This is a genomic window from Actinokineospora baliensis, from assembly GCF_016907695.1.
Taxonomy (GTDB): domain Bacteria; phylum Actinomycetota; class Actinomycetes; order Mycobacteriales; family Pseudonocardiaceae; genus Actinokineospora; species Actinokineospora baliensis.
Genome location: NZ_JAFBCK010000001.1, coordinates 4,885,710 through 5,116,395 on the forward strand (window position 1 = coordinate 4,885,710; position 230,686 = coordinate 5,116,395).

Consider the following 230,686-nt stretch of genomic DNA (forward strand, 5'->3'; position numbering starts at 1 on the left):
ACCAACAGTTGCGTGACAGGTGCGGACCGAGGGCTAAGCCGGTGCGCACCGGGACAAGGGCCCACCCGTGGGTTGACGATTGCTCCATCACCCGAGCAGCGCCAACGCGAAGGAGCCCCCGATGACCGAGAACGAGATGTCGACTCTGCGGGATGTGGCCGACAACGCGATCCTGTTCCACAACGGCCTCTGGGGCGGCCCTAGCGGGTTCCGCTGGTCCGACAACGACGGCAGCGCCGCGGGCACCGTCCCGCAGTGGGAGTCCGAGTCGCTCGAGGCCCTGCTGCGCCGCGGCCTGGCCCAGATCCACCCGTCGGTCGGCGGCGGCAGGCTCGCCAAGGTCCGGCTGACCACTGCGGGCGCCGACGTGCTCGACCTGCCGATGGCCGCCTAGTACGCCCGGCTAAGCCTTCGGACCGTACGCGGCCCACTCGATGGCCGGGCACCGGTCCTGCACGAACCGCATTCCGGCGTCGACCGCGCGCTGACCAGCGGCCGAGTCGAAGACCTCCAGTTGGAACCAGACGGCCTTCGCGCCGATCGTGATCGCCTCGTCCGCGAACGCCCCCGCGTCCTCCGACCTGCGGAACACGTCAACGCAGTCGACCGCGAACGGGATGTCGGCCAGCGACCGGTACCCCTGCTCCCCCCACACCGCCTCCGCCTTCGGGTGCACCGGCACGATGCGCTTGCCGTGCCGCTGCAGGAACCGGGCCACCCCGTGCGCCGGACGAGCCGGGTTGTCGGCAAGACCGATGATCGCCCAGGTGTCGCAGTGCGCGAGGATCCACTCGATGTCGACGGGGTCGGCGGTGCTCATGCCCCCAGCCTCTCACAACTGGTACCGTCGCCCGCCGTGAGTGATCATGTGGTGACCGTCCTCGGCGCGACAGGCAAGACAGGCCGCCACGTGCTGGCCCAGGCCGCTGAACAGGGCTGGCGGGTCCGCGCCGCGGGCAGGCGCCCGGCGGAGTCCGGCGAGTTCACCCCGTTCGACTGGGACGACGAGTCGACCTGGCAGCCCGCCTTCGCCGGTGCCGACGCCGCCTATGTCGTCATCCCGTTCAACCACGCGGGCGCGCCGGAGAGGGCCCCCGACGTCATCCGGGCAGCTGTGGCCGCGGGAGTGCCGCGCATCGCCCTGTTGTCGACCATCGACGTCGACCACGCACCCGACGATGACCCCACCAAGGTCGCCGAACAGACACTGCTGTCGCTGGACGTGGCAGCGGCGCTGATCCGGCCCACGTGGTTCCTCGACAACTTCACCGTCGGCTCCTTCCGCGGCATGCTCGAGACCGGTGAACTACGCCTTCCCGCAGGCGAGGCCCCGTTCCCGTTCGTCGACACCCGCGACATCGCTGCCGTCGCCGTGGCCGCTATGGCACCCGACGGCCCCACCGGTCCTCTTCCCGTAACCGGCCCGGAATCGGTGAGCCACCACGTGGTCGCAGAGGCCCTGCAGGACGCTCTTGACCGTCCCTTCCGCTACATCCCGGTGGAGCCCGCGGAGTTCATCGCGCTCTTGGAGTCGCGAGGCTTTACTTACTCCTATGGCGACTTCCTCGCTGGCGCGCTCGGCAAGGTCGCCGATGGCAGCTTCGTCATCCCGGTCGCGGACACGGTGGAAGTCCACTGCGGAAGGCGCGCCTACACCCCGGCGGAGTTCGCGCAGCACTTCGCCCAGAGCTAATTGGGCTTAATGGCGGCGACCGCGGGCAAGATGGCCAGCGCGAGGATGCCGCCTGCTAGAGCGAGGACCGGGTAACCGGCGGTACCCACCACAACGCCTGAGGCGAGCCCGCCGGTCGCACCCGCGATCGCGACGGAGACGTCTATAGAGCCCTGGGTCTTGGCGCGGGTCGCAAGGGGCACTGCGTCGGTGATGATGGCGGTCCCTGAGACCAACCCGAAGTTCCAGCCGAGTCCGAGTAAGGCCAATGACAGGGCTAAGAGGGCGACAGAGTCCCCGGGAGCGGTCGCGGCGATGATGCCCGAGGCAAGCAGGGTGGCACCTGCGCCGATCGCGAGGGTGATGCGGCCGTAGCGGTCGACGAGCCAGCCGGTCAACGGGGAGGGCAGGTACATCGCGCCGATGTGGATGGCGATGACCAGGCCCGCGGCGGCGGTGCCGTGGCCGTGGTGGCTCATGTGCACCGGGGTCATCGTCATGATCGCGACCATCACCAGCTGCGTGAGCACCATGATCAAGGCGCCTGGCAGCGGACCGGAGCGGTAGCGCGGGGTCGCCTCGGTGACCGGCTGGGCAGCCTGGGGCAAGTCCTCGGCCCGGGCGAGAACCAGCGGATCGGGGCGCAACCAGACGGCGAGCACCAGAGCGGCCAGCGCGTAGGCGAGGCCGGAGAGCATGAACACCCCAGCCAGCTCGGGCAAGCCGACCGCCTGCGCGAGGTGCCCGGTCGGCGCGGCCAGGTTGGGGCCCGCGACACCGCCGAGCGTGGTGGCGACGAGGACAGTGGAGACCGCCCGGGCCCGGTGCGCGGGGTCGGCGAGGTCGGCCCCGGCGTACCGGGCCTGCATGTTGGTCGCGGTGCCCGCGCCGTAGACGAACAGGGCGACGAACAGCAGCACCGGGTTGTCCAGCGCCGCCGCGGCGATCACCCCCGCGCTGCCGATGGCCCCGGTGAGGTACCCGGCGGCCAGCCCAGGGCGGCGGCCGCGCGCGTGCGAGAGGCGACCGATGGAGATCGACGCCAGCGCGGACCCGGCTGTGGCCAGCGTGCTGGGCAGGCCCGCGAGGTCGGTCGACCCGAGCATCTCCTGGGCGAGCAGGGCCCCGACGGTGACCCCCGCGGCGAGCCCCGCGCCGCTGAGTATCTGGGCGACGACCAAGACGGTCAGGACGCGTCGCTGGGCTCTGGCGTGCGGCGATGCCGCGGCGGCTGGGGTTGCGCTGGTCACGGTGTGTACTTTCCTGCGTGGCGGGGCCTGGTGAGCGGTTTCGTGGCGGAGCTCTCCACCCTGCCTGATCCGGTCGGGCCACGCCGAACGACCGGATCTGTCCACAGTGGCCTGGAAAACCGGGTGAAGTGCCGCCGCGCGGTCACTACTGTGACCTCGACAACTGGGGAGGAACGGTGTACTGGACCCTGCGGCGTCGGCTGGTCGACATCGCCACCCGCCTGTCCGTACTGCGCGACCGCGACCGCCCCCAACCGGGCAAGTCCGTCTACGGCAGCCACCTGGACGGCTACGAGACGTTCGGTGCCTCTCACCACAGGTTTCAGCGCCAGCCACTGCAGCGCAAGCAGATACGCGCCCTGGAGAAGGCGATGGGGGTGCGGCTGCCCGACGAGTTCCGCCTGTTCCTGAAGTGGCTTGGCACCGGCGCCGGGCCGTACTACGGGATCAGGCCGTTCGACGAACTGCTTGAGGCCGCGAGCCCGGCATGCGCCCGTCCCTTCCCCTGGACCGAGGCAGACACCTTCTGGCTCGACGAAGATCGCGAAACCGACCCAGACGGCTGCCTCCCCATCATCACCTACGGCTGCGGCGATGAGATAGTCCTGGTCACCGCAGGCCAACACCGCGGCAGGGTGGTACACCTCGGCCTGGACTTCGACTGCGTCCCCGGCCTGGACTTCCTCACCTTCTACGACGTGTGGGTCATCGAAAGCTTGACCGCACTTCACACCGGCATGCGCCCTGCCGGGAGAGATCCGGCAGCGCGAATGATGTGGCGGCGGCGATACTGAGGCAGGCGGGCCCCATCGCCGTCAGCTCCACCTGGCCGCGTAACCACCCTCGACTCTCGTGATCGGTTACGCGGACGCCACCGTCACCGATTGACCTGTCGTGACTGTGTCCGACCTACCCACTGCCGCTCCCGACTGGCCGATCTGCGATTGGGATGAAGACTGCCGTGGTGCCCAGCTCGGTGAAACGGGGTGGTGCCTATACCACGTCGATGTCGACACGCGGGAGCAAGTACTTCGCACTCCGTCGAGGTTGCTCGAGCTGGGCGGCACGCAGATACACGATGCGGGAGCACGCGTTTTGACCGGGGAACTGGCGCGTCGCCAGCATGATGTCTCGCTGCGCGAGGCCGTCTTCGAAACCGACATCGTGTTCGACCGGGTCGTATTCGGTCGCGCGGACTTCAGTGGCGCGATCTTCCAGGGGCACGCCAGTTTCCTCGACTGCCGGTTCGAGGGGCTGGCCTCGTTCGAGGGCGCCCGGTTTGAGGCCGATGCCATGTTCGGCGGGTCGCACTTTCAGGACAACGCTGTCTACTCAGGCACCGTCTTCGCCGCCAAGGCCAGTTTCACCGGGGCGAGTTTCGGCAAGGTCGCCTGGCTGGGACCGCTCGTCGCCGACCAGGTTGATCTCGAAGGGGCTCAGTTCGACGGGCACGTGGAGGTCGTCGCCGAGACCTCACTGGTGCAGGCGCGGCGGGTGCGGTTCGAGGATACGGCGATCTTCCGGTTGCGGTATGCCGTGCTGGGGTTGGAGGGTGCGAACTTCGGGGTGTCGAGTTCCATCTCCGGTGGTGACCGGCCGTTCGTCGCGCATCGGACGGGGCCGGTGGCTGCCCACAACGACACCGTGAAGGGGTGGTTGCGGCGGCAGGGGCGGGAGGACCTGGACACGGCCTGGAACCCGTTGCTGGTATCCGTGCGCGACAGCGACGTCGGCAACCTGGTGCTCACCGATGTTGACCTGCGGTGGTGCCAGTTCGCCGGTGCCCGCAGGCTCGACCAGTTGCAGATGGAGGGCCGGTGCCCGCTCAACGTGCCCCCACCCCGCCGCGGGCGGGCCAGCCGGGCGGTGTTGGCGGAGGAGCACTTCTGGCGCGCCCGCGGTCGGAGCAAGAACTGGACGGCTGAGCACCCGCTGGGCGAGCAGACCAGCGTGATCCGCGCCGACCGGCTGGCCGCCCTCTACCGCTCGCTGCGCAAAGCCTTCGAGGATGGCAAGAACGAGGCAGGCGCGGGCGACTTCTACTACGGTGAAATGGAAGCCCGCCGCCACGCGACCACCACGACCCGGCCCGAGCGGTGGATCCTCACCGCCTACTGGGCCCTCTCCGGCTACGGTCAGCGCGCCTCACGAGCCTTCGCCGCGTTGCTCCTGCTGATCGCGACAGTGACGATTTTGCTTGTCGGCTGGGGAATCCCCACATCCGAACCGCAGCGCATCACCGGCACAGTCCAGCCGACAACGGCACTCACCGTCGCCGAGCAGTCGACCGCCCTACCAGCGCAGCGGTGGACCCTGTCCCGTGCGGAGAAGGCCTTGCAACTGGCGACCGGTGCGGTGGCGTTCCGGGATGCCGGGCAGAAGTTGACGGCCGTCGGGATGTGGACGGTCACCTCTGCCCGGCTCACCGGACCGCTGCTGCTCGCTCTGGCCGCTCTGGCCATCCGCGCGCGGGTCAAGCGCTGAACAGCCGCCCGTACCCACTCACGTCACCCGTCGCGGTGCCCGCCGTGCGCAGGCTGTGCCACAGGCACGCCTGGTTGGACGTCACCACCGGCACGCCCAGGTCTGCCTCAAGCGAAGCCACCGCGTCCGCGCACCGGAACCCGTTGCCCGCCAACAGGATCCCGTCCGCCGACGACGGGAAGTCGGCCCGCACCTGGCGGTAGACGTCCGCCGGGCGCACCTCCCACTGCGCGCCCGCGTCCCAGGTCTCCCACGGCTTCAACGCGTCCCAGCCCCGGCCCATCCGGAACCGCTGGATGTCGACCGGCGGGTGCCCGGCCTCGGTGAAGTACGACCGGCCCACCTCGACGATCTCGTCCTTGAACCACGGCGGCACCACCACGTACGGCCGGGACACCCCGACCGCGGCGAGGGCGGCGGCCGAGGATTGGGCCGCGGTCACCACCGGCGTCCCGCCCGCGGCCGCGCTCGCCCTGGCCGCGAACGACACGTCGAACGCGGGCCCGCCGAACAGGCTCGACGTGGTGAAGCAGACGCAGATCGCGTCCAGCTGCATCCCGCCGAAGAACTCCAGTCCGCGCGCTACGTCCGGTGAGGACGCGACCAGCTCGGCCGGGTCGTCACCGTAGTCCGATGTGCCCGGTTTGCGCGGGCTCTCGAACCGGGCCGCCACGATGGACACCCCCGTGGGCGCCATCGACCAGAACTCCGACTCCGCCACCGGGTCCTTGTCGATGACCAGGACCCCGATCGCCGCTCGCCAGCCCCACCGGTCCGACCGCATGTCAGGTCCTCGCCGGGGCCAGCGCGGGCAACCGGTTCTCGGCGAAGGCCAAGGCGGCCAGCACCACCAGCGTGCCGACGATCATGTTCCAGGTGATGTGCTCGCCGAGGGTGATCAGGCTGACCAGCACCGCGGTGATCGGCACCAGGTAGTTCACCGCGGAGGCGTTGGCCGCGCCCATGTCGCCGATGAGCCGGAAGTAGATCAGGTACGCCAGGCCGGTGCCGACGACGCCGAGCAGCAGGATGCTGATGATCACCCCGGCGCTGAAGTGCGGCGTCTTCCACGGGAAGAACGGCGTCACGATCGCCTGCAGCACGGTCGCGGTGATCACCTGGGTGGTGGCCGACACCAGCGGCGGCACACCCTTGGACGCCAACATCTTCTTCACGTACACCGTCTGCAGCGCGTAGCACAGCGCCGCGCCCAGCACCGCGAGCTGACCGGCCAGCGAACCCGCCGAGGTCGACCACGGACCGATCACGATGACCACACCCACGAACCCGAGCACGAAACCGACGCCCTTGCGCCAGGTCGCGCGTTCGGCGGGCAGCGCGGCGGTCACCGCGGCCAGGGTGAGCAGCGGTGTCGCGGCGATCAGCACACCGGCCATCGCCGCGCTGGTGCGCTGCTCACCCCAGGCCAACAGCAGGAACGGGGCGACCATGCCGAGTATCGCGGTGACCACGGTGTGCCCCCACACCGCCGCGTTCCTGGGCAATCGGCCCTTGGTGGCGGTCAGCACCGCGAACAGCACGATCGCGCCGAGCAGCACCCGGCCCAGCACCAGCTGCGCCGGGGTCAGGCCGTCGACGGCGATCTTGATGAACGTGTAGCTGGCGCCCCAGATGAAGGCCAACAGGATGAACAGGGCGACGTTCACTCGACTCATGGGTTACGCGGTTTCCCTACGGGATCAGACGAGAACGGGGGAGGGGATGCTGTCCAGGCCCGCGCGCAGCGCTTCGTCGCTGAGCGCGTCGTCCGACAGCGTCCCCGCCAGGTACTTCTGGTAGGCGACGAGGTCGAAGTCACCGTGGCCGGACAGGCCGAGCAGGATGGTCTTGCCGACCCCCTCCTCCCGGCAGCGCAGCGCCTCGTTGACCGCGCCGCGGATGGCGTGCGTGGACTCCGGGGCGGGCACGATGCCCTCGGCCCGCGCGAACAGCACGCCCGCCTCGAAGCAGTCATTCTGGCGGACGGCGATCGCCTCCATAAGACCCGTCTCGACCGCCCGGCTCACCACCTGCGCGATGTTGTGCGCGCGCAGCCCACCGGCGTGCACGGCGGGCGGGATGAACTTGTGCCCGAGGGTGTGCATCCGGAACAGCGGGGTCAGCCCGGCCGAGTCGGCGTGGTCGTAGGCGATCCGACCCCGGGTCAGCGTCGGACAGGCCGCGGGCTCGACCGCGATCAACCGGACATCCCGCCCACTGGCGAGCTTGTTGCGCAGGAACGGGAACGCCAGCCCGGCCAGGTTGCTGCCGCCGCCCGCGGCGCCGACCACGATGTCCGGGTAGTCGTCGGCCAGGGCGAACTGCTTGACCGCCTCCTGCCCGATGACGCTCTGGTGCGCGCAGACGTGGTTGAGGCCGCTGCCGCGGGTGTAGCCGTACTCGGGGTTGGCCATCGCGAACTGCAACGCCTCGGACTTGGCCACCCCCAGGCTGCCCGGGTGCTCGGGGTGCTCGGCGAGCACCGCCCGGCCGGACTCGGTCTCCGTGCTGGGCGAGGCGGTGCAGACCGAACCGTAGGTCTCCATCAGCGTGCGGCGGTAGGGCTTCTGCTCGAAGCTGACCCGCACCATGAACACCTTGGTCTTCATGTCGAACAGCGCACCCGCCAACGCGACCGCGCTGCCCCACTGGCCCGCGCCGGTCTCGCCGACCAGACCGGTCTTGCCCGCCAGCTTGTTGTAGTACGCCTGCGCGAGCGCGGTGTTCGGCTTGAAACTCCCCGTCGGCGCGACGCCCTCGAACTTGTAGTAGATCCGGGCGGGGGTGTCGAGGGCCTTCTCCAGGCGCCGCGCGCGGAACAGCGGCGTCGACCGCCACTGCGCGTAGAGCTGGCGGACCGGTTCCGGGATCTCGAACTCCGGCTCCATGCTGAGTTCCTGCTCGACCAGCGCGGGCGGCATCGAGCGGGCGAGGGCGTCGAGGCCGACCGGTTCCCGGGTCGCCGGGTCCAGGATCGGGGCGATCCCGCCGACGTCCACAGCCGGGTTGTACCAGGTGTGCGGGATGTCGGACTCGGTCAGCTCGTACTTGATGTTGTCCATGCTCAGGCGCTCCTAGCTGGCCTCGCCGGTGAGGGACCCCTCGGCCAGCTCGTCGTCGGATCGGAACAGCTTCGGGTGCGCGGCGCGGATGCCGGACACCACGGTCTCGTACGGGAAGTCGTCGAACTCGCCGCGCATCCGCAGGAACTCCATGTGCCTGCGGCCGTTCTCGTCGTAGGGGTGGTACAGGCTGTCGGCCGTGCCGTCGAACTCGAGCGGCGCGATCTTGTAGAGCTTGCACAGCAGCTTGTTGAACACCGGGGTCGCCTTGACCCAGCGGCCGTCGAGGTGCACGGAGGTGAGGCTGTGGAAGCAGAACACGTCGCCACCGACCAGCTCGCGCAGCCGGGGGGAGGACAGGTGGTTGCGCACGTCCCCGTAGACGATCCGGCTCGGCACGCCGACCGCGCGCACCGCCGCAGCGTACACAATGGACTTGTGCACGCAGAATCCCCGCTTGTGCTTGATGATCGCGCTGGCGGTGAACTCGGCCCGGGTCATCCGGCTGCCGTAAACCTCGTAGTTGATGCCGTCGCGCACCGCGTAGTAGAGCTTGACGGCCTTCTCGGTGTCGCTGAGGCCGTCCGGCTCAGGCAGCGCCTTGGCTATGAACTCCTGGACGGTGTCCGATCGGTAGTCGAGGAACTCGGTCTCAGCCGTCAACTCTGCCAGGTTCTCAGTGCTCATCCCAGTCCCATCATCGCGGCGATCCGCTGTCGCTGGATCTCCGTGGTGCCCGAGTAGATCGTCCCGGCGACCGCGTTGCGCACGTCCTTCTCCACGCCGTACTCGGTCATGTACCCGTACCCGCCGAACACCTGGACCGCGGCCAGCGCCGAGGCCAGGTTCGCTTCGCTGACCACCAGCTTGGTGATCGCGATGTCCGTGGTGACGTTCTTGCGCGCCACCAGCTTCTCCGCCGTGTCGTAGAGCCATTTGCGCGAGGTCTCCACCCCGATCCGCATGTCAACCAGCTTGGTCGACACCGCCTGGAACGACCCGATCGGCTGGCCGAACTGCTTGCGGGAGCGGGCGTGGCGCACGCACTCGCGCAGCCGGTGCTCCATCTCGCCCAGGTTCACCACGAACGACAGCAGGATCTCCCACTTCATCACGTGGTCGAGCACCAGGAACCCCGCGCCCGGCCTGCCGACCGCGTTGGTCGCCGGAACCCGGACGCCGTCGAGGAACAGCTCGCTCAGCGGCGAGGTCCGCAGCCCCATCTTGCTCATCGGCGAGCCGACGTGCAGGCCGGGGGAGTCGCGCTCCACCAGGAACGTGGTGATCGCGTCCGGCGCGCCTGGCGTCCCGGTGCGCGCGTACACCATGAACGTGTCGGCGATGGGGCCGTTGCTGACGAAGGACTTCGAGCCGTTGAGCACGTAGTGATCACCGTCGAGCACCGCGGTGGTCCGCATCGCCATCATGTCCGAACCGGCGTCCGGCTCGCTGATGGCGTGCGCGCCGATCGCCGACCCCGCGCACACCCCCGGCAGGTACCGCTGCTTGAGCTCGGCGGAACCGAAGCGCTGCAACGGGATCCCGGTGCTCACCACGTGCGTGGTGACCGAGAACGGGAACCCGCCGTCGCGGCAGCTCTCGCCGAGGCCCTCCAGCACGTACATCGTGGTCAGCAGGTCCGCGCCGAGGCCGCCGTACTCGGTGCCGAAGGGCATGCCGAGCAGCCCGGATTCGCGCACCAGGGTCCAGCCGGTGCGGGAGAACTCGCCGGTCGGGTCGCGCTCGAGGTGGTCCTTGCCCACCGCGGCGCCCAAGTCGGCCGCCGCGGCGCGCAGGGTCCGCTGCTCGTCGGTCCAGTTGATCACGGGGAGCACTCGTAGTGGGAGAACCCGTCGGCGTCGAGGTTGTGCCGCTCGTCGCCGCGCAGCGCCGGGGTGAAGATGCTGACCAGTTCCAGGTCCTGGTCGGGTCCGGCGATCAGGAAGTGCGCGTCGTGCTCGTCGAGGGCGTAGAGCACCCCGGGTTCGAGCCGGTGGGTGATCCCGTCCGGGGTCTGGATCTCGCCGGACCCGGCGATGCAGTAGCACGCCTCCAGGTGCTGGCGGTACTGCAGCCGGGACTTGGTGCCCGCGCGCACGGTGGTGTGCGCGACGGAGAACCCCATGTTGTCCGGGCGCAACAGGAACCGGTAGCTCAGACCGTTACCCCAGTCGACGCACGCTACCTCTGAACGGCTGCGGACGATCATCAGGCTGGCCCTTTCACGAGTGCGGACTCAACGAAGGCGTCGATGGCGCGCACCGAGCGGAACTGCTCCGGCGCCAGGTCGAAGTCCTCCACGGGCAGGTCGAAGCGCTCGCCGAGCCAGCCGATCAGCCGCAGCAGGCCGAGGCTGTCGACGACCCCGTTGGCCAGCAGGTCGTAGTCGGCGTCGAGCTCGTCGGCCCGGATGTCGGGGGCGAACTCGGCCACGACGTGGCGGGTGATCTCATCGATGCGGGACATCGGGTGGTGACCCCTTCCGTGCTAGACCCGGTCGGCAAGCAGCTTCGTGCGGTCGACCTTGCCGGTCGACGTGCGCGGGAACTCCTCGGTGGCGAGCTCCAACGAGGACGGGACGGCGGTGCGCGGCAGCAACCGCGCGCAGTGCGAACGCAGGGAGAGGCTGTTGGGGCGGGTGCCGTCGACCGCGCGGACCAGCGCGTGCAACCGGTACCCCGCCTCGTCGTCGGGCAGGGCGAGCACGACGACCTCGGCGACCTCGGGGTGCGACTGCAGCGCCGCCTCCACCTGCCGCGGGTTGGTCCGAACGCCGCGCACCTTCACCTGGTGGTCGGCGCGGCCGTCGAGGTGGAACACCCCGTCGGCGTCTCGGCGCACCAGGTCCCCGGTGCGCAGCCAGGTGTGGCCGTCGAGCTCAACCCACCGGTCGGTGATCGCGGTGTCGAGGTAGCGACCGGCTTGGAACGGGGTGCGCACCAGCAGTTCCGCGCCGTCCACCCGGACCTCGACCCCGTCGATCGGGCGGCCGATCGGCACCGGGTCCTGGCTGGTCGGGTCGGAGTCGTGGATGAGGCTGTCGTTGGTCTCGGTGCAGCCGTACACGTTGCGGATCCGGGCTTTCGGGAACAGCTCGGGCAACCGGGCCAGCAGCTCAGGCGGCATCGCGTCGCCGGTGTGCACCAGCTCGCGGACCGAGGGGAACGGGCCGTCGGCGACCTCGAGCAACCTGCGGTAGAACAGCGGCACCGCCTGCACGACCTCGACCGGCGCGTGGGTGAACGCGCGCAGCAGGTAGCGGGCGTCGAGCGCGCGTTCCTGGTCGGCCAGCACGACCTGACCGCCCCGGCGCAGGGTGGTCCAGATGTCGAGCAGGCACAGGTCGAAGTTCAGCGGGGCGTAGTTGAACACCGTGCTGCCGCCGGTGATGTCGAACGCCCCGGCCGCCCAGTCGGTGAACCGGTCGACGGCGTCGTGCGGCAGCGGGACGACCTTCGGCAGCCCGGTCGACCCGGAGGTGGTCAGCATCGGCCCGATGCCCCCGAGGTCGGGCACCTCGTCGGCGGGCTCGCCGGTGTCCACCGTGGTCAGGTCCGCGTGCACGACGTGCCCGCACCCGGCCTGCCGGTAGAGCGCGGCCCGCGCGTCGGTGCCCAGGTCCGACGGTGGCAGCAGGAACGGCCGCCGCTGCGCCCAGCAGGCCAGCACCAGCGCGACCGACTCCGGGGACTTGCGCACGTGCAGCCCCACCGGCCGCCCCGCGGTCAGCCCGTCGAGCACCCGCAGCGCGTCCTCGACCAGCGCGCGCAGCTCGCGATAGGACACATCGGCGCCATTGAACGACAACGATGTTCCTTTGGCGCCACTGTCGATGAGACCGGATAAATGGTCCCCCATAAAGGCCCCCGATTGATATGCATTCTGCCTTTCCGAGACGCTAGCGACGACCGGTCGGGCCACGCAAACCGCCGAACGGGTGACGGACTCGGGCGTCCGATCCCAGATTGAACTACCTCGGGCTAGCGGTGGTTGCTCCGAATGTGCCAGTCAGGCCACCCGGTTCGCGCAATGGGAATGAGGACCTGTGTCGTGTTCACTATTGAATTCCCGAACCGCTGTTAACGCGTTGGTTCGCTTTGCCGCTATACGAATGCGCAGATGTGGTGTAGGCGGTCCACCGGCTGGGCGGTCTTGGCATCCGGACTGTCCAGCGTGGACGTGCCAATCGGACGCCGCACGCCTGCCGGATCTGGCGGCTTTCGGCCCCCGCCGCGCCCGGAGTGGATCACAGGGCCACAGTGGACAGAGCAGTGCACACACCCGCGGCCGAGGTGACCGCCACTCGGCCGAACGCCACGCGCCGATCGGCTCGGCGAGCGGACCGACTACGGACAACGTATGATGCCCGCCCGGTCGGCATTCGCGCATCGGAAACGCGCCCTGGGCGTTTTCTAGCGGCCGATGTGGTGGGCGGCCTGCCTCAGGTCGATCTCCTCGATGAGGTCCCTGGCGACGTCCTCGGTGAGTTGCCGTTGCATGACGGCCTTGCCGATGGCCAGGCGCTGGGCCTCGAAGGAGGCGTCGGGGTCGGCGTTGGGGTCGTCCGCGCCTCGGGCGAGTTGCCTGCCGTGGGCGCGCATCCTGGCGTATTCGGCGCGCTCGGCGGTCAGGTCGAAATCGAGCTTGCGGGCCAGCCAGCCCACGGTCGTGCCCTGCAGCAGCAGCGTGCCCAGGGTGACGATCAGCGCGATCGCCTGGATCTCGTTGCGGCCGGGGAACGGCTCCCCGGACGAGGTGAACTCGGGGACGCCCGCCGCGGCGGCCAGGGTGAGGATGCCGCGCATGCCGGTCCAGCTGACCAAGGCGGTCTCCTTGGCCGTCGGCGGCGCCACCGGCTCGCCCCGGCGGCGGCGGTCGCGGCCGGGCAGGAAGCGGGGATCGCGGGAGGCCCGCCGCTGGATGCTGCGGTAGTGCGCGGTCCACCGGCCGAACAGGCCGAACACGGCGACGAACCGGAACACCACCGCCGCCACCAGCAGCACCCCGGCGGCGATGAGGGTCCGCACCACCGCGCTGTCGTCGGCCTCGTCGAGGTCGTGCAGGACGAACCGCAGCTGCAGACCGATGTAGGCGAACACGAAGGTCTCCAGTAGGAAGTCCATCACCTGCCAGACGCTCTCCTCCTGCAGCCGGGTCCGGTACCCGCCCGGGTACTGGTGCTTGGGGTCGAGGGCGAGGTTGACGCTCATCGAGAACGCGGCGGTCACCACGGCGAGGATCCCCGAGGCGTGCGCCTGCTCGGCGGTCAGGAACGCGGTGAACGGCAGCAGCATCACCAGCGCCGTCTCCAGCGTCGGGTTGCCCAGCCGCTTGCGGATCACCAGGCCGACCACCGCGAAGCCCGCGCCGATGGCCATGCCGATCCCGGCGGTGCGGAAGAACTCGCCGACGCCGCCCAGCCAGGTCGCGTGCGCGCCGTTGACCGCGGCCACCGCGATGGTGAACAGGGTCAGCGCGGTCGCGTCGTTGACCAGGCTCTCCCCGGTCAGGATCGAGGTGACCCGCTTCGGCATGCCGATCCGCTCGCCGTGCGACACCGTGGTGATCGTGTCCGGCGGCGCGAGCACGGAGCCGAGCACGAACGCCGCCGCCACCCCGATCGAGGGCAGCAGCAGCGAGGCCAGCCAGCCCAGCACGCCCGCGGTCAGCACCACGGTGATGACGCCGAGGTAGATGATCGCCCGCAGGTTCGCCCCGAACCCCGACATCGAGGCACCCCTGGTCGCCGAGTACAGCAGCGGCGGGATCACCAGTGCGAGGATCAGCTCGCTGTCGAGCTCCAGCCGGGGCACCCCCGGGATGAACGAAGCACCGGCGGCGAGCACGACGATCAGCCAGCCGGGCTCGACGCTCTTCTTGCGGGCGACCGCGGTGACCGCGATGCCGATTCCGATGATGAGCAGCAGCTGAACGCCATTCACGCGGCCACTCTAGGTGCGGCCACCCCCGGTCGCACCGGCGCCCGCCGGTGATCACCGCCGCAGCAGCCGGTCCCACGGCCGTTTCCCCGCGGCCATCAGCGACGCGGTGGTCCGGGCCGTGCGGCGCGCGGGCGCCACCCTGCGCACAGTCGCCGAGGAGGTCGAGCAGGCCATCGGTCGGTGCGCACGTGCAGCGGCTGCTCTCCCCGCGACCCCGAGCGGAGGAATGCGGGAGGACCTTTCCGCCGAGTTCCTGCCCCTGGAGCGGACGCGGTCGCGCCGGCGCCACCCTGCGCACCGCCGCCGAGGAGAACCGAGCGTGCCATCGGGTCGACGCGCACGTGCAGCGGCTGCTCTCCGCCGCCGGTGATCACCGCCGCCGCCGGTCCCCGGCGAGCGGGGTGCCGCTGACCAGCCCGCGCGGGACTAGCACGGCGCCGAGCGGGGAACCGCACGTTCCCGCACGCTGCTGGCGCGCGGCGCGACCGGCGAGCCACCACCTCGTGCCGATCGAGCACGTGCCGAAGGTCGTCGTCGCCGAGGGCCGGGCAGGCCCTCGGGTCGGGCGGCGCTTCGGCTCGCACATGCGGCGGCTGCACTCCGCCGACCCGACCTCGACCGTCGCGCACTTGCTCGACGGGCTCACCGCGCAGGCCGTGCTCCACCCCGAGGTTGTCCTCCCCCCGCCGTCACCCGAACAGGGTTCTCATTTCGCGCGCCCGGCGTTCTCGGGCAACGCTGGAGACCGACCACTGTGGACCCGGCTCGGCCGGGCGGATCGAGCGCGGTGACCGTGCCGAGGTAGGCGTCGCCGCGCGGGCGAAGGCGCGGGTGGCTGTCATGGCGGTGTTGCTCTACCGGCTCGGGTTGTCCTCTGTGCGGCGCCGCGTGCTCGTGGCGCTGGTGTGGCTGTTCGTGTTCGTGGCCTCCGGGGTGGGCGCGGTGACCCTGTCGGGGGAAACGGTGACGACCTTCCGGATCCCGGGGCAGGAGTCCACGACGGCGCTGGAGCTGATGGGGGAGCGCTTCGGCGCCGCGTCCGGCGGTGGGTCCGCGCAGGTGGTGATGGAGGCGCCCGCCGGGAGCACGCTGCTGGAGACCGAGGTCGCCGAGCGGGTCAGCGGGGTGGTCGCCCAGCTGAAGCGGCTACCGGGTGTCGTCGCCGTCAGCAATCCGGTGGACCCGGCAAACCCGGTCGTGTCGGCGGACAAGCGGATCGGCTACGCCACGGTGTCCTACGCGGAAGAGGCGCCCGCGGTGACCGAGGACCAGCGGACCGCGCTGCGGGAGGCGGTCGCGGCGGCCAGGGTGGACGGGCTGGTGGTCGAGGTCCGCGGTGACGTGTTGCAGGCATCCGGCCAGCCAGGCGGTCCCGCCGAGGCGATCGGTGTCATCGTCGCGCTGGTGGTGCTGGCGGTGACCTACGGCTCGCTGGTCAGCGCCGGGATGAACCTGTTGACCTCGGTCGTCGGGGTCGGCATCGGGGCGATGGGCATCATCACGCTGACCGGGTTCGTGGACCTGCAGTCGACCACCCCGGTGCTGGCGGTGATGCTGGGCCTGGCGGTCGGCATCGACTACGCGCTGTTCATCGTGACCCGGTTCCGACATGAGTTGTTGGCGGGCCGCTCGGTGGAGGAGTCGGCGGCGATGGCCGTCGGCACGGCGGGCTCCGCGGTGGTCACGGCCGGGCTGACGGTGGTGATCGCGCTGGCAGGGTTGTCGGTCGCGGGTATCCCGTTCCTCACCGAGATGGGCCTGGCCGCCGCGGGCACGATCGTCGTCGCCGTGCTGATCGCGGTGACGCTGGTGCCCGCGATCCTCGGGTTCATCGGTCGCAAGGCCCTGCCGCGCCGCTCCCGCGAAGAGGGCTCGCCGGTGCACGTCGATCACGGTTTCTACCGCCGCTGGGCCAGCGGTGTCACCCGGCACCCGTGGCTGACGCTGGTGGCCGCGGTGGTGGCGCTGCTGGTCATCGCGATTCCCGTGCTGTCGCTGAAGACCTCGCTGGTGCAGCACCCCGACCGTGGCAGCACCGAGGCCAACGCCGAGCGGCTGATCGAGGCCGGGTTCGGGCCCGGGTTCAGCGCGCCCCTGCTGGTGCTGGTCGACGGGCCGGACGCGGTCACCCGAGCGCCCGCCATCCGCGACCAGATCGCCGCCCAAGCCGATGTCGCCGTGGTCGCCCCACCGCGGCCCAACCCGGGCAACACCGCCGCGCTGATCACCGTGATCCCGGCGTCCGGCCCCGACTCCGCCGAGACCAACACGCTGGTCCGAGCACTGCGCGACACGATTCCCGACACCGACGGCGCCCGCGTCTACGTCACCGGCACCACGGCGGTGAGCATCGACATCTCGCACAAGCTCGACGAAGCGCTGCCGCTGTACCTGGCGCTGGTCGTCGGGTTGGCGTTCATCCTGCTGATCCTGGTGTTCCGCTCGATCCTGGTGCCGGTGGTCGGCGTGCTCGGCTTCCTGCTGACGATCGGCGCTGTGCTGGGCGCGACGACCGCGGTGTTCCAGTGGGGCTGGCTCTCGGCCGTGGTCAACAGCAACTCCACCGGCCCGCTGATGTCGTTGTCCCCCATCATCATCGTCGGGATCCTCTTCGGACTCGCCATGGACTACCAGGTCTTCCTGGTGTCGCGCATGCACGAGGCCTACGCCCACGGCATGGAACCCCGCCGCGCCGTCACCACCGGCTTCGGCCAATCCGCCCCCGTCGTGGTCGCCGCGGCCACCATCATGTTCGCCGTCTTCGCGGGCTTCGTCCCCGAAGGCGACGCGACCATCAAACCCATCGGCTTCGCCCTGGCCATGGGCATCCTCTTCGACGCCATCATCGTCCGCATGATCGCCGTCCCCGCCGCCCTGGCCCTGCTCGGCCACAGCGCCTGGGCCCTGCCCACCTGGCTGCGCTGGCTCCCCGAACTCGACGTGGAAGGCGCCGCCTTGGAGCGCGACGTCCCAGCCCAGTCCGCCACCGAACCCACGCCCACCCCAACCCGCGAGTCCACCAGCAGCCACATCCGCTGAACTCTGCCGGTTTCCGCTGGCTTCATGCGGACACTGGTTGTCCGCAACCCGCGGGAGGGTCGGTTCATGACGCACGCTGAAGAGCCCGTCGACCATTCCGGCTCCCGCATCGACCACCTGAACATCGCGGTGCCCGACCTCAAGTCCGCGGTGGCCTTCTACGAGCCGGTGCTCGCCGCCATCGGGATCACCAAGATGCTGGAGATCCCAGCGGGCCACACGCAGGGACAACTCGCCATGACCGGCTTCGGCTGGCCCGATCGCAAGCCCTACTTCTGGCTGGTGGACAACGGCACGGTAGGCACCGGCATGCACCTGGCGTTCACGGTCGACACCCGTGACGACGTCGAGGTCTTCTACCGCGCCGCGCTGACCGCGGGGGCGACACCGGTGCACGAGCCCGCCGTCCACCCCGAGTACCACGACGACTACTTCGGGGCGTTCGTGCTCGACCCGTACGACATCAGCCTTGAGGCGGTGTGCCACCGAGCGGTGCGCTGATCCGGTCGCGTGGGCGGTACTGCCCGAAGGGGACGGCAGTACCGCCCGCGCGGGCACCCGTCGAGGCAAGCCGGAGTGGGGGTCTTCGGCGACACTGGGGGGAGTCGGGGCTCGGCGTAGGGAGAGTGCGATGCCCAGAACACTCGACACCACGCATGACGAGCCGCGCGGTGCGCGCCCGGCGGTCCAGGCCCGGGAGAACCTGCGGCCGGACCTGAAGGCCGCCCTGATGCTGCAGCGGACCGCGGGCAACCGGGCGACGAGCCGGTTGCTCGACGCCCGTGCCGTCGGCGGTGGGGTCGAGGGTGGGGAATTGGTGGACAACCGGTCGGGCGCACCGGCCACGCCGACGGTGCAGCGGGACAGTCCCGAGGACGTGACCGTGGCGTTCGGTGGGCAGGTGCGCAGCGCGTCGACCCCGGCGGGGATGGTGGACCGGATCGCGCCGGGGCGGTCGGTGCCATTGGCGTTCACCGTGGCCAACTGGCACACCCCGATGGCCCCGATCACGCTCAGCGTCGCCAACGTCGGCGCGGGCGGGGTCGCGACGGTCAACGGCGGCGCCACCGCCCAGGTCCAGGCCAGCGGCACGGTGACCGTCGCGGGCACCGACCAGACCGCTGTCGGCCAGGGCGCGCAACTGCGGGTCACCGCCACGCTGGGTCGGCGGGTGGTCGCCCAGTCGGCGCCGTTCGCGGTGTGCGCGGTCCCCACCGACTGGACCGACACGCTGATCGGCCCGGTGACCGGCGCTCGGCGCGGCATCGAGGTCCAGGACGGCTGGTCGTCGGACGGGGGAGGCGGGCTCGCCGACCTGGCCGAGACGGAGATCTCCGAGCAGGTGCAGTACTCCGGCGGCACCGGCTGCTTCGCCGGGATCAACCGGGGGACCAACTCCGGTTACCTGCCGGGGCACCAGCTGACCACCGACACGCACGCCATCGCCACCTCGGCGCTGACCGGCGTGGGCCACCTCGTCGCCGACCAGGTGTCCACCTTCAACGAGAAGCGCACCGGCGCCACCGACGTCCCCATGGCGAACTCCGGCATGCGGGTGACCCGCGACGTGCGCGCCAAGTCCGGCGGCGGCTTCGAGATCGAGACCAGCAAGAACGGCGCCGCCACCACCGCACGCGGCTTCACCTCCGCCGCGGGTACCGCCGCCATCTCCCTCCGCCAGGACGTCTGATGCCCCACGACTTGGCCGCCACCTACCCGGACTGGCCCGCCAAAGGCCCCACCACCGACGGCTGGCGGATCAGCATCGCCACCCCCCACACCGAGTACCGGGTCGACACCCCCATCCACGTGGCCCACGCCGTGGAAGCCCTGACCCCCGGCCACACCCTCCACGTCATGGGCCCCAAACCCGTCCACGGCGAATGGGTGGACGACACCCTCGTCACCCCACCCCCCGGGGAAGACCCCCTCGTCCCACCCCTCTACGACGGCCGCGTGATCCCCTCCCCGGCCTTCGACACCAACTACGAGATCACCACCTACACCTTCACCACCCCCGGCCCCCACACCATCCAATGGCGGCTGGGCGCCCTCACCTCCAACCTCCTCACCCTCACCATCACCTAGCGCGCCGCGTCCCCGCTGCCGCAAGCTGCCCGCGAGCGCGGGCCTCGCCACTGCCTGCAGCACCGAGGCCGTCATGCCGCGCTTCACGTTCCTCGCTCCCTGCCTTCGCGAACCGCGAGCGGCACCTGCTGTACCGCGGCTTGTCCGCGCGCGGCTTCCTCGGCCACTCAACTGCGGCGTCCCCGCCGACGAAGCCCACTCGCCCTCCGAGTTCTAGGCGTTCGTCACGTCTCGACCGGCCGCCCGCCACACCCGGGTCAGTGATTCGCCCCGCGGATCGTGCTCGAACTCCCGTCGCATGACCACGCAGCGTGCACCGCATCCCCCTTTCGTGCGAACGGATTCCACTGTGGACAGTGGGAACCCGCTGCGGGGTCTCGATCGGGTGGTCGGCGCGGCGAGAAGGCTTGTCCAGGCCCGAACCGGTGAATGCTCGCCTCGGAGCTCGGCCCACGAGGGGTCGGGCCCGACCGAGGAGGTCACAGGATGAAGAAGTGGACAGTGGTGGTGCTCGCCCTCGTGTTCGCGACCGGGCTCGTCACGGCCCCGGCGGCCACGGCCGACCAAGCGGGCAGTCGCCTCAGCGGCGGGTACTGGGTGCTGCGCACCCCCGACGGCGCGGGCCTGGTCGAACGCGACGGTCTGATCGGTCTTGGTGCCCCGGGTAGAGCGACGCGGTGGCGGATCACCTACGCCGGACCCAGCGACAGCGGTCCGACGTACCTGATCATGGCCAGCAACAACCAGCGCGGCTGGGTCCTGCCAGGCGCGGCGCCGTCCACGCCGGTCCGGGTGAGCCCGATGCTGTTGCTGCCGACCGACCCGCGCACCCTCCGCTGGACGATCCACAGCACCAACCGGGGCGGCAGGCTCGAGATCACCATCAGCTCGGCCCTCAACGGCTGGCCGGTCGTGCCCAACGGCGCCTACGACCCGCGGCTGGTCGTGGTCCCGGAGACCTTCGCCCCGGTGACCTACCTCGCCACCAGGGTCGGCTGACCCCCGTCACGTCCGCCCACCCGCCGCCGATGATCTTCAGCGACGGGTTCGGGCGGGCATGGCGGGAGCGGGCATGGCGGGCATCATCATGGGACACGGATCGCACCACGGGAACGACGTGGTCACCGTGCCCGCAGGTCTGCCGCTGCGGTTCTTCACCGACGAGGGTTCGCCGCTGCTGATGGTCAACCTCCTGGAGTTGCTCAAGCGCGACTACCCCAGGACGCCCATGCACACCGCGGCACCGGGCACCACCGTGCCGAACTACCAGTACGCGCCGTTCGAGCCCTACGAGCTACGGGCCATCGCTCAAGCCGACCAGCTGGACCTGCCACGCGTCATCGTCGGCACCCCGGCCCAACGCACCACGGTGCGACTCTGCGAAGACCCCAAGGGCTGCCCTCCGGCAGGCCCCCACCGCTGCGCCGGGGTGTTCGGCAAGGCCGCGGGGTGGGCGGAACTGCTGGTGATCTCCTGCCGGATCCACGTCGGCCACCCGCAGCAGCCGACCGTCGCGCTGATGACCCCCACCGGTAGGGACACCTCGGTGTTCGACGCGCTGTTCGCCTGGGTGTCCGCCTTCGTCCCCCAGCCGACCGCCGCCCAGGACGTCACGTGGAAGGCGCTCACCGAACGCGAGCGGATCCGCCTCATCGCCTCGGACGACGAGATCCGGTTCTGGGCGGACTGCTTCGACCTGCGCACCCGCCTCGCCGCGCTCGACAAGGCAGCAGCACTCGACCTGGTCAAAGCCGCTCCCGAACCCGTCCGGTTCCGCCTGCTGCGCGACTACCCCGCGCACCGCGACCTCGCCCGTGACGGGATCGTCCTCCTGCCCGACGAGCGCCAGGCCATCGCCGCCTTCCCCCGCGCCGTGTTCGACGACCAGGTCCGCGTCTGGCTCGACCTCGAGCTGGCGGACCAGATCCGCTGGATGGCCGACCCGACCATGACCTCCTGGGCCAGCGCCTTCAACGTCCTCGAGATGTTCGACGCGGGCCTGCGCGGACCGGGCCTGCTGGCCATGCTGGGTGAACTCGACGCTGCGGGCAAGGCTTTCGCGCAGGGTGAGCCCGCCCTGGTCCAGTACCTGGCCGAGCGGAAGGCCTGACCGGGCAAGATGTGCGGGGTGGAGCACCTCGTCGACCTCGATATGCCCCCAGTTCCGCGACGTCGATGAGGCCTACGCCGCGGTCGTCGAGAAGGTCGAGGGCTTCCTCTAGGGCCTGCTCGGCGGCAGCGCGCAGAACTCGTGCCCGTCGGGGTCGGTCATGACCAGCCAATCGACGTCGCCTTGGCCGATGTCGACGCGGGTCGCGCCGAGGGTGGTGAGCCGGTCGACCTCCGCGGCGTCGGCTTCCAGGTCGAAGTGCAGCCGGTACTTGCCGGTCTTGGGGTCCAGTGGCGGGCCGCCCCAGGTGATCTTGGGGCCGCCGTGCGGGGAGCGGATCGCGGTCTCCTCGTCCTGGTCCCACACCAGCGGCCAGCCCAGCGCCGCGCTCCAGAAGTACCCGACCGCCTGCGACCCGTCGCACGCGACCGCCCCGATCAGCCCGCAGTCGGCCAGGAACCGGTTGCCCGGCTCGATCACGCAGAACTCGTTGCCCTCGGGGTCGGCGAGCACCACGTGCTCCTCGTCCGGCCCCTGACCGATGTCGATGTGCGCCCCGCCGAGCTCGACCGCCCTGGCCACCCGCCGCCGCTGGTCGTCGAGCGAGGAGCTGGTCAGGTCGAAGTGCATCTGGTTCTGCCCGACCTTCGGCCCCGCGCCCGGCACGAACCGGATCAGGAAACCTGTGTCGTCGCCGGGAACCACCGCGACCCCGCCCCTCGGGTCCTCGACCGTCGTCCAGCCCAGCAGGTCCGCCCAGAACCGGGCCAACCGGGCGGGGTCGTCGGCGTCGAAGCACAGCGCGAGCAGGCGCGAGGTCATCCCCGCATCATCGGATCCGCGCTCAAGACCCCGCAACTCGATTTCGTGCACTCTGGACGGAGATCACGGGATCAACGGCAGGGGTAAAGGAATGGTCATGGAATCGGTGCGCGCCGACGTCGTCGTTGTGGGTGCGGGTCCGACAGGGTTGATGTTGGCCAACGAGGTGGCGCTGGCCGGGGTCTGTGTTGTTGTGCTGGAACGGTTGCCCGAACGCAGCGGCCAGTCGAAGGCGTTGAATCTGCAGCCGCGCACGGCCGAGGTGTTCGATTTGCGCGGATTGATGGAATCCACGCGCGAATACGCGCTGGGCACCTGGGGTGGCGGCCACTTCGGCGGGCGGCCGTTGGGGTACGAGGGCTGGGGGACCAGGCACCCGTACCAGGTGCACATCCCGCAGGCCGGTGTCGAACGCGCGCTGGAGGAGCGGCTCGGCGAGCAGGGCGTGCAGGTCCAGTGGGGTCACGACGTGCTCGAACTGGCCCAGGACGACACGGGTGTCAACGCTGTTGTCCGCACCCCGGCCGGAGAACTGGAGGTGCGCGCCGACTACTTGGTCGGATGCGACGGTGGGCGCAGCACGATCCGCAAGCAGCTCGGCGTCGACTTCCCCGGGACGGACGCGAGCGTGTTCTCGTTCGTGGCCGACATCGTCCTCGACAAGATGCCTGCCGCGGTCCCGACCCGTCTGCGATCGGTTCGCGACGCGATCGCCAAGAGCAGCGACCGCGGTGTGGGCGGCCTGATCCCGATGGGCGAGCCCGGTCACTTCCGCCTGGTGTTCACAGATCTGACCGCCACGCCCGACGTCCAGTCGACACCGGTGTCCGAGGCCGATGTGCTGTCCGCTTTGCGGCACCTGTACGGGGAGGAGGTCGCGGTCCCCGAGGTGCGCTGGGCGTCCCGGTTCACCAACGCCACCCGCCAGGTCGCCAACTACCGGGTCGGCCGGGTGCTGCTGGCGGGCGACGCGGCGCACATCCACTTCCCCGCGGGCGGTCAGGGCCTCAACCTCGGCATCCAGGACGCGATGAACCTGGGCTGGAAGCTCGCCGCCGAGGTGCGCGGCACCGCGCCCGAAGGACTCCTCGACACCTACCACGCCGAACGCCACCCGGTGGGCGCCCGCGTCCTCGACAACACCCGGGCGCAAACCCTGCCACCGCGCCCCACCCCCGAGACCCTCGCGATGCACCGCCTGATCACCCAACTCGCCGAACTCCCCGAAGCCAACAGGTATCTCGCGGGCATGGTGTCCGGTTTGGACATCCGCTACGCCTTCGAAGGCCCTGAGCACCCCCTTCTCGGCGCTCGCCTGCCCGACATCGAGCTGACCACCGGCTGGGCCAGCGATCTCTTCCACCCGGGCCACGGCGTCCTGCTCACCACCGACGACCAGCACGCGAAGGCCGCGGCGGCGTGGTCGGACCGCGTCGTCACCGCGGTCGTGGCTGACCTCGGCGATCTCGGGGCGGCAGCTGTGCTGGTCCGCCCTGACGGCTACGTGTGTTGGCTCAGCCCACTCGACGGTGCCGCCGACTTCGACGAACTGGAGCGAACTCTCGGTGTCTGGTTCGGTCGACCGTGACTGTCCATTAAGGTCTCTTGACCTTCGTGGCCGTGAAGCTGCCGCTCGGCGTTCGCCTGCGTTGCCGTGCGGTGGAATCGCTGGTAGGGCAGCTCATCACAGATCGCTATGAACCGAACGGCCTAGCGTCGTTCGCGTACGGCGGATTGTGCCCCGATGGTCGCTGGGTGAGTGTCTAACGCACCAACCATGCAGACTGTGGGGGCTTCTCGTGGTGTTGGTTCTGGGGCTTCGCCCTCGCGGTCGATCTGTGAAGGGGACGATCGCTGGTGTATTGGCGTAGAAGAACAGTGGCGGTCCGGCGGCTCGCCGTGGGGACTGCCATCGCGCTGACGATGGGGGGATTGCTGGCGGTCGAGGCGCAGGCCGAGACCGCGGCCGGGCAGGCCGATTCGGTGACCATCAAGAAGTTCGGTGCCGCGGACCTCAAGCGGGCGTCGAAGAAGGCCAACCAGCTCGCGGCGGCGAACGTGCGGGAGCGCGGGCGGGTCAAGGAGCACCTCGGCGACGCCGTTCGGGACGGGCGCCTGGTCGACGACAGTGAGGTCAGCGTGACCGAACTGCCCGACCCGATCCAGGCGGGGAAGAACATCACCCTCGTCTGGGAGGACGAGAAAGCGCCGGAGTCGTTGCTGTACGGCCAGAACAAGCGCGCGGGCGGCGAAGGCGACTCCGTCGCGATCGAGTTGCAGATGGCCCGGCCCAAGGACGCGCCCGCGCGGGCCAAGCGCGGTCTGGAGGCCAAGGGCGGGTCCGGGTACGCGAGCGCGTTCAACATCAGCAACCTGATCGAGGGCGATCACGGGTGCTCCACCGGGTGGTTCGCGCCCCAGTACCTGGCGGAGAAGGACCACAAGATCGTGTCCTGCTTCCAGGTGCTGGAGCTGGACAAGAGCCCGGTCTGGGTCTACAACCGCTGGTCGCTGTGGACCCCGGCGGAGCCGTCGGTCGCCTGGAGCACGGTCGCGACGCTGGACTTCGACGTGCGGTCGAGGCCGTGGAAGGGCCAGGAGAGCAAGGTCAAGGAGCTCGTCGACTGGGCGCCGCGCAACGCTGACATGATCAACAAGTGCGACACGCCCAAGGAGTTCACCCTCGAGGCGACCGCGGGGCCGTTCAAGGGCTCGGCGAAGCTGACCGCCAACACGTGCCGCGAGTACATCGTGGACGTCACGGCCGGACAGGGCACCTCCAACACCATCGCGGTGAACTACATCGCCGACAGCTGGGGATCCTCGCGCGAGGGCCAGATGTACGTCGACGTGGCGGGCAAGTACGACGCGGTCGACGCGACGGTGAACGTCGAGTGGGCCGACTACAACTACATGGAGATCGGCATCTGCGACGCCGACCCGTGCTTCTTCTCCCCGGACGCGAACGAGCGTTGGGTCAAGAAGGACCCGGGCTGGAACTGATGTCGCGGGCTAGGTGTAGCTGAGTACCGGGTGGGTGTCGTGCACGCGGCACCCACCCGTTCGGGTTGTCGGAGTGGATGGGGGAGCGGTGGTCGGGGGAGTGCGGTTGAGGTCGCGTCGGGCGCTGGTGTACTTGAGTTGCCTGTTGGTGCTGGTGGTGGCGGGGATCATCACCATCCGGCTGGCCCAGGGCGACGACGCGCCCGCCGAAGCTGCTCGGAGCCAAGGAGAATCCGCTTGTAGCGCGCGGAAAACCCGCGAGCACTGCGATGAGGTCCAGCTGGACGGCCACAGCTGGCGGTACACCTATCGGCCCGCGGAGAAAGCCACCGCGGACACCGTCTTGCTGGACTTCGGTGGACCTGGTCTCTCGGCGTTGTCCGGAAGTCTTGGCCTCGCCCCGTTCCTCGAGGCCTATCCGCAGCTGTCGAAGCGCTACAACTTCTTGGTCATCGAGGAACCCTGGGTCACGCGGGATCTGCCGGACGGCTGCGACGCCGCGATGACCGAGTACTACTTGGCCTACCGCAACAGCACCGGTGGGGGCGCCGCCACGAGCAAGTCCATGGTGGACAAATGTGAACTGCGGGGAACGGGGTGGGGGTTCGACCGCGAGTCCTACGGCAGGCTGACCAAGGCGATCGCCCAGAAGCACGGCAGCGTGCTCAAAGGGTTCATCGGGCACTCCTGGGGCGCGGTCCGACTCGCCTACCTCGGCAAGGACGCCCCGGACTGGTCCATCCTCATCCGCCCGTTCCCGGTCGGTGTCGACAACGAGACGCTCGTGCAGACGCGATCCCAACTGACCGCCGCGCTGTACCCGGCGGTCGCGCAGCTGACTAGGAGCCGGATCGACACCAGGTCGCTCGAGGTGACCCAGTTCGACCAGGCGTCGGCCATCGTCGACCTCGGCTACATGCCCGGCGAGTACCTGGCCGCCGAATCCGCGGGTGTGCGCGACGGATCCGGCTTGGCGCAGATCGGCAAGCTGTCGGACGCGTTGTGGGGCCGCTACGGCACGGACTCGATCTCGCCGAGCACCCTCGCCCAATTCCAAGAGATCTGCGCCGTCGCGGGACCGGTGCCCGCGCAACCCGTGACCATCACCACCTCCGCCGACGCCCTCGCCGCCCGCTTCGCCCCGTGCGCCGGATTCACCAAGAACGGCCTCACAGCAGCGATTTCCCCGACGACCTGCGTCGTCACCTCGAAGTACGACTCCGTCGCACCCGAGAGTTTGGCCAAGTCGACGTATGGTACGTTGCCGGGCAACGTGAAGTTCGTTGACACCGACGAGAAATCGCATTCCTCGTTCGCCGGAATAGACCCGTGCCTGACCCACGTGGGCGCCGCAGGCTAGGCGACGCGCGACACCCGCCGGGCAAAGGAGAGCGGTTACGTGGCGACAGTGATCGGGGCACTGTTCCTGCTGGTCCCGTTGGCGGGCTTGGTCTACAGCGCGCGCCGGTTCCGAACCGACCCCCGTGCCTGGGCCTTCTTCGCCGCGGGCTGCGTCGCCCTCATCATCCCCTGGCTCCTGTCCCTGCTGGAAAAAGCGGGCGTCTGGCACCTGCCTCTCAGTCCCACCAACACCTTCGAGAAGACGGTCGCCGCCCTCTCCAGCACTCTTGGAGTTGTCGGCCCCGCGGGCGCCGTCCTCCTAGTGGTCGCCTTCGTACTCAAGCAATCCGCTTCTCCCTCAACTGCCCCCACCCCCGCCCGCCTGTGGCCCATCCTCACCCTCGTCGCGGCCGCCGCCGTAGCCGTGGTGGTCATCGCCATCGCCACCCCCGTCGACGACGCCACCCCCAGCCTCGTCGAGGGAACGGTGGCGAAGGTCGACCCCCAACTCGCCACCTTCGTCTTCACCCGCAACGGCCTCACCGCCGACGGGATCGGCACCACCTACCCCCTGGACAACCCCATGTGGGTAGACCACACCGGCCAGAAGCACCTCAACTCCCGCCCCGAATGCCTCACCACCCCGCTGGCCCAACCAGCCCGGGTGGAGCTCGCCCTCCTCGACATCCAAGGCAACCCACAGGCCGGTTTCGGCAACTACCGCCTCCTGCTCTCCATCCGCTGCCTCGACTGAGGAAAGGCGAGATCCGTGAGGAGCTCGGTCTACCCCGCCCCGTCGAGCGGTTGGCAGGAGCGCGGGTGGGCCGCAGGCATTAGACAGCCTGCGCTTGGAGCGTCCGCTCGACTCGTTCGGCCAGGTCACGAGCGTCGGTGAATGTCGCGTGCTCACGCGACGCTTGGCTGAGTTGTTTCAACGCATCGTTGACTCGGTCCGAGCGGACGACTCCGACCGCGGCGAGAGCATCCTCGCCGAGCGCGACGGCTTCCCTCGGGTCGCCGCACGTCATGACCAGGGCGGCGAGGTTGGCCTTGGCCAAGGCTTTGCCACGGGAGAAGCCTGCCGGGAAGCGGGCGATTGACCCTTCCAACCGGTGCCGTGCTTCCTCGTGATCACCGCCATTGAACGCCAGGTACACCATCGCTCGACCCGCATCACGCTCGAGGTGCGCTTGGTCGTAGTACGCAAGCCACGCCGGTTCGTCACCAGGCGCCGCCGCGGCGAACAAGTCCTCAGCCCTGGCAACTGCCGACCGGCAATCAACGGACCGCGCCCCACCCAACAGCCCCAGCGCCCTGGCGTGCCGGGTGTGCACGACCGCACCCACCATCGGAGTCAGGCGATCGGCCCGCACCAACGCCTCCTCCGCGAAGCTCAGCGCGTCATCCTCGCGGCCGAGGTGAACGGAGAGATTGGCCAAGCCGGTGAGCGCCTTCGCCCGCATGTCCCAGTCCCCGGCCTCGGTCGCACACCCCACGCTGAACCGAAACGCCCGCTCCGCCTGCGAGTGCAGGCCGGCGTCGAAACACACTCCCCCAGCCGTATCGGCCAGGTCGGCCACAGCCGCGAACCAACCGCCACGCACCCTTGAGCTGCCGAACGAGCTGTCCGTGAGCTCAGCCGTGGTCGCCAACTGAGTGACCACAGCGCGAACAGACAACTGCCCGCCGTACTGATGGTCCTGATCGGCGAACGCCCGGGCGAGCCCCAGCACCTGGTCAACATCACCCTGGCCGAGCAGCCTGCCACCACTCACCGCACGGGCGGCGAACTCACCCAAGGGATCAGCGAAGGCCATGCCTGCAACCGAACCAGCAAGCACACGAAGGAACACCTGCCGCTCCACGTCATCCCCTCCTTCGAGGTAGCTGGGGCTCGCACCCACCGTAGCTTCGACACGAGATGACCGCAATGAACCCGAAACAACCGCAATGCGGTCCACGGACAACTCAGGATATACATTCTGAAGAGCGATACGCCGCTGATCCGCGCCTTGGCCGTTGGCGGGGAATTGCGCGGCCTCCACGACCGTGTTCATAGTGAGCACCCCAGTCGGCTGCGCTACGCGCATGGCCCTCACTGAATGGTCATCGAGCCAGCTACCCAACTGCTGCGCCGACACGCCAAGAATGGCGGCCAACTTCGGACGAAGATACGGCAGAGGTGACGATTCACCCAACTCCCACCTCTGCACCGTGGTTCGCGCGACGCCGAGCGCGTCGGCCAACTTCTCCTGTGTGAAGCCAGCCGTCTTCCGCGCCGCGATCAGCGACGTGCGCCGTGTCACCATGCCACCAGTGTGACACAACCCCACAAACGCCATGGAGCGATATCAACGCAGTTCAGGGCCGCGGATGCGGCATCCTTGCGTCATTGATGCGGCCTTCCAGTGGCACTGTCCGCGCAGTGACCACCCAGCTGGCTCCCCACGATCTCAATTTTCACCCTTCCGGGTTAAATCTTCGCCAGGAAACCGCTGGCGGCAGCCCGTAACACGGCAACAGTGCGGCAATTTCAGGCACTCCCACGGTGGTCTACCCAGCAACGATCCGGTTCGATGACGACCAATCAATTGGACTGCCCTCCGTCAACCGAGGGCTACGAAAGGTTCCGAACATGTCGTCAACCACGATCACAACCGACGCCTACGTCACGATCAACGCCGGATGCGAGATTACATATGACGCCACTGGCACGAGCCCTGGCACCCTGCAGTTCACCTTCGGGACGCGCCTGGGTGGCTTCGAACTGACCATCGAACGAGACAGCCTCTGACGCTTCATCTCGGCCGCCGAGGACGCCCTGAAGAACATCGACCGCCGGGGCGTCCAGCCGCTCTGATCCACCTGCCAAGCGCCGCCCGGGTTGGCCGAACGCTCGAAACCGGCCAACCCGGGCAGCCGACGGCCTCCATCGCATCCGCCACTCGCGCACTATCGCGAGGCCGGTCTCAACTGAAGCGGACGCTGCATGAGCCCAACCCCCGTCGATTGGCCCGCGGTCGCCCGCTGCATCACCGAACGCCTCACCGAACTCGGCTTAACCCAACGCGAACTCGCCCTACGCTCACAGGTCTCCCAAGCCATCATCCGCGAACTGCAATACAACACCCTCCAACGCAACCGCAGCACCCGAACCCTCCAAGCCCTCTCCACCACCCTCGAACTCCACCCCCACCACCTCACCCAACTCCTCCACGGCCACACCCCACCACCCCCGCACACCGACCCCGAACCCGAAGACCCCGTGGCGCAACGACTCGCGGCGATCGAGCACCGCATGGTCGAGATGGCGGAGACGCTTGACCAGTTCCGGGTCGACCTGGCGATGATCCTGCACAACACCCGCCGCGCCTAGTACGCGCCAACCGCACAGACACCCACGGGACGCCATGACACGCACCCAACCACACCCCCACCGCAACTGGGCAGGCGTCGCGGTCACCATCCAGCACCGCATGGCCCACCTGGGCATCGACATCACCCACCTCGCCGCCACATCCCGAGTCTCAGCCACCACCATCCACGAACTGGTCCGCAACACCACCCAGCGCAACCGCCACGCCCTCACCCTCGCCCGACTCTCCCGCGCCCTCCACCTCGACCCCGACCACCTCCGCCACATCGCCACCACCCCACCAGCCATCGCCGCCGAACTCGCCGAAGCCGACCTCCCCCAACAACTCCGCGAGCACATCACCACCCTGCTCGCCAACCTCAACCACGAACTCGACCAGCTCCAGACCGAGTACCGAGCACTCAGGCGCCAAGCGGCCCCAGGCTCACAGTCGACCCACAACAGGCCCGCACCGGCTGAATGAGCAGCGAACCCAACGACTGGACAGCTCTCGCGGTCTGCTTGGAGGGCCGTCTCAGAGAACTCGGGTGGACACAGCAAGACCTCGCCCAACGAGCCCAGGTCTCCCAAGCCATCGTCCGAGAACTCCAGTACAACAGCGTCCAACGCAAGCGCAGCCCACGAACCCTCGAAGCACTCTCCACCACACTCGGCCTACACCCCGAACACCTCACCGCCCTCCTCCACGGCCGCACCCCACTCCCCCGAGCACCGCCGCCAAGCAACCCGAACCACTACGCGCCATCCACGAACAACTCACCTCCATCAACACCGAGATCGCCACCATCCGCACCGACCTCGACAACCTCCTCCACATCCTCAACCGCATGATCAAACCCAGACGGGACGTGCCCACTTCTCCGGGGAGAAGGTGATGGGTATCTCCTTGAGTGGGAAAGCCGTTCCGCAAGCAGGCCCTACGGGCCGGGACGGCGGATCCAGTTCAGCTTCTGGCATGAGGACGCTCAGCCGATCTGGTTGACCACGTGATCTCCGGCTCGGCACACCCACACCGCGAGACCCTCCCGCAGTTCGGGGTGCTGACCGACCAGGTGTCGTGGGCACACCGGCCACACGACGCGGTCGCGGGAGGCGATGAGCGACTGGACCGCGTCGGCGATGGCGACCAAGGCGGGCTCCCTGGTCACCGCCCACACCTGTTCGTGGCCAACGGTATTACCCGCCACGATCATCTCCGGGCGGTGACCGAGCGCCGACTCGGCCTGGTCGAGCACGACCGGCACGAGTTCGGCCACCAGTTCCCGCCGCCGCTGCCCAGCCAGTTCCTCGACGTACCAGGCAGGCGCGCTCCCGTGGCTGTCGAACACCGCTTCCAACCAAGGGCGCACTTGCGGGTCGTACACCTCGCTCCCGAGAACGGGTTCGAGGTCACCAACCCAGGAACTCATCTGGTCATCGCGGCCAACCAAGGATGTGCGCACCTGCCTCTCCGCCATGTCTGTGCGGCTCACCAACCCTATGCGTCGCGCGGGAGGTCGCTGAACCCCGCATGCGGCGAGGTCCGGGAGTTTGCCGCCGTCCCGGAGAGTCCGCCTGTTCCAGGTGATCCGCCCGCCGCTCGACCCGTAGGACGCTGGGCGCATCCGACGAGGGAGGTCGAGACGCATGACCGAGGAGCCAGTCGTGGCGGGGGTAGGCCAGGCCGGTGCCGGTTCGCGGCGGGGCTTGGGGGTGCTCAACGGCGTGTTGATGGTCGGGGTGGGGATCGCCGCGCTCGTGTGGCCGCGAGCTTCGCTGGGGCTCTTGGCGCTGCTGTTCGCCATCACCCTGATCGCCAACGGCGTGGTGCGGGTTCTGCAGGCGATCGCCGACGATTCGGCGTCCGGGGGCGGGCGGGTGTTGCTCGGGGTGGTCGGCGCGCTGTCACTCCTGGTTGGCTTGCTGTGCCTGCGGTCCCCGTCGCAGACCTTGACGTTGTTCGCCGTCTTGGCGGGTTCGTGGTGGCTGGTCGGCGGTGTACTGGCTGTGGTGGCCGCGCTTGGCGACCGTGGGGGCGAAGGCCGTGGGTGGTCGGTCGTATTGGGTGTGCTGAGCGCGGTCGCGGGAGCTTACGTCCTCGTGCAGCCGGAGATCTCGCTCGCGGCACTGGAGTTGGCCCTCGGAGTGGGGCTGATCGTGATCGGTGCCATTACCGGCGTCGAAGCCGTCCGTGCTCGCCCGGCGCGCGGATGACCACGGGGCACGTCGACATGGTGTCCGGAGTGTTCGCCATGGCAGTGGGGATCGTCTTGTGCTTCTTCGGTGTCCGCTCCCTGCACTTGGCGGTGGTCGCGTCCGGGCTGGCACTGGGGTGGTTGCTGGCCGAGCCGTTCGACGCGGGCCAGGGTGCCGCGCTGATCATCGCGGTCGCCGTGGCGGCACTGGCCTGGGTGTTGGTGGTTGTGGTGTTCCGAACCGGGCTGTTCTTCATCGGCGCGCTCACGGGCGCCATCATCGGGGCCAAGCTGCTCGGTCTCTTCCAGGGCACCGACATCGTGCTGGCCATCTTGTTCGCGGCCTCGACGGGGTTCCTCACCGGCCTGGCGGTTCAGCGGTACCGCCTACCGATGGTCGCTCTGGCCTGCGCACTGGGTGGCGCGGGCCTGGCGCTGAGCGGCTTGGCCTGGACATTTCCCGACGCGCTCGGCTTCCTGCGCGAACCCGCAGCGGGCTGGCAGGCCGTGGTGGCAGGCACGGCTTGGATCGCCCTTGGCGCCGTGGGATGGTCCGCTCAACGCGCTCACACCGCGCAGAACTGAGGCGTGACCCCCAAGGCGAAGTTGTCAGAGGCGGGTGAACTGCCAGGTCGAAGGGCCTTGGAGTTGGGTGAGGCCGCCGGGTTGGGTGCAGGCGTCGAGGGTGCTGGCGGTGACGACGAGTTCTTGGGTGACGGTGGCGCCGGTGAGGGTGCCGGAGGTGATGAGGCCAGTGGTGACCACAACTAGCGCGCTGCCGGTTTGGGTCGGGTGACTGGTCCAGTCCCAGTGGCTGGTGGTGGAGTTGTCCCAGTACAGGGTCTCGTCGCCGTTGCCTTCGGCCAGCAGGGAGAGGCAGGAGCGTTCGGTGTTGCCGGCGAACGGGGCGGTGAACGAGTGCAGGTTCGGGTGGGTGAGGCTGGTGCAGGTGCTGGCGGTCTCGACGCCGCTGACCGCGACGGTCTGGGTGGTGTAGCTGAGGCCGGGGGAGAAGTTGACCTCGATGTCACCGACGCAGGCCACCAGGGCCGGGGTCGCTCGGGCGGGAGTGGGTGCGATGAGGCTGAGCAGGCACAGCGACACCGCGGTGGTCGCGACACGGCGGAGTTGGGTGCGGAAGGTCATGGGTAGGGCCTCTCCAATTTGTTCTCGGTGCACCGTGCGGCCAGCCGGTGGTGAGCGGGCCGGACAAGAACGCTCAAGCTCCCCATGTAGGTGACGCCAGGACACCGCTACGGCTAAGAAGCCTAGGGCGTCGAGGTATTCGCGGTCGACAGACTGTTCGAGTGAACCCGATGCACCTGCGAATGATGTACTCCAACGAGTGGACTCGCTGACGCTGTGTTGCCGCCGGGGATGTGGTCAGCAGGCTGGGCCCGTCACCCGCTGTCCCCGCTCGAGGGGATCGCACTGTCGCGGAGGGACGATCCACTGTGTCCTCACGCGGGTGGCTTCGCGCTGAAGTACCACTGGATAGCCACGGAGTTCTACCATGCGTCGACTGTGGACCCATCGCTTGCGCCGGATCGGGCTGGTGACAGCTTGTGCGGCGGTGTTGCCCGGGGTGCTCGCGCCCGCCAGTGCCGCGAGCACCGTCGAAGGGTGCGTCACCTGGGCCGCGTACCCAGCGGACCGGCCCGCGCGCGACGACGGTCCGATACCAGCCGCCGAGGCCGCCGCGAACGAGCGGGATTTCCACGCACGAATGTCCGCACGCGGCGGCGTCGCCACTCAGGCCCCGGAAGCCACGAAGGTCTACGTCCACGTGATCGCCAAGGATGACACGCCGGAGGGCGGCAACGTCCTCGATGCGGTGATCGACAAGCAGCTGGAGGTCTTGAACGTCGACTTCGCCCCGACGGGGTTCAGCTTCGCGTTGGCGGAGATCACCCGCACGGTCAACGAGGCGTGGTTCAGCGACGCCAGCGGCGCCAACCGGCAGGAACTGACCCGAGAGCTCCGCGCGGGCGCGGCGGCAGACCTCAACCTCTACGTCGTCGGCGCCATCTCAGGTGGGAACCTGGGCTGGTCGACGATGCCCGCCGCGTACCAGGGCGACCAGTCGGGCGACGGCGTCGGGGTCCTGTTCTCCACCCTGCCCGGCGGCTCGGGCGCCCCCTTCGCCGAGGGCAGGAACGCGACCCACGGGATCGGCGGCTGGATGGGCCTGTACAACACCTTCCAAAACGGGTGCACCGCACCCGGGGACTACGTCGACGACACCCCGTACGAGGCCTCGCCAGCCTTCGGTTGCCCGACCGGCCGCGACACCTGCCCCCAACCAGGCCTGGACCCGATCCGCAACTTCATGGACTACAGCGACGACTCCTGCATGACCGAGTTCACCTCCGGCCAGACTGACCGGATGCGGCAACAAATGGCGACCTACCGCGACTTCGCCTAGACAGGCCATGCCCACCACTACCGGGGAGGAGGTGGTGGGCATGGCCTTGGAGTGGGATGTGCCGCCCCGCAAGCCGGTCCTAAGGGCCGGGGCGGCGGATCCCGCTCAGCTCTTGGGGATGAGCACGGTGTCGATCAGGTAGACCGTGGCGTTGGCGGTCTTGACGCCGCCGCAGATGACGTTGGCGTCGTTGACCTTGAGGTTGTTGCCGGAGCCGGTGACCTCGACGGTGCCCTTTTCCACGGTGGTCTGCGAGCCGACGACCGCGGTGGGCGACTTCTGGCCCGCGACGACGTGGTAGGTCAGGATCTTGGTCAGCAGGGCGTCGTCGGTCTTGAGCTTCTCGATGGTCGCCGCGTCGATCTTCTTGAAGGCGTCGTCGACCGGGGCGAAGACGGTGAACTCGCCACCGTTGAGCGTGTCGACCAGGTTCACCTTCGGGTTGAGCTTGCCTGACACCGCGGCGACCAACGTGGTCAGCAGGGGGTTGTTGCCCGCGGCGACGGCGACGGGGTCGGCGGCCATGCCGGAGACGGATCCGGCGCCGCTGGGGACGGCCTTGGCATAGTCGGCGCAGCCGGGGCCGACCAGGTCGGCGGCCGGGTCGGCCATCGCGGCCTTCGTGGTCATGGGGGCGGCGGTGGTCGTGGTCGTCATCGCGGCCGAGTTCGAGCTCGCGGCGTTGTCGCTGCTCCCGCAGGCCGCCGCGGTCAGCACGAGCGCGCCGATACCGGCGACGACGACAGCGGTGCGAATCTTGTTCTGCATGGCGCTTTGACTCCAAAGTGCTGGGTAGACGCGGTCGTGTGCCGACCGCGGGGAGGCGGGTCCTCGGCGAGTGGAGCTCAAGGCCTCGGAGGGTGATTCGGGCGGTCGAGTCGGGCGGATTGGTCGCCGCCCGATCGTGTTCGCTGGTCAGCCGAAGGTGAAGGAGAACAGGGCGACACCACTGCTCGCTGTCGCGGTGATCGCGCCCGACTGCACTGATGGGGTGGTGATGACCTCGTACGAGCGCGGTGTGCCGGACACGGAGATCGTTCGGGTGCCGGTGGGGGTGTTGACGGTGAGGGTGCCGGTGCCCGACAGGACGACGCGGACTTCCTTGGCCCGGTAGTTCAGCCGCACCCGGGCTTCGGTGCTGGTGGGGGTGATGTTCTGGGTGTCCAGCGTCCACGCGCCGTCGAGGGCGAAGGAGCCATCAGGCTGCTGCGCGGGGAAGGTGAACGCCGCGTCGCCCGCGGTGTAGCGCCCGGTTCCGGCGTAGTTGACCTGTTTGGTCGAGCCGAGGAAGGTCTCCCGGGTGATTTCGCCGGTGTTCGGCGTGGTATCGGCGGTGTCCGTCGGCGCGGGTAGGGTCACCTCGGGATCGGCTTCGCGCAACAGGTCCCGGATCATCCGCTCGGTCACGTCGTACTCGCCCTCGCCGAACTTGATGTGCCGGACGGTTCCGGTGGCGTCGATCAGGTAGTGGGCGGGCCAGTAGCGGTTGCGGTAGTTGGTCCACGTGGACAACGAGTTGTCCAGCGCGACCGGGTAGCGGATGCCGAACCCGGCGACGGCGTCGATGACGTTGCGGGGTTCCTTCTCGAACGCGTACTCGGGGGAGTGCACGCCGATCACCCGCAGCCCCGCGGCGCGGTAGGCGGAGTCCCAGGCTGTCACGTGCGGGATCGAGCGTTGGCAGTTGATGCACGAGTACGCCCAGAAGTCCAGTAGCACCACCTTCCCGCGCAGCTGGGACAACTCGACCGGATCACCGTTGACCCACTGCTGGATGCCGCGGATGTCCGGCGCGGTGCCGCAGCTCTGCAGCTCGGTGGCGCCGACGGTGCACTTGGAGAGGTCCTTGTTCTGGTCGTTGGTCAGGTTCGCGAGGTCGAGCGCGTCGCGGACGGGTTGGGAGTTGTTCACCTTGTCCTGCAACGGCGCCGTGTAGTCCGGCAGAGCGCGCTGCAACAACTGCGGCAGGTTGAACACCAACCCGACCGCGAGGGTGATCATGACGATGCCCGCGGTGATCCGGATCCCGCGCTGCCGCTTGCGGAACGCGCCGACCCGCTCGGCGACCCGGCGCCCGGCCAACGCGAACACCAACAACGGCGTGGCCGCACCGACCGCGAAGGTCGTGGTCAGCACGACCGTGTCCCACCCGATCCGCCCTGTCGACCCGGCGACCGTGATCGCGGCCAACACCGGGCCTGCGCACGGCACGTACACCGCGCCCAACGCCAAGCCCAATGCGAACCCGCCCTTGGAGGCGTCCGGATTGCGCTGCGGGATCCAGGAGAACGGCCGCTCCAACAAGTGCTCGAACCTCGGCACGATCAACCCCACACCGATCAGCACGAGCACGACCAACCCGGCCCACCGCAACACGTCCTGCGGCAAACCCAACACAGACAACAACAACGACCCGAACAGCGTCACCAGCGAGAAGCTCACCACAAGACCGGCGATCACCTGGAACGGCCGCCACTTCGACGGCGGCTTCTCCGCGACCGCCACCGCGCCCTCGGCGCGCTGCCGCGCCGACTGCGCGCCGGAGAAGAAGATCACCGGCAACACCGGCAGGATGCACGGCGAGATCCCCGTCACCGCACCACCGATCAACCCGATCAGCGCGAGCGTCAACACCGGCACCACCACCTTCGCCCGGCCCGCAGAAGGCGGGCCACGACGCTGGATTCGGCCCACCACCGCCGACGGCTTGGTCCCGTCAGCCCACCCGACGACGTTGCCCGCGCGTTCTGCGGGCGGATCGCGGCGACCCTACGGTTGGGTGATGCGGATTCTGCTCACCGGCGGTGCCGGGTTCATCGGGTCACACATCGCCGACGCCGTTCGGGCCGCAGGGCACTCGGTGGTGTTGCTGGACTGCCTGTTGCCCCAGGCACACGCGCGGGGCGAGATGCCCGCGTGGTTGGACGGGTTCGAGGTCGTGCCGGGGGATGTGCGGGACCGGTCGGCGCTGGACAAGGTGCTGGGCGGGGTTGACGTGGTGTGTCACCAGGCGGCGATGGTGGGGCACGGGGTGGACCCCTCGGACGCCCCGGACTACGCGAGCATCAACGACTTTGGGACTGCGGTGTTGTTGGCGGCGATGTACGAGCACGGGATCGGCAGGTTGGTGTTGGCCAGTTCGATGGTGGTCTACGGCGAAGGGCGCTACCACTGTGGACGGCACGGGGTCGTGACACCGGGCAGGCGTCGGGTGGAAGACATCGACGCTGGGCGGTTCGAGCCCGGTTGCCCGGTGTGTGGCGATCCGCTGGAGTCGGGGTTGGTGCCGGAGGATGCGCCGTTGGACCCGCGCAGCACTTACGCGGCCACGAAGTTGGCCCAGGAACACCTGTGTGGCGCGTGGGCGCGGCAGACCGGCGGGGACGTGTGGGCCTTGCGGTACCACAACGTCTACGGGCCCAGGATGCCGAAAGACACCCCGTACGCGGGTGTGGCATCGATCTTCCGGTCCTCTTTGGAGCGTGGTGAGGCGCCGAAGGTGATGGAAGACGGGGGACAGCGGCGGGATTTCGTGCACGTCGGCGACGTGGCGGCGGCGAACCTGGCCGCGCTCACCACACCCGCCCCCGCCGGTGAGTGCCGCCCGGTCAACATCTGCTCCGGTACTCCGCACACCGTCGGGGAGATGGCGCACGCCTTGGCCGAGGCCATGGGCGGTCCGGTGCCGGAGGTGGTGGGTGGCGCGCGGGCGGGCGATGTGCGGCACGTGGTCGCCGATCCGGCGCGGGCACGCGATGAACTCGGCTTCACCGCACAGGTTCCGTTCGCCGACGGGATGGTCGAGTTCGCCAAGGCCCCGTTGCGCGGGTGATCACCAGACGGTGAGCAGGAGGTGGTTGACCAGCAAGGCCAACAAGGCTTGCGCGGCCAACCACCCCCTGTGCTGCCCGCGCGGCAACCAGGCGCAGGCGACGACGAGCCAGGTCCCGAACGGCAGCCAGATCCGTTCCACCTCGGCCTTGCTGAGTCCGGAGATGTCGGCTACGAGTACAGCGACCAGCCCGGCGGCCACCAGCGCGACCGCGCCCCAGCCCAGTAGGCGTGGCCGGACTGCCGCCCGTCGGACCCCGGCGATCACGGCGGGCCCCAGCGCGAAGACCAGTGCGGCGAGGTTGGCCCAGACGAAGTACCAGTAGGGACGGCTCTGCGCGATGCTGCCCGCGTACAGGACCTTGGTGAGCTCGTACCCCGTCGGCCACCAGAACCCGGCGGCGGTGAACGCGGCGACCACGGCCCCCGCCCCGAGCACGGCGAACGCGACCGCGCGCCAGTTCCGCGTCACCGCGATCACGGCCACCACCACCGCGCCGCCCAACACGAGCCCGTAGGACAGGTACAGGCAGTACCCGAGTGCGAGGCCCGCCCCCACTGCCACGAGATCGGTGCGGCGGGTCGAGGCCCACGCCAGCCCGGCGACGCCCCACGCCAGGACGGCCGCGAACAGCCCGTCGGCCGAGACGCCGACCCACACCGCGCCGGGGAACAGCACCGAGAACGGCAGCACCGCGCGGGCGGTGGTCTCGTTCACCAGCGCGCGCACGGCGATCGCGACGGCGACGCAGGCCGAGGAGCCGATCAGCACGCAGAACAGGGAGGCGGCCGGTCCGCCGCCGAGCCCGATCCGGTCGAGCCAGACGAACAGGAGGAACACCCCGGGCGGGTGGGCGCCGACGTGCGTGGTCCAGGCGCCGGGTTGGTCGGTGAGGATGTGCGAGGTGAAGTCGCGCAGCATGGCCGGGATGTCGGTCACCCTGGGAACGTCGTGCAGGTACTCGTCGCGGCTGGTGAGCCTGCCCGCGAAACCCTTGCCGTAGCCGTCGGACAGGGCCAGGGCGAGGGTCCAGGCGAGCGCGGTGAGCCAGCCGACGGGCAGCAGCACCGGCCAGCGCAACCGCTCGGCCAGACCGGGCCCCCACCCGACCACGGCCACCGCGACCAGCACCGCGAACACCGTTCCCGGCCCGACGTGCGGCAGCCACTCGGCCAGCAGTGGCGGAAATGGCAGGAAAATTTTCACGCCACCACGTTTGAGCGCCCAACCGACGAATGCTGCGACAACAACTACACCCACGGTGACCGCGATGACGAGCGCGTCGAACACCGACTCCCGTCGAGATGAATGCCCTGTGGGGTAAGAGTTCGGTGAATCGGAGTGGCGCACCGGCGACAGTGTAGAGCTGGTCGGTTCACCCCGCTCAACGGAAGAAAAGGGGTTCGACGGGCAAACTCGTCCGCGATCCACTACGAATCACCCGTGTGACCGAAACAGTCGAGGTGGTCCTACCGTGCCTGAACGAGGAGGAGGCCCTGCCGACCGTGTTGCGCGCGTTGCCGGAGGGCTACACCGCCCTGGTGGTGGACAACGGCTCCACCGACGACACCGCCGCGGTGGCTCGTGAACTCGGCGCCCGGGTCGTGGCCGAACCGCGCCGCGGCTACGGCGCCGCCGTCCACGCAGGCCTGGCGAACGCCCGCGCTGATCTGGTGGCGGTCCTCGACGCCGACGGTTCGGTGCACCCGACCGAGTTGCTGACCCTCGTGCGCCTGGTGCGGGAAGGCGCGGACCTGGCCGTGGGTCGCCGGGTGAACTCACACCGGTCTGTGCAGCCGTGGCACGCCAAGGCGGGCAACGCGGTGCTGTCCGCGATGTTGCGCCGCCGAGGTGTCCCCGTGCACGACATCGCGTCCGTCCGCGTGGGCCACCGCGAGAAACTGCTCGCGCTCGGGGTTGCCGACCGCGCTTTCGGGTATCCGGTGGAATTGCTGGTGCGCGCTGCCCGATCGGGCTGGCGGATCGAGGAGGTCGACGTGCCCTACCTCCCGCGCGCGGGTGGCAAGTCCAAAGTGTCCGGTTCGGTGCTCGGCACCGTCCGGGCCGTCCGCGACCTCGGAACGGCGGTACTGCGCTCATGACCCCCAAGACCGCTCTGCTCGTGCTGGCCAAGTCACCACGGCCGGGATTCGTCAAGACCAGGCTCTGTCCACCCGCGACACCGGAACAAGCGGCCAAGGTCGCGGCCGCCGCGTTGCTCGACACCGTGCTGGCCCTGCGCGAGGTGCCCGACGCGCAGCCGGTGATCGCGCTGTCCGGTGACCTCGACGAGGCGGTCGACCGCGCCGAACTGCGGGCCGCGCTGCGGGATCTTCCGGTGATCGTCCAACGCGGGGAGACCCTGGGGGAGCGGATCACCGCCGCGCACGAGGACGTCGCCGAGTTGCTGCCCGGCGCGGACAGCCTGCAGGTCGGCATGGACACCCCGCAGATCAGCCCGGAACTGCTCGGCGCCTGTTGCCGCGCGTTGCGCTCTCACGGCACCGATGCCCTGCTCGGCCCTGCGGCCGATGGCGGCTGGTGGGTGCTCGGCCTGCGCGACCCGCGGCAAGCCAAGGTGATCATCGACGTCCCCACCTCGCGCGACGACACCGGCGAGCGGACCGCCGACGCGTTGCGCGGGCACGGGCTGCACCTCGTGGGTGCGCCCGAATTGACCGATGTGGACACCGTCGACGACGCCCGACTCGTGGCCGCTTCGGTCCCCGGTAGCCGCTTCGCCGCCGCGGTGCGGGAGTTGGTGTGACCGCCGTCGTCCCGGACGAGTTCGCCGCGGCGCTGACGGGCACGGCCACCACCCTGGAACTGTCCGATGGTCGCACCTCACCGCTGCACCCCGACCGCTGGCGGGATCGGGCTGCGGGCGCGGACCGGTGGCTGCTCGATCGCTGCCACGGCCCGACCCTGGACCTGGGCTGCGGCCCCGGCAGGCTGGTCGAGGCCCTGCTGGTGCGCGGGCTGACCGTGCTCGGGGTGGACAAGTCCGATCACGCCATCGCCCAGTGCCACGACCGCGCGGTGCCGGTGCGGCGGGCCGACATCTTCACCAGCCTGCCCGCCGAGGGCCGGTGGGACCACGTGTTGCTCGCCGACGGCAACATCGGCATCGGCGGCGACCCGGTGGCCCTGCTGCGCCGGGCCGCGGCGCTGGTGCGAGCGGGCGGAAACGTCCTGGTGGAGATCGCGCCTCGGCCCAGTGGCCTGTGGCGGGGCGCCGCCCGCTCCCGTGACCACCGCGGTGCGCTGGGCCAGTGGTTCGCCTGGGCCGAGGTCGGGGCCGACGCGATCGTCGCCGTGGCGCGCCTGGCCGGGCTCGCGGTACTGGAACAGGGCGGCGCCGCTGGGCGCGCGTTCGTCCGACTGGGCCCCGCACGTGCCCGCTGACCTGCGCGGACGCGCCACCGGCTGGCTACGGGAGCATTGGCCGTTCCCCGCCGAGCGGTGGCGCAGCCCCTTGCGCGGACCTTGGCTGACCTCGGTGTTCGGTCTTGTCCTGCTCGTGGCGCTGCCGGTCGTCGTGATCACCGGCCTGCTGTCCTACATCGCCTACGGCCCCCAGTTCGGACAGGCCATCCCCGGTGATGTCGGCTGGCTGCGCCTGCCGTTGTTCGACTGGCCCACCCAACCGTCCTGGCTCTACCGCCTCACCCAGGGACTGCACGTGGGACTGGGACTCGTCCTCGTCCCCGTTGTGCTGGCCAAGCTGTGGTCGGTGCTGCCGCGCCTGTTCTCCTGGCCGCCGGTCCGGTCCGCGGTGCACCTGCTCGAGCGGCTCTCGGTGTTGTTGCTGGTCGGGTCGATCTTGTTCGAGATCGTCACCGGCCTGCTCAACATCCAGTACGACTACGTGTTCGGGTTCAGCTTCTACACCGCGCACTACTGGGGCGCGTGGGTGTTCATCGCCGCCTTCGCCTGCCACATCGTCATCAAACTCCCCACTATGGCGAAGGTGCTTCGGTCCCGCTCCCTTCGCGCCGAACTGCGCACATCCCGCGCCGACACCCGGCCGGAGCCCGCCGATGACGGCTTGGTCGCGGTCGAACCCGCCCCCGCCACCCTCAGCAGGCGCGGCGCGCTCGGCGTCGTCACGGGCGGGTCGGTGCTCGTCGGGTTGCTCACCGCGGGGCAGACCATCGACTGGCTGCGACCGCTGGCACTGCTGCTACCACGGGGCCTCGACCCCGGTGACGGACCCAACGGCTTCCCGGTCAACCGCACGGCCACCGCCGCGGGCATCACCGACGCCGACACCGGCCCCGGCTGGACCCTGCTGCTCTCCGGCGGACCCACCCCGCTCACCCTGGACCGCGACCGCCTCGCCGCGATGCCCCAGCACACCGCCACCCTGCCCATCGCCTGCGTCGAGGGCTGGTCCACCACCCAGGACTGGACCGGCATCCGCCTCCGCGACCTGGCCACCCTCGCTGGAGTCGCGAACCCGACCAGCGCCCACGTCCGCTCGCTCGAACGCGACGGCGGCTTCAATTCCGCCACCCTGCAAGGCAACCAGGTCACCCACCCCGACGCCCTGCTCGCCTTGCGCGTCAACGGCGCCGATCTGTCCCCCGACCACGGCTATCCGGCGCGGGTGATCGTCCCCGCGCTGCCCGGCGTCCACAACACCAAGTGGGTCCGCTCGATCGAGTTCCGCCGATGACCGGCCCCCACGCCCACGGCCCCTGGCACGCCGCCGCGCTCATCGCGAGCTTCGCCGTCACCACCTACGCCGTCCTGCACATCCTCGACGACCCCAGCCTCCCCAGGATGGCGCTGTGGTTCCTCGCCGCCGCCATCGCCCACGACCTCGTCCTGTTCCCCGCCTACGCCGCCGCCGACCGCGCCATCACCAGCCTCGACACCCGGATCCCGTTGGTGAACCACATCCGGCTGCCGCTGCTCGCCTCCGGCCTGCTGTTGCTGATGTTCCTGCCCGGCATCATCCGACAGGGCGCCGACACCTTCCACACCGCCACCGGCCTCACCCAAACCCCGTTCCTGACCCGTTGGCTCCTGCTCACCGCGCTGCTGTTGACGACAAGTGCGGCCACCTACGCCGCGCGGGTCCTGCTCGCGCGCCGCGTGGTCAAACATGATCAAGCCTCACCCCGTCAGGGTCCCGCACGCCCATGATTGCGCCGCCGAGGAACCCGCGATCTTCCGCAGCCCACCCAAAGTAGGCATTCTCGCCCGCCCTCGTACGGCGCCGCCGCGGCGAATGTGGTTCTGGCACACGGTTGGCGCAATGTCCACTTCGGAGTGTGCGCTCACCGAACGGCGGATGTCGGGTCCCCGCCGACGCTGGTTCACTGCACGTGCATCCGCACCGCCCACTCGACGCTCCACGGGCGTTCACGGCGGTCCGCACGGTCGGGGGACAGCAGGCACCGGATCACGACCTGGAGGGTTTCGTGCGATTTCGGAGGACGGCCGCGTGGATGTCCACGGCGGTCGTGGTGGGTTCGTTCGTCGTGGTCGGCGCCGTACCGGCGTCGGCGGCGGGGACGTGCGGTGACCCGGTGGTCGTCGACGGGCTGACGACGGTCACCTGCACGGTGGGCACCGGCAGCGTGGTGGTGCCCGACGAGGTCGGCCAGGCGACGGTCACGCTGGACGGAGCGGGCGGTGCACCGGCGGTCGACGGGACGCCCGGTGGCAAGGGCGCCCGCGTGGTCGCCACGATCGCGGTCACCTCGGGGCAGACGCTCAACGCGCGGGTCGGCAACCGGGGGGTCACCAACACCGGCTCCCGTGGTGGCCAGGGCGCGGGCGGTGACCTGGTGGCGGTGACAACCGCGACCGGCGCCCCGCTGTTGACCGCGGGATCGGGCGGTGGCGCGGCTGGACCCGGCTACGGGTCGCCCGCCTACCCCGGCACCCCGGGCGCCAACAGCGGTTCCGCGGGCACGAACGGCGCGGGCGGCGACGGGCTGACCGGCGGCGGCCAAGGCGGGGGTGCCGGAACCGCGACCTCAGGCGGCGCTGGCGGTGCCCCGGCTCCCGGGTACCAGACGCCGCCACCGGGCAACAGCGGCGGATTTCCCAACGGCCCCCGTGCGCGCGCGTCGTCACCGTCCTACGTCCCCGCCGGGTTCGGCGGCGGCGGTGGCGGCGGCTACGGCGCCGGTGGCGCGGGTGGTCAGGGCGGGTCCAACGGCGGCAGCACCGGCGGTGCGGGCGGTAGCGGCGGCGGAGGATCCAGCTACGTGTCCGGGCTCGTGGCGGGCACGACCCCCACGGTCACCGACGGCGTGAACGCCGGGGACGGGCGGATCGTGTTCGTCTTCGCGCCGCTGCCCCCGCGCGCGGACACGATCACCGCAACGTCCGGTGGCGGCCAGTCCACTCCGGCGGGACTGCCGTTCGCGGCGCCGCTCACCGTGACCGTCAACGACCAGTACGGCGCTGCGTTCGCCAACGCCGAGGTCACCTTCACCGCGACGGGTGGCGCTACCTTCGCGGGTTCAGCGACCGCGACCGCCACGACCGACCCCGCCGGGGTGGCGACTTCCCCGGCGCTGACCGCGGGGCCTACCCCTGGCCCGGTCACCGTCACCGCGACGACCCCCGGCGTCACGGGGACAGCGGACTACGCTCTCATCGTCACCGCGCCGATCCCGGCCGCCATCACCGCGCGTTCCGGTAGCGGCCAGTCCGCCGAGACCACCGCGACCTTCGGCGCGCCCCTGGTCGCCGCGGTCACCGACACCGCGGGTGGCGCTTCCTCGGGCACGCCCGTGACCTTCACCATCACCTCCGGCCCGGCGTCCTTCGCAGGCGGCCAGTCCACCGCCAACGCCACCACGGACGCCACGGGTTCGGCGACTGCACCGGCTCTGGTCGCGGGGAACACGCCGGGACAGGTCACCATCACCGCTGCCACACCGGGCGTCGCCTCCACCGCGACGTTCACCGCCACCGTGACCGACCCACCCGGGCCCGTCCGCGCGGACCTGTCGGCCACGATCACCGCACCGACCGCCGTCCCCAAGGGGGTGCCGTTCGAGGTGACCCTGCGTGCGCACAACGACGGCCCGCACGCCGCCGCCGACGTGCGGTCCACGCTGACACTGCCGCTGGATTGGTGCCTCGTCGACAACGGCGGCGGCACCACCGGCGGGCTGCTCGGCAACCAGGTCACGTTCACGACGGGGTCCATCCCACGCGGCGCCACTGCCGACTACACGATCACCGTCGTCGCCCGACCGTTCCTGCCAGGACCGCGACTGCTCACCGGCCACACCGTGTCCCTGCGCACCTGGGACACGAACTACCTCAACAACACCACCGCGTCGGCGGTCACCATCACCCACCACTGATCCTCGGCCCTCGGTCGGCCGCGCAGCGCGACCCCACTGCGCGGCCGACCGAACCTGGCCACGGATGCCGGGGACCGGGTCTGAATGACATCTTCAGTTGCGGACGCATTCCACAGTGGGCGCCATTCCTCACGATTGCCGGTTGACCGCTTACCCCGCGGCACCGGGAGCGCCTAAATCGCTGGGCGTCCCCCCAGCGTGGCGCTAGGTTGCGAGGACCCACGTGGGGAGCACAGTGATCACCTACCGAGAGGTCTTCGCGCTACGGGAGTTCCGGGTCCTGTTCGTGGCGCGTCTGTTCACCATCATCGGGATCGTTCTGGACAGCCTCGCGCTGGGGACGGTCATGTACGCCGAGACCCGGTCGCCGCTGTTGACCGCGGCGTCGCTGTTCGGTGGGCCATTGGTGCAGTTGGTGACGGCTCGGTACCTGCTGGCTTCCTCGGACCTGTTCAGGCCGCGGGCGGCGATCGTGGTCGCGGCCGGGGTGGGGACGGTGACCGCGGCGCTGCAGATGGTCCCGGGGTTGAGCTGGTGGATGCGGTTCGTGATCCTCGCGGCGGGCTACGTGGCGGCGGGGGCGACGTCCGGGACGGTGGTGGCGCTGCTGTCGGACATCGTGCCGAAGGCGGCGTTCGTGCTGGCCAGGGCCACGATGAACCTCGCCGTCGGGGGGATGCAGGTCGGGGGCTATGCGCTGGGGTCGGTGCTGCTGGCCACCGTGGAGCCGACGTGGTTGTTCGGGGTGGCCGCGGGGGTCAGCGTGGTGGCCGCGGTCCGGGCCTGGACGGGGTTGTCGGACCGGGGAGCGCGGGCCACGGGCAGTGTCGTGGCGCGCAGCAAGGCGGTCAACCGGGAACTGCTGGGGTCACCGGTCCTGCGCCCGCTCTACCTGATGATGTGGGTCCCCAACGGGCTCGTCGTCGGGTGTGAAGCGCTGTTCATCCCCTACGCGGGCGACCACGGCGGCTACCTGTTCGCCGCGGGCGCCATCGGCATGCTCGCGGGTGACATCGTCCTCGGCCGCTTCACGCCCCAAGCCCTCCGCGACCGACTCACCGTTCCCCTGCGCCTGCTCCTGGCCGTGCCCTACCTGGCCTTCCCGCTATCCCCGCCCACCCCCGTCGCGGCCACCCTGATCGCCGTCTCCGCCATCGGCTACGCCGCCGCCCTGCCCCTGCAAGACCGCCTCCTGCACCACACCCGCGACGACGTCCGAGGCCAGGCCTTCGGCCTGTCCGCCACAGGTGTGATGGTCGGCCAGGCCCTCGGCGCCCTCCTGGGAGGAGCCACCGCCGAAGCACTTCCCGTCGGGTGGACCATGACCACGATGGCCGTCCTCTCCCTCGTGACCACGGCCCTCCTGCGCCCGGGCCTGCGGTCCACAGCTCACCCGTCCGTGGGGAATGCCGGAGACGGGCCGGGCGTTGGCGGTGGACATGGCGGATGAGACGGTGAAGGCCAGTCCTACTGAGTGGGTGCGGGCGCAGACCAAGCAGATCGTGGAGACGGGGACCACCGAGGGGATCAAGGTCCTCGGCAAGCCGATCGTCCTGTTGACCCTGCGGGGGGCGAAGTCGGGGGAGTTGCGGCACACCCCGGTCATGCGGGTGGAGCACGAGGGCAGCTACGCGGTCGTGGCCTCCAAGGGCGGCGCTCCCGAACACCCCGCGTGGTACCACAACATCAAGGCGCACCCGGAGTTCCCGCTCCAGGACGGCACCGTGACCAAGCAGTACACCGCCCGCGAGGTCGACGGCCCCGAACGAGCCGAGTGGTGGGACCGCGCCGTCGCCGCGTTCCCGTCCTACGGCGAGTACCAGAAGAAGACCGACCGGCTGATCCCGGTGTTCGTCCTCGACCCGAAGTGACCACCGGCGGTCGGCGGTTAGTGGGCCGCCGACCGCAGTTGGGCCTACGGGCCGCAGTTCGCGCCTCGGGCGAAGGCTGCTGCCCGACGTCGGACACGATCCACGCGTCGCCGTGCTCACGCACGGCACCGCTGCGGATTGCCGGTACACGGGCGTGGTTCGCGACCGGTTGATCCCGGTGCTCGTGCTCGACCCGGAGTGACCTCCCGGGATCGGCGGCCACCGCGCCGCCGACCGCCGGTGGCAGGATGGTGGGGGTGGAGATCGAGTTCGTGCGGCTGACCGAGATCGCCGTGGCCGACATCGTGGGGTTGTTGGACGATCCGGCGGTTCGGGGGCACCTGCCGTTGGCCTCGGGGCGGTTCGACGAGGGTGCGTGCCGGGGGTGGGTCGCCGGGAAGGAGGCGATCTGGGCGGAGCACGGGTACGGGCCCTGGGGGTTTGTCGCGGATGGGGTGTTCGTGGGGTGGGGTGGGCCGCAGCCCGAGGGGGCGGACGCCGATATCGCGTTGGTGTTGCACAAGCATGCATGGGGGCTGGGGGAGCGGATCTACCGCGAGGTGATCAGGCGGGTCTTCGCGGATCCGGCGCGCGACTCGGTGACGGTGTTGCTCCCGCCGAGCCGGGGGCGGGGGCACGCGCTGCTGCGGCTGGGGTACCGCACCGACGGTGAGGTGGAGATTGACGGGCACGTGTTCCGGAGGTTTCGACTGAAATCCGCTGCCCTGCGGAATTGACCCGTCGGGTGTGCTGGGCCATTCCGGTGAGCTGTGACGAAATCCCGCGCGTGGGGAACTGACCCGCGCGAGCGTCGTCGTAGTCGGGCGTCGGGGGGATGGTCAGCGGCGAAGGGGTGCGTCCGGTGGGTGACGGGTTCAAGGTCGATCCGCGTGAATTGCAGGGCTACAGCGGGATGCTGGAGCGGGTGGCCGGGCAGTTCACCGCGATAGAGGGCCACGCCAGGGGCAAAGGCGGCGACACGGCCGGGTTCACCGGGTTGTTGCAGGTACTCGTCCCGGCCGTCACCGGGGTGGTCGACCTCTACGGCGACACGCTGACCTACGCCAATCGCAAGATCACCGAGGTCAAGAAGAGCCTCGACGAGGCGGCCAAGGCCTACCAGGACAGCGACAAGGCGGCTGCCACCCGCCTGCAGAGCGCGGGCCGCGGTCTGGAGTCGGTGCACGCCCCGACCGTGCGCGGGGGTGCCAGATGAGCGGGCACGCCGACGTCACCGACCCGGTCGCGCTGCTCAACCGGGCGCCGAACACCGCGGGTGGGCCAACCGCGCAGAACGCGATACGCGACGCCGGGATCGAGGTGCGCGCGGTCGACTGGGTGTGGCGCAAGGTCGTCGGCGAGTCGCTGGTCGAGTCGATCATCACCCCGATCACCGGGGACTTCGAGAAGATCGCCCGCCAGGCCGCGGAGTGGACCAACGTCAAGGACGCGCTGCAGGCCATCCGCAACAACATGAACGCGGGCCTGACCGAGCTGGCGCAGGGCTGGAACGGCGCGGCGTACGAGCGGTTCCAGAAGCTCATCGGCACCACGTGGACGCTCGGCCTGGAGGCCGACGCGCAGGCGGCCGCGCTGATCGGGGCGGCGCTGCGCAAGGTCGCCGACGGGTCCCGCCGCGCCTGCGACCAGGCGCTGAAGCTGATCAAACAGCTGGTGCACAAGCTGATCCAGGCCGCGGCGATGCTGCCGATCCCGGCCGTCGGCTGGGCCCGCGCGGTCAAACTGGTCTACGACGGCTACCAGCTCTACAACGCCATCATGTCCCTGATCCAGGGCATCAAGGCGATCATCGCGGGCGCCAAGCAGGTGATCGACGGTGTCCGGCAGGTCGGCACCGCGCTCGCCAAGATCAAGGACGTGCGCAACCTCAACGACGCCATCAACGCGGGCAACCAGGCCGCCGACGGCGCCATGGGCATCAAGCGCGGTACCGACGCGGTACGCGGCGGCGCGCAGACCGCCGTCGCCGGTGCCACCTCGGCCGCGGGTGCCGTGGGGAGTGCGTACGACAACACCCGTGGACTCATCAACGAGCGCAACGCCGCACGCCAACCAGACCAACCCACGCCGGGGACAGTCGTCCCGGGCGCGACCTCCGGGAACTCCGCGCGCCCCGGCCAGAACACTCCGGGCGGCAACCGCCCGGCAGACCCGAAGAACACCCGCACCCCCGAGTGCAACCGCACCACCTGCGGCGACCCGGTCGACATCGTCACCGGTGACGTGATCATCGGCCAGACCGACGTCGAACTGGCTGGCGCTTTGCCGCTGGTCATCCGCCGCACCCACATCTCCTCATTCCGCGCGGGCCTGCGCTACGGGCACTCGTGGGCGTCCACAATCGACCAGCGTCTTGAGTTCGACGCTCTCGGTGTCGTATATGTCGCTGACGACGGCGTGATCCTGGTCTACCCGCAGTCCACAGGGGACGTTCTGCCGGTTACCGGACCAGCGTGGCCGCTGAGCCGAACCGAGGACGGCTACACGATCACCCGTGATGGCCAGGTCCTGCACTTCGTGGGAACCGGATCGGTCCGCCCGCTGACCAGCATCACCGATGCCGTCGGCAACCAGATCGACCTGCACCACGACGACACCGGAGTCCTGACGCGCATCACGCACTCCGGCGGCTACCAGGTCACTGTGGACACTGAAGAAGGCCGCATCACCGGGCTCCGCCTGGGCGGCGACATCACGCTCGTCCGCTACCGCTACAACGAAGCAGGCGACCTGGCGGAGGTCATCAACTCCTCCAACCAGGCCCTGCACTTCGAGTACGACACCGCGGGCCGGATCACCCGCTGGATCGACCGCAACGACCAGTGGTACCGCTACCTGTACGACACCGCGGGTCGCTGCGTGGCCAACCAGGGTGCGGGCGGTTTCCTCAACGGCACCTTCACCTACGACTCCGCCACCCGCAGCACCCACTACACCGACGCGCTCGGCGCCACCACCGTCTACCGCTACGACGAGCGCAACAACGTCACCGCGGAAACCAACCCGCTGGGCCACACCGTTCGGTCCGAATGGGACAGCCGCGACCGGCTCATCGCCAGCACAGACGCGCTCGGCAACGTCACGCGCAACCGGTACGACGACACGGGCAGGCTGATCGCCGTTGGCTACCCGAACGGCACCGAGTCGCGAGTCGACTACGACGGAGCAGGCCGCCCGGCGAGGATCACCGACCCGGATGGCGCGGTGTGGCAGCGCCAGTACGACGACCTCGGCAGGATCGTCGCGATCACCGACCCGGCCGGTGCGGTGACGAGAACGACCTACCAGGCCAACCGGATCGCGGTCACCGACCCGCTCGGCGCGACAACGCACGTGCTGACCGACGCCGCCGGACTGCCGGTCGCGGTCACCGACGCGCTCGGCGCGACGACGCAGTACGTTCGCGACGCGTTCGGCCGGGTCACCCGCATCATCGACCCGCTCGGCGGCACCGTCGTTCTGGGATGGACGATCGAGGGCAAGCTGATCTCCCAGACCGCACCCAACGGGGCGGTGACCCGGTGGCGCTACGACGGCGAGGGCAACCAGGTCGAGCACATCGACCCGCTGGGGGCGACCACCCGGACCGAGATCACGCACTTCGACATGCCCGCCGCCCGCACCGCCTCCGACGGCACCCGGCTGGAGTTCGGCTACGACACGAGGCTCAAGCTCACCACCGTCACCAACGCAGCGGGCCAGGTGTGGCGCTACGAGTACGACGCGGCGGGCAACCTGGTCCGGGAGGTCGACTTCCACGGACGTTCGCTCGGCTACGAGCAGGACGCCGCTGGTCGACTGGTGCGCCGGACCAACGGCGCGGGGGAGAGCGTCGAGTTCACCCGTGACGCTCTCGGCAACGCGATCGAGAAGCGCGCGGGTGATGCGCGGGCCGTGTTCGAGTTCGACCCGCTGGGCCGACTTCTGCGCGCCACCAACGCCGATGCCGACGTCCAGTACACACGGGACGTTCTCGGGCGGGTGCTGTCCGAGACCTGCAACGGCCGCGCGGTCACGTCGGAGTACGACACCGTGGGCAGGCGCACCCGGCGCACCACCTCTTCCGGCGCGGTTTCCACGTGGGAGTACGACGGGCGGGACCAGCTTGTCAGCCTCACCACGGCGGGCCAGACCGTCCACTTCGGATATGACGCGGTCGGCCGTGAGGTGCGGCGCCTCGTCGGCGGGGTTTCACTCGGTCAGACGTGGGACAGCAACCACCGGCTCACCGGCCAAACCGTCACCACAGCAGGCGGTCAGGTCCGGCAGCGGCGCTACAACTACCGCGGCGACGGCCTCGTGGTGGGCATCGATGACACGCTGGCGGGTGACAGCCGCTACGACCTCGACGCGGCGGGCCGGATCACCGGCGTTCGCGCCGCGGGCTGGACCGAGCGCTACGCCTACGACCAGACGGGCTCCCGAGTAGCCGCGCCCGAAGGCCCCCGATACCAGCACGACGCGCAAGGCCGCGTGGTGACCAGAACCCGCCGCACGTTGTCGGGTCAGGTGCGTTCGTGGACCTACAGTTGGGACGCCGAGGACCGCTTGGTCCAGGTCGTCACGCCGGATGGTGTGCACTGGCGCTACACCTACGACGCACTCGGCCGCCGCGTCGGCAAGCAGCGGTTGGACGCGGCGGGCGCCGTCGTCGAGCGGGTCGAGTTCACCTGGGACGGGGTGGTGCTCGCCGAGCAGTCCACCGTGGAGGGCGTGACCACCTGGGAATGCCTGCCCGGCGACGTCCGGCCGATCACCCAGACCGTGGACGAGCGGTTCTACGCGCTGGTGACCGACCTCATCGGCACCCCAACGGAGATGCTCGACCACAACGGCGACGTCGCGTGGCGCGCCAGGACGTCGGTGTGGGGTGTGCCCGCGACCGACGACGCCGGTGGTTGCCCGCTGCGGTTCCCCGGTCAGTACCACGACGCCGAGACCGGGCAGCACTACAACTACATGCGGTACTACGACCCGGAGACCGGGCAGTACACCTCCCGCGACCCGCTGGGGCTGCTGGCGGGCCCGGACCCCACGGCGTACCCCACGAACCCGCTGGTCGCCGCGGACCCGCTCGGTCTGGCGCCGTGCACGGCCTTGACGCAGACCGGCCCGAACACCTTCCAGTCGCCGGGTGGTTTGGTCTACGGCCCGGACAACAACCCCACCTACGGCAACCGCTACAACCACGTCATGAACCACACCGCCGACATCCCAACCCGGCAGCAGCACGGCGTCTTCAACGCCACCAACGGCAACGACGTCGTCCGGCTCGTCGACAACGCCTATGCCAGGGTCCAGCAGGGAGGCGTGGTCAGCATCCTGCAGCCCAACGGGAACACCTCGCACTACGTGCCCATGGGGCAGAACGTCGGGTACGTCGGTGGCGTTCCCGGCGCGCAGGGCGGCCACCCGCAGGTGAGCTACATCCAGTTGGTCACCCGCAACGGCAACGAGGTCATCTCGGCGTTCCCGGTCGCAGGCATCCCGAGCAGTGTGCTTGGATCGGCGCCGTGATGTGGTTGCGCGAGTGCCCGTTCGACGACCAGGGCCTGGTCCGCCCGGTGCTGCCCCTGGCCCTGATGTGCGACACCTGCGGTTCGGTGTGGTGCACCCCCGCGGACGCGGCCCACGAGGACCGCGTCACCGTCCCCGAGGCCCCGGACTGGACCGCGTGCGGTCGCAGCTTCGCCCCCGGTAGCACCTCTTGGGCCACACGGGAGGACGTGGACAAGGCGGGGTGGGGCGAGCACCCCTGGCACGAGGAGGCTTCGTGACCTTCAACGACGATCCGCGCATCGCCGAAGCCTTGGCCCAGCTCGAGGCCGCCGAAGTCGGCTTGGACGAGGCCATCGTCTCCGCCAAGGAGGTCGAACAGGCGGTTCCGGTCACCACGTTGTCCAAAGAGGACCTCCGCCTCCTCGAAGAACACGCCCGCGGCGACGACGCGCCCCGATCCCTGCGCGAACTCCAAGAACGCATCGACCGCGGTGAACTCTCCTGGTCCGACCTCGCCGACGGCCGCCACTTCGACGACCCCGACGTCCAGTCCGCCCTGGCCCCGGGTGTGAAGGGCATGCGCCAGGCCTACACCGCCATCGAAGAAGGCCAACCCGTCGACGACATCATCGAGGCGGGTCCACCGCTGCCACCCCGGGCCTCATCCCCGACCGAGCCCTCGGACGACGAAACCTACGACTTCCTCCGCGACAAGCCGGACGACTAGGTCTCTGGAGATCAGCAACACCCCGGCCACCAGCGGTCCCGTAGCCGTTCGTTGGGGGCGGCAGAGGTGCCGCCCCCAACGTGTGGCTACTTGCTCACGAGCAGGTCCCAACCGGTGAGGCCGTTGCGGCACTTGTGGGTGGTCCACACGGAGGGCTTGCCGTTGGCGCCCGCGGCGTCGCAGTCGGCCTTGGTCGGCACGGTGGCGATGTAGACGTCGGTGAAGGTGTTGGTGGTGGGCTCAACGATCAGGTCGTACCCCGTGAACCCGTTGCGGCAGTCGTAGGCGGCGAACACCCCGGCCGTCACGCCCCGCGTGCCCGCGTCGTCGCACTGGCTGTACGTCGGGAACGTGGCGATGTAGACGGTCGGCGTCGCGGCTGCTGGGGCGGCCAGCACGACTGCGGCGGCGATCCCCGCCGAGGCGGTGAGGGCGATCCGGGAGGCAACGGACATTCGGGAACCTGCGGACATGGTGTGCTCCAGTCTTCGAGGTCACGGGGTGTTCGCGCCGCGGCACCTGTGTTGCGCCGCGACATCCCCGACGTTAACCGGTCACCGCAGACCCAAATGGACTGTTTGCCGGTCGACGGCACGCACGGTCCGTGATCGCGCCCAACCTGCGTTGGTGACCTCACCGCCTCCGGCATGCGGTGATCTCCAATGGAGCAACGGAATTCGCGGCTACCCGGCGCAGTCGAGTGTGGCTCTGCACACAACCCGCTGCACTCACCCTACGTGACCCGTTCGGTGGCAGCGACTGCGTCCACCGCGCCAGAGCAGCCGTTGTGCGCGTGGATCAGCTCTGCTGCCCCATGGTGAGCCGGACGGTGAAGCCGGATTCGGCGCGGCTCAAGGTCACGTGGTGGCAGAGCTGGTGGGCGATCCAGAGCCCGTAGCCGCCGCCGTCCGGGTTCGGGGTGGGGACGAGCCCGGCGAACGGGTCGACGGGGCCCCGACCCCCGTCGTGGATGGTGACGACGACCTGCCGCGGACCCGTCCACAGGCGCACCGTCACCGGTGGTGTGCCGTATTTGACGGCATTGGTGACGATCTCGCTGACGGAGGTCACCAGGTCTTCGAGGTCGGCGCGGGACAACGCGAAGGCACCCGCCGCGGTGACGGCGTGACGGGCCGCGGCGGGAGTGGGGTCGATGAGCGCGGCGGTCGGCGGCAGGTGCTGGACGGGGAGAGGCGTCGGTGGCCCCGAGCGCGAGAGGAAGGAAGGCGGCTCGACGTACTCGGGGTTGGGTTTCGGTGTGCCGCCCACGGCCACGAGCGAATGCGTGCGGGCGACGTCGCGCAGGATCGGGGCAGGCGTCGTGCGGGTGTCGTAAGCGCACATGCTCCGCACCGGGAACGCGTCGTAGGCGTAGTTGACCGCGGCCTCGTAGCGGGACCACACGTCCCACGCCTGCGCGAGAGCGGGGGAGGGGAGTTCGCCGACGACCCTGATCGCGCTGGCGCCCCGCTTGACCAGCGACGAGAACATGTCGCGGTACGCCTTGATCGTGGCCGCGGGGCGCGTGTACTGCGGATCCGGCTGGAGGGTCACGACGCGATCGGGGTCCGGGAGGGCGGAGAGCACGAGGTCCGCCCGGGGCTCGTCGAGGGCGATCACCATCGCTTCGTCGCGCGCGACTCCGTCGACGAGGAAGGGGACGGCCCCGTCGAGCAGGTCGCCGTCGTTGGTGTAGTAGAGCGCGACGTGGTCGTAGCCGCGCTTGGCGGAGTGCGTGTGCGCGCTCATGCGACCTGCTCCACGCGCACGCCGCTGATCCCCAGGATCTCGACGAGGCGGGCCGGGTTCATCGCGCGGGTACGCAGTACGGCGGTGAAGCCGCGCCGCTCGGCCTGGTCGGCCAGGCGCAGCAGCGCGTGGTGGTCGATGAAGGTCAACCCGCGGGCGTCGACCACGACTTCCCCACCACCCCAGCCGGGCGCGGCGTGCTCGAGCGCCCAGGGGAACAGCTCGCGCGACCTCAGGTCCAACTCGCCGTCGAGCGCCACCGCGCCGCCCCGACCCCACCCGTGCAGGTGGAACGGCACGGTGTCGACGTTGCCCCCCGGGTGCATGGTGGCGAGTTTGTCGACCGTGTCCGCCCCCAGCTCGGGCACGTTGTAGGCGCACATCGCGTCGAAGGTGGATGCGGCCATGTAGCGGTCCACGACGTGTTCGTAGCTGGCGAAGGCGTCGAGGTGCGCGGGGGTGCGCACCAGGTGGGTCGCCTCGGCGGCGACCCGGAAGCCGGTGAACCCGTCGGCAACGGCCTGGTCGGTCTCCCCGGCATACACCCGGACCTGCTCCTCGGGGTCGACCACCCCGCCCCCGGCATAGACGCCGTCGAGCGACCGAACCAGCACCGCCCCGCGCTCGAGCAGGTCGCCGATACCGGGGATGGTCGCCACCTGGTCGAGCAACGCCCGCTCGGTCCCGGGCGCGGTCAGGCACACCCGCTTGCCCGCTGCCAACCCCTCGACCAGGAACGCCCGGGCCCTGGCGAAGAACTCGGCCGGCTCGGTGAACGCCCAGCACAGGTGACTGCGCCCTGTCTGAGGCGGGTTCTCGGGCGGTACCGGGCGATGGCTCACCGCGTCAATGTACGTCCTGGGGTCGTGATCCCGGTACCGGCGGGAGCCGTGGTCATAGCACCGAGCTATCGACAGCTGACATGACCACGTCCGCGGACCGCGTGTGAATCTTCTCGGGCAGGCGGTTCCTGCGTATTCCGCCGAAGTGGCCGCGATGCGGCCGTGCCGAGAAACGGAAAAGCGAATGTCCCTTTCGCGTGCCAAGAAAGCCGGGGTGTTGGCCGTCGTCGCCAGTGCCCTGACCCTGTTAGCCGTCGTGATCAACCCGCTTGCCTCAGGGCAACCCGTCGCGCCACCACGCGCTGCCGTCGCACCTGCCGCGGGCTCCGGCGCGGATGTCCACGTGGCGCGGGAGCGGCTGCCGGTCGCCGAACGCACACCGGTGTCCGCGTCCAAGGAAGAGAGGCGGGACTACGACGTGCCCGCTGCCAAGGCGTTGGTCGCGTGTGACACGGCCGGGTTCACCAGTCGGAGCGGGTGGGCTCTGGTCGACTTCATCCGGACATCCACAGTAGACTGTGTGAACACGCTGTTCTCGCTCACCGGAACCGACGCCAACCGTGCGTTCCGCGAGGATCAGATGACCTATGTCGCGTACGGTCTGCGGGACAACGGATCCAGCTACCCCGGTGACAACTCCACCGGTACCGCGCAGCTCGTGCTCTATCTGCGGGCGGGTTACTACGTCCAGTGGTACAACCCCGATGTGGTCGCCACCTACGGGTCCGCGCTGCGCAACGCCATCCGCTCCGGGCTGGACAACTTCTTCAACAACGCCAGGGCTTTCACCGTGAGCGAGGCCAACGGCGCGACCCTTTCCGAAGCGGTCACGCTCATCGACAGCGCCCAGGAGAACGCGCGGTACCTGTGGGTGGTGAAGCGGCTGCTCGACGGCTACAACTCCAGCTACGACTCGTCGTGGTCGATGCTCAACGCAGTCAACAACGTCTACACCGTGCTGTTCCGCGGCCACCAAGTCCCCGAGTTCGTCAGCACCGTGACCTCCGACCCGAGCGTCCTGGAGACCCTGCGCGCCTTCGCGATCCGCAACCTGGGCCTGCTCTCCGGCGAACGCAGCTACCTCACCTCCAACGCCGGACGTGAACTCGGCCGGTTCCTGCAACACCCGGGGCTGCTGAGCAACTCCAAGCCCAAGGCGAAGGCCCTGATGGACGCGTCCTCGATCCGCGGCGCCACCGCCCCGTTGTGGGTGGGTGTCGCGGAGATGGTCGACAGCTACGACAAGGCCAACTGCGCGTACTACGGCGCGTGCGATCTGCAGAACCGTTTGCTGGCAGAGGTTCTACCGATCAACCACACCTGCGCCTCGACGCTGAGGGTCCGCGCCCAGGAGATGACCGCCGCCGAGCTGTCGCAGACGTGCGCGAGCCTGCTCAACCAGGATGCCTACTTCCACAACGTGGTCCGTGACCCCGGGCCGGTCACCGGCGACCGCAACACGGCACTGGAGGTGGTCGTCTACAACTCCAGCACCGACTACCAGACGTACGCGGGCGCGATGTGGGGCATCGACACCAACAACGGCGGCATGTACCTCGAAGGCGACCCGTCGGCGGTGGGCAACCAGGCGCGGTTCATCGCCTACGAGGCGGAGTGGTTGCGGCCGACGTTCCAGATCTGGAACCTCAACCACGAGTACACCCACTACCTCGACGGCCGGTTCAACATGGCTGGCGACTTCACCTCCAACGTGACCACCCCGACCATCTGGTGGATCGAAGGCTTCGCCGAGTACGTGTCGTACCAGTACCGCAACGTGGCCTACGACGCCGCCATCGCCGAGGCGGGCAAGCGGACGTACGCGCTCAGCACGCTGTTCGACACCACCTACTCGCACGACACCACGCGCATCTACCGGTGGGGCTACCTCGCCGTCCGGTACATGATCCAGGCACATCCCGCGGACGTCACCGCCGTCCTGGGCCACTACCGCTCCGGGAACTGGACGGCGGCGCGGACGCTGCTCAAGACCACGATCGGCTCCCGCTACGACAGCGACTGGTACACCTGGCTCGCCGCGTGCGCCGCCGGGAGCTGCGGCGGTGGCACCACGAACCGCCCGCCGGTCGCGGACTTCACCAGCTCCACCAACGCCCGCACCGTCACCTTCACCGACCGCTCCACCGACCCCGACGGCACCATCACCGCCCGCCGCTGGGACTTCGGCGACGGCACCACCTCGACCGCGACCGCACCCACCCGCACCTACGCGGCCGACGGCACCTACACGGTCCGCCTGACCGTGACCGACAACCAGGGCGCGACCGGGACTCTCACGAAGGCGGTAACCATCGGTAGCGGCGGCGTGGCCGAGTGCACCGGCTCCGACGCCAGGGTGCTGGGCAAGAACTGCCAACGCTCCAACCGCTCAGCCACCGGCGGCAACTACGACTACCTGTACCTGACCCTCCCGAGCGCAACGGCCCAACTGACGATCACCGCCTCCGGCGGAACCGGCAACTGCGACCTGTACTTCAGCGGCAGCTCGTGGGCGACCACCAGCACCGCCACCCACCGCTCCACCGGCACGACCAACCAGGAAACGATCACCGTGACGAGCCCGGCGGCCGGGTACGCGTACGTGAGCTTGAAGGGCGCGACCGACTGCGCGGGGGTGGTGGTGACCACCCGCTACTGACCACCTGGCGGCAGGGTGCCCGCCCCCGGCTCACGCCGGGGGCGGGCTTGTCGTGATGCGGCCTCGGTGGCAGGGGCGCGACGTCGTCGGACGTCGTCCTGTTCGACGCTGGTGGTGCGGACCTGGTTGTCGGCCCGGTCGCACCTGCGGCTTCGAGTCCGGCGAGGCGCTTGAGGAGGAGGATCCGTGGCCTGCCTGCCGTGGCCGCGGTGACCCGGTGCAAGGTCATCACCACGGCGGCGCCAGGCATTCGCGCTCCACCGCTCCCTGCGACGTTGCTCGGCGATCGCGTGCTTGAGGCTCGGACCCGCGCGAGGTGGTCGGGCGGGTCCGCCGCCAGTTGGCGGGCGGGCCTCGCTGTGCTCCTGCCACCACGGTCGGAACACTGGCCTGGCCTGGCCATGGCCTGTTCGGCCTGGGCTGCCGCTGCCCTCGTGGCGGTGGTTGGCCGCTCTTGCCGGATCCGGTCGCGATGTTGCGAGGGGCGCCCGGCCTTTCAGGCTGGAGGGCGGCCTCGGGGTGCCCCCGCGATCAGGGGCGGGCCACTGGGTTGGCTTGTGCCTGCTCGGCGCGGGCTGCCGCTGTCCTCGTGCCGGTGATCAGCCCGCTCTCGCTGAACCAAGCGGCGATACCTCGCGGGCTGCACGGCCGCGTGAGGCTGGAGGGCGATCCTCGGGGTGCTACTGCGATCAGGGGCGGGTCACTGGGTTGGCTGGTGCGTGCTCGGCCTGGACTGTCGCGTCCTCGTGCCCGTGATTCGCCCGCTCTCGCCGGACCCGGTGGCGACAGTGCGAGGGCCGTTCAGGCCGGGGGACGGGCTTCGGTGTGCTCCTGCCACCAGGGTCGGAACACCGGGCTGGCCATGGCCTGCTCGGCGTAGGCGGCCACCACCTCCCCGTACACCTGATTCGCCTGCTCCCACCCGACCCGCTCGCGGTGCCACGCCAGGACGAGCCGGATGCGCATCGGTTCGCCCGCCAGCGGCCGGACCGCGATACCGGGGCCACCCTGGGACGTCGGTTCTACCAGCTGCACGGCCCGACCGGTCGCGATCAGCCGTCTGCCGCCGCCGCTGGGGACCTCGAAGCGGACGTCGGGGGTGAACCCCGCTTGCCTGCACGCCGCCCGCAGCGCCGCCAACGACCCGTCGTCGGCCCCAGGCGGGCAGATCCACGCCTCACCCGCGAGCCCGGCCAACGGCACCTCATCCCCGCCGGCCAGGGGGTGCTCGGCCGACAACGCCACGTACACCGGCACCCACGGCACGATGATCCGCTGCCCCACCTCGCGCGGCAACGGGATGTCGTGCTCCTCAGCCGCCCCCAACACCGCGATGTCCAAGTTCCCCGACGTCAACGCCCGAGCCAACACCGCACTAGACGGCTCGATCTGCATCGACACCCGAGCCCCCGCCAACGACCGCTCCACCCGATCAAACATCGGCGTCACGCACTCCATGTGCACGGTCCCGAACCGCACCGGCCCGCCGGTACCAGCCCCCAACCCGGCCCCGAGCCCGTCCAACTCCGCCAACACCACCCGGGCCCGCCGAACCAGGTCCTCACCCAGCTCAGTGGGCACCACCCCCACCCGGCTGCGTTCGAACAGCCGCCCCCCGACCACCCGCTCCACCCGCTGCAACAACGTCGACAACGAAGGCTGCGATATCCCCAACCGAGCCGCCCCCTGGGACAGGCTGCCCGCCTCGGCGATCGTGCAGACCGCCCTCAGGTGCCGAATCTCCAGGTCCATGGCCGAACAGGGTAATCCCGCACCACACCAACCGAAACCCTCAGCCGCTCTGTCCAGTGCTGCCTTGGCCTCGTCCTGGTTGCGCCGCCGGTGCCACCGCTCGAGCGGGAGATGCGTTGCTGAAAGCGTTCCAGAGCAGGTTGAGGGGGTGGTCTGGGGTGTAGCTGGTGCGTTCGTGCTTGCGGGTAAGGATGCCGGTGACGATCTCGAGGTGGGGGTGGTAGTCGTCGGCGAGTGTGAGTTTGCGCAGGCCTTGCCCTGGGAGGCGACCGTCGAGGGCGGCGTCGGCTACACGGTCGGTGGTCAGGAGACAGCCGTGGAGTAGGCGTGCAGTGAGGAGGTTGAGGCCATAGTTGAGGGAGTCGATGGTCGCGATGACGTTGAGGGTGGAGTGGTGGTCAGGGCCGTACCAGCGGGTGAGGAAGTCGGCCAGGAGTCCGGCGGCGGGTGTGAGCAGGGGGACCGCGGGTAGCTGGGCCGCCGTGACGGGGGTATTGGGGAGCTCGCGGGTGGTGAGGTTGGTGAGGAGGGCGACCCGTTCGCGGTGCCATTCGAGGAAGTCGTAGTCGTGGGTCGGGGCTTGGTCAGGTGGTGCGGCGAGGCTGCCGCAGACGATGTCGACCTTCTTGCTGTCGAGCGTGCGCCAGAGGTCGCGGGTGCGGACATGTTTGATGGTGAGGTGGATGCCGCGAGCTTCGAAGTCTGGCCGGAGTGCGGGCCAGATGGCGCCGAGAAACTGGACGGTGAACTCGGTGGTGCCGAAAGTGATGGTGGATCCGAGCCGTCGCCTGCTTTGGTGCAGAGCATCGTTCCAGTTCGTGAGTGTCCGGTTTGCAAGGGCGACAAGGTGGTCTCCTGTTGTTGTGAAGAGGAAGTCCTTGCCGCGGCCTTGCTTGACCACCAGCGCCTCGCCGACGAGGCGAGTGGCGGTCTTGTTGAGGTGGTCGAGCTGTTTCTGCACGCTGGATTGCTCGCGTCCGAGAGCGCGTGCCGCGCGTTGGGCGGTACCGGTGGCGTGCACCACGGCAAGGGTTCGGAGTTGGTCCAGGCTGAGATCCAGCAGGTGAGGTGGACAGCCCAGTAGCGCCATGAGCGCCTCCGACGAGTCGGTGTCAGGCATGAGTCTCCTCGCGGTTCGCAGGTGTCCGTTGGAACACCTGGAATGTTGTTGGCCGTAGTTCGCGCCGGAGTGACCCAGAGATGTTCGCCGAGACATCGCGGACCGCGCTAGTGTCCAAGCGGACATCACGTGAAGTTTCGCCCGTTCGGGCCCTTTCGGCGTATCGCTTGGGGAAGCGAGGTTTCCGATGACCGCTCGCAGCATCGCCACCGGCGAGGTGGCGTCGTCCTGCTACTTCCGCACCACGGTGGAGCAGCCGTTTCGCAAGGCGCTGGTTCAGATCAATGAGGATTGCAACCTGCGCTGCGCACACTGTTTCGTCTCGGCGACGAGAATGGGTAAGCGGATGGTTCTAGGAGATGTTGTGGCGAAGGTGATCCCTCGGCTGGCCGCCGCCCGCGTCACGCGGGTGACGTTGACCGGAGGGGAGCCGACGATCCATCCGGAGTTCCTGGCCATTGTGGCGGCATTTCGGGCCGCAGGAATGAGCGTAGGTGTATGTACCAACGCTACCATGGTCGATGACTCCCAGATCAGCGCACTTGCTGCTCTCGGAGTGCACTGCAATGTTTCGTTGGACGGGTTCGCAGTTGCCTCTCATGGCAAGTTTCGCGGTGACCGCGCAAGTTTCGCTGTCACGGTCGCCACCGTGGAGAAACTCGCCGCAGCAGGCATTCTGCAGGGATTGCTGTGCACGCCGAACACGTTGGCCCAGGATGAAGAGTACGCGCGCCTGTGCGCCTTCGCGCGTAGCCACGGCGCCCGCTATGTGCTGCTCAACCCGCTCGGCAGCATGGGGCGTGGCGTCAAGTCCCAGGCGAGGTTGGCCAAGACGACCTTGCACATGCGCGAAATCTTCGAACTGACCGCCCCCTTCGACGGTCCGGATCTCGACATCGCCCACATCCGCTTCCCCAACACAACTGGTCGTCCGCTGGCCGGATGCGAAGCGGGGACGATCATCTACGTGTTCACCCCCGGCGAGGTCACAGTGTGCCCCTACCTGGTGTTCGCGGCCCGCACCCCAGGCTCGCGGCACGCCGACACCGAGTTCATCGTCGGTAACATCTTCACCGATCCTGATGTGGCCACCAGACTTGACGACTATCGCTTCCACGACCGGTACCAAGTCGGCGCGAACCCGACTTGCACCGCCTGTTCCTTGAGTTCCCGCTGCGGCAAGGGGTGCCCCGCGGCCATCGTCGCAGCGGGCGGGCGAATAGGTGATGTCGACGCGGAGCAGTGCCCGGTCACCGCGCCCGAAGCTGGGCGCAAGCTGTTGCCCGTGGTGCAGGCATGAGCACGACCCGGCTCCCTGGCCTGTTGGTGACGTTCGACGGGCCTGGCGGCGTGGGCAAGTCCACCACCGCCCGAATCGTCACCGAGACGCTCGCAAACTCTGGGCTGTCCGTGCACTCGACGGCACAGCCCTCGCGTGCCCGCTTGGGTGAACTGGCTCGTCATGGGACGGACACCTACCGTGGCATGGCGTTGGCCTGCTTGTGTGCGGCAGATCGCCACCACCAACTCGAAACCGAGATCCTGCCCGCCCTGCGCGAGGGAACTGCGGTGGTGTGCGATCGGTACGTCGCCTCCTCGTTGGTACTTCAGGGCCTCGACGGCGTGCCCGCGGAGGTGGTGTGGCAGCTCAACCACGGTGTCTACCGTCCCGACCTGGCAATCGTTCTCACCGGAGACCCGCAGGTGATCAATGCTCGTCTCAGGGCACGCGGAGGCCACAGCCGCTTCGAACGCGCGGCGGACAACAGCCTGCTTGAGACTACCCACTACATTCGAGCGGTCGACACACTGCGCGAGCGGGGGTGGCCGGTCACCTCGGTGGAGACTACCGCCGGGCTACCCGCGACCATCGCTGCTGCCATCGTGTCCCTCGTCCACCACGCCATGACTGAGAAGAGCGCGGCATGCCCCTGAACCTGATGTCTGTCAACGTCGGCGCTCCGTCTCGTGAGCGCGCTGAACGCCAACTGCGCTGGCTCGCTCAGCGGCCCGAAGACGTTTTGGTATTGACTGAGACCAAGGCCACCGCGGGGTGCCACTACCTCGCACAGGCGTTCACCGATGCCGGCTTCAGCGTGACCTTCCCCGAGCACGCTCCTGGAGAACTCGGCGTGATGATCGTCAGCAAGCTTCCGACGATTCCGGATGTCGTCGCCAGCATCTTGGACTACCTCCCCGCACGTGCCGCGGGCGTCGTCATCGACACCACCAGCGGACCAGTTCGCGTGATCGGCGCCTACGTGCCCTCACGCGACGCCACGGTCGACAAGACCGAGCGGAAGAAGAACTGGATCAAGCACTTTACCCACGCTCTGAGCACCACGGCAGGTTCCGCGCCGATCTTGCTGCTCGGGGACCTCAACGTTCTTGAGCCCGATCACCAGCCCGCCCACCAGGGGCAGTTCGCGCCATTCGAGTACAACTTCTACACCGACCTCACCCACCGGCACGGCCTGTACGACCTGTTCCGCCATCTCCACCCGCACCAGGTCGAGCACAGTTGGGCACGCCGAGCGGAACTGGGCTATCGCTACGACCACGCTCACGGCACTCAAGCACTAGCCGATGCCTTGCTCGCCTGCGAGTACCTCCACGAAACCAGAGCTCTAGCGACGGACGGCACCCGACTTACAGATCATTCCGCACTAACGGTGCGTCTGACCCTGACTGCCACCGCACGCCTGATAACGTCCGATCCCGCCACGGCGGGTGCGCATGCCGAGCCGGAGCCGACCTTGTTCTAGGTCAGCGTTCCGCCACGGTCTGGCCCGCAGGCACACCACGCCCGCCCGCGGACCGCGAGGACCAGCCCACGCCATGCCCACCCGCATCACAACCCCCCGCGTCGGCGCCCGTGTCCTGCTCTTGGACCCCACCGATCGCGTCCTGCTCATCCATGCCCTCGACCCCACCGACCCCACCCACCACTGGTGGGAACTCCCCGGTGGCGGTCTCGACCCCGATGAAGACCTCCACACCGCCGCACGCCGAGAAGTAGCCGAGGAAACTGGCATAGTCCTGACAGACCTCGGCCGCAGACTCTGGATCCGCGAAAGCCGCTTCAACTACAAAGGCCGCGCCCACCACCGCATCGACCACGTCTTCCTTGCCCGAACCGCCACCACAACACCCCAGACTTCGCTCAAACCCACAGCCAATGAAAGAGCTGGGCTCATCGAACGCCGCTGGTGGAAGCCGCAGGATCTTCACCTCTGCCAGGACAAACTCCTGCCCCCGACCCTCCCGGTACTCCTGCAGGACCTCCTCAACAACCAGTTCAGCCCAGAACCCCTCACCCTCACCGACTGACCGTGCGGCCAGGAGTTCACTCGGCCGGCACGTCTCCCGTTCGGACATGCGGCATCCGTGCAGCCAACGCGGGTATCGCGGCGATCTTGTCCACGTCTAGGCGATCCCACAGGATCCCTGGCGGACGCCGAGGTGGGCTACAGGCGATGGTCTCGTCGGCCGTGACGATCACGTCCATGCTGAAGTCGTGCGGACCTTCGGGGAGGCTGCCGTCAACAACCTGCAGTGGGTGCACGGTCGAAGTGATCAAGGTGTCCGCGCGGACCAGACCAGCCTCTTGGAGAAGCGCGAGTTCGATGTCGGCGTAGCCCGCCCCCTTGCCCAAACGCACACCCGCGCGGTTCACCACCACGCTCCCGCACACGACCAGATCGACCTCGTTGAGCTGATCAACGTCGACCGTTGGAGCGACCTCAGCGGCGACCTCCGGGTCGACAGCCTCCTCGGCCGACACGGATAGCACTGCTGGATCCAGCACGTAGAACGGCCGACGAGACGCCAACTTGGGAACCGCCATGTAGACGGTCTTCCCCTCCCGCAGCGCCCGAATCCGGACAGGTCGCTGTGCCTTGTCCGGTACGACCTTCACCACCCGGGCAGCCTTCCACGCAGGCATATCGGCAAGCCGCTGAGCCGCGCTGTCGGCGCCGATGAAATCGGGTATCCGTCCGAACACATCCTCGTCACGCACAGCTCCCGCCGCCGTCAACGCGGCCCACACCTCGCGGCGGGCAACGCCCTTGAGATCAACGGCGGAGCGACTCGACACTTGACCCCTCATCCTGAGAACAACGACAGCAACCGGTCCTGCACCTCGTGCACCCGCGTGCTCGCCCGCCACGGTCGCAGCTCGCGACCGGCGCGAAACGCGATGGTCATCGCCCCACCACCTCTAGTCGTCTCGATGATGTCGATCGCCTCGTGCAGCGCCGCGACGGAGGCGTCGACATCACCTCCACGCAGGTGCGTTAGAGCCAGGTTACCCAGGACGATCGCGCGCGACTTGCTGGAACGTCCGCTCACGCGAGCTGCGTCCTGGAGGCGGCGGCGGGCTTGAAGCCCATCCCCAAGTTCGAGGTAGCAAGACCCTGCCACTCGGTTGAACTGGCCCTCGGAGAGGAGGTTCGCTCGTGAATCATCCCCAGTTGCCCCCGCCAGCAGCGTCTCCGCTCGTCCCAGTGCCTTCTCACACTCGGAAGCATCTCCCAGCATGGCGTGTGCCTCGGCATTGTGGAGATGTGCCAGACCAGCGACAGTGCGACTAGCGCCCACAGCGACGTCCGCGACATGCGCGGTGAGATCACGACCAGATCGTGGGTCTCGCTGGCCATACAAGAACAGGTAGCTCATGCGCAACCGGGCCGCACCAGCTGCGGCGGCGTCGCCGATCTCTTCGGCCGCATCAACAGCCTGCTGGAAGTACGCGTGGGCGCTGTGGTGATCGCGACGCTGCGATGCATCCCAGATCAGCTGACCCGCGAGGGTCGCCGCTTCGGCCTCGACAGCGCAGAGCTCATATCGAGCGCGGCCACGGGCGCCGCCGCGCACAGATTCTGTTACCTGCGCCAGCGCCTTGCCAGCGATGACCAGCAACGACGCGGCTGGTGTCTGGTCGTACCGGTGGCCGACTCCTTCTACCACCTGCCGAAGATCGGCCACCGATGGCTGGTCCGGCGTTCCGTGCTGCACCCTGTCGTCGACCGACGAGGTAGCGAACAATGTGTCCAATTCCGCTGGTGAGACGCTCAACAGTTCGGCGAGGTCCGGCAACATGCCAGCCTGCGGCACTGTCAGACCTGCCTCCCAGCGATACACCGTGATCCGCGCGACGAGCAATGCGGCGGCAAGACTCTCCTGTGTGTGACCAGCTGCTCGTCGCAGCTTGGTCAAGCGGCGGCGTGGTGATGCCATGGTCTGAGTGTCGCACAGTGACTATTGCTGCCGTTCGTGAAAGTTGACGCGAACAAACGCGAACGGGTGACTGGGCTATTGACATGTCCGAACGGTTGGTCACCGTCGTGGGGGCGAGGGCGACTAGGGTTGGCAGGTAATGACCACCATCCTCTCGAGGAGTCGACCGGTGCCTTCGACCAGCGAGAACGTCAAGGTTCGCACTCTCGACGGCCTCACCCTCGCCGGGACACTGGTCCTGCCAGCGACCCAGCAACAGCGAAGCCTGGTGATGGTGCATGGCGGAGGCGTGACGCGTGAAGAGGGCGGGTTCTTCACGCGCCTTGCCGAGGGGGTGGCCGAGTCTGGTGTCGCGTCGTTGCGGTTCGACCTGCGTGGACATGGCGAGAGCGGGGGACGCCAGCAGGACTTGACACTGTCCATGGTGCTCAACGACATCCGTGTGGTCGCTGACTACCTGCGCCAGCGCACAGGGCATGAACGCGTGTGCCTGCTGGGCACGAGCTTCGGCGGCGGCATCACCGGTTACTACGCCGGGATGAGGCCGAGCGAGGTCCAACGGCTCGTGCTGCTCAACCCGCAGTTCGACTACAAGAAGCGCACGATCGACAGCCGCGCTTACTGGACCAACGACCAACTCGACGCTGCCGTCGCACACGAGTTGGCCGAGCGCGGGTACATCGACTTCACGCCGACCTTCAAGCACGGCAGCGCCATCTTCAACGAGGTGTTCTGGCTCAAGCCGCACGAGAACATCCACAAGATCCAGGCTCCGACGCTCGTCGTCCACGGAACCCACGACACCTTCGTGGACATCGAAAACTCCCGCGCCGCCATCAACCACCTGACCGCCGAGCACCGACTGCTGGAGATCGACGGAGCACAACACGGTTTCGCCGTCCACGACGATCCTCACTACCTCCACCCCCAGAGCCAAGTCTGGCAGGCTGAAGTCATCAAGGCCGTCAAGGATTGGCTCATCGCCTAGGGCGCGGTCACCTGGTGAACTGCGTCCCGAAGATCGCGGACCAGAGGGCGGCCACGCCATGGGGTGAGGCTGACCTGCAGATCGCGCAGGACGTTGACCGTTCGTTGGGATCTCGTGGTCCGCGCCTCCGAAGCCGAGTGCATGCCCACCGCCGCGGCTTCGTCCGGCTCCCCGCTCAATGCCAGAGCCGCAGCACGGCGTGCGAAGAAGTACGCGGCATCGCGCCTCGACAAAGTCCCAGTGGCGAGGATGTCGCCGAACAGCGTCGCCGCCTCGCCGGGGCGCCCCGCCTCGGTGAGGGTGCTGGCGTTGCGGAGTTGCAAGGTACTGTCGTTGAAGTACGCGTTGGGCACATCGGTGTCATCACCAGAGTCGCTGGCCAGCACCGCACCGGCTTCATCAAGTTTGCGGTGCACCAGGTCGAGTGGCTCCCCGATCATGGCCAAGCCCAGAGCCTCCTGTTGAGTCACCTCCGCGCGGACCTTGGCCGGAACCGGCCACGGCAGGTGCTGGGCGGCCTGGGCCAACGACGCTACCTTCGCGGCGTTTCTGGCGTCGTAGGCCATCTGTGACTTCTTCAAAAGCATGTAGCCCTGCATCCCGAAGTCGCCAGCCTCCTGCGACCACTCCATCGCCCGGTCGTACCAATACGTAGCCCGCTCCAGGTCGTCGCTGTCGCGGAACAACCAACCAGCGAACTCCGCCCCCTGTGCACCAAAGGCGAGCAGGTCTTTGCGCACGGGGATCGTGACTTCCCCCGCGTGCTCCTCGACCGATCGCATCAGCGCGAGAACGCCAGGGAGTGCCGCTCGCGGCCCGTCGGTCCCGTCATGGGCCATGGAGGCGGCGAGCTGACGCCGGAAGTAGTCCACCACCGCGCCGTCGAAGTATCGGGCGCCCGCGGTCAGCGCCTTGACCACATGATCGACGTCTTCGTCCGGTGCCTGCCCGACGTAGGCACCCGCTGTTACCCGGTCGGCGGAGAGAGCGGCGTCCAGCTCGATCGGCGAAACCCCGAGGACTCCAGCCAGATCAGGCAGCAACGTGGCTTGCGGGACTGTCAAGCCCGCTTCCCAGCGGTACACCGTGATCCGAGCGACCAGCAGCTCGGCGGCAAGACTCTCTTGCGTGTGGCCAGCTGCCCTTCGCAGCTTGGTCAAACGGCGGCGCGATGGTGCCATGGCTTCAGTGTCGCACAGTGATTGTTGCCGCCGTTCGCGAAAATTGACGCGAATGAGCGCAAATGGGTGACTGGGCTGTAGATGTCGCCGTGTAGCAGGACTGCTACATCGGTGTTCTGTTCCGGTGGACGGGATGCCGGTCCAATTCTTGTCGAATGCCCGATGCGGGACTGGCACCCGTCTTCCCGCGAGCACAGTGAGGCTCCACATGATCCAGAACCCGACCGTCGACGTCTACACCACGATCACCTCGGGGTGCGCCGTCGACTACGAGATCAACAACGACGGCGGTGTCGACTTCACCTTCGGTGGTCGCCTGGGCGGCGGGCAGGTGATGACCTTCAGCCGCGACTCGCTCAGCACCTTCGCCGACCTGGCGAGGACCGTCCTGCTGGAGCTCTCGGAATCCAGCCCACTGCGTGCCGCGCCCCTGGTAACCAACGGCATGTCCGCTCGGTAGTCATGGTGATCCACCACGGAGCCGACAAGACGAGTCGGCTCCGTGGCAGGGCCGAGGACACATGAGTTCATCTCTCGACTGGCCCGTCATCGCCCGCTGCATCGCCGAACGCGTGGCGGAGCTGAACATGAGCCAACACGAACTCGCTGAACGCTCACACGTCTCGCAAGCCATCATCCGCGAACTGCAGTACAACACCGTTCAACGCAACCGCAGCGCCCGGACCCTGGAAGCCCTCTCCGTCGCCCTCCAACTCCACCCCGACCACCTGTCTCTGCTCCTGATGGGCCGCACCCCACCACTTCCCGACGACAGCCCGGAGGAAGACCCCGTGACAGCACGACTCGCAGCCGTGGAACGGCGCCTGACCGAGATCGCGGACGCGCTCCAAGAGTTCCGAATCGACCTAGCGATAATCCTGCACAACACCCGCCGCGATTGACCTGACCACACGTCCACACTGGGACACCATGACACTCCACCAACCTCACAGGTTCGCCGACAACTGGACCGCCGTCGCGATCACCATGAAACAACGCATGCTCCACTTGGACATCGACATCCAACAACTCGCCGCGCGATCCCGAGTCTCACCCACCACCATCAACGAACTCGTCCGCAACACGACCCAACGCGATCGCCACTCGCTCACCCTCGCCCGACTGTCCCGCGCCCTCCAACTCGATCCCGACCACCTTCGCCATATCGCGAGCACACCCACTGAACCTACGGTCACCATCGTCCGTCGGACGTCACCCCGACGGAGGCAATAGGGCCGACGCGACCAGTCCGCCCATTGCGATCACGGCGAGCACCACCATCGCAACCAGGAACCCGTGCCCCGCGGGGTTCGCGAGCAGGATGGTTCCCGCGATCGCTGTCCCCAGTGCCGATCCCAGGTTCGAGACGCTGCGCGATACGCCGGATATGCTGCCCTGCAATGGTTCTGGGAAGCTCGACTGCACGATGTTCACCGACGGCGTCAGCATCACGCCCAGTCCGAGTCCGATCAGCAGCAGCCCGGGGATGCTCGCCCAAGGCGTCGGGAACGCGCCGACCAGCACGAGCAGTGTCACGATTCCCGCCACAGTCAGGACAAACCCCGCCATTACGAGAGTCCGTTGTGGTCGCCTGCGGGCGAGGCGTTCGGCTGAGAGGGAGGACGCCAGCAAGCCGACGGTGGCGGAGGTGAAGATCACTCCGGTCTGGATGGCGTCGTAGCCGCGGACGACCTGGAGGTATACCGAGGTCACGAAGGAGATGCCCATGAGGACCAGCCATTGGGCGTTCTGGGTGATGAGGCCTAGGTTGGATGTCCGGTTGCGGAAGATGGTGGTGGGGACCAAGGGTTCTCGGCCGATGATTTCCTTGTCGCGGACGGAGCGGAAGAACCAGAGGAGGGTGAGGGCTCCCGCGAGCAACAGGCCCAGCATCACCCACACGTTGTGGGAGGCGAACTGGATCCCGCCGACGAGCAGGACCAGGCCGACGGCGGACAGGATGGTGCCGGTGACGTCCAGGGTGCGGGTGGGGTCGGCGGGGAGGGGGTCGGTGATTGACCGGCTCAATAGGACGATCGCCAGGATGACGAGGGCCTGGAAGGCGAAGGCGGCGCGCCAGCTCAGGGCGGAGGTGATCAGGCCGCCGATGAGGGGGCCTGCGGCGGCGCCGATGCCGCCCATCGCCATGATGGCGCCGAACGCTCTGGCTCGGGTGGTCAGGTCGGGGTAGAGGACCGTGGCCAGGATGTACACGGGTGGGATGAGCAGTGCGGTGCCGACGCCCTCCAGGATCGAGTTGCCCAGGATGAGCACGCCGAGGTTCGGTGCGAGCGCGCTGATGACGGCGCCCACCCCGTAGATCGACAGGCCCGCGATGAAGCACCGCTTGCGGCCGTACCGGTCGGTCAGCTTGCCGCCCGGCAGCATCAGCGCCGCCATCACCAGCAGGAAGATCGTGATCGTCACCTGCACGCCGTGCACGGTGGTGCCGAGGTCGGTGCTGATGTCGTGGATCATCACGTTCATGTTCGAGCCCGCGAAGCTGCAGATGAACTGCGCGAGCGCCAACGGGATCAGCACCGCCCTCAGGCGTTTGCTCGTCTCGGTCATCGGCGGAGTACCTCCAAGCGGGCAAAGGGGAACCGCGCTGCCCACGACCGGCTGTCGTGGGCAGCGCGGTGATTCACGCGGTGTCGAACAGCTTTGCGTACCGCCGGAGGAAGACCGCTTCGGTGCGGGCCATCGCGGCGATCTCGGCGGGTGACACGCTTTCGTTGGGCGCGTGGATGAGCGACCGGGGCTCCTCGACTCCTATTAGGACGATCTCCGCGTCCGGATAGGTGTCCGCGAGCGTGGCGCAGAGCGGGATCGACCCGCCCTGGCCGAGGGTGGTTATCGGCGTGCCGTATGCCTCGGCCATCGCGGCGGCGAGCGCCTGGTAGGCCGGACCAGCTTGGCTCGCGCTGAACGGCGGCCCTTTCGCCTCCGGCTCAACGGAAACCCGGACGCCCCAGGGCGCGGCGGCGTGCAGGTGCGCGACGAGCGCGGCCTCGGCTTCGTCCGGGTCGGTCCCCGGCGGGATCCGCAGGTTGAGTCGGGCAGCGGCTCTTGGGGTGATCGCCGCCGTCGAGCCCACCACCGGTGGGCAGTCGATCCCGAGGATGGTCAGCGCGGGCCGCGCCCACAGCATGTCCGAAACAGCACCGCTGCCGAGCACCGCGATCCCGTCGGGAACGCCCGCGTCGAACCGGAACTGGTCGGTCGGGTACTGCTCCCCGGACCAGGTCTGTCCACCTGGCACACCGGTCACCGTGGTGTTGCCTTCCCGGTCGCGCAATGTCGCCAGGATGTGCACGAGCGCGGCGAGGGCATCTGGCGCCGCCCCGCCGAACATGCCGGAGTGCAGCTCTGACGACAACGCCTCCACGGTGACCACGACATTGACCATGCCGCGGAGGCTGACCGTCGCCGCGGGTCGACCGACGGCCGCGTTCCCCGTGTCGCACACCAGGATCGCGTCCGCCCGCAGCACACCGGGACTGGCGACCACCAGGTCCTCGAGCCCGCCGGTGCCCTGTTCCTCCGAACCCTCCACGACCAGTTTGAGGTTGACCGGGATGTCGTCGTCGAGGGCGCGCAACGCTGTGAGGTGCATGATGATGTTCCCCTTGCAATCCGCACTGCCCCTTCCATACCAACGACTTCCGGAATCGGTGAGCTGGAAGGGCGGAGTGCGCCACGCGGCCTCGTCGAGTGGTGGCTGAACGTCGTAGTGCGCGTACAGCAACACCGTGGGTGCGCCGGGATTGGCGCAGGGCCGCGATCCGATGACCGCGGAACTGCCGTCCGAGGTCTTGACCAAGCGCGCGTCGGCGAACCCAAGTTCGGCGAAGTGGCTCCGAACCCACTCGGCCGCTCGATCGCATTCCTCGCGCGGGAACAGCCGCGGGTCGGCCACTGACCGGAATGCGACGAGTTCCGCGAGCTCCGCACGTGCCCGCGGCATCAGCCCCGCGACGCGCGCCTCCAGGTCCACGTACTCCATGTGCGGTTGGGCCATCAGGTCGCCACCTCCATCTTCCACGACGGTTTGCGGAGCCGGTAGAACAGCAGTGGCACCACGATGCCGAGCCCGATGGCACCGCCGCCGACGACCAGCAGGTACAGCCCGGTGTTGCCCGAGCTGAACTGCGACGGCGGGATGAACCCGACCAGCAGCGCGGCCAGCGACGCGGTGAACCCGACCCCGCACAGGCCCACCAGCATCGGCGCCCGGAACCCCCTGGGGTGCTCGGGTTCCTTGCGCCGCAACCGGACAGCGGCGACGAACAGCAGCAGGTACATGATCAGGTAGACCTGCGTGGTGATCACCGAGAAGATCCAGTACGCGCTGGAGACGTCCGGGATGAACGCGTACAGCAACGCGATCCCCGTGGTGATCAACCCCTGCGCCACCAAGATGTTCTGCTGGACGCCGTTCTTGTTGAGCCGCTGCAGCACCGGCGGTAGGTAGCCCTCCTGGCGGGAGATCAGCAGCAGGCCCTTCGACGGACCGGCCAACCAGGTCAGCATGCCGCCGAGCGAGGCGATGACCAGCATGATTCCGATGACCGGCGTCAGGAACTGCCACCCGAAGTGCGCGAACACCGCGTCGAAGGCCTGCATCACCCCGGCGGTGAGCGAGAGCTGGTCGGCCGGGATCACCCAGCTGATGGCCAGCGCGGGCAGGATGAAGATCAGCAGCACCAAGCCCATCGCCAGGAACATGGCGCGCGGGAACCCCTTCGCCGGGTCGCGCAGCGAGGACACGTGCACCGCGTTCATCTCCATGCCCGAGTAGGACAGGAAGTTGTTGACGATCAGCACAAGGCTAGCCAAACCTGTCCACGCGGGCAGCAGGTGGTCTGCGGTCATCGGCGCGGCGGACGCGTTGCCCTGCCCCAGGAATACGAACCCGAGCAGGACCAGCAGTGCGCCCGGTACGAGCGTGCCGATGATCAGGCCGCCGCTGGCCAGACCGGCCACGCCCTTGGTGCCCCGTGAGGAGATCCAGACACCTGCCCAGTAGGTGATGACGATGACCGACGCCGTCCACAGGCCGTTGCCCGCCAGCGAGGGGGTGAACACGTAGGCGAGCGTGCTGGCGACGTACCCGAGCAGGCTGGGGTAGTAGAAGATCGTCATCGCGAACTGGCACCAGACAGCGAGGAAGCCCATCGGCTTCGAGATCCCGCGCGCCACCCAGTTGTAGACGCCGCCCTTCCAGCCAGAGGCGAGCTCGGCGGACACCAGCGAGGTCGGTAACAGGAACACGAGCGCCGGAACCAAGTAGAGGAACACGCACGCGAGCCCGTAGATGGCCATCGTGGGCGCCGGTCGCAGGCTGGCGACCGAGCTGGTGGTCATCAACGCCAGCGCGACCCAGGAGATCCAGCTCGGCCGCGCGGGTGATCGATCGGTGGGCAGGCTGCTCATCCCGACCTCCTGCGCGCTGGTCCAGCGGCGGGCGTCACGCGGTCGGCTCCTCGGCGAACACGTCGCGCAGCTTGTCCTCCTGGTCGGCACCGAGGTTGGTGAAGATCAGCTTGGGCTTCTCCTGGCCCGCGAACTCGGCCTGCACCTTGTCGAGCACCGCGTCCTCGCTGAGCACGAACAGCGCGGAGGTGCCTGGTGTGACCTCATCGCGGATCTGCTTGATCAGGTCGTCGTCGATCCCGACATCGGCCAGTGACCCGCCGATCGCGCCGAACGCGGCACCGACCGCCGCACCGAACAGCGGGATCAGGAAGATCAGGCCGAACAACATCCCCCAGAACGCCCCGGACAGCGCGCCTCGGCCCGCGAGGTTGCGCAACTGGCGCAGCTTGGGCTTCTTGGCCCCCTCCGGCCAGGACACCGTCGCCGCGTCGTGCACGGTGATGAGGTCGCGCTTGCTCAGCGACTCCAACGACCGCACCGCCTCCTGGGCCCCGCCCGCGGTTTCGTAGCGCCAGATCGTCAAGGTGGCCATATCGGTACTCTCCCTGTGGTTGTTCGGTGTTCCGGTGCAAGCGGACCGCACGCCGGGTGCGTTGCGCCTCATCCGGACGGGGTGGTTGATTGATCTTCATCGGCCGCGGCCCGCCGACCCTTGCGTGTGGACGGTTCGCGTTCCGGCGCGCCGAGCAGCGCGGCGGCCCAGTCGGCTCGCGGATCGGTGTCGACGAGCAGCGCCATCGCCAGCAGGGTGGCCGGGATGGCCAGCAGCAGGCCGAGCACACCGAGGACCCAGGACCAGAACACCAGCGACACGAATGTGAGCACAGTGGACAGTCCGACCGCGTCGCCGACGAACCGCGGCTGGATCAGGGACTGGACCACGAAGTTGATGACCACGTAGATGCTGATCACCAGCAGCATGCCCTTCGGTCCCTCGGTGAGCAGACCGAGCAGCGCGGGCGGCGCGACACCGAGGATGAACCCGATGTTGGGGATGTAGTTGGTGACGAACGACAACAGGCCCCACAGCACCGCGAGCGGGATACCGGTCCAGGCCAGCGCGACGGTGTCGAGCACCGCGATGATCAGCCCGAAGATGGTGGTGACCACGAAGTAGCGGCGCGTCTTGCTCGCGAAGTCCGCCAGGGCCAGTTGGATGTGCGGTCTGGTCCTGGCGATCGTGCGCATCCGGCCCTCGACCACGGAGGTCTCCGTGCTGAAGAACATCAGCAGCGCCAACAGGAACACGACACTGGTGGCCAACCCGGTGAGGTCACCGAGCAATGCCCCGGCCGCTGAGACGAACCGGCCGAGATCGGCGTGTTGGGCGGACTCCCGCAGCCCGCCAGGAGCGATACCCAAGCGCCCCGCCAGGTCCGCGGCTCCGGACAACAGCTCTCGGGTTTGATCGGTGTAGCGGGGGAGTTCTGTCGCGAGGCGGGCGAGCGAGCCGATCACCACCAGCGCGAACGAGACCAGAACCCCGTACACCACGACGACGAGGACAGCCGTCGCGGCCCACGGTGGCAAACCGCGGCGGCGCAACCAGCTGTGCACCGGGCTGACCACGATCACGATCACCATCGCCAGGAACACCGGCGCGAGCAGCCACGCCGCCACCCGCATCCCACCCACCACCACGACCGCGGCCGCGCCGCCGAGCAGGAGCACCAAACCCCGAGGCATCTGCGCATCCATCACGGCGGCCACCGTGGCACGCGCGGATCACCGGCCCCATCCCCCGGCGCGGGCGGTACCCGGGAGGTCATCACCGCCGGATGACGACCGGCCCGGCGGGCCGTGGACATGGTGGCGGCACACCGGACGAAGCGAGGAGCCCATCGTGGACAACTACCCCTTGATCGCCGACCACGGACTGATCGGTGATCTCCAGACCGCCGCGCTCGTGAGCACCGACGGCACCATCGACTGGTTCTGCTGCCCCAGGTTCGACTCGCCGACGGTGTTCGGATCCCTGCTCGACTCCGGTCGCGGCGGCCACTGCCGGATCCGGCCAACTCACGGCCCTTACACCTCGCGGCAGCTCTACTTCCCGGACACGGCCATCCTGATCACCAGGTTCCTGTCCCCGTCGGGCACCGGGGAGGTGGTGGACTTCATGGTCCCGGTGCGGGGGCGCGCGGCCACGGACACGCACCGGCTGGTCCGGATGGTGCGGTGCGTGCGCGGTGAGGTCGAGTTCGAGTTGGACGTGTCACCGAAGTTCGACTACGGGCGCGAGGCGCACACCACGCACCTCACCGAGCACGGCGCGATCTTCGCCGCCGACGACCTCGCGCTGACCCTGCACGCCGTTCGGGAGCCTGACGACGAGCGGCTCGCGGCGCTGGCGGTCACGGGGGAGGGCGCGGTGCGCGGCACGGTGACGCTGCGCGCGGGGCAGGTTCGCGGGTTCGTGCTGGAGTCCGCCGCTGATGGACCGCCCCGGGCGATCCGCGCGGCCGAGATCGAGCGTGACTTCGTTGCCACGGTGCGGTTCTGGCGCACGTGGCTGGACACCTCGACCTACCGGGGGCGCTGGCGGGAGGTCGTCAACCGGTCCGCGATGACGCTCAAGCTGATGACCTACGCCCCGACCGGAGCGGTCATCGCGGCCCCCACGGCCGGGCTTCCCGAGCAGGTCGGCGGCGAACGCAACTGGGACTACCGGTACACGTGGATCAGGGACGCCTCGTTCGCGGTGTCGGCACTGCTGGGCCTCGGGTTCACCGACGAGGCCACCGACTTCTCCCGCTGGCTGCGCGACCGCTACGAGGAGGGCCCACTCAAGATCATGTACCGGGTCGACGGCTCGGCCGACCTGGTCGAGGAGCCCCTGGACTGGGACGGCTACCGCGGCTCGCGGCCGGTCAGGATCGGCAACGACGCGGCCGACCAGCTGCAGCTCGACATCTACGGCGAACTGCTCGACAGCGTCTACCAAGCTCATCGCAGCGGGCTCGGCCTGGGGCAGCGGGGCTGGCAGGGGCTGGTCGGGATGCTGGACTGGCTCGGGGCGAACTGGGACCAGCCGGAGGAGGGGATCTGGGAGACCCGGGGCGGCCGCGAGGACTTCACCTACGGCAGGTTGATGAGCTGGGTGGCGTTCGACCGGGGCATCCGCCTGTCGTCGGAACTGGGCAGGCCCGCGCCGCTGGAGCAGTGGCGTGCGCACCGGGACCGCATCTACGCCCAGGTCTGGGACCGGGGCTGGCACCCCGGTCAGCGCTCCTTCGTCCAGCGCTACGGGTCGGACGTGTTGGATTCGTCGCTGCTGCGCATGACCACCGTCGGCTTCGTCGCGCCCCGGGACCCGAAGTGGTTGCACACGTTGGCCGCGATGGAGCGGGACCTGGTGTCCGACAGCCTGGTCTACCGCTACGACCCGGGTGCCGCACCGGATGGTCTCGCTGGTGATGAGGGCACGTTCTCGTTGTGCAGCTTCAACTACGTGACCGCGCTGGCGGTGTCCGGGCAGCTCGAGAAGGCGCGGCTGGTGTTCGAGAAGATGCTCACCTACGGCAACCACCTCGGCCTCTACGCCGAGGAGATCGGCCCGACCGGGGAGCAACTCGGCAACTTCCCGCAGGCGTTCACCCACCTGGCCTTGATCGACGCCGCGCTCGCACTCGACAAGGCGCTCGACGGCTGAACCGCGCCACTCAGGCCTTCGACCACGCTTCCTTTATGGACTCAGTGTTCGTGCGGAGGAAGTCGTCGAAGGTCCTGGGGGAGTGGGAGGTCAGAGTGGCGACATCGGAGGTGGTAGGGGCGAGTTTGCCGGTGGCGACCTCAGCGAACAGGGCTGCTACATCGGCGGCGAACGGGGCTGGGAGACCTGCGGCGGTGAGGCGGTTGGCGAACTCCGTCGGGGGTAGGTCGATGTAGCGGATCTCGCGGCCGACCACTGTGGACAATTTGTCGGCGATCTCGCTGTGGGTGAGGGCTTCCGGGCCGGTGAGGACGAAGGTCCTGTCGGGTTGGGGGTTGGCCAGAACGGCGGCGGCGGACGCGGCGATGTCTTCGCAGTCGACATAGGACACCCGGGAATCGCCGTACGAGCCGATCAAGTGGCCGCCTTCGGTGGCGACCGCGGTGCCGGTGCTGTAGTTCTGCATGAAGCCGTTGGGCTGCAGGATGGTCCAGGGGAGTCCGGAGGCCTTGAGGTACTCCTCGATCACCCCGTGCGCGCCCTCGGCGAGCTTCCCGCCGATCCGCGCGTGCCAGACCGAGAGCTTCACCACGTGCTCCACCCCGGCCTCGGCCGCCGCGTCGATCACCGCCCGTTGGTGGGGGATCATCGGCTGCTCGCCGGGGACCGCGCCCGCCCCGTTGAGGAACACCCGGTCGACGCCGCGCATCGCCCGGGCCAGGCTGTCGTGGTCGGTGAAGGCGCCGACCACGTACCGGCACCCGAGCGCGTGGCCCTTGGCCTTGTCGCGCACGAACGCGATCACGTCATCGCCGACCCGCCGCACGAGGTGGCGTCCGATCGTGCCTGTCGCGCCGGTCACCAGGATCGCCATGGTTCTCCGTTAACCTGAGGGGGCCTCGAACTGTTAAGTCGAGGCTACCTCGAATTGACTCGGAGGCGCCAGTGCCCGGACGACCACGCGCGGACGCCCGCGCCAACCGCGCACGCCTGCTCACCGAGGCCGACGTCGTGTTCCGCGCACAGGGCACCGGCGCGTCCCTGGAGGCGATCGCCAAACGCGCAGGCCTGGCCATCGGCACCCTCTACGGCCACTTCCCGACCCGCCGAGCCCTCCTCGGCGCCCTCATGGCCGACCGCAACGAAGCCCTGTTCGCCGCCGCCGAAGCCCTGTCCGACCAACCCCCCGCCGAAGCCCTCCGCACCTGGCTCACCCTGACCGTCGCCCACGCCGCCACCTACAGCGGCCTCGCTACCCACCTGGCCCAAGGCACCGACGACGTCACCTCCGAACTCCACGCCTCCTGCGTGCAGATGGACACCCTCAGCGACACCCTCCTCCACCGAGCCGTCGAAGCGGGCGCCATCCACCCCACCACCAGCGCCGACCTCAACACCCTCACCACGGCGTGCGCGTGGGCCCGCGAACACACCTCCCCGGAACAGGCGGACCGGCTACTCGACCTGGCCTTCCGCGGGATGCTGGTCTAGCTCGCGAACTTCGTGGAGGTGGGCGCTGGTCGCCTTGCCCAGGTAAGGCGCTGGTCTTTCACGCGCGGGCGCGCACCAGGCCGATCACACCGTCGAGGATCAGGAACGCGAGCAGGCTCACGCCCAGTAATGGGATCGCCCAGCCGACCGCGATCAGTACGAGTGGGGCGGGTACGAGGAACCACAGCGGCAGCTCTCGCCACGCTCCGCGCCGAGGCGCGGCCCCCATCGGGCGTTGCCGGTCCGCGCGGGTGGGGCGGCGTTGCCACCACATGCGGTAGCCCAGCACGATCAGTGTGAGGATGGCCGCGGCCAGCAGGAACAGCGCGATCTGGTTGACGATGCCGAACAGGCGACCCATGTGGGCCTGGATGCCCAGTGACGACAGCTTGGCCAGCAGCGGGCGGTCGGCGAAGTTCGCGCGGGCGGTCACCGACGCCGTCGCCGGGTCGATGGCGACCTTGTCCAGGCGGACCGGCCATGTGTTGTCGACCTGGGCCGTCGTCCACGCGCTGCCCGGTTCACCGACGCTGATCTCGACCGGCCCGGCCAGCCCGGCCGAGCGGGCCGTGGCGAGCACCCGGTCGAACGTTGCGACATCCACCTGACCTTGGCCGGTGCCGCCTCCGTGCTCCCCGTGACCCGAACCGGACAGCGCCGTGTCCAGCGCAGGAGCTTTCGCGTTGAGCGCCACCAGGGCGGCCGCGAAGTTCTCCCCGGCATAGGTGGACCAGGTCAATCCGGTCGCCGACAGGAACAACGCGCCGACCAGGGTCCAGATCCCCAGGCTCCCGTGCCACGACCGGGTGCGCCGCACGCCCCGAGCGCCCTTCTCCGGCCGCACGGCCGCCCGCAGGCGCTTCTGCCTGACCAGCCACAGGACCACTCCGGCCAGCGAGATCACCCACAGCCAACTCGCCGCCAACTCCGAGTACAGCCGACCCGTCTCGCCCAGGTTCAGGTTGCGGTGCAGACCGTCCAACCACGTGGTGACCGGAGTGGACCCGAACCAGGTCGTCAACTGCCCCTGCACCCGCGCCGCGTACGGGTCCACGTACACCGTCTGGGAGTACTCCTCCGCCAGCCCCGGCGCCGCGAACACCACCCGCGTCGTCTGCTCCGGATCGTCGAACACCTGCACGCTCGTGACCGATCCACCCGGAACCACCGCTTGCGCCACCGCGACCTGCTCGGCCAGCGACCGCGGCGCACCTGCGGTCGACGACACCTCCAGCACGTCCCCGTACAGCACGTCGTCGATCTGCGGCGCCAGCGAGTACAACAGCCCCGACACCGCGGCGACCACGAGGAAGGGCGCCACGAGCACACCGGCGTAGAAGTGCAGTCGCTTCAGCAGCGGCACCACCGACCACCGGCTGCTGACCTCTTCGGCACGCGCTCTGTCGACTGGGGGAGCGGACATCGAACACCTCTTGCGGGGACGTGGGGACACTGCCGCAGTGGTCGTGCGTCAGTGCCATCCGGTTCCCGAGATGTCGAAAGTGGTCAGTGCTGTTCGACGGTCAAGATTCGTTGCGGTCGTCCCTTGTGGTCAGCGAGCGGAACAGGTCGTACACCACGGCCGCGGACACCGGGAGGATCTTGCACCGCACCTCGACCTTCTGGGAGTCGTCCTCCGATCGGCACGTTCCCACGCCCACCAACGACAACTCGGCCAACTGGGGCGTCAGCGCGCACCGCAGGACCCACTGGTGCCCGTCGAGCCGCAGTTCCAGTTCGATCGGCTTGAGCCCGGGGACCGGCCGCAGTTTGTACTCCCCGCGCACCGGGTGATCGGGACCGTCCACGCTCGTCCTGGTGCCCTCGACCTGGCCGAGGGGCGGGCCCGTGGTGCGCAGCCGCAGGGCCCACCGCTCGCCGTCGGCGGATTCGACCTCGAAGTCCAAGTGGTTCAGGAACTCCAGAAGATCCAGCGGATGACCGCCGCGAGCAGGATGGCCGCCGTCGTCACCACCGCCATCAGCCACCAGCGGCTGGTCTCGCTCCGCGCCGTCATCGGCGCGCGTGCTTTTGGGCGCAGCGGGGTGATCCCCTCGTCGCCGGGCACCAGCAGCGCCACCTCGCCAGGCCGGTCGAGCAGGTCGCTGGCCTCGTCCGCGCTCGCGATCTCGTTGAGGTATAGGGCGACGCCGACCTTGCCGGACAGCAGCGCCGAGGTGCGCTCGGCGAACGCGGCCGCCGCGTTCGGGTGCGCCACACCGCCCGCCCACGACCCGTGCCTGGCGGTCGACAGGGTCTGCGCGGGCAGTTCCTCGATGGCCGCCAAGACCCGCGCACCCGCGTCGTCGCCGGTCACCGTGGACTGCAGGACGCCGTCGACGTAGTCCGCGGTGAACTGCTCGTCGAGCACCGGCAGCCGCGCCGCGCCCGCGGACCCGATGGCGGTGATGGCGGCCGCGACCAGCCGGACGACCTGCTCGTGGGCGCCGTGCGCGCCTTCGAAGACGACGGACACCCGGATCGTGGTGCCCACCCGGTCGGCCCGGTCCGTAGCGAGGCCGCCGACGTAGCAGCGCCACCCGTCGGGGTCGCTCTCCACCAGCACGACGGGCTCCTCGAAGCGGGTCCGCTTCGCGTGGGCCCGCCACCACGGTGACGGGCCGGGGCCCGCCAAGAACGTGTAGTCCTCGACCGTGCCGCGCGTCTGCACGTGGATCTGGAGGTCGGTGGTACCGGTGTCGTTCACCATGTGTTGACCCGCTTCGCTGACAGTGGCCGCTCGGCCAGATCTTTGATGACTTCGTTGAGCTCTTCGACCTGCCGGTGGGTGCTGTCCGCCGCGCCCCGCCGGTCGGAGGACAGCTGTCTGCGTCGGCGCCGCTGGCCGGAGAGCGAGAGCAGGAGGTTGCCGATCAGCCCCTCGTTGCGGATGGCCAGCGCCTCGGCCTCGGCCGCCGCCCGTTCCCGCTGGACCGCGAGGATCTCCAGGGCGCGGTGCTGGGCGTCGACGAGGTGGCGCAGCAGCAGGGTCAGCAGGTGGTCGATGCCCTTGAAGCTCATCTCCTCGCCGTCACCGATCACGCGGTACTTCGCGCGGATGACCGGCTGCCCGCCCTCTTCGGTCCAGTCGGCCCGCACCAGGCTGACGCAGCCGATGGTGTCCACCGCGCAGTAGGCGATCTCGGCGTGCGGCGCGTTGTCCCGCACCGTGTCGATCACCTTCGCGTACGTGGTCCGCACCGCCTCGTGCAGCTCGGTCGACCGGTCGGTGGCGTTGAGGTTGTCGGCGAAGTACGACTCGCACTTGACCGGGCACAACAGCAGCAGGGCCGGTTCGTCGCGGTACTGCCCCCTGGACGTCGCCCACCACTCGGCGGTCTTCGCGACCTCCTCGAGAGCCAGCAACTGCTTGCTCGCCGCCCGTTGCCGGGTGCCGGTCGCCTCCATCAGCACGATGGCCTCGACCGGCACCACCAGCACGGACGCGTTCGCGATGAAGTCCTTGCAGGCCGCCCAGTCCGCCACGCTGTCGTCGGGCCGGGTGCGCGGGTTGAACCACTTCCCCGGGTAGTCCATCAGCTCGATCCGCAGGCCAGCGCTCTTGGGCCCCGCAGCCAACCGCAACTGGAAGGTGAACGCCTCGACGTTGCCCGCCAGCGCGTCCGACCGGAACTCGCCCTGGATCAAGCTGTTGTCGAGTTCGGCGGTGGTCTTGGCGACGCGGCGCTCCGTGCCCAGGTCGGCGGCGGTCAGGTGCAGGGGATACCCGCCGAGCTGCTCCCGGCTGTCGCGCAGCAGCGACACCACCAGCGAAGACTTGCCGACTCGGCTCGGGCCCGCCAGCCCGATGCGGTAGAGGAGCTCGTCGGTCATGGCGTCCTCCGGGTCTCGGCGACAGCCGCCACCACCGCTTCGGCGGCCGCGGTGAGCGCCGAGGCGGTGGTGACGGCGAGGTCGTGCTCGCGGAACGCGTCCGGCCAGATCCGGTCGCGGTAGCCGCGGGCCAGCCGCAGCAGGTCCCGCTTGGAGTCGCGGGACCGGATGAACGCGTCGGCGAAGAATTCGGTGACCGCGCGCAGCGCCTGGCCCGGTTCCAGCGCGAGGCCGAGCAGCTGCTGCCGCGTCCGGAACGCGGTCTGCTCGGCGATGTCGACGACCGCGCGGTACATGCGGTCCACACCCTGCTCGGTCGGCGGCGCGATGACCTGAACCCGCCGCTGCCCGCTGGGGCCGGGGACCTCGAGGTTGCACTCGGCCAGCGCCGCCCGCACCCGGGGGTAGAGCTGGGTGCGGAAGTCCAGCCGCACCTCGAGGAGGTCCTCGACAGCCTTGGCCAGCGACGGGCTTGGCTCGGTGGGGTCGACCAGCAGCTCCCGCAGCTGCCGCAGCGCCTTCGTCGGTTCGGTGTCCGAGGGCACCAGTTCGCCCAGCCGGGCGGCCAAGACCGCCACGACCCGCGCGTACAGGTCGGTGATCCTCGCGGCCAGGAAGTCGTCCATGGCGGCGAACCGCTGGGTGATGGTCACCCGCAGCACGTTGAGCTCCTCAGACAAGAATGGGGTCGAGTTGTGGTCTTCGACGCAGCGGTCCAGCGCCCTGGCCCGCCAGGAGTCCGGTCCCTCGCCGAACCCGGCCTCGGTCCAGTCCAGCACGCCCCTATAGGCGGCCTCGACGGCTTCGGCGTATTCGCTGTCCTCCGAGGTGGCGTACTTGGCGGCGACGTCGGCCACGAGCGAGGTCAGGTCCCGCGCGAGGTGGCCGCGCAACGCGTTCACCCGGTCCTGCAGGCCCTCGTCGACCACGCCCGCGCTGCGGCGGACCCGCTCGGCGTGCGCCGTGGTCTCCCGCGCGAGGGTCTCGACCCTGGCCGCGAGCTCTGTGGCCGACTCGGAGACCGACGCGCGGATGCGCGCGTCCATGATCGGCAGCCGCTCGGCGAGGTGGGCCAGCAACGGCCCGAGCACCCGCGCCGCCACCGCGGCCGAGTCCGCCGCGTCGGCCTGCAGCACCTGGAAGTACTGGTCCGGCACCCCGTCGTTGATCTTCGAGTCGATCTCGTGGCGCAGCGCCGCCAGCCGCGACCGGTCCGCGGTGACGTCGTTGACCAGGATGAACACGAAGTCCCGGGACGTGCCCGCTGCACCCAGGGACTCCTGCAGCAGGCTGAGCGTGCGGGCATCGGAGTCCCGCAGGTACGCCGTGGTCGCCGACGCCCGCACGACCATCACCACCACATCCACCTCGTCCCGGAGCCCGTCGACGTGGTGGGCCTCGGCGCCGACCATCAACTCGCCGAGCCCCGGCAGGTCCAGCACCCCGAGGTGCCGCACGTCCGCGTGCGGGAACGGGCACTCGATGCGCGCCTCGCGCACCGCGAGGTAGCGGTGGTCACCGTGGCCGGGCCGGGTCCGCTCCTCGTGCGTCGGGTACGCGATGAACGGGCGCAGGTCCGCCAGGGGGATCTCCCGCTCCTCCCCGGTGAGCAGGTCCTCATAGGACGGCAACGCCTCACGCATGTCCAGCAAACGCCGCAACAGGACCACGCTGGTGGGGCTGGGTTCGCCGCCGGGCAGGTCCTCGGGCCGCTGCGGGTACGGGAACGCGCGGAACGCCTCCAGCGTGGCGGGCGCGGGCGGCAGGCCGAGGGCGCGGTGGTAGCCCGCCAGCACCTCGTCGCGCAGGGACGCGTAGCCGTGGAAGGTCAACAGCGCCCGCGACCGGGTGTCCGAGTGGAAGATCCGACTGCGCACGGCGGTGACGGGGATGTCCGCGCCGGTCGGGATCTCGTTGTCGGCGAGGCCGGAAATGCTCTGCAGCAAGGTGCTCTTGCCCACCCGGGCGCTGCCGCTGACCCCCACGTTGACCGTCGACCGCAGGAGCCGGGCGGCGAACCGCTCATGGGACTCCACCAGCGCCTCCACATCGGCCGCCGCACCGCGGGCCTCGGTGACCAACCTGTCCCGAACGGCGTGCGGCTCCTCCTGGCCGGTCTGCTGCTCGAGTTGTTGGCCCAGCGCCAGCAGACTCCGCAGCACCGCCCGCCACCGCTGCGCGTCCGCGCGCACGAGCGGCGCCAACCGCGCCCGCTCGGCGACAATCGCCTCGATCCGCTTCCCTATGTCGCTCACCGTCTCCAGTCCTCTTCTTCGTCGTCTTCACCGGCCGCCGCCGGGACCGCCGTTGCGGGCTGCGCCCCGGTCAGCGCCCGGTCCCCGCGCAGCTTCTCGATCACCGACCGGCTGGCGTTGGCCATGATCGCCTCGACGTCCTTGCGGTTGACCAGGTTGCGCTCCAGCAGGCTGTTGAGCAGCGCGCTCGCGCCGTCGAACTCCATCCGCCGCTCGCGCATCATCAGCTCGATGACCTCGTTGATGTCCTCGTGGTGCCCGGACAGCCGCAGCGCCAACATGTTGTGGCTGTCGGTGCGCAACGCGTCGGCGTAGACGCTCATCCGGTCCATGCGCAGCGCCAGCTCGTGCCGGGCCCGCATCGACTCCAGCTCGGCCTCGTGGTCGGCCCGCTGCTTGGCGAACTGGTGGGCGAGGGCGTCGGTTTCCTGCTCCGCGCGGATCCGTCCCCGCTGCCACTTGTCGCGTTCCTGGTCGGCGATGTACGCGCGGGCTTCGTCGTCGAGGTCGAGCCGCACGTGGTACCCCTCGACCGCAAGACCACCGGGCACGGCGAACACCTGGTCCATGTGCCTGCCGTTGATGTGACTCTCGGCACCGGCGTTGTTGTGCACGTCGAACTGGCGCGACAGCTGGCGCAGCAACGGTTCCAGCCGCTGCCGGATCGCCGCGCGCGGGTTCTTGGCCTGGGCGCGCACGGCCGCGACGGGGTCCACCACCCGCCAGCGCACGGTCACCTCGGCGGCGAAGGCGAAGGCCTCCGTCCTGGTCGGCAGGTCCAGGCTGAAGGTGTCCTCCTGCGCCGCGATGTCGACCGAGAACACCTCCCACAGGATGGCCCCGACGAAGGCGCTCACCTTCAGCCTGCCCTTGACGACCTCGTACTCCCCGTCCTTGGTGACCGACACGATCGCCGTGTGCTCCGAGGACGTGGGCATCGAGCGCATGCCGCGGTTGAGCTTGATCGCCCGCGCCACCGGCTCATCCGGTCCGACCCCCGCCGCCGACGCCCGCTTGGTCGGCCACTGCGCCGGGGGCGGTGGCCCCGGCCACCGGGTCGCCGGGTCCGGCGGCCCGCCCACGGCGCCGCTACCAGCCGTCTCGTCGGCCATGGTCGACCCTCTCCTCCAGGTGTTCGAGCACGACCCCGACCGCCTTGGCCGGGCCGCCCCTCGGTGTGGCCCATCTCCGTGCGTAGTGGCGCATGCTGGCCACGTCGTCCATCTCGACCGCGATGTCGGCCAGCAACTTGGCCACCGGCACCCGCTGGGTCTCGTCCCGCTGCGCCACCCGGACCCACCGCCGCACCTGCTCGTAGCCCTGGTCGATGAAGTTGGCCGACTGCAGCATCCGCGCGTACAGCGTCACCACGGGAGCGCGGCCGCCGTCGTGGTGCTCGGCGAGCCAGAGCAGCGCGGGCCACTTCTCGGAGCTCTCGCTGACGTCCACCGTCAGGTAGGCGCCCGCGATCAGCACCGACAGCAGCGCGGTCTCCCGCCGCAACGGGTGCTGCTCGACATCGCTCCAGGCGACCAGCGCGTCGAGGACCACCACCGGGTCCTCCACCCGGCACAGCACGTCGCTGACGCTCTCCCCGATCACGAACGCCGTGTCCCAGTCGACGTGCCTGGCGGCCCGGCGCAGCAGGTCGAGCGCGGTGTCGGTGCTCAGCGCCGTCGTGGTGCCCAACGCCCGTGCCGCCACTTTGCGCCGGGACATGCCCTCCGCGGAGCGGTCGCGGATCCAGGTGCGCAGCAGGGTGTGCACGACCCGGCCCAGCGCCGGGTGCTCGGCGGGCAGTTGCAGCGCGGCGACGGCCGCGTCCCTGGTGAAGGCGTTGTCCAGGTCGGCCCAGTGCAGGATGACCCCGTCGTGGACCCCGACGAAGTCGAACCGGCTGAGGAACCCGGCCGCCATGCCCGCCCTGGCCCGCACGCGGCCGCCGTAGTCGGCGCCGAGCAGGCGCAGCCAGTCCGCGACCACAGTGAACGCCTGGTCGTACTCGGTGCACAGGTGCTCGAGCACCCGCGCCGGGTACGTATCGTCGCGGAACCGCGCGTTGCGCACCGCGACCGAACCCAACGTGGTCTCCTGCACACCGTCGACGACCTCGGCGCGGGCCTGTTCGATCCGGGTCGTCAACGGCACCTCGAACAGCGGACGGCCCCGGTCGCCCCGGCGCGGCACCTCCACCGCGCTGAGCATCTCGCCCAGTGCCGTCGCTGCGCGCGAGACCACCTGCACCGGCTCGTCGTTGAAGACGGCGAGCGCGATCACGAACGCCCGCTGCGCGAGGTCGATCCGGTTGTCGAACCAGTCGACGAAGCTGGCCCGGCTGCTGTGCGAATACCGCTCGCGCACTGCCCCGATGTCGACCCGCCCGGTGACCACCTCGGCGAGCAGGGCGCCCAGCGTGCTCAAGTCATGGTGGGACACGTCCCTGCTCAGCTCGCCGAGGACCTCCCGCACCTCGGGGTGGCTCAACACCGGCTCGACGTCGGTCGAGGGCGACCGCTCCAGCGCCGACTCCAGGTGCCGCCGCAGCAGCCGCTCCGGTTCCACGGCGCCGAGGTCGTCGGCGACCAGGTGCTCGATGTCGCCCGCGGGCAACGGCACCGCCTGGTCGGTGATCACCACCAGCATGCAGCCCTTGCGCTGCAGCACCGCGCTCAACCGCTCCAGGTGGTAGAGGCTCAGCTCGCGGCTCTGCTTGCGGTCGAGGTGTTCCAACAGGTATCCGTGCAGACCGGTGAACGCCTTGTCGTCGAGGGTCTTGAGGACGGTGTCCGGGTCGAGCTTGCGCACCCCCTCCACGCACAGGTCGTCGAGCAGCCGGAGGGCGGTGGCCGTCCGTCCGGTGCCGCTGGGCGCGTTGATCACCAGGACCTGGTGCGACTGCAGCACCCGGCGCAGATCGGCGTAGCGGGCGGGCTCCACGTAGGCGGCGCGGAGGCGGTCGAGGGAAGCCGCCGTCACCGGGCCGTTGAGCACCATCGCGCTCGCGTGACCCGCGACGGGCCCCACGGTGTCCCCGATCTGGCCGACACCGCCGAAGAAGACGTTGGTGGTGCCACCGCCGCCCAGCCACTGGCGCGCGGTGTCCAGCTTGGCCCGGTACTCGTTCCACCCGTTGGCCGCGGCCGGGTCGGACGCCCGCTCCTGCGCCTTGGCGAACGACTCCTCGGGCTCGGTCTTCTGGTCCGGCTCCGCGGCAGGCCCTTTCGGCTCCACCTCTTCTTCAGCGGTCATCGGCCGACCCGAACCGGTACCCATCGCCGAAGGTGTTTCCGTTGCCCAGGTACACGTCACCGAGTTGGCCGATCCGGACATCGCGTTCGAAGTAGAACGACTTCCCGGCGCTCGCCTTCGGTGTTTCCGGTGTCTCCGGCTCGTCGCCCGGTGGCCTGGGGTAGCCGTGGAACCGAACGTGGACCTGGCTGCCGTCGGGCAACCGCAACCGCCGGTACGCGGTCGGGTTGCTCCCCCCACGCCCCTTGGTGACCACGGTCTGGAACACCCGGTCGGACACGACAACTGCGCACCGGGACTTGCTCGCTGTCAGCAATTCCTCCACACCGGCCGAACGCGCGGCATCCACCGCCAACGCGATGTCCACCCCCGAGCGGCCCTTGGGGATCTTGCCGCTGTGCACCCCCACCTTGAGCGGTCCCGCGGAAGCGGCCCGCTCCCGGTGGACCGACTCGATGTCGGGCACCAGGTTGGTGAGCACGACGGGGACCGGGGCGACCTTCTCCGGGATGACCGCCACCAGCCCGTGGTGGGTCGACCAGCGCTGGTGCTGGGTCAGCGTGATCTTGGACCGTTCCAGCGCGGTGTTGAACACCTGGTGCAAACCGGGGTCGGGCTCCTGGGCGACCACCGCCAGCACGGTCGACAGGACACCGATGGCCACGGTCTTGTCGTTCAGCTTCTTAATGACCATCTCCGCCACCTGCGCGGGCGAGAGGAGTCGCGCGTCCACCGCACCCGTGGTCGACGGCAAGCGAGGGACGCGGGAATCGTCGAACAGCAGCGGCAGCAGGTACGCGGCTTCGCTCTCGGCGGCCTTGGCCTGTGCGGCTTTCCGTTCGAAGGAGGTCCACAACCGGCGCGCGTACTCCGCTGAGGCGAACAGCACGCACAGCCGCGACTTCTCGCGGTAGATCGTGACGAGGCGCTCGTAGAGGTTGTCACCCCACAGGTCCACGGTCTGGTTCGCGTCGTAGAAGACCCTCAGGCCGTGTTTCTCCAGCAGGGTGGTGAGTTCCTCGGCGTAGGATCGCTCACTTCCCGCGAACGTGAGGCTGACGTCGTACTCCCGCGACACGGCCATCGAACATGTCTCCCGCGACTCCCGGTGGTGTGTGCCAACAGGAAACCGCTTCCGCCACCTGCGTGAGCGCGTTGTCGGGGATCTGTCGCGATACTGTCAGGGTTCCAGCACCTGCGGCGCGCGTTGTGTAACGGACCAGGCCATCCAGGCGAAGGTCGCAACAAGAACGATCACATCGCCGACGTGCCGAGGGGCGATCATGGAGCCGATTTCCGCTGCCGCAGGTGCTTTCAAGGCGGGGCAGGCGCTCGCGGGCCTGCTCTTCGCCTCGCGGACGATCGAGATCGTCAACGAGTGCGGCACGAGCATCTCCGTAGCGGTCTGCATCGGGTCGCGGGACGCGGGCCATTCCGCGGGTTGGATCAACATCCCGGCGGGCCACACCCACGGCAGGACCGTGGAGTTGCCCGTGTACGGAACGGACGTCGTGATCTACGGCGAAGCCAGCCGCAAGACCTGGGAGTGGGACGTGCCGATCAACTTCTACGTCCTCGACGGCAGCGGCTTCGTGATCAAGGCGGCCCGCCTGACGAGCAGCCGGGTGGCAGCCGGAACCGGAACCAGGCGGGTCGTGACCGGCGGGCTCTACCGCGTCTCGGGCAACTGGAAGTTCACCTTCCGCTGAGCATCCGCCGTCGACGCCTCAACGCGGTCGGTTGATCGTGTCGGAGGCGGTGTCGATTCGGGTGTGGAGGGTGGCTGGGAGCAGTTCGAGTCCATCATCGGCCAGGAGTTCGGCGGAGAGGGCGGTGTCGCAGGCCAGGTAGGACGAGGTCAGGTCGTAGTCGGTTTCGACAACCCAGGCGCGGGCCTGGGGCCAGATGTACTCGGGGTCCGCGATCCGCCTGCCCACGAGTTGGGACGCCGCTTCCACCGCGGTCTCGAACGCCTCGACCGGTGCCCGGTAGAGCAGCGGTGGTGAACCGAGCACCTCAGCCGCGAGTCCGAAGTAGACGAAGACCGGTTCTGTGGTGTGCCTGGCGAGGTGGCTGCGGAGCCGGTCGCGCACGAGCGGGTCCATCCTGCCCTCGTCGACCTCCCACCCGGTGTCCTGGTCGCCCGGGTGAAGGACCGGTCGGAGCGTGTTCCAGCCCAGTTCGGCGTGGTAGACCACCCCGGCCTTCTCGGCGAAGTGGCGCCAGGTCCGCCGCTCGGCGGTTGCTGCCCGGTCGGCTTCCCAAGGCACGAAAGGGGAGAACAACCGCAGATAGCAGGAGTAGCCAGGCGGCAGGATCGCGCTCAGTGGACACCCGTCCGCTCGTCGAGCGGGCTGCGGCAGGTCGACCAACCACCGCTCGGGCCCCAGCGGCAGCCGCTCTACTCCTGGTTGGCGCATATCGGACATCCTAGGCGGCCGCGTCAGCGGGAACCGGCCGTCCACTCGGCGGTGCCAAGGGTGGTGAAGTAGGTGTCGACCAGGTCGTCGGTCACCTCGGTGAGGGAGGCGGGGGTCCAGCGGGGTGAGCGGTCCTTGTCGATGATCTGGGCGCGGATGCCCTCGACCAGGTCCGCGGACCGCAACGCCCGGTGTGAGGTCCGGTACTCCTGGGCCAGCACGGTTTCCAAGGGCAGCGCCAAAGCCGTGCGCAACGCCCGCAGCGTCACCTTCAACGCCGTCGGTGATTTGCCCTCCATTTCCTTCGCCGTCGCGACAGCCGCTTCGCCGCCGTCGTGGAGGTTGGCGAGGATCTCCTCCACCGAGTCGGCGGCGTAGCAGTGGTCGATCCAGCCCTGGTCGGACGCGAGGCGGCTCGGTGGGGGAGTGTCGGCGACCGCGGCGATCGCTTCGCTCGGTGTGCCGGTGGTGAGGGCGTCGAGCAGGTCGGGGAAGCGGGAGCTCGGGACGAAGTGGTCGGCGAGTCCACAGTGGATGGCATCGGCCCCGGACACCGCGGTACCCGTCAGCGCCATGTGGGTACCCAACTGGCCGGGCGCCCGGGACAACAGGTAGGTGCCGCCGACGTCGGGGGCGAAGCCGATGCCGACCTCGGGCATGGCGACCCTGGAGCGCTCGGTGACGATCCGGTGGCTCCCGTGCGCGGACACACCGACCCCGCCGCCCATGACGATGCCGTCCATCCACGCCACGTACGGTTTCGGGTACCGGGCGATCAGCGCGTTCAGCCGGTACTCGTCAGCCCAGAACGCCAGTGACGCCGACCCGCTCGCCCGCGCGTCCTCATAGATCGACCGAATGTCCCCGCCCGCGCAGAGCCCCCGCTCGCCCGCCCCGTCGATCAGCACCGCACGCACCGCCGAGTCGTCGCGCCAGCGGTCGAGCTGCTCGGTGATCGCCAGCACCATCGGGTGATCGAGGGCGTTGAGCGCCCGCGGCCGGTCAAGCGTGACCCGGCCAAGCCCACCACGGACGTCGAACCGGACGTTGTCACTCACGACAGCCACCGAGCAATGGGCACGTTGTCTCCTTCGACATCGGGTAGGGGTAAACCGTAGCCGTGCGGGCGACCGTGATCGGTGCTGGACAGGGGCGGCGGTCCAGGGGCTAGGGTGGTGGTGCAGCTGGTTCGACCACCGCGTGCGGTGGTCGAGGCAAGAGGGAACCCGGTGGGAATCCGGGACTGCCCCGCAGCGGTGAGTGGGAACGACCGCCGTCATCGGCACTGGGCCCGGTGGGTCTGGGAAGCGACGGCCAGTAGGAACCCGGCGTGTGCCGGCGTGCCCGCGAGTCCGAAGACCTGCCCGCTGTGCGTCCCGCGACCGCGGGGCGCTGGCTGAGACCTCGCGGGTGGGTCTGTGCTGAACCGGCCTGGTTTGGCGTGCGCTCCTCGCGGTGGTCCACGTGGACTCGCGAAGGAGAGCCCCGTGACAAGCACCAGTCGTGCGACCGTGCACGGATACCCGCGCCAGGGTGCCAACCGGCAGTTGAAGAAGGCGACCGAGGCCTACTGGGCCGGGCGCACCGGCGCTGACGCGCTGCTCGACGCGGCCAGGGAGCTGCGGTCCCAGCGGTGGGCCGAGCTGCGGGACGCGGGCGTGGACGACATCCCGAGCAACGACTTCTCCCTGTACGACCACGTCCTGGACACGGCGTGGCTGCTGGGCGCGATCCCGGCCAGGCACGCTGCGGTGGCCCAGGGGCTGGACCGCTACTTCGCGATGGCGCGGGGGACCGCCGACGTGCCGCCGTTGGAGATGACGAAGTGGTTCGACACCAACTATCACTACCTCGTGCCCGAACTGGGGCCGGACACGACCTTCACGCTGGACCCGACCAAGCCGCTCACCGAGTTCGCCGAGGCCCTGGAGCAGGGGATCCTCACCCGCCCGGTCGTCCTGGGGCCGGTCAGCTTCCTCCTGCTCGCCAAGGACCCCACCGGCTCTGCCCAGCCGCTGGACCTGCTCGACCGGATCGTCCCGCTCTACGCCGACCTGCTCGGGCAGCTGCGTGCGGCAGGCGCGGAGTGGGTGCAGCTGGACGAGCCCGCGCTGGTCACCGACCAGCCCGAGGCGGTGCTCGAGCGGGTCGCCGAGGTCTACGCGGTGCTGGCCGCCGAGCGGGTCCGGCCCAAGATCCTGGTCGCGTCCTACTTCGACCGCCTCGGTGATGCCCTTCCGGTGCTGGCCGCCGCCCCGGTCGAGGGGCTCGCGATCGACTTCACCGGGCCCGCGGCGGCCAACCTCGACGACCTCGCCGCGCTGGGCGGGATCCAGGGCAAGCGGCTGGTCGCGGGCGTGGTCACCGGTCGTAACATCTGGGCGGCGGACCTGGCCGCCGCGCTGGGTGCGCTGGAGAGGCTGCAGGAGCTGGCGGGCACGGTCGACGTGGCGCCTTCGTGCTCGTTGTTGCACGTGCCGCTGGACGTCACCCTGGAGCGCGACCTCGACCCGGAGGTGGTCAGCTGGCTGTCGTTCGCCCGGCAGAAGCTCGCGGAGATCGTCACCCTGCGCGACGGCCTGGTCGAGGGGCGCCCGGCGGTCGAGGAAGCCCTGCGGCGCAACGCCGATCGGCTGGCCTCGCGCGCCGCATCGCCGATCGTGCGGGTCGCCGCGGTGCGGGACCGGGAGGAGGCGGGCGTAAGGCGCAATCGCCCCTATGAGGCGCGGCGGCAGGCCCAGCAGGACCGGTTGGGCCTGCCCGACCTGCCGACGACCACGATCGGGTCCTTCCCGCAGACCGCTGACCTGCGCAAGGCGCGCGCCGAGCTGAGGGCCGGGCGGCTGTCGGACGAGGCGTACCAAGAGGCGATGCGGGCGGAGATCCGGTCGGTGATCACCGACCAAGAGGAGCTCGGCCTGGACGTGCTGGTGCACGGCGAACCCGAACGCAACGACATGGTCCAGTACTTCGCCGAGCAGCTCGACGGGTTCCTCGCCACGCGGCACGGCTGGGTGCAGTCCTACGGCAGCCGCTACGTCCGGCCGCCGATCATCGCGGGCGACGTGTCGCGGCCCGCGCCGATGACGGTCCAGTGGTCGACCTACGCGCAGAGCCTGACGCCGCGCCCGGTCAAGGGGATGTTGACCGGCCCGGTGACGATGCTGGCGTGGTCGTTCGTGCGCGATGACCAGCCGCGCGGGGAGACGGCGCGCCAGGTCGCGTTGGCGTTGCGCGACGAGGTCGCGGACCTGGAGGAGGCCGGGATCGCGGTCATCCAGGTCGACGAGCCCGCCCTGCGGGAGACCCTGCCGCTGCGCACCGCCGACCGCGCCGCGTACCTCGACTGGGCCGTGACCGCCTTCCAGCTCGCCACCACCGGCGTCCGCGACGACACCCAGATCCACACCCACATGTGCTACGCCGAGTTCGGTGACGTGCTCCGCGCCATCATCGACATGGACGCCGACGTGATCAGCCTCGAAGCCGCCCGCTCCCAGATGGCCATCGTCGCCGACCTCGCCGCCGCCACCTACCCCAACGAGGTCGGCCCCGGCGTCTGGGACATCCACTCCCCCCGAATCCCCACCACCAACGAGATCGTCGGCTACCTGCGCACGGCCACCGCGGACTTCCCGGCCAACCGCCTCTGGGTAAACCCCGATTGCGGCCTGAAGACCCGCGGCTACCCGGAGGTCCGCGCCACCCTGGCCAACCTGGTCGCCGCGACCACCCGGGTGCGGGCCGAAGCGTGATCTCGCACCAACTATCCCCGCGGCGGGTGGGCAACCCACCCGCCGCGGGGGCGGGTCGCACCGTCCGCGAGCGGTTGGCCGCGGGCAAGGCCACGCTGTCGTTGGAGTTCATGCCGCCGCGCAAGGCCGGTGACGACCAACGGATCTGGGACACCGTGCGCAGACTGGAGTCGTTGCGCCCGGACTTCGTGTCCGTGACCTACGGCGCGGGAGGATCGACCCGCGACAACACGGTCGCGGTCGCCGAACGCATCGCCCGCGAGACCACGATGCTCCCCGTGGCCCACCTCACGGCGGTGAACCATTCGATCGGGGAACTGCGCTCCATCATCGGGCGCCTCGCCGACGCGGGTGTGGTCAACGTCCTCGCCGTGCGCGGCGACCCGCCAGGTGATGTCACGGGGGAGTGGGTGCGCCACCCCGCGGGGGTCAACTACGCCGCCGAGCTCGTGGCACTCCTGCGAGACCACGGCGACTTCTGCGTCGGCGTCGCCGCGTTCCCCTACAAGCACCCGCGTTCGGTGACGGTCGCCTCGGACACCGAGCACTTCATCGCGAAATGCCGCGCGGGCGCCGACTACGCCATCACCCAGATGGTCTTCGACCCGGACGACTACCTCCGCCTGCGCGACCGCGTCGCCGCGAAGGGCTGCGACACGCCGATCATCGCCGCCCTCATGCCGGTCACCACCACGCGCACCATCGACCGCTCCGAACAGCTGTCCGGAGCACCATTCCCACCCGCCTTGGCCGCCAAGTTCGCCGCCGTCGCGCACGACCCCGCCGCGGTACGGGCGCTCGGCGTGGAACAAGCGGTACTCCTGGCCCACCGGCTGCTGGCGGAAGGGGCCCCGGGCCTGCACTTCATCACCTTCAACAACGCGCGAGCCACCAGGGAAGTGGTCACCCAGCTCCCCACACCATGAGCCGAACCCCCAAACCCCGCCGGATCAACGTCGACGACTGCGCTGGCCAAGCGGGCACGATGGGGGCATGGACCCGATCCGGATGCCGTGGGAGCCGATGACGCTGGTTGAGGTGGCGCGGGTGTTCGAGGGGTTGGGTGTGCCGTGGTGGATCGCGGGTGGGTATGCGATCGAGCTCGCGGTGGGTGGGGGAGTGCGCGAGCACGCCGACATCGATGTGGTCGTTCTGCGGCGTGACCAGATGGCTGTCCAGCGGGTTCTATCGGGGTGGGAGCTGTGGGCGGCTGATCCGCCGGGCACGTTGCGGGTGTGGGAGCCGGGGGAGGTGCTTGCGACCACTGTGCGGGTCGTCTGGTGTCGGCAGGGGAGTGATCAGCCGTGGCGGCTCCAGGTCATGCTGGACGAATCGTCGGGCTCCGAGTGGTTCTCGCGGCGGGATCCCCGGCTCAGACGGGCTCTCGACGAAATCGTGTGCAGGAGCGCGGACGGGATTGCCTACCTCGCCCCGGAGATCCAGCTGTACTACAAGTCCCGTGACCCGCGCCCCAAAGATGAGACTGATTTCGCCGCCGCCCTGCCGGTTCTCACCGCCGCGCAACGGGAATGGCTGTGGGCGGCACTCGACGAAACGCATCCGTGGCGGGCGTTCCTCCGCCCGGGGACGCCGTAGGCCGAACGTGGGACTTGTGTAACAAGGTGCCGGTGGCCACTGACTGACATCTCGGTTGACCCCGAGTAGCCGGAGGCCGCGGATGCAGATCGACCTGTTCAACGAGATCCAGAACCCGCGGCCGTGGACCGAGGGGCACGAGCAGCTCCGCTTCACCGAGGCCATCGAGCAGGCCGTGCTCGCCGATGAACTCGGGTACGGGTGCTGGTGGCAGGTGGAGCACCACGGGGCGGGGGAGTTCAGCCTGTCCTCGGCGCCGGAGATGATGTTGGCGGCGTTGTCGCAGCGGACCAGCCGGATCCGGTTGGGGCACGCGGCGGTGTTGGCGCCCGCGCGGTTCAACAACCCGATCCGGGTCGCGGAGCGGGCGGCCACGCTCGACCACCTCAGCGGCGGTCGGGTCGAGCTGGGCATGACCCGGTCGACGATCCCGGAGTGGCGGTTGTTCGGCGTCGACCCGGACGAGGTGCGGGCGCAGACGCAGGAGGCGTTCGAGACGGTGCCGCGGCTGTGGACGTCGGACGAGGGGGTGTCGATCTCGCCGAAGCCGCTGCAGCGGCCGCATCCGCCCCTCTGGCAGGCGGCCGCGAGCCCGGCGTCGTTCGAGGAAGCGGGCCGCCGCGGGGTCGGGGTGCTAGGGACGACGATGTGGGAGTCGCTGGAACGGGCCGGGCGGTTGATCGAGCTGTACCGGGCGGCCGCCGAGCGGTGCGTGGACCCGGTCGGGGCGTTCGTCAACAACCAGGTCGCCTTCTTCACCTTCGTCCACTGCGCCGACACCGACGAGGAAGCCATGCGCAACGGTGCCGCCGCGGCCGCCGCCTGGTACACCGTGACCGCGTTGACGTTCTTCGAAGCCGCCACCGAGTTCGTCCGCCAGTCCGCCCGCCACGAGGCGATCGCCACCGCCCCTGACGGCGGCGGCCTCACCGGCGACTTCATCCGCGGCGAGTCCCACAACATCCCCACCGAGGCCAACCTCCTCATCGCCAAGGTCCTACGCGGCGAACCAGTCCCCGACGACGAGATCTTCACCGTCCTCAGCGCCCAAGACTCCCTGATCGTCGGCAGCCCGGAAACCTGCCGCCGCAAACTGCGCGCCTACGCCGACCTCGGCATCGACCGGATGATGTGCCTGCAACAGATCGGCGGCATCCCGCACGAGAAGGTGCTCAAGAGCATCCGCCTGATCGGAGACCTCATCCCCGACCTCGCTTGAGATAGGCAGTCTCAACGGGGTGGGGTCGACGCACACGCAGGGAGAACCGGAGTCGGTGCTGACCCGGGACGGCCGCACGGTGTTCGCCATGCACCGCCCGGGATCAGGGCCGGTGACGGTCGTGTTCGAGAGCGGCTTGGCGGCCAACCGGTCGTGGTGGGCGCTGGTCCAGGAGTTGGTCGCGGCGCCGTCCGTCGTCGATGGTGTCGGGTTCGTCAATGGCTTGTCTGTTAGGGGATATGACCCTGCGAGAGCTCGAGCCTTCGTCGTTGGGGCCGGGGGTGCGGGGGCGGCCGCGGTGCTTGCGGCCGGGGCGGAATTGGTGGGGCTCGTGGATGTGGACCAGGGACGCGCGGCTGGCGTGGTCAGCCACCTCGACGAGCACTGGCCGGGGCGGGCTGCTGTTGGCGCGGCTTTCGGTCACGCGGGTCTTGTGGTGAATGCGACGCCGCTCGGGATGCGCTCGGTCGATCCGCTTCCGTTTGACCCCAACGAGTTGGCGTCGCATGCTGTGGTGGCGGACATCATCATGCGCCCGAAGGGGACCCCGCTGCTGCGCGCCGCAGCGGAGGCGGGCTACCGGGTTCACCACGGGCACCACATGCTTGATGAGCAGATCCCGCTCTATCGGGACTTCTTCTGCTTGTCCCCGGCCTGAAGGAGGGCGGCTGTCCGCTCGTCGGCGGGGAGGAAGGCCTCCAGGCGCAGCTCGGCGACCGTTACGTCCAGTGCGGTCGCGAAGTGGGTCAGTGTGGTGAGGAGGTGGAGTTCGCCCGCCTGGGTCCGGAGGCGGAGTGGGCTGGCGAAGCCGAGGTGTGCGGGGGACACGGGGCGGGCGGGGGCGTAGTCGGCGAGTTCGGTGATCAAGGCGTCGAGGGTGGGGTCCGGGGTTCGGGCGGCCTGAGCGCGGAGGGCGTCGACCACGTGGCAGGACCACTCGTCGAAGTTGATGATCTGGGGCGCTAGGCCGCGCGGGTGGAGCAGGAGGCGGGGGATGTTGACCGGCGGTTCCCTCAGGTCGGGGGCGACGTCGGAGGTGAGGGTGTGGAAGGCGGAGTTGGCGGAGACCAGGGTGCCGTGCCGGTCCACGACGATGGCGGGGTACGGATTGTGGGCGCTGATCACCTGCTCGACGGCCGCGCGGACCGGGCTCAGGCGGGTGTCGTCCCAGGGGGTCTCGGGGTAGGCCGGGGCGTACCCGGCGGTCAGTAGGAGGGCGTTGCGCTCCCGCAGCGGGACGTCGAGGGACTCGGCCAGCCGGATGACCATCGTCCGGCCGGGGGTGGAGCGGCCGCTCTCGATGAAGCTGACGTGCCGTTGGGTGGTACCGGCGCGCAACGCCAGTTCGATCTGGCTGACCTTCCGGCGTAGCCGCCAGGTGCGCAGGTCGTCGGCGATGGACACGTGTCCTGTGTAGCCGATCGGGTGCGGCTCGGCTATTCCCCGCCGGGAATTGCCGTGCCACCCCGCCCACCGGCACCGTTGCCGCACACACCGACCCCAGGAGGAACCATGTCCGATCCCCTCGAGCTCGCCGACCGCTACGTCGCGGTGTGGAACGAGCCGGACGGCACTGCGCGCCGGGTAGCAGTAGGCGAATTGTGGGCTGCCGACGGTCGGCACATCCTGCAGCCACCGCAGGAAGTCCTGAAGGCCGCCGCTGACCTGGGCCTGACTACAACCTTCGAAGCCCACGGCCACACGGAACTGGAACACCGCGTCCGCCTCGCTTACGAGGAGTTCGTCGCTCCAGGGACGTACTCCTTCCGCCGCCGCGACGACGTCACGAAGCTGCGGGACGCGGTGAAGTTCACGTGGGAGATGGTCGCCGCCAGTGGCGAGGTCGCGGGCGTCGGGACGGAGTTCCTGCTGCTGGACGTGACCGGCAAGATCGTTGCGGACTACCAGTTCATCGAGGGTTGATTGCCGAGCAGCGGTAGCGGAGAACGCAGGTCTGCAGGGGGAGGGTGAACTCGCCATCAGCGGTTTCTGGTGTGGTGGCGAGGAATGTGCGGATTCGACTGAGGGCGGCTTGTCGTTGCTCGTCGTCCATCACGAGCATGCCTGCCCGAGTCCCGAGCGTGGCGACGAGGGAGTCCGCGGTGCGGCGTTGGGAGTGCGGGAACTCGGCCCGCTCCAACGAGTCGAACAGGTCCCGGGGGATCGCTAGGCCCGCAGCCTCCCTGTGCCAACTGGCGGGCGTGTCGCGCGGTCCGATCGCGGCAGCCCCGCTGACCCGCGCCAATCCGGCGACCCACGAGACCCGGTCGTCGACGGTGTTCCACAGGCCTGCCACGACGCCGCCGGGGGCCAAGACCCGCGCGATCTCCGGCCCAGCGACCGCCATGTCGAACCAGTGCATGGCATTCCCCGCGAGCACAGCGTCCACAGAGGAATCAGGCAGCGGGATCGCCTCCGCGCTGCCCGAAAGCGCGCGGACACCCGGTAATGCGAGTTCGCCCAGCATCGCCGGGTCCGGCTCGACTGCGGTGACATCGACGCCGAGGGAGGCGAGCACAGCTGTGAGTTTGCCGGTGCCTGCGCCGAGGTCGAGTACGCGCGAGCCGGGGGCGAGCTCCAGTGCCCACTCGACAGCGGCTCGCGCGTAGTCCGGGCGGTGCTCGGCGTACGCGGCGGCTGCTGACCCGAAGGACGAGGCGTGTTGATCCACACCTCGAAGCTACGCGGACGCGGCCGGATGCGCGATCAAGGTGCCGGAGGCGGTCACGGCGGCTTGGACGAGTGCGGCCAGGTGGCGTGACTTGGCCTCCGGCGGCCAGGCGATGGCGAGGGTGGAGGTGGGGGCGTCGGTCACGGCGACGGCGGTCAGGTCGTTGCGGAGGTGGCGTCGGGTGGAGGCGGGGAGCATGGCAATTGTGCGGCCCAACGAGATGAGTTGCATGAGTTGAGCCGCGTCGCGCACCAGTGGGCCGCCGTTGGGTGGCGAGCTGGGCCAGCGCGGGAACTGCTCGCCGCTGAGGTCGGCCATGGTGATGGATTCGCGGTCGGCGAGGCGGTGGGTGCGGGGGAGGATCGCCACGTCCGGCTCGGTCAGCAGCTCCTCGAAGTCGAAACCCTCGGTGTCCTCGTGCGGGAACCGCAGCAGCGCCGCGTCCGCCTCGCCTTCGCGCACAAGCACCGCCTGCTCACCGATACCGCCGATGCGGACCTCCACCTCCACCGCCCCGGGAGTCGCCGCGTACTCGGCGAGGATCTTCTCCAGCAGGTCGCCGTCGCTGTGGGGTTTCATCGCAAGCACCAGGCGCGGGCTACCTGCTCGCTGAGCCCGGCATTGGGCGGCCTTGAGCGCGGTCAACGCGCGCTTTCCCTCGTGCAGTAACACTTCTCCCGCCGCGGTCAGCGCCACGGCACGGCTCGTGCGAGTGAGCAGGGCGACGCCCATGCGGCGTTCGAGCTGCTGGATGGTGCGCGACAACGGCGGTTGCGCGATGCCCAGCCGCAGCGCCGCCCGGCCGAAGTTCAGCTCCTCGGCCACCGCGACGAAGTACCGCAACTCCCGTGAATCCATACCTCCAGGGTATCAATTCGTACTCAGCGGGTCTTGGACCGCGCGCTGACCAGCGACGACAGTGGTGGCATGACCACAGCACTGGTGACCGGGGCCAACAAGGGGATCGGTCTGGAAATCGTGAAGGGCCTCGTCGACCGCGGGCTGACCGTGTACCTCGGCGCGCGCGACCCCGAGCGGGGCGAGCGGGCCGCGGCGAGCAGCGGCGCCCGGTTCGTCCAGTTGGACGTGACCGACCCGACCTCGATCGCGCGGGCGGCTGCGGGCCTCGACCGGCTCGACATCCTGATCAACAACGCGGGCATCTCCGGCGGGCGGAGGAACGCCCCGGGCGAGGCCGACCTCGCGGCGGTACGGGAAGTGTTCGACACCAACGTCTTCGGCGTCATCGCCGTCACCGACGCGATGCTGCCGCTGCTGCGGGCTTCGGAGAGCGGCCGCATCGTCAACATGTCCAGCGTCGTCGGGTCCCTGGCAGGGATCGCGACCAGCACCTCGCCCAACTCCCTGGCCTACGTCCCGTCCAAGTCGGCCCTCAACGCCGTCACCGCGCTCTACGCCAAGGCCGAGCCGACCCTCAAGGTCAACGCCGCCTGCCCCGGCTACTGCGCCACCGACCTCAACAACCACGCTGGCCACCGCACTGCCGTTGAAGGTGCCGCCATCGCCATCCACCTGGCCACCCTCGACAACGACGGCCCCACCGGCGGCTTCTTCAACGACGAGGGCCCTGTGGCGTGGTGAGGGCCTTGCCCACCCTGAAAGCCGGAAAATGACCTGCTCCGATGGAGTGTATTGGGTGTGCCGGTGGGAGGAATGCCGCTCCGAGGGCTCTAGCGTGCCCGCATGAGTAGTTACGCATCGGCCGCGTACCGGGAGTTGGGCGCGACACTGCGGCGGATCCGAGAGCAGGCCGGGATCACCGGCAACGAGCTCGCCATCAGGCTCGGCCTGCCCCCGACGACGATCTCCCGGATGGAGACCGGACGGCGGGTGTCGACCACCACGGACGTGATCCAGTATGTGATGCCGTGCGGGATGACCTTCGGCGCGGCGCAGCCGTTGATCGAGTTCACCAGGCTGGCCGAGCGCAGGCAGGGCTACCACCTGTCCGACCAGAGCATCGGTGGCTCGCTCCAGTCCCTGATCTTCCACGAGTCCATCGCCGAGACTTCGGTGATCTACGAACCGCAAGTGGTGCACGGACTGCTGCAGACACCCGAGTACGCGCGAGCCATGGTCACCGCCGTGAACTCGGACTTCACGGAGGATCAGGTGGATGGTGTGGTTCGCACTCGAATGGAGCGCAGTCGCGTCCTAGCCCTGCCCGAGCCCGCTCGATTCACCTTCTTCCTCCACGAGAACGCACTGCGGCTGCCGGTGCTGCCCGCCGAAGTCATGTCGGAGCAACTGCTCCACTTGGTGCTGGTGGCCAGCTCGGACAACGTTTCGGTCAGGGTGGTGCCGAGTGGCTTCGGGGGGCGCTCCACCTTCGGTGGAGCGTTCCACCTGATGGAGTTCCGGCAGTATTCGCCGATCGCCTACCTGGACAACCTGGGTGGTGGCGGTCTGATCCTCGATGAACCTGCCTATGTGCAGAGCTACTACGAGTTGATGATCAGGCTCGATGACGTTGCGCTGGATGAGGGACAATCTCGGGTGTTCGTGGCCGACTTGGCCGACGAATACGACCGAGGGAGTCAACCGGATGGCACGGATGCCATGGCGCAAGAGCAGCTTCAGCGGGGGATCGGGGTCGAGTTGTGTCGAGGCCGCGTGGTCGGGCCCTCGGGTGCTGGTCCGTGACTCCAAGAACCCTGCCGGTCCAGTGCTGACCCTCCCCGTCACCGCCTGGCTGCCGCTCGTTGCCGGGGGTGGGACCTCGACAAACCAGGCATAGGCGGCGTTGGGCTGGGTACACGGGCGGACGTGGCTGTTGGTGATGGGGCTGGTGCCGTCTTGCGGGTGGAGGTCACCGCGCACGTCCAAGACGTGGGAGTGGTCCGTGCGGCACTTCGCGCCTGGCTGACGGCCCGTCACCTGCCCCCGCAGCGGGTGGAGGACATCCTGCTCGCAGTCGACGAGGCCGTCACCAACAGCGTCGAACACGCTTACCGGGGTGGCACCCCAGGCCCCGTGGTGCTCACCGCCATGACCGGGTCCGCCGACAGTTCGGTGGTGCGGGTCGCGGTGGCCGACCGGGGGCAGTGGCGTCCGCCGGTACCCCCCGACCGTGCCGTACCCGCCCGGGGGCGGGGCTTGGCGATCATCCAGGCCATCGCCGCCCAGGTCCGCATCGACCACGGCACCCCCGGCACGACCACGACCATCGACTTCGCCACCCACCCGGTCGACGTCGAGTGCGGTACGGCCGTGGGCTAGCGGCGGGTGCGGGCGAGCACCCCGTCCAGGGTGCTGTCGATCGGGAAGACCTGCTTCATCCCTGCCACTTCAAGGGCGCGGGCCACGATCCCGCCCGGCCGGGCCACCACACCGAACGCGACCCCCACCGCCGCGGCGTCGTCGCGGGACTCGATGAGGCGGGTCATGCCGATGGACCCGAGGAACGTCACCCGACCCAGATCGGCCACCAACACCGGCGTCGAGGTCTTGCTCGCCTCGGTCAACCCCGTCTCCAGGCCGGTACGCAGCACGGCCTCGGTGGACAGGTCGAGGTCGCCCTCCACCTCCACCACCACGACGCGCCCGTCCGCGCGCCGCACGTTCGTCCGTGTTCCCGGCACAAGCCACCTCAAATCCGAAGTGCCCTCACGGTAGCGGTCCCGACGATCTACCGCTCAACCCCCCGGCGGCGAACACGGTTCGGTCCCACAGGCTGAACACCGAACAGAGGCGTGCCCAGGCGCACTGAGGCCGTAGCCAGAGAGATTGACATCCTTACGCCGTAAGTGTTGTACTTACGGCGTAAGTTTACGTCGTAAGAGAGGGGGGATCCGATGTCCCTGCGCACGACCGCGGTGCTGGTGGGCCTGCTGTTCCTGACGTCAACGGCCGCTTTCGCGGTCGGGAGCGCCTCGATGGGCACGGCCCTCGGCGACGCGCTGGTGGCCTACACGGGGCTGGCGGTCGCGGGCATCGGCCTCGCCCTGTTCCCCGTGCTCAAGCCGCACGGCCAGGGCCTCGCCACCGCCTACGCCCTTCTGCGCTCGGTTGAGTGCTTGGCCCTGCTGGCCTTCGCGACCTTCGTCGGGGCGGTGGCGAACTACGACCTCGTCGTCTACACGCTGTCGGGCCTCGGCGGTCTCGCGCTGTCTGTCCTGCTCGTGCGCTCCCGGCTCGTCCCGCGGTGGCTGGCGCTGACGGGGGTCGTCGGCTACGCGTCGCTGCTGGCGGGGGTGGTGAGCGAAGCGGTCGGTCTGTCCGAATTGGACTCCGGGATCGGCATGGCGTTCTACGTCCCCGGCGGTGTGTTCGAGCTGGTGCTGCCGATCTTGTTGCTGGTGAAGGGTTTCCGCCGGGTGGAGCCGGTCGGGGCAATCGCGATTGATCCGATTCCGGCCAGATAGCTTGTGGCGCACCGGGACCGGCTGACACGATCGGGCCGTGATCCCCTGGGCGTTCGTCCTGACCTGCGTCGTGGTGGCGGTGAGCCCCGGCCCCGCGCTGGCTGTCATGATCAACCAGTCGCTGCGCTGGGGCCGTCCGGCGGGGTTCGCCGCTGTGGCGGGCAACACCACCGGCCTGGTCTTCTGGGCCGCTGCCTCCGTTTTCGGCCTCACCGCGCTGATCCACGCCTCCGAAGTCGCCTTCGTCACCCTCAAGATCGTCGGCGCCGCCTACCTGTGCTGGGTCGGCGTCCAGGCCCTCCGCCGCTCCCGGCGCACCCCCGACCTCCCGGTCCCCGTCGACACCGGACCGCCAGGCCTGCTCGCCTCGTACCGCACCGGCCTGGTGACCAACCTGACCAACCCGAAAGCGGGCGTCCTCTACCTCGCCCTGTTCCCGCAGTTCCTCATCCCCGGCGAGGACACCCTCACCCACACCGCAGTCCTCGCCGCCGCGCAGATGTCCATCAGCGCCACGTGGTACTCGCTGGTCGTCCTCGTGGTCGGCACTGTCCGCGAAGCCCTTTCCCGGCCCACCGTCCGCCGACGGATGGACCAGGTGATGGGCGTTGTCCTCATTGGACTCGGCATCCGCCTGGCCACCGCGTCGACGTAGCGGTCACACGATGTTGGCCGCGATGAGCTGCTGCCAGATCTCGGCCTGGTCGACGACCTCGACGCCGTGCTTCTCGGCCTTGGTCAGCTTCGCGGCGCCCACCTCCGCGCCGGTGATGAGCATGTCGGTGTTGGCCGACACCGACGACGCCGTGGTGGCGCCCGCCTTCTCGCAGAGGCGCTGGAAGGTGGGGCGGGGGACCTTCTCGCCGGTGCGGGGGTCGTTGATGGTCCCGGTGACGACCACGGTCTTGCCCGCCAGCGGCGCGTCGGAGGCGACCTGCGGGGGCAGGTCCTCGTCGCGGACGTCCAGGGAGACGCCGTGCTCGCGGAGGCGGTCGATCTCGGAGCGCAGGCGACCCAGGTGTTCGTTCAAGGACGCGGCGACCTTGGGGCCGATGTCCTCCACGGCGACCAGGCGCTCTTCGTCCGCGTCTGCCACTTCCTCCAGCGAGGTGAACCCGGCGCGGCACAGGCGGGTGGCGGTGCCCTCGGAGGCCATCGGGATCGCCAGGCCGATCAGCGCCCGGCGCAGCCCGACCGCGCGGCTGGTGGCGATGGAGTCGATCATGCGGGTGGCCGACACCTCGCCGACCCGGTCGAACTCCAGCAGTTGGTCCCTGGTCAGGGTGTAGAAGTCCGACGGGCTCTCCAGCAGCCCCGCCTCGGCCAGCCGCTCGATCCACACCGGACCGATGGCCTCGATGTCGGCCGCCGCCCGCGACGCCCAGTGCACCAGCCTGCGCACCGTCTGCGCGGGGCAGGCCAGGTTGACGCAGAACAGCTCGCGGCTGTTGCCCTGCTCCACCACCGCCTGACCGCACGACGGGCACGTCACCGGCGGCACGATGTCGCGCTCGGCGCCGGTGCGCGCGGACTCGTCGAGCACCCCCGCCACGAACGGGATCACGTCCCCCGCGCGGCGCACCAGCACCGTGTCGCCGATCTTGATGCCGCGGGCCCGGATCACCTCCTGGTTCGCCAGGGTCGCGCGGGTGACCGTGCCGCCGCCGACGAACACCGGCTCCAGGTGCGCGACCGGGGCGATCTTGCCGGTCTTGCCCACATCCCACACCACGTCCGACAGCACCGTGGTGCGCTCCTCGGCCGCGAACTTGTACGCCAGCGCCCCGCGCGGGGAACTCGACCTGGTCCCGGCGGCCGCGTAGGCGACCCGGTCGGCCAGCCGCAGCACAGCGCCGTCGAGGTCGTAGTCGAGCTGGTCGCGACCCTGCTCGATGGCGGCGATCACCCCGCTCGCGGCCTCGGCGTCCTGGCAGTGCCGCATGTCGGCCACGCTGAACCCGAGCGTGCTCAGCCCCTGCTCCAGGTCGGCGGCGGCGCTGTCGGGCGCGGAGGTGTCGAGGTCGAAGGCGAAGAAGAACAGCTCACGCCCCGCGACCGTCGCCGGGTCCTTGGCCCGCAACGTCCCGGCCGCGGCGTTGCGCGGGTTGATCAGCGGCTTGTCCTGGTGAGCGGCGTTGTACGCGGTGAACGTCGAGCGCAGCATCACGGCCTCACCGCGAACCTCAACCCGCCCCGGTGCCCCGATCCGCTCTGGCACCCCGTCCGCCAACGCCCGCACCAACGGTGTCACATCGTCCCCGGTCGTCCCGTCACCCCGCGTGACCGCCCGGGCCAGGCGCCCGTCCTCGTACACCAGCGCCAACGACAACCCGTCCAGCTTCGGCATCACGACGACCGACTGGCCGGGGAACCTCGCGAAGAACGCCGCCACCTGCTCGGCCGTCGTCGCCTTCTCCAACGACAACATCGGCCGCGAATGCCGCACCGGCGCGTGCAGGACGGTCGGAGCGCCCACCTGCTCCAACGGGTTCGGATCCGGTGCCAAGTCCGGGTTGGCCGCGATGAGCTCCCGCAGCTCGTCCTCGACGGCGTCGTACTCGGCGTCGGCCACCAGGGGCGACCCCCGGTAGTAGGCGTCCCGCAACACGACGACCTGATCGGCGAGCTCTCGGATCCGTTCCTCCACGTTCACAACACGGACGCTACCGGTCACCACTGACACATCGACCGCGACGCGCACCACCCGGCCAGGTGCCCCCGCCGACGCGGCCGCCCACCCCGCACCTCTCCACCGACCATGATCAACTCGCCCTCAGGGGGCCCGCCCACCCGGGGTTCGGGGTCCCACGTTTGAGAATATCCGGGGGAGCGGCTTGTCAAGGGGGAGTTGGAAGGGCTGTGGATGGCGGGGGAGGTTGTGGACAGGCCTCGGCCGTGGAGCCCGTGACCGGCGAGGGCGTGTGAGAGCCCGGCCGCGCTCCGAGGTGTGGACGCGGCGCGCCCTGCGAGCGGTGCCGGGCATCTGCGGGTGATGGCCGTGGCGGGCATGTCGACACCTGCGGCGGGATGTTGCTGTGTGTGACGCGGCTGGCTGGGGCGGCGGCGAGCGGCGGTGCCGGGCGCCTGGCCAGGTGCCCGGGAGGCGGCCTCGGCGATGGCGTCCGGGGAGCTCGGCGGGGTCGCCCGGTTGCCCCTCGGAGTTGTGGGACATGGCGAGTCCGCGATTGGCGGTGGACAGCAGTCGTCAGCATGCCCGGAGGGTGGCCTCGGCGAAGGTGCGAGAGCGCTGGCTGTCCTCGGTGTCGTGGACGGGCCTCGTCGGCGGCGGGCTAGATCCGCGCACGAGCCGGGCGCATTGGCGGCTACCCAAGCGCCAGCACGCCGGGAACGCCGTTGGCCAGCTGGTCGGCACTCCGGGGAGGGACATGGCCGTGGGGCCCGTGTCCGGCGAAGGCGGACACGGGCCCCACGGGTCTTGCGGTGGGCAGCGGCCCCATCCTCGTGGGCCGCCGATCCGGTGTTACCGGACCGTCAGGGTGTACTCGGCAGTGCCGGTCTTGCCGGTGCTGTCCGTCGCGGTGATGGTCACCTTGTGGGTGCCGCGGGTGTAGGGGCCCGCCACCGTCATCCGGGAGGTGCCGTTGGGGTTGGTGATGGTGGGCGGGGAGAACATCGGGCCGGACAGGCCACCGGTGCCGGTGAGCTTGACCGCGCCCGTGGCGCCGGTGACGGAGACCGTGGCGTTGGCGTAGCCGCCGGGGCCGACGGTGGCGGCGTTGGGGGAGACGGTCACCTTCAGGCTGCCGGTGGGCGGCTGGCCGCCGTCGCCGACGGTGAGGGTGTACTCGGCGGACTTGGAGCCCGAGGTGCCCTTGGCGGTGACGGTGACCTTGTAGGTGCCCGACGGGGTGCTGGCCGCGGTCTGCAGGGTCAGCTTGGCCACGTCCCCGGAGTTGACCGAGGTGGGCTGGAAGGTCGCCGTCGCGCCGGCGGGCATGCCGGAAGCGGTCAGCTCCAGCTTCTCCGCGCCCTGGTCACCGGCCTTGGTGGTGACGCTGGTGGAGACGTACTTGCCCGCGTCGACCTTGCCGGTCGTCGGGGACAGGGCCACCGAGAAGGTGCCGTTGCCGGGCGGGGTGGTGCCGCCGATCTCGCTCTTGGCCCAGTCGCCCATGGCGTTGGTGAGGCGGCCGAAGATGCTGTAGCGGTCGCACTTGCTCGAGCCCCACGAGGACACGCCGATGATCACGCCGTCGACGATGAGCGGGCCGCCGCTGTCGCCGGAGCAGTTGGCGGTGCGGCCGTCGTTGTAGCCCGAGCACACCATCAGGTCGCCGTTGACCTTGATGTCGAACACGTTGCAGCTACCCGGGTCGACCACCGGCAGCGTGGTCTTGCGCAGCTCACCGGAGCCGCCGCTGGAGGAGGTCTTGCCGTAGCCGAGCGACAGCGCCGACTTGCCGGGGGCGCTCAGCGCGACGTCGCCCGAGCCGGCGACCTTGGCCCACTGGGACTCCGGCACCGGCAGGTCGTCCTCGGTGGTGACCACCGCGACGTCGTAACCGGTGCGCCACCCGCCGTTGCCGGTGTAGTTCGGGTGGGTCTTGAACGAGGCCAGCTTGGTGCGGAAGGTCTCGTCGCCGGGGGTGTTCAGGTCGTCGTCACCGTAGATGTAGCTCTTGTCACCGACGGCGTCGATCATGCAGTGCGCGGCCGTGATGATCTTGCGCTTGCCGACCACGGACGCGGTGCAGGACTGGCCCTGCGGGCCGCCGCCGCCCACGCGCATGCCCGCGATGATGAACGGGTGCTCGGCCACGGTGGTCTTGGTGCCGTTGACGATCTGGGCGCTCGCGTCCGGCCCGCGCAGGTCCGCGGTCGGGTTCGCGGCGATGCTGATCTTCTCCTGCTGGGCGGCGCCCGCGCTGGTGGTGATCGCCACCGTCACCGCGGCCAAGGCCAGGGTCACCGCTGCGGCGAGTTGTCGCTTCTTCATCGTTCTCCTTGCGTGACAGGGTTCTGGACAGTCCACATCGGACTGGTCATCCGGGACTAGAAGGTGATGGACCAGCCGGTGAGGGTGCCGGTGTCGAACTTGTAGACGTCGCGCACCGAGAGCTTCCAGGTGCCGTTGGCGTCCTCGCTGGCGGCGTTGACGGTGAAGCTCTTGTGCACACCGGACTCGCCCACGTCGCCGGACTTCTTCAGCGGGTAGGCGGTGCCGCTCGGGCCGACCAGGTCGATGGCGAGGTCACCGGTGTAGGTGTGGTCGATGTCGACCTTCACCTGCAGGGTGGCCGAGGCCTTGCCGGGGCAGCCGCTCTGGGTCACCGAGGTGCCGACGGCGGTGCCGGCGTCCGGGATGGCCACGTCCTCGTCGTTGGACTTGACCCCGCACTGCGACGGCGGGGTGCCGCCGCCGATGTCACCCACGTAGAGCAGCTTGTTGGGCGAACCGGTGCCCGCGTTGCTGATCAGGTCCGGGGTGGCGCTGCGGACCAGGGCGTCGCTGACCTGGGCCGGGGTGGCGCTGGGGTTGGCCGACAGGTACAGCGCCGCGGCGCCCGCGACGTGCGGGGAGGCCATGGAGGTGCCGCTGGAGTTGCGGTACTGCCCGGTGTGGTCGCTGGAGTAGATGTTGCCGCCGGGGGCGAACAGGTCGATGCACTTGCCGTAGTTGCCGCCGCGGGTCTTGTCCTTGTTGAACCAGCCGACGGTGATCACCTCGGGGACGCGCGCCGGGCTGACCCCGCAGGCGTCGGTGCCCGCGTTGCCCGCCGAGACCGCGACCACGATGCCCTTGGCCACCATGGCCTTGGCCTGCTCGTCGCCGACGCCCACGGTGTCCATGCCCAGGCTCAGGTTGACCACCGCGGGCTTCACCGCGTTCTTGGCCACCCACTCCATGGCGCTGACGGTGGCCGAGTCCGGGCCGGAACCCTTGCAGTCCAACGAGCGGACGGCGACGATCTTGGCCTTCTTCGCCACACCGACGGTCTTGCCCGCGATCGTGCCCGACACGTGCGTGCCGTGGAAGTAGCAGTCCGCGGCGTCGGTGTCGTTGTCGAGGAAGTCGTAGCCGTAGCTGGCCCGGCCCTCGAACTCGGTGTGCTGGGCGTTGACCCCGGAGTCGATGACGTAGGCGGTGACGCCCGCGCCCTCGTTGGGGTAGGTGTACTTCTTGTCCAGGGTGGTGGTCCGCTGGTCGATCTGGTCCAGACCCCACGACGGCGGGTTCGGCTGGTCGGCCGTGGCCGTGGTGGTGCCGTCCTGGTACACGGTCTTGACCGACGGGTCGGCCGCCAGGCGCCGCGCCTGCTGCTCGGAGAGGCCGCGCGCCGAGAAGCCGTTGAGCGTCACCGAGTACGTGTCGGTGACCGCACCGCCGTACCGCTGGGTCAGCGCCGTCGCCTGGCCCGCCGCGGCGGCCTGTGCACCGGACTTGAGCACGACGATGTACTGCCCGGGGTAAGGCTTCGACGCCGGGACGACGGCCGCTTCCGCCTGCTGCGCCACGGCGACGCCCGCGGTGGCCGCGGTGACCGCCACCGCGGCGACAGCGGCGGCGAACAGACTTGATGTCCAACGCGTTCTGCGCTCGTGCATTGATTCCTCCAACGTGCGGCCGCCCGCAGGGTGTTGGGCGTCTGGCCGCTCGCCGATCACCCTTCGGTTTCCGGGTGGGGGGAACAAGCGTGGTGGGAACCCGTATGGGTACGGGATCGTGCGCGGTGGCCGGTCGCGGGGTTCCGGTGCCGCCCCCGGCCGACCTATCCTGGGCGTCCGGGGCCGGAAGTTGATCATCAGGCGGGAGTGGGCATGGCTGCTGTGTGCGCGAACCCGCTGGTCGTGCGGTCCGGCTCGCTGCCGATGGTCGGCCGGGACGCGGAGCTGGCCGCCCTGCTCGGGGCCGTGCGGCACGCGCCGTCGGCGGTGTTCGTGGAGGGTCAGGCCGGGGTGGGCAAGACGCGGCTGGTGGTCGAGTTCGCCGCCGTCGCCCGCGCCGGGGGAGCCCGCGTGGTGCGGGCCTCGTGCCAGCAGCTGCCGGAGCCGTTCCCGTTCGGGGTGCTGCTGGACTGCCTGAGCCAGTGCGGTGACCTGCTGCGCGACCCGGGGCCGGTGACCGGCGCCCTGCGCGACCACCTTCCCGAACTCGCCGACCGCCTACCGCCCGCGCCGCGCCCGCTCGGCGATCCCGAAGCCGAGCGGCACCGGATCTTCCGCGCCGTGCGCGACCTGCTGTGCTGCCTGGGACCGGTGGTGCTGGTGTTGGAGGACCTGCACTGGGCGGACGAGGAAACCCGCCAGGTGCTGCGGTTCGTGCTGGGCAACCCGCCACCTGGACTGTCCGTTTTGGTCACTTACCGTCGCGAAGACCTTGCGGTGGGTGCGCCACTGGGGCGTGCTTTCCGCGTACCGCACGGGGTCACCGGGGTCAGCTTGGTGTTGAGCCCCTTCGAGGTCGCCCAGGTCCGGTCCATGGTGGACGCCCTGGTCGGGGGAAGGGTGACGTCGGAGGCGTTCGCCGAGGCCGTGGTGCGGGAGACGGCCGGGATCCCGTTCGTGGTGGAGGAGACGGTGCGGGCGCTGCCCGACCCGGCGCGGGACGTGCGCGCGGGGGCGGACGACGCGCGGCGGGTGCTCGACGGGCTCGAGCCACCGGTGCTGGTGGCGGACGCGATCAGGGAACGGGTGGAGACCCTGTCCGACGGCGCCCGGGCCCTCGCCGAGGCCGCTTCGGTGCTCGGCGTGCCGGAGACGGTGGAGGTGCTGGGGGCTGTGGCGGGCAAGGCCGAGGTCGAGCACCTGACCGCCCTGGTCGCGGCGGCGGTACTGGTCGAGGTGGAGCCGAACAGGTACGGTTTCCGGCACCGCATCGCCGGGCGGGCGGTGTGCGCCGCGCTGCCGGGTCCCCGGCGGCGGGAGCTGCACGAGCGGGCCGTCGCCGTGTTGTCCACTGTGGATCAACGGCCGCTGGTCCGGTTGGCCGGGCACGCCAGGGCGGCGGACGCGACCGACCTGTGGCTGCGCTACGCCGAGTTGGCCGCCGAGGCCGCGGAGGAGGCCAAGGACTCGGCTACGGCCGTAGACCTGCTGTCGGAGGTGCTGACGGAACCCGGGATCGGTGCCGGGGACGCGAACCGGCTGGCCGCGAAGCTGTGCGGCTACGCCCTTGCGGGCCTGCCGGGCGGGGCGGTGACCGCGCGGGTCGAGGGGCTGTTGGCCGACCCCAGGCTGACCCCGGACGTTCGCGGGGAGGTGCACCTGTGGTTCGGGTTGTTGCTCCAGCGCGAGAGCGGCGAGCTCGACCGGGGCGCCGAAGAGATCGCGCACGCCATCGACCTGCTCGGCGACCAGCCGGAACGCACTGTGCGCGGATTGGCCGCCATGGCCGGACCCTACCTGGGTACCGCTTCGATCGCGGAGGACCGGGCTTCGCTCGGCCGGGCGGAAGGGATCGCCGAGACCCTGCCGACCCTGGCCCAGCGCACCGCACTGCTGGCCACGACCCTCGGCGGTCGGCTGATTGTGGGCGACCCGAGCACCTGGGAGCGCATCGACCAACTGCCGTCCCCGGTGGACGTGCGCGACCCGGAGGAGGTCCACCACCTGGCGCGCGCGTACTGCAACGTGGCGGACGCGTGCTCGTGGATCGGGCACTACTCGCGAGCGCGCAAGTACCTGCGTACCGGCATCGCCCTCGCCGAGCGCGCGGCGTCGTCCTACGTCATCGCCACCGCCGAGGCCACCGCGGTGCGGCTCGACTGGCTCAGCGGGCGGTGGTCAGGGCTCGAACAGCGGATCGACCGGCTGGTGGGGGCCTACGCGAACCTGCTGCTCACCCACGACCTGAACCTCACGCGCGGTTGGCTGGCGGCTGCGCGCGGTGACTGGACGAGGGCCGAGGCGGCGTTCCAGGCAGCGTCCGGGTCGTACCCGGTGGGGATCTCCGCGGCGGGCGGGATGGCGGGCATGCTGCTGAGCCGTGGTGAGACGGCGTCCGCGCTCGACCACGTCGAAGACGGCATCGAGGTACTGCGCCGCAAGGGCGCCTGGGTGTGGTCCGGCGACATCCTGCCCCAGGCCGTCGACTGCTACCTCGCCTCCGGCCGCGTCGACGCGGCTCGCTCACTGATCGCCGAAACGGCCGCAGGCCTGGAAGGCGTGGACGCACCGCTGGCCTTCGCCGCCCTGACCGCAAGCCGCACAACCCTCGCCGCCGCCACCGACGACGCCCCCTCCTACCGCGAGGCCATCGACCTCTACCGCGCCCTCGACCTGCCCTACCGCGTAACCCAACTGACCGAACAGGCCGCAGGGGACGACCCCGCGGTCCTCGAGTCCCTAGCCACCACCTACGACGACCTAGGCGCCACCGTCGACGCCGCCCGCTGCCGCCACCGCATCCGCGCCCAAGGCATCACCACCCCCTCCCGCCGGGGGCGCCGAGGCTACGGAACCGAACTGTCCCCCCGAGAACAAGACGTAGCCCGCCTCCTCGCGGGCGGCCACACCAACCGGGAAATAGCCCAAGCCCTCTTCCTCTCCCGCCGCACGGTGGAGGAATACGTGGTCAAGGTCCGCCGCAAACTCAACGCCCCCTCCCGCAACGACGTTCACCTCTGAACTACCGCTGGGTAGGTTGTTGTTCGCGTATTGAAATCCGCGTACGGGACGGCAACACCGGGTTGGTTTGACTGCGGGGCATGGTGTTCCGCGAGCCCGCGTTGACAGCGGGGGAGCGCATTCGGCCTGTGGTTCCCAAGGTGGGGATCGCGGTCTTCGGGTGCGAGCCGGACGAGGGTGTTGTTTTTCGGGAGTTGGCGCCTCGGTATGGGGCGGTGTTGGCCGTTACGGAAGCGGCGGTGTCGGAGGGGAATGCGCGGCTGGCGGCCGGGCGGCGGTGTGTCAGTGTGGGGCACAAGGCCCGCGTCGGGGAGGGCGTGCTCCGGGCGCTGGGTGAAGCGGGCGTGCGCTACCTCTCCACGCGGAGTGTGGGGTACGACCACATCGACGTGGGGTGTGCTGAGCGGTTGGGCATTGTCGTGGGCAACGCGGCGTATTCGCCGGACAGTGTGGCGGACTACACCGTCATGTTGATGCTGATGGCGGTGCGGCACGCGAAGGCGACCATCAGGCGGGTCGACCTGCACGACTACCGGTTGAACCCACTGCGGGGCAAGGAGTTGCGCGATCTGACCGTCGGGGTACTGGGGGTCGGGCAGATCGGTGGCGCTGTTGTCGCGCGGTTGCGGGGGTTCGGCGGCCGGGTCGTCGCCTGGGATCGGAGTCGGGCTCGGGCGGTCGAGCAGGTTGAACTCGATGAACTGCTGCGGTTGAGCGACATCGTCACGCTGCACCTGCCGCTCGGCGCGGACACCCACCACCTCCTGAGCGGGGACCGGATCGCCCGGATGAAGCCGGGCGCGTACCTGATCAACACCGGCCGTGGCTCCCTTGTGGACACTGAGGCGCTGCTCCTGGCCCTGGAGAGCGGTGTGCTGGGTGGCGCCGCGTTGGACGTCGTCGAAGGGGAAGAGGGGATCTTCTACGCCGACCGCCGGGGCGGGCCGGTGGGCAACGACGCGCTGGTGCGGCTGCAGCGGCTGCCGAACGTGGTCATCAGCCCGCACACCGCTTACTACACCGACCACGCGCTGCGGGACGTGGTCGGCAACAGCTTGATGAACTGCGTGAACTTCGAGGTTGGGGAGCGAAATGGATAGGATCACCGTCGGGATTCTCTTCGGGGGCGCCTCCGAGGAACACCCCATCTCGATCAAGTCGGCGCGCGAGGTCGCGAAGAACCTCGATCCGGACAGGTACGAGCCGGTGTGGGTCAAGATCACCGAGGCTGGCGCCTGGTTGCTGTGCGACGGGCCGGACGACGAGGGCGGTCAGCCGGTGGCGCTGTCGCCGGATCGCGGGGTGCGGGGGCTGCTCGTGTTGCGGGACTGGCGGTACGAGGTGCTCAAGCTCGACGTCGTCCTGCCGGTGCTGCACGGCAAGCTCGGCGAAGACGGTGCTGTGCAGGGATTGTTGGAGCTGTCCAGCATCCCGTACGCGGGCTGTGACGTGCAGAGTTCGGCCCTGTGCATGGACAAGTCCCTGGCCTACGCCGTCGTGCGCGGTGCCGGGGTCGCGACTCCCGGATTCCAGGTCGTGTTGCCCGGTCAGGACATTGATCCAGACCGGCTCACCTACCCGGTCTTCGTGAAGCCCGCCCGATCCGGGTCGTCTTTCGGTGTCAGCAAAGTCGCGGGCAAGGACGAGCTCCTGGACGCGGTGAAGGTGGCGCGGCAATACGACTCGAAGGTGCTGATCGAAGAGGCCGTCGTCGGCAGCGAGGTCGGCTGCGCGATCCTGGGCGACGGCCACGACCTGGTCGCGGGCGAGGTCGACCAGATCACGTTGTCGCACGGTCTGTTCCGGATCCACCAGGAGGACAACCCCGAGAGCGGATCCGACAACTCGACGGTGACGGTCCCGGCCGACATCCCGCCCGCGTCACGCGCCCTCGTCCAAGCAACAGCGAAGACCGTCTACCGGGCGCTCGGCTGTCGCGGTCTGTCGCGAGTGGACATGTTCCTCAAGGACGACGCGACAGTGGTCCTCAACGAGGTCAACACCTTCCCCGGCCTGACCTCCTACAGCCGCTACCCGCGGATGATGGCCGCGGCCGGGATCTCCCTCGCCGAGGTGCTCGACCGGGTCATCGAGTTGGGGCGGGCCAGGTGAAGGGTGACTTCGTCTTCGTCGACGAGGTCGTGACCGGGATCCGCTGGGACGCCAAGTACGCCACCTGGGACAACTTCACCGGTCGACCCGTCGACGGCTACCTGGTCAACCGGGTCGTCGGCACCGAGGCGCTGTGCGCGGCCCTGCTGACCGCGCAGGAGGAAGCCGCGGTCCTCGGCTACGGCCTGCTCCTGTGGGACGGCTACCGGCCGCAGCGCGCGGTCGACCGCTTCGTGCGCTGGTCGGAACAACCCGAGGACGGCCGCACAAAGCCGCGCCACTACCCCAACATCGACCGCGCCGCGATGTTCGAGGAGGGCTACGTCGCGGTGAAATCGGGCCACAGCAGGGGAAGCACGGTCGACCTCACCCTGTACCACCTCGGCACCGGCGACCTCGCCGACATGGGCGGCGGCCACGACCTGATGGACCCGATCTCCCACCACGGAGCCGCCGACACCACCCCGGACGCGGCCATGAACCGCGAATACCTGCACCACATCATGGCAGCAGGCGGCTTCCGCGCCTATGAGCGGGAGTGGTGGCACTACACCCTGTCGGACGAACCCCACCCGGACACCTACTTCGACTTCGCCATCGCATGAGCCGCTCACCTGCTGGCGGGAAGTCGCACCGTGACGCGGAGGCCGCCGTCCGGGCGGGGGGCCAGGGTGAGGGTTCCGTCGTGGGCTTGGGTGATGCTCTTGACGATGGCCAGGCCGAGACCGACGCCAGCGTGGTCGCTGTGGACCCGCCTGCTGCCCCGCTGGAACGGTTCCACCAGGGTCGTGACCTGGTGGGCGGTGAGCATCGGCCCGGTGTTCTCGACGGTGAGAGTGACGCCGGTGGGGTCGACGCTGGTGGTGACCACCACCGTGCCGTCCTGGGGCAGGTTGTGGATGATCGCGTTGTGCACCAGGTTGATCGTCAACTGCAGCAGGAGCGCGTGCGAGCCGGTGGTCGGCGCGAGGTCCCCGGCGGTCTCCAGGGTGACGCCGTTCTTCTCGGCCAGGGGGAGCAGCGTCTCGGTGGCCTCCTCCGCGGCCAGGGACAGGTCGACGTGTTCTGGGGTGAACGAGCGCTGGTTGGCGCGGCTGAGCACGAGCAGCGCCTCGGTGAGGTCGATCGCCCGGGAGTTGACGAAGTGCAGGCGTTCGACGAGTTCGCCGGTGTCGCGGTCGCGGTCGTTGCGGGCCACGTCGAGCAGTGCCTGGGTGATCGCCAGCGGTGTGCGCAGTTCGTGCGAGGCGTTGGCCGCGAAGCGCCGCTGCTCGGCGTCGTGCGCCTCGATCCTGGTGAGCATGCTGTCGAAGGCGTCGGCGAGCTCGCGGAACTCGTCGTGGCGGCCTTCCAGGTGGATCCGGTGCGACAGGGAGCCGTTGGCGGCCAGGCGGGTGGCGTGGGTGATGCGGGTCAGCGGGGCGAGCATGTGGCCTGCCAGGACCCACCCGCCGACCAGGCCGAAGATCAGCAGGAACGCCAGGACGCCGACCGCTTTCGGGGTGAAGGCCGCCTGCAGGTCCGCGCGGTTGGGCACGAACGGCCCCGGCCTGCCCGGCTCGCCGAGCCACTCGAGGTAGATCACCTCGGGGACGTAGCGCAGCAGGAACACCCACACCGCCGCGAGCAGCAGGGCGCCCCCGATCATGAGGAAACCGGCGTAGCTGAGGGCGAGCTTCCAGCGGACGCTCAACCCCGGCTCCCTAGGCACCGGCACCCGGACCGGCGTCGATGCGGTAGCCCGAGCCCGCCACGGTGGCGATGATCCACGGTTCGCCCAGCCGCTTGCGCAGCGCGGAGACGGTGATGCGCACGGCGTTGGTGAACGGGTCGGCGTTCTCGTCCCACGCCCGCTCCAGCAGCTCCTCGGCGCTGACGACACCGCCTTCCGCGCCGACGAGCACCTCGAGCACGGCGAACTGCTTGCGGGTGAGCGCGACGTAATTGCCGTCGCGGTAGACCTCGCGGCGGAACGGGTCGAGCCGGAGCCCGGCGATCTCGCGCACCGGCGGCCGGTTGTGCGCGCGCCTGCGGTCGAGCGCCCGCAGCCGCAGCACCAGCTCCCGCAGCGCGAACGGCTTGGTGAGGTAGTCGTCGGCGCCGAGGCCGAACCCGCTGGCCTTGTCGTCGATGCGGTCGGCGGCGGTGAGCATCAGGATCGGCAGGCCGCTGCCGGAGGCGACGATGCTCTGCGCGACCTCGTCACCGGAGGGCCCGGGGATGTCGCGGTCGAGGATGGCGATGTCGTAGCTGTTGACGCCCAGCAGCTCCAGCGCGGTGTCGCCGTCCCCGGCGATGTCGGCGGCGATCGCTTCCAACCGCAGCCCGTCCCGGATGGCTTCGGCCAGGTAGGGCTCGTCCTCGACGATCAGCACGCGCATTGGGCCGATGCTACGAGCAGGTGGGTATCGCGGGCTTATCGAGAACGGCGGGTTGTTGGTCCGATCGGGCACCGGCGCCCGGAAGCGGCACCGTGCCGTACGCCGTATCCCTATGCTGCCGTGATGGTCTCCAGGCCGGACGCGCGGCGGTCGTGGCGGGTCCGCGTGCGGCAGGACCGCACGGGGGAGGTGCTCGGCGCGGGTGTCCTCGTGGACGCCAGGCACGTGCTGACCTGCGCCCACGTGGTGCGTGACGAGGTCGTTGTGGACATGGTGGGCCTGCCCGGCGGTCGGGTGGTACCGGCGCACCCGGTCGAGGGGCACTACGTCCCCGCGGTCGACGATCGCGGGGACGTCGCGTTGTTGCGCTTGGACACCCCGCAGCCCGCGGCGGCGGTGGCCCGCCTGCGCCGCGTCGCGCTGACCCCGTCCCGCCCGGTGAGTGCCCTGGGTTACCCAGGGGGCCTGGACGGTGGGGTGTGGACCCGGATGGTGCTGGTCGGGCCCACCGGGTCGGAGTGGGTGCAACTCAACCTGCGCTCGTCCACCGAACAGCGGGTGCGAGCGGGCTTCAGCGGCGCCGGGGTCGTCGACGACGAGACCGGGGACGTCTTGGGTGTCGTGGTCGCCGCCAACCGCGGCGAGTCGGCCAGTCTGGCGTGGATGATCCCCGTGGACGCCGTCGCGGTCCACCTGCCGCTGGTCGGCGGCTGGGTCGTCGGCGAAACGGGGATCGACCCCTCGTTCACCGCGATCGGGCGCCCGACCGGTCTGACCGGCGAGGCGTCGCGCTGGCTGGACTGGATCCGCCGCCGCACCGACGGCGCCGTGGTGGTCATCGTGGTCGGGGCCGACCGCGAGGCGGTCCGCAAGGCGGTAGCCGCGTCGAGCGGTCCCTCCGACAACGGCAGCGGGCCGGGGGTGGACATCGCCCTGGACGTCAACGGCCGCACGGTCGAGGAGGTGGCGCGTCGCGTCGCCGACCGCGCGGGCCTCGTCGTGGGTCCCGACGAGAACGCCAGCGCGCGCCTGCGAGCGGGAACGCCGCCGATGACGGTGGTGCTCGACGGCGTCGACCGGGCGGTGCACCCGGGTGAACTCGTCGACGGTGTCCTGCGCCCGATCGTCGAGGGCGGCGGCAGACTCGTCCTGGGCTTCGAGCGAGCGGACTCGCCGAGCCTGGTCGCGGCCCGTGGGCTGGTCGCCGGGGTGGTCGAAGACAGGGTGGCCCGTCTGGCCGCCCGAGTGGATGCCCTACCCGACGACGTCGAGTGGCGGGTGCGGCTCTCGGCATTGCGCCGGGCAGCGCGAGTCGACCCGGAGCGGGTCGCGGGCGCGCTCGCCCGGTTCGAACGAGGCCTGCGGCGGGTCGAGGTACAGGTTGGTCACAAGCACGCGGCCGCGGCCCAGGTGGCCGACGACCGCGGGCTGTTGGGGGCGACTCGCGCCATGGCCAACGAGCGCGGGTACGCCGAACACCCAGGCTTGGCGGCGCGGTACCGAGCGGCCGAGGCCGCACTCAACCGCGACCCGGTCGACCCGGCGGCGGTACACGCGGCGGTCCGCGCCTACCAGGCTGAGGTACGCCGCGTGCTGGCCGAAGGGGGGCCTCGTGGTGATGTGCCCTAGACCGGGTCGCGTGGGGACCGGTTGCCGCGACCTGGCGCACCCGGCCGAACGGTCCGCCGCGGTCCCGGTGCGCCGGCCCCGGGCTCCAGGCGCTCCAGCGGCGTGCTCTTCCCGCCCGAGTACGACTTCTCTTTCGCCGTCGAGGTGCGCCGGGCGCTCGCTGAAGGGGTGGCGTGCGCTAGACCGGGCTGCGTGGGGGAGCCTGGCCATTCCGGCTTGGCGGCCCCGGGTGAGCGGCCTACCACCCGGGCGCACTCGGTGCCGAGCCCCGGGCGCTCCCGGCGTGCCAGCGGCGTGTTCCTCCCGCCCGAGCACGGCCTTCCTCTCGCCCGAAGGGGGACCACGTGGTGACATGCCCTAGACCAGGCTGCGCGGGCGAGATCGACGAGACCGGCTACTGCGACACCTGTGACCTGGCGCCCCCGGTTGAACGGCCCACCGCCCCGGCGCACTCCTCACCCAGCCCCGGGCCCTCCCGGCGCACCAGTGGTGAGTTCCTTCTGCCCGAGTACGACTTCCCCTCCGCCGTCGAGCGGGTTCGGGCCGATATCTCGCGGCCGAGCGGGGCGCGCCGGTGTCCGAACGAGGAGTGTCCGGACCGGTCGAGGTTGCCCGCCGAGGAGTCCGGCTACTGCCTGGCCTGCGGCAAGCCGTTCTCCTTCGCGCCCAGCCTTGCCCCCGGGACGGTAGTCGAGGACCGCTACCGCGTGTTGGGCTGCATCGACCACGGCGGGCTCGGGTGGATCTACCTCGCCGAGGCCACCCGCCTGCGCGACAGCCTCTGCGTCCTCAAAGGACTGATCGACCCGTCGGACGTCGCGTTGGCGGACGCGGAACTGTGGGCGCTCACCGAGATCGATCACCCGAACATCGTGCGGGTGACCGACTTCGTCCAGCACCAGGACCCGCACACCGGCAGGCCGCGCGGCTACATCGTGATGGAGTACGTGAGCGGTCTGCCGCTGAGCGAGGTGGCGCTGAAGGCGCACAACGGCGAACGGGGGCTCAGTGAGCCGCTGCGCGCGGAGCACGTGATCACCTGTGTGCTGCAGGTCCTCGCCGCGTTCGACTACCTGCACGGTCGGGGGTTGCTCTACTGCGACCTCAAGCCAGCCAACGTGATCATGCGGGCGGCGGGGCGGGACAACCGGGTCAAGTTGATCGATCTCGGCGCGGTGCGGCGGGTCAAGGACCCCTCCCGCGGGTCGACCGGCACCAAGGGGTTCCAGGTCTCCCCGGCCGAGATCGCCGAGCACGGGCTCACCGTCGCCTCCGACATCCACACCGTCGGCGAGACCCTGCACGTGCTCTACCGCGCCACCGCCGACCACACCGGGCAGCACCTGACCGCCGTCGAGCACAGGTCGCAGCGCGACAGGACCGCTGTCGGGCTCGCCGCGCTGGAGCGGGTCTGGAAGCGGGCCACGCACGAGGTGCCCGGTCGCCGGTTCGCTTCCGCGGCGGAGATGGCCGACCAACTGCGCGGGGTGCGACTGGAGATCGCGTCGTTGCGCGACGGCAGGCCACGACCGGAGCCGTCGACCGTGTTCGCCGCGGTGCCCGATGCGGCCGCCGCGCGGTTGGACGCCGGTCTCGGAGAGGTCCCCCAGTTGACCCGCTGGACGCGGCGCTCGCGCGCGATCCCGCTGCCCGACCTCGAACTGGCCGTCGACCAGCCCACGCCCGCCGCGGTCGCCATCGGCCTGCCGGTGCCGAGGGCGTTCGCGGACGATCCCGCCGCGACCGTGCTCGACGCCGCCGTGGCCGACGACCCCGCACGCCTGCTCGTGACCTTGACGGCCATCACCGAACCGACGGTCGAGACCCACCTCGCCCGCTGCCGCGCGAACCTGGCACTCGAGGACATCGCCGCCGCCGAAGCCGACCTGGCCGCCGCTCGGGCGCGGGCATCGGACTGGCGGATCGCCTGGCACGACGGACTCCTCAGCTTGGCGAAGGCCGAGACAACCGCGGCCCGGTTCTTCGAAGAGGTCTACCAGTCGCTGCCCGGGGAGATGGCGCCGAAGCTGGCGCTGGCCTACTGCGCCGAGCGCCAGGGCAACCGGGAGGAAGCCACCCGGCTCTACCTCGCGGTCTGGCGGCGTGACCACTCGGTGGCCAGCGCCGCGTTCGGGCTCGTCCGGACCCGCTTGGCCAAGGGAGACCGGGCGGGCGCGGTGGAGCTGCTCGACGAGGTCCCCGCCGAATCCCGCCACTACGACGCCGCCAGGGTCGCAGCGGTGCGCGTCCTCAGTGGACTCCTCGCCAACCGCGCCCGCCCCACGGACATCGACCTGCACGCCGCCACGACCCGGCTCGACGGCCTCTACCTCGATGGTGGTTCCCGCGCGGGCGAGTCCCGCACCCGGTTGGACACGGTGATCCAGGAGGCCCGGTTCGGGTGCGCCGCCGACGAACCCGACAGAGACCTGCGCGAGCGGCTTGAGTTGTGCTACCGCGCGCTCGCCCAGCAGGCCACCGACCGCAACGACCACTCCGACCTGGTCGACCTGTCCCACCAGTGCCGACCGTTCACCCTCCTCTGAGCAGATCGGAGACCGAATGGAGCGCCCCACCGGTTTCGGCCTTGAGGTCAGCCAGAACCCCTACCTGTCCACAGAGGACGACGAGATGCACGCCGCCCTGGTGGTCACGGGCGCGGGTGCGCTGCCCGACGCCGCCGCGCCGGAAGTGGCGCAGGTCGTGCTGGTCGACTGCTCCGGTTCCATGTCGTACCCGACCACGAAGATCGCCGCGGCCCGCACCGGCACGAAGGCCGCCATCGACGCGCTGCGCGACGGCGCGCTGTTCGCCGTGGTCAAGGGCAACGACATCGCCACAGCCGTCTACCCCGACCAGGGCCTGGCCAGGGCGGACGCGAGCACCAGGCGGGCGGCCAAGGACCGGGTCAACCGCCTCGACGCCAGCGGCGGCACGGTCATCGCCGCCTGGCTGGAGCTGGCCGAGCGGCTGCTCTCGGAGTACCCGACCGCCGTCCGGCACGCCATCCTGCTGACCGACGGGCACACCTTCGGGGTCGACGAGCTCGACCGCGTGCTGCGCCGCTGCGAGTCGGTGTTCAGCTGCGACGCGCGCGGCATCGGCGTCGACTGGCGGCCCGACCAGCTGCTGCGCATCGCCGAGGTGCTGCACGGCACCGCGGACGCGATCCGCCAACCGGCCGACCTCGGCGCGGACTTCACCGCCATGACCGAGGCCGCCATGGCCAAGCTGGTTCCGGAGCTGCGGATCGCGGTCCGCACGTCCACCGGATCCCGGCTGGACTTCCTGCGCCAGACCCACCCGGTGGAGGCCGAGCTGCGCGGCACCCCGGTCGACGAGCGGACCACGGAGTTCACCACCGGCTCCTGGGGCGCCGAGCGCCGCGAGTTCCACCTGAAGCTGACCGTCGACCCCGACGGCAGGCAGAGCAACACCAACGTCCGCATCGCGCGGGTGGACCTGCGGGTGCGCGCGGCGGGCGAGACCGGGTACCAGTCCGCCGCCGAGCCCCGCGCGGTCATCGCGCACTGGACCGACGACGTCAAGCTCTCCAGCGGGATCGACCCCAAGATCGCCCACTACACCGGCCAGGGGCAGCTGAGCGCCGCCGTGCGCGCCGGGACCGAAGCGCACGACCGCGGTGACCTCGACGGCGCCGCCGCGGGCTGGGGGCGCGCGGTCGCCCTGGCCACGGGGTTGGGCAACGACGCGGTCCTGCGCAGGCTGCACCGGCTGGTCGAGGTCGTCGGCGACCCCGCGGACGGCGTGGTCAGGGTCAAGGACGACCTCGATGTGGAGGACCTGCTGGCGGCTGCGGTCGGGTCGGCGCTCTCGAGCAGGAGCCCGGACTCCGACGTCGACGCCGACCCGCCGCCGGTCCCGTCAGGACCGGACGTGACCTGCCCGCGGTGCGGGCGGCAATGGCCGAGCGGCTCGGTGTTCTGCGGCGGGTGCGCGACCCGCCTCGACCCGTGATCCGCGCGCCCGGGCGGTACCTGGACCGGTCCACGCCGGGGCTGCTGACCCGGCTGCGCGACGTCCTCGTCGGGGCGGCGCTGCTCGTGCTGGTGGTGGCCTGGTTCGACTTCCGCGACGTCGACTCCCGGGTGCGCGACGTCGAGACGGCCGCGGCTCCCGCTGTGCTGGGCATCGCCAACGCCCGCGACGCGCTCGCCCGCGCCGAGCTCGCGGTCAACGAGACCTTCGCCTCCGGCCGTAGTCCGCTCACCGGCCCGGGCGAGGACTACCAGAACCAGATCGCGCTGGCCAGCCAAGCGCTCACCCAGGTCGCCGAGGACAACGTGGCGGGGGAGCGGGGCCGCACGCTGCTGCGGTCGGTGCAGGGCCTGCTCATCGACTACATCGGACTCATCGAGCAGGCCGACGCCCACCAGGACCGGACGAGCGGGGTCGTGCCGCCCCTGGCCACCGCCAACCTCTGGTACGCCTCGGGGCTGATGGACGACGTCCAGGCCAGGCTCGTCGCGCTGTCGGGGATGCAGCAGGAACAGATGCTCGCGGGCAGCCCGGGCGTGTCCGCCCCGGACTGGCCGCCGCTGGTGCTCGCCGTCGCGCTGGTCGCCCTGCTCGTGCTGACCCAGCTGTGGCTGCCGAAGCGGTTCCGGCGGGCGGTCAACGTCCCGTTGCTGGCCGCCACCGCACTCGCGGTGACGCTGGCCGCGCTGACGGCCGCGAGCCTCGACGCGCGCGCCGACCTGGGAGCCGCCAGGGGTGGGCTCGACCGCGTCGCCGCACGCCAAGCCGACCTCGTCACCGCCACCAGCGCCCAGGGTGACTTGCGGTTGCGGCAGTTCCTCGACAAGCAGTGCGCGACCTTCGCCTGCGGTACGGGAATCGACAGGTTCAAGCCACGGGATCCCGGCTCTGGGAAGGGGTCCGAGGCAGCGGTCGCCGAGGACACCGCGGTCGCCACCGACGCCATCACCGCCGCGGGTATCGGCGGCTGGGAACCGCTGCTCCCGGTCGCCGGTTTGGGCGCCGCCGCGTTCATCGCCCTGGGTTTCCAACTCCGACTAGCGGACTACCGGTACGAACGACGATGAGACGACTCGCCGCGCTGCTCGCCGCGCTCACCCTCACGGCCTCGGTCCTGACGGGCTGCTCCACCCTGGCCGCCACCACCGTCGTGACAATCCTGCACCCGTGGAGCGGCGCCGAGGAGGAAGCCTTCCGCCGCATCCTGGACGCGCTCGACGACGGTGAGCCGTACCGGATCGAGCCGGTCGGGACCTCGTCCTACCGGCAGGTGCTCGAACTCGGCCGCGCCCAGGGCGACCCGGTCGACATCGTCGTGCTGCCCAGCCTGGGGGAGTTGGCCGACTACGCCGGCGAAGACCTCGTCCGGGAGGTCACCGCGACCGAGCACCCGTACCCGTGGAACGTGTGGGAGCGCTTGGGCCGCCAGGGCGGGAAGCGCTACGGGGTGGCGGTCAAGGCGCAGCTCAAGAGCATCACCTGGTCGGACGGCAGCGGGCCGGGGTGGTGCATGGGGGTCGGTGACGCCTCGGCGCCGGGGTGGCCGGGGACCGACTGGGTCGAGGACATCCTGCTGCGCGACGCGGGCGCGAGCACCTACCGCCGCTGGGTGGCTGGCCGGGTGCCGTGGTCGGATCCCCAGGTCGTGGCGGCGTGGTCGACCTGGTTGACCGACTACGTCGCGGCCGTGCCCGGCGGGCCGACAGCCGCGCTGCTCACCAAGTTCGGTGAAGCCTCCGGCCTGCCGTTGCTCGCTCCTGACCGGACCTGCGCCAACGACCGCCGCTCGTCCTACGTGGCCGCAGACTACGCCGGGATGCGCCTGAACCGCTTCGACCGCGGTGGCGGGGTCGTGGTCTCCGCGGACTTCGCCGCGCTCGTCACCGGCACACCGGAGGCGGAGGCGGTGCTGGCCAAGCTGGCAGGCCCGGACACCCAGCGGCGTTGGCTCGACGCCGGGTCGGGCTACCCGCTCGACCCCGCCGTCACCCGGTCCACCGGCACCGAGGGCGCCATCGAGGGCCAGGTCCGCGACGCCCTCGCCGAGCGGGGTTCGCTGTGCTTCGACGCGTCCGACCTGATGCCCGTCGCCGAGCGGACCGCGTTCGAACAGGCCGTGCTCACGGTTCTGGAGGACCCCCGCCGCCTCCCCGACGTGCTCACCCGGCTCGACCGCACCTCGACCACCCCGGTCGACGACCGGCTCGACCTGCCCTGCGCCACCGCGAACTGACCCGAGGAGTCGACATGGCCGTGGAGTACGCGAGGTTCCCGCTCGCCGCGGGCGGATCGGTGCTGGTGGAGGTGGACGAGCCCGAGTCGGTCACCAGGGTGGCGCGGCCGGGCCGGGTCGTCGCCGAGGCGCGGGAGGCATTCGACACCGCGGTCGGCCAGGTCCGCGACGCGGCGGCGGTGGTGCTGGACAAGTTCGCCTCGATGGCCAGCGCCCCCGACGAGGTCGAGTTGAAGTTCGGCATGAAGCTCGACGTGGAGGCCGGGGCGGTGATCGCCCGCACCGGCGTGCAGGCCCAGTTCGAGGTGAAGCTCAAGTGGCGCCGCGAGGACGTCCCGGTGGAGGAGGTCCCGGTGGTCGAGAGCGCGCCGGACCCGAGCGGCCCCTAGCCGCGACCGGGCTCAACCCCGGTAGGTTGATCTTTGGTCTGTACCACGACGGGGTTGGGGGTTCGTGCGGATGAAGAGGCTGCTCGGGTTGGGGTTGACCGTCGCGGTGGTGTTGGGGTTGGTGGCACCGCAGGCTGTGGCGGAGTCGGGGTGGGGGTGGGCGGCCACGTGGGCTTCGTCGGCGCAGCGGCCGCATCCGCTGGTCAGTCCGGTGCGGGCGGTCGAGGGGTTCGACAACGACACCGTTCGGCAGGTCGTGCGGATCAGCGCGGGCGGCCCGGCCGTGCGGGTGCGGTTGTCGAACGCCCACAGCACAACGGCTTTGACGGTGGGCGGAGCGACTGTCGCGCTGGCGGGCGAGGGGGCGGCCGTTCGTCCCGGCACGGTGCGGCACCTGACGTTCGGCGGCAAGCGGACCGTGGTCATCCCAGCGGGCGGGGAGATCGTGACCGACCCGGCCCTGCTGCCCGTGGCGCCGTTGCAGCGGCTGAGCGTGACGCTGTACTTCCCCACCAAGACCGGCCAGGTCACCGGCCACACGTTCGCCGACGCGTCGACCTACCACGCCACCGGTGATCATCGGTCGGACACGGCGGCAGCCGCCTTCGGTGAGACGACCCAGTCCTTCTACTACCTCAGCGGCGTGGACGTCGTCGCCCTCTCGCCGCGGCGGAACGTGGTGGTGGCCTTCGGCGACTCGATCACCGAAGGAGCCGGGTCCACCCCGGACGCCAACAACCGCTACCCCGACGAGGTGGCCGAGCGCCTCAAGGGTCGCCTCCCCGTGGTCAACGCGGGCATCGGCGGCAACCGCGTCCTCAACGACTCACCCTGCTTCGGCCCCAAGGGCGTCGACCGGTTCACCCGCGACGCCCTCGGCCAGCCAGGGGTGCGCACCGTGATCCTGCTCGAAGGCATCAACGACATCGGCCTGCCCGACGTCGACTTCGAGTGCTCCCACCCCAGGACCCGCGTCACCGCCGCCGAGGTGATCGCCGGCTACCGCCAGATGATCCACCAGGCCAAGTCCCGCGGCGTCCGCGTCCTCGGCGGCACGCTCACGCCCTTCAAGGGCTTCGGCTACTACAGCGCGGAAGGCGAGGCCATCCGCGACCAGATCAACACCTGGATCCGCACCTCCGGGCAGTTCGACGCCGTGATCGACTTCGACCGCACCATGGCCGACCCCGCCGACCAAGACGCCCTCAACCCCGCCTACGACAGCGGCGACCACGTCCACCCCAACGACACCGGCTACCGCGCCATGGCCAACGCCGTCGACCTGGCGCTGCTATAGACCCCATCGGGTGAAACGGAGGCGGGCCCCCTACCGGAGCGCTCCCGCGCGGCGACTACCCATCAACCGAGACGATGGGGGAGCCCGTGAAGAGGATTCTCGCTGTGCTGGTCGCGTCCGCGCTGGTGGTGTCGCTGGTTGGTCCCGCGCACGCGGACGGTGACCCGGAGGCCGTGTACGTGGAGGTCTCGGCGCTGGTCGAGGCCAACGGCGCTCTCGGGGTGTACACCGACGAGGCGGGGTTCGTGGTCGTGTTGCCCGCGGGGAGCTCGGCCACCGAGGAGGACTTCCAGGTGACCGGCGCGCGGGTTCGACTCGTGCGCAGTGCCGTGACCCACGCCCAGGTCGACGCGGTTTCCGCTGACCTGGAGCGCCGGGCCTGGCACCCCGCGGCGGCGCGGTACTCCTACGGCTTCCACTTCGACGCCGAGACCGCCACCGTGGCCCTGGGCACCGACGCGCCGCCGGAGGTGGTGGCGCCGGTCCTGCGCGCCCACCCGCGGTTGATCAGCTACCGCCAGGCCGACACCGGACGCGACTCCAGGCAGAACGACGCACCCCCGCACTGGGGCGGCGCCGCGATCACCGACGGGGTCAACGCCTGCTCGGCCGGGTTCACCGTGCTCAACGCGGCGAACACCCGGTTCATGGTGACCGCGGGCCACTGCTTCACCCTCGGCAAGACGATCACGTCCCCGGTCAACGCGCACGCCTGGGGCACGGTGAAGTTCCGCGAGCCGTTCCCCACCTACGACCTGGAACTCCTCGGCGGCAGCAGCTACACCAACAACGTGTACAAGGGCGACACCACCGGCACCCAAACCCGAGTCAAGGGCGCCGCCGACCCCGGCCTCAACTACACCGGCTACTGCCGCAGCGGCATCATGACCGGCGAACGCTGCGGCAACAAGGTCACCAGCCTCACCGCCACCCTCTGCGACCCGGCCAACTCCTGCACCAAGAACCTCATCGCCTACACCGGCGGCACCCAATCCATCAAGGGCGACTCCGGCGCCCCCTTCTACGCCTACCACCCCGACGGCACCGGCATCCTGATCCGCGGCCTGCACCTCGGCCACAGCGGAACCACCATGTACGCCCACAAGTGGAGCACCGTAGCCGCCCGCTTCGGCGCCACCATCGCCGTCAACTAGCCGCGGGTCACGACTTCTGCTTGACGAGCGCCCACGCGAGCAACGTACCGACTGCGATGCAGATCAAGAGCATCGCACCCCGCAGAGCTGCTTGGCTGAGCACGCTGGTCAGGGAACCGCTTCGTCCGAACAAGGTGCTCATCAGCGCCAGCACGCAAGCCACCAGCAAGGGCAGGGTGACGAAGTACGGCCAGCGGCTGACCGGGTCCAGCAACGTCACCCGGACAGCCGCCCCGGCGCTGTCGTCGTGGCCCGCACGCGCTCGGGCCAGCGGAAACCGGATCAGTCTCCAGAGAACCAGGGACAGCGCCAGCATCACGAACGCGGCGGGCCAGTCCCGGGGAGAGGCGGTGATGGCGGTCGCGAGGGACGCGAGGAAGGTCGGGAAGGACACGAACATCGCCGCCCACAGGATCGTGGTGGTGATCGCGACCAACACCCGGGTCCGGACTGGGCGGAGGTCCTCCTGGTGCGCGCTGATGGTGAATCGCCTGGGCGACACAGGCTCGACGGCCATGGGAACGACCACCGGCTGCGGTGCGGGGCTGGGGGCGGGCGGCTCCGGGACCTGCGGCCGGGTCTGCGGAACCGGGATCGGCTGGGGTTCGAGCACCGGGGTTGGCGGTTCCGGCGGGGTGGGAGTGCGGCGCAGGACCAGGTCGCTGCTGGTGTCGGTGCTCTTGAACTTGGGCCGGGGCAGCGTGCGCTGGTTCATCGCCGCGACCAGGGACCGGTAGAGCTGCCAGGCCGGAGTAGCAGCAGTCCAGGATGAGCAGCTTGGTCCTCGCCGGGCTCTCCTCGATGAGCTCCTTGAGCCAGGTGAACGGCACAGCGGTGCTGTTGAGCATCGTCGGATCGGTCTGGTGGACCGTCCTTCGAAGACGCCCACTGGCCACCGCAGCTGCTCCACTATCGCCGATGCCGGGTCGGGGTGTCGAGCACCGCGTAGTTCGACCGGTCGAGGATGCCGCTGACCGGATCGCACAACGCGTCTTCGAGGTCGGTCAGGCTCCGTCGCTCCGCGGTACCGGCGCGTTACCGACCGCTACCTCGGTCACCCACCTGCTCGATGAGCCTCTCCACGTCCGCCCCCGCTCCGCACTCTGCGTCACCACCGAATCGGGTGTCATGTGTGCGGCTCAGTGTCCTTTTCGAACACCCTGCACCAGAGTGGGGTGCTGGACCGGAGGAAGGGGCAGGCCATGGCCAAGGCGAAGCAGGACGTCATCGGGGCGAAGTTGGGGTTGATGTTCGAGACGGTCGATGCTGATCACAACGGGTACCTGGACTGGTCGGACTACCGGAAGTTGGCCGAGCGCTACGTCGACGCCTACCACCTGCGGGAGGGGGATCGGCGGGCCAGGGCGTTGCACGCGTTCTTCCAGGCGTACTGGCTCGAACTGCTGCGGCACGCCGGGGTGGAGGACGACCGGTTGACGAAGGAGCAGTTCGTGGTGGCGAGCAGGTTGGCCAGCATCGACACCAGTCGGATCAACATCGCGGACGGGGCCGGGCACGTGATGTTCGACGTGGTCGATGTCAACGGGGACAACGAGATCAGCGAGGAGGAGTTCGCCAGGTGCCTGCGCGAGGTGTGGCGGACCGAGGCGCCTGAGGCGATCGAGGCGTTCCGGGCGCTCGACACCGACCGCGACGGGGCGATCTCGCGCGAGGAGTTCATCGGCGCGGTGCGCGAGCACCTGTTCTCCAACAACCCCGACGCGCCGGGGAGCCTGTTCTTCGGGCACATCTAAATGGTGTGGACCACATCGTCAGTGGTGTTCACGACCCGATAGCCGTCCTGGCAACATGTCTGGCACTTCGGCGGGTGGTGCGGCGCGGCCGCGGCCCGGTTGAGTGGGCGGATGCGAAGAATCACAGCCAGAGTCGTCGGGGGTGTGGCTGTGGTGGGTCTGGCCACCACCCTCACCGCCGTGCCCGCCGCCGCGGGCGACGAGGTCCTGCTCGGGTTCACCGCCGCGCATTCGGCCGCGCAGCAACGCATCGAGCGGGACTTCATGGCCGCGATCGACCCGGCGCAGGCCCGGGAGCTGAACACGACGATGTCGTCGCGGCCGCAGTTGGTCGGGACGGAAGGCAATCGCGCGGCGCGGGACTACGCGCTGGGCAAGCTGCGCCAGTGGGGGCTGCCCGCCCGCCAGGTGCGGTACTCCGTGTACGGGTCCGTCGCCAAGGACATCAAGGTCGAGATGACCGCGCCCACCCGGAAGTCGCTGAGCGTCAAGGAGAAGCCGTACCCCGGCCAGCGGTACCTGGAAGAGGCCGTGGTCGGCTACAACGCGTACTCGCCCGCCGGTGACGTCACCGGGCAGGTCGTGTACGTCAACTACGGCCTGCCCGAGGACTACCAGAAGCTGGCCGCACTGGGCGTGGACGTGCGCGGCAAGATCGTGCTGGCCCGCTACGGCGGCAGCTTCCGCGGCGTGAAGTCCAAGGTCGCCCAGGAGCACGGCGCCAAGGGCGTGATCATCTACTCCGACCCGGCCGACGACGGGTTCGTCAAGGGGCCGGTGTACCCGCAGGGGCCCTGGCGGCCCGCGGACTCCATCCAGCGCGGCAGCGTGCAGTACATCTTCGAGTACCCCGGCGACCCGCTGACCCCTGGTGAACCGTCCGTGCCGGGGACCGACCGGATCGACCCGGAGGACGCGGACAACCTGCCCCGCGTGCCCACCACCCCCATCTCCTACGGAGAAGCCCAGCACCTGCTGCGCGCACTGGGCGGCCCCGCGGTCCCCGCTGGGTGGCAGGGCGGGCTCGAGTTCCCGTACCACGTGGGCCCTGGGCCGACCGAGGCGCACCTGGGGCTGGACATCGAGTACCGCCAGCTGCCGGTGGACAACATCGTCACCGAGATCAAGGGCCGCAGCCACCCCGACGAGAAGGTCATCATCGGCGCGCACCGCGACGCCTGGGTCTACGGCGGCGGCGACAACACCAGCGGCTGGACGTCGGCCCTGCAGATCGCCTACGGCCTGTCGCGGCTGCAGAAAGCGGGCTGGCGACCCGAGCGGACAATCGTTATCGCGGGGTGGGACGGCGAGGAGTACGGCCTGCTCGGTTCGACGGAGTGGGTCGAGCAGCTCGCGCCCGAGCTGCGGCGCGGTGCGGTCGCCTACCTCAACATGGACGGCACCGCGGGCCGCTCCTTCTCCGCCGCGTCCGTGCCCGCCTTCGACGACCTGCTCACCGCCGTCACCAAGGCCGTCCCGGACCCCGAACACGGCACCGTCCACGCCAACTGGGCCGCCAGGGGCACCCCGAAGCCCGGCCGCCTGGGCAGCGGCTCCGACTACACCGCGTTCCTCGACCGCCTCGGCATCGCCTCCGCCGACCTCGGCTTCAGCTCACCCGGCGGCAACTACCACAGCACCATCGACGACCCGCGCTTCATCGACCGATTCCTGGACCCCGGCTTCCGCTATCAATCCGTCGCAGCGAAGACCACCGGCCTGACAGCACTACGCTTGGCCCAAGCCGACATCATCCCCCTCAACTACTCCGCCTACGCCCGAGAAACCCTCGCTTACCTCGCTGACGCGGCCAAACGCGGCGTTGACGTCACCGCTGCGACCAAGGCCGCTCAAGACTGGCTCCGCGCAACAGAATCCCTGGAGTCCACTCGCGACAGACTTCTCCACGGCAAGGGTGACCACGGCAAGTACGCCCGTCTGAACAGGGCGATCCTGGCCCAGGAACGAGCCCTGACCCGCCCCGAAGGCATCCCGGACCGCCCCTGGTACCGCCACCAGATCTACGCTCCCGGCACCTACACCGGCTACGCCGTCAAGGTGCTACCCGGCGTCAACGAACCTCTGGACCACAACGATCCCACCACAGCCACCCGGTGGCTGGCTCTGTTGACCAAGTCCCTCAAAACCGCCACCCAGGCCGCGGGCCATTGACCAGACTTGGGTTGCGTCGACCCGCTACTGGGTCGACGCGACCCACCCAACCCCGCCGCCGTGACGCGGAGAACGGGGTGATCAGGCAACGCGCGGTGGAGGTGATCAGCGCTCTCACCGCGCTGGGCGCCGTGGTCGTCGCCGGGCTCACGCTCATCGCCACCCAGGACCAGGTGACCGCCGCGCAGGAGCAGAGCAAAGCCGCCCTGCGCCAGAACGAGGTCGCCGAGCAGGGCCAGTTCACCGACCGCTACACCAAAGCCGTCGAACAGCTCGACCGGACCGGCGCCGACCACCTCCAGTCCAGGCTCGGCGCCGTCTACGCCCTGGAGCGCCTCGCCCGCGACTCACCCCGCGACCAGCCCAGCGTCATCGAGGTGCTCTCCGCCTTCGTCCGCACGACCTCGCCGAGACTCGCCCCCGCGGAATGCCCGGACCTACCTCCCGCGGCCGACATTCAAGCCGCGTTGACCGTCCTCGGCCGCCGCGACACCAAGTTCGACCAAACCACCAGGATCGACCTGAACAGCACCTGCCTGCGCAACATCAAGCTCAACAACGCCAACCTCGAGTACAGCGACCTGCGCGGCGCCGACCTCTACGACGCCCAACTCAACGACGCCACCCTGCGCCACGCCACCCTGGTCGGCGCCGCGCTTGTCGGCGTCGACCTGCGCAACAGCGACCTGGGCTCCGCCGACCTCAGCCAAGCCAACCTCGGCAACGCGGACTTCAGCTACGCCGACCTGAGCAACGTGGGGTTCCGCAAGGCCAACCTCAGCCACGCCACCTTGGAGAACGCCGAACTCGGCCTCGCCAACTTCACCAACGCCGACCTCCGCGGCGCCAACCTCACCGCAGCGGTGCACGACGAGATGACCCAAACCGGGGGTGCCCTTGTCGACGGCGCGACCAAGGGCGAGTGGTGGCGCTGACCGCCGGGCGGATCTGGTCAGAGCCAGCGATTGCGGCGGAACACCCGGTGCAGGACGAAGCTGGAGAACAGGACCACGGCGATGGCGATCGGGTAGCCGTACGTCCAGTGGAGCTCGGGCATGTGCTCGAAGTTCATGCCGTACACGCCGACGACCATGGTGGGCACGGCGATCACCGCGGCCCACGCGGTGATCTTGCGCATGTCGCCGTTCTGCTGCAGCGCCACCTTTGCCAGTGTCGCGTTGAGCAGGGTGGTGAGCACGTCGTCGTACTCGGCGATGCGCTCGGTGACGCTGGTGAGCTGGCCGTCGACGTCGCGTAGGCGTGAGCGCACCTGTTGCGGGACAAGAGAGTTGGGCGATTCGGCCAGCGCGCGCAGCGGGGCGACGAGTGGGGCGATCGCGCGGTGGAGCTCCACGATCTCCCGTTTCATCAGGTACATGTGCTCGGCGCCGACGGGGCTGCGCGGTGCGAACACCAACGCCTCGATGTGGTCGATGTCCCGCTCGAACGCCGCGGTGACGGCGAGGTAGTCGTCGACCGCCTTGGCGATCACGGCGTGCAACACAGCGGCGGGTCCCTGCGCGAGGCGGTCGGGAGTGGCCTCGAGCTCGCGACGCAGCACCCCCAGCCCGGTGATGTCGCGGTGGCGGATGGTGATGATGACCTCCGCCGCGAGGAACGCGGTGATCCCGCCGGTCTCGACGATCTCGCTGGCGGTGGTCGGGCTCTCGTTGGCGATGTGGCGCACCGTCGCGAGCCTCGCGGAGATCAAGTCGCGGTGCCCGCGCAAGCCCGGCCGCGGCATGCCGCCCTGTCGTGCCAGCTGGGAGATGCCGACTTCCACCGCGAGATCGGCGAGCTGGTCCTGGGTCGGTTCGAACAACCCGACCCACACGAACCCGCCGTCGAGCCGGGCCCGCGCGAGCGCCTCACCCGGCGTCCAGGTTCCCGGCACCCGCTCGCCCTCGCGGTAGAGCGCGCAGTCCACGATCCCCGCGGACGGCCGCGTTCGGGTGGACGGGCCTGTTCCAGCTAAGTCACCGCTGGTCATAACGGTCTCGATAGGAGACTTGAGGTCAGCACGCGGGCAACCGTGCCACACCCCCCGTCCTGCCGGTGTGAACGCGGACCGCTGGTCACCGGGCTCGCGGTAGCGCGATGACGATGGTGAGGCCGCCGCCGGGGGTGTCTTCGGCGGTGATGGTGCCGGACATCGCCTCGGTGAAGCCCTTGGCGACGCTGAGGCCCAGGCCGATGCCGGGGGTTCGGTCGCTGAGGCGCTGGAAGGGGGTGAAGACCGGGGCGTTCTTGGGGAGGCCGGGGCCGTGGTCGACTACGCGCAGTTCCACCTGGTCGCGGTGGGCGCTGGCTCGGATGGCCACCTCCCCGCGCCCGTGCCGGAGGGCGTTGTCGACGACGTTGGCCACCACCCGTTCGAGCAGGCCCACGTCCGCCAGCACCGGGGGCAGGTGCTCGGGGACGTCCACGGCCACCGCGTCCCGTTCGTCGATACCCGCCAGCGCCCGCGCCACGGCCTCGTCGTAGGTGACCGGCCGCAGCTGCGGTGCCACCGCTCCCGTCGCGAGCCGGGAGGAGTCGAGCAGGTTGTCCACCAGCCCGGCCAGGCGGTCAGCGGAGACCTCCACCGTCTCCAGCAGCTCCGCCGTGTCCTGTTCGGACAGTGCGAGGTCGGGCGTGCGCAGGCTCCCGACTGCGGCCTTGATGGACGTCAGCGGGGTGCGCAGGTCGTGCCCGACCGCCGACAGCAGTGCGGTCCGCAGTTCCGTGGTCTCGGCCCGTCGCCGTGCCTGCTCGGTCTCGACGGTCATCCGTTGCTGCCGCAGCGCCAGCAGCGCCTGCCCGGCCGCGGCTTCCAGCGCACGCTGGTCACTGGCGGGTAGGACCCGTCCCCGCAGCGCCAGGCGGACGTCCGCGGTCACCGGCACGTTCACCGTCGCCTCACCGCCCGAAGAGCCCGCGGCCGCGACCTCGTGCCACTCCCCGTCGCGCTGTTCGAGCAGGGCTACCGACTCGAGGCCGAAGTTCTCCCGCACCTTGGCCAGCAGCCGGTCCAACGGCTGCGGGCTGGTCAGCACGGTACGGGCATAGGACGCCAGCAGAGCGGCCTCGGTCCGCGTCCGCGCGCCCTGCTCGGCCAGCCGCGCCGCCCGGTCCACGACCAGCGCGACGAGCACCGCGACGATGAGCATCGCGATCAGCGTGACCAGGTTCTCCGGTGTGTTGACCGCGAGGCTGTAGTAGGGCTCGGTGAAGAAGTAGTTCAGCAGCCCAGCCCCGAGGAACGCCGTCGCGACCGCCGGGCCGAGGCCACCGACCAGGGCGACGACGACCGTGGCCAGGAAGAACCCGATCAGGTCGGTGGAGAACGCCACCTCGCCGCGGGTGAGCAGCCCTATCCCGGTGACCGCGAACGGCAGCACCACCGCGAGCACCCATCCCAGCAGCCGCCGCGACGGGGCCAACACGTCCCGCTCGACCTTCCACGGCCGCGTCCGCCTGGCCTCGTCGTGGGTGACCATGTGCACGTCGATCGACCCCGAGTCGCGCACCACCGCCGACCCGATGCCCTCGTCGACCGCTCGCGCCAACCGCGACCGCCGCGAGGTGCCGAGCACGAGCTGCGTGGCGTTGACCGCCCGCGCGAAGTCCAGCAGCGCACTCGGCACGTCGTCGCCGACCACGCTGTGGAAGGTCGCGCCGACGTCCCCGGTGGTCTTGCGGGACCGCGCCACCGACGCGGGCGACGGACCGGCGAGACCGTCGCCACGCATCACGTGCACGACCATTAGCTCCGCACCGGCCCGCACCGCGATCCGCCTGGCCCGCCGGATCAAGGTCTCGCTCTCCGGTCCGCCGGTGATCGCGGCGACGACGCGTTCGCGTGCCTCCCAGGTGTCGGTGATGCTCTGCTCGGCCCGGTAGCGCTGCAACGCCACGTCGACCTGGTCGGCCACCCACAACAGCGCCAGCTCGCGCAGCGCGGTCAGGTTCCCGACCCGGAAGTAGTTGCCCAGCGCGGCGTCGATCTTGTGCGCCGCGTAGACGTTGCCGTGCGCGAGCCGCCGCCGCAGCGCCTCCGGGGTGAGGTCGACCAGCTCGACCTGCTCAGCTCGGCGCACCACGTCGTCCGGCACGGTCTCGTGCTGCTCGACCCCGGTGATGCGGGTGACAACGTCGTTGAGCGACTCCAGGTGCTGCACGTTGACCGTGGACAGCACGTCGATCCCGGCCGCCAGCAGTTCCTCGACGTCCTGCCAGCGCTTCGCGTTGCGGGAACCGGGGACGTTGGTGTGCGCGAGCTCGTCGACCACCGCGACCTCTGGCGCGCGGGCGAGCAGCGCGTCGACGTCCATCTCGGTGAACTCGCGACTGCGGTGGTGCACCTGAGCTCGGGGCAGCACCTCAAGGCCCGCGACCAGCTGCTCCGTCTTCTCCCGGCCGTGGGTCTCGACCAGGCCGACCACGACGTCGGTACCGCGCTCGCGGCGGCGGTGCGCCTCGCCGAGCACTGCGAAGGTCTTGCCGACCCCGGGCGCCGCGCCGAGGTAGATCCGCAGTTCGCCGCGCTTGCGCTCGTCCATCTCTGTCCAACTCCCGGGGCGGGCGGGTCGCCGGGTGGCGACCCGCCCAGGCTGTCACTTCGCGGACTCGAGCGCGCGGTTGAGTGCCGTGACGTTCACAGCAGGCTCACCGAGGATGCCCAGGCCACGGCCGTCCGTGCACTCGGTGATCAAGGCGCGGACCACGTCCTCGGACAGGCTGTGGGCGCGGGCGACCCGGGGCACCTGGAGCTGGGCGTAGGCGTCGCTGATGTGCGGGTCCAGACCCGAGGCGGACGCCGTCACCGCGTCCTGCGGGACCCGGTCCTCCGAAACCCCCTCACGCTGGGCGACCGCGGTCCGACGCTCGGCGACGACGGCGGTGTAGTCCTCGTTGAGCTCGCCCTTGTTGGATCCCCCGGACGCCGGGAGGGTCGCCGCCGACGGCCGGGGGAAGAACCAGCCGTCGCCGTCCCGGGTGACCGCGACCAGGGTCGTGCCGGTGGCCTCGGCGTTGGCCTGCAGCCCCGGCAACCGGGAAACCGCCCACACGGCGGCGGGGTAGAGGACGCCGGTGATGAGCGTGAGCACGAGCAGGACGCGCAGCCCGGCGAGGGCCTGCTTGGCGAAGGTGGTCATGTCAGCCGATCCCGGGGATGAGTCGCACGAGCAGGTCGATGAGCCAGATCCCGGCGAACGGGGTGACGATGCCACCGACGCCGTAGACGAGCAGGTTGCGCCGCAGCAGCGCCGAGGCGCTGGAGGGCTGGTAGTGGACGCCGCGCAGGGCGAGCGGGATCAGCACCACGATGATCAGCGCGTTGAACACCACCGCCGACAGGATCGCGGTGTTGGGGGAGTGCAGGCCCATGACGTTCAGGCCGCCGAGCTGCGGGTAGATCGCGGCGAACATGGCTGGCAGGATCGCGAAGTACTTGGCCAGGTCGTTGGCCACGGAGAACGTGGTCAGCGCGCCCCGGGTGATCAGCAACTGCTTGCCGATCTCCACGATCTCGATCAGCTTCGTCGGGTCGGAGTCCAGGTCGACCATGTTCCCGGCTTCCTTGGCCGCGGAGGTCCCGGTGTTCATCGCCACGCCGACGTCGGACTGGGCCAGCGCCGGGGCGTCGTTGGTGCCGTCGCCGGTCATCGCGACCAGCCTGCCGCCCTCCTGCTCCGCGCGGATCAGCGCCAGCTTGTCCTCGGGCTTGGCCTCGGCGAGGTAGTCGTCCACCCCGGCCTCGCCCGCGATGGCCTTGGCCGTCAACGGGTTGTCACCGGTGACCATGACCGTGCGGATGCCCATGGCCCGCAGCTGCGCGAACCGCGCCCGCATACCCGGTTTGACCACATCGGACAGTCGGATGACCCCGAGCACGAGATCGTTGTCGGAGACCACCAGGGGAGTGCCGCCCTGGGCGCTGATCCCGTCGACCACGCGCCCGGTCTCCTCGGTCAGGACGAAGCCGCTGGCCGCGCCCTTGCGGATCCGGCGGTCGCCGAGGTCGATGCCGCTCATCCTGGTCTGCGCGGTGAACGGGACGAACTCGCCGGTCTTCTCCCGGTCGGTCGGCTCGGCGGCGCGCCCGTACTCGGTCACGCACAGCTCCACGATGCTGCGGCCCTCCGGGGTGCCGTCGGCCAGGCTCGACAGCCGGGCCGCGTCGACCAGGGTGTCCATCGAGGTGGTCCCGACCGGGATGAACTCGGTGGCGCGGCGGTTGCCCCAGGTGATGGTGCCGGTCTTGTCCAGCAGCAGCGTGTCGATGTCGCCCGCGGCCTCGACCGCCTTGCCCGAGGTGGCCAGGACGTTGCGCTGCACCAGCCGGTCCATGCCCGCGATGCCGATCGCGGAGAGCAGGGCGCCGATGGTGGTCGGGATCAGGCAGACCAGCAGCGCGGTCAGCACGATCACCGACTGCTCGCCGCCGGAGAAGATCGCGAACGGCTGGAGCGCGACGACGGCCAGCAGGAAGATGATCGTGAGGGTCGACAGCAGGATCGTCAACGCGATCTCGTTCGGCGTCTTCTGCCGCTGCGCCCCCTCCACCAGGGTGATCATGCGGTCCACGAAGGACTCACCGGGCTTGGTGGTGATCTTGACGATGATCCGGTCGGAGAGGACGGTGGTGCCGCCGGTTACTGCGGATCGGTCGCCGCCGGACTCGCGGATGACGGGCGCGGACTCGCCGGTGATGGCCGACTCGTCCACGGTCGCGATGCCCTCGACCACGTCACCGTCGCCGGGGATCACCTCGCCCGCCTCGACGACGACCAGGTCACCGACCTTGAGTTCGGTCCCGGGCACAGTCTCGCCGGTGGTGAGGCGCGCGACCGCGTCCTTTTTGGTCCTGCGCAGCGACTCGGCCTGAGCCTTGCCGCGTCCCTCGGCGACGGCTTCGGCGAGGTTGGCGAACAGGACGGTCGCCCACAGCCACACCGCCACCGCGACCGTGAACACGCTCGTGTCGCCGACGGCGAAGACCGTGACCAGGATCGACCCGACCCAGACGACGAACATGACCGGGTTGCGCAGTTGGTGGCGGGGGTGGAACTTGCGTAAGGCGTCCGGGAAGGAGCCGAGCAGCTGATGCGGGCTGAACGCGCCTGCGGCGACCTGCCTGGTCTCCTCCATGGTTGGGGTTGTCACAGCAGGGCCTCCGCGATGGGACCGAGAGCGAGAGCGGGGACGAAGGTCAACGCGGCGACCAGCACGATCGCCCCGGTCAACAAGGACGCGAACAGCGGGCCCGTTGTGGGCAGCGTGCCCGCTGTGACGGGGACCTTTCTCTGCTGGGCCAGCGAACCGGCCAAGCACAGCACCGCGATGATGGGGATGAAGCGGCCCAGCGCCATGCACACACCCAGCGACGCCTGGAACCAGTCGTTGGTCACGGTGATACCCGCGAAGGCGCTGCCGTTGTTGTTCGAGGCCGACGCGTAGGCGTAGAGGATCTCGGAGAGCCCGTGCGCACCGGGGTTGTTGAGGGCCGCTTGCGTGCTGGGGAGCAACGCCGCGATACCGGCGCCGATCAGCAGTACCGTCGGCATCGCCAGAATGGAGATCGCCGCGGCGGTGACCTCGCGCCTGCCCAGCTTCTTGCCCAGGTACTCCGGCGTGCGGCCGACCATCAAGCCCGCGAGGAACATCGTGATGATCGCCATCACCAGGATGCTGTAGAGACCAGTGCCCACACCACCAGGCGTCATTTCGCCGAACAGCATGTTCAGCAACGTCCCGCCGCCGCCCAAACCGGTAAAGCTGTCGTGCATCCCGTTCACCGCGCCGGTCGAGGTGGCCGTCGTGGTGTTGGCGAACAACGCGGTCGACGGGATGCCGAAGCGCATTTCCTTGCCCTCCAACGGACGCAGCCCGTTGGCCTCGGCGATCCAGATGACGCTGAGCATCGCCGACCACAGCACACCCATGACGCTGAGCAGGACGTACCCCTGCTTGCGGTTGCCGACCATCGTGCCGAAGGTGCGGGTCAGGGAGACCGGGATGACCAGGATCAGGAAGATCTCGATCAGGTTCGACCAGCCGTTGGGGTTCTCGAACGGGTGCGCCGAGTTCGCGTTGAGCACCCCGCCCCCGTTGGTCCCCAACTCCTTGATCGCCTCCTGCGACGCGACCGGTGCCGTGGCCACCTGCTGTCCGTCCACAGTGACACCCTGCTTGAGACTCATGACGACACCCGTGGCGACCAGCACGATCGCGAAGAGGCTCGCCACCGGCAGCAGGATGCGCAAGGTGCCGCGGACCAGGTCGACCCAGAAGTTGCCCAGCCGGTCGGTCTGGTTGCGCGTCAACCCGCGTACCAGCGCGATCGCCACGGCCATGCCCACCGCGCCGGACACGAAGTTCTGCACCGTGAGCCCCGCCATCTGCACGGTGTGGCCCATGACGGACTCGGGCATGTAGGACTGCCAGTTCGTGTTCGTCACAAAGCTGACAGCGGTATTGAACGCCATCCCCGGCGAGACAGCGCCCCGACCGAAGTCGAACGGCAGAACCGACTGAACCCGTTGCAGGACATAAAGAAGAACCACCCCGACGAACGAGAACCCGATCACCGCCTGCGCATAGGTCCCCCACCGCTGCTGCGATTCAGGATCCACACGCGCAACCCGGTAGACAACCCGCTCCACCCTAGAGTGCTTGCTACTGTTGTAAACCCGAGCCATGTAGTCACCAAACGGCCGATACACCAAGGCTAAGGAAAGCAGCAACAACCCGACCTGCCCCAGACCGGCCACAGTAGACGACATCAAAACTTCTCCGGCCTAATCAACGCCACGACCAAATACCCAACCAACACCAACGCCAACACCCCACCCACAACGTTGGCCAAAACCCCCGTCCCACTCACAACCGCCCCAACCCCCGCACCGTCAGCGCCAGCAGGAGGAACACGCCTATCAGCAGCACCGCGTACCCAAGATCCGCCACAGCCCACTCCCTTCCACCAAGCGACCCACCGCGGATCGCAACGCCGGAAGAGTGCACGCCAAACCCCCCGATCCACCGCCCCCTTGACGCGTCCTTGACACCCCTGACCGGGACCTTTACGCGTTGTTGACACCCCTGCGACCCACGTCTCGTCGCGGCACCCGACAGGGGGGCGGCTGGAAGACTCACTGGACGTGATCAGCTGCGGGCAGCCTTACCACGCAGTCACACTCCTGCACGCAAGCTGAACGGCGATCAGGTTGACGACCTGATGAAACCAGTGACCCCTACCGTGTCAATGTCATATAGACCCCCGCTGACCAGCGAATATGGCAAGCCCTCCCTGTTCAGGAGCCTGCTTGTGCCCCGTAGGTGCAAGTTGCATCCCGTTGTCTCTCGTTCTGAGCGCCACCGAAACGCCACATGATCTGAGTTGCAATCAGGCATGGACGGCAGCAAGATGGCGCAACTCCATGCAGCCAGGTCCAGTCCGCCGCTGGCGTTGAGCGTTCCTGCCAAGCTCCGCCCGCAAGGCCATGGTCGTACCCAGACACACGTGAGCTGCACACTTAACCGCGGACGTTCAGGGCCATCCCAGGCTGCCGTCAACAATGGCCGACGTCAACACGAAGCACCGTCGCACAGGCAGATGCGTGCACTGTCGTAGGTGTCTGCAACCCTGTGCGGATGACGGTGGAGACGCTCTTCAGCGGCGGTCATCTCGATGCTCACCTGGTTGATCTTCAGCGTGACATCACCCAGCACCTCAACGCCCAAGGATGCGAGTCCATGCTGGTCACCCCCGAACCTGAGACGGTGGCACGCTTGGCCGCGCTGGTGTCATTGAAGTGTCCTCGGCTGGACCGCGACGGCGCCCGACTGCTGCCGGTCAGCGAAGAGCCAAGGCGCTATCACGAGTTCGGCGAGATGCAGGAGCGACGCGTAGCCGTATACACCCTGGCTGTCCCGATCGCTGGCGACGGCGACGTCCTGCGCCTCAGGCCAAGTCATGAAATCTCCCCACGTCCGCGAGGCTGGATCGGCCCCAGCGAGCTTCGCCTGTTCAGCGATGGAGATCGACCGGCCGAGCAGATTCGCGCGGACTTCGACCGCGCACTGGACGAAGTCCAGCAGTGCCTGGATTGGGTCCAGGTCGACATCGATCGCCATGAGCACTGGTTGAAGACCGAGTTGCCCCGACTGGTGGCCGCCAGACGCGCCAAACTGCTGAGGGATCGCGACGTGCAGGCGACGATCGGATTCCCTCTCCTGAGGCGGGACGACGCCGACCGGTACGCCGTCCCCATTCGTCAACAAACGATCAGCCTCGCACAACCTTCATCACAACCGGCTTCACGGGAGCCGTTCTTGGACAGCAGCCACTACGAAGCTGCGCTGGACGTCCTACGGAGTGCCCGCAACGCTCTTGAACGAACGCCATCGGTCGCCGCGGGGCTTGGAGAGGAGCAGATCCGCGACCTTATATTGATCTTTCTGAACGCACAGTTCAAGGGTGCCGCAGCAGGTGAGGTGTTCAATCGACGCGGTAAGACCGATATTTTGATTCGTGTCGATGACGGGAATGTCTTCGTCGGCGAGTGCAAGTTCTGGGATGGCTCGAAGAAGTTCACCGAAGCCATCGACCAACTGCTCGGCAATCTCGTCTGGCGCGATACTAAGGCTGCCCTGCTGCTCTTCATCCGAGCCGCTGACGTCACGCAGGTGACGACAAAGGCTATCGAGGCCGTTCAATCCCATACGAACTACAAGCGACGCGGCAAGGTCAGCGATGACGAGCGAACTGACTTCATCCTGCACGCGACGGGAGACCCCGAGCGCGAAGTTCAACTTGCTCTGATGCCTTTTCTGATCCCCAGGAAAGACTCGTGAGGCAGCAGCCCATCTCCATACGGATCGGGCAACTCCTGGCTTAACAGGAAGGAGGCGAGTGCCGGGCGGCCACGCCCAAGGCCCGCAGTAGAGGTGCGATGAGTTTGTCGGCAACTGCGGCTGGGGTGGTGACGAGTTGGTCGGTGGTGGCCGCAGTGACCCGTTCGTACTGATCTCGGGTGTAGGGATGACCTGGGTAGCCGAGTCCGCTATGCAGGTCGTTCCATGGGCGGACGCCGCGTAGCCGGTTCATGTGGATAGCCAGGTGCCATTGCCCCTGGTAGGCGGCATGTCGGTCGGCGAGTTCGCCAGTGAGGCCGACGAAGGAGCGGGTAAGGCCGACCAGCATGGCCGGGAACACGACCGGCGAAGGGGCTTCATCGGTGTGGAACTGGGAACCCAGGACGTCGGTTCCTCGGCCGCAAGTGAGTCGGAGGCCGCCGTCCTCGCGGACTAGCAAGTCGATCGCCGAGTTCTCCCCCACGCTGTATTCGTGGCTGAGGGTGGTGAAGGCGTGTCCGTCGGCTCGCCTGATCCGGTTGGGCAGGTTCCGCAGGTCGGGCTCGAACCCGTCGCCCCCGCGAGCCTTGCGGATCTGGTCGAGGGCTTGGTTGATGACTTGTGGTGCGTCTCCACGGCCGAGGAAGTCGACCATGATCTCGTCGGGTCCGGCGGCCGGTTGAGCGTAGAGGTAGATGTGGCTGTTGACCCTGCGATCCTCGGGTAGGGGGTCGTCGTCGATCATCAGCCGCAGGTCGGTGAGGACGTCGCGTTGAGTTCGTGCGCGGTCGGCGAGGATGGCGCGGACCTGTTCGTCGCTGAGTCGGATGTTGGCGCGGTCACCGCGGCCGTAGTACACGTGCTCCACCATGTGCGGCGCGAGGGGGCTGGGCGGGATGTGTACGAGCAGGCACCCATGTCCGAGACCGTCCGGATCGGGGATCTCGACACTGCGGACGGTCAAGCGCGGGTGGATCTTGTCGCGCGCGATCTGGTCGACGCGGTCGGCCAGGCCCGCCAGGTCAACCCCGAGCACCCTGCCCGCGTGACTGTTGTGGTCCTCGATGCCGATCACGAGCAGACCCCCGTCAACAGCCAAGGACGCGAGGTCCTTCGCGAGATCGGTGTTGATCGTGGGTTTGCCGCTGGGCAGCTCTTGCTTCAAGTCGACCCAGTGCGACTCGTCGAGCAGACCGCCAGCGGCGGCTTCGACGACGCTGGCCCATCCGGCCGGCGCCCAGCGTCCCTTGTCTGCTCCCAGGTAGGCAACGCTTCGCAGAGGTTCGGCCACCAAGAGGTTCTACCATTGGTCGATCGGGCTAGAGAGGCGACACGTCGGTACGTACTGGTTCACGCATCCTGTTGAGGGCTTCTGCCTCAGCAAGGAAGAACGCAGCGCAGTCTGCGATTGCACGTCGCTGGCCCTCGTCCTGAGCACGTGCCCAGTACCCAGCGAACGCGGTGGCGCCGTCGAGGATGGTCAGGCAGGTCCGGCCTGCAGCCTCGAAGTGGTCACCAAGCCGCCCGGCGGTCCCCAGGTACTGCCCGGCGCCATCGCCCTCGTCGTCGGGGCGAAGATAGTTACCGGCGTGGGCCCGGTTCAGCCTGCTGACCGTGGTGGCCCATCGCACGAAGGGTCTACCTACCGCTCGGGCAATCCTCCGAGCAGAGCACCCTCCTCTTGCGTTGGCGATCTTGGTACACCTGTTCGTATTCGTTGACGACAGCGTGTAGCGGAGGACGCCGATGCCTCGAACCAAGTCCAGGTTGTTCCTCTCCGTCTTGGTCGTCGTGGGTGCTGTGGCCTACTTCGGTCCGACCGAGGTGCTGGAGGCCGTGACCGGCCTCGTCGGGAACGATGATCCGGTGCTCATCGAGCAGAACGGGCGCCAGCTCCTGGTCGGTGGTGACGGGGAGTCCAAGGCCAGGAAGTGCACCGTTGAGGTCGCGTTGACCAGGCGCGTCTGTGGAGATGTGAAGGTAGTGGTGATCGACGCGGGGAAGATGCCGTTCATTGCTCGCAACATCCAACTGGCGTGGGGTGGAGGTCACCCTTCGATCCTGACCCGGAACTCCGCCAAGCAGGGCGCCAACCGGGCTGCGGCCTGTGGTTCCTTCGTGCCGAAGTACGGCGGGAGTTGCGACGAGTATGCCTTCGCGACCACCGACGAGGGTGGTTCCGGCGCCCGGACCGAGGAGGTTCCCTTGCGGGAGCAGCGGTGTCAGGGCGGTGCGATCAGTGCCGGGTACGCCAAGGCCAAGATCGGCCAAGGGGACAGTTTCCTGGTGGTCATCGCCACCCCGACCGCGGTCGCGGCGACCGCCTACACCGGAGCCGACGAGGCTCAGGAGCAGGTGGAACAATGCGCGCTGTGAACCGCTACACCTGGGCCGACACCGCCTTCGACCTGGCCTGGACCCTCGCGGTCATCACCGACCGACCCGAGCGCGACGTGCTCGCCGCCTACGGTGTGCGCGACGACGAACAGCCCGTCGACATGGTGTTCCAGGCGGCGCTGGACGAGCGCAACGAGCACTTCGACGACTACGGCTTGGTCCAACTCGCCCGCCGCGGGGGGCACCTGCTGGTCATCGAACCCAACGGGTGGGTCGGCAACGGCCCGGAACTCGCCCGGGCGTTGTCGCAGCCCCGTGGGCTGTTCGTGTCGGTCTACTGGAGCGCCAACGGTGACTTGCAGATCGTCCAGGCCCGGGACGGGCAGCTCACCGCCCGGTTCGACCCCACGTTCATCGGCCAACCGGCCGGTGCGGGCGACATGCTGCCCGGCTGGTGTGAACCCGAGGACTTCCCCCTCGACCATCTCAAATCCGCTAGCCTCGCCGTTGCGGAACGCGTCACTGGGGTGGCCTTCGAGGAGTCGTGGCTGACGGAACCGCTGCCGACCTACCGCCTCCTGACCTAGCCAGTCGCCGCAACCCGCCCAGTACTCCCGTGGAACACTCCAAGCGCAGCACGCAGGCCGGGGCGTCCAGTTGGAGGGCGATCTGCTCGTCTGGGGTGGCCACCTCTTCGACGCCAAGCAGCGTTTGCGTGCCTGAACCGCAGTGTTCGGCCGCCTCGGCGGCCCACGCGTCACCGCGGGGCCGCTCACGTATGGCATCGACACGCTCGCATCCTCGGCTTCAGTGCAAGCCACGAGGGTCCTAGTAGACCACCAGTACGTCCCTGGTTTCCCTTGGTCTGGGTCCGCGGCGGCGGCGAACGTTCGGTTCGGGGATGGCTCAGAAGGTCTGGTTGTGCCGATGCGGGTCGTCTGGGTGGTCGGTCGGAAGGTTCTGGGCGGGCGGGGGGTTGGTGAAGATCAACGGGTGACCGGACTGGGGGGCGGGGAATGGCTGGGAACAGCGAGGTGCGCGTTCTGGGACCGGTGGAGGTTCTGGTCGACGGGGTCGTGGTGGGGGTGGGGGCGGGGAAGCTGCGGGCGCTGGTCGGGGCGTTGGCGGTGCGGGCGGGGGAGTCGGTGTCCACTGGGGAGTTGGTGGGGTGGTTGTGGGGTGATGACGCGCCGGGGAGGCCGCGGCATACGGTGCAGATCTATGTGATGCGGCTGCGGAGGGTGCTGGGGGCCGAGGCGATCGAGACGACCGCGGACGGGTATCGGTTGGCGGTGGGGGTGGATCTGGTTCGGTTCGAGCGGCTGCTGGAGCGGGCGAGGTCCGCGGAGCCCGCCGAGGAGGCTGAGCTGCTGCGGGCCGCGGAGGCATTGTGGCGGGGGGAGCCGTTGGCGGACGTTGAGATCGAGGTGGTGCGGGAACGTGTAGTGCCGCGGTTGTGGGAGCTGCGGCTGGGGGCGGTGGAGCGGCGGGTCGAGTTGGACCTCGTGGCGGGGCGGCACGAGGTGATCGGGGAACTCAGGGCGCTGACCGCGGAGCACCCGTTGCGGGAACGGCTGTGGGCACTGCTCGTGCGGGCGTTGTCGCTGGCCGGGCGCGCGGGGGAGGCGATGGCGGCTTACCACCTGGTCCGGGCGGTGCTCGCCGACCAGTTGGGCGTGGACCCCGGTCCTGAGCTGCGGCAGCTGTTCCAGGACCTGCTGGACGGACCGCCCGCGCCGACCGCCGCCACTCCCGTCGAGCTGCCGCCCGACCTGCCGGACTTCGTGGGGCGCGATGACCTGCTCGACCAGGTCGCCGAGTTGCTCACGCCACGGGGCACCGCGATGCCGATCGTGGCCGTCGTGGGTCCGCCCGGGGTGGGCAAGACGGCCTTGGCGGTGCACCTGGCGCACCGGCTGCACGAACGGTTCCCGGACGGACGGCTGTTGCTGAACCTGCACGGCTACTCGACCCGACCGTCCACAACGGCCGAACAGGCGCTCGCGCACCTGCTCAGGACCCTCGGCGTGGCACCGGAACGCGTCCCGCTGGAGGTCGACGCGCAGTCGAACCTGCTGCGGGCCCTGTTGGCGGACAGGCGAGCACTGCTGGTGCTGGACAACGCTTCGGGTGCCGAGCAGGTCCGGTCGTTGCTGCCGTCTGGTCCCGGGTGCGCGGTGCTGATCACCAGCCGCGACGAGATGCGCGGGTTGGCCGTGACGCACGGGGCGCGCAAGGTGTCGGTCGGTGTGCTGACCGGCACCGAGGCGCGGCGGTTGCTGACCGAGGTGCTCGGCGCGGCGGTGGCGGCGGAGCCGGACGCGGCGACCATGCTGATCGAGGCGTGCGGGGCGCTGCCGCTGGCCCTGCGGATCGCCGCGGCCAACGTCGAGGGCAGCATCGATTCCTACGTGCGGGAACTGACCAGGCGCGACCGGCTGCGGGCGCTCACGGTCATCGGGGACGTCGCGGTGAGCTCCGCGTTCGACCTGTCCTATGCGGCACTGACCCCCGAGGCGCGACGGCTGTTCCGCCAGTGCGGGTTGTCGCCGACACCGGACGTCACCGCCGAGAGTGCGGCCGTGCTCGCCGGGATCGATGAGGACGAGGCTGCGGGCCTGTTGCGGGTGCTCGCCACGAGTCACCTGATCGAGCAGACGTTGCCTGGCCGCTTCCAGTTGCACGACCTGCTGCGCCTGTACGCAGTGGAACGCGCCAAGGTCGAGGACTCCGCGGGCGACCGCGAGGACGTGGTGCGGCGGTTGCTGACCTGGTACGTCGGGGTCGCCAACCACGCCGCGGACGTGCTCTACCCGGAGATGACCAGGCTGGCCGCGCCGCGCGTGACCGGGGCGTTCACCGACAACGGGTCCGCACTGTCCTGGTTGGACGGTGAGCGGCTCAACATCGCCGCCGTCGTGTGCCACGTGACCACTAATGGCCCGCACCAACCCGCGTGGCTGCTGGCCGACGCGCTGCGCGGGTACTTCCGGGGCCAATCAGACACAACGTCGTGGCGGGCGTCGGCGCGGGCGGGGTTGAAGGCGGCGACAGTGGCCGGTGACGACGAGGCCGTGGTCGCGATGCGGTTGAGCCTGGGTGCGATGCACGCCAGCCTCGGTGACCACACCAGCGCCGTCGAGCACTACGACGAGGCGTTGGCGTTGGCGGAGGAGATCGGGTCGGACCGGCTGGTGTCCGCGGTGCTCAACAACCTGGCCTGCACCTTGCAGGACCAGGGCGCGCTGGACGAGGCGGTCGACCGCTACGAGCGCGCCATCGTGCTGCAGCGGGCTTCGGGCACGGAGGCGAGGGCGGCGACGATGATGGTCAACCTCGGGTCGGCGTACTGGGAACTCGGCAGGCTCGGCGAGGCGCGGGGGATGTTCGAGGAGGCGCTGGTGGTGTCGCGCCGCACCGGGTCGCGGCGGGCGGAGGCCGAGGTGCTCGACAGCCTGGCCGGGGTCCACCTCGACCGGGGCGACACGGACCGGGCCATCGAGCACGCGGGCCGGGCGCTGCGGCTGGCCGAGTCGACCGGCCATCCCCGGCAGGTGGCGCAGGCGCACAACACGCTCGGCGCGGCCACGCTGCGCGCCGGGTCACCGGACAAGGCGGTCGAACACCACACGCTGGCCCTGGCCAAGGCCCGCGACCTGGGGTTCCGCCGGGCGCAGGTGGGCGCGCTGATCGGCCTCGCCGATGCCCACCGCGCGGCCGGGCGCCCGGCGGAAGCCGTGGAGCCGGGGCGGGAGGCGCTGGCGCTGACGGACGGGGTGGGCTTCCGGGGCCACCGGGGACTGGCCCTCGTGGCGCTGGGGCGCACCTTCCTCGACCTCGGCGACCAGGACCTCGCCGGGCGGCACGCGCGGCGGGCCCTGGAGGTCGACCGCGAGACCGGGCACCGGCTCGGGCAGGCGCGTGCGCTGCGGTTGCTGGGGGACGTGCTGGCGGTCGACGAGCCGCGCGCGGCCGATGCGCACTGGCGGGAGGCGCTCGGGTTGTTCGCGGGCATGGAGGTCGCCGAGGCGGCGGAACTGGCTTTGGCGCTGGGCTGATCCCCGCTATCACGGGGTGCGGGCGAACCGATGTCGAGCCGATGGGGGCCGCGGATACCGTCGGAATCGCGTTGCAGCACAAGCGATCTGGGGGATCGACGGGGGTTCACGACGGCGGCTGCCCCAGCCGACTCTGCTAGTCCACCGCCCCTTCCGTGCCGTCGGGTGGACAACCGAAGAGGAGTTACCGTGAGACTGCGCATGGCGCTCGCCGCCCTGCTCACCATGGTCGCGTCCCTGGGCCTGGTCGGCTCGGCGAACGCGGCACCGACAGCGACACAGCCCGAGTTCTCGCCCGCGGCGACGGGCGCCCAGAGCTTCCTGGTCGTCCGCAAGAACGGCGAACTGGTCCGCTGGGACAAGGCCTCCGGCAGCTACCAAACACAGCTGATCGGGCCGGGCTGGGTCGAGGACAACACCAAGCTGATCGCGAGCTTGAGCACCACCCAGCTGGTCGAGATCCGCAAGGACGGCACGCTGTGGGACTGGAAGTACACGGCCGCGGCCGGGTGGACCGGCTACCGCGTTGGTTCCGGCTGGGAGAACGTCACCTCGATCGCCGGGCTCGCCACTGACCGGTTCGTGGCGCTGACCGGTTCCTACACCCTCGAGGAGTGGTATTCCCCGTCGAGCAACCACAACTACTACAGCCAGGGAGTCTACTTCTCGCCATCCCCGCTCAAGCTGATCACCGGGTTGAGCTCGACGACCTTCCTCAGCATCGACACCTCGGGTGGCGCGCGCAGCTGGGTGCGGGGTACCGGTAGCTACACGAGCTACCTCATCACCGGCAACTGGAGCGACGTTCGTCTGGCCGCGGGCGTCAGCGCCACGCGGTTCGTGACCGCCCGCACCGACAACAGGCTGGTCGAGTGGAACCTGTCCGGCGCCAGTTGGTTCAGCACGGTCTACGGCACCGGCTGGGACGACGCCCGGCTGTTCGGCTGACCCTTCCCGGGCGGTGACCAGGTTCGTCCTGTGAGGAATGTCCCGGCAGCGCCCCGCTGCCGGGACACCCGGGCGTGGTCAGCCGGGGGTGTCGGTGTCGCCGAGGAGGGTGCGGAGGGTTTTTTCGTCTTTCTCGGTGAGGTTGGAGACGAAGCGGGTGAGGATGGAGGTGCGATCCGGCTCTGCGTCGAGGAGGCGGGTCATGCGCCAGGCTATGAGGGCGGCGGGGTCGGTGACGGCGGTGTAGCGGTAGGCGCGGCCGGAGCGTTCGCGGGTGACGGCCTTTTTCTCGTGCAGTCGGGTGAGGGTGGTCACCACGGCGCTGTAGGACAGGGTCCCGGACGGGTCGAGGCGTTCGAGGACTTCGCCGGGGGAGAGGGGCTCGCCTGCTTCGGCGAGGGTATTGAGCACGTGGGCGGCGAGTTCTCCTGGTTTGCGCCTGGGTGAGCCGCTCGGGTCTTCGTCGTTCACCCGCGCATGGTACATAGCCCTACCTGCGTCAATGGACTTTCGAGTCGGTACCCGGGCAGGATGATCCGGTCGTCGATCGAGGGGGCTTTGTGTTCGACCACTTCGCCTGGTCCGTGCTCGCCACGCCGGTGTTGGTGTTGGTGGTGTCGTGGTTGTTGGTCGACCGGTTGCGCCCGGACCTCGCGGCGCGGGTGTTCGCGGGGTCGGCGGTGGTGGCCGCGGCCGCCTCGACGGTCAATCTCGCGGCGTTCGCGCTCAAGGCGTTGGCCGAGTTGCCGGTGGTGGCGAGCTGGGGCGGTTGGTCGCACCAGCGTGTGGTCGACGACACCGCGCACGTCCCGTGGGTGTCCTGGGTGTCGCTCGGCTGGTTGATCGCCGTGGTCATCCTGGGGACGCGCGCCTGGCTGGTCCGTAGGCGCCAGTTCCGCGCGGTGAGCGGCGACTGGACGGACAGTGACGATGTCGTGGTCATCGATGACCCGAGGGTGGACGCCTTCGCGGTCCCCGGGCGGCCCGGACGCATCGTGGTCACGGCCGGGTTGAGCGAGTTGCTCGACGACCGCCAGTTCCGGGCCGTAGTCGCACACGAGCGCGCGCACCTCGACGGCGGTCACCACCGCCTCGTGTGGTGGGCGCGGATCGCCGCGGTCGCGCACCCGCTGCTGCGGCCGGTCGCCAGGCAGGTCGAGTACCTGGTGGAACGGGCCGCGGACGAGGCGGCCGCCGAGGTGATCGGTGATCGCGAGCAGGTCGGCCGCGCGATCGGGCACGCCGCGTTGGCCGCGTCGGGGAGTCGCGCTGAACGACCCGGCGGGGCGTTGATGGCCCTGGGCGCGTCCCCGGGGATCGTGCCGCGGCGGGTCGCCGCGTTGTTCGCTCCTGGCCGCGGTGGTCGGTGGTCCGGGGTGCTGTTGCCGCTGCTGGCCGTGGGCACTGTCGTGTGGACCGGCGAGTGCGTGTACGACCTGTTCGAGCTGCTCAGCCTGGCCGGGTGGGACGGTCCCTGAGGGCCTTGCTTCTACACGTCCGTGGAAGATAGGCTAGGCTAACCTCAGGCGATGGGCGTCGCCCGACGACCGGGTTCCGGTCGCGGGGAACGGCGGCCACCTCTTGACGCGCCACCGCGGTCGCACTGTCCCGTTCGGGCGACCCGGTGAGCGCGACCACCCCCAAGGTGCCAGCCGTGCGCGTTGCCGCGCCCGGCCGATGCCGCCTGCCCGTAGCCAGGAACGCCGAGGAGTGCGCCGATGTCCACCAACCCGTTCGACGACGAGAACGGGACGTTCCTCGTCCTGGTCAACGCCGAGCAGCAGCACTCGCTGTGGCCGGTGTTCGCCGACGTCCCCGCGGGCTGGACGGCCGTGTACGGGCCTGCCGACCGCCCGTCCTGTGTGGACTTCGTGGAGCGGGTCTGGACCGACATGCGGCCCGCGAGTCTGGTCGAGCGCATGGCGTCGGAGCAGGTGTAGTGACCGCCACCGCCCGAGCGGTGGCCGATCCGCTGCTGGTCGCCGCCGCCGTGGCGCGCCGCGCCGAACCCCCGTTCGTGCTCTACGAACGCGGCGGCCGGTGGGTGCTCGCGGCGGGAGCGCGGGCCCGGCTGCGGATGGACGGCATCGGCATCACCTGGACCACGCCCACCGGGCGCCGGTCGGTCCCGCTGGGGCCCGACCCGCTGGGCCAGGTCGCCGAGTTGCTCGCCACCTCGGGCCTGCCCACGTGGCGCGCCTACGGTTGGGCCGCGTTCGAGCTGGCCCGCCTGCTGCACCTCGGCCGAGCCGACGGTCCCCTGCTCGACCTGGTGATCCCCACCTACGAGCTGGTGATCGGCCCGGACGGCGTGCACGAGCACGGCACGGTCCCCGAGGGCCTGCGCGAGGTCGACGACCGGCCGTGGCCCGCGCCCACCGGCGACCTGGTCGACCCGGAGGCGCCGGACGCGGCCTACTCGGCCGCCGTGGTCGAGACCGTGCGCGCCATCCAGGCGGGCGGTCCGGACAAGGTCATCCTGTCCCGCGTCGTGCCGGTGCCCGTCGAGATCGACTTCCCGGCCACCTACGTCGCCGGGCGGCGCGGCAACACCCCGGCCCGGTCGTTCCTGCTCGACCTGGGCGGGCTGCGCGCCACCGGGTTCAGCCCCGAGACCGTGGTCGAGGTGGACGCGGCCGGTCGGGTCCGCACGCGGCCGCTGGCCGGGACCCGGGCCCTCATCGGGGATCCCGCGCGGGACCTGGCGACCCGGCGGGAACTGCTGGCCGACCCGAAGGAGATCTTCGAGCACGCGATTTCGGTGAAGCTCGCCCAGGACGAGTTGGCCGGGGTGTGCGCACCGGAGTCGGTCCGGGTTGAGGACTTCATGACCGTCAGCGAGCGCGGCAGCGTCCAGCACCTGGCGTCCCAGGTGCGCGGTGACCTGGCCCCCGGCCGCACGGCTTGGGACGCGTTCGCCGCGCTTTTCCCCGCCATCACCGCGTCCGGCATCCCCAAGGCGGCGGCTGTGGAAGCCATCGCAAAGCACGAGCCGCGCCGGGGCCTCTACAGCGGCGCGGTGCTGGCCGTCGACTCCGACGGCGGGTTCGACGCGGCCCTGGTGCTGCGCACCGTGTTCAGCTCGGGCGGCCGGACGTGGTTGCGCGCCGGGGCCGGGATCATCGCACTGTCCACACCGGAGCGCGAGTGGACGGAGACCTGCGAGAAGTTGCGCAGCATCTCCAGGTTCCTGGTGCCCGCCGAATCGAAGGGAACGGGCAGGTGAGCGCCGTGGACTACGACGCGCTGCTGGTCGCGGTCGCCGAGCTGACCGAGGAGGAGCCCGAGGACATCACCGCGGGCACGAACCTGTTCGAGCTGGGGCTCGACTCGATCGCGCTGATGAAGCTCGTCGGCGGGTGGCGCCGGGCAGGGGTCGCGGTCGACTTCGCCGAACTGGCCGCGAACCCCACGCTCGGGGCGTGGGCCGCGCTGCTGGCCGAGCGGGTCGCGCCGACGCAAGCCGTGGAGAGCGCGCCCGAGTCCGATGAGGACGGTCCGTTCTCGCTCGCGGTGCTGCAGCACGCCTACTGGATCGGCCGCGCCCCTGGCCAGCGCCTCGGGGGAGTCGCGGCGCACCTCTACACCGAGTTCGACGGCGCCGACGTGGACCCGGCACGGCTCACGGCCGCCGTCGAGCGGGTGATCGCCCGGCACGACATGCTGCGGGTCGTCCTGTCCGACAACGGGGACCAGCGGATCGCGCCGGAATCCGGGTGGCGGGGCCTGACCGTGCACGACCTGCGCGCGCACCCTGACCCCGAGGCCGAACTGGCCGCCATCCGCGACGCGAACTCCCACCAGTTGCTCGACATCGAGCACGGCGAGGTCTTCGCCACCGCCCTGAGCCTGCTCCCCAGCGGCCGCACCCGCCTGCACGTCGATGTCGACATGGTCGCCGCGGACGCGGTCAGCTACCGCGTCCTGCTCGCCGACATCGCCCGCTTCTACCAAGGCGACACCGACGACACCCAGCTCGACTACAGCTACCGCCGCTACCGGCGAGCAAGCCAGGACGACGAGAAGGCCGCCCGCTGGTGGCGCGACCGCCTCGCCACCCTCCCCGGCGCCCCCGAGCTGCCCATGGCCGCCCAGGAGTCCGACCGGCCGCGCGTGACCCGTCGCGCCGTGGTGCTCCCACCGGCCGAACGCGCCACCCTCGCCGAGCGCGCGAAGGAGCGCGGGGTGACCGTGGCGATGGCCGTGGCGACCGCGTTCGCCGAGGTCGTGGGCCGCTGGAGCGCCAGCGAGCGGTTCCTGCTCAACGTGCCGATGTTCGACCGGGAGCCCGTGCACCCGGATGTCGCCAACCTGGTCGGCGACTTCACCAGCTCGATCCTGCTCGCGGTCGACCTGACCGAACCCGCGACCTTCGTGGAACGAGCCCGCCAGGTGCAGCGCCGGGCGCACGAGGACGCCGCGCACGCCGGGTACAGCGGTGTGGAGGTGCTGCGTGACCTGACCCGCCTGCACGGCGAGCAGGTCCTGGCACCGGTCGTGTTCACCAGCGCGCTGAACCTGGGCGAGCTGTTCGACGCCCGGGTGCGGGCCAGTTTCGGCGCACCCGTGTGGATCATCTCGCAAGGCCCGCAGGTGCTGCTCGACGCCCAGGTGACCGAGCTCGACGGCGGCCTGTTGGTCAACTGGGACTGCCGCGACGACGAGGTCGCCGACGGCGTGCTCGACGCCATGTACACCGCGTTCGCCGACCTGGTCCACCTGCTCGCCGCCGACCAGACCGCGTGGGACGCGCCGGTTCCGGCGACGTTGCCCGAGGCCCAGCAGGTGCGCCGGGACCGCGCCAACGACACGGTTCTCGTGCGCCAGCGCGGCCTGCTGCACGAGGGCGTGTTCGCCCGCGCCGCCGAGGACCCGCACGCGCCCGCGATCGTCGGCGAGCAGGTGATCTCCTACGGGCAGCTCACCGACCGGGCTTTGCGGGTCGCGGGCGAGCTGGCCCGTCTCGGGGTCACGCCCGGCGACACCGTCGCGGTGCGGCTGCCGAAGGGACCGGAGCAGGTCATCGCGGTGCTGGGTGTGCTGGCCGCCGGTGGCACGTACGTGCCGATCGGGGTCGAGCAGCCGCAGGCCAGGGTGGACCGGATCGTCGCGTTGGCCAAGCCCCGCACGGTGATCACCGAGCTCCCGGACGGGGACCCGCTGCCCGAGCCGGTCTTCGTCGACCCCGCGCGAGCGGCGTACATCCTGTTCACCTCCGGCTCCACCGGTGAGCCCAAGGGCGTCGAGGTCCCGCACCAGGCCGCCATGGCCACCATCGACGACCTCATCGCCCGGTTCGACATCGGCGCTGGCGACCGCACCCTGGCGCTGTCCGCGCTCGACTTCGACCTGTCCGTGTTCGACCTGTTCGCCCCGCTGTCGGTGGGTGGAGCGGCGGTCCCAGTGACCGACGACCGCCGCGACGCCGCCGCCTGGGGTGCGCTGGTCGCCGCGCACCAGGTGACGATCGTCAACTGCGTGCCCGCGCTGCTGGACATGCTGCTGGCCTCCGGTGCCGACTGCTCGCCGCTGCGGCTGGTGCTGCTCGGCGGCGACTGGGTGGGCGTCGATCTGCCCGGACGCCTCGCCGACGCGGCCCCGGGGTGCCGGTTCGTGGCACTCGGCGGGACGACCGAGACGGCGATCCACTCCACGGTGTGCGAGGTGTCTGGTCCGGTGCCGCAGGACTGGCGCTCGGTGCCGTACGGAACGCCGTTGGGCGGCGTGCGGCTTCGGGTGGTCGACCAGCTCGGGCGGGACGCGCCGGACTGGGTGCCGGGTGAGCTGTGGATCGGCGGCGCCGGTGTCGCGGCGGGCTACCGGGGCGATCCCCAACGCACGGCCGACCGGTTCGTGATCAGCGACGGAGTGCGGTGGTACCGCACGGGCGATCTGGCCCGTTACCGCGGCGACGGGACCGTGGAGTTCCTCGGCAGGCGCGATCACCAGGTGAAGGTCAGGGGCTACCGGGTCGAACTGGGCGAGGTCGAGGCCGCGCTGCGGGCGAACCCGTCGATCACCGCGGCCATCGCCGTCGCCACCGCTGGCGGCTTGGGGGCGGGTGTCGTCGTCGATGGTCCGTTCGACGCCGATGCCGTGATGGCCGCCGCGCGGGAGTTGTTGCCCGCCCACATGGTGCCGGACGTCGTAGTCGCGATCGACGCCGTTCCGCTGTCGGCCAACGGGAAGGTCGACCGTGGCGCGGTTCGCACCTTGGTGGGTGCACCCGCTGCGGCCGGTGGGCCACCGCCGCGCACCGCGCTGGAGCGGGTCGTGGCGCTCGCGTGGCGGGAGGTGCTGGAGATCGACTTGGTCGGCGTCCACGACGAGTTCTTCCGCGTCGGCGGCGACTCGGTCCTCGCGACCGCGGTCATCGGGCACCTGCGCACCGCCCTGGACACCACAGAAGTCTCGGTCCGCGCCTTGTTCGGTGCGCCGACCGTCGAGGGCTTCGCCGCCGCGCTGGCCAGGGGGCAGCGCGAACCGGGGCGCCTCGAAGCGGTGGCCGAGCTGTTCTGGGAGATCGACGGGTTGTCCGACGACGAGGTCGCGGGCGAGTGGGCGGAGGCGCGATGAGCGGACTCATCGACGGTGCGGTCGGCTGGCCGGAGGAGTTCGCCGCCGTCTACCGGGAACGCGGCTACTGGCGGGGGGACACCCTCGGCGGGCTGCTGCGATCGTGGGCCGAGCGCTCCGGCGACGACATCGCCGTCGTCTCGGGCGACGAGCGGATCAGCTACCAGGAACTGGACCACAGGGCGGACGTCCTGGCAGCGGGACTGCTCAACCTGGGCATTGCCCGCGACGCCCGACTCGTGGTCCAGCTCCCGAACGTGCCTGAGTTCGTGGTGCTGCTGTTCGCCCTGGCCAGGATCGGCGCGGTACCGGTGATGGCGCTGCCCGCGCACCGGCGCGCGGAGATCGCGCACCTCGTGGAGCTCTCCGACGCCGTCGGGTACGTCATCCCCGATGTGTTCCAAGGGTTCGACCACCGCACTCTGGCCGCGGAGCTCGACATCGAGCACGTTCTCGTGGTCGGCGACCCGGGTAAGCACACCGCGCTGGCGGCGGTAGCGGGCGAACCCCGCGAGCTCCCGCCGGTGGACCCGGCAGCGGTCGCCGTCCTGCTCATCTCCGGTGGCACCACCGGACGTCCCAAACTGATCCCGCGCACGCACGACGACTACGCCTACAACGCGCGCGCCAGCGCCGAGGTCTGCGAGCTCACCAAGGCCGACCGCTACTTGGTGGCGTTGCCCGTCGCGCACAACTTTCCGCTCGCCTGCCCGGGAGTGCTGGGGATCCTCGGGGTCGGCGGCACTGCGGTGATGGCTCCCGCGCCCAGCCCGGACGTCGCTTTCCCCTTGATCGATCGCGAAGGCGTGACCGTGTCCGCACTGGTCCCGCCGATGGCCCGGATGTGGGTCGACGCCACCGAGTGGTCCACAGAGGACCTATCGACCCTGCGGCTGCTCGAGGTCGGCGGCGCCAAGATGGACCCTGACCTCGCCCGCGCGGTGCCGCCCGCCCTCGGATGCGCCGTCCAGCAGGTGTTCGGCATGGCCGAAGGTCTGCTCAACTACACGCGCGCCGACGACTCGGCGGACCTGGTGGAGCACACCCAAGGCAGGCCGCTCAGCCCCGACGACGAGGTCCGTGTGGTCGACGCCGAAGGCCACGACGTCGCGCCGGGCGAGATCGGGGAGCTGCTGACCCGAGGCCCCTACACCCTGCGCGGCTACTACCGCGCCGAGCAGTACAACGCGACGGCGTTCACCCCGGACGGCTTCTACCGCAGCGGCGACCTGGTGCGGCAGCTGCCCAGCGGCCACCTCGTGGTCGAGGGCCGGATCAAGGACGTGATCAACCGCGGCGGCGAGAAGGTGCCCGCGGGCGAGCTGGAGGACCTGCTGCTGGCCCACCCCGCCGTCGCGCAGGCCGCCGCCATCGGGCTGCCGGACGACACGCTCGGCGAACTGGTGTGCGCGGTGATCGTCGCCGCCGGGACCCCGCCCAAGCTCAAGCAGCTGCGGGCGCACCTCGCCGAACAGGGCCTGGCCAGGTACAAGCAGCCCGACCGGCTCGTCGTGCTCGACGAGTTGCCGCTCACCGCCGTCGGCAAGATCAGCAAACGCGACCTCGTCGCCCGGCTCGGCTGACCCCGTGCCCAGCACCCCCGTTCCCGTGCCCCCCACCACCAGCGCGGACCAGCCCGACCCGACCACGAGAGGCACCCGTCCGTGAGCACCGACACCCCCGGCCCCGACCGCGTCACCCTGCGCCGCGACCTGCTGCGCAGGCGGCTGGCCGAACGGGGCCTCGCCGAGACGCCCGCCGCGGTCGACGGCGGGACGCGCGGCGAGCACCCGCTCTCGCCCGGTCAGCGCCGGATGTGGTCGCTGCAGCAGCTGAACCCCGCCTCGGTCGGCTACAACATCCGCATCGCGCTCGACCTGGTGGGCGCGGTCGACCACGAGCGGCTGCACGCGGCGGTCCGGGAGGTCGTCGCCCGCCACAACATCCTGCGCACCACCTACCGCATGGGCGCCGACGGCGAAGTCACCCAGGTCGTGCACAGCGAGCTGCCGCCCGCGCTCGACCACCACGAGGCGACTGACGCGGCAAGGGTGGAAGAGCTGTGCCGGTCGGTGTCGGCGAAGGCGTTCGACCTCGCGGTGGACTCGCCGTTGCGGGTCAGGACGATCGCGACGGCACCTGACGCGCTCACGGTGGTTGTGGTCGCGCACCACATCGCTTGGGACGACGGCACCTCCGCGGTCTTCTTCGGCGAGTTGATGACCGCCTACCAGGGCGGCACCCTGCCGCCCGCACGCCAGTTCACCGATCTCGTCCCCACGACCCAGTCCTCCGCCGTCGACCACTGGGTCCAGGCGTTGTCCCCGCTGCCGGACCCGGTCGAGCTGCCGATCCTCAGCGCCGCGGGCCCCAGCGCGGGCGGCCACGACCAGTCCAGGCCGCTCATCCCCGGCGCCGCGGGGCGGGTCCGCGAGCTGGCCCGACGCGAAGGCGCGTCCACGTTCATGGTCATGTTGGCCGCGACCTCGGCGCTGCTGCACCGCTACACCGGCGCTGACGACCTGCTGATCGGCGCGCCCGTGGTCAACCGCGACCTCGACGGCGGCGACGCGGTCATCGGCTACCTCGGCAACACGATCGCACTGCGCATGCGCGTCGACGCGGCCGACACCTTCACCTCGCTGCTCGCCCAAGCCCGGCAGGTCTGCCTCGCCGGGTACGCGCACCAGGACGCGGACCTCGACGACGTCGTGCGCGCGGTCGACCCGGACCGGACCCGCGGTGGCACCAGCCTGTTCAACGTCGTGCTGTCGTTGCGCACCCCCGTGCTGGAGCCGTTCCGCGCCGCTGGGCTGCGCGCGACCCGCAGGCACGTCCCCGGCGACGACGCCCGGTTCGACCTGACCCTCGCCGTGGAGACCGACGGCGACGACCTGACCGTCGAGGCCAACCACCCCGCCGCCGATGGCGCGGTCGACCTGGTCGCGGGCCTGCTCGCCCACTTCGACCGGCTGCTCGACCGCGCACTGTCCACACCGGACGTCCCGGTTGGCGACCTCGACCTGCACGACGGCACCGAGCCCGACTGGAACGACACCATTGTCCCCGCCACGACCACGCTGCTGCCGGACTGGTTCACCACGCAGGCCCAGCGCACGCCCGACGCGCTCGCGGTGCTGGCGGACGGCGAGCGGATCACCTACCGCGACCTCGACGAGCGCTCGAACCGCCTAGCCCGCGTCCTGATCGCGCGCGGCATCGGCCCCGAGAGCACTGTCGCGCTGTCCATCCCGCGCTCGGTGGCCATGGTCGTGGCCGTGCTCGCGGTGGCCAAGGCGGGCGCGGCGTACGTGCCGGTCGACCCCGAGTACCCGGCTGACCGCGTGCGGCTCATGCTCGAGGACTCCGCGCCCGGCCTGGTGCTGACTGTCACCGGTGCACTGCCCGACGGCCCAGGTCGGCTCCTGCTCGACACCCTTGACCTGTCCGGCGACTCCGGCGCGCCCGTCAGCGACACCGACCGCGTCTCGCCGCTGGACCCCGACCACGCCGCCTACGTCATCTACACCTCCGGGTCGACCGGTAAACCCAAGGGTGTCGTCGTATCCCACCGCGCGCTGAGCAACCACCTCGCGTGGTCGCTGCGCCGCTTCAAGGGGCTCACCGGGCACACCCTGCTGCACTCGTCGATCTCCTTCGACTTCACCGTCACCCCGCTGCTGGGCACGCTGGTGGCCGGTGGAGCCGTGGAGCTGTGCGCGGACTCGCCGGACGCCATCGCCGAAGCCGTGGGCGCGGCGACCTTCCTCAAGATCACCCCGAGTCACCTGCCGTTGCTGGCCTCCGTGCGGCTCGCCGAGCACGGCACCCTGGTGATCGCAGGCGAGGCGCTGCACGGGGCGGCGCTGGCGGGCTGGACCGCGCCAGCCGGGGTCGATGTGATCAACGAGTACGGCCCGACCGAGACCACCGTCGGCTGCCTGCTGCACGACGTCGTGGCCCCCGTCGCCGAAGGTGCGGTGCCGATCGGTTCGCCGGTGGAGAACACGACCTGCGTCGTGCTCGACGCACGGCTACGGCCGGTCCCGGTCGGGGTCGTCGGTGAGCTCTACGTCGGTGGCGTCCAGGTCGCCCGCGGCTACCTGGGCAGGCCGGGGCTGACCGCGGCCAGGTTCGTGGCCGACCCGTGGGGCGCGCCGGGGGCCCGCCTCTACCGCACCGGCGACCGCGTGCGACGGCTCTCGTCGGGGGCGCTGCAGTTCCTCGGCCGGGTCGACGACCAGGTCAAGATCCGCGGCTTCCGGGTCGAACTCGGCGAGGTGGAAGCGGCGCTGCTGCGGCACCCGGCGGTCGACCAAGCCGTGGTGACCGTGCGCGAACGCAGCCTGGCCGGGTACGTCGTGGGGTCGGCCGACCCGGCGTCGGTGCGCGAGTTCATCGCCGCCGAACTGCCGGAGCACATGGTCCCGGCCACGATCACCGTCCTGGACGCCTTGCCGTTGTCGCCCTCGGGCAAGGTCGACCGGCGCGCGTTGCCCGAACCCCGGGTCGCCGCGACCGAGTCCCGCGGACCCGCCAACGACGTCGAGCGCACGCTGGCCGACCTGTTCGCCGAGGTCCTCGGCCACGACGCGGTCGGTGTCGACGACTCGTTCTTCGAACTCGGCGGCGACAGCATCGTGTCCATCCGGCTCGTGCGCCGCGCCAGGCAGGCCGGGCTGAAGATCACCCCCCGGGACGTGTTCGCGCACCGGACCGTCGCGAAGCTCGCCGCCGCAGCGGAGGTCGAGCCGCAGGAGCAGGCGGTCGTCGACGACGGAGTCGGCGTGGTGGAGCCGACCCCGATCATGCGGACCTTCCGCGACCGCGGCCCGATCGGCGACCGGCACCGGATGTGGCTCGTCCTCGACGGCCCCGAGGTGGACCAGGCGCGGCTCGAGCGGGCCGTCGGCCTCCTGCTGGACCGACACGACTCGCTGCGCGCCATCACCGACCCGGACCTGAGGTTCCGGCCGGTCGGCGCCGTTTCCGCCGCCGCGGTGGTGCGTCAGGCCGAAGGGGACCTCGACGCCGAGCTGGAGCGCGCGGCGGGCGAGTTGTCGCTTGTGGACGGTGTGGTGCTGCGCGTGGTGTGGTTCCCGCGCCGGGTGCTGGTCGTGGCGCACCACCTGGTGGTCGACGGGGTGTCGCTGCGGGTGTTCGCCGAGGACCTGGCCACGGCGTGGCGGGCCGGTCAGCTGCCGCCGGTCCGCACCTCGTTCCGGACCTGGTCGCGGAGCCTGGTCGAAGCGGCCGCCGCGCGCTCGACCGAGGTCCCGCTGTGGCGTTCGGTGCTCGATGGCCCCAACGCCGTGCTCGGGTCGAGGTCGCCGGACGCGGCGGTCGACACCTGGTCCACGGTCCGCACCCACACCGTGACGCTGGACTCCGCGACGACCGAGGCCGTGCTGACCGAGGTCCCCGCCGCGTTCTTCGCGGGCGTCGACGACGTGCTGTTGACCGCGTTCGGGCTCGCCGTCGCCGACTGGTCCGGGCAGCACTCGACCCTGGTGCTGCGCGAGGGCCACGGCCGGGAGGAGCAGGTCGTGCCGGGCGCTGACCTGTCCCGCACCCTCGGCTGGTTCACCAGCCAACACCCCACCCACCTCGACCTCACCGGCATCGACGTCACGCAGGCGCTCAGCGGGGGAGCCGCGGCCGGGACCGCGGTGAAGCGGGTCAAGGAACACCTCCGGTCATTGCCGGACCACGGCATCGGCTACGGCGTCCTGCGGCACCTGCACCCGGAACTCGACGTGCACCCGCAGCTGGGCTTCAACTACCTGGGCCGGTTCGAGGCGTCCGACCAGGACTGGACCCTCGCCCCGGGCGGTATCGGTGCCGCCTACGCCGACGACATGGCGCTGCCCGCCGGGCTTGTCGTCAACGCCGTCACCGAAGACGGGCCCACGCTGACCGCGCACTGGATGTACGCGGCCGGGCTGTTCACCGCCGACCAGGTCGCCGCCCTCGCCGAGCGCTGGATCGCCGCGCTCAAGGCGCTGGTGGCGCACGCGAAGGGGCCGGGCGCAGGCGGCCGGACCCCGTCGGACGTCGGTTTGGTGTCGTTGGACCAGGGCCAGCTCGACGCCCTCGAGGCAAGGTGGAAGCGTTCGTGAGCTCGATCGAGGACATCCTCCCGCTGTCCCCACTCCAGTCGGGGATGCTCTTCCACGCCACCACCGACGAGTCGACGCAGGACGTCTACCTCGCCCAGTTGGTGCTCGACCTCGCCGGTCCGCTCGACGCCGAGCGACTGCGAGCCGCGGTCCACGGGCTGACCAAGCGGCACTCGGCGCTGCGCAGCGCGTTCGTGCGCGATGTCGGCGACCCGATCCAGGTTGTCCTCGCCGACGTCGAACCGCCGTGGGTGGAGATCGACCTGACCGGGGCCGACGCCGACCGCCGCGCGGACGAGCTGCTCGCCGCCGACCGCGCCACCCGGTTCGACCTCGACCAACCGCCGCTGATCCGCGCGATGCTGCTGCGCTTCGCCGCAGACCGGCACCGGCTCGTGCTGACCAACCACCACCTCGTGATGGACGGCTGGTCCACGCCGCTGCTCATGCGCGACCTGTTCGCCCTCTACGCGGGGGAGACCCTGCCGCAGGCCCGCCCGTTCCGCGACCACCTGGCGTGGCTGGCCAATCGGGACAAGGCGGAGTCGCTCGTCGCGTGGAAGGACGCGCTCGGCGACCTCGACACCGCCACCTTGCTCGTTCCCGCGGCCGTCCACGCTGACCCGGTCCTGCCCAGCGAGGTGGTCCTCGACATCCCGGGGCTCACCGCGTTCGCCCGGGGCCAAGGGGTCACGACCAACACGGTCGTCCAGGTGGCCTGGGGCATCCTTGCCAGCAGGCTGACCGGTCGAGACGACGTCGTCTTCGGCGCCACCGTCGCCGGGAGGCCCGCCGACCTGCCCGGCGTGGAGTCGATGGTCGGGCTGTTCATCAACACCATCCCCGTGCGGCTGCGGCTGAACCCGGGAGAACGGGTCGACGACCTCCTGGCCCGCGTGCAGGACGAGCAAGCCGAACTCCTGGACCACCAGCACGTCGGCCTCGCCGAGGTCCAACGCGCCATCGGCTCCGGGGTCGGTGAGCTGTTCGACAGCCTGGTGGTGTTCGAGTCGTTCCCCTTCGACACCGGGGCCATCGACGCGGCCGTGGCCTCGACCGGGCTGCGGGTCACCGCCACCAGCCGCCCGATCTCCACGCACTACCCGCTCACGCTGATGGTGATGCCCCACGGCGACAGCCTGGAGTTCACTCTCAAGTACCGGCCGGACCTCGTCACCGACCCGGAAGGCCTGCTCGGGCGCCTGCGGGACCTGCTCGCCGAGATCGTCGCGCACCCGCGTGCGATGGTCGCGGTTCTCGGCAGGGTCACCGTTGAACCGCCTCGTGCGGTGCCAGCGGTGCCCACGCCCGAGTCCACTCTGGTCGAACTCTTCGCCGCCCAGGTCGCGCGCACGCCCGACGCTCCTGCCGTCGAGTTCCACGGCGACACCCTCACCTACGCCGAACTCGATGCTCGCGCCGAAGCTCTCGCCGCGCGGCTGCCCGTCGGCCCGGAAGACCTCGTCGCCATCGTCTTGCCCCGCTCGGCCGACCTGGTCATCGCTGCGCTCGCCGTGGTGAAGGCCGGAGCCGGGTACCTGCCGATCGACCCCGGATACCCCGCCGAACGCATCCAGGCGACCCTCGCCGACGCGGAACCGGTCGCGGTGATCACCGACCTCGACGCGGAGTTCGTTCTTCCGACAGGTCGCCGTCGCGCGGGTGCGGACAACGTCGCGTACGTGATCTACACGTCGGGATCGACTGGTGCTCCCAAGGGCGTCATCGTGACCCACCGCGACGTGGTCACGCTGCTCACGGCCGCGCGGCCGCTGGTCGAGTTCGGTCCCGGGGACGTGTGGACCCTGTTCCACTCCTTCGCCTTCGACTTCTCGGTGTGGGAGATGTGGGCGCCGCTGGTCACCGGCGGCACGCTCGTCGTCGTCCCGCACGAGATCAGCCGGTCGCCAGAGGACTTCCGGGCACTGCTGGCCCAGCGGCGGGTGACGGTGCTCAACCAGACCCCGTCGGCCTACTACCAACTCGACACCGCCGGGCTGCCCGACCTGCGCGTGGTCATCTTCGGCGGCGAGGCCCTCGACCCGACCAGGCTCACCCCGGGGCCGCGCCTGATCAACATGTACGGCATCACCGAGACCACCGTGCACGTCACCTTCCGGGAGCTGGATCCCACGGTGACCGGCAGCGTCATCGGACTCGGGTTGCCCGGGCTGACGGTGCACGTCCTCGACAGCGCGCTCGCGCCGGTGCCGGTCGGAGTGCCCGGCGAGATGTACGTGGGCGGTGGGCAACTCGCTCGCGGGTACCTGGGGCGTCCCGGGCTGACCGCGTCCAGGTTCGTGGCGAACCCGTTCGGGGAAGGCAGGCTCTACCGCAGCGGCGACCTGGCGCGCTGGACGGAGTCCGGCGAGCTGGAATACCTGGGCCGCGCCGACGACCAGGTCAAGATCCGCGGGTTCCGCGTCGAGGTCGGTGAGACCGAAGCCGTTCTCGCCACCGCGCCCGGCGTCACCCACGCCGCTGTCGTGGCCCGCACCGACGGGCCGTCCGGCGTGCACCTGGCCGCCTACATCGTCGGAACCTCTGACCTCGACGTGGTCCGTGAGCACCTGCGGGCCCGGCTGCCCGAACACATGCTGCCCGCGGGGTACGTCGTGCTCGACGCGCTCCCGTTGACCGGGAACGGCAAGCTCGACCGCCGCGCGCTCCCCCCGCTGGACTTCGGCGCCACGACCGGCCGCCCGGCGTCCACCGACACCGAACGGCTACTGGCCGACCTGTTCGCCCAGGTGCTGGGCCGCGACACGGTCGGCGTCGACCAGTCCTTCTTCGAACTGGGCGGCGACAGCATCATCTCCATCCAACTCGTCGGCCGCGCCCGAGCCGCGGGGGTCGTGCTCTCGCCCCGCCAGGTTTTCGAGCTGCGCACGGTTGCCGAGCTGGCCGCCGCGGTGGACCGCGTCGCCGACCAAGCCGTCCCCTCGGCGGTGGCTGCGGACGGTGTGGGGGAGGTCAACCCGACGCCGATCATGCGCACCTTCCTGGCCAGGGGCGGGCCGTTCGAGCGCTTCTCACAGGCCGTGTTGGTGCCGGTTCCGTTGGGCGCCACCCGGCCCACCGTGGCCGGCGCACTCCAGACCCTCCTGGACCACCACGACCTGCTCCGAGCCCGATCGGTCCTCACCAACGGCCACCAGCAGACCGTCGCCTCGGAGGACGCGGACTCGTTGGTGCACGCGGTCGAGCGCACCGACCCTGACCTGCTGCGGGTCTCCTCGGTTCTCGGCGACGGTCACGAGGTGACTGTTGCCCCGGCTGGCGCGGACTCGCTGGCGCGCGGGGTCGAGCGCACCGATGACCCTGATCTGCTCCAGACTCTCACGGTCGCTGACGACGGTCACGAGCTGACCGTCGCCCCGGTCGGCTCGGTCGATGCCGACTCGTTGGTCCACCGGGTTGAGCGCACCGACGATCCCGACCTGTTGCGTCGTGAGCACGCCGCCGCCGTCGCTCGGCTTGATCGGGCTGGTGGCGTGTTGGTCCAGCTGACCTGGTTCGATCCCGGGTTCGCGTTGCTCACTTGCCACCACGTCGCGACTGATGGTTACTCCTGCCAGATCCTGGCCGACGACCTCGCCGCTGCGCTGCGTGGTGAGGAACTGCCGCCGGTGGTCACCTCGTTCCGTGCCTGGGCGGAGCGGCTCCCGGCCGTCGCCGCCGCGCGGGCCGCGGAACTGCCGTTGTGGCGGGCGATCGTGGATGGTCCGGACCCCGTTCTGGGCACCCGCAGGCTCGACCCGGCCCGCGACACCAGGGAAACGGTCCGCGAGGTCACCGCTTCGCTGCCGGTCGTAGTCACCGATGCCCTGCTCACCACCGTCCCCGCCGCGTTCCACACCGGTCCCGCCGAGGTCTTGATGGCCGCTTTCGGGCGCGCCGTGGCGGTGTGGCGGGGCACCGAGGAGCGCTCGACGGTGGTCACCGTTGAGGCGCACGGCCGCGAACAGCACGTCGTCGACGGGGCGGACATCTCCCGCACGGTCGGCTGGTTCACCACCCAGTACCCCGTCCGCCTCGACGTCACCGGCGACCTCGCCGCGGCTGTGAAGCGCGTCAAGCAGCACGTCGCCGACCTGCCCGACCGGGGCATCGGCTACGGCCTGCTGCGCCACTTCACCGACTCCGGACTCGACGCGTTCCCCGAACCGCAGATCCTCTTCAACTACATCGGCCGGGTCGCGCCACCCGTCGACGACCCGCTCGGCTTCGCCCGGATCGGGTTCGGCGGGGTCGCCCCCGCAGCTGACCTGGGCCTGCCCGCTGCCGCGGCGTTGGTGGTCAACGCGGTCGTCCCCGACGGCGGCGGCTTGGAGATCCAGCTGCGCTACCCGGCGGGTCTGTTTGCCGAGGACCAGGTGTCCCGGCTGGCCGACCTGTGGGTCGCGGAATTGGCCGTTCTTGCCTCTTACCGCGGTCAGGGCGGGCGCACGCCGTCCGACTTGCCTCTTGTCGAGGCTTCCCAGGCGGATGTGGAGCTGTGGGAGGAGCGGTTCCCCGCGCTCAGTGATGTGCTTCCTTTGTCGCCGCTGCAGCAGGGCTTGCTGTTCCACGCGAACTACGACGCCGACGCGGTGGACTTCTACTCGGTGCAGCTCGTCGTCGACCTCCACGGCCCTGTCGACGTGACCCGCCTCCGTTCCGCTGCCGCTTCTCTTGTCGCACGACACCCTGTGCTGCGGACCGCGTTCTGCGATGAAACGACGACCCCGGCACAGGTGGTCCTCAGCGACGTCGCGCCCACGATGGTCCTGCTCGACCTGACCGCCCAGGCCTACGAAGAGTTCCTAGAGGCCGATCGTCGAGCCCGCTTCGACCTCACGCGACCGCCCCTGGTCCGACTCACCCTGGTGCGGCTCGCAGACGACGACTACCGGCTCGTAGTCACCAACCACCACCTGGTGCTCGACGGCTGGTCAACGCCTCTAGTGGTAAGAGACCTGTTCGCCCTCTACGAAGGCCGCGCGTTGGCTGCGCCGCCACGCCCGTACCGGGACTTCCTCGCCTGGTTGACCCGCCGCGACCACGACACCTCCCTGTCCGCGTGGGCGAACGTCCTCGACGGGGTCGACGAGCCCACCTTGCTCGTCAGCGCGGACCTCGGAGATGCCTCTGTGCTCCCCGCGGAAGTGGTCGACGCGATCTCCCCTGAGCTGACCGCGCGCCTAACGCGAGCGGCGCGAGCCAACGGAGTCACGCTCAACACGCTGCTGTCGGCCGCCTGGGGCGTAGTGCTGGGCGCGCTGACCGGCCGGGACGACGTCGTGTTCGGCCTAGCGGTGTCGGGGCGTCCGCCGGAGTTGGCGGGCGTGGAGTCCATGGTCGGCCTCTTCATCAACACCGTCCCCGTGCGGGTCCGCTGGTCCCCGGGCGACCCGGTGTCGGCACTGCTGACCCGCCTGCACGACGCGCGCACCAGCGTGCTGGACCACGAGCACGTCGGCCTCAGCGACATCCAGGCGCTGACCCCGGTCACCGGCAGGCTGTTCGACACGCTGATGGTCTTCGAGACCTTCCCGCTCGACACCGCCGACCTGCTCGACCCGGCCCGCTCCGGCGACCTCACCGCCCGGGTCGGCTGGTCACGCGGCTACACGCACTACCCGATGACCCTCATGCTGATGCCCGACGGCGACCTGCTGCGGATCAAGCTGGAGTACCGCGCCGACGTCTTCGAGCGCGACGCCGTCGCCGAGGTCCTCAACCGAGTGCTCGCCGTCCTGGCCGCGTTCGCCGACGACCAGGGCACGGAACTGTCCCGAGTGGACGTTCTCGGCGCCGATGAACGCGGCCGGGTCCTGGCGTGGGCCGGTACGGACCTGCCCACGCGGGCCGTGACCGTGCCGGATCTCATCGCCGTACAGGCGCCGGACGCTGTGGCCGTGGTGTGCGGGGACGTGTCGCTGACCTTCGCCGAGCTGGGCGCGCGGTCCGACCGGCTGGCCGCGCACCTGGTGTCGCTGGGGGTCGGGCCGGAGACGCCGGTCGCGCTGCTGCTGCCCAGGTCGACCGACGTGGTCGTGGCGATGCTGGCCGTGTGGAAGGCGGGCGGCGTCACCGTCCCGCTCGACCCGACCTACCCGGCGGAACGGGTGGCCGCGGTGTTGGTCGAGGCCGCCCCGGTCGCGGTGATCACCCACCGCGGCCTCACCGACGAGCCCGCCGTGTTCGCCGACGAGCCCGAGACCTGGACCGGACAAGGGCAACCGCAGGGGCCCGTCGGGCCCGATTCGGCCGCCTACATCGTGTTCACCTCCGGGTCGACCGGCAAGCCGAAGGGCGTTGTCGCCACCCACCGGGGCGTGGTGAACCTGACCGCTGCGCACCGGCAGGCGTTCATCGACCCGGCAGGCGAGCGGCTGGGGCGGCCGGTGCGCGCGCTCAACGTGCTGTCGTTCGCCTTCGACGGCTCGGTCGACCCGCTGCTGTGGCTGTTCGCCGGTCACGAGCTGCACATCCTCCCGGACCACCTGATCGGCGACCCGCAGGGAATCGTCGACCACGTCCGCACCGCCGAGATCGACTTCATCGACGCGCCGCCCTCCCTGATGGACCTGCTGATCCCCGCCGGGCTGCTCGACGGGCCGCTCAGCGTCGTCGCCACCGGAGCGGAAGCGGTCGGGAACCGGCTGTGGGACCAGTTGGCCGCCGCTGAAGTCACCGCCCTGAACCTCTATGGGCCTACCGAGTGCACCGTTGACGCGCTGTGGACCGTGGTCGACCAAGGCGATCCCCACATCGGGCGCCCAGTCGCCAACGGTCGCGCCTACGTACTCGACTCCGCGCTGCGGCTCGTCCCGGTTGGTGTCCCTGGCGAGCTCTATATCGCCGGCGCGGGTCTTGCGCGCGGCTACCTGGGGCGTCCTTGGGAAACGGCGGCCCGGTTCGTTGCCAACCCGTTCGGCGCGGGGCGGCTCTACCGGACCGGCGACATGGTCCGGTGGACCCGGGCGGGCACCGTCGAGTTCCTCGGCCGGGTCGACGACCAGGTCAAGATCCGCGGGTACCGGGTCGAGCCGGGTGAGGTCGAGTCCGTGCTGAGCGGTCTCCCCGGCGTCGCCCAGGCCGCCGTGGTGGCCCGCGACGGCAGGTTGGTCGCCTACGTGACCGGCCCTGCCGCGACGGCGGAGCTGCGATCGGAGCTGGCCCGACTGCTGCCCGACCACCTGGTCCCGGCCGCGATCGTGCCCCTGGAGGCGCTGCCGAAGCAGCCCAACGGCAAGCTGGACCGCCGCGCGCTGCCCGCCCCCGACTTCTCCGGCCACTCGACGCGGCAGCCCGCTACCGACACCGAGCACCTGGTCCACGGGCTGTTCGCGGATCTGCTGGACGTGCCCTCGGTCGGCATGGACGACTCGTTCTTCGCCTTGGGCGGACACTCACTGCTCGCGGCCCGACTGGTCGCGAGGCTGCGGGCCGAGGTCGACGGACCGCTGTCGATCCGAGCCGTGTTCGACACCCCAACCGCCGCAGGTCTCGCCGCGCACCTGGACACGCTCGCAGGCAGCCCCAGCAGGCCCGTGCTGCGCGCCGCTACCCGCCCCAACCACGTTCCGCTGTCGGCCGCGCAGGCGCGTCTGTGGTTCCACGACAGGCTTAACGGCCCGTCGGCGGCCTACACGATGCCGTTCGCGTCCCGGCTGACCGGTTCCCTCGACCTCGAAGCACTACGCCGGGCCTTCGACGACGTCGTGGCCCGGCACGAGATCCTGCGCACGGTCCTGGAGGAGCACGACGGCGTGCCTCACCAGCGGGTGCTCGAGGCGACTGTGCCTTTCACGGTCACCGACACCGCAGACCCGGAGAAGGACCTCGCCCGCTCCGCCGCAGAGCCCTTCCGCCTCGACACCGACATCCCGATCCGGGTGAAGGTGTTCCGAGTCGCCGCCGACGAGCACGTGTTGCTGCTGACGATCCACCACAGCGCCGCCGACGATTGGTCAACCGGCCCGTTGCTGCGCGATCTCGCTATCGCCTACTCCGCGCGTAAGGCGAGCAAGGCTCCCGCCTGGGCGCCGCTCCCGCTGCAGTACGCGGACTACGCGCTATGGCAGCAGAAGCTCCTCAGTAGCGTCGCTGCGGAGCAGTTGGCGCACTGGAGCACCGTCCTCGACGGCGTGCCTAACGCGATCGCCCTGCCAGTCGACCGCCCTCGCCCAGCCACGCCTATCGCCGCTGCCGGTCGAGTGCGCGCGGAGATCCCGGCAGACACAGTGGCCCGGCTGCGGCCACTGCTCACCGACACCGGTGCCAGCGAGCTGATGCTCGCCCATGCCGCCGTCGCGGTCCTACTGCACAAGCTCGGTGGGGGAGTGGACATCCCGCTGGGTGCTTTGGTCGCCGGACGTGGTGAGCAGGCAGTCGCCGATCTCGTGGGGTTCTTCGTCAACACCGTGGTCTTGCGGGTCGACCTGTCCGGCGACCCGACCCCCCGCGAACTGCTGGGCCGGGTCCGCGAGGTGGCGTTGTCCGCCTACGCCAACGCCGACGTGCCTTTTGAGCGGGTCGTGGAGGCGGTGAACCCCGAGCGTGAGCCGGGCCGCCACCCGCTGTTCCAAACCCTTGTCGACTACTGGAACCCCGACGGTGGCCCCAATGGCCTGCCCGGCCTCACCACCACCGTGGTCGATGCCGGTGCACCCGCCGCCCCCAAGTTCGACCTGGCGTTCGGCGTGACGACCGGCGACGGTGCCTTGCTGGTCTCGGCGGAGTTCGCTGAAGACCTGTTCGACCGCGCCACCGTCGAACGCCTGCTGGACCGGCTGCACTTGGTCGTCGAGGCCATTGTCGCGGCGCCGGACCTACCGCTGTCGCGGATGAGCGTGCTCGACGAGCGGGAACGTCACCTCGTGTTGGAGGCCTGGAACGACAACGCTGTCGCCGTTCCCGCGCTCACCGCTGTCGACCTGTTCGCCGAACAGGTGGCCGCATCGCCAGACGCCGTGGCTGTGGTGGGCGGCGGGTCGGCGACCTTCCGCGAACTGGATGACCTGTCCGATCGGCTCGCCGCGCACCTGGTGTCGCTGGGCGTCGGTCCGGAGGACCGGGTCGCCGTAGTGCTTCCGCGGTCGGTCAGCGTCGTGATCGCGATGCTTGCCGTGTGGAAGACCGGTGGCGTTGTCGTCCCCGTCGACCCCACCTATCCAGCTGACCGGATCGCGCTCGTCCTGGACGACGCGAACCCGGCAGTCGTCATCGGCTCAGCTGTACCAGGCCGAACCGTGGTGACCGCAGACCCGGCTACATGGACCGGGGCGGGAATCCCCGTCGGGGTTGTGGCCCCGGACTCGGCCGCCTATCTGATCCACACCTCTGGCTCCACAGGACGGCCCAAGGGCGTTGTCGGCACCCACCGGGGGTTGGTCAACCTCGCCTGGTCACACCGCGACGCGGTCATGCCACAGGAGCGACTCCGCGTGCTTAACGCTGTGTCGTTCGCCTTCGACGCCGCCGTCGACCCAGTGCTGTGGCTGCTGTCCGGCCACGAGATGCACATCCTCCCCCAAGAGGCCATGGGCGACCCGCGCGCGATCACCCAGTACGTGCGGTCCGCCGCGATCGACTACGTGGACGCACCCCCCTCACTCCTGGAGTTGCTGCTCGACGAGGGGCTGCTAGAGGGAGATCACCGGCCTAGCGTTGTCGCTACCGGCGCGGAGGCGGTCGGCCCGCACCTGTGGGAGCGCATCGCGGCAGCCGACGTGCTGGGCGTCAACTTCTACGGCCCCACTGAGGCAACCGTGGACGCGTCTTGGGCGCGGATCACACCTGACCGCGCGCCACACATCGGCGGCCCTATCGCGAACGCTCGGCTCTATGTGCTCGACCAGGCTCTATCCCCGGTTCCGGCGGGTGTGCCTGGCGAGTTGTACATCGGTGGTCCCGGTGTCGCGCGTGGCTATCACGGCAAGCCGGGGGAGACCGCTGCGCGGTTCGTGGCGAATCCCTTCGGCAGTGGTCGGCTCTATAGGACCGGCGACTTGGTGCGGTGGACCGACGCGGGGACCGTGGAGTTCCTGGGCAGGGTCGACGACCAGGTCAAGATTCGCGGGTATCGCGTCGAGCCAGGTGAAGTCGAGGCCGCTCTTATCGCCCTTGCCGACGTGCGTCAGGCGGTTGTGGTGGCGCGTGGCGATGCTCTTGTCGGCTATGTGACCGCGCTGCCAGAGACCGATGGCGCCGCAGTGCGTGACGCGGTGGCGTTGGTACTGCCGCAGCACTTAGTGCCGTCACGGGTCGTTGTCCTCGACGAGTTCCCGCTGCTGCCGAACGGGAAGCTGGACCGCAAGTCGCTGCCGGTTCCGGACGCCGTAGGTGGTCGTGCTCCGGCCACCGCCACCGAGGAAACCGTGGCACGGGTCTACGCCACCCTGCTGGACCGTGATCAGGTCTGCGCGGATGACTCGTTCTTCGACCTCGGCGGCCATTCCCTGCTGGCTGCCAGGCTCATCGCCAAGATCCGGTCCGAACTCGATGTCGACCTCTCTGTGCGGGCCGTCTTCGAGGCACCCACCGTCGCCGGACTCGCCAGCCTCGTGGACCAAGCAAGTCGGTCCTATAGGCCCACTCTCGTGGCGCGGCCACGCCCGAACCGGGTACCGCTGTCGGCCGCCCAAGCACGCCTGTGGTTCCTGCACAAGCTCGACGGCCCCTCGGGCACCTACAACGTGCCGTTCGCGGTCCGCCTCGGCGGAGCACTGGATGTCGACGCGCTGCGCGCGGCCCTGGGCGATGTCATCGCCCGACACGAAAGCCTCCGCACCATCTTCATCGAAGAGAACGGCGTGCCCAGCCAGCACATCCTCGACGAGGTGGCCACGCCGTTCACGGTCCGCGAAGCGAGCGAATCACTGGTCCAGGCCGAGGCGGACTACCCGTTCGACCTCAGCCGCGAGATTCCGATCCGCGCGACCGTGCTGCGCCTCGGAGCCGACGACCACGTGTTCGTCCTAGTGGTGCACCACATCGCCAGCGATGAGTGGTCCACCGGCCCGTTGCTGCGCGACCTGGCCGACGCCTACGCCGCTCGCCGCGACGGAACAGCCCCTGACTGGGCGCCACTGCCGGTCCAGTACGCCGACTACACGCTCTGGCAGAACGACCTGCTCGACGGCCTCCTCGCTGACCAACTCGGCTACTGGACGCGGACGCTGAGCGAACTGCCCGAGGCCATCCCGCTGCCGACTGACCACCCGCGCGTACCGAAGGAAACCAGCCCGGGTGGCGTCGTGCGCTTCACCGTGCCCGCGAACGTCGTCACCGGCCTACGCACCCTCGGGCGTGAGGTAGGCGCGACTGACTTCATGGTGGTCACCACCGCGGTCACCGCGCTGCTGCACAAGCTCGGAGCGGGCAAGGACATCCCACTCGGCGCCCTAGTGGCAGGACGCGGCGATGACGCGATCACCGACCTCGTCGGGTTCTTCGTCAACACCGTCGTCCTACGCACCGACCTTGCCGGTGACCCGACTCTGCGCGACGTACTCGCGCGGGTAAGAGAAGCCGCACTGGGCGCCTTCGCCAATGCCGACGCGCCCTTCGACCGCGTTGTCGACGCTGTCAAACCTGACCGTGCGATCGGGCGTCACCCGTTGTTCCAAACGATGGTGGACTTCCGCACCACCGACACGGGTACGGCGACCTTGCCTGGCGTGAGCGCGCGTCCGGTCACCGGAACCCTGGCCGGCGGGGCGAAGTTCGACCTCGCCTTCAACTTCGCCCCCATGCCCGACGGGTCGTTGGACGGATCGCTGGAGTACGACGCCAGCCTGTTCGAGCACGCCAGCGCACAGACCTTGACCCAGCGGTTAGGGCATGTGCTGTCAACCGCCGCTGCGGCGCCCACGACGCCGCTGTCGAAACTGGACGTCCTGGATCCTGCCGAGCGCGAACTCCTCGTGCACGGGTGGAACGACACCGCTGCCCCAGTAGACGACGTCAGCGTGCCCGCGCTGTTCGCTGAGCAGGTGGCACGCACGCCTAACGCGATCGCGGTGATCAGCGGCGACACGACACTCACCTACGCGGAACTGGACCGAGCCGCCTACGCCTTCGCCGCCGCGCTTAAAGACCGAGGAATCGGTCGTGAGGACATTGTCGGGTTACACCTGGACAGGTCCCCGGAGTTGATCGCGGCCATGCTCGGCACGCAGCGGATCGGTGCCGCGTTCGTGCCACTGGAGCCCTCGTGGCCCGCGCAGCGCATCACCGACATCCACGGCAGCGCCCGCCTTCGCGCAGTGATCACCGCGACCGGCGTAGGGCTGCCCGCGCTGGATGTGCCGGTCTTGCAGGTCGCTGACCTGCGCTCCGACACCGCCATCGCCAATGTGCGGCCACACCCGAACGGGCTCGCCTACGTCATCTATACCTCGGGAACCACCGGAACGCCCAAGGGCGCGATGATCCTGCACAAGGCCATCGCGGCCCGGCTGCTGTGGCAGAAGGAGATGCTGGGTTTCGGTCTCGGCGACGCGGCCCTCTTCAAGGCGCCGCTCGGGTTCGACATCTCCATCAACGAGATCTTCCTGCCCCTGGTGACCGGGGGCGCGGTCGTCGTGGCCGCACCGGGCGCCGAACGGGACGTCGAGTACCTGCTGCGGCTCATCACCGACCACCGGGTCAGCTTCACCTACCTGGTCGCCTCGATGCTGGACATGCTCCTGCAGCTACCGGGGATCACCGCCGTCACCGACACCCTCAAGCACGTCTGGTGCGGCGGCGAGGCGCTGACCCCGGAACTGTTCGACCGGTTCCGCCGCACCCTCGGCGCCACGATGTACCACGGCTACGGGCCCGCCGAGGCCACCATCGGCGTCAGCCACGAGTTCTACCGCGGCGACGCGGTCCGGCGCGGGGTCAGCATCGGCCGACCCAACCCCAACACCCGCATCCACGTCCTCGACCCGGCGCTCAACCCGGTCCCCGTCGGCGTCCAGGGCGAGCTGTACACCGGCGGCCTGCCGCTGGGCCGCGGCTACGTCGGCGACCCGGCGCAGACCGCCAGCCGGTTCGTCGCCGACCCGTGGACCCCCGGCGCCCGGCTCTACCGCACCGGCGATCTCGCGCGCTGGACCGCGGCGGGCACCCTGGAGTTCCTCGGCCGGGTCGACCACCAGGTCAAGATCCGCGGCATGCGGGTCGAACTCCAGGAGATCGAGGCCGCACTGGCCGCCCACGACGCCGTGCGGCACGCCGTCGTGGTCACCGTGCGCGGCCCCAGCGGCGCCACCCAGCTCGCCGGGTACTGCACGGGCACCGGGCTCGACGGCGACGTCCTGCGCGGCTGGTTGGCAGAACGGCTGCCCGAGCACATGGTGCCGCCCACGATCCAGGTGCTCGACGCCATCCCGGTGACGCCCTCGGGCAAGGTCGACCGCAAGGCCCTGCCCGCACCGGACTTCACCGCGGGCGCCCGGCGACCCGTCACCGAGGTCGAGGAACTCGTCTGCGCGCTGTTCGCCGAGGTGCTCGGCCTGCCCAGGGTCGGGGTCGACGACTCGTTCTTCGCGCTGGGCGGCGACAGCATCGTGTCGCTCCAGCTTGTCGCGAAGGCCCGGGCGGCTGGGCTGGTGATCGCGCCGCGCGACGTGTTCGACAGCCGCACTGCGGGCGACCTGGCCCGGCTCGTAGCGGATCGCACCCCGAAAACGATCATGGGATCGACCATCGACGCGCTGGGGGAGGTGCCGCTCACGCCCGTCATGCGAGCCGTCCTGTCGCGCGATGGTCTGCGGCGCCGATATGCCCAGGCAGCGGTGGTCGCGGCACCTGCGAACCTGGATCCCACCGCGCTCGCGTCCGCTGTCGCCGCGGTCCTGCGCCACCACGACGCCCTGCGCGCGGTCGTCAGCCCCGACGGTGACGGGTGGCGCTACGTCGTCCCGCCCGCAGGAGACGGCGACGGCGTTCTCCGGGCAGGTCACGGCGACGTTCGGGCCGAACTTGACGCCGCCGCGGACCGCCTGGACCCAGCGGCCGGGGTCATGCTCCAGGTCGTCTGGTTCCGCGAGGTCATTGGCATCGTCGTGCACCACTTCGCCGTCGACGGTGTCTCGTGGCGGATCCTGCTGCCCGACCTCGCCGACGCCTACGCGGCCGCGGTCGACGGCAGAGCCCCGCAGCTTCCGCCGGTCGGCACGTCACTGCGGGCTTGGGCCGTCGGGCTCGCGGCCGCGAACCGCGAGTATGAAGTGGACTACTGGCGCTCGGTCCTTGACGGCGGGGACACCCCGTTGGGCCGCGGGCTCGATCCGTCCCTCGACGTGTTGTCGACGGTGCGGGACGTTCGGGTGCAGCTGCCTGTCGACGTGTCGCGAGCACTGCTCACCGACGTCCCCGACCGGTACTTCGCGCGGGTGGACGACGTCCTGCTCACTGCGCTCGCCGTCGTACTACGCCGCCGCGGTGGCCCTACGTTGGTCGAGCTGGAGGGCCACGGCCGCGAGGACGCTGTTGTCGAGGGGGCGGATCTGTCCCGCACGGTCGGTTGGTTCACCAACACCTACCCCGTGCGGCTGGACATCGACCACTCCGACATCGGTGACGCGCTCAAGCAGGTCAAGGAGACGCTGCGCGTGGTCCCCGACAAGGGCATCGGCTACGGGCTACTCCACGAACCGCCCACCCCTGCCCAGATCACCTTCAACTACCTGGGCCGCTATGGCGGCTCGGACGCCACTGGGCCGTGGTCGCAGCTGGGCGACTACGCGGACATGGCGGGCATCTCCGATCCCACCGCGCCCGCGCCTAACGCCCTGGAGATCACCGCGCTCACCGAGGACACCGCCGACGGCCCTGTGCTGCGCGCCACGTGGTGCTACCCCGAGGGCGTTCTCACGCAAGAGGACGTGATGGCGCTCGCCACCGGGTGGGTCGATGCCCTCGCAGAACTGGCTGCTCAGGACGATGCGGGCGGCCATACGCCTTCGGACATGCCATTGGTCGCGATCGACCAGGCCAGCCTCGACGCGTTCGAAGAGCAGTGGGGCGACCTGTGAGCCGGTCCAACATCGAGGAAGTCCTGCCTCTTGCGCCGCTGCAGGAAGGCTTGCTGTTCCACGCCCTCTTAGACGAATCCGACGATGTCTACACCGTGCGAACTGTGGTGGACCTCGACGGCGACGTTGACTCTGAACGCTTGCGAGGAGCTGCTGAAGCCTTGGTTCAGCGGCACGCAGTGCTAAGAACCGCGTTCACGCAAAGTGCCACCGGGGCTGTCCAGGTCGTTCTTCGGCGCGTGCGCGTGCCGTGGAGCGAGGTCGACCTGCGCACGACCGCGCAGCCACCACACGAGCCGTTCGTGCTCGACAAGCCACCGTTGATCCGGTTCGTGCTCGCTCGCACTGGCGACACCGCCTATAGGCTCATCATCACCAGCCACCACATCCTGCTCGACGGCTGGTCCGGCCCGCTGCTGCTGCGCGACCTGTTCGCCCTCTATAGCGGAACCTCGCTACCACGCGTGAGGCCATACCGGGACTTCCTGGCGTGGTTGTCCAAGCGGGACAGAGCGGCTGGCCTCAAGGCATGGGCCGACCTCCTCGACGGAGCAACACCGACCCTGACGGCTCTACCTGCCACAGGGAGGCCGCAGAGGCTGGAACTGGCTGAACCGGAGGACTTGAGCGCGGCAGTCACCGCACTGGCACGCCGCGCGGGCGTCACGGTCAGCACCGTCCTGCACGCCGCCTGGGGCATCGTCGTGGGCAGCCTCACCGGACGCGATGACGTCGTCTTCGGCGCCACGGTGTCCGGTAGGCCCGCCGACCTGCCCGGCGTCGACACCATGGTCGGGCTGTTCATCAACACCATCCCCGTCCGGGTCAGGCTCAACCCCTGGACTGAGATCCCCGACCTGCTGCGGCAACTCCACCGCGCGCAGACCTCCGTGCTCGACCACCACCACCTCAACCTCGGCGAGATCCAAGCCGCGGTCGGCGTGGGGGAACTGTTCGACACCCTTGTCGTCGTCGAGACCTACCCCGTGGACGACACCGCGATCGACACGGTCCGCGAAGCGATGGACGTCCGCGCCACCGGCGTCGACACCGACGACGCCACCCACTACCCGCTCACCCTCACCGCCGAACCCGGCGCCCGGCTCGCCCTGGCACTGGAACACCGCCTCGACCCCGACCACGCCACGACCATCGGCGACCTGCTGATCTCCACCCTGCGGGACCTGACCCAGGTCAGTTGTGCGGGCGAGGTCAACCGCGTGCCCGCAGCACCCCGCGCCCGGGTCGAGCCGACCACGGCGACTCTGCTGGACCTGTTCGCCGAACACGCCGACTCCGACGGGCCCGCAGTCGTCTGCGGGCAGGTGTCGCTGACGTTCCGCGAGGTGGACGCGATGTCGACCGACCTCGCGGGATACCTCGTGTCCCAGGGGGTCGGGCAGGAAGACCGGGTCGCGGTCGTGCTGCCCCGCTCGGTCGACGTCGTCGTGTCGATGCTGGCCGCCTGGAAGGCGGGTGCGGTCGTCGTGCCCGTCGATCCGGCCTATCCGGCGGACCGGATCACCGCGACCCTCGCTGCCGCCCGGCCTGTCGTGGTCATCGACGAGACGACCCCCCGAGAGTCATCGCAGCACCGGCTGCCCGGCCCTGTGGGTCCCGATTCCGCCGCGTACATCGTCTTCACGTCGGGCTCGACAGGACAACCGAAGGGCGTCGTCGCTACACACGGGGGAGTGGTCAACCTCGCGCTCGCGCACCGCACCGCCTTCATCGACCAACCCCGCCGGTTCCGCGCCCTCAACCTGCTCTCGTTCGCCTTCGACGGTTCCGTGGACCCGCTGCTCTGGCTCTTCGCCGGTCACACCGTGCACGTCCTGCCTGACGACCTCATGGGCGACTCGCCCGGCATCGTCGACTACTGCGCACGCCACCGCATCGACTTCGTGGACGCGCCGCCGTCCTTGCTCGAGCTCCTCATCGCGGACGGCCTCCTCGACACCGGGCTGTCCATCCTCGCGACCGGAGCCGAAGCCGTCAGCCCGCGCCTATGGGACGAACTGGCCGCGTTCGACGGCGTGGCCCTGAACCTCTACGGACCCACCGAGTGCACGGTCGACGCCACCTGGACCGTCGTCACCCCCGGCCTACCGCACATCGGCGCGCCTATAGCCGGGGCCAGTGCCGTAGTGCTCGACTCCGCCCTGCGCCCAGTCGCGGTCGGCGTCCCCGGTGAGCTCTATGTGGCAGGTGCCGGTGTCGCGCGCGGATACGACAACCGGCCCGGGGAAACCGCGACCCGGTTCGTCGCGGATCCCTATGGCAGCGGAACCCGCCTCTATCGCACGGGTGACCTGGTTCGCCGGACCAAGACAGGCACCTTGGAGTTCCTCGGCCGCGCAGACGACCAGGTCAAGATCCGCGGCCACCGCGTCGAGCCCGGCGAGGTCGAGGCAGCCCTCTTAGCCCACCCGGCCGTCCGCCAAGCCGCTGTCATCGCGCGGACCGACGCGGGTGTCACCCGACTCGTCGGCTACGTGACCCCTGCCGACATCGACGCAGCCGCTGTTCGCGCGACCCTCGCCAGGACGCTGCCTGACCACCTCGTGCCTGCGGCGGTCGTCGCCCTCGACACCTTCCCCGCCACCCCCAACGGCAAACTCGACCGCCGTGCGCTGCCCGCACCCCAGTACGCGTCCACGACCACACGTCCGGCCCGCACCCGCGCTGAACGCGTCCTGTGCGACCTCTACGCCGAGCTCCTCGGCCTCCCCGAAGTCGGCGTTGACGACTCGTTCTTCGCCCTTGGCGGCCACTCGCTGCTCGCGGCCCGCCTCATCTCCCGCGTCCGCGCCGAGCTAGGCACCGCACCGGGACTGCGCGCCGTGTTCGATGCCCCCAGCCCGGCCGCGCTCGCGGCCCGCCTCGACGGCCCCGAACTGGACACCGCCTACGAACCGCTGCTCCCGCTGAGGCCTATAGGCACGGCTGCACCCTTGTTCTGCGTACACCCGGGCTTGGGGCTGAGCTGGTCTTACGCCGGGCTCCTCGCCCACATCGACCCGGACATCCCCGTGTACGGCCTGCAGGCCACCGGGTTCACAGGGCCCGTCACCGTCGACGACATCGCGGACCACTACGCGGCCTTGATCACTGCTGCCGCCCCCACAGGGCCAGTCCGCCTGCTCGGCTGGTCGCTCGGTGCCGTCCTCGCCCACGCCGTCGCCCGCAGACTCGACCGGGTCACCGCACTGGTCCTGCTCGACGGCTACCCAGGCGGCGACGAGCCCGAAGAAGAGTCCGGCGGTGGAGCCCGCTTCCTGCACGAATGGCTCCAGCGAGCGGGCTACCTCGTCGACGACATCGACCCGGACACGATGACCCCTGACCGCGCCGCCGAACTCGCGGACACAGGCCTCTTAGCCGGCCTCGGCGCTGCCCGCATCGGCGCACTAGCCGCCAGCATGCGCGCAGTGGCCAACGTCGACACCACCGTCAAACCCGGCCTCTATGTCGGCGACGCCCTCTTGGTGCGAGCAACCCCTGGTGGGGACCCCACTTTGTGGGAGCCCTACATCGCGGGGCGGCTCACCACCCACACGGTCGACGTCGAGCACGAGGCACTCATGACTTCCCACGCGCTGCGCGTGGTCGGCCCGCTCGTCGCGGCCGCGTTGAGAACCCCCCACCCAGGTGGGGACAGATGAAGCAGTCAGAACCGCAGAAAGGCACGTCCATGGTCGACACCTCCCCGCGCCCCGCCCGGCCGTTCTCCCGCAGGCTCTTCCTGAGCGGCTCGGCAGCGGGCGCGCTGACCCTGGGCCTCACCGCCTGCGGATCCAGCGAAACCCCCACCCCCGCCCCGGCTCCCACCAGCGGCGCCGCGGTCGGCGGGTTCCCGCTGACCATCGAGGGCGCCGAGGGCAAGACCGTCATCCCCAGCCAGCCCAGCCGGGTGCTCACCGTCGGCTTCATGCGCGACGTCGACGAGGCCGTCTCGCTCGGCGTCGTCCCCATCGCCATCACCCCGCAGACCAACTTCGACTCCGGCCTGGCGCCCTGGGTCGAGGCCAAGCTGGGCGGGGCCGCGAAGCCGCAGCAGATCGAGGTCGAGGACAACCTGCCGTTCGAGAAGATCACCGAGCTCGCTCCCGACCTGATCCTGGCCACCGACAGCTACACCCTCGCCGACGACTTCGCCAACCTCACGGCGATCGCCCCCACCCTGTCCTACCAGGACGACGTGGCCGAGGACACCTGGCAGACCAGGGCCAAGCGCATCGGCGCCGCCCTGGGCAAGGCCGACGCCGCCGGGAAGGCCGTCGCCGACGTCGAGTCGAAGATCGCCGCGGCCAAGGACGGCAACAAGGCCACCCTCGACGGCAAGACCTTCACCTTCAGCCTGCTCAACGCCGAGGGCCAGCTCGCCACCGTCATCCTGCCGACCGACGCCTCCGCCCAGTTCCTGTCCCAGCTCGGCCTCAAGCTCTCCGACCAGGTCACCAGCCTGCCGCAGGCCGGTCCCGCTGGCCGCGCGGTGGTCGCCCAGGAGAACACCAAGCTGCTCGACGCCGACGTCGTGCTGTTCTCCTTCCGCAGCGAGGACGAGCGCAAGCAGGTCGAGGGCGACCGGCTGTTCCAGGCCCTGCCCGCGGTCAAGCGTGGCGCCTACGTCGCACTGGAGGTCGGCGAGGCGCTGTCGCTGGCGTTCCCGTCCACCCTGAGCATCCCGTTCGCGCTCGAGAAGATCGTGCCCAAGGTCGTCGCCGCAGCGGCCAAGGCCTGACCGGCGCCGACGTCCTAAGAGGAGCAACACGATGACGCTGGCCCACACGATCCAGGGTGAAGGACCCGTAGTCGACAGGATCGCGGCTGACCGCGACGGGCTAAGAGCGAAGCTGGTCGAGCACGGCGCACTACTGCTGCGCGGCTTCGAGATCGGCGGCGCAGACGGCCTCGCTGACGCGGTGCGTGCGTTCTCAGGGGAACCGCTCACCTACACCGAGCAGTCCTCTCCGCGCGACGTGATCAAGGGAAAGGTCTACACATCGACCTCTTACCCCGCGCAGGCCGAGATCCCCCTACACACCGAGATGTCCTACCAAGCGGTCTGGCCGCTGACGCTGTTCTTCCACTGCGTCGAACCGCCTCTTACCGAGGGTGCCACACCGCTTGCCTCTATCCGCGAGGTCTACGAGCGCATAGACCCGGATGTGCGGGCCGAGTTCGAGCAGCGCCGTTGGATGGTGGTGCGCAACTACGGCGAAGACGTCGGCCTACGCTGGTGGACCGCGTTCGGCACGGAGGACCGCGCGCAGGTCGAGAAGCAGTGCGCTGCGGGTGGGCTCACCGCCGAGTGGGTGGGGTCCGACGGCCTACGCACTAGAGCGGTGCGCGACGCGGTCCACCACCACCCCGTCACGGGGCTGCCGGTGTGGTTCAACCACATCGTCATCTTCCATGAGAGCAGCCTGCCCGCCGAGGTCCGCGAAGGCATCGCCGAGATCTATGGGCCTGACGGGTTCCCCAACAACTCGTACTACGGCGACGGCAGCGTCATCCCCGACGACGTAGTGGCCCACCTGCGCCAGTGCTACCGGGCCGCGTCGACCCGGTTCGACTACCAGCGCGACGATCTGTTGGTAGTGGACAACATGTCAGCCGCGCACGGGCGGGAGCCGTTCACCGGTCCGCGCAAGATCGCTGTAGCCATGGCGGAATCGTCCGCGTGAAGGGGAGTTGCTAGCCTTGCCCGGTAACACCGCGCAGAGCGACGAGGGGCCACTTGTGCAAGAAAGGCGTCCTCGCAGCGTAAGTGTGCGCCTCTTAGGGTTGATCGGTGCTCTTGTTGCGCTCGCGGCGGTGTGTGTGTTGAGCATGGTCGTCGGGGCCGAGAACATCGACGTGGGAACCGCGTGGCGCCTACTGTGGCACGACGACGGCAGCGAGATCGCCTACATCGTCCGCGAGTTGCGGTTCCCACGCACAGTCATCGGCCTGTTCGTCGGTGTCGCCCTCGGTCTCGCCGGCGCTCTCATGCAGGCGCTGACGCGGAACCCGTTGGCCGACCCCGGCCTGCTCGGCGTGGAGATCGGTGCCTCTACCGCGGTGGTGGTCGCGATCTCCGTCTTCGGCATCACCGCGCCCAGCGGCTACGTGTGGTTCGCGCTGCTGGGCGCGGCGGCCGCCTCCATCGCCGTCTACGCACTAGGCGCCGCGGGCCGCGCCGCCACCCCGGACCGCATGGTCCTCGCCGGGGCGGCCCTCACCGCGGCCCTCAACGCCATCGTCGGCATCATCCTGGTGGTCGACGCCGCGACCTTCGACCGGTTCCGTTTCTGGGTCATCGGCTCCCTCGCGGGCCGCGGCGTGGACGTGTTCCTGGAGGTCGCCCCGTTCATCGGAGCGGGCGTACTGGTCGCCCTCTGCCTCGGCCGCCCCCTCAACGCCCTCGCGCTAGGCGACGAAACCGGCCAAGCCCTCGGCGTCCGCGTCAACCAAGTCCGCCTCACCGGCGCGATAGCCGTAACCCTCCTGTGCGGCGCAGCCACAGCCGCCATCGGCCCTGTTGTGTTCGTCGGCCTAGCGGTCCCACACATCGCCCGGCTCATCACCGGCCCCGACCACCGCTGGGTCCTGCCCTATGCGGCAGTCCTCGCAGGCATCCTCCTGGTCGGCTCTGACGTCCTAGGCAGAGTGCTTGGCGCCCCAGGCGAACTACAAGTAGGAATCGTCACCGCGTTGTTGGGAGCTCCTGTCTTCATCGCCCTAGCCCGTCGCCGCCGAATGGCCCACCTATGAACGCCCTCGTGATGCGAGTGGGCCCGTTGTCGGTGCGGCTGCACCGTCGGCCGCTGCTCGTTGGTGCTGTCCTGTTTGTGGCGTTGGTGGTCGCGGCTGCCCTGAGCCTCACCACCGGCGACTACCCGGCGACCGTGTCCGACATCCTGCGGACCCTGTTCGGCCAAGGCCCCCCTGGCCTGGAACTCGTGCTGAACCGCTTCCGCCTGCCCCGACTCCTCGTCGCCATCGGCGTAGGTGCCGCGCTGGGCGCCGCAGGTGCGATCTTCCAGAGCGTGTCCCGCAACCCCCTGGGCAGCCCCGACGTCATCGGCTTCACCACCGGGTCCGCCACTGGCGCCATCCTCGTCCTCCTGATCTACCGCGACGCCCAGATCAGCGTCGCCGCAGGCGCTGTCGTCGGCGGCCTGGTCTCCGCGGTCGCCGTCTACCTCCTCGCCTACCGCCGAGGCGTCCAAGGCTTCCGCCTGGTCCTGGTAGGCATCGGCATCAGCTCAATCCTCGCCGCCGTCAACTCGTACATGCTCAGCCGCGCCTCCATCCAGGAAGCCCGCCTGGCCCAACTGTGGCAACTAGGCAGCCTCAACGGCCGCACCTGGCAACAGGTCACCCCCCTCTGGACCTCTCTAGCCGTACTGCTCCCCCTGACCCTGCTCCTCTCCCGCCGCATGCCCATCCTCGCCATGGGCGACCCCACCGCGGCCGCCTTAGGCATCCCCCCAGAACGAACCCGCCTATCCCTAATCCTCACCGGCGTAGCCCTAACCGCCGTAGCCACCGCAGCGGCAGGCCCCATCAGCTTCATAGCCCTAGCCGCCCCCCAAATCGCGGCCCGCCTAACCCGCTCCCCAACCCCCGGCATCCTCCCCGCCACCCTCACCGGCGCCGTGCTGCTGGTAACAGCAGACCTAGCAGCCCAACGCTTGATCCCCTCCCTCCAACTCCCCGTAGGCCTAACCACCGGCGCCACCGGCGGCGCCTACCTCATCTGGCTCCTGGCCACACAGCTGCGCAAGTCCTCTACTTAAAGGGATCTTCATCTGGCGACGGAGTCAGGAGCGGCGCCACCTGTGGTGGCACACCTTGGGCGAAGCGGGTTTCCTCGAACTTGATCAGGGGCATTATCGGGCCAAGGCGAAATCTATCCGGCAATCCCAACTTGGCAGGCCACGGGTCGTCAGAGAAGCGAGAATTATCAAAGTTTACTCGGCCAGCGAACGAGGCCTTCGTGAAGTCAACTACGCCCGACCAGCCTTTACCCGTGAACCGTACTTGCTGAAAGTTCGCCTCGCGACAGAAGTTGGCACTTCTGAACGAAACTTTCCCCCCGAACCTGGTCGCGTCAAACCATGCCATTGCGTTGAAGGTGGCGTCGTTGAACCAGGCGTGGCTGGCGAATGTGGCCCTGTAGAACAGGGCGGCGCCAATGAATCTGGTGGCGCGAAAGTCGACGAACCCATCGAACGTGACCCCGAAGAAAGTCGACGTGCCAATGAAAGTAGCGCCACCGAAGCGGGCGCTACGGACGTGGCAGTGGTCCATGTCGAAGCCGTTCAAGGTGGCGTCGGTCAGGTCGAGATCGATGTTGGGCCAGAACGTGCGGTTGGTGCGACGCAGGTGTCGGGTCAGGATGCGTTGAGCAGTGAGCCGCACCTCGCGTTCCTGCCGTTGCTCCTGCTCGACTTCGCGTGGACTGGTGGCCGACAGTGGTGCAGCGGGCCGGGTCCTCGCTGGTCGTAGTGGTGCGCGAAGGCCTGAGAGCCTGCGACTACCGGCTTTGTCGGGTGGTGGGGTGAAGGGTGCGCGGAGGTACGCGCAGAGCACATCGACGACGGTTTGGCGGTGGCTGGGGTTGTCCTGCGCTACCCGCTCCAAGGCGTACAGGGCTCCATGCCGTACTGCAGCTTTGTCCGAGCCGAGTTGTTCAACTGCCTTGACGTACAGCTCCGTCAAGCGCCGTTCACCGGCGTCGTGCTCGGTGGACCACTGCCGCCGCCAGGCCAGGACCAGGGTCATCACCGCGCCGGTTCCCGCGCCGATGGCCAAGGCGGTGCGGATCATCTCCAACCGCCCTGTGGACGTCGACACGTCCAACACGCGCGAGAGCACCATCACCGCAGCCACTGCCGCGGCCACGACTGGCACCACGATCACCACCACTGGCCGCCACCAACCCGGACCGCGCCGCGAGTTCGCCACCCGAAGATCATCGCGCAACGCGGACTAGTGCGGTCGCGGGGTGGGCCGAAGGGGCCCACCCCGCGTCGTTGTCAGCGGATGAGGAGTTGGATGAGTTGGCCGATCACGAACAGGACCACCGTCAAGGCGTTGGACGATCGGCGGTCGCGGCGTCTGGGGTTGATGCGCTGCTTGGGCATGGGGTACTCCCTCTCGAACCGGTGGGCGGCGTGGCTATTGCGCGAACACGGTTCGACTAGCTGAAGGGTCTGCTCAGGCCCTCGCCCGGGAGCGGGCTTCAACGTGACATTCACCGAGTATCCCGTCGGCGGATCGGTTGGTACAGCGGATTTCTCGGCACGGACTACGGGGAGATGGTGATGCGCAGGCCGAGTTCGAAGACCACGTCGTCGGGGGGTGGGGTGTTGGTGGCGGCGATGACCACGGGGAGTCGGTAGGCGTGGACGAGGTCGTTGATCATGCCTGCCAGGCGGAAGCGGGTGGGGTGGGGGAGGGTGTCGAAGTCGTCCAGGAGGAGGGCTATCGCGCGGGTGGTCAGCCAGTGGCGGGCGGTTTCGGGGGTGGTGTTGAACTCCGCGGCGGCCTGGGTGGCGAGCCAGGTCAGGAGGGGGCGTTGGCCTGGGGGTTCGGTCCAGGTAGCGGCGGAGAGCAGGAGGGGGGTGGGGTGGGTGAGGGTGGCCGCGAGGTGGTGCAGGACGGTGGTGCGGCCGGAGTTCGGGGGGCCGACGATGGCGAGGGAGCCGTGTTGGGCCAGGAGGTCGGGGATGTCCTCCGACGAGACCCCGCCCTCCTTGGTCCACAGTGGAGTGTGGAAGTCCGGCGGGGCGGGAGTGGTTCGGGGCGGTGGGAGGTCGGGGCTCGCGGTCGCGGGGCCGTCGGCTGGGTCGGTGGCGGCGAAGTGGTCTCGGACCTCTGGGGTGGCGAACAGCTTGCCGCGCATGATGTCCCGGTCCTGGGCTTGGCGGCGGAAGCGGCGTCGGCGCCTGGGCAGGAGGCCGAACCAGCGGTGCTCGGCGATGACGATCCTCTCGTTGAGAGGATCCAGGACGATGCCGATGGCGATGGCCAGAGCGGGCACCGCGAACGTGCCGCACACCGCACCGACCAGGACCCAGGGCGTGATCTGGTGGGTTCCGGGCGGTGCGACGGTGAGGACGCAGACCGCCAGCCCGGTCATCGCGGCGGCGAGCAGCAGGGTCGCTCGTCGCACTGGGCCGGGTCGCCGGATCGATGACCACCGGCTTCGGCCGTAGCCCGCGTTGGACGTGACCAGATCGCTGATGACCGCGGCGGCCAGTGTCGTGAGCAGGCCGACAGCGGCGCCGACCGCGAGTTCTCGCGCCACCTCCGGTCGCCACGCGGCAGCCGCCAAACCGGTCCCCACCAGCAGGTTGACGAGTTTGCCGACGGCGGTCGCCCGCATCAGGGCACCCACACACGCCGCGAAGGCGACCGCGGACAGGATCCAGGCGGCAGCCGAGCCCGGTGTCGACTCGATGATCCACCGGTTCGCCGCGGCGAGCCCCGTGCCCGCGAGCGCGCCGACCGCGACCGGTGCGATCACCTCGACCACGCGCATCCACGCGGGCCGCTGCGGTAGGTCGATCACGTAGCCGAACTGGGCCACACCTATCAGGAGCGCCATGGTCGCGGCGGGCAGCGCCAACACCGCCGTCGCGATGCCCACGGCCGATCCGAACAGGGTGACCGCCTGCCAGACAACGCCGACCACGACAAGGGTGGCGATCACGAGGGGCAGTGCCGTCCGACCTATCGCCGCACGGACCGCTCTGTGCTGCGCCCACAGGTCGCGCGGGACTCGGCCAGGGGAGTCCCCGTCGCGCTGCGCGCGGGCGATGTAGGAGAGGTAGCGCGCGGTTCGGGGCGTGATCCACGGGTCGTCCGGGTCGAACCGACTCGGCTCCACGGCAGTGGGGACGTCCACCTCAGGCGGCTCGGGGTCCGGCTCTGGTTGGGGTTGCGGTTCTTCGGCGGCCCGGGTGCTGGAGACCAGGCCACCGGAGCGGTCGAAGCGGGTCACCGACAGGTGCGGCAACTCGGGGGCCTTCGGCGTGGTCGACACCAGCACCACGGGGGTGCCGGGCGCGTTCGCCACGATGACCCCGATCAGCGTGTTGAAGATCAAGTCCAGGTTGGGTTCGCGCTGCTCGACCGCGACCACCACCCTGCCGTCGTGCAGCCAGCGGACGGCGTCGAGCGGATCCACCCCGTAGCGCCGCCTCCACTGGCCCGTGAACTGGGCCAGGCCCGGGTCCCACACCGCGAACGGGTCTTCCTTGTCGGCCTTGAGTTCGGCCACGGTGAGCACGGCCCGGAGCGGGAGCACGGTACCGCGGTCGAGCAGGGCGGCGGTCAGTCCACTCAGGACCTCGGAGGGGAAGCCCGTGAGCAAGACGACCTCGTCCGCGGCGGCGTCGATCGCGGCGAGCGCCGTCGCGGTGTCCTCGGCCGGGCGGACACCGTCGATGGCTCGGACCCGGCGTGCGGCCTCCGCCCAGCGGGACTCGGCCTCGGCCCGCGCCGTCGCTCCCAGCGGCGGGAGCCCGTTCGCGGGATTGATCGCCGCTAGGTGCTCGGTGAACAACAGGTGCGGGAAGGTGTGGGTAGCCCCGCCGCGGAGCAGGCCGTGGCTCGCCGCCTCCCGCAAGAAGCGTCGAGTGCGCCACGGCAGGAGCCCGGTGCACAACGCCGTGATCCGGTACACGAACCGCCAGAACCCGCCGGCCTGCACTACCGCCAGCAGGAACCCCATCGGAACGCCGATCGCGAGGCCGCAGAACACGCCGAGCGTGGTCGACCACGTGTCGTCGCCGCCGGGGACGAAGACCAGGGCGCCCAGCCCCACCGCCCAGGCGAGGGCGATCTGCGTCGGGACGCCGGTGAGCGGACGGGCCGCGTCGGGGGCCCTGCTGGAGCTGTCCGGTGTGAGCGCGGTGATCAGGAACCCGGTCGCCGCACCGGCGCCGAAACCCGCGGTCCACGACGGCGACAGCTCGCGCAGGGCGAGCACCTGCGCGGCGACCGCACCGGCGGTGCCGACGAGGAGCGACCAGCGGACCCAGCGGCGGTCGCCGGCGAGCAACGCGGCGAAACCCCCGATGACCGAGGTGGCCACCGCGGGGAACAGCCACGGCTCGGCCGCGCCACCCAGAGCCGCCAGCGCTCGGCCCACCAGGTACGGCAACAGACCGACCAGCGCGCCGAGCACGAGGCAGATCGCCGCGCCACCGAGTTGCCCGCGCAGGGAGCGCGGGGCCTCGAGGGTGGTCGAGGGAATCCGGCCGGTCGTGATGGAGACCAAGATCGCTGCCACCACACCCAGCGCCGACAGGGGGACCAAGACCGCGAAGAACCCGCCCGCGGCCACCGCGGGGTACATCCCCGTGACGAAGGTGCCCGCCAGCAGGTACGGGTGGAAGAGGTGGTGGAATCCGGCGATGACCTCGTCGGGCATCCGCGCGTCGCGCTGGCGGTGGGCGGTGGCCAGGTCGACTTGGGCGCCGCCGAGGCTGCGTGCGATTCTCGCCAGGGTCGCGAGGTAGCGGACCGTGCGGACGGGGTCGCGGCGGGTGCGCCACCGGCCGAGGAGTTCGGCGAGGTAGCCGTCGAGCAGCAGCCGCCGGGTCTGCTCCACGGTGGTGTCGGGCGCGTCGCGCAGGGCCACTGTCGCCACGCTGAGCCACAGCGGGGTGGTGACCAGGTCCCACAGGTCCTCGTGCCGGTCGAGCACGGCCCGCAGCCCCTGCGCCGCCGGGTCGGCGGCGATGTGCCGTTCGACCTGGTCGCGGGTCAGCGGCGCGATCGAGACGGTCTGGTCGACGCGCAGACCGCCGGGGTACCCGTCGGCGCGGCTGGTGAGCGCGATCGGCGGCTGGGGGCTCTCGTCCAGCATGAGGTTGATCGACCGCACGCACCGCCGCCGGTGCTCCGCGGGCACTTCGTCGAGCCCGTCCAGCAGGAGCACGATCCCGCGTTGGGACAGCCACGCCGACGTCACCGCCTCGGGGATCCGGTAGAGGTCCCGCACCCTGCGCGGCAGCCACCTGGCGAGGCTCTCCACGGGCGCTGGCTCCTCAGCCCGCTTCAGCAGGGACCGCAGCCGTGACCAGCGCTGTCTGGCGGGCCGCCACGCGGCGAGCGAGACGAAGACCGGCACCGGTTCGTCCGGGTCGGCCTCGGCCTTCGCGAGCAGCTCCGACCCCAACCTGAGCAGCGAAGTCGTCTTGCCCGCGCCCGCCGCCCCGAGCACCACCAACGACTCGCCCTCGTCGAACGCCTCACCGATAGACCGGTCACCCACGTCGAGCCGAACGGGCAGGTCGGCCAGGACCCCCATGAGCTGCTGGTCCACCTGCGTCCGCACCCGCGCCAACGCCCGCCGCCGATCCCGAGCCGACGCCGCGCCGCCGTCGGTCCGGGATCGCCGCTGGTCCCCGAACCACAGGGCCAACTGGACCGACGCCAACCCGACACCCGCGGCCACCAGCCAAGGCCATGCCTGCGGCCCGTCCCCGGTCGCGATGTTGGTCAACACCCCCACGACGACCGTGAGCACCGACCCCACGACAACTGCGGCCCCACCCCGCCGCCACGCCCCTGGCTCCCGCCCACCCGCCACGCCCAAAGATCGCACACGGGATGGCCTGTTTCCAGCCGAGTTAGTGGCGCGGCCCAGAAGGTTGACAGGGTCTCGACCTGCCCACGACGTCCCTGGCTGCGTTGCCGAAACGACCGAGTACGCCCAGTACGAGGCCGTTCCGGCGCCTTGCCAGGAACGCCGTGGACAGGCCGATACCCCACCAACCCTCTGGGTCGCGCCACTAGCCTCGGACCATGGTGTTCGATCCCGTCCGGTTCGACCTGCAGGGGTTTGCCGGGTTTGAGATGGAGCGGTATGTGCGGCGGACGTTCTGCAGTTGGGAGGAGGTGGGGTGGCGGTCGTTGATGGTGCAGCGGTTCGAGCACGTTCCGGTGGTCGAGGGGATGGTGTTGCCGGGGACGGCGGCGTTGCACGTAGTGGTTCCGGTGTCGGGGCGGGCGGAGATGGTGACCCGGTCCGGCGGGCGGGGGGTGCGGCAGTCGTGGGTGCCTGGTAGGCCGTTGTTGAGTGTGCCGGGGGAGTCGAGTGTTCGGGGGTATCGCGGCACCGGGAGGCTGGTGAGCGTTCAGGTGCACATCCCGCGCGACACCGTCGACGCGGTCGCGGCGCGGTTGGGCGGAGTTGTGGATTACGAAGCCATGGCGGCTGCCGTTGTCGATGACCGGGTGGTCGCGGAGACGGCCCGAGCCCTCGCTGATCCGGGCGCGGCGAATGATCTCTATGCCGAGTCCGCCGCCGCTTTCCTGGCTACGCACCTGCTCACCCGGCACCGCCCTCAGCGCGCGATCCCGGTCAGGGAGGACACCCGGGTGCGTGCGGTCATCGCGGTCATGCGCGAACGGCTGGCCGACCCGATCACGCTGGCGGACCTCGGTGATCACGTGCACCTGTCGGTCTTCCACCTGGTCCGGGTGTTCCGGGCCGCGACGGGGGAGACACCGCACCGGTACCTGACCCGGTTGCGGATCGAGGAGGCGAGGCGGCTCCTGCGCGACACCGATCTCGCGTTGGCCCAGATCGCCACGCGGTGCGGGTTCGCGAGTCCTGGTGCGCTGTCGACGGCCTTCGTGCGGCACGTCGGCGTTAGGCCGTCGGTGTACCGCAACTTCTGACCGGTGCACCGCTATCGCGCGCATGGGTTCCGCGACACCGCCGCCCTAGCGTTCGGCTCATGAGCTCCTACGACGTCACCGCCGAGTCGACCGCGCCACCCGCGGCGGTCTGGGCGCTGCTGCTCGACACCACGACATGGCCGACGTGGTCGCGGGTCGACGAAGCGCGAGCCGACGGTTCGCTGCGCACCTTCCGCACCGGCAAGGTGATCACCGAAGAGCGCGTGACAACCCTCGACCCCGAACGCCGGTTCGCCTACGAGGGCATCGTGAACCCGCACCTCACCAACTACCAAGCGGCCGTCGAACTGACCGAACTCCCCACCGGCGGCACCCGGATCCGCTGGCACGGCACGTACCAGACGAGGTGGTGGATGAGCTGGTTCCTGCCGCTGTACCTGCGGCGGTTCATGCTCACCATGGCGACCGGGCTCGCCGAGCACGCGGCTAAGATCACCTGACGGAACCCGTAGGCTCCAGGAGGTCACGTGCCTGATCTCACCCCGGCGGACGCGGCGACCTGGTTCGCCCACGCGGGCATGCCCCTGCCCGAAGACCGCCACGCCGAAGTCGCCGCCCTGGCGTCACGCATGAACGACCTGGCCGCCGGGTTGCGCGAACTCGACCTCGGTGACGTCGAGCCGTACCGGCCAGGAGGTGCGGATGCTGCCCGCTGACCTGACCCTCACGGCCGCCGCGCGCGCCATCCGCGACCGCGAGCTGTCCCCGGTCGAGCTGGTCGATTCCGTGCTGGCCCGCGTCGCGGAAGTCGAGCCCCGCCTTGGCGCGTACGTGACGGTCACCGCTGATCGTGCCCGCGCGGCGGCGGTCCGAGCCGCGGGTGAGATCGCTTCGGGTGGGTATCGCGGGCCGCTGCACGGGATCCCGTACGCGATGAAGGACCTCATCGACATCGCCGGTCTGCCCACGACGGCCAGCTCCCGGGTACGGGCGGATCATGTTGCCACTGCTGACAGCGTGGTCGCCCAGCGCTTGGACTCGGCGGGCACGGCACTGGTGGGCAAGACCCACACGCACGAGTTCGCTTACGGCCTGGTCACACCGCAAACCGCCAACGCGGTCGACCCCGGCCGCATCGCGGGCGGGTCCAGTGGCGGCTCCGCGGTCGCTGTGGCTGCGGGCGCGGCGACCTTCGCGTTGGGCACCGACACGGGCGGTTCGATCCGCGTTCCCGCGGCGCTCAACGGCGTCGTCGGCCTCAAACCGACCTACGACCTCGTGCCCCGGGACGGCGTAGTGCCGCTGTCCTGGTCGTTGGACCACGTCGGCCCGATCACCCGCACAGTGGCGGACGCGGCACTTGTCCTGCCCGCCCTCAGCGGCCGCCCGGAACCTACCCTGACCCCCAACGTCACCGGTCTGCGCATCGGCATCCCCCGAAACCACTACTTCGACCGTGTCCACCCCGAGGTCGCCGCCGCCGTCCACACGGCTCTGACCCATCTGGAATCCCTCGGCGCCCACCTGATCGACGTCGAGATCCCCATGGCGCGGTACGTCCTGCCGATCAACTGGGCGATCATGGGGCCTGAGGCCACCGCGTACCACGAACCCACCCTGCGCGGCACGCCCGAGCTGTACACGCCGGAGATCCACGTGCTCCTGGAGGCGGGGCTGCTCCTGCCGGTCACCGACTACATCCGCGCCCAACGCGCCCAAACCCTCATGCGCCAGAAGTGGCTTGAGGTCTTGGAAACGGTCGACATCGTTGCCGCCCCCACCACGCCGGTGACAGCCATCCCGGTGGACCAACAGGACGTCACCTGGCCTGATGGCGTCACCGAAACCGTGTCAGTGACTTACGTCCGCTTGTCGTCACCCGCGAACATCACCGGCCTCCCGGCGTTGTCGGTACCGGTCGGACTGGACGGCGCCGGGTTGCCGATCGGGATGCAGCTGATCGGACGGCCCTTCGCGGAATCCGTTGTCCTGGGCGCCGGACACGTCTACGAACTGTCCGTTTAGGATGGAGTAGACAGCGGTCGTACGCGATGATCCTGGGGGATTCGTTGCCAAAAGTACCTGACGCGCGCAAGGCGGGCCGTGCGGCGGTCAACGCGTTGCGAGCACTCTTGGAGCGCCACAACCACATCGTCCAGGAGGTGGACGGGCAGAACGACTTCGGCGAAGACCTGCACGTCACGTTCACCGAGGGCGGCGAGGTCACCGGCGACCTGGTGAAGATCCAGGTCAAGGGCGGCCACTCGTGGCGCAGGGCCACCGGATACGCCGTTCCGGTCGGCGACCACGGCAGCACCTGGGCCGACGGCAACATCCCGGTCCTCTGCGTCGTGCACGACCCGGACACCGACGGGCTCTACTGGGCCAACGCCACCAAGCAACTACTGGCGGCCCGGCGCGGCGGCGAGGTGCTCAAGGCGATCGCCGTCAGCCTCGACGACGTGCTCGACGACACCTCCATCGCAGACTTCGTCGCCGAGGTCAGGCGCTACCTGAGCCGCTACCGGGGCAACCGGATCATCCAAGCCCAGCTGGGCGAGATGGCGGGCGTCGAGTTCGGTCCCTCGGACCTCGTGCAACACCACGTGAACGTGTACGGCGAGGACCTGATCTTCTGGCAGCGCCGGGGCGAGGGGTTCACCACCCTGCTGCACAGCGACCTCGACTGGCACCCGGAGTACTTCGGCCCTGAGCACTTCTTCCCCCAGGGTCAGCCGGGGACGTTCCCGCCCGTGCCGGTGGTGGGGAACACGATTCTGAGCACGGCCGAGGCCCAGTGGTTGGCGGCCTGCTTGGACGCGGCCCAGTGGGCTCGAGAACCCGCGCCTGACGATCCGCCACTGGACACCAACATCCGTGCGCGCGACGCCTACGTGGCCCAGCGGATCGAGAACCGCCTCCGGATCGAGCCCGACGCGGTGGCCCGGTCGATCCACCAGCTCCGCGAAGAGACCGCTGCTGATCAGGATCTGGCTGCCGTCGCCGCGAAGTGGGAAGCGGATGCCGAGGTGTGTGCCGAAGCGCTGTCGACACCGTGGGACGAGATGTCGAGCGATGCGCGTGGACTCGTCACGTTCTACCTGGTCAAGGAGGTGCGGGCTGGCTCGCCCGCGCTGGCGATCGACGAGCAGTTCCGGATCGTGTGGCGCACAGCCCGGGTGGCTGGGGAGTATCGGTTCGAGGCGCGGATCGGGCAACCGAGCACGCGGAAGTCGCCGCACCGGGAGTTGGTTCCGGCGTTCATGCTCAGGGCGGGCGACAGGGTCTACTGGCTGAGCAGGTACGGCAAGGAACGCGGCCGGACCGTGTCGGCGGTGTGGGATTCCCGGGAAACGCCTGGGGCTGTGTGCGTGCTCTTCGACGACCTCAGCTTGGGCGACACCTTCTGGCCGGGGGAGTTCTTCACCAGGAGAGTGCCGCCCAAGTCGAGGTGAGTTAGGCGGGGTGGGCCTCCTTGAGGAGGGCGAGCAGGCGGTCCCAGTGGTGCTGGTGTCCGTCGGGGCTGAAGACGTCGGTGTCGGACATGGTGAAGCCGTGGATGGTGTTGGGGTAGATCTCGGTGGTGTGGGGGACACCGGTCTCGTTGAGGGCTTGGGTGAGCTCGGCTAGGGCTTCGGCGGAGATGTCGGGGGTGGCGAAGCCGATGTGGACGTGGGCAGTGAGCTTCGCCAGGACGCGGTGGGGGCTGTCGGGGGCGTCGGTGACTAGGGGGCCGGGGTGGAAGCCTGCGATGGCCGCCACCTGCTCGGGGTGCGCGGCGGCGGTGCGCAGCGCCAGGATCGCGCCCACGCAGTAGCCGATGGTGGCGACCGGACCGCTGGCGACCTCGGGCTGGGCGTCGAGGAACTGGAGGTACGCGTCGGCGTCGCGCAGGACCAGGTCTGTCGTGTGGGCCCGCATCAAGGGCACCAGCTGGGTGATGATGGCGTCGCGGGCGCTGATGCGGATGTGGTCGGGTAACTCCACCACAGGGGCCTGGCCGTGGCGGTAGAAGATGTTGGGGGCGAGCACGTAGTAGCCGTGCTCGGCCAGTTCGGCCGCCTTGCGTTCGATCTCCGGCCGTGGACCGAAGGCGTCCGGGTACAGCAGCACGCCGGGGAATGGGCCGGGGCCGTGGGGGTGGGCGACGATCGCGTCGGCTTCGCCGTCGGGGGTGGGGATCCGCACCGTGGTGGTGGGCAAGGACATCTCCTGGGCTAGGTGTTAGAGGAGGCCGTGGTCGCGAGCGTAGAGGGCGGCTTGGGTGCGGTCGCGGAGGTTGAGGCGGTGCAGGATGCGGGAGATGTGGTTCTTGACCGTCCCTTCGCTGAGGTAGAGCCGGGCGGCGATCTCGCGGTTGGTGGCGCCACCCGCGATGAGGCGGAGCACATCGGTCTCGCGGGTGGTCAGGGCGTCGGTGGGAGAGGAAGGGCTGGACCCCAACGCGCTGGTGACATGCCGAGCAGCGGTGGCGTCGAGCTGGGTGACGCCCGCGTGCGCCATGCGGATCGCGTTGGCCAACTCGGTGGCGGGCAGGTCTTTGAGCAGGTACCCGGTCGCGCCCGCGCGCAGCGCCTGGATCACGTACTCCTCGTCGTCGAAGGTGGTGAGCATGAGGACCCGGCAGCCGGGCGCCCGAGTGCGCAACACAGCAACCGCGGCGACCCCGTCCATCTCGGGCATCCGGACATCCATCAACACCAGGTCCGGCGCCAACGCCAAGACCCGCTCAATGGCCTCCTTCCCGTTCGCCGCCGTACCCACCACCTCGATGTCCGGCTGCAGACCCAGCAGGGACGCGACCCCCTCCCGGACGAGCTGCTGGTCGTCGACCACCAGGACGCGGATGCTCACATGGCCTCCTGCGGGGTGGAGCTCGCGGTCGGTGTGCGGTGTGGATGTACCACACCGGTGGTGTGGACCACGGGGCGGCAGTGGAGTTGGTTGTGCGCGGCAAGAGCGAGGTTGCTCATGAGGCCACCCGGAGGGTGATGGTGGTGCCTGCGCCTGGTGCGCTGTCGATGTGCACCACGCCGCCTACTAGGGCGGCGCGTTCGCGTAGGCCTAGTAGGCCGAAGCCTTCGGGATGGGCGGGTGGGTGGAGGCTCTCGACTGGGGTGGGTGAGGCGAAGCCGCGGCCGTTGTCGTGGATGGTGAGGGTTAGGTCGTGGGGGGTGAAGGTGATTGTGATGGTTACCCGGGTGGCGGCGGCGTGGCGGCGGGTGTTGGTGAGGGCTTCTTGGGCTGCTCGGAACAGGGTGGTGACCGTGGCTTGGTCGGTTGGCCGTTCGGTGCCTTCGATGCGCAGGGTGACTGTGGGGGTGTCGTCGTCGGTGAGGAGGTCTGCTAGGGCGGTGGTCAAGGACACGGGGGAGCGCAGGGCCCCTACTGAGGCGCGTACGTCCTCCAGCGCGAGGCGGGCCGATTTGCGTGCGTCGGCTACGGCCCGGTCGGCGATGTCGGGGTCGTGGGGGCGGAAGGCCGCCGCCTTCTCCAGCTGGATGGAGATGGCCGTCAGGTGGTGACCGAGGCTGTCGTGGATGTCGCGGGCGACTCGGTTGCGCTCGGCCGCCGCCGAGAGTTCGCCGACCCGTGCGGCGGCGCGGCGCTCCCTGGTCACCACGTCGGCCATCGCGACCGCCAGCACCACGCCCATGCCGAACATCAACAGGTCTGACACGTACACCGCGTCGCGGTACCAGCCGGGGACCCACACCGCGAAGCCCGCGACCAGCACTGCCAGGCACACCCCGCCCGCCACCAGCCCGGCGACCCGACCCAGGCTCAGGTACGCCAGGAACGGCACCAGCACGAACAACGCCCGCGATAGCCCCGACCCGTCCAGCGCGGCTGCCGCGGCGAACAGCGCCACCCGCGCGAGCAGGAACCCCACCGCCGCGCCCGCGCCCCGGTCGAAACGCGCCGCCAGTGGCTCGACTGCGAACAGCGCTAGCACGCACGCGCCGAACCCCGCCGTCCTCAGTGGAGAGACCGCGCCGAGACCGGCGACCGCGTAGTACAACCCGGCCGCCAGCACGATCCCGTACACCGCGCCCGTCACCCAGGGCGCCGCCCGCTCATTCACCAGACGAGCGTACGCCGGGTGACCGAGTGGGTGAGGAAAGTTGTCCACAGGGCACATGACCTCTGGCGCGGTGGTCGGTGACCTGGGTGTGTCGCGCGGCACTCCCGGCTCGGACGGCCTCTCCCTAGCCTCGGTTCGACCACAGAGCAAGGAGAACCATGAACACCACCCTGACCCGCCTGGGCACCTATTGCGGGTTCGCCGCCGGGGCGCTGATCGCCCTGCCCGCCGCGGTCGAGACCGTCACCGGCGAGACCGCGGCGACCAGCTTCCTGCTCGGACTCTCACCCGCGCTCGCCGTTCCCCTGCTCGTCGTGCTGCACCTGCGGCAGAGCGAGGCGAGCGGGACCTTCGGCGCGGTCGCCGCTGTCGCGAACCTGCTCGGGCTCGGGCTGTTCGGCGGCGCCGCGTTCATGCTCAACATGGGCGTGTTCTACCTGCCCGAGGCCACGGCGAAGGAGCTGTTGCAAGGCCCGCCCAAGGTGGCGTTGCTGGGCAGCGCGCTGGTCTTCACCGTCGGATCGGTCCTGTTCGGACTCGCCATGGTGCGGGCGCGGGTGTTCCCCCGGATCCCGTCGATGGTCTACATCGTGGCGCTGCCCGCCCTCGCCCTGGCCGCCCCGCTGCCGGACACCCTGTTCACCAGCTCCCTGCACGTCCTCTCCGGCGCCACCCTCATCTGGCTAGCGACCACCCTGGTCTCCTCGCCCGCTCCCGCGCTGACCCCGGCCAGGACATGAGATCTCGGACGTCCGACCGGTCAACCGCGTGCGGTGGACCGGTCGGCGGCTCGGCGGCGCAGTTCCTTCTTGTCGGGTTTGCCCACGTCGGTGAGGGGCAGCGCGTCGACCAGGTGGACGTGGTCCGGGACGTACATGTCGCCCCGGCCGTCGCGGACCATCGTGCGGAGGGACTCGGCGGTGACCGTGGCGGTCGGCGTGAGGACGAGGGTGGCGTGGATCCGCTCGACACCGCCGTCGTCGGGGACGCCGTAGACGGCGGCGGCCCGGACGTCGGGGTGCGTGGTGAGGAAGTCCTCGAGTTCGGTGGTGTACACGTGCCCGCCGACCACGACGATCATGTCCTTGAGGCGGTCGACGATGGTCAGGTAGCCCTGCTCGTCGAGGCGGCCGAGGTCGCCGGTGTGCACCCAGCCGTCGCGCAGGACCTGGGCTGTGAGCTCGGGGTCCTTCCAGTAGCCCTCCATGACCTCGCTCGCGCGCACGCAGATCTCGCCGACCTGCCCGACCGGTAGCGCCGCGCCGTCCGCGCCGCGGATCTCGAGCTCGACCCCGGGGACGGCTCGGCCCGCGGTGCGCAGCACGTCGAGGCGGTCCGGGTCGTGCTCGGCGGCGGGTAGGACGGTGATGGCACCCGCCTCGAACTGGCCGTAGCCCTGCTGCAGGACCCGCCCGAACCGGCGTACCGCTTGGGCGATGCGGACCGGCGCGGACGGCGTGCCGCCGTAGGTGATGCGCTGGAGGCTGCTGGTGTCGAACTCCCCCGGGTGGTCAAGCACCTGGTAGAGCAACGGCGGCAGCAAGAAGGCGTGGGTGATCCGTTCCCGCTCGATGGTCGCCAGCACCTCGCCTGGGTCGAAGGCGTAGTGCAGTACGACGGTGCCGCCCGCGACGAGTGTGGAGTCGGCGATGAACCCACCCGCGTGCGATAGAGGGGTGCAGAGCAGGTCCCGGGGCTGTGCACCGCCGAACAGGCCGGACACCCGATCCAGGCCGCGCATGCGGGCGAACGTGCTTCGGATCCCCTTGGGGTGCCCGGTCGTGCCCCCGGAGTGACGGATGAAGCAGAGGTCACCGGGTCGCGCGGCGCTGGCCACTGGCTCGTCGGAGAGCCCGGCGGCGAGCGCGAGGAGGTCCTCACCGGCGAGGTCGTCGGCGGGCCCGAGCACCAGGACGTGGGTCACCGGCACCGCGGCCACCAGCGTCGCGGCCCGATCGGCCAGACGTGGGTCGACGATCAGCGCGTAGGTCTCGACGTCGGCCATCAGCTTGGCCTGCACGTCGGGTCCGAGCCGGTTGTACAGGTGGTTGAAGTGCGCCCCGAGCAGGTTGACGGCGTATCTGGCGGCCATGGTCTCCGGCAGGTTGCCGCACAGCAGCGTCACGGTTTTCCCGCGTCCGACGCCACGCTCCCGCAGCGCCCGCGCCAACCGGTACACCAGCGAGCGGAACTCCTCGGCCGACAGGCGCCGGTCCCCGCTCACCACCACTTCCTGGCCGGAGAGCCCGTCGAGGATGTCTTCGACGTAGTTGCGGAACTCCGGTGCGGCTGCGGACATGGCGGCGCCCTCCCACGGTCGGCTGCGCATCGATCACACCAGAAAGATCATCGCTGTGGTGCGGGCGCCACCCGATCAGCCGCCACGATCGTGTTACCGGACCCACCTCGCTGGGGGATTGCCGCCGTCCGGATTCCCTTGGAACGGTATGCCGGGGGCGCCGCGAGCCGTGGGTGTCCACACAGGACTCCGTAAGGGGATGTGGGAACAGTGGCACGAGCAAGGCTTGGCAAGATCGCGGTGTTGGTCGCCCTGGTGGCATCAGGTGTGACCGCGATCACCGGTGCCAGTCACGCGGCCGCCGCGGCGCCCGGTCCCGCGCTGGCCTGGGGCGCGAACTTCTACGGCGACCTCGGCGACGGCACCACCACGCACCGGTCGAACCCGGCGGCGGTCTGCGCCATCGGCGCGGCCGTGCCGTGCGCCGCGGAGCTGACCAACGCCAAGGCGGTCTCGGCGGGGGAGCGGCACACGCTGTGGCTGCTCGCCGACGGCACCGTCGCCGCCACCGGGTTCAACACCAACGGCACCCTCGGCGACGGGACGCAGACCAACCGCACCACCCCCGTCCGCGTCTGCGCCGTCGGGGCCACGGCTCCGTGCGCGTCGTTCCTGTCCGGGGTGACCGCGGTCGCGGCGGGCAACCGGTTCTCGCTGGCCCTGCTTTCCAACGGTTCGGTCGTCTCCTGGGGCGAGAACAGCGGCGGCTACCTCGGTGACGGCACCACCACCAGCCGCTTGGTCCCCGGCCCGGTGTGCGCGGTCAACGGCGTCGCACCCTGCCCCACGACCCTGACCGGGGCCACGGCCATCGAAGCGGGCACCACCCACGCGCTGGCCGTGGTCGGGGGCGCAGTGGTGGCCTGGGGGTCGAACTACCGCGGCAGGCTTGGTGACGGCACCAGCGACGACCGCCTCTCGCCGACTCGGGTGTGCGCCGTCGGCGCCACCGCGCCCTGCACCGCGTTCCTCACCGGCGCCACCGCGATCGACGCGGGCAACCACTCGGTGGCGGTCGTCAACGGCGTCGCCCACGCCTGGGGCAACGGGACCACCGGCGAGTTGGGCGACGGCAAGAACACCGACAGCACCACCCCGGTCCGCGTGTGCGCGCCTGGAGCCACCGTGCCCTGCACCTCCTACCTGTCCGGGGTGACGGCCATCAGCGCGGCCTCAGACGGCGCGTCCTTCGCCGTGGTCAACGGCGTCGCGCACTCGTGGGGCTCCAACTTCCGCGGCCTGCTGGGAGACGGCACCGCCACCAACCGCGCCACCCCCGTCCGCGTGTGCGCGGTCGGTGCCGTCGTGCCCTGCACGTCGTTCCTGTCCGGGGTGACCGCGATCGACGGGGACAGCCACGGCCTGGCCCTGCTCGGCGGAAACGCGGTCGCCTGGGGCTCCAACACCCGTGGTCAACTCGGGGACGGCACCACCACGAATCGCTCCGTCCCGGTCCGGGTCTGCGCCGCGGGCACCACGGGGGCCTGCTCCTCGTACCTCACCGGTATCGCCGCCCTCGACGCCGGATCCTCCACCAGCGCGGCGGTCGTCGCCGGACCCCCGTCCGCCGACACCGGCGTGAAGCTCGTCGCCGCGGCACCCCTGCTCGGCGCGCGCATCGACTACACGGTCACGATCACCAACAACGGGCCCGACGCCACCACCAGCGGCTCGGTGATCGTCACGCTGCCCGGGGCCACCACCGGTGTCACCTCGACCACCTGCAACCCCAACCCCGCCACCAGGACCGCCACCTGCCCGATTGGCGCGCTGCCACCCGGCGCCGTCGCCACGCATACCGTCCAGGCGTCCTTCGGCGTGCTCGCCCTCGGCCCGCTCAACGCCACCGCCACCCGCACCATCAGCACCCCGACCGACCCGAACCCGGGCAACAACGCCTCGACAGCCTCGTGCACCGCGATCACCAGCCTCGCCATCGTCTGCTGAGTGGTCGGGACTTCTGGTCCCTGGCGCTCCTTCTCGCCCCTGCTGGATCCTGTGCGCCTGTGACGCGCTCACCAAGGGGGAGTTCGGATGCGTTGTCGAGGGTTGGTCGGAGTTGTTCTGGCTGTTGGGTTCTTGACCGCAGGCGCGGCCGAGGCGGCGGCCGGAACCCGGGCGTGGCAGGCGGTGGAGTTGGCGCCGGCGTCAGGGGATTGGGGCAGCTCTGCCACCGATATTGACGAGCAGGGGATCGCGGTCGGGTACTCCAGCGGGGAAGCCTCGTTGGAGGCGCACCGGGCGGTTCGGTGGGACCGGGACGGACGGGCGGTCGATCTCGGGACTTTGGGCGGTGAGCGGGCAGCGGCGAATGCCATTGGGCCGCGCGGGGTTGTGGTGGGCCACTCGCAGACCGCGGATGGGCAGTGGCGTGCGACGCGGTGGGGATCGCGTGGGGCAACGGATCTCGGCGTCCTGCCCGGTGCCACTGACAGCGTCGCCACGGACATCGGGGCGGACGGCACGATCGCCGGGAGCTCCGGCACCGCGCAACGGCGGTTGGCGGTCCGCTGGAACAGCGGCCGGATAACGGCACTGGACGCCGTGCCGGGCAGTGACATCCACTGGGTCGTTGGGGTCAACGATGTCGGCATCGTCTACGGTGGCGCCTCTTCTCCCACGGGTACCCAGGCGGTGGTCTGGAACTACGCCGGCCGGGCCACCGTGCTGCGGAGCCTGGGCGGGAACAACGACATCATCACCGACATGAACCGCTCTGGTGTCGCTATAGGACAGTCAAACGGTCGTCCGGTGCGGTGGGGTTGTGACGGCACTGTGACGGAACTGGCGACGCCTCGTGGCAAGGGCTTCGCTGCGGGGATAACGGACGATGGCGCTGTCGCGGGCCGTGCGGAGGTCGCCGACTTCACGCAGCACGCCGTGAAGTGGGACCAGCAAGGGGCGATCACCGACCTCGGCCCGCTCCCCGGCAGCCTGCACAGCGTCGCCGCCGACCTCAACCGCTCCGGCACGGTGATCGGCTGGGGCGGGGAGGGCAGCGCTTCCTGGGCCATGGTGTGGGCGGGAAATGCGGAGACCTTGCCCGCCCTTGCCGGAACCCGCGACAGCCGTGCGACCGCCATCACCGACAGCGGCTACGTCCTGGGCGAGGCGGCCGTCGTCTCCGGTGTTCCCCGCGCTGTCCTCTGGCGCTGACCAGCCGGTGTGGGGGCGGCCCGCCCCCACACCGGGGTGTCACTTGCAGTCGTACAGGGTCTGCGCCTGCCCCATCGGCCACGGCTGTTCCTGCGTGGTCATGGTCGAGCCGCCGTACGCGGCCTGGTCGACCTTGGCGCAGTTCTGCTCGATCCACTGCTGCCGCTGCTGGGTGGCACCGCCGCCGGGACCACCGGGGAAGCCGCCGCCCCGGCCGCCGGAACCGCTGAGGATGAACCGCAGCCTGCCCGAGGTGGTCCACTGGTCGAGCTGGGTGGTGTTGGGCGCGTTGTCCATGCCGCTGAAGCCGCCCATGCCGATCACCGTCTCGTCGGAGCCGATGATGAACGCGGAGGCGGCCATCGATCCGCCGTTCACCGCCAGGGTGATCTCGGCGTCGGGGCTGATGCGCTTGGCGTAGTCCAGGACGCGGCGCTGCTCGGCGCTGAGTTCGGTGACGCCGAAGCCGGGCATGCCACCGCCCCGCGGCCCGCCGCGGCCGTCCCCGGGGAAGCCACCGCCCGGCATTGGCACACCCCCGCCCGGGAGGCCGGGCGGCTGCGCCCCACCGGTGGGCGGAGTCCCACCGGGGAACCCGCCACCGGGAACGCCACCGCCGGGAAGACCGCCGCCCGGGAGTCCGCCTCCGGGAAGACCGCCACCGGGGAGTTGACCGCCCGGGTTCTGGCCGCCCGGGAACCCGCCGCCAGGGAGTTGGCCGCCTGGGAAGCCATCGGGGCCCCGACTCCCACCGGGGAAGCCACCGAATCCGCCATCAGCTGGTCCCGCCGCCGGGATCACGCCGTTGTTGTTGGCCTCCGCCGCGGTCGCCGTGGACCACACCGCGGGCGTCAACAGCACCGCGACCAGCCCGACCACCAACGCCGGGCGCCCCAGAGCGGATACCCCGAACTTGGCCGCCGCCACACCGCCGATGGCCACGACCGCGAGCACCACCACGGCCCACCGCGTCCACCCGTGCCACGCCGGGGTCCGTGACACCACGATGAACGTCCACACGGCGGTGATCGCCACCGCGAGCGGCAACAGCACCCACCCGAGGCCCGCGGCGCTCTGCGCCCGCCAGAACCGCACCAGCCCGGCCGCGCTGATCGCCGCGACCGCGGGCGCGAGCATGGTCGTGTAGTACGGGTGGAAGATCCCTTGTGCCAGGCTGAACACCAGGGCCGTGACCACCAGCCAGCTGCCCCACAGGAACCACCCAGCGCGCTCGGCCGGATCACTGGAGACCTTCGCCCGCAGCTTGAGCACGCCCGCGACCGCGACCACCACCAAGACCAGCAGCGACAACGGCAGCAGCCAGGAGATCTGACCACCGACGGCATCGTCGAACATCCGCGTGATGCCCGACTGGCCGCCGAAGCCCGCCCCGGGGCCGCCCCCGCCCGCCGGGAACTCCATACCGCTAGGCGGCTGGAAGTTGCCCCCCGGGCCGGGGCCCTCACCGCCGAAGACCCGGCTGAGGCCGTTGTAGCCGATGATCAGGTCCCACGCGCTGCCGTCGGTGCTGCCGCCGACATAGGGCTTCTCGCCGGGCCACCACGCGTGCAGTGCCACCCACCAGAACGAGGACGCGATCAGCACACCCGCCGCTGCGAGCAAGTCCAGCACGCGCCGCTTCCACGGTGCCGTCGTGCCGACCAGGTACGCCAGCGCGACACCCGGCACGATGATCCACGCCTGGAGCATCTTGGTGAGGAAGCCGCAGCCGATGAAGAAGGCGCACCACAGCAACCAGCGCGTCCGCGGTGCGCTCGACTCCGCCCGCACGGAACGGGTGAACGCGTAGGCAGCGGCCACGAGTAGCAGCACCAGCAGGGTGTCGGGGTTGTTGTCCCGGTTGATCGCCACGGTGATCGGAGTGAGCGCGAAGATCCCCGCCGCGAGCAGGGCCGCCTTCTCGCCCGCCCACAGCCGCACGGTGCGGTGCAACAGGAACACAGCGGCGACGCCTTCGATCACCTGCGGCAGCAACACCACCCAGCCGTGCGCGCCGAAGACCGCCACCGCCAACGCCTGCGGCCACAACGCCATCGGCGGCTTGTCGACCGTGACCACACCGATGGGGTCGAACGAGCCGAACAGGAAGTTGCTGAAGCTCGCCGTCATCGACTTCGCGGCCGCCGTGTAGTAGGCGTTGCCGATCTGCCCTGCCCCGATCTTCCACGCGTACAGCGCCCCGGCGACGACGCAGATCGCCGCGAGCGCCCACGCGGGCCACCGCGGCCGCCGGTCCTCCGGTGCCGCAGGGGAGCCCGCTTCTGTGATGGCGGCGGTCATACCCGGTCCTTTCGATCGTTCCCGCGGAACACCCAGCTCCGCAGCAAGAGGAAGCGCCCCACCGTGCCCAACGCCGAGGAAGCCAGCAACACGGCCAATTCCAGCGCGCGGGACGGGTGGTGGACGACCAGCGGCAGCAACAGGAGCGCGGCCGAAGTGAAGGCGTAGTACAGGCCGAAGACCACGAAGCCCTGCAGGTGGGTCTTGCCCCGCGTCGTGTCGCGGGCGGCGAAGGTGAAGCGCCGGTTGGCCTCGGTGTTGAACACCGTGGTGATCACCAGCGCGACGAGGTTGGCGACCAAGACCGGCCACCACAGCCGGAACAGCCCGTACAGGGCCAGGTTCGCCAGTGTCGACACCCCGCCAATCACCGCGAACGACAGGACCTGCCAGGAGAGTCCGCCTTCGCTGCGGCTGAGGACCGCGTCCGGGTGCACGGCGCGCGGTTGGGGCCGTTGCGGAAGACCGGGCACGCGGGCCGTTCCGTTCGCTTTCGCGCGGGCCACGCGCACCAGACCCTTGATGTCGTCACGAGCCGTGGCAACGACATCAACACGGCTGTCGACGTCCTCGACCCAGTCCACCGGCACCTCGTGCACGCGCAAACCGTTGTGCTCGGCCAACAGCAGCAACTCCGTGTCGAAGAACCACGCGTCATCGCGGACGTGCTCGAGCAGCGGTCGAACCACCTCGGCGCGGGCGGCCTTGAACCCGCACTGCGCGTCGGTGAACCGGGCACCGTGCCACAGCCGGATCAGCGCGTTGTACGTACGCGAGACGAACTCCCGCTTGGGACCCCGCACGGTCCGCGACCCCGGCGCCAGACGTGACCCGATCGCCACGTCGGAATGCCCGTTCACCAGGGGAGCGACCAGCGGGAGCAGCCCGTCGAGGCCGGTGGAAAGGTCTACGTCCATGTACGTGACCACCGCGGCGGCGCTCGCGCCCCAGGCTTCGCGCAGCGCGTGGCCCCGGCCCTTGCGGTCCAGGTGCATGACCCGCACCCGGTCGTAGCGCTCGGCCAAGTCCTTCGCCACGGCCGAGGTGTTGTCGGTGCTGGCGTTGTCCACCACGACGATCGACCAGTCGAAGGGGAACTGCTCGGCCAAGAACCGGTGCAGCACGTCGATGCACCCGGGCAGGGCGCGTTCCTCGTTGTAGACGGGGATCATGATGTCGACGCTCGTCGTGGTCCTCACCTCCCTGGGCCGCAGCGGGATGTCACCGTGTCGGCACCCAGCGTGGTGATCCGGTCGTGAGAACAGCCTTGGTGTCACCTGAGAGATTCGTGAGAGGCGTTCCCAACCGAGGTGGCCGCAGTACCGTCGCCACAACGGTTCCGTGCGCGGAAAGGCGGGAATGTGCGACTGCTGGTGGTGGACGACGACCCCGACGTGCGGGAGAGCGTGCGGCGCGGCCTGGAGTTCGAGGGCTACCAGGTCGTCACCGCCGCCGACGGCGTCGAGGCGCTGCAGGTGATCGACACCTCGCCGCCGGACCTCGCGGTGCTCGATCTGATGATGCCGCGCCTGGACGGTTTGCAGACCTGCCGCAGGTTGCGCGCGGCGGGCGTCCGGCTACCGGTGTTGATGCTCACCGCACGCGACGCGTTGGGCGATCGAGTGACCGGCCTTGACGCGGGCGCCGACGACTACCTGGTCAAACCGTTCGCCCTGGAGGAGTTGCTGGCCCGCGTCCGCGCTCTGCTCAAGCAGAACCGGCACCGCGTGCCACCACCGGCGGCCCTGCGCTACGCGGACCTGCTGCTGGACCCGCACACCCGCGAGGTCGTGCGCGCCGGGCACCGGATCGACTTGACCCCCACCGAGTTCGACCTGCTGGCCGCTTTCCTCGCCGCGCCGGAACGCGTGTTGACCAAACAGCACCTCAAGCACACCGTGTGGGGCCACGACCACGGCACCAACAACCTCGACGTCTACATCGGGTACCTGCGGCGCAAGACCGAGGCGGGCGAGCACCCGCGCCTGCTGCACACCGTGCGCGGCGTGGGGTTCGTGCTGCGGGAGCTGCCGTGAGCGACGAGCGGCGGATGCTGCTGCGCAGCCGGATCGCGTTGATCACCGCGTGCGTGTTCGCCGTGGCGATCGCCGCGATCAGCACCCTCACCTGGTTCGCGACCCGGCACAACCTGCGTGCCCAGCTCGACGAGTCGTTGTTGGCCGGTCTGCCGCCGCCGGGGGTGAGCCCGCCGCCGGGCGCGCGGGTGCCGGAGTTCGGCCTCCTGTGCGCGGTCAGCATCACCGACGAAGACCTCCAGCGGTTCCTGCAAGGCGTGCAGCTGCTCAAGGCCGACGGCACCACGTGCGCGCCCACCGGGGTGGATCTGGTCGTCACCGACTCCAGCGACCACGTCGTGCGGGCCAACACCCTGCGCGACGGCGAGACCCGGTCCGGCGTGTCCGTGCGCGTCCTGCTCCACCCGCTCCCGAACGGCGACGTCCTGGCCATCAGCCGCGACGTCGGCGAGATCGACGCCACCCTCACGAACCTCGCCAACGTCCTGGTCGTGGTGTCGGTCCTCGGCGCGGTGCTGGTCGCGGCCGCGGGGCAACTGCTCACCCGCCGCGCGCTGGTCCCGATGGAGCGGCTGACCGAGACCGCCGAGCACATCGCCCGCACCGAGGACCTGGCGACCCCGGTCACCGTCTCCGGTCAGGACGAGGTCGGCAGGCTCGGGCGGGCGTTCACCGCGATGACCGCCGCGCTGGCCGAGTCCCGCCGCAGGCAGCGCGACCTGGTCAACGACGCCGCCCACGAGCTGCGCACCCCGCTGACCAGCCTGCGGACCAACATCGACCTGCTGGTCCGCAGCGAGCACACCGGCCGGGCGCTGCCCGGCGACGAGCGGGCCGTGGTGCTCGAGCGCCTGCAGGCCCAGAGCCGCGAGTTCAGCGACCTCGTCACCGAACTGGTCGTCCTCGCCCGCGATGACCGCGAACTGGCCCGCGAGCCCGTCGAGGTGGCCGGGGTGATCGACCGGGCAGTGGGCCGCGCCCGCAGCCGCGCCACCGGGCACGTGTTCCAGGTCGAGCACGAACCGTGGTCCACCACGGGGGACGCGGGGGCCTTGGAGCGCAGCGTGCTCAACCTGCTCGACAACGCGATCAAGTTCTCCCCGGCCGACTCGACCATCACGGTCCGCTCCCGCCCCGGCTGGCTCACCGTCACCGATGAAGGCCCCGGCCTTCCCGCCGAACACCACCACCAAGCTTTCGACCGCTTCTGGCGCGCCCCCGACGCCCGCGCCCTCCCCGGCTCCGGCCTCGGCCTGGCCATCGTCGCCGACATCGTCAAAGCCCACGGCGGCACCGTCCGCTTCGCCGAACCACGCCCCGGCAAAGGCGCCACCATCCGCGTCGAGCTGCCGCGTGCGGCACCGTGACCGGTGGGTGTGGTCAGCCCGCGTGGGCCAGGACGGTCGGGGTGCGCACGGCCGGGTCGAACTTCTCGAAGTCCGCCAACCTGGCACCGCCCTCGTGGTCCGGGTCGATGTGCGCGAGCGGGTGGTCCGCGGTGTTGAGCAGCAGAGCCCACAGCGGGCGCAGCCGAGCCCCTCGGGCGGTCTTGGCGTCGAAAGCGTCGCAGCCGTAGTTGATCCAGCGGATGCCGTGCTCCGAGGCGTACTGGATCGCTTGGTAGTAGAGCAGGTTGAAGTAGAGCGAGGCCTCGCGGGCGACCGAGTAGTCGAACCCGGCCGAGCGGGCGTAGAACGTGTCGCCCCAGCGGATGAAGTGACCGAAACCGACCATTGTGGACTCCAGGTGCGCGCTGAAGACCGTGCTGATCCCGCTGGTCTCGGCCGCCTGCCTGCCGAACCTGTGCACCTCCGCCACCGGGTCCACGACGCGGCCGTACTTGCCCAGCAGTTGCGCCGACAGCCCGCCCAGTTCGGTGTAGCAGTCGCCGAGCCTGCTCACCCGCACCGAGCAACCGCTGCGCTCGAAGCGGCGCATCTCCCTGCGGAACTGGCGTTGCCTGGCGGGCAGTGAGTCCAGGTGCTCGTCGATCCCGCCCGGTGGCACCGCGATGACAGCGTCCGCGTCGACCACGAACAGCCGGTCGTCCGCGCCGACCAGCGGGCTCACCAGGTCAACGGTGTGGTCGGGCAGGTACAGCACGACACCGGCACCCCCCGAGGCCGCGGCGCGGTCACGGACCTCGGACAACAGCAACCCGGCCGCGGCGCGCCGGTCGGCGGGGGAGAGGTCGTCATCGACGAGGATCTCGCTGACATACCCCTCCCGCGTACCACCGACAACCAGCGGACGCCGCCGCGGCAGGTCGAAGAGCACCGCCGGGTCGTAATAGCGCGGCGCGTCCCCGAGAAACGTGTACAGCGGCAGCGCGGCGACGGGCCGCCCGTCAAGGGCGACAACCAGGTAGGCCACCTCGGCGTCGCTGTGGGTCTCCACGTAGCGCAGCCACGGGTAGCACGAGTACACCGAGCACCCCGCCGCCAGCCTGTCCCACACCGCTTGGCCCAGCGCGGAAATTGACGTGACCGAGGTCAACGCGAACGGCAAACCAATGTCCCCTCGATCGGGCGGGTGGTGATCCACAACCAGCCTAGCCCGAACGCCACCGCCAGGCCCGGCAACCGGTTGGTGTCACCGGAAGTGGTTCGATCTCGCAGAACGAGTTCCGCCCGCGAGAACCCGGCGCACCAGGGCAACGATCTACGGTGTTGGCTGTGAAGCGAAGCCGGTCGTCGATGACCACCGTGGCCACGACTTCGGGCCTGCTGTCGGCCGTGAGCCGTGGTGGGACCACCCCGGGTGCAGGCTACGACGCCGCTGTAGCCGGGGTGGTGAACCCCTCCGACCACCGCGGTGGCACCCTCGTCCTCGACAACTCCGGTGACTGGGACTCGATCGACCCGGGCAACACCTACGTCGCCTACGCCTGGAACTTCGCGCGGCTCTACGCCCGCACGCTGACCACGTCCTCGGCGGGCGAAGGGCTGGTGCCCGACCTGGCCACCAGCCTCGGCCAGGTCAGCGCCGACGGCCTCACCTGGACCTACCGCCTCAAACCCGACCTCCTCATGGAGGACGGCGAGCCGATCACCTCGGCCATGGTCAGGCACGCGATCGAGCGCTCGGCCAGCTACTCGTCGGCGTTGCCCATCGGCCCGGTCTACTGGCGCGCGTTCCTGCGCGACAACGGGATCTCGACACCGGACCCGCTCACGATCACCTTCCGGTTGAGCAGGCCGATGGCCGAGTTCGACCACCTGGTGAGCATGCCGCAGACCGCCCCGGTCCCACCCGCCCGCGACACCGGCCCCGACTACTACCGGCGGCCGTTGTCCAGCGGCCCCTACCAGGTCGAGGACTACGCCCCGGGTGAGCGGCTGGAACTGACCAGGAATCCCCGGTGGAACCCCGCCACCGACCCGGTCCGCGCGCAGTTGGTCGACCGGGTGGTCGTCAACCTCAACGTCGACGCCGACGAGATCGACAGGAGGCTGTTCGCGGGCGAGGCGCACCTCGCCGTGGAGGGCGGTGGGGTACAGCGGCGCGGCCAAGCCGAACTCCTGGCCCGGCGGGAACTGAGGAGCAACGCGGACAACCCGATCAACGGTTTCGTCTGGTACGCCGCGATCAGCACCGTCCTGCCACCGCTGGACAACGTGCACTGCAGGCGGGCGGTGCTCTACGCCGCGGACCACGCCGCCCTCCAGGGCGCGTTCGGTGGTCCGGTCGGCGGGCGGATCGCGCCGACCATGCTCCCGCCGACGATCCCCGGATCCCCACCCGCCGACTACGACCCGTACGGGTTCCTCAGCAACCCCCGCGGAGACCTGGCCGCGGCCACGGCTGAGCTGGCGGCGGGCGGCCACCCGAACGGGTTCGCCACGACGATCTCGTTCCGCGACAACCGGCCGAAGGAACAAGCCGCCGCCGAGGCACTGCGGGACTCGCTCGCCCGCGTGGGCATCCGGGCCGACCTGCTCGGTTACCCGTCCGGCGAGATCGACGTGTACCCGGGCACCCCGGAGTTCGTGCACTCCCGCGGCCTCGGGATCAACATCACCGGGTGGGGCGCGGACTGGCCGTCGGGATTCGGGTTCCTGTACGCGATCTGCCACGGCGGCGCGATCCTGCCGACCAGCAACTCCAACATCTCCGAGTTGGACGACCCCGCCGTCAACGACCTGCTCGACCGGGTGATGACCACCGCGGGAGCCGCGCAGCGGGCCGCGACCTACCGGGAGATCACCGAGCGGATCACCGAGCTCGCCGCGTTCCTGCCGATCGTGCACTCGCGGTCGCTGCTGTACCGGAACCCGGAGGTCACCAACGTCGGGGTCAACCCGACGTTGCAGATGTACGACTACGCCCGGCTCGGAGTGCGGCCGCGTTGACCCGCGACAGCCTGCTGATGGCCGTCTCCAGCACCTCGGGCGCGCAGGCGAAGCACATCCGCACCCGGGCGGGGCTCCCGCCGAAGGGCTGCCCGCCCGCGAGGTCGACCCCGGCGTCGACCAACGCGGCTTGGACGTCGCCGGTGGCCGCCAGCGGCCCGGCCGCGGCCAGCCACGCCAGGTAGGTGCCCTCCGGGGGAGTACCGGCCAGCAACGGGATCTCCGTGCCCAGAGCGGTGAACAGCCGCTCGCGGTTGGCGCTCAACTGCCGCAGGGTCTCGGTCAACCACGGCTCCCCGTGGTCCCAGGCCGCGCTCGCCGCGAGCGCGGCGACCACGGACGTGGTCCCGGTCAGCGCGGGCGCCACCGTGGCGAGGCGTTGTGCTGCTTCGGCCCCGGCGACAGCCGCCGCGCAGCGCAGGCCCGCCAGGTTGAACGCCTTGCTCGCCGACACGACCGACACCACCCGGTCCGCGGTCTCGGGGCACGCCGCCGCGAACGGCGTGTGCCGGGACCCGGTGAACACGACGTCGGCGAACACCTCGTCGGAGAGCACGAACGCCGACCCCGCCCGAACGACCTCCGCGACGGCGCGCAGCTCCGCGCCGCTGAACACCCGGCCGGTCGGGTTGTGCGGACTGGTCAGGACCACCAGCGGTGGCCGCCGCAGTTCCACGAGCCGCGCGAGGGCCGCCGCGTCGACCTGACCGTCAGGACCCAGGGGCCAGCGCACCAAGCGCCTGCCCAGCTCGCCGACGGCGCGCAGCATCGGCGGGTACGCCGGGGTCATCACGACGACCGTGTCCCCGGGGTCGGTCGTCGCCAGCACGGTCGCCGCGATGGCGTGCACCGCACCGGAGTACCAGTGGACCTGGTCGGCCCCGACCGACCAGCGGTGCCGGTGGCGCAGCCACCTCCGCAGGCTGTCGGTGGCGAAGTCGAACCCCACCGGGTAGCTCAGCGTGCCGTCCGCGTAGCCGCGGATCGCCTGGCGCACGCACTCAGCGCCCGGCAGCCCCATCTCGGCGAGCCACATGCCGAGCGCTCCCGGCGCGGTCTCGGCCGCGGACAGCGGGGTGAACGCGGGCCCGGCGTCGTTCACCACGGCTCGAACCGACCGATGAAGTCGCACGGATAGCCCCACCGCGGCGTTGAGACCTCGTCGAGCCGTGCGCGCTCGTCCGACCCGAGTACCAGGTCGGCGGCGCGCAAGTTCGCCGCCAGTTGCTCGCGGGTGCGCGCGCCGAGCACGATCGAGGCGACCGGACGCCTGGCCAGCGTCCACGCGAGTGCGACGGTCCCCACCTCGGTGCCGCGGTCGTCGGCGATCTCCCGCAGCGCGGCCAGCACCCGCCAGTTCCGCTCGGTGTCGTACTCGGCCAGTTCGGCCCGCCACCGGGCCAGCCGCGCACCGGCGGGGGGCTCGGCGCCGGGGTGGTACTTGCCGCTGAGGAACCCGCGGGCGAGCGGGCTGTAGACGAGCACACCGAGCCCGAGGTGCTTGGCCGCGGGCACCAGCTCCCGCTCGACGTCGCGGGTCACCAACGACCAGGGGACCTGCAGCGCCACCGGACCCGCGGTCCCGCGGGCCTCGGCGCGCAGCACCGCCTCGGTCGCCCGGTAGGCGGCGAAGTTCGACACCCCGATGTAGCGGACCTTGCCCGCCCGCACGAGCGCGTCGCAGGTGCCCAGCGTCTCCTCGATGGGCACGGTGCGGTCCTGCATGTGCAGCCAGAGCACGTCGATCCAGTCGGTGTCCAGCCGTCCGAGCGACTCCTCCACCGAGCGCAGCACCGCGCTGCGCGAGAGCCCGTAGGTGCTCGACGCGGGCGCCGCGCCCGCGTCAGCCGCCCCGGTGGGGAAGCGGACTTTGGTGCACAAGACGACGTCGCGGCGGCGCTTGCCGATCGCCTTCCCCAACACCACCTCGCTGTCGCCGTAGGCGTTGGCCGTGTCGAAGGTGTCGACCCCGGAGTCCAGCGCGAGCCCGACGATGCCGTCGACCGCGCCCGGTTCGGCGCCGATCGCGCCGAACGGGCCGTCACCGAAGGTCATCGCGCCCAGCGACAGCGCGCTCACCCGCAACCCGGACCGGCCGACCGGGCGCCGCGGGATCACCGCCGCAGCCCGTGCTTGACCACGTGGAACCCGTCGGCGCACAACACCCGGACCGGCGACTCGGCGAACGCGGTCACCGCGTCGAGCGGGGTTTCCACGATCGGCTCACCGCGCAGGTTGAACGAGGTGTTGATGACCAGCGGCACCCCGGTGCGACCCAGGAACTCCCGCAGCAGCAGGTGCACGACGGGGTTGTCGGTCGCGGCGAGGGTCTGCACCCGCGCGGTCCCGTCGACGTGCACGACGGCCGGAGCCAGCTCCGCGGTCCGCGGCCGGACCGGCGGGGTGAACAGCATGTGCGGTGAGCGGCCGCAGTCGAACCACTCCGACACGTGCTCCTCCAGCACGATCGGGGCGAGCGGCCGGAACGGCTCCCGGGACTTCACCGCCGCGTTGAGGTGGTCGCGGGTGTCGACCGAGCGCGGGTCGCCGAACACGCTGCGGTGGCCGAGGGCCCGGGGGCCGATCTCCGACCCCTCCTGGAACCACATCACCAGTTCGCCGTCGGCGAGGTGCGCGGCGGCGCGGCGGGCGCACTCGTCCTGGCCGACATCGCTGATCTCGGCGTCCAGCCCCGCCTCCGCCAGGGCGCCTGCTGTGTCCGAGCGCGCATAGGCCCTGCCGAGGCACGGCGTGGCGAGCCCGCCGGTCCGTTCCTGCCCGAGGATCACGTGCGCGCCGTAGTAGGCGGCGCCGAGGGAGATGCCGTTGTCGGCCGCCGCGGGGAAGACGAACACGTCGTCGAACCCGGATTCGGTGAGCACCCGCTGGTTGCCCAGGCAGTTGAGCGCGACCCCGCCCGCCACGCACAGCACGTCGCTGCCGGTGAGCCGTCGGGCCACGCGGGCGTAGAACAGCATGACCCGCTCGAGCGCGGCCTGGAAACTGGCTGCGACGTCGGCCCGCTCCGCGAAGGAGGCGGCGGGCACCTCGCGCATGTCCTTCCAGATGCCCTCGTTGTCGATCTCCACCACGGACTCGCCGAAGCGCATCCTGGCCAGCAACCGGTCGAGGTGGCGCGGGGTCCCGTACCCGGCGAGCCCCATCGCCTTGCCCTCGTCGACCACGGTGAAGCCGGACAGCACGGTCCCGACGCGGTAGAAGATGCCGAGCGACTCGCTCAAGTGGATCCCGTCGGGGCGCCCGGAGACCTGGTGCAGCAGCGTCAAGCCGCGCTCGTCACCGCGGTAGATCGACACCGCCTCGTAGGCGTCCTGGCCGGTGGCGTCGCCGTAGCCGTCGAGCACCAGCACCGCCGCCTCCGCCGCCGCCGACCCGTAGAACGCCGACGCCGCGTGCGCGAGGTGGTGGTTGAGGTACACCGCCCGGTCGAGCAGGGGGAACGCGGTGTGCAGCGAGTTCCCGATCCACAGCCGCACGTCCGACTCGGCCACCCCCGCCGCCGACAGGCAGTAGTCGACCATCCGCCGCAGCCGCGCCGTGTGCTCGGCCGAGGACCCGCCGTCGAGGTCCAGCTTGGTGAACACGGCGGCGTCGTGGCGGTCCAGGCCCTGGAAGTCCAGGCCGTGCCGCAGCCGGGTGAGCCGCTCCTCCTCGATGGCCACGACCGGCTCAGCGCCGTGGAACAGGCACAGCGCCCGGTCGTGCACCGAGTCGGAGAAACCGATGACGTAGGGGGCGCTCACCGCGGCACCTCGCCTTCCATGATCAGGGTGTACGGCAGTCCGGCGCCGGTCGCCTCGTTCGCCCACGAGTAGTCGAGCCGGGGGTCGCCGACGCGGCTGTCGCCGGGGACGCAGCGGCGCACGCCGACCAGCCCCGAACCCGCCAGCAGCGCGGCCAGGGTCGCCTCGTCGTAGCCGAAGCGGTGGCGGTCGGCGACCCACGGGAACTCCCCGGCCCCCGCGTAGTGCAGGAAGGCGGCCAACGGCGACGCCGATGGCGCGCGCTCCCAGCGCCGTTCGAACTCGGCGAAGAACTCCGCGCGGCCCTCGACGTAGGCCCGGGCGAACGCGGCGATATCGGGCACCGCGACCCGCAGCACCGCACCGGGCGCCAGCACGCGGACGCACTCGGCGAGCACCGCGCCCGCGTCCGCGGGGTATTCCAGGTGCTCCAGCAGGTGCGCGATGTAGACGGCCTCGGCCGAGTCGTCGGCGAAAGGCAGACCGTCGCGCACGTCCACCCGCAGGTCGGCGGCGGGGGAAACCAGGTCGATGTTGACCCAGCCCGCCATGGGGTGCTCGCCGCAGCCCAGGTGCAGTCGGACCGGGCCGCCCTCGGCGAGGTCAGCCGCCACGGCGGCCGACCTCGCCCGGTGCGCCACGGCGACCTGATCGGCCAGCTCCCGCACCAGGTGCAGGGACAGGTGCAGCACCAAAGCTGGATCACCGGGCGGGGCGGTGCCGGGGTCAGAGGCCGCCAGGTGCGCTCTCAAGCGCACGAGGTGCCCGATCAGCGCGGCCGCGACCTGGTCCACGGCGGCCTGGTCGAGTTCACCCGCCTGCCCACCCCCGTCGGCTACCAACACCCGGTGTTCGAGTGCTTCGGCGAACGCCCTCGCCGCGGCACCGCCCACGTCGTCACCGCCGCTGTCACCGTCCACCCAGGACTCCCGGGTGCGCGGCCCGGCGAAGTGGGTGAGCAGTCGCAGAGGGAGATCGCCGGGGCGCGACACCCCGACCCGGTCCGGGCCCAGCACCCGGACGAGCGCGCCGCCCGCGCCGGTCGCCACCGCGGCCACGCCGGGGCCGAGCCGGTAGTGCGGGCCGTCGCCGGTCACGCCGACCACGTGAGCGGGCCGTCGACGGCGCCGTAGAACTCCTTCATCTCCCGGTAGCACCCCGCCTGCACCGCGATGAAGGACACGAGGGTGTCGCGCACGCGCCGCTGCTCGGCCGACGACAGGGCGGCGCGCTCGGCGAACACCTGCTCGGCGATGCTGCCGTGGTCAGCGGCCTCGTCCTCGAGTTCGTGACCGCGGAAGGGCATCAGCGCCTCGGCGGGCAGCAGGTCCCTGGCGATCAGCTCGTCCCAGCCGCGCTTGATGGCCGTGTCGGTCTTCGGGCTCTCGTTGACCGCCGCGCACACCGCGTACGAGAGCGGGTCGTGGCCCGCGAGGACGCGCAGGAAGTTGATCACGTTCTGGGTGCCGGGCAGCGGGCGGCTGCGCGCCAGCTCCGCCGCGCTGATCCCGGCCGCCAGCAGCCCCTCGCGCAGCCAGCGCCCGTGCTGCCACTCGTCGGCGAACAGGTGCGACAGCGCGTCTCGGACCCCCGGATCGGCGGCCTGCGCCACCGCGGGACTGATGTGGAAGGGCGCCGAGCTGACGAAGTGCCAGGTCTCGACCAGCGAGCCGAGCAGCCTGCGCCGGTGCAGGCTGCCGCCGAGCAGATCGGCCTGCTCGCTCATCCTGGTGCGCAGGGTCCGGCCGACCGACACGATGTGGCGCTGGAACGCCGCCGCGGGCACCGGCTGGTCCGCGGTGTCGGTGACCACACCGAGCGCGTAGAGCTCGGTGACCGCTCTCGCCACCCGCGCGGGCGGCGCGGCCAGCGCTTCGGCCACCCCGGCCACGGTCCGCTCGCCGTCGCACAGCGCGATCACCCCCGCCATGCGGCGGGCGGTGGAGCCCGAGAACCGGTGCTCGCACCAGCCGAGGTCGACCGCGTCGAGCACACCGCCCGCGCTGCTCACCGCGACGACCGGCAGCGGTGTGGCCGCCTGCGCCAACACCCCGCCCGCCAGGCTGTCCTGCTCCATCGTCACCACGGTCATCCCCTTCAGCCGACTCGTTCGCTGATGAGCACCGGCGAGTCGATCTCCTCGTCGAGGATCTCCAGCCCACCGGGGCTGTAGCTGGTGATCGCCAGCCGCCGGTCCACAGTGGAGCGGTTGTGCTCCGAGGCGTGCAGGATCAGGCTGTGGAACACGAGGCAGTCGCCCGGTTCCAGTGGCACGTACACCGCGCGCCGCGCGCACTCGCGCTGGTCGACCTGCAGTTCCCAGTCGACCTTCGCGTGCGCGACGACCTCGCGGTGCGAACCGGGGACCACCTGCAGGCACCCGTTGTCCGGGGTGCACCTGTCCACCGTGATCATCGCGCTGACCAGGCTCATCGGCCGGAACGGCCAGTACACGGCATCCTGGTGCCACGGCTTCTCCTGGCCGACGCCAGCGTGCTTGAACATCAGCGCGTCGCGGTAGAGCTCGACGCGCGGGCCGAGGACCTGGTGCAGGACCTCGAGCAGGTCGGGGTGGCGGACCAGTGAGCGCTCGAGCACGGGCGACAGCGCGGTGAACCCGGTGATCTTGCGAACCACCGGCTCGCCGTCGGCGCCGGGCAGGTCCTCGAGGTCGTAGCTGGGCGCCAGCGGGTTGCGCTTGCCGATCACCCGGACATTGGGCAGGTCGCGCCACCCGGTGTCGAGCCGGTCGAGCTCGGCCGCGCACTCGGCGACCTCCTCGGGGTCGAGCAGGCCGGGGATCACGGTGAACCCGTGTTCGGCGAAGTGGTTCGCGTGGCCGGACCGCCGGACAGCGTCGTGGTCGGACCACACGGCCGCGGCGGGGGACACCCGGGTGGTGCCAGTGGACATCGGGGTCAACTCCGTTCGTCGCTGCGGTGGCGCGGTCCGCGACACCGGGTCGGTGTCGCGGACCGCGCTCTGCTCCGCCTCCTGGCCGACTAGAGCCGGGTCAGCGGGTCGTACGCGCACATCTTCGGCGTGCTCACGATCTCCTCGGACTCGTTGTCGGTCCACAGGTCCGCGCTGTTCTGCGCGCTCGGAGCGGTGGTGGCCTCCTGCGCGGTGGTGTTGTTCGCCATGTGTTTCACCTCCCTCGTGTTTGGGTTCGCTCGCCGACTATGCCGAGCGGCTCGATTGGGTGTCAACGGGTTGCGGCACAACGGATTCAGCGCGTTCTGGTGAGTCGACTGTCTACTTTGGGTAGACAACGGGCACTGCCCGCGCCGATGGGTCCGACGCGGGCTGGGCACACTGCTGACCAGGGGTCAGGGACGCACCGGGACGCGGTCTGGGCCGCGCACGAACCGGGAAGCGCACCAGCGCACACCGTTCGGGTCGTGGGTGGGCACCGGGAAGCGCTCCAGCAGGGTCGCCACCGCTGTCTCCGCGACCATCCGGCCGAGCCCGGTGCCCGCGCACAGGTGCTCGCCCCTGCCGAAGGCGAGGTTGCCCCGCGGTGGGCGGTCGACGAGGTAGCGGTCCGGCTCGTCGAACTCGGTTTCGTCGCGGTTGGCCGACCCGATCGCCAGCAACACCGAGGCCCCCGCCGGGATCACCTCGTCGCCGACCGGAACCGGCTCGTAGGTGGTCCGCACCGCGACGCAGGCCGGACCGTCGTAGCGCAGGGCCTCGCCGACAGCGCGGCGCACCCCGTCCCGCTGGTGCCGCAGTGCCGCGGCCTGGTCGGGGTTGTCCGACAGGGCGAGCCAGGTCGTTCCGATCAGGTGGGCGACGGTGTCGTTGCCGGACAGGAAGAGCAGCAGCGCCGTCGCGATGAGCTGGTCGGTGTCGAGCACCCCGGCCGCCCGCGCGGTCAGGTGCGCCATGAAGGTGGACGCGGGCCGGTCGAGCGCGGCGCGCAGGAGTTCGGCCAGTTCGCCGAAAGCGGCCTCGCCCTCGGCGCGCACCTCGGCTGGCGCGTCCGGCTCCAGCGATTCCCCCGCGCGTCGGGCCGCCAGCGCCAAGCGGTCCTGGTCGACCGCGGACACCCCGAGGACGCGGGACATCACCCGGACCGGCAGCCGCCAGGCCACGTCGGTCATGAGGTCGAAGGGCGCGCCGGCGGGCAGCTCGTCCACCAGGGCATCGGCGGTCGCCCTGGTCCACGCGGCGACCTCGCCCGCGGCCTTCGCGGTGAACCCGGGTGTGACCAGCTTGCGCCAGGCCCGGTGGACCTCCGGCAGCCTGCACCCGATCCACTGTTCGATGAAGTACTCGGTGGCGCTCTCGGCGCCGTAGGGCCGCTCGCCCGCGTACCCGGCGAGCCTTCGCACGTCCTTGCCGACCCGGGGATCGGCGAGCAACCGGTGCACGTCCCGGTAGGACACCACGACCCAGGCGCCGGAGAGGTCCCGGTGCACGGGTCCGGCGGCGCGCAGGTCGGCCCAGAGCGGGAACGGGTCTTCCCGGAACCGCCGCAGTCCGAAGTCGATGGTGGTCGTGGGCACGGCGGCTACCGCCGCGCGGAGGCTGTGACGGTGTCGGACATCCGGACCTCGCTGGTCGCTCGCGGGTGGGGTCGGCCGGGGCCGCTGGATCTTCGTCAGTTCATCGTTCGGTCCCCGGTGATCAGCGGTCAAGGCGCACGGGAAATCGGCCGTTTTATTTCCGCCGTCCCGCCGGCGGGACGCAACACAACTGCCGGAGCGGGTATCTCAAAATACACCGATCGCCGTCCGGGCGGTTTTGGGTCGGGAAGCTGCCGGTGACGGGGGTGGTGATCTGCGTGAGTTCTCGCTCGATGCCATCATTAACAGCGGAGGTACCACGGGTAATGTCACGAAATGCGAGAATCGGACACCGGGTCGCCCGGAGATTCACCTCCGCGCCCGCTCGCCGGGTGACCACCCGGTTGGCGGAACCCATTCCTCGGCGGAGGAACATATGATCAACTACGCGAATGGTCCACTGGGGGATCACCGAAGCGCGTTCACCGGGGCACCCGACGGGTACCTCCGGCGCTTCGCCATGCCCGCGGGCGGACCGAGCACATCGACGGGGATCTGGGGTGATCTGTCATGGGTGGGCAAGGACGTGTCGAACGCGGACCGGTGGCGACGCGGGCCCGCGCGACCCCGGCCCTGGTTCCCGGACTCGAGGCTGTCGAGGGCTTGCGGGTGCGGTCGAACGGTTTGCTGCTGCCGCAGGGAATGCCGTTCGACGTCTGGCAGCGGGTCGGCGACTGCGTCCTGCTCGCGGTGGGATCGCTGTCCTGGTGGGTCGGCGACTGGTTGGTGTTCGGCGAGCACACCTACGGCGACCGGTACCAGGCCGCCATCGCGCAGACCTCGCTCGAGTACCAGACGTTGCGCAACTACGCCTGGGTGGCGAGGAAGTTCCCGATGGCGCGCAGGCGCGACGCGCTCAGCATCGGTCACCACAGCGAGGTGGCCGCGTTGACCGAACCGGAGCAGGACGCCTGGCTGACCCGGGCGGAACGCCTGGGCTGGTCGCGCAACGAACTTCGGCGCAGGCTCAAGGCCGCGGTGTCCGCGGCGGTGCGCGGCCCGGCGCAGGGACGCGCCGCGCCGGAGCGGTCGGTGAGTTTGGCGGTGTCCGCCCAGCAGCACGACCGGTGGCAGGCCGCGGCCGAACAGGTCAACTGCCCGGTGGCGGACTGGATCGTCGACACCCTGGACCGGGCCGCTGGCCGAATCGGCACCCCGGTGCAGAGCTGACTCCAACCGCGAATCCCATCGACTTCGGCGAGCATTGCGCGATTTACCAGCACACATGCTGTTCGCCAATCTCGGTGTGATCCTGGACCGCCCGGTTTGGCCCTCGAACCACAAGCGGGTAGATTGCTGGGGCATGTCCACTCTGGGGGGGAAACGGGCGCCCGCGGGCCGCCGTGTGCTCGCGTCCGCCTTGTCGGAAATGCGCGAGATCCTCAACTCCGCTGACAAGGCGGCCAGGGCTCTCACCTTGGCCACCGCGGCCACCTGCCTCGGCTCTGGCGCCTTCTACGCGGTCAGCGCGATCTACTTCTCCACGGTCATCGGGCTCTCCGCCGCCCAGATCGGCGTCGGCCTGGCGTTCGCGGGCGTCGCCGGGATCGCGGGTGCGCTGGTGGGCGGTTACACCGCCGCCCACTTCGGCTCGCGCCGCACCCTCGTCGCGATGCTGGTGGTGCTCGGTGCGCTGATCAGCTGCTACACCCTCGCGGGCACGATGCTGACCTTCACCGCCCTGGCCTCGGCCATCTCCCTCGTCCGGTACGCCAGCACCACGGCGCGGGCCGCGCTGATCGCCTCGGTGCACACCGGCCCCGAGCGGGTGCGGCTGCGGGCCCGGCTGCGGGTGGTGTCCAACTCGGCCACCGGCCTCGGCGCGCTCCTGGGCGGGGTCGCCCTGGTCATCGGCACACCGGCCGCGTTCACCGTCGCGCTGGTCGTGGTGGGGGCCCTGACCGCGTCAAGCGCGATCCCCCTGGTGTCGCCGACCGCCAGGGCCCGTCTCACCGACCCCACCCCGCCGGATCCCGTGCCCACCACGCCGGTGCCCGTCCAGGTCGCCACCGAGGTCGCCGCTCCCGCGGCGCCCGGTCCGGTCCGGTCCCCGTTCCGCGATCCTCGCTACCTGGCGATCGCGACTCTCGTGGGGGCCAACGCCACCTACTTCGCGCTCCTGGAGATCGGTCTGCCGCTCTGGATCACGCAAGCCACCACCGCGCCCGCGGTGCTGGTGTCGGTCGTCCTGGTCATCAACACCACGGTGATCATCCTGACCCAGGTCGCGGCCTCCCGGGGAACCCACGACGTCCGGGTCGCGGGTCGGACCGCGCTGCGCGGCGCGGGCCTCATCGCCGCGGCCTGCCTGGTCTTCGCCTTCACCGGTGGTGTCGACCTGGTCGCCGCCACCGTCCTGCTGCTGGTCGGTGCCCTGCTGATGTCCGGTGGCGAGGCCCTCGGCGAAGCGGGCGCCTGGGGTCTCACGATGGAACTGGCGGACCCCTACAACCAACCCCGCTACCAGGGCGTCGTCGAGATGGCGTACGCGGCGGGCCAGACCGTCGGGCCGCTGCTGATCTCGGCCACGGCCATCGCCCACGGCACCTGGGGTTGGCTCCTGTTGGCCGCCATGTACTCCCTGTGCGGCGGCGGTCTCTACCTGTTGTCCCGCAAGGGTCCGGCGACCTGACCGCTGGTGCCTTGCCTGGCGTGGGTGGGGCGGACGGGTTGGCGGAGGATGGTGCGGAGTTTGGCGGGGTCGGTTCGGCGGGCGTCGGAGAGGTAGATCTCGTGGTGGCGGTCTCGGGGGGCGAGGCCCTGGGCGGGCATGAACTCGTCGTGCATGCGGGCTATGGTGGGGCCTTCGTCGTCGTAGGGTCCGATGTGGAGGGTTTGGACGGATGTGCCCTCGTGCAGTGCCTCGAACCGCACGTCGTGCGCCGTGGGGGTCTTCTCGAGGGTGCGCGCCGTGGCGGTGGCGACGATCTCCTGGGTGATCCAGTCCGGCTGCACGATCATCAGCGTCCAGTCCCAGGCGTCCTTGTCGCGGGAGTGGAACACGGCCAGGTCCGGCGCTGACCACAGCCCTTCCAACGGCCCGACGGTGTGCACCCGGCCCAACTCCGCCTTCGCGATGGCGCGCACGGCGTACGAGGTGGCGTACAGCGCCGTGACCACCTCGGCGTAGCGGGGTGAGGTGTTGGGGTCGCCGTGGCCGTCGGCCATGAGGAACCACATGCGGGGGATGTCGACGACGTCGAATCGGGCTGGTTTCGCGGAGTAGCAGGCGGGACGCGCCTTCTTGACGTCGTAGTTGTCCGTGACGGGTTTGTCCACAGCGCACTCCTCTCGCGACACGGCTCGATGCGCAGCGTAACGGCCGCGGGGGCGCCGGGTAACAGTCGGCGTGTGGTGGCGATGAGTCCACCGTGGGTCGAGTGGTGGTAGCCGTGGTGGGTGTTGTGGTCGCGGGTGTCGCGGTCGTGGTGTTGGTCTTCAGCGGGCGCGACGTGTCGGGTAACGCGGTCGCCGCTGGGCCGGTCCCGCCGTTGACGGGGGAGCGGGCGCGGGAGTTGAGTGCGGACCTGGTCAGCGGGGACGAGGCGCGAGTGCGCAGGGCGGTTGCGGTGTCGCCTGACCAGCCGTTCGACGCCGGGTTCGTGGCCTCGCTGGCGGGCTCCCCGGTCGAGTTCGACGTGACCACCTTCCGGGCCGAGCCGGACGGGGCGGCCCGGGTCTCGGCGCGGGTGGGCGGTGCTCAGTGGACTGTGTGGTTGGTCGCGGTCGACGGTCAGTGGCTGATCAGCTCCACGGAGGCCGTCCAGTGACCGGGCGCGCGTTGGTGCTGGTGTTGTGCCTGGTTTCCCTGGTGTGCGCGGTGCCCGCGCGGGCGCAGACCGGCCAGTGCGGCGACGCGAAGTCGACAGCGGCGTCGTCGGGTCAGGCGAAGGGCAAGCGGCCGGTCGTGTTCGTGCACGGCTGGACCGGTGACCCGATGACCGATTCCGCGCGGAAGCTGTCCGACCAGCTCGACGGCAAGATCAGCACGTACACCTTCGACTACGGCAAGTGGTCGTCCTACTGGGCCGCCGACCCGCACATCGCGCCCTGCCTGGCGACCTACCTCGGTCAGGTCTCCGCCGCGCACAAGAAAGCCGGTGGCGACGGCAAGCTGATCGTCGTCGCGCACTCCATGGGCGGGCTGGCGGTGCGGTACGCGCTGACCCCGGAACTGGCGAAGGTCGTGCCGTACGTGATCACGCTCGGCACGCCGCAATTGGGGTCACCGTGGGGCGGCGAGGGTGGGCCGTCCCGGTTGGTCGAGGTGTTTCAGCACGCCCTGGGCAAGAAACTGCCACCCGCCGACGGTCGCGACGGCGGGAAGTGCCTCGCCGAGCACACGAAGGGGACGCCGTTGCCGCGCGGCTGCGGCGATCTGCCGCCCTGGCTGCCCGCAGGCGTCAACCTGACGCAGATCGGCGGGGACGCCACGGTCAACCGCACGTTCTTCGGCTGGACCGCCTACTCCATCCCGCTGGCCAGCGACGGCGTGGTGCCGCTGTCCTCCGCGCACGGCTACCCGGTCTCCGGGCCGACCGGGAACACGCCTGTCGACAGCGCGAAGTCCTTCTCGCGGCGCGACACCTGCACCGTCGACTTCGGATTCGTCAACCGAGCCGCCCACGAGCTGTCGTTCGTCCCCGCCTCGATGGCCCTGGACTACTTCACCCTGCAGGACCTGCAGAAGGACCGGTTCAGCCTGCCCGTCCAGGCCTACCTCGGCGGGGTGACCATCGCGGCCGCCTGCTCGCACGTCCGGCTGCCCACCGACCAGAGCGCGGTCAAGCAGGCGGTCGAGGTGATCAAGGCGGCGCTGGCAGACCTGAGTCAGGGCGCCACCAAGGTCGTCAACGTCGTAGGGGTGGACAAGGCGGGGAACTCGGCTTCGGGGTGGACGATCGAGGGCGAGAGCACCGAGGTCGAATACTGCACACCCTCGCCCGCCTCGGTCGGCAAAGACATCGTCACCTGTTCCCCCACCGCCGCGGGAGCCCTCGCCTGCTGGGTCACCCCCGACCGCCACACCCTCCTGTGCGGCGGCTACCCGTGGGAGAAACGCCTGCACAAGGTTGTCTCCAGTAGCGAGGTCCCCACGACCACCCCGCCCACCGCCACCGAACCCTGGGGCGTAGACCTCGAAGACGGCGCCAAATGCCTCCTCCGCAACGGAGGCAGCTGGGGCGGCCGAGCCGACGGCTACGTAGGCGCCTACTCCTGCGACCGCGGCGAATCGGAGTTCATCCTCGTCGGCCCCGGTGATCAGGTCGCGGTCAACCGCTTGAGTCCCGTATGGACAGTCCAGGTCGGTGCCCTCGGCGCGGACGGCGAAGCCTTCCCGCCACCCACAACCAAGAAGATCCGCACCGCCTACTTCGCCGCAGCGCCATAGTTCCGGATCGTCGAGCCAACGATCAGGCGCCGTCTTTGTCGGTGTCCACGCCGAGGAGTTTGGCGGCTAGGTAGGCGTTGGTGGTCGCTTGGACGGTGAGGAGCATGGAGTTGTTGTAAATGGTGTCGTCGTCGTTGGTGGTGTCTCGGCCGGTGTGGGTGGAGTAGGGGGCGGCGGTGTAGACCTTGTCGTTGAGGGAGTCTTCGAACATCAGTTGGGTGGTGAGGGCTTTGGTGTTGTTGAGGTGCACCATGGCGTGGATGTGGACGGTTCGGCCTCGGTACCAGCCTGGCCAGATGGTGGTGAAGCGGACCACGCCGTCGGTGTCGGTGACCTGGGCGCCGCGGAGGTAGCGCTTGTCGTCGGTGGGCACCAGGTCGGCCATGTCGCCGGAGCCGGGACCAGAGCCTGGGCCTGAGCCGGAGGGTGGGCCGCCTGGGCCACCAGGGCCGCCGCCGGGGGCGCCGGAGGGAGGGGCCAGGGCGCCGGGGGCCATGCCGCCGCTGGGCATGCCTTCGCCGCCGCCACCGGTGGACTGGGACTCGGCGCCGGAGTAGAGACCACCGGCGTCGCAGTGCCAGATCTCCACCACGACGTCCTTGAGCGGGGTGCAGCCCTCGCTGTCGACGACCTTCAGCGCCAGGTCCAGCCGGGTGCCCTGACGGTCTTCACGGATGTCGCCGCGGATCTTGTCGGCGTCGAAGTAGTACGGGCCCTGGGTCGTGGTCGGCGAGAGGGTGCAGGTGGTCGCGCTCGCCAACAAGGTGGCCGGATCCGCCCCAGCCGCCGCGGTTGTCGTTGTGCTGGACTCCTTGCCGCCGCACGCCGCGACCACTCCGGCAAGGGTGAGGCTGCCGAAGACCACCGTGCGCCTGCTGACCCGCTTCCCCTCGTCGAGCACGGTGGACCCTTCGCCGGAGGTGGACGCTTTCGTCCGACGCTAGCCGGGTTCCCGAAACCCGGCAGTCCGGAGTGGAGTATCACCGGTTCGGATGAACCCGCTGCCCCCGGGTGGCGGCGCGCGATGTCACCCGGTTCGCCGCTTGCCTGGACTGCGGTGAGGCAGCAACCTCAATCGAGGCACTGACCGGCGGCGGAGAGGAAGCACCATGCCTGGCGGCTCACGACTGCGGTGGACCAACGCGCGGCGGCGGTGGCGTGCTGTGGTGTTCGCCGTGGTTCTGCTGTCTCCCGTCGCGGTCGCCGCGCCTGCCCAGGCGGCGCTTGTCGAGTTGACGTGCAATGTCAACGTGCAGCTCAGCTTCAGTCCCGCGCTGACCGCCACGCAGACAAGCGCCAAGCTCACAGGGGTGGCGTCCGTGGTGAACTGCCTGTCTCCCAGCGGGAACTACAACCAGCTGCAGGCCGGGAGCGTTTCCGACGCCACGGGCACCGCTGTCTCCCTCGGCGGCGTCCCCTGCAACCTCCTGGCCACCTTCACCGGCCGCGCCACCATCGACTGGTCGCCCAACGGCGGCCACACCACCTTCGACTTCACCGTCAACACCAACCCCCTCAACGGTTTGGTCACGTTGATGACCACCCAGGCCAGCGGCCCGCTCACCGGCACCACCTCCCAAACCGTCGGCGTCGCCAACCCCAACCTCGGCTGCGCCCTGGGCGGTCTGTCCAGCCTCAGCGTCCCCTTCGGACAGACGACGTTCCTCGGTGCGCTCTGATCAACGCGCCGGTAGACTCCCTGCCAGTCGACGGGTGGGGAGTGGGCATGGCTTGCCGCATCAGCGAACTGGTGATCGAGGCGCGGGATCCTGAGCTGCTGGCGACCTTCTGGTGCGCTGTGCTCGGCTACGTCGAGCTCGACCGGGAGGACGGCGCGATCGAGATCGGGCCGCCGGGTGTCGGCTTCGGCGGCCCGCAGCCGACGATCATCCTCAGCCCCAAC

General features: G+C 70.1%; 187 protein-coding genes and 1 riboswitch (1 of these 188 running past the window's edge). Of the genes, 108 read left to right on the forward strand and 79 right to left on the reverse strand.

Annotated elements, in window-relative coordinates; all coding sequences use genetic code 11:
• The first annotated feature begins 121 nt into the window (after positions 1-121).
• Entirely contained in the window at positions 122-394 is a 273-nt protein-coding gene (locus JOD54_RS22330) for a hypothetical protein (protein WP_204452791.1), read from the forward strand.
• Positions 395-403: 9 nt separating this feature from the next.
• Here JOD54_RS22330 and JOD54_RS22335 read toward each other — a convergent pair whose 3' ends face one another.
• The gene (locus tag JOD54_RS22335; protein ID WP_204452793.1) at positions 404-820 is read right to left on the reverse strand and encodes a CoA-binding protein; all 417 of its coding nucleotides are present in this window, start codon (positions 818-820) and stop codon (positions 404-406) included.
• 36 nt (positions 821-856) lie between these two features.
• Between JOD54_RS22335 and JOD54_RS22340 the strand changes: the two genes are divergently transcribed.
• Positions 857-1,693 carry an SDR family oxidoreductase gene (locus tag JOD54_RS22340; RefSeq protein WP_204452795.1) on the forward strand — a complete coding sequence of 279 codons (837 nt, stop codon included), beginning with the start codon at positions 857-859 and terminating at the stop codon, positions 1,691-1,693.
• On the opposite strand, the gene JOD54_RS22345 is transcribed toward JOD54_RS22340, so the two are convergent.
• Positions 1,690-2,922: an MFS transporter gene (locus JOD54_RS22345; RefSeq protein ID WP_204452796.1), complete on the reverse strand. Its 1,233-nt coding sequence runs from the start codon at positions 2,920-2,922 to the stop codon at positions 1,690-1,692. The genes JOD54_RS22340 and JOD54_RS22345 overlap by 4 nt on opposite strands.
• Before the next feature lie 176 nt (positions 2,923-3,098).
• Between JOD54_RS22345 and JOD54_RS22350 the strand changes: the two genes are divergently transcribed.
• Complete coding sequence (locus tag JOD54_RS22350) at positions 3,099-3,716, forward strand: SMI1/KNR4 family protein (RefSeq protein ID WP_204452798.1); 618 nt, start codon at positions 3,099-3,101, stop codon at positions 3,714-3,716.
• Between the two features lie 301 nt (positions 3,717-4,017).
• Positions 4,018-5,406 (forward strand): pentapeptide repeat-containing protein, encoded by a 1,389-nt coding sequence (locus JOD54_RS22355; RefSeq protein WP_204452799.1) that lies wholly within the window; start codon positions 4,018-4,020, stop codon positions 5,404-5,406.
• On the opposite strand, the gene JOD54_RS22360 is transcribed toward JOD54_RS22355, so the two are convergent.
• The 9 genes from JOD54_RS22360 to JOD54_RS22400 form a co-directional block, all read right to left on the reverse strand.
• Complete coding sequence (locus JOD54_RS22360) at positions 5,396-6,190, reverse strand: maleate cis-trans isomerase family protein (RefSeq protein ID WP_204452800.1); 795 nt, start codon at positions 6,188-6,190, stop codon at positions 5,396-5,398. The genes JOD54_RS22355 and JOD54_RS22360 overlap by 11 nt on opposite strands.
• Before the next feature lies 1 nt (position 6,191).
• The gene (locus tag JOD54_RS22365) at positions 6,192-7,082 is read right to left on the reverse strand and encodes a DMT family transporter (protein ID WP_204452802.1); all 891 of its coding nucleotides are present in this window, start codon (positions 7,080-7,082) and stop codon (positions 6,192-6,194) included.
• Positions 7,083-7,106: 24 nt separating this feature from the next.
• Positions 7,107-8,468, reverse strand: a complete 1,362-nt coding sequence (locus tag JOD54_RS22370) for a TrpB-like pyridoxal phosphate-dependent enzyme (RefSeq protein ID WP_204452803.1) — start codon at positions 8,466-8,468, stop codon at positions 7,107-7,109.
• Positions 8,469-8,480: 12 nt separating this feature from the next.
• A complete protein-coding gene (locus tag JOD54_RS22375) occupies positions 8,481-9,155 on the reverse strand; it encodes a transglutaminase-like domain-containing protein (protein ID WP_204452804.1) in 675 nt (224 codons plus the stop codon).
• Entirely contained in the window at positions 9,152-10,294 is a 1,143-nt protein-coding gene (locus JOD54_RS22380) for an acyl-CoA dehydrogenase family protein (RefSeq protein ID WP_307860209.1), read from the reverse strand. The genes JOD54_RS22375 and JOD54_RS22380 overlap by 4 nt, the downstream gene beginning before the upstream one ends.
• Positions 10,291-10,677, reverse strand: coding sequence for an ectoine synthase (locus JOD54_RS22385; RefSeq protein WP_204452806.1), 387 nt, complete (start codon positions 10,675-10,677; stop codon positions 10,291-10,293). Before JOD54_RS22385 ends, JOD54_RS22380 begins: the two co-directional genes overlap by 4 nt.
• Positions 10,677-10,934: an acyl carrier protein gene (locus JOD54_RS22390; RefSeq protein WP_204452807.1), complete on the reverse strand. Its 258-nt coding sequence runs from the start codon at positions 10,932-10,934 to the stop codon at positions 10,677-10,679. The genes JOD54_RS22385 and JOD54_RS22390 overlap by 1 nt, the downstream gene beginning before the upstream one ends.
• A gap of 21 nt (positions 10,935-10,955) precedes the next feature.
• Positions 10,956-12,275 carry an AMP-binding protein gene (locus JOD54_RS22395; protein WP_204452808.1) on the reverse strand — a complete coding sequence of 440 codons (1,320 nt, stop codon included), beginning with the start codon at positions 12,273-12,275 and terminating at the stop codon, positions 10,956-10,958.
• Between the two features lie 605 nt (positions 12,276-12,880).
• A complete protein-coding gene (locus tag JOD54_RS22400; RefSeq protein WP_204452809.1) occupies positions 12,881-14,410 on the reverse strand; it encodes a cation:proton antiporter in 1,530 nt (509 codons plus the stop codon).
• A gap of 503 nt (positions 14,411-14,913) precedes the next feature.
• Between JOD54_RS22400 and JOD54_RS22405 the strand changes: the two genes are divergently transcribed.
• From JOD54_RS22405 to JOD54_RS22435, 7 genes are all read left to right on the forward strand, one after another.
• Complete coding sequence (locus JOD54_RS22405; protein ID WP_204452811.1) at positions 14,914-15,201, forward strand: hypothetical protein; 288 nt, start codon at positions 14,914-14,916, stop codon at positions 15,199-15,201.
• Positions 15,202-15,250: 49 nt separating this feature from the next.
• The gene (locus tag JOD54_RS22410) at positions 15,251-17,449 is read left to right on the forward strand and encodes an MMPL family transporter (RefSeq protein ID WP_204452813.1); all 2,199 of its coding nucleotides are present in this window, start codon (positions 15,251-15,253) and stop codon (positions 17,447-17,449) included.
• Between the two features lie 66 nt (positions 17,450-17,515).
• On the forward strand, positions 17,516-17,950 hold the full coding sequence (locus JOD54_RS22415) for a VOC family protein (RefSeq protein ID WP_204452815.1): 435 nt from the start codon (positions 17,516-17,518) through the stop codon (positions 17,948-17,950).
• A 130-nt stretch (positions 17,951-18,080) separates the two neighbouring features.
• Positions 18,081-19,139 carry a hypothetical protein gene (locus JOD54_RS22420; protein WP_204452817.1) on the forward strand — a complete coding sequence of 353 codons (1,059 nt, stop codon included), beginning with the start codon at positions 18,081-18,083 and terminating at the stop codon, positions 19,137-19,139.
• Positions 19,139-19,537, forward strand: a complete 399-nt coding sequence (locus JOD54_RS22425; protein ID WP_204452819.1) for a hypothetical protein — start codon at positions 19,139-19,141, stop codon at positions 19,535-19,537. The genes JOD54_RS22420 and JOD54_RS22425 overlap by 1 nt, the downstream gene beginning before the upstream one ends.
• Positions 19,538-20,023: 486 nt before the next feature.
• The gene (locus JOD54_RS22430) at positions 20,024-20,536 is read left to right on the forward strand and encodes a ricin-type beta-trefoil lectin domain protein (protein ID WP_204452822.1); all 513 of its coding nucleotides are present in this window, start codon (positions 20,024-20,026) and stop codon (positions 20,534-20,536) included.
• Between the two features lie 73 nt (positions 20,537-20,609).
• Entirely contained in the window at positions 20,610-21,647 is a 1,038-nt protein-coding gene (locus tag JOD54_RS22435; RefSeq protein WP_204452824.1) for a putative adhesin, read from the forward strand.
• A 108-nt stretch (positions 21,648-21,755) separates the two neighbouring features.
• Here JOD54_RS22435 and JOD54_RS22440 read toward each other — a convergent pair whose 3' ends face one another.
• Positions 21,756-22,469, reverse strand: a complete 714-nt coding sequence (locus JOD54_RS22440) for a VOC family protein (protein ID WP_204452826.1) — start codon at positions 22,467-22,469, stop codon at positions 21,756-21,758.
• 97 nt (positions 22,470-22,566) lie between these two features.
• Here JOD54_RS22440 and JOD54_RS22445 point away from each other — a divergent pair, with 97 nt between their 5' ends.
• The 4 genes from JOD54_RS22445 (at position 22,567) to JOD54_RS22460 (ending at position 27,567) form a co-directional block, all read left to right on the forward strand.
• Entirely contained in the window at positions 22,567-24,057 is a 1,491-nt protein-coding gene (locus JOD54_RS22445; RefSeq protein ID WP_204452828.1) for an FAD-dependent monooxygenase, read from the forward strand.
• 335 nt (positions 24,058-24,392) lie between these two features.
• Positions 24,393-25,472, forward strand: a complete 1,080-nt coding sequence (locus JOD54_RS22450; protein ID WP_204452830.1) for a hypothetical protein — start codon at positions 24,393-24,395, stop codon at positions 25,470-25,472.
• Positions 25,473-25,578: 106 nt separating this feature from the next.
• On the forward strand, positions 25,579-26,832 hold the full coding sequence (locus JOD54_RS22455; protein WP_204452832.1) for a hypothetical protein: 1,254 nt from the start codon (positions 25,579-25,581) through the stop codon (positions 26,830-26,832).
• A 39-nt stretch (positions 26,833-26,871) separates the two neighbouring features.
• Complete coding sequence (locus JOD54_RS22460; protein WP_204452834.1) at positions 26,872-27,567, forward strand: hypothetical protein; 696 nt, start codon at positions 26,872-26,874, stop codon at positions 27,565-27,567.
• A 79-nt stretch (positions 27,568-27,646) separates the two neighbouring features.
• Here JOD54_RS22460 and JOD54_RS22465 read toward each other — a convergent pair whose 3' ends face one another.
• A complete protein-coding gene (locus JOD54_RS22465) occupies positions 27,647-29,122 on the reverse strand; it encodes a helix-turn-helix transcriptional regulator (RefSeq protein ID WP_204452836.1) in 1,476 nt (491 codons plus the stop codon).
• A 326-nt stretch (positions 29,123-29,448) separates the two neighbouring features.
• Here JOD54_RS22465 and JOD54_RS22470 point away from each other — a divergent pair, with 326 nt between their 5' ends.
• From JOD54_RS22470 to JOD54_RS22480, 3 genes are all read left to right on the forward strand, one after another.
• The gene (locus JOD54_RS22470) at positions 29,449-29,607 is read left to right on the forward strand and encodes a hypothetical protein (RefSeq protein WP_204452838.1); all 159 of its coding nucleotides are present in this window, start codon (positions 29,449-29,451) and stop codon (positions 29,605-29,607) included.
• 195 nt (positions 29,608-29,802) lie between these two features.
• Complete coding sequence (locus JOD54_RS22475) at positions 29,803-30,189, forward strand: XRE family transcriptional regulator (RefSeq protein ID WP_204452840.1); 387 nt, start codon at positions 29,803-29,805, stop codon at positions 30,187-30,189.
• A gap of 34 nt (positions 30,190-30,223) precedes the next feature.
• A complete protein-coding gene (locus JOD54_RS22480; protein WP_204452842.1) occupies positions 30,224-30,652 on the forward strand; it encodes a hypothetical protein in 429 nt (142 codons plus the stop codon).
• A 502-nt stretch (positions 30,653-31,154) separates the two neighbouring features.
• Here the strand turns inward: JOD54_RS22480 and JOD54_RS22485 are convergent.
• Entirely contained in the window at positions 31,155-31,538 is a 384-nt protein-coding gene (locus JOD54_RS22485; protein ID WP_204452844.1) for a hypothetical protein, read from the reverse strand.
• Positions 31,539-31,815: 277 nt separating this feature from the next.
• Between JOD54_RS22485 and JOD54_RS22490 the strand changes: the two genes are divergently transcribed.
• Positions 31,816-32,382, forward strand: coding sequence for an HdeD family acid-resistance protein (locus tag JOD54_RS22490; protein WP_204452846.1), 567 nt, complete (start codon positions 31,816-31,818; stop codon positions 32,380-32,382).
• The gene (locus JOD54_RS22495) at positions 32,379-32,948 is read left to right on the forward strand and encodes a DUF4203 domain-containing protein (RefSeq protein ID WP_204452848.1); all 570 of its coding nucleotides are present in this window, start codon (positions 32,379-32,381) and stop codon (positions 32,946-32,948) included. The genes JOD54_RS22490 and JOD54_RS22495 overlap by 4 nt, the downstream gene beginning before the upstream one ends.
• A gap of 24 nt (positions 32,949-32,972) precedes the next feature.
• Here the strand turns inward: JOD54_RS22495 and JOD54_RS22500 are convergent, their stop codons facing one another.
• Positions 32,973-33,509, reverse strand: coding sequence for a hypothetical protein (locus tag JOD54_RS22500; RefSeq protein ID WP_204452850.1), 537 nt, complete (start codon positions 33,507-33,509; stop codon positions 32,973-32,975).
• A gap of 409 nt (positions 33,510-33,918) precedes the next feature.
• Here JOD54_RS22500 and JOD54_RS35720 point away from each other — a divergent pair, with 409 nt between their 5' ends.
• A complete protein-coding gene (locus tag JOD54_RS35720; RefSeq protein ID WP_204452852.1) occupies positions 33,919-34,788 on the forward strand; it encodes a zinc metalloprotease in 870 nt (289 codons plus the stop codon).
• Between the two features lie 105 nt (positions 34,789-34,893).
• Here the strand turns inward: JOD54_RS35720 and JOD54_RS22510 are convergent, their stop codons facing one another.
• Positions 34,894-35,556, reverse strand: coding sequence for a fasciclin domain-containing protein (locus tag JOD54_RS22510; RefSeq protein WP_204452854.1), 663 nt, complete (start codon positions 35,554-35,556; stop codon positions 34,894-34,896).
• 147 nt (positions 35,557-35,703) lie between these two features.
• Positions 35,704-37,428: a cytochrome c biogenesis protein DipZ gene (locus tag JOD54_RS22515; RefSeq protein ID WP_307860210.1), complete on the reverse strand. Its 1,725-nt coding sequence runs from the start codon at positions 37,426-37,428 to the stop codon at positions 35,704-35,706.
• A 142-nt stretch (positions 37,429-37,570) separates the two neighbouring features.
• Here JOD54_RS22515 and JOD54_RS22520 point away from each other — a divergent pair, with 142 nt between their 5' ends.
• Positions 37,571-38,620, forward strand: coding sequence for an NAD-dependent epimerase/dehydratase family protein (locus tag JOD54_RS22520; RefSeq protein WP_204452857.1), 1,050 nt, complete (start codon positions 37,571-37,573; stop codon positions 38,618-38,620).
• Here the strand turns inward: JOD54_RS22520 and JOD54_RS22525 are convergent, their stop codons facing one another.
• Positions 38,621-39,910 carry a hypothetical protein gene (locus JOD54_RS22525; protein WP_204456461.1) on the reverse strand — a complete coding sequence of 430 codons (1,290 nt, stop codon included), beginning with the start codon at positions 39,908-39,910 and terminating at the stop codon, positions 38,621-38,623.
• Between the two features lie 155 nt (positions 39,911-40,065).
• Between JOD54_RS22525 and JOD54_RS22530 the strand changes: the two genes are divergently transcribed.
• The 13 genes from JOD54_RS22530 (at position 40,066) to JOD54_RS22590 (ending at position 54,075) form a co-directional block, all read left to right on the forward strand.
• A complete protein-coding gene (locus tag JOD54_RS22530) occupies positions 40,066-40,722 on the forward strand; it encodes a glycosyltransferase family 2 protein (RefSeq protein ID WP_307860211.1) in 657 nt (218 codons plus the stop codon).
• A complete protein-coding gene (locus JOD54_RS22535) occupies positions 40,719-41,387 on the forward strand; it encodes a TIGR04282 family arsenosugar biosynthesis glycosyltransferase (RefSeq protein WP_204452859.1) in 669 nt (222 codons plus the stop codon). Before JOD54_RS22530 ends, JOD54_RS22535 begins: the two co-directional genes overlap by 4 nt.
• On the forward strand, positions 41,384-42,025 hold the full coding sequence (locus JOD54_RS22540) for a class I SAM-dependent methyltransferase (protein WP_307860212.1): 642 nt from the start codon (positions 41,384-41,386) through the stop codon (positions 42,023-42,025). The genes JOD54_RS22535 and JOD54_RS22540 overlap by 4 nt, the downstream gene beginning before the upstream one ends.
• Complete coding sequence (locus JOD54_RS22545; protein ID WP_307860213.1) at positions 42,015-43,298, forward strand: molybdopterin-dependent oxidoreductase; 1,284 nt, start codon at positions 42,015-42,017, stop codon at positions 43,296-43,298. The genes JOD54_RS22540 and JOD54_RS22545 overlap by 11 nt, the downstream gene beginning before the upstream one ends.
• Positions 43,295-43,771, forward strand: a complete 477-nt coding sequence (locus JOD54_RS22550) for a hypothetical protein (RefSeq protein WP_204452861.1) — start codon at positions 43,295-43,297, stop codon at positions 43,769-43,771. The genes JOD54_RS22545 and JOD54_RS22550 overlap by 4 nt, the downstream gene beginning before the upstream one ends.
• Before the next feature lie 305 nt (positions 43,772-44,076).
• Positions 44,077-45,957 (forward strand): DUF11 domain-containing protein, encoded by a 1,881-nt coding sequence (locus JOD54_RS22555; protein WP_204452863.1) that lies wholly within the window; start codon positions 44,077-44,079, stop codon positions 45,955-45,957.
• Between the two features lie 235 nt (positions 45,958-46,192).
• The gene (locus JOD54_RS22560; protein WP_204452865.1) at positions 46,193-47,407 is read left to right on the forward strand and encodes an MFS transporter; all 1,215 of its coding nucleotides are present in this window, start codon (positions 46,193-46,195) and stop codon (positions 47,405-47,407) included.
• A complete protein-coding gene (locus JOD54_RS22565; protein ID WP_204452867.1) occupies positions 47,397-47,828 on the forward strand; it encodes a nitroreductase family deazaflavin-dependent oxidoreductase in 432 nt (143 codons plus the stop codon). Before JOD54_RS22560 ends, JOD54_RS22565 begins: the two co-directional genes overlap by 11 nt.
• A 257-nt stretch (positions 47,829-48,085) precedes the next feature.
• Positions 48,086-48,565 carry a hypothetical protein gene (locus tag JOD54_RS22570; RefSeq protein ID WP_204452869.1) on the forward strand — a complete coding sequence of 160 codons (480 nt, stop codon included), beginning with the start codon at positions 48,086-48,088 and terminating at the stop codon, positions 48,563-48,565.
• A gap of 125 nt (positions 48,566-48,690) precedes the next feature.
• Positions 48,691-49,044, forward strand: a complete 354-nt coding sequence (locus tag JOD54_RS22575) for a type VII secretion target (protein WP_204452870.1) — start codon at positions 48,691-48,693, stop codon at positions 49,042-49,044.
• Positions 49,041-53,366 carry a DUF6531 domain-containing protein gene (locus JOD54_RS22580; protein WP_204452872.1) on the forward strand — a complete coding sequence of 1,442 codons (4,326 nt, stop codon included), beginning with the start codon at positions 49,041-49,043 and terminating at the stop codon, positions 53,364-53,366. Before JOD54_RS22575 ends, JOD54_RS22580 begins: the two co-directional genes overlap by 4 nt.
• Positions 53,366-53,626 (forward strand): hypothetical protein, encoded by a 261-nt coding sequence (locus JOD54_RS22585; protein WP_204452873.1) that lies wholly within the window; start codon positions 53,366-53,368, stop codon positions 53,624-53,626. Before JOD54_RS22580 ends, JOD54_RS22585 begins: the two co-directional genes overlap by 1 nt.
• A complete protein-coding gene (locus JOD54_RS22590; RefSeq protein WP_204452875.1) occupies positions 53,623-54,075 on the forward strand; it encodes a hypothetical protein in 453 nt (150 codons plus the stop codon). Before JOD54_RS22585 ends, JOD54_RS22590 begins: the two co-directional genes overlap by 4 nt.
• 86 nt (positions 54,076-54,161) lie before the next feature.
• Here the strand turns inward: JOD54_RS22590 and JOD54_RS22595 are convergent, their stop codons facing one another.
• From JOD54_RS22595 to JOD54_RS22605, 3 genes are all read right to left on the reverse strand, one after another.
• A complete protein-coding gene (locus JOD54_RS22595; protein ID WP_204452876.1) occupies positions 54,162-54,530 on the reverse strand; it encodes a hypothetical protein in 369 nt (122 codons plus the stop codon).
• A 343-nt stretch (positions 54,531-54,873) separates the two neighbouring features.
• The gene (locus JOD54_RS22600; protein WP_204452877.1) at positions 54,874-55,824 is read right to left on the reverse strand and encodes an anti-sigma factor RsbA family regulatory protein; all 951 of its coding nucleotides are present in this window, start codon (positions 55,822-55,824) and stop codon (positions 54,874-54,876) included.
• A complete protein-coding gene (locus JOD54_RS22605; protein ID WP_204452878.1) occupies positions 55,821-56,666 on the reverse strand; it encodes an MEDS and STAS domain-containing protein in 846 nt (281 codons plus the stop codon). The genes JOD54_RS22600 and JOD54_RS22605 overlap by 4 nt, the downstream gene beginning before the upstream one ends.
• Before the next feature lie 184 nt (positions 56,667-56,850).
• Here JOD54_RS22605 and JOD54_RS22610 point away from each other — a divergent pair, with 184 nt between their 5' ends.
• Positions 56,851-59,325, forward strand: a complete 2,475-nt coding sequence (locus JOD54_RS22610; RefSeq protein WP_204452879.1) for a collagenase — start codon at positions 56,851-56,853, stop codon at positions 59,323-59,325.
• A gap of 801 nt (positions 59,326-60,126) precedes the next feature.
• Here the strand turns inward: JOD54_RS22610 and JOD54_RS22615 are convergent.
• Together JOD54_RS22615 and JOD54_RS22620 are read right to left on the reverse strand one after the other, a co-directional pair.
• Positions 60,127-61,077 (reverse strand): LysR family transcriptional regulator, encoded by a 951-nt coding sequence (locus tag JOD54_RS22615; protein WP_204452880.1) that lies wholly within the window; start codon positions 61,075-61,077, stop codon positions 60,127-60,129.
• 40 nt (positions 61,078-61,117) lie between these two features.
• A complete protein-coding gene (locus JOD54_RS22620; RefSeq protein ID WP_204452881.1) occupies positions 61,118-62,197 on the reverse strand; it encodes a LysR family transcriptional regulator in 1,080 nt (359 codons plus the stop codon).
• Positions 62,198-62,384: 187 nt separating this feature from the next.
• On the opposite strand from JOD54_RS22620, the gene JOD54_RS22625 reads away from it, so the two are divergent.
• The 4 genes from JOD54_RS22625 to JOD54_RS22640 all read left to right on the forward strand — a co-directional run bounded on the left by JOD54_RS22625 (position 62,385) and on the right by JOD54_RS22640 (position 65,527).
• Positions 62,385-63,497: a radical SAM protein gene (locus tag JOD54_RS22625; protein ID WP_204452882.1), complete on the forward strand. Its 1,113-nt coding sequence runs from the start codon at positions 62,385-62,387 to the stop codon at positions 63,495-63,497.
• A complete protein-coding gene (gene tmk, locus JOD54_RS22630; protein WP_204452884.1) occupies positions 63,494-64,132 on the forward strand; it encodes a dTMP kinase in 639 nt (212 codons plus the stop codon). Before JOD54_RS22625 ends, tmk begins: the two co-directional genes overlap by 4 nt.
• On the forward strand, positions 64,123-64,962 hold the full coding sequence (locus JOD54_RS22635; protein ID WP_204452887.1) for an endonuclease/exonuclease/phosphatase family protein: 840 nt from the start codon (positions 64,123-64,125) through the stop codon (positions 64,960-64,962). Before tmk ends, JOD54_RS22635 begins: the two co-directional genes overlap by 10 nt.
• Before the next feature lie 73 nt (positions 64,963-65,035).
• Positions 65,036-65,527 (forward strand): NUDIX hydrolase, encoded by a 492-nt coding sequence (locus tag JOD54_RS22640; protein WP_204452889.1) that lies wholly within the window; start codon positions 65,036-65,038, stop codon positions 65,525-65,527.
• Positions 65,528-65,543: 16 nt separating this feature from the next.
• Here JOD54_RS22640 and JOD54_RS22645 read toward each other — a convergent pair whose 3' ends face one another.
• A complete protein-coding gene (locus tag JOD54_RS22645; protein ID WP_307860214.1) occupies positions 65,544-66,296 on the reverse strand; it encodes a 5-formyltetrahydrofolate cyclo-ligase in 753 nt (250 codons plus the stop codon).
• A gap of 8 nt (positions 66,297-66,304) precedes the next feature.
• Entirely contained in the window at positions 66,305-67,417 is a 1,113-nt protein-coding gene (locus JOD54_RS22650; protein WP_239573473.1) for a helix-turn-helix domain-containing protein, read from the reverse strand.
• Positions 67,418-67,607: 190 nt separating this feature from the next.
• On the opposite strand from JOD54_RS22650, the gene JOD54_RS22655 reads away from it, so the two are divergent.
• A complete protein-coding gene (locus JOD54_RS22655; protein WP_307860215.1) occupies positions 67,608-68,426 on the forward strand; it encodes an alpha/beta hydrolase in 819 nt (272 codons plus the stop codon).
• Here the strand turns inward: JOD54_RS22655 and JOD54_RS22660 are convergent.
• Positions 68,423-69,607, reverse strand: a complete 1,185-nt coding sequence (locus JOD54_RS22660; protein ID WP_204452898.1) for a helix-turn-helix domain-containing protein — start codon at positions 69,605-69,607, stop codon at positions 68,423-68,425. The two genes, JOD54_RS22655 and JOD54_RS22660, sit on opposite strands and share 4 nt — an antisense overlap.
• A gap of 208 nt (positions 69,608-69,815) precedes the next feature.
• Here JOD54_RS22660 and JOD54_RS22665 point away from each other — a divergent pair, with 208 nt between their 5' ends.
• The 3 genes from JOD54_RS22665 (at position 69,816) to JOD54_RS36065 (ending at position 70,840) form a co-directional block, all read left to right on the forward strand.
• On the forward strand, positions 69,816-70,067 hold the full coding sequence (locus JOD54_RS22665; protein ID WP_204452900.1) for a hypothetical protein: 252 nt from the start codon (positions 69,816-69,818) through the stop codon (positions 70,065-70,067).
• A gap of 61 nt (positions 70,068-70,128) precedes the next feature.
• A complete protein-coding gene (locus JOD54_RS22670) occupies positions 70,129-70,509 on the forward strand; it encodes a helix-turn-helix domain-containing protein (RefSeq protein ID WP_204452902.1) in 381 nt (126 codons plus the stop codon).
• 97 nt (positions 70,510-70,606) lie between these two features.
• Positions 70,607-70,840 carry a helix-turn-helix domain-containing protein gene (locus tag JOD54_RS36065; protein ID WP_372440414.1) on the forward strand — a complete coding sequence of 78 codons (234 nt, stop codon included), beginning with the start codon at positions 70,607-70,609 and terminating at the stop codon, positions 70,838-70,840.
• Here JOD54_RS36065 and JOD54_RS22680 read toward each other — a convergent pair.
• The 5 genes from JOD54_RS22680 to JOD54_RS22700 form a co-directional block, all read right to left on the reverse strand.
• On the reverse strand, positions 70,820-72,178 hold the full coding sequence (locus tag JOD54_RS22680) for an MFS transporter (RefSeq protein ID WP_204452907.1): 1,359 nt from the start codon (positions 72,176-72,178) through the stop codon (positions 70,820-70,822). The two genes, JOD54_RS36065 and JOD54_RS22680, sit on opposite strands and share 21 nt — an antisense overlap.
• A 73-nt stretch (positions 72,179-72,251) precedes the next feature.
• The gene (locus tag JOD54_RS22685; RefSeq protein WP_239573474.1) at positions 72,252-73,628 is read right to left on the reverse strand and encodes a dipeptidase; all 1,377 of its coding nucleotides are present in this window, start codon (positions 73,626-73,628) and stop codon (positions 72,252-72,254) included.
• A complete protein-coding gene (gadC, locus tag JOD54_RS22690; RefSeq protein ID WP_204452909.1) occupies positions 73,628-75,043 on the reverse strand; it encodes a glutamate/gamma-aminobutyrate antiporter GadC in 1,416 nt (471 codons plus the stop codon). Before gadC ends, JOD54_RS22685 begins: the two co-directional genes overlap by 1 nt.
• Before the next feature lie 34 nt (positions 75,044-75,077).
• The gene (locus JOD54_RS22695; protein WP_204452912.1) at positions 75,078-75,578 is read right to left on the reverse strand and encodes a DUF1269 domain-containing protein; all 501 of its coding nucleotides are present in this window, start codon (positions 75,576-75,578) and stop codon (positions 75,078-75,080) included.
• A gap of 68 nt (positions 75,579-75,646) precedes the next feature.
• A complete protein-coding gene (locus tag JOD54_RS22700; RefSeq protein WP_204452914.1) occupies positions 75,647-76,732 on the reverse strand; it encodes an AI-2E family transporter in 1,086 nt (361 codons plus the stop codon).
• Between the two features lie 157 nt (positions 76,733-76,889).
• Between JOD54_RS22700 and JOD54_RS22705 the strand changes: the two genes are divergently transcribed.
• A complete protein-coding gene (locus JOD54_RS22705) occupies positions 76,890-78,698 on the forward strand; it encodes a glycoside hydrolase family 15 protein (RefSeq protein ID WP_204452916.1) in 1,809 nt (602 codons plus the stop codon).
• A 10-nt stretch (positions 78,699-78,708) separates the two neighbouring features.
• On the opposite strand, the gene JOD54_RS22710 is transcribed toward JOD54_RS22705, so the two are convergent.
• A complete protein-coding gene (locus JOD54_RS22710) occupies positions 78,709-79,572 on the reverse strand; it encodes an SDR family oxidoreductase (RefSeq protein ID WP_204452918.1) in 864 nt (287 codons plus the stop codon).
• A 71-nt stretch (positions 79,573-79,643) separates the two neighbouring features.
• On the opposite strand from JOD54_RS22710, the gene JOD54_RS35215 reads away from it, so the two are divergent.
• Entirely contained in the window at positions 79,644-80,189 is a 546-nt protein-coding gene (locus JOD54_RS35215) for a TetR/AcrR family transcriptional regulator (protein ID WP_307860216.1), read from the forward strand.
• Positions 80,190-80,247: 58 nt separating this feature from the next.
• Here the strand turns inward: JOD54_RS35215 and JOD54_RS22720 are convergent, their stop codons facing one another.
• The 8 genes from JOD54_RS22720 to JOD54_RS22755 all read right to left on the reverse strand — a co-directional run bounded on the left by JOD54_RS22720 (position 80,248) and on the right by JOD54_RS22755 (position 90,611).
• Positions 80,248-81,612, reverse strand: coding sequence for a PepSY-associated TM helix domain-containing protein (locus JOD54_RS22720; protein WP_204452920.1), 1,365 nt, complete (start codon positions 81,610-81,612; stop codon positions 80,248-80,250).
• Between the two features lie 100 nt (positions 81,613-81,712).
• The gene (locus JOD54_RS22725) at positions 81,713-82,096 is read right to left on the reverse strand and encodes a hypothetical protein (protein ID WP_204452922.1); all 384 of its coding nucleotides are present in this window, start codon (positions 82,094-82,096) and stop codon (positions 81,713-81,715) included.
• A 5-nt stretch (positions 82,097-82,101) separates the two neighbouring features.
• The gene (locus JOD54_RS22730; protein WP_204452924.1) at positions 82,102-82,899 is read right to left on the reverse strand and encodes a hypothetical protein; all 798 of its coding nucleotides are present in this window, start codon (positions 82,897-82,899) and stop codon (positions 82,102-82,104) included.
• On the reverse strand, positions 82,893-84,023 hold the full coding sequence (locus JOD54_RS22735) for a hypothetical protein (RefSeq protein WP_204452926.1): 1,131 nt from the start codon (positions 84,021-84,023) through the stop codon (positions 82,893-82,895). The genes JOD54_RS22730 and JOD54_RS22735 overlap by 7 nt, the downstream gene beginning before the upstream one ends.
• Entirely contained in the window at positions 84,020-86,278 is a 2,259-nt protein-coding gene (locus tag JOD54_RS22740; protein ID WP_204452928.1) for a sensor histidine kinase family protein, read from the reverse strand. The genes JOD54_RS22735 and JOD54_RS22740 overlap by 4 nt, the downstream gene beginning before the upstream one ends.
• Positions 86,275-87,390, reverse strand: a complete 1,116-nt coding sequence (locus JOD54_RS22745) for a hypothetical protein (protein WP_204452931.1) — start codon at positions 87,388-87,390, stop codon at positions 86,275-86,277. Before JOD54_RS22745 ends, JOD54_RS22740 begins: the two co-directional genes overlap by 4 nt.
• Positions 87,368-89,527 (reverse strand): hypothetical protein, encoded by a 2,160-nt coding sequence (locus JOD54_RS22750; protein ID WP_204452933.1) that lies wholly within the window; start codon positions 89,525-89,527, stop codon positions 87,368-87,370. The genes JOD54_RS22745 and JOD54_RS22750 overlap by 23 nt, the downstream gene beginning before the upstream one ends.
• On the reverse strand, positions 89,517-90,611 hold the full coding sequence (locus tag JOD54_RS22755; RefSeq protein WP_204452935.1) for a TIR domain-containing protein: 1,095 nt from the start codon (positions 90,609-90,611) through the stop codon (positions 89,517-89,519). The genes JOD54_RS22750 and JOD54_RS22755 overlap by 11 nt, the downstream gene beginning before the upstream one ends.
• 199 nt (positions 90,612-90,810) lie before the next feature.
• On the opposite strand from JOD54_RS22755, the gene JOD54_RS22760 reads away from it, so the two are divergent.
• On the forward strand, positions 90,811-91,236 hold the full coding sequence (locus tag JOD54_RS22760; RefSeq protein WP_204452937.1) for a hypothetical protein: 426 nt from the start codon (positions 90,811-90,813) through the stop codon (positions 91,234-91,236).
• 18 nt (positions 91,237-91,254) lie between these two features.
• Here JOD54_RS22760 and JOD54_RS22765 read toward each other — a convergent pair whose 3' ends face one another.
• The gene (locus JOD54_RS22765; protein WP_204452940.1) at positions 91,255-91,947 is read right to left on the reverse strand and encodes a hypothetical protein; all 693 of its coding nucleotides are present in this window, start codon (positions 91,945-91,947) and stop codon (positions 91,255-91,257) included.
• A 23-nt stretch (positions 91,948-91,970) separates the two neighbouring features.
• The gene (locus tag JOD54_RS22770; RefSeq protein ID WP_372440331.1) at positions 91,971-93,014 is read right to left on the reverse strand and encodes an enoyl-CoA hydratase/isomerase family protein; all 1,044 of its coding nucleotides are present in this window, start codon (positions 93,012-93,014) and stop codon (positions 91,971-91,973) included.
• Between the two features lie 101 nt (positions 93,015-93,115).
• A riboswitch (cobalamin riboswitch) is annotated at positions 93,116-93,329 on the forward strand.
• Positions 93,330-93,434: 105 nt separating this feature from the next.
• Between JOD54_RS22770 and metE the strand changes: the two genes are divergently transcribed.
• From metE to JOD54_RS22795, 5 genes are all read left to right on the forward strand, one after another.
• Complete coding sequence (gene metE / locus JOD54_RS22775; protein WP_204452944.1) at positions 93,435-95,702, forward strand: 5-methyltetrahydropteroyltriglutamate--homocysteine S-methyltransferase; 2,268 nt, start codon at positions 93,435-93,437, stop codon at positions 95,700-95,702.
• A 26-nt stretch (positions 95,703-95,728) separates the two neighbouring features.
• Positions 95,729-96,628, forward strand: a complete 900-nt coding sequence (locus JOD54_RS22780; protein ID WP_204452946.1) for a methylenetetrahydrofolate reductase — start codon at positions 95,729-95,731, stop codon at positions 96,626-96,628.
• Positions 96,629-96,695: 67 nt separating this feature from the next.
• Entirely contained in the window at positions 96,696-97,298 is a 603-nt protein-coding gene (locus JOD54_RS22785; RefSeq protein ID WP_239573475.1) for a nucleotidyltransferase domain-containing protein, read from the forward strand.
• 82 nt (positions 97,299-97,380) lie between these two features.
• A complete protein-coding gene (locus JOD54_RS22790) occupies positions 97,381-98,517 on the forward strand; it encodes an LLM class flavin-dependent oxidoreductase (RefSeq protein WP_204452948.1) in 1,137 nt (378 codons plus the stop codon).
• Between the two features lie 112 nt (positions 98,518-98,629).
• Complete coding sequence (locus JOD54_RS22795; RefSeq protein ID WP_204452951.1) at positions 98,630-99,175, forward strand: Rossmann-fold NAD(P)-binding domain-containing protein; 546 nt, start codon at positions 98,630-98,632, stop codon at positions 99,173-99,175.
• On the opposite strand, the gene JOD54_RS22800 is transcribed toward JOD54_RS22795, so the two are convergent.
• Positions 99,142-99,921, reverse strand: a complete 780-nt coding sequence (locus JOD54_RS22800; RefSeq protein ID WP_204452953.1) for a helix-turn-helix domain-containing protein — start codon at positions 99,919-99,921, stop codon at positions 99,142-99,144. The two genes, JOD54_RS22795 and JOD54_RS22800, sit on opposite strands and share 34 nt — an antisense overlap.
• A gap of 108 nt (positions 99,922-100,029) precedes the next feature.
• Here JOD54_RS22800 and JOD54_RS22805 point away from each other — a divergent pair, with 108 nt between their 5' ends.
• The gene (locus JOD54_RS22805; RefSeq protein ID WP_204452955.1) at positions 100,030-100,440 is read left to right on the forward strand and encodes a hypothetical protein; all 411 of its coding nucleotides are present in this window, start codon (positions 100,030-100,032) and stop codon (positions 100,438-100,440) included.
• On the opposite strand, the gene JOD54_RS22810 is transcribed toward JOD54_RS22805, so the two are convergent.
• Positions 100,427-101,188, reverse strand: a complete 762-nt coding sequence (locus JOD54_RS22810) for a class I SAM-dependent methyltransferase (RefSeq protein WP_204452958.1) — start codon at positions 101,186-101,188, stop codon at positions 100,427-100,429. The two genes, JOD54_RS22805 and JOD54_RS22810, sit on opposite strands and share 14 nt — an antisense overlap.
• 9 nt (positions 101,189-101,197) lie before the next feature.
• Entirely contained in the window at positions 101,198-102,046 is an 849-nt protein-coding gene (locus JOD54_RS22815) for a LysR family transcriptional regulator (protein ID WP_204452960.1), read from the reverse strand.
• 69 nt (positions 102,047-102,115) lie between these two features.
• Between JOD54_RS22815 and JOD54_RS22820 the strand changes: the two genes are divergently transcribed.
• The 4 genes from JOD54_RS22820 to JOD54_RS22830 all read left to right on the forward strand — a co-directional run bounded on the left by JOD54_RS22820 (position 102,116) and on the right by JOD54_RS22830 (position 104,428).
• The gene (locus JOD54_RS22820) at positions 102,116-102,790 is read left to right on the forward strand and encodes an SDR family oxidoreductase (protein ID WP_204452962.1); all 675 of its coding nucleotides are present in this window, start codon (positions 102,116-102,118) and stop codon (positions 102,788-102,790) included.
• A 102-nt stretch (positions 102,791-102,892) separates the two neighbouring features.
• Positions 102,893-103,852: a helix-turn-helix domain-containing protein gene (locus JOD54_RS34460; protein ID WP_239573476.1), complete on the forward strand. Its 960-nt coding sequence runs from the start codon at positions 102,893-102,895 to the stop codon at positions 103,850-103,852.
• Entirely contained in the window at positions 103,764-103,946 is a 183-nt protein-coding gene (locus JOD54_RS22825; protein ID WP_239573477.1) for a DUF397 domain-containing protein, read from the forward strand. Before JOD54_RS34460 ends, JOD54_RS22825 begins: the two co-directional genes overlap by 89 nt.
• 29 nt (positions 103,947-103,975) lie before the next feature.
• The gene (locus JOD54_RS22830; RefSeq protein ID WP_204452967.1) at positions 103,976-104,428 is read left to right on the forward strand and encodes an ATP-binding protein; all 453 of its coding nucleotides are present in this window, start codon (positions 103,976-103,978) and stop codon (positions 104,426-104,428) included.
• On the opposite strand, the gene JOD54_RS22835 is transcribed toward JOD54_RS22830, so the two are convergent.
• Positions 104,425-104,790 carry an STAS domain-containing protein gene (locus JOD54_RS22835; protein ID WP_204452969.1) on the reverse strand — a complete coding sequence of 122 codons (366 nt, stop codon included), beginning with the start codon at positions 104,788-104,790 and terminating at the stop codon, positions 104,425-104,427. The genes JOD54_RS22830 and JOD54_RS22835 overlap by 4 nt on opposite strands.
• Before the next feature lie 213 nt (positions 104,791-105,003).
• Here JOD54_RS22835 and JOD54_RS22840 point away from each other — a divergent pair, with 213 nt between their 5' ends.
• Positions 105,004-105,573, forward strand: a complete 570-nt coding sequence (locus JOD54_RS22840) for a DUF4386 family protein (RefSeq protein WP_204452971.1) — start codon at positions 105,004-105,006, stop codon at positions 105,571-105,573.
• A 37-nt stretch (positions 105,574-105,610) separates the two neighbouring features.
• Positions 105,611-106,228, forward strand: a complete 618-nt coding sequence (locus JOD54_RS22845; RefSeq protein ID WP_204452973.1) for a LysE family translocator — start codon at positions 105,611-105,613, stop codon at positions 106,226-106,228.
• A gap of 3 nt (positions 106,229-106,231) precedes the next feature.
• Here JOD54_RS22845 and ligA read toward each other — a convergent pair whose 3' ends face one another.
• The 3 genes from ligA to JOD54_RS22860 all read right to left on the reverse strand — a co-directional run bounded on the left by ligA (position 106,232) and on the right by JOD54_RS22860 (position 112,140).
• On the reverse strand, positions 106,232-108,226 hold the full coding sequence (gene ligA / locus JOD54_RS22850) for an NAD-dependent DNA ligase LigA (RefSeq protein WP_204452975.1): 1,995 nt from the start codon (positions 108,224-108,226) through the stop codon (positions 106,232-106,234).
• 828 nt (positions 108,227-109,054) lie between these two features.
• The gene (locus tag JOD54_RS22855; protein ID WP_204452977.1) at positions 109,055-110,530 is read right to left on the reverse strand and encodes a trypsin-like serine protease; all 1,476 of its coding nucleotides are present in this window, start codon (positions 110,528-110,530) and stop codon (positions 109,055-109,057) included.
• A 56-nt stretch (positions 110,531-110,586) separates the two neighbouring features.
• Complete coding sequence (locus JOD54_RS22860) at positions 110,587-112,140, reverse strand: S8 family serine peptidase (RefSeq protein WP_204452979.1); 1,554 nt, start codon at positions 112,138-112,140, stop codon at positions 110,587-110,589.
• 213 nt (positions 112,141-112,353) lie between these two features.
• Between JOD54_RS22860 and JOD54_RS22865 the strand changes: the two genes are divergently transcribed.
• The 4 genes from JOD54_RS22865 (at position 112,354) to vanX (ending at position 117,878) form a co-directional block, all read left to right on the forward strand.
• Positions 112,354-115,161, forward strand: coding sequence for an ATP-binding protein (locus JOD54_RS22865; RefSeq protein ID WP_239573479.1), 2,808 nt, complete (start codon positions 112,354-112,356; stop codon positions 115,159-115,161).
• An 80-nt stretch (positions 115,162-115,241) separates the two neighbouring features.
• Positions 115,242-116,261, forward strand: a complete 1,020-nt coding sequence (locus tag JOD54_RS22870; protein ID WP_204452981.1) for an NAD(P)-dependent oxidoreductase — start codon at positions 115,242-115,244, stop codon at positions 116,259-116,261.
• On the forward strand, positions 116,254-117,273 hold the full coding sequence (gene vanA / locus JOD54_RS22875) for a D-alanine--(R)-lactate ligase (RefSeq protein WP_204452983.1): 1,020 nt from the start codon (positions 116,254-116,256) through the stop codon (positions 117,271-117,273). The genes JOD54_RS22870 and vanA overlap by 8 nt, the downstream gene beginning before the upstream one ends.
• Entirely contained in the window at positions 117,270-117,878 is a 609-nt protein-coding gene (vanX, locus tag JOD54_RS22880; protein ID WP_204452986.1) for a D-Ala-D-Ala dipeptidase VanX, read from the forward strand. Before vanA ends, vanX begins: the two co-directional genes overlap by 4 nt.
• A 5-nt stretch (positions 117,879-117,883) precedes the next feature.
• Here vanX and JOD54_RS22885 read toward each other — a convergent pair whose 3' ends face one another.
• Both JOD54_RS22885 and JOD54_RS22890 read right to left on the reverse strand, forming a co-directional pair.
• Positions 117,884-118,984: a sensor histidine kinase gene (locus JOD54_RS22885; protein WP_204452988.1), complete on the reverse strand. Its 1,101-nt coding sequence runs from the start codon at positions 118,982-118,984 to the stop codon at positions 117,884-117,886.
• A complete protein-coding gene (locus tag JOD54_RS22890; protein WP_204452990.1) occupies positions 118,977-119,654 on the reverse strand; it encodes a response regulator transcription factor in 678 nt (225 codons plus the stop codon). The genes JOD54_RS22885 and JOD54_RS22890 overlap by 8 nt, the downstream gene beginning before the upstream one ends.
• Before the next feature lie 123 nt (positions 119,655-119,777).
• Between JOD54_RS22890 and JOD54_RS22895 the strand changes: the two genes are divergently transcribed.
• The 8 genes from JOD54_RS22895 (at position 119,778) to JOD54_RS22930 (ending at position 130,355) form a co-directional block, all read left to right on the forward strand.
• Positions 119,778-121,283 carry a S1 family peptidase gene (locus tag JOD54_RS22895; protein WP_204452992.1) on the forward strand — a complete coding sequence of 502 codons (1,506 nt, stop codon included), beginning with the start codon at positions 119,778-119,780 and terminating at the stop codon, positions 121,281-121,283.
• 344 nt (positions 121,284-121,627) lie between these two features.
• Entirely contained in the window at positions 121,628-123,829 is a 2,202-nt protein-coding gene (locus JOD54_RS22900; protein ID WP_204452994.1) for a serine/threonine-protein kinase, read from the forward strand.
• Positions 123,830-123,845: 16 nt separating this feature from the next.
• Entirely contained in the window at positions 123,846-125,261 is a 1,416-nt protein-coding gene (locus JOD54_RS22905) for a vWA domain-containing protein (RefSeq protein ID WP_204452996.1), read from the forward strand.
• A complete protein-coding gene (locus JOD54_RS22910; RefSeq protein WP_204452998.1) occupies positions 125,207-126,349 on the forward strand; it encodes a GlnX family signal transduction membrane protein in 1,143 nt (380 codons plus the stop codon). Before JOD54_RS22905 ends, JOD54_RS22910 begins: the two co-directional genes overlap by 55 nt.
• Complete coding sequence (locus tag JOD54_RS22915; RefSeq protein ID WP_204453000.1) at positions 126,346-127,515, forward strand: hypothetical protein; 1,170 nt, start codon at positions 126,346-126,348, stop codon at positions 127,513-127,515. Before JOD54_RS22910 ends, JOD54_RS22915 begins: the two co-directional genes overlap by 4 nt.
• Positions 127,516-127,529: 14 nt before the next feature.
• Positions 127,530-127,904 carry a CU044_2847 family protein gene (locus JOD54_RS22920; protein WP_204453002.1) on the forward strand — a complete coding sequence of 125 codons (375 nt, stop codon included), beginning with the start codon at positions 127,530-127,532 and terminating at the stop codon, positions 127,902-127,904.
• Positions 127,905-127,974: 70 nt separating this feature from the next.
• Positions 127,975-129,201: an SGNH/GDSL hydrolase family protein gene (locus JOD54_RS22925; RefSeq protein WP_204453004.1), complete on the forward strand. Its 1,227-nt coding sequence runs from the start codon at positions 127,975-127,977 to the stop codon at positions 129,199-129,201.
• An 86-nt stretch (positions 129,202-129,287) separates the two neighbouring features.
• Positions 129,288-130,355 (forward strand): chymotrypsin family serine protease, encoded by a 1,068-nt coding sequence (locus JOD54_RS22930; RefSeq protein WP_204453006.1) that lies wholly within the window; start codon positions 129,288-129,290, stop codon positions 130,353-130,355.
• A 7-nt stretch (positions 130,356-130,362) separates the two neighbouring features.
• Here the strand turns inward: JOD54_RS22930 and JOD54_RS22935 are convergent, their stop codons facing one another.
• Complete coding sequence (locus JOD54_RS22935; protein WP_204453008.1) at positions 130,363-131,070, reverse strand: hypothetical protein; 708 nt, start codon at positions 131,068-131,070, stop codon at positions 130,363-130,365.
• A 487-nt stretch (positions 131,071-131,557) separates the two neighbouring features.
• Here JOD54_RS22935 and JOD54_RS22940 point away from each other — a divergent pair, with 487 nt between their 5' ends.
• From JOD54_RS22940 to JOD54_RS35725, 3 genes are all read left to right on the forward strand, one after another.
• Complete coding sequence (locus JOD54_RS22940) at positions 131,558-132,109, forward strand: EF-hand domain-containing protein (protein ID WP_204453010.1); 552 nt, start codon at positions 131,558-131,560, stop codon at positions 132,107-132,109.
• A 111-nt stretch (positions 132,110-132,220) separates the two neighbouring features.
• Positions 132,221-134,281, forward strand: coding sequence for a M28 family peptidase (locus tag JOD54_RS22945; RefSeq protein WP_239573481.1), 2,061 nt, complete (start codon positions 132,221-132,223; stop codon positions 134,279-134,281).
• Between the two features lie 77 nt (positions 134,282-134,358).
• Positions 134,359-135,216 (forward strand): pentapeptide repeat-containing protein, encoded by an 858-nt coding sequence (locus JOD54_RS35725; RefSeq protein WP_204453011.1) that lies wholly within the window; start codon positions 134,359-134,361, stop codon positions 135,214-135,216.
• 17 nt (positions 135,217-135,233) lie between these two features.
• On the opposite strand, the gene JOD54_RS22955 is transcribed toward JOD54_RS35725, so the two are convergent.
• The 6 genes from JOD54_RS22955 to kdpF form a co-directional block, all read right to left on the reverse strand.
• A complete protein-coding gene (locus JOD54_RS22955; protein WP_204453013.1) occupies positions 135,234-136,271 on the reverse strand; it encodes a magnesium and cobalt transport protein CorA in 1,038 nt (345 codons plus the stop codon).
• 85 nt (positions 136,272-136,356) lie between these two features.
• Entirely contained in the window at positions 136,357-138,822 is a 2,466-nt protein-coding gene (locus JOD54_RS22960; protein WP_204453014.1) for a DUF4118 domain-containing protein, read from the reverse strand.
• A gap of 54 nt (positions 138,823-138,876) precedes the next feature.
• Complete coding sequence (locus tag JOD54_RS22965) at positions 138,877-139,419, reverse strand: potassium-transporting ATPase subunit C (RefSeq protein WP_204453016.1); 543 nt, start codon at positions 139,417-139,419, stop codon at positions 138,877-138,879.
• A 1-nt stretch (position 139,420) separates the two neighbouring features.
• A complete protein-coding gene (gene kdpB, locus JOD54_RS22970; protein ID WP_204456480.1) occupies positions 139,421-141,415 on the reverse strand; it encodes a potassium-transporting ATPase subunit KdpB in 1,995 nt (664 codons plus the stop codon).
• A gap of 11 nt (positions 141,416-141,426) precedes the next feature.
• Positions 141,427-143,049: a potassium-transporting ATPase subunit KdpA gene (gene kdpA / locus JOD54_RS22975; protein ID WP_204453018.1), complete on the reverse strand. Its 1,623-nt coding sequence runs from the start codon at positions 143,047-143,049 to the stop codon at positions 141,427-141,429.
• Positions 143,049-143,150: a K(+)-transporting ATPase subunit F gene (gene kdpF, locus JOD54_RS22980; protein ID WP_204453019.1), complete on the reverse strand. Its 102-nt coding sequence runs from the start codon at positions 143,148-143,150 to the stop codon at positions 143,049-143,051. Before kdpF ends, kdpA begins: the two co-directional genes overlap by 1 nt.
• A 767-nt stretch (positions 143,151-143,917) precedes the next feature.
• On the opposite strand from kdpF, the gene JOD54_RS22985 reads away from it, so the two are divergent.
• A complete protein-coding gene (locus JOD54_RS22985) occupies positions 143,918-145,120 on the forward strand; it encodes a hypothetical protein (protein ID WP_204453020.1) in 1,203 nt (400 codons plus the stop codon).
• Between the two features lie 40 nt (positions 145,121-145,160).
• Here the strand turns inward: JOD54_RS22985 and JOD54_RS22990 are convergent, their stop codons facing one another.
• Positions 145,161-146,411, reverse strand: a complete 1,251-nt coding sequence (locus JOD54_RS22990) for an AlbA family DNA-binding domain-containing protein (RefSeq protein WP_204453022.1) — start codon at positions 146,409-146,411, stop codon at positions 145,161-145,163.
• 455 nt (positions 146,412-146,866) lie between these two features.
• Here JOD54_RS22990 and JOD54_RS22995 point away from each other — a divergent pair, with 455 nt between their 5' ends.
• The 4 genes from JOD54_RS22995 (at position 146,867) to JOD54_RS23010 (ending at position 152,463) form a co-directional block, all read left to right on the forward strand.
• Complete coding sequence (locus JOD54_RS22995; RefSeq protein WP_204453023.1) at positions 146,867-147,496, forward strand: NucA/NucB deoxyribonuclease domain-containing protein; 630 nt, start codon at positions 146,867-146,869, stop codon at positions 147,494-147,496.
• Positions 147,484-148,044: a DUF6461 domain-containing protein gene (locus JOD54_RS23000; protein ID WP_204453025.1), complete on the forward strand. Its 561-nt coding sequence runs from the start codon at positions 147,484-147,486 to the stop codon at positions 148,042-148,044. Before JOD54_RS22995 ends, JOD54_RS23000 begins: the two co-directional genes overlap by 13 nt.
• A gap of 447 nt (positions 148,045-148,491) precedes the next feature.
• Positions 148,492-151,515, forward strand: coding sequence for an AfsR/SARP family transcriptional regulator (locus tag JOD54_RS23005; protein WP_204453027.1), 3,024 nt, complete (start codon positions 148,492-148,494; stop codon positions 151,513-151,515).
• 189 nt (positions 151,516-151,704) lie between these two features.
• On the forward strand, positions 151,705-152,463 hold the full coding sequence (locus tag JOD54_RS23010; RefSeq protein ID WP_204453028.1) for a hypothetical protein: 759 nt from the start codon (positions 151,705-151,707) through the stop codon (positions 152,461-152,463).
• 78 nt (positions 152,464-152,541) lie between these two features.
• Here the strand turns inward: JOD54_RS23010 and JOD54_RS23015 are convergent, their stop codons facing one another.
• On the reverse strand, positions 152,542-152,934 hold the full coding sequence (locus tag JOD54_RS23015) for a BlaI/MecI/CopY family transcriptional regulator (RefSeq protein WP_307860217.1): 393 nt from the start codon (positions 152,932-152,934) through the stop codon (positions 152,542-152,544).
• An 89-nt stretch (positions 152,935-153,023) separates the two neighbouring features.
• Between JOD54_RS23015 and JOD54_RS23020 the strand changes: the two genes are divergently transcribed.
• The 12 genes from JOD54_RS23020 (at position 153,024) to JOD54_RS23075 (ending at position 187,962) form a co-directional block, all read left to right on the forward strand.
• Positions 153,024-153,941 carry a M48 family metalloprotease gene (locus JOD54_RS23020; protein ID WP_204453030.1) on the forward strand — a complete coding sequence of 306 codons (918 nt, stop codon included), beginning with the start codon at positions 153,024-153,026 and terminating at the stop codon, positions 153,939-153,941.
• 240 nt (positions 153,942-154,181) lie between these two features.
• Entirely contained in the window at positions 154,182-154,403 is a 222-nt protein-coding gene (locus JOD54_RS23025) for an MbtH family protein (RefSeq protein ID WP_204453031.1), read from the forward strand.
• The gene (locus JOD54_RS23030) at positions 154,403-155,689 is read left to right on the forward strand and encodes a salicylate synthase (protein WP_307860218.1); all 1,287 of its coding nucleotides are present in this window, start codon (positions 154,403-154,405) and stop codon (positions 155,687-155,689) included. Before JOD54_RS23025 ends, JOD54_RS23030 begins: the two co-directional genes overlap by 1 nt.
• Complete coding sequence (locus tag JOD54_RS23035) at positions 155,686-159,039, forward strand: non-ribosomal peptide synthetase (RefSeq protein WP_307860219.1); 3,354 nt, start codon at positions 155,686-155,688, stop codon at positions 159,037-159,039. Before JOD54_RS23030 ends, JOD54_RS23035 begins: the two co-directional genes overlap by 4 nt.
• Entirely contained in the window at positions 159,036-160,622 is a 1,587-nt protein-coding gene (locus JOD54_RS23040; RefSeq protein WP_204453032.1) for a (2,3-dihydroxybenzoyl)adenylate synthase, read from the forward strand. Before JOD54_RS23035 ends, JOD54_RS23040 begins: the two co-directional genes overlap by 4 nt.
• Before the next feature lie 81 nt (positions 160,623-160,703).
• On the forward strand, positions 160,704-165,158 hold the full coding sequence (locus tag JOD54_RS23045; RefSeq protein ID WP_307860220.1) for a non-ribosomal peptide synthetase: 4,455 nt from the start codon (positions 160,704-160,706) through the stop codon (positions 165,156-165,158).
• Complete coding sequence (locus JOD54_RS23050; RefSeq protein WP_204453033.1) at positions 165,155-180,175, forward strand: non-ribosomal peptide synthetase; 15,021 nt, start codon at positions 165,155-165,157, stop codon at positions 180,173-180,175. The genes JOD54_RS23045 and JOD54_RS23050 overlap by 4 nt, the downstream gene beginning before the upstream one ends.
• The gene (locus tag JOD54_RS23055) at positions 180,172-183,840 is read left to right on the forward strand and encodes a non-ribosomal peptide synthetase (protein WP_204453034.1); all 3,669 of its coding nucleotides are present in this window, start codon (positions 180,172-180,174) and stop codon (positions 183,838-183,840) included. The genes JOD54_RS23050 and JOD54_RS23055 overlap by 4 nt, the downstream gene beginning before the upstream one ends.
• Complete coding sequence (locus tag JOD54_RS23060) at positions 183,837-184,919, forward strand: ABC transporter substrate-binding protein (RefSeq protein WP_204453036.1); 1,083 nt, start codon at positions 183,837-183,839, stop codon at positions 184,917-184,919. The genes JOD54_RS23055 and JOD54_RS23060 overlap by 4 nt, the downstream gene beginning before the upstream one ends.
• A gap of 31 nt (positions 184,920-184,950) precedes the next feature.
• Entirely contained in the window at positions 184,951-185,865 is a 915-nt protein-coding gene (locus JOD54_RS23065) for a TauD/TfdA family dioxygenase (RefSeq protein ID WP_204453038.1), read from the forward strand.
• A gap of 145 nt (positions 185,866-186,010) precedes the next feature.
• Positions 186,011-186,934 carry a FecCD family ABC transporter permease gene (locus JOD54_RS23070; protein ID WP_204456487.1) on the forward strand — a complete coding sequence of 308 codons (924 nt, stop codon included), beginning with the start codon at positions 186,011-186,013 and terminating at the stop codon, positions 186,932-186,934.
• Between the two features lie 11 nt (positions 186,935-186,945).
• Positions 186,946-187,962, forward strand: coding sequence for a FecCD family ABC transporter permease (locus JOD54_RS23075; protein ID WP_239575001.1), 1,017 nt, complete (start codon positions 186,946-186,948; stop codon positions 187,960-187,962).
• On the opposite strand, the gene JOD54_RS23080 is transcribed toward JOD54_RS23075, so the two are convergent.
• Together JOD54_RS23080 and JOD54_RS23085 are read right to left on the reverse strand one after the other, a co-directional pair.
• Positions 187,955-189,094 (reverse strand): pentapeptide repeat-containing protein, encoded by a 1,140-nt coding sequence (locus tag JOD54_RS23080; protein ID WP_204453042.1) that lies wholly within the window; start codon positions 189,092-189,094, stop codon positions 187,955-187,957. The two genes, JOD54_RS23075 and JOD54_RS23080, sit on opposite strands and share 8 nt — an antisense overlap.
• A 382-nt stretch (positions 189,095-189,476) precedes the next feature.
• On the reverse strand, positions 189,477-193,709 hold the full coding sequence (locus tag JOD54_RS23085) for an NACHT domain-containing protein (protein WP_204453044.1): 4,233 nt from the start codon (positions 193,707-193,709) through the stop codon (positions 189,477-189,479).
• 278 nt (positions 193,710-193,987) lie between these two features.
• Here JOD54_RS23085 and JOD54_RS23090 point away from each other — a divergent pair, with 278 nt between their 5' ends.
• From JOD54_RS23090 to JOD54_RS23110, 5 genes are read left to right on the forward strand one after another with little or no spacing between them, the layout of a single operon-like run.
• Entirely contained in the window at positions 193,988-194,866 is an 879-nt protein-coding gene (locus tag JOD54_RS23090) for a helix-turn-helix domain-containing protein (RefSeq protein WP_204453046.1), read from the forward strand.
• A gap of 59 nt (positions 194,867-194,925) precedes the next feature.
• A complete protein-coding gene (locus tag JOD54_RS23095) occupies positions 194,926-195,327 on the forward strand; it encodes an SRPBCC family protein (RefSeq protein WP_204453048.1) in 402 nt (133 codons plus the stop codon).
• A 27-nt stretch (positions 195,328-195,354) separates the two neighbouring features.
• Complete coding sequence (locus tag JOD54_RS23100; RefSeq protein WP_204453050.1) at positions 195,355-195,543, forward strand: hypothetical protein; 189 nt, start codon at positions 195,355-195,357, stop codon at positions 195,541-195,543.
• On the forward strand, positions 195,530-196,852 hold the full coding sequence (locus JOD54_RS23105) for an amidase (protein WP_204453053.1): 1,323 nt from the start codon (positions 195,530-195,532) through the stop codon (positions 196,850-196,852). The genes JOD54_RS23100 and JOD54_RS23105 overlap by 14 nt, the downstream gene beginning before the upstream one ends.
• A gap of 26 nt (positions 196,853-196,878) precedes the next feature.
• A complete protein-coding gene (locus JOD54_RS23110) occupies positions 196,879-198,282 on the forward strand; it encodes a DUF4365 domain-containing protein (RefSeq protein ID WP_204453055.1) in 1,404 nt (467 codons plus the stop codon).
• Between the two features lies 1 nt (position 198,283).
• Here JOD54_RS23110 and JOD54_RS23115 read toward each other — a convergent pair whose 3' ends face one another.
• The 3 genes from JOD54_RS23115 to JOD54_RS23125 all read right to left on the reverse strand — a co-directional run bounded on the left by JOD54_RS23115 (position 198,284) and on the right by JOD54_RS23125 (position 200,912).
• On the reverse strand, positions 198,284-199,036 hold the full coding sequence (locus tag JOD54_RS23115) for a dienelactone hydrolase family protein (RefSeq protein ID WP_307860222.1): 753 nt from the start codon (positions 199,034-199,036) through the stop codon (positions 198,284-198,286).
• Positions 199,037-199,051: 15 nt separating this feature from the next.
• A complete protein-coding gene (locus JOD54_RS23120) occupies positions 199,052-199,681 on the reverse strand; it encodes a response regulator (protein WP_204453057.1) in 630 nt (209 codons plus the stop codon).
• 115 nt (positions 199,682-199,796) lie between these two features.
• Positions 199,797-200,912 (reverse strand): sensor histidine kinase, encoded by a 1,116-nt coding sequence (locus JOD54_RS23125; protein WP_307860223.1) that lies wholly within the window; start codon positions 200,910-200,912, stop codon positions 199,797-199,799.
• Between the two features lie 158 nt (positions 200,913-201,070).
• Here JOD54_RS23125 and JOD54_RS23130 point away from each other — a divergent pair, with 158 nt between their 5' ends.
• Positions 201,071-201,652, forward strand: coding sequence for a hypothetical protein (locus tag JOD54_RS23130; RefSeq protein WP_204453061.1), 582 nt, complete (start codon positions 201,071-201,073; stop codon positions 201,650-201,652).
• Positions 201,653-201,672: 20 nt separating this feature from the next.
• Here JOD54_RS23130 and JOD54_RS23135 read toward each other — a convergent pair whose 3' ends face one another.
• Positions 201,673-203,241, reverse strand: coding sequence for an AMP-binding protein (locus JOD54_RS23135; RefSeq protein ID WP_204453063.1), 1,569 nt, complete (start codon positions 203,239-203,241; stop codon positions 201,673-201,675).
• A gap of 180 nt (positions 203,242-203,421) precedes the next feature.
• On the opposite strand from JOD54_RS23135, the gene JOD54_RS23140 reads away from it, so the two are divergent.
• Positions 203,422-205,158 carry a DUF11 domain-containing protein gene (locus JOD54_RS23140; RefSeq protein WP_204453066.1) on the forward strand — a complete coding sequence of 579 codons (1,737 nt, stop codon included), beginning with the start codon at positions 203,422-203,424 and terminating at the stop codon, positions 205,156-205,158.
• A 132-nt stretch (positions 205,159-205,290) separates the two neighbouring features.
• Complete coding sequence (locus JOD54_RS23145) at positions 205,291-206,367, forward strand: hypothetical protein (RefSeq protein ID WP_204453068.1); 1,077 nt, start codon at positions 205,291-205,293, stop codon at positions 206,365-206,367.
• Between the two features lie 39 nt (positions 206,368-206,406).
• Here JOD54_RS23145 and JOD54_RS23150 read toward each other — a convergent pair whose 3' ends face one another.
• Both JOD54_RS23150 and JOD54_RS23155 read right to left on the reverse strand, forming a co-directional pair.
• Positions 206,407-208,668: an ArnT family glycosyltransferase gene (locus JOD54_RS23150; protein ID WP_204453070.1), complete on the reverse strand. Its 2,262-nt coding sequence runs from the start codon at positions 208,666-208,668 to the stop codon at positions 206,407-206,409.
• On the reverse strand, positions 208,665-209,840 hold the full coding sequence (locus JOD54_RS23155; protein ID WP_204456491.1) for a bifunctional glycosyltransferase family 2/GtrA family protein: 1,176 nt from the start codon (positions 209,838-209,840) through the stop codon (positions 208,665-208,667). Before JOD54_RS23155 ends, JOD54_RS23150 begins: the two co-directional genes overlap by 4 nt.
• Positions 209,841-210,029: 189 nt before the next feature.
• Here JOD54_RS23155 and JOD54_RS23160 point away from each other — a divergent pair, with 189 nt between their 5' ends.
• Both JOD54_RS23160 and JOD54_RS23165 read left to right on the forward strand, forming a co-directional pair.
• Positions 210,030-210,704 (forward strand): response regulator transcription factor, encoded by a 675-nt coding sequence (locus JOD54_RS23160; protein ID WP_204453072.1) that lies wholly within the window; start codon positions 210,030-210,032, stop codon positions 210,702-210,704.
• Entirely contained in the window at positions 210,701-212,071 is a 1,371-nt protein-coding gene (locus JOD54_RS23165) for a HAMP domain-containing sensor histidine kinase (RefSeq protein WP_307860224.1), read from the forward strand. The genes JOD54_RS23160 and JOD54_RS23165 overlap by 4 nt, the downstream gene beginning before the upstream one ends.
• Positions 212,072-212,084: 13 nt before the next feature.
• Here JOD54_RS23165 and JOD54_RS23170 read toward each other — a convergent pair whose 3' ends face one another.
• The gene (locus JOD54_RS23170; RefSeq protein WP_204453074.1) at positions 212,085-213,212 is read right to left on the reverse strand and encodes a GNAT family N-acetyltransferase; all 1,128 of its coding nucleotides are present in this window, start codon (positions 213,210-213,212) and stop codon (positions 212,085-212,087) included.
• Between the two features lie 167 nt (positions 213,213-213,379).
• Here JOD54_RS23170 and JOD54_RS23175 point away from each other — a divergent pair, with 167 nt between their 5' ends.
• Complete coding sequence (locus JOD54_RS23175) at positions 213,380-215,056, forward strand: ABC transporter substrate-binding protein (protein WP_307860225.1); 1,677 nt, start codon at positions 213,380-213,382, stop codon at positions 215,054-215,056.
• Here the strand turns inward: JOD54_RS23175 and JOD54_RS23180 are convergent.
• From JOD54_RS23180 to JOD54_RS35735, 8 genes are all read right to left on the reverse strand, one after another.
• Positions 215,001-216,161: an aminotransferase class I/II-fold pyridoxal phosphate-dependent enzyme gene (locus JOD54_RS23180; RefSeq protein ID WP_204453076.1), complete on the reverse strand. Its 1,161-nt coding sequence runs from the start codon at positions 216,159-216,161 to the stop codon at positions 215,001-215,003. The two genes, JOD54_RS23175 and JOD54_RS23180, sit on opposite strands and share 56 nt — an antisense overlap.
• Positions 216,155-217,174, reverse strand: coding sequence for an aldo/keto reductase (locus JOD54_RS23185; protein WP_204453078.1), 1,020 nt, complete (start codon positions 217,172-217,174; stop codon positions 216,155-216,157). Before JOD54_RS23185 ends, JOD54_RS23180 begins: the two co-directional genes overlap by 7 nt.
• Positions 217,171-218,820 (reverse strand): carbamoyltransferase family protein, encoded by a 1,650-nt coding sequence (locus tag JOD54_RS23190; RefSeq protein WP_204453080.1) that lies wholly within the window; start codon positions 218,818-218,820, stop codon positions 217,171-217,173. The genes JOD54_RS23185 and JOD54_RS23190 overlap by 4 nt, the downstream gene beginning before the upstream one ends.
• Entirely contained in the window at positions 218,817-219,917 is a 1,101-nt protein-coding gene (locus JOD54_RS35730) for a class I SAM-dependent methyltransferase (RefSeq protein WP_204453083.1), read from the reverse strand. Before JOD54_RS35730 ends, JOD54_RS23190 begins: the two co-directional genes overlap by 4 nt.
• Positions 219,914-220,912, reverse strand: a complete 999-nt coding sequence (locus JOD54_RS23200; RefSeq protein WP_204453085.1) for a heme oxygenase-like domain-containing protein — start codon at positions 220,910-220,912, stop codon at positions 219,914-219,916. Before JOD54_RS23200 ends, JOD54_RS35730 begins: the two co-directional genes overlap by 4 nt.
• A 5-nt stretch (positions 220,913-220,917) precedes the next feature.
• A complete protein-coding gene (locus JOD54_RS23205; protein ID WP_204453088.1) occupies positions 220,918-221,853 on the reverse strand; it encodes a phytanoyl-CoA dioxygenase family protein in 936 nt (311 codons plus the stop codon).
• On the reverse strand, positions 221,823-221,963 hold the full coding sequence (locus tag JOD54_RS23210; RefSeq protein ID WP_204453090.1) for a hypothetical protein: 141 nt from the start codon (positions 221,961-221,963) through the stop codon (positions 221,823-221,825). Before JOD54_RS23210 ends, JOD54_RS23205 begins: the two co-directional genes overlap by 31 nt.
• A 186-nt stretch (positions 221,964-222,149) precedes the next feature.
• Positions 222,150-223,331, reverse strand: a complete 1,182-nt coding sequence (locus JOD54_RS35735) for a cytochrome P450 (RefSeq protein ID WP_204453091.1) — start codon at positions 223,329-223,331, stop codon at positions 222,150-222,152.
• Between the two features lie 570 nt (positions 223,332-223,901).
• Between JOD54_RS35735 and JOD54_RS23220 the strand changes: the two genes are divergently transcribed.
• Both JOD54_RS23220 and JOD54_RS23225 read left to right on the forward strand, forming a co-directional pair.
• Positions 223,902-224,561, forward strand: a complete 660-nt coding sequence (locus tag JOD54_RS23220; RefSeq protein ID WP_204453092.1) for an LmbU family transcriptional regulator — start codon at positions 223,902-223,904, stop codon at positions 224,559-224,561.
• 133 nt (positions 224,562-224,694) lie between these two features.
• Complete coding sequence (locus tag JOD54_RS23225) at positions 224,695-226,023, forward strand: MFS transporter (RefSeq protein ID WP_204453093.1); 1,329 nt, start codon at positions 224,695-224,697, stop codon at positions 226,021-226,023.
• Here JOD54_RS23225 and JOD54_RS23230 read toward each other — a convergent pair.
• On the reverse strand, positions 225,990-226,670 hold the full coding sequence (locus JOD54_RS23230) for a GyrI-like domain-containing protein (RefSeq protein ID WP_307860226.1): 681 nt from the start codon (positions 226,668-226,670) through the stop codon (positions 225,990-225,992). The two genes, JOD54_RS23225 and JOD54_RS23230, sit on opposite strands and share 34 nt — an antisense overlap.
• Positions 226,671-226,762: 92 nt before the next feature.
• Between JOD54_RS23230 and JOD54_RS23235 the strand changes: the two genes are divergently transcribed.
• Both JOD54_RS23235 and JOD54_RS23240 read left to right on the forward strand, forming a co-directional pair.
• The gene (locus tag JOD54_RS23235) at positions 226,763-227,161 is read left to right on the forward strand and encodes a hypothetical protein (RefSeq protein WP_204453094.1); all 399 of its coding nucleotides are present in this window, start codon (positions 226,763-226,765) and stop codon (positions 227,159-227,161) included.
• The gene (locus JOD54_RS23240; protein ID WP_204453095.1) at positions 227,158-228,783 is read left to right on the forward strand and encodes an esterase/lipase family protein; all 1,626 of its coding nucleotides are present in this window, start codon (positions 227,158-227,160) and stop codon (positions 228,781-228,783) included. The genes JOD54_RS23235 and JOD54_RS23240 overlap by 4 nt, the downstream gene beginning before the upstream one ends.
• 22 nt (positions 228,784-228,805) lie before the next feature.
• Here the strand turns inward: JOD54_RS23240 and JOD54_RS23245 are convergent, their stop codons facing one another.
• Positions 228,806-229,684 (reverse strand): peptidase associated/transthyretin-like domain-containing protein, encoded by an 879-nt coding sequence (locus tag JOD54_RS23245; protein WP_204453097.1) that lies wholly within the window; start codon positions 229,682-229,684, stop codon positions 228,806-228,808.
• 208 nt (positions 229,685-229,892) lie between these two features.
• Here JOD54_RS23245 and JOD54_RS23250 point away from each other — a divergent pair, with 208 nt between their 5' ends.
• Both JOD54_RS23250 and JOD54_RS23255 read left to right on the forward strand, forming a co-directional pair.
• Positions 229,893-230,462 (forward strand): hypothetical protein, encoded by a 570-nt coding sequence (locus JOD54_RS23250; protein WP_204453100.1) that lies wholly within the window; start codon positions 229,893-229,895, stop codon positions 230,460-230,462.
• Positions 230,463-230,509: 47 nt separating this feature from the next.
• Positions 230,510-230,686: the 5' end (the start) of a VOC family protein gene (locus JOD54_RS23255; protein WP_204453103.1), read on the forward strand. It continues 204 nt past the right edge of the window; the window shows 177 of its 381 coding nt (coding positions 1-177); its start codon is at positions 230,510-230,512; the stop codon falls past the right edge of the window.

Bases quoted from the DNA above. Each gene is read 5' to 3' on its own strand.
- JOD54_RS34460 (WP_239573476.1), top strand. From the start codon at position 102,893: ATGAGTAGTTACGCATCGGCCGCGTACCGGGAGTTGGGCGCGACACTG.
- JOD54_RS22945 (WP_239573481.1), top strand. From the start codon at position 132,221: ATGCGAAGAATCACAGCCAGAGTCGTCGGGGGTGTGGCTGTGGTGGGT.
- JOD54_RS22870 (WP_204452981.1), top strand. From the start codon at position 115,242: ATGGTGTTCCGCGAGCCCGCGTTGACAGCGGGGGAGCGCATTCGGCCT.
- JOD54_RS22335 (WP_204452793.1), bottom strand. From the start codon at position 820: ATGAGCACCGCCGACCCCGTCGACATCGAGTGGATCCTCGCGCACTGC.
- JOD54_RS23040 (WP_204453032.1), top strand. From the start codon at position 159,036: ATGAGCGGACTCATCGACGGTGCGGTCGGCTGGCCGGAGGAGTTCGCC.
- JOD54_RS22915 (WP_204453000.1), top strand. From the start codon at position 126,346: ATGAGACGACTCGCCGCGCTGCTCGCCGCGCTCACCCTCACGGCCTCG.
- JOD54_RS23070 (WP_204456487.1), top strand. From the start codon at position 186,011: ATGGTCGTCGGGGCCGAGAACATCGACGTGGGAACCGCGTGGCGCCTA.
- JOD54_RS22750 (WP_204452933.1), bottom strand. From the start codon at position 89,527: ATGACCGCTGAAGAAGAGGTGGAGCCGAAAGGGCCTGCCGCGGAGCCG.
- JOD54_RS22860 (WP_204452979.1), bottom strand. From the start codon at position 112,140: ATGCACGAGCGCAGAACGCGTTGGACATCAAGTCTGTTCGCCGCCGCT.
- JOD54_RS23115 (WP_307860222.1), bottom strand. From the start codon at position 199,036: ATGTCCTTGCCCACCACCACGGTGCGGATCCCCACCCCCGACGGCGAA.
- JOD54_RS22865 (WP_239573479.1), top strand. From the start codon at position 112,354: ATGGCTGCTGTGTGCGCGAACCCGCTGGTCGTGCGGTCCGGCTCGCTG.
- JOD54_RS22905 (WP_204452996.1), top strand. From the start codon at position 123,846: ATGGAGCGCCCCACCGGTTTCGGCCTTGAGGTCAGCCAGAACCCCTAC.
- JOD54_RS23060 (WP_204453036.1), top strand. From the start codon at position 183,837: ATGAAGCAGTCAGAACCGCAGAAAGGCACGTCCATGGTCGACACCTCC.
- JOD54_RS22420 (WP_204452817.1), top strand. From the start codon at position 18,081: ATGCCCAGAACACTCGACACCACGCATGACGAGCCGCGCGGTGCGCGC.
- kdpA (WP_204453018.1), bottom strand. From the start codon at position 143,049: ATGTCGTCTACTGTGGCCGGTCTGGGGCAGGTCGGGTTGTTGCTGCTT.
- JOD54_RS22840 (WP_204452971.1), top strand. From the start codon at position 105,004: ATGTCCCTGCGCACGACCGCGGTGCTGGTGGGCCTGCTGTTCCTGACG.
- JOD54_RS36065 (WP_372440414.1), top strand. From the start codon at position 70,607: ATGCTCCACTTGGACATCGACATCCAACAACTCGCCGCGCGATCCCGA.
- JOD54_RS22985 (WP_204453020.1), top strand. From the start codon at position 143,918: ATGACGGTGGAGACGCTCTTCAGCGGCGGTCATCTCGATGCTCACCTG.
- JOD54_RS22415 (WP_204452815.1), top strand. From the start codon at position 17,516: ATGACGCACGCTGAAGAGCCCGTCGACCATTCCGGCTCCCGCATCGAC.
- JOD54_RS22490 (WP_204452846.1), top strand. From the start codon at position 31,816: ATGACCGAGGAGCCAGTCGTGGCGGGGGTAGGCCAGGCCGGTGCCGGT.
- JOD54_RS22510 (WP_204452854.1), bottom strand. From the start codon at position 35,556: ATGCAGAACAAGATTCGCACCGCTGTCGTCGTCGCCGGTATCGGCGCG.
- JOD54_RS22960 (WP_204453014.1), bottom strand. From the start codon at position 138,822: ATGGACGAGCGCAAGCGCGGCGAACTGCGGATCTACCTCGGCGCGGCG.
- JOD54_RS22500 (WP_204452850.1), bottom strand. From the start codon at position 33,509: ATGACCTTCCGCACCCAACTCCGCCGTGTCGCGACCACCGCGGTGTCG.
- JOD54_RS23220 (WP_204453092.1), top strand. From the start codon at position 223,902: ATGGGTGGGCAAGGACGTGTCGAACGCGGACCGGTGGCGACGCGGGCC.
- JOD54_RS23090 (WP_204453046.1), top strand. From the start codon at position 193,988: ATGGTGTTCGATCCCGTCCGGTTCGACCTGCAGGGGTTTGCCGGGTTT.
- JOD54_RS22710 (WP_204452918.1), bottom strand. From the start codon at position 79,572: ATGGCGATCCTGGTGACCGGCGCGACAGGCACGATCGGACGCCACCTC.
- JOD54_RS22445 (WP_204452828.1), top strand. From the start codon at position 22,567: ATGGAATCGGTGCGCGCCGACGTCGTCGTTGTGGGTGCGGGTCCGACA.
- tmk (WP_204452884.1), top strand. From the start codon at position 63,494: ATGAGCACGACCCGGCTCCCTGGCCTGTTGGTGACGTTCGACGGGCCT.
- JOD54_RS22410 (WP_204452813.1), top strand. From the start codon at position 15,251: ATGGCGGTGTTGCTCTACCGGCTCGGGTTGTCCTCTGTGCGGCGCCGC.
- JOD54_RS22660 (WP_204452898.1), bottom strand. From the start codon at position 69,607: ATGGCACCATCGCGCCGCCGTTTGACCAAGCTGCGAAGGGCAGCTGGC.
- JOD54_RS22995 (WP_204453023.1), top strand. From the start codon at position 146,867: ATGCCTCGAACCAAGTCCAGGTTGTTCCTCTCCGTCTTGGTCGTCGTG.
- JOD54_RS23075 (WP_239575001.1), top strand. From the start codon at position 186,946: ATGCGAGTGGGCCCGTTGTCGGTGCGGCTGCACCGTCGGCCGCTGCTC.
- JOD54_RS22450 (WP_204452830.1), top strand. From the start codon at position 24,393: ATGGGGGGATTGCTGGCGGTCGAGGCGCAGGCCGAGACCGCGGCCGGG.
- JOD54_RS22680 (WP_204452907.1), bottom strand. From the start codon at position 72,178: ATGACCGAGACGAGCAAACGCCTGAGGGCGGTGCTGATCCCGTTGGCG.
- JOD54_RS22640 (WP_204452889.1), top strand. From the start codon at position 65,036: ATGCCCACCCGCATCACAACCCCCCGCGTCGGCGCCCGTGTCCTGCTC.
- JOD54_RS22480 (WP_204452842.1), top strand. From the start codon at position 30,224: ATGACACGCACCCAACCACACCCCCACCGCAACTGGGCAGGCGTCGCG.
- JOD54_RS22495 (WP_204452848.1), top strand. From the start codon at position 32,379: ATGACCACGGGGCACGTCGACATGGTGTCCGGAGTGTTCGCCATGGCA.
- JOD54_RS22465 (WP_204452836.1), bottom strand. From the start codon at position 29,122: ATGGTGACACGGCGCACGTCGCTGATCGCGGCGCGGAAGACGGCTGGC.
- JOD54_RS22610 (WP_204452879.1), top strand. From the start codon at position 56,851: ATGTCCCTTTCGCGTGCCAAGAAAGCCGGGGTGTTGGCCGTCGTCGCC.
- JOD54_RS22785 (WP_239573475.1), top strand. From the start codon at position 96,696: ATGGACCCGATCCGGATGCCGTGGGAGCCGATGACGCTGGTTGAGGTG.
- JOD54_RS22470 (WP_204452838.1), top strand. From the start codon at position 29,449: ATGTCGTCAACCACGATCACAACCGACGCCTACGTCACGATCAACGCC.
- JOD54_RS22895 (WP_204452992.1), top strand. From the start codon at position 119,778: ATGGTCTCCAGGCCGGACGCGCGGCGGTCGTGGCGGGTCCGCGTGCGG.
- JOD54_RS22910 (WP_204452998.1), top strand. From the start codon at position 125,207: ATGGCCGAGCGGCTCGGTGTTCTGCGGCGGGTGCGCGACCCGCCTCGA.
- JOD54_RS23110 (WP_204453055.1), top strand. From the start codon at position 196,879: ATGATCCTGGGGGATTCGTTGCCAAAAGTACCTGACGCGCGCAAGGCG.
- JOD54_RS22600 (WP_204452877.1), bottom strand. From the start codon at position 55,824: ATGAGCGCGCACACGCACTCCGCCAAGCGCGGCTACGACCACGTCGCG.
- JOD54_RS22565 (WP_204452867.1), top strand. From the start codon at position 47,397: ATGGCGGATGAGACGGTGAAGGCCAGTCCTACTGAGTGGGTGCGGGCG.
- gadC (WP_204452909.1), bottom strand. From the start codon at position 75,043: ATGAGCAGCCTGCCCACCGATCGATCACCCGCGCGGCCGAGCTGGATC.
- JOD54_RS22625 (WP_204452882.1), top strand. From the start codon at position 62,385: ATGACCGCTCGCAGCATCGCCACCGGCGAGGTGGCGTCGTCCTGCTAC.
- JOD54_RS22330 (WP_204452791.1), top strand. From the start codon at position 122: ATGACCGAGAACGAGATGTCGACTCTGCGGGATGTGGCCGACAACGCG.
- JOD54_RS23065 (WP_204453038.1), top strand. From the start codon at position 184,951: ATGACGCTGGCCCACACGATCCAGGGTGAAGGACCCGTAGTCGACAGG.
- JOD54_RS22425 (WP_204452819.1), top strand. From the start codon at position 19,139: ATGCCCCACGACTTGGCCGCCACCTACCCGGACTGGCCCGCCAAAGGC.
- JOD54_RS22360 (WP_204452800.1), bottom strand. From the start codon at position 6,190: ATGCGGTCGGACCGGTGGGGCTGGCGAGCGGCGATCGGGGTCCTGGTC.
- JOD54_RS23135 (WP_204453063.1), bottom strand. From the start codon at position 203,241: ATGCGCAGCCGACCGTGGGAGGGCGCCGCCATGTCCGCAGCCGCACCG.
- JOD54_RS22940 (WP_204453010.1), top strand. From the start codon at position 131,558: ATGGCCAAGGCGAAGCAGGACGTCATCGGGGCGAAGTTGGGGTTGATG.
- JOD54_RS22760 (WP_204452937.1), top strand. From the start codon at position 90,811: ATGGAGCCGATTTCCGCTGCCGCAGGTGCTTTCAAGGCGGGGCAGGCG.
- JOD54_RS22890 (WP_204452990.1), bottom strand. From the start codon at position 119,654: ATGCGCGTGCTGATCGTCGAGGACGAGCCCTACCTGGCCGAAGCCATC.
- JOD54_RS22855 (WP_204452977.1), bottom strand. From the start codon at position 110,530: ATGAAGAAGCGACAACTCGCCGCAGCGGTGACCCTGGCCTTGGCCGCG.
- JOD54_RS22390 (WP_204452807.1), bottom strand. From the start codon at position 10,934: ATGTCCCGCATCGATGAGATCACCCGCCACGTCGTGGCCGAGTTCGCC.
- JOD54_RS22375 (WP_204452804.1), bottom strand. From the start codon at position 9,155: ATGAGCACTGAGAACCTGGCAGAGTTGACGGCTGAGACCGAGTTCCTC.
- JOD54_RS22620 (WP_204452881.1), bottom strand. From the start codon at position 62,197: ATGCCTGACACCGACTCGTCGGAGGCGCTCATGGCGCTACTGGGCTGT.
- JOD54_RS22370 (WP_204452803.1), bottom strand. From the start codon at position 8,468: ATGGACAACATCAAGTACGAGCTGACCGAGTCCGACATCCCGCACACC.
- JOD54_RS22700 (WP_204452914.1), bottom strand. From the start codon at position 76,732: ATGCCTCGGGGTTTGGTGCTCCTGCTCGGCGGCGCGGCCGCGGTCGTG.
- JOD54_RS22920 (WP_204453002.1), top strand. From the start codon at position 127,530: ATGGCCGTGGAGTACGCGAGGTTCCCGCTCGCCGCGGGCGGATCGGTG.
- JOD54_RS23200 (WP_204453085.1), bottom strand. From the start codon at position 220,912: ATGACCGTGGTGACGATGGAGCAGGACAGCCTGGCGGGCGGGGTGTTG.
- JOD54_RS22730 (WP_204452924.1), bottom strand. From the start codon at position 82,899: ATGGTGAACGACACCGGTACCACCGACCTCCAGATCCACGTGCAGACG.
- JOD54_RS22685 (WP_239573474.1), bottom strand. From the start codon at position 73,628: ATGGCCCAACCGCACATGGAGTACGTGGACCTGGAGGCGCGCGTCGCG.
- kdpB (WP_204456480.1), bottom strand. From the start codon at position 141,415: ATGGAGGAGACCAGGCAGGTCGCCGCAGGCGCGTTCAGCCCGCATCAG.
- JOD54_RS22550 (WP_204452861.1), top strand. From the start codon at position 43,295: ATGACCGGCCCCCACGCCCACGGCCCCTGGCACGCCGCCGCGCTCATC.
- JOD54_RS22735 (WP_204452926.1), bottom strand. From the start codon at position 84,023: ATGACCGACGAGCTCCTCTACCGCATCGGGCTGGCGGGCCCGAGCCGA.
- JOD54_RS22520 (WP_204452857.1), top strand. From the start codon at position 37,571: ATGCGGATTCTGCTCACCGGCGGTGCCGGGTTCATCGGGTCACACATC.
- JOD54_RS22430 (WP_204452822.1), top strand. From the start codon at position 20,024: ATGAAGAAGTGGACAGTGGTGGTGCTCGCCCTCGTGTTCGCGACCGGG.
- JOD54_RS22790 (WP_204452948.1), top strand. From the start codon at position 97,381: ATGCAGATCGACCTGTTCAACGAGATCCAGAACCCGCGGCCGTGGACC.
- JOD54_RS22670 (WP_204452902.1), top strand. From the start codon at position 70,129: ATGAGTTCATCTCTCGACTGGCCCGTCATCGCCCGCTGCATCGCCGAA.
- JOD54_RS22385 (WP_204452806.1), bottom strand. From the start codon at position 10,677: ATGATCGTCCGCAGCCGTTCAGAGGTAGCGTGCGTCGACTGGGGTAAC.
- JOD54_RS22615 (WP_204452880.1), bottom strand. From the start codon at position 61,077: ATGGACCTGGAGATTCGGCACCTGAGGGCGGTCTGCACGATCGCCGAG.
- JOD54_RS22755 (WP_204452935.1), bottom strand. From the start codon at position 90,611: ATGGCCGTGTCGCGGGAGTACGACGTCAGCCTCACGTTCGCGGGAAGT.
- JOD54_RS22365 (WP_204452802.1), bottom strand. From the start codon at position 7,082: ATGAGTCGAGTGAACGTCGCCCTGTTCATCCTGTTGGCCTTCATCTGG.
- vanA (WP_204452983.1), top strand. From the start codon at position 116,254: ATGGATAGGATCACCGTCGGGATTCTCTTCGGGGGCGCCTCCGAGGAA.
- JOD54_RS23025 (WP_204453031.1), top strand. From the start codon at position 154,182: ATGTCCACCAACCCGTTCGACGACGAGAACGGGACGTTCCTCGTCCTG.
- JOD54_RS23225 (WP_204453093.1), top strand. From the start codon at position 224,695: ATGTCCACTCTGGGGGGGAAACGGGCGCCCGCGGGCCGCCGTGTGCTC.
- JOD54_RS22435 (WP_204452824.1), top strand. From the start codon at position 20,610: ATGGCGGGCATCATCATGGGACACGGATCGCACCACGGGAACGACGTG.
- JOD54_RS22720 (WP_204452920.1), bottom strand. From the start codon at position 81,612: ATGTCCGCTCCCCCAGTCGACAGAGCGCGTGCCGAAGAGGTCAGCAGC.
- JOD54_RS22745 (WP_204452931.1), bottom strand. From the start codon at position 87,390: ATGGCCGACGAGACGGCTGGTAGCGGCGCCGTGGGCGGGCCGCCGGAC.
- JOD54_RS22580 (WP_204452872.1), top strand. From the start codon at position 49,041: ATGAGCGGGCACGCCGACGTCACCGACCCGGTCGCGCTGCTCAACCGG.
- JOD54_RS22805 (WP_204452955.1), top strand. From the start codon at position 100,030: ATGTCCGATCCCCTCGAGCTCGCCGACCGCTACGTCGCGGTGTGGAAC.
- JOD54_RS22925 (WP_204453004.1), top strand. From the start codon at position 127,975: ATGAAGAGGCTGCTCGGGTTGGGGTTGACCGTCGCGGTGGTGTTGGGG.
- JOD54_RS22965 (WP_204453016.1), bottom strand. From the start codon at position 139,419: ATGACCACCTTCGCCAAGCAGGCCCTCGCCGGGCTGCGCGTCCTGCTC.
- JOD54_RS22585 (WP_204452873.1), top strand. From the start codon at position 53,366: ATGTGGTTGCGCGAGTGCCCGTTCGACGACCAGGGCCTGGTCCGCCCG.
- JOD54_RS22635 (WP_204452887.1), top strand. From the start codon at position 64,123: ATGCCCCTGAACCTGATGTCTGTCAACGTCGGCGCTCCGTCTCGTGAG.
- JOD54_RS23105 (WP_204453053.1), top strand. From the start codon at position 195,530: ATGCTGCCCGCTGACCTGACCCTCACGGCCGCCGCGCGCGCCATCCGC.
- JOD54_RS23130 (WP_204453061.1), top strand. From the start codon at position 201,071: ATGAACACCACCCTGACCCGCCTGGGCACCTATTGCGGGTTCGCCGCC.
- JOD54_RS23095 (WP_204453048.1), top strand. From the start codon at position 194,926: ATGAGCTCCTACGACGTCACCGCCGAGTCGACCGCGCCACCCGCGGCG.
- JOD54_RS22695 (WP_204452912.1), bottom strand. From the start codon at position 75,578: ATGGCCACCTTGACGATCTGGCGCTACGAAACCGCGGGCGGGGCCCAG.
- JOD54_RS23210 (WP_204453090.1), bottom strand. From the start codon at position 221,963: ATGGCGAACAACACCACCGCGCAGGAGGCCACCACCGCTCCGAGCGCG.
- JOD54_RS22535 (WP_204452859.1), top strand. From the start codon at position 40,719: ATGACCCCCAAGACCGCTCTGCTCGTGCTGGCCAAGTCACCACGGCCG.
- JOD54_RS23000 (WP_204453025.1), top strand. From the start codon at position 147,484: ATGCGCGCTGTGAACCGCTACACCTGGGCCGACACCGCCTTCGACCTG.
- JOD54_RS22475 (WP_204452840.1), top strand. From the start codon at position 29,803: ATGAGCCCAACCCCCGTCGATTGGCCCGCGGTCGCCCGCTGCATCACC.
- JOD54_RS22665 (WP_204452900.1), top strand. From the start codon at position 69,816: ATGATCCAGAACCCGACCGTCGACGTCTACACCACGATCACCTCGGGG.
- JOD54_RS23250 (WP_204453100.1), top strand. From the start codon at position 229,893: ATGCCTGGCGGCTCACGACTGCGGTGGACCAACGCGCGGCGGCGGTGG.
- JOD54_RS23155 (WP_204456491.1), bottom strand. From the start codon at position 209,840: ATGATCCCCGTCTACAACGAGGAACGCGCCCTGCCCGGGTGCATCGAC.
- JOD54_RS22595 (WP_204452876.1), bottom strand. From the start codon at position 54,530: ATGTCCGTTGCCTCCCGGATCGCCCTCACCGCCTCGGCGGGGATCGCC.
- JOD54_RS22440 (WP_204452826.1), bottom strand. From the start codon at position 22,469: ATGACCTCGCGCCTGCTCGCGCTGTGCTTCGACGCCGACGACCCCGCC.
- JOD54_RS22765 (WP_204452940.1), bottom strand. From the start codon at position 91,947: ATGCGCCAACCAGGAGTAGAGCGGCTGCCGCTGGGGCCCGAGCGGTGG.
- JOD54_RS22955 (WP_204453013.1), bottom strand. From the start codon at position 136,271: ATGACCAGCGGTGACTTAGCTGGAACAGGCCCGTCCACCCGAACGCGG.
- JOD54_RS22555 (WP_204452863.1), top strand. From the start codon at position 44,077: ATGTCCACGGCGGTCGTGGTGGGTTCGTTCGTCGTGGTCGGCGCCGTA.
- JOD54_RS22825 (WP_239573477.1), top strand. From the start codon at position 103,764: ATGCCATGGCGCAAGAGCAGCTTCAGCGGGGGATCGGGGTCGAGTTGT.
- JOD54_RS23150 (WP_204453070.1), bottom strand. From the start codon at position 208,668: ATGACCGCCGCCATCACAGAAGCGGGCTCCCCTGCGGCACCGGAGGAC.
- JOD54_RS22935 (WP_204453008.1), bottom strand. From the start codon at position 131,070: ATGAACCAGCGCACGCTGCCCCGGCCCAAGTTCAAGAGCACCGACACC.
- JOD54_RS22815 (WP_204452960.1), bottom strand. From the start codon at position 102,046: ATGGATTCACGGGAGTTGCGGTACTTCGTCGCGGTGGCCGAGGAGCTG.
- JOD54_RS22820 (WP_204452962.1), top strand. From the start codon at position 102,116: ATGACCACAGCACTGGTGACCGGGGCCAACAAGGGGATCGGTCTGGAA.